Raw genomic sequence first — 230686 nt, 5'->3', positions numbered from 1 at the left:
GATTTAATTCGTCATTATACGGGTTTATCAAAACGTAACCACGGAGTAGATTCTGGCTTTTACCCGTTAGGTTCGTGTACTATGAAGTATAATCCAAAGCGCAACGAAGCGATTGCACGTCTGAGCGGGTTTACAGACATCCACCCGTACCAGCCAGAAGATACAGTTCAGGGGGCGCTCGAAGTCATGTATCGACTGCAAACCTACCTTGCTGAAATCACAGGGATGGATGCGGTCAGTTTGCAACCTGCGGCAGGTGCTGCAGGAGAGTGGACAGGGCTCATGATGATTCGAGCATATCACGAACAACGCAACGAAAAGCGGACGAAAGTGATTGTTCCTGATTCTGCACATGGAACGAATCCAGCAAGTGCCGTTGCGGCAGGATTTACGACGATCACAGTGCGTTCCAATGCAAAAGGTGGCGTCGATCTAGATGCATTGCGTCAGGTAGTGGGGCCAGACACAGCTGCGTTGATGCTTACAAATCCTAGTACTCTAGGGCTGTTTGAAGAACAAATTACAGAAATCGCAGAAATTGTTCATGCTGCTGGGGGTCTCTTGTATTATGACGGGGCAAATGCAAATGCGATTTTGGGATATGCTCGCCCTGGTGACATGGGGTTTGATGTAGTGCACTTGAACCTGCATAAGACCTTTTCTACTCCGCATGGAGGAGGAGGGCCTGGGGCTGGACCTGTTGGAGTCAAGAGTGCCTTGATTCCATTTTTACCTAAACCGGTGATCGCGCGTCGCACCAATGGGGAATTCTTTTTGGATGTTGAGAAACCGTATAGCATTGGCAAGGTCAAGGGGTTCTATGGGAATTTTGGGATATTATTGCGTGCCTATGCGTATATTCGCACGATGGGACCAGATGGGTTACAACGTGTCGCAGAAGACGCAGTATTAAATGCGAACTATTTACTTTCTCGACTAGCACCTTATTATCAAGTTCCTTACGAGCGTCTTTGCAAGCATGAATTTGTCTTATCAGGAAAATCATTTAAGGCCTCAGGAGTGAAGACACTCGATCTCGCGAAACGCATTTTAGATTTCGGCTATCATCCACCGACAATTTATTTCCCACTAAATGTCGAAGAAGCATTGATGATCGAACCGACAGAATCCGAAAGTCGTGAAACGCTTGACGCTTTTGCTGACGTTATGATTCAGATTGCACGCGAGGCAGTGGAAGATCCTGATTTAGTGAAAAACGCACCCCATACTACCGTGATCAATCGCTTAGACGAAACGACTGCAGCGCGCAATCCGATCTTGCGCTATCGTAAAGAACAGTAATTCACAGTGGAAATGTTGCTCGCTCGAACAATGAGAGATACCCTTTTTACAGGAGTGTGAGATAATTGCACAAAGTTCTTGTTTTGCATGGGCCTAACTTAAATTTATTAGGTCAGCGCGAACCCGCCATCTATGGAAGTGAAACTTTGGCTGACATTGATCAGAGATTGCGCAACAAAGCATTGGAACTCTCTCTTCAAGTAGAAAGTTTTCAATCAAATAGTGAAGGCGAGTTACTTGATGCATTGCATCGTGGCATGCGTGAGGGAATTGCTGGGTGTATTTTCAATCCGGGTGCATATACGCATTACAGCATTGCGTTACGCGATGCGGTAGCTGCTGTTCCTTTCCCAGTTATTGAAGTCCATCTATCGAATATTTATACGAGAGAACCTTTTCGCTCGCATTCGGTGATTGCACCTGTGGCCAAAGGACAGATTTCAGGGTTTGGTGCTGTGGGATATGAGCTTGCACTCTATGCGTTACATGCACAATTAGGCTAAGAGGGGGAGACTTTGTGCAACATCGGCGAGAAAAACTATGGGGGCAGCTCTCCGTTCATGAGGTGGATGCATATCTAACCTTTTCTCCGGAAAATAGGCGCTACATGACAGGTTTTTCAGGATCATCTGGCTATGTGCTCATCACGCGAGACGAGACGATCTTATTGACTGATTCACGCTATGCAGAACAGGCGAAGCAAGAGGCAAAAGAATCGAATGTGATCTTGCATGGCGTGCACTGGATGACATCTCTGCGTGAATTGATGCAGGAAAAGCATGTTTTGCGTTTAGGGTTTGAACCGAATACTGTCAGTTATAAGGTCTATCAGGAACTTGTGCGTGAACTTGAAGGAGTTACCCTTCTTGCACTCGATCGCATGATCGATGATGTGCGGATGATAAAAGAGGCTACGGAATTAAAGGTTATGAGTGTCGCGGCGCAAATCGCAGATGCGGCTTTTGAACATGTTTGTCAAAACATTCGTGTAGGAATGACAGAACGCGAAGTTGCACTTTCGCTTTTTGTGTTTATGCAAAACCAAGGAGCGTCTGGCGTGTCATTTGAAACGATCGTTGCAAGTGGTGAGCGCTCATCAATGCCGCATGGTGTTGCATCGGATCGCATCTTACAAAAAGGTGATTTGATTACGCTTGACTTTGGTGCGCTGTATGAGGGGTATGCATCAGATATTACACGTACGATTGCACTTGGAGCAGTCAATGATCAGCAACGGGAGATTTATTCTGTCGTTTATCAAGCGCAAACAACAGCGCTTGCAGGGATTCGAGCGGGAATGACTGGTCGTGAGGCTGATGCGATTGCACGCGATCTCATTCGTGCGGCGGGATATGGTGAATATTTCGGCCATTCTCTTGGTCATGGGTTGGGCTTAGCTGTTCACGAAGCGCCAAGACTTGCACAACAGTCGCAAGATGTGTTACAAGAAGGAATGGTAGTTACTGTGGAACCAGGCGTTTATCTTCCTGGATTCGGTGGAGTGCGCATTGAGGATGACATTGTTGTGACGGAGAATGGTCCACATCGTCTGACACAGTCGACCAAAGAGCTGCTTGTTTTGTAATCTGTACAGGGGGTTGGGAATGAACCATGATTTCAAGTAACGATTTTCGCCCAGGGGTCACGATTGAGTATGATGGAGCGATCTGGCGTGTCATTGAGTTCATGCACGTGAAACCAGGGAAGGGAGCCGCTTTTGTGCGTACGAAGTTAAAAAACATTCGCACTGGTGGCGTAAAAGAAATGACGTTTCGGGCGGGGGAAAAAGTAGCTCGTGCACGCATTGAAAATCGACAAATGCAATACTTGTACGCAGATGGCGATAACTATACATTTATGGATACAGAGTCATTTGAACAGCTGACGCTAAGTCGCGATCAATTGGAGTATGAGTTAAACTTTTTGAAGGAAAATATGAATTGCGTTGTCATGCTCTATGAAGGTGAAGCGATTGGTGTAGATTTGCCTAATACTGTTGAGTTAGAAGTAGTTGAAACAGAACCTGGAATTCGTGGTGATACCGCTACTGGTGGAAGTAAGCCAGCTAAATTAGAAACGGGGTATACAGTCCAAGTTCCTTTCTTTGTTAATACAGGAGATCGTTTGATCATTGATACCCGTTCTGGATTATACGTATCTCGCGCTTGATCAGCAAATTACAAACAAATACGCCAGCTAGATTTTGCAGCAAAGCGGTTTCCCTATGAGCGAAAGCATAGGGGAGCCGCTTTGTTACGACTTTACTGTCTTTGCCCTGATCATGCGCTCACAGGGCCTCCGATTTGCTGCGGTCGTTTTAGCCAACTGAAAACGAGCACCATGCAAAGAAGGAAGATTACGAGGAATACGACGATCCAACGTGTTACGATAGCGAATGTATCCGACATGGTCAACCCCTTCCATGAGGACACGGAATCTCAACCTCTCTTTATGTGTATCCAAAGATCTGCAATTCGGTGCAACTGATTTTTCTCCAGAAGCCTTTGCGCGAAGTCTACTAATCCCTTTTGGTATAAATATATGTCTCGTCCCATATACATGGGACTAGTTGTGAAAACAGCATACGGGATTGCGAGGTGATTGGCTGGTGCCTGACCTGGCAAGCGTTTACGATGTTGCAAGTGTTGCAAAATTGCTTCCGCATCCTTTGCGCACTGCCATTGAAGGACTTTCCCAACAATCGCAAAAAAGCATAGAAGAAATTCGACTGCGTGCCTTGCGGCCACTTGAAGTGATTGGCATACGCGATTATGCGCGCCCGCTTGTAGCGATTGAACACTTGCGCCATGTGATGTCAGCTGTGACAGGGTCTTCGTATTACGCAGTAGAAGCACAATTGCGCTATGGCTATCTCACCTTGCCAGGAGGACATCGTGTAGGGATTGCGGGGCGAGCGGTGATCGATGAACGCGATCAAATTGTCACGATTCGCGATATCGCCTCCATTCATATACGTGTCGCCCGTCAAATCGTGAATTGTGCAAATCATGTCGCGCCGCTTTTGCTTGATGACTGGGGCCAATTGCAATCTGTATTGTTGGTAGGCCCCCCATTATGTGGAAAGACAACGGTTTTACGAGAACTAGCGCGTTTGATAGGGAATGGTGAACTGCATCCAAAACTTTCTGTGCGCACGGTTTCAATTGTCGATGAGCGTTCTGAAATTGCGGCTTGCCACGAGGGGATTCCACAATTCGATGTAGGGCAGTCCACCGATGTACTAGACGGGTGTCCGAAAGCACAAGGCATGTACATGATGTTGCGGTCGATGGCTCCACAAGTGATGATAACCGATGAAATTGGTAGTATCTCTGATGTCAAAGCCGTGTTAGACATTGCACGAGCTGGCGTGCGTTTTATTGGCACGGTGCACGCGAAGTCGCTAGAAGATCTTAGACAGCGCCCGGCACTTCGTACGCTGCTCACACATGGCGCGATTGACCGCTTTATCTTTTTAAGTCGACGAGTAGGTCCGGCAACGGTTGAACGCGTCTACGATCGACAATTGCGCGAGGTGAAACAAATTGGCTCTGACTCAGTGGCAAATCGTTGGAGCTAGTATTGTCATGGTAGGCAGTGCACTTTATGGACGCCAATTTTCCTTGCGCTTTCGCGCACGGCCCAAAGAGTTGCGGCAATTAGCAGCTATGTTAAGGTCGTTGCGTGCCGATATCAGTTATCAGCGTCTCCCCTTGCGCGAAGCTTTTTTACACGCTAGCCGTCAAGGACAAGCAGGTTCAGCGTTAAGCGATCTTTTTCGGATTGCAGCGGAAACTTTAGAACATCCCGGAAGTACTGCATATGACGCTTGGCAAGTGGCCTTACAAACGCAATCTACACGGTTACACTTGTCTGCAGAAGATCGTCAAGTATTGGCGAATTTGGGACACACCATCGGGGTAACTGGAGTTGTGGAACAGACTGCACAGATTGATGCAACACTTGCGCTGCTTGTGGATCGAGAAAAAGATGCGATGGAAGAGCGAGCACGCTATGAGCGGATGTATCAGACACTTGGGATTCTCGCGGGAGTGCTAATCGTTGTCATGCTTATTTAGTTTGAGGAGGACTCGGCAATGAGTCTCGAATTGCATGTGATCTTTCAAATTGCAGTTGTTGGCATTGCGGCCGCTGTACTATCGAGTTTGCTCAAACAGTCTGGTCGTGACGAAATAGCCACACTTGTCACAATCAGCGCGCTTGTCCTCGTGGCGGCAGTCGTCGTCACGAACATTAGTCACTTGTTTATGGAAATCCGCGATGTCTTTAGCATCCAATAAAGGTGCGCCATGAGTATATTGCAAATTGTCTTATTCGGTCTAGTCGGAGCGTTGCTTATCACATCCATTCGGGAAATGGCGCCGCAAATTGCTTTTTGGATCACTTTGATTGTATCAGTTTTTCTGTTCTTGATCGCCTTGCAGAAGTTGACAGGGTTGCTTGCGCCGATTGAAAAATTGGCTGAATTAGCGAATGTCAATGTCCTATTTTTCGCAACGATCGTGAAGATTATCGGAATTGCCTATATCGCTGAATTTGGTGCAGAAATTGCTCGCGACGCTGGTGTCTCAGCGATTGCTGGCAAGATTGAACTGGTAGGGAAATTAGCAATTTTAGTCCTTGCGGTACCTATTGTGACTGCCGTCGTTCAGACAGTTACTCATTTACTTCCGTGAGCTAAGCAAAGGGGAGATGGCGATGCGAAGGGCAGCACAAGATTTTTCTCACCGAAAATTGGCGCGCAAAATCTTGCTCATGCTTTTTGTGTTTGCTTGTCTCCGCGTCGCGCCGATTGCCTATGCAAGTGGGTCGATTCCCACAGTATCAGGACCGCCGCCTCCTTCTGCGAGCGCGACACCTTTGCAAAGTGCGACTGCACAGTATCAATCGGTGTCACAAAATGCGATTGAGCAAGCGTGGAATCAACTAGATACCAAGTACAACGGCTATATTCCCACGACATCAGAAGGACAATTGGTTCCTGCTTTTTTTCCTGGGAATCCATCATTTCACTATCGAGATTTACTGCAAGGGCTACTTCGCTATTTAGTCAATGCACTGTTGGAAAATCTAAGATTACTTGGCGTTTTGCTTATTTTAACAGTACTTGCTTCGGTTCTCGAAACCGTACAATCTGCGTTCGCCTCACAAGTTGCAGCAAAAGTGGGATTTTGGGCAGTTCAACTCGTACTTATTGTTCTTGCTGTGTCTTCTTTCCACGACGCAACGCAATTTGCGAGTGGTGCTATTGATACGATGACTGCTTTCATGTATGGTTCTTTGCCCGTCCTTCTCGCGTTAATCGCGGCTTCTGGAGGATTGACGTCAGCCGCCGCCTTTCACCCAATGATCGTATTTATTGTCAATGCGATGGGTCTGATTGTTCACAACTGGGTATTTCCTTTGATCTTTTTTTCAGCCGTATTAACGATTGTTAGCACCATCTCCGATCGCTATAAAGTGACAGCGTTGGCTGGATTCATTAAAAATGTAGCACTCGCGGTGCTTGGCCTTGGTATGAGTGCTTTTCTTGGGATCATGTCTGTCCAAGGTTCACTAACAAGCATTTCTGACGGAGTGGCATTGCGCAGTGCAAAATACGTGGCCAGCAATTTGGTTCCTGTAATTGGAAAAGCGCTCTCGGATGCTTCTGAATCAATTGCTGGTGCATCGTTGATCGTCAAAAATGCCACAGGAATGGCGAGTGCCGTTTTACTGTTATTGATCTGTGCGTTTCCGGCTTTGAAAATTCTGGCTTTATCTATTGTGTACAACGGTTCAGCAGCATTATTGCAACCGTTAGGAGATTCACCTGTGATTGCGACTTTGTCAACGATCGGGAAAAGTCTAGGGCTTGTCTTTGCAGCGGTTGCAGCAGTTGGGATTATGTTTTTTTTCTCGATCGTGATCGCGATTGCAGCGACAAACTTGACTGCTTTTGTGAGGTGACTTCATGATTGGTGCTTTGTCTGATTGGCTGCGCCATCTCGTGATGATTTTGTTGCTGGCAGTGTTTGTAGACCTGATTTTACCATCCACTTCTTTGCAAAAATACGTGCGCACAGTACTTGGATTCGTGGTTATGTTGACGATGCTCACACCCATTACCGCACTGATGACCGCACATTTTCATTTATCTGCATTGGAAGAGCGCATTTCGGGTCCACTCGCTGCAGTAAACTCATCAGAGCAAATGGCATTTGGCGGATCGGGGTCATCAGGCAACACTGCATTTGCAACAGATTTGGCGGCGACGCTGCGAGAACAGTTATCCACTGGGCTTGATGTCACGGTTTCTACTATTCAAGTACAGACTGAGACTCGTTCTGATGGCACACCAATCGTGACGGCTGTATATACGACTCTTGGGCCGCTTATTCCCTCTTCAAAAAGTGAAGTTGTCGCGAAGGAGGTGCAGGCGCAAATCGCAGAATCACTTGGGTTGCCACTCTCTGCCGTACATGTTTCGCAATAGGTAAAGTCCAGGGAAGGGGGAGATGCGGTGGGATAGGGGAAGCAATTAAAAAGTTGTTAAACAATAAATGGCTGCTCGCAATCACTGCAATTGGCATTTTATTGCTTGTATTTGGTACGACAGGGGGCAATACACCCAAATCTTCGCCGAGTGGTCAAGGAGTACTCTCTGTAAATGCGCCACTATCCAATTCTACAACAAGTAGCGCAAACTCACTCGCAAGTTCTGATCCAGCACTGCAAACGGCGATTACGTATGAAAAGTTTTATGATCACGAGCTTGAACAAATGATTGACCAGATTAGTGGGATTAGCGATGCACTCGTGATGGTTACGGTAGATTCAACACCATCTGCAAAGTACGGGAGCAATACTTCAACTTCGATCCAGTCTTCTATCCAATCTGGATCAGGAAGTCAAACCAAAACGACAACGCAGCAGAGTCAAACTCAAATGGTGACCGTACAAGGGCCAAATGGCAGCCAAGTGCCGATTGTCATCCAGCAGCAATTGCCACATATTCGCGGGGTACTCGTTGTGGCTAAAGCAAATGACATCGTGCAAATGCAGACAGAAATTGTAAGCGCAGTTCAAGATGCTTTAGGGATTCCAAGTTACGAGATTACCGTCCTCCCGCGAAAATAGAGGATGCGAGAAAGCAAAAAGTAAACTGCATGAGAGGGGAAGCAAGGATATGGTAAAAAGACAAACCGTGTGGCTTTCTACGATGATGGTGCTCTCTTTGATGTTGATTGGTTATTATACACTTGGCACACCGCCCACATCAAGTACTCAGGCAGTTCATGGACATGGCAGTACATCTGTGATTTCAACGGCAACAAATCCTGCGGGTAGTACAAAATCGTCAACAAAAACAGCCATTACGGGGGGTTCTACAACCAAATCAACCACCACGACAGCAGTTAGTGATTGGTTTGCCCAGACTTCACTAGACCAGATGCAAGCAGAATCAAAATTAATTCAAACTCTGCAAAATGAAATTAGTGATCCGCATGTGAGTCAGGCGGCGGCTTCAGCTGCTTATCAACAACTGACAACGATTCAAACACAGCAAGCAGAAGCAAATAAGATTCATGATCTCTTGACAAGTGAATATCCTGATTCACTTGTAATTTTCAATCCGCAAGGGGGTGTACATGTGTGGGTTGAAGCGAATTCGTTGAGTCCGACAGAAGCGGTAAAGGTGATCAGCCTCGTTGCACAGACGCTTGGCATTCAGTCCAATCAAGTTGTTGTCAGTGCACACGCATAGCTTGCCGTTTTCGATCACTCGCTGATCAACGCGTCAATCTCCGGGTTGGTTACTGTTTCATTGAGTACTAACCCGGAGGGGGACGTGTAGCAAGCGCGGCTTGACTCCATTTGTGCTATACTGCAACTAAAGCATAGTACATGAGGAGTTGGTTTTTGTTGTTAAAGACAAGCGAGATTCGCGAACTCATTCGCTTATTGGATGAAACGAGCGTTCACGAATTGCATATTGAACTAGAAGATGGAAAAATACATATTAAAAAGGCGGATACTTTATCGTATGCACCGCCCCTTTCACATGTAGATGTGCCTGTCGCGGCTCCTGCCGCGGTGCCTGCACCTGTTGTGTCAGAAGTGACAACATCTGTTACGCCTACCTTCACGCCTCCTGCAGAGTCTTCTGCTGCTGCGGCTGAAGAAGGGACGGTTTTGATTAAATCTCCGATGGTCGGTACGTTTTATGCTGCTCCTTCGCCAACGTCGCCGCCCTATGTGGAAGTTGGATCGAAGGTAACGGAAAAGACGGTTGTTTGCATCGTTGAAGCGATGAAATTGATGAATGAGATCGAAGCCGATGTGCGTGGTGAGATTGTCGAGGTAATCGCTGAAAATGGCCACTTGGTCGAATATGGTCAGCCCTTATTTCGAGTGAAACTGGCATAGCGGAGGTTTTCTATGTTTAAGAAAGTTTTGATTGCCAATCGTGGGGAGATTGCGGTAAGAATCATCCGTGCATGCCATGAACTTGGGATTTCAGCAGTGGCCATTTACTCAGAGGCGGATCGCGAAGCGCTACACGTGCAGTTAGCAGATGAAGCATACTGTGTGGGTCCGACGGCGAGTAAACAAAGTTACCTAAACATCCCAAACATCATGTCTGTGGCGACCGCAGTTGGAGTCGATGCGATTCATCCGGGATATGGTTTCCTTTCCGAGAATGCTGATTTTGCTGAAGTGTGTGCGGCTGTAGGAGTGAAATTTATTGGCCCTAGTCCATCTTCCATTGAAAAGATGGGGGATAAGTCAACGGCGAAAGCAACGATGAAAAAAGCCGGCGTTCCTACTGTACCTGGTACAGATGGACTCATCCAGAGCGAAGAGGAAGCTGTTATGGTCGCGCGTGCGATCGGTTTTCCTGTCATTATTAAGGCGACGGCAGGGGGAGGCGGTAAAGGGATTCGCGTCGTACATACCGAAGAAGAGCTGCGCCAGGCGATCTCTATTGCAAAAGCCGAGGCGGGTTCTGCATTTGGTAACGCAGGCGTCTATTTGGAAAAATATCTGGTTCGACCGCGACATGTAGAAATTCAGGTGTTGGGTGATCAATTTGGCAATGCGATTCACCTGGGTGAGCGTGATTGCTCTGTACAGCGTCGTTTGCAAAAATTAGTAGAAGAATCCCCATCTCCCGCGTTGACGAAAGAGACGCGCGCTGCGATGGGAGCAGCCGCAGTAGCTGCCGCTAAAGCCGTGAATTACGAAGGGGCAGGGACGATCGAATTTTTGCTTGATGAAGAGGGTTCCTTTTATTTCATGGAGATGAACACGCGAATTCAGGTAGAACACCCGGTTACCGAATTTGTGACAGGTATTGATTTGGTGCGCGAACAGATCCTAATTGCCGCAGGTCACCCCTTGTCATACCGCCAAGAAGATGTAGTACAGCGAGGACATGCGATTGAATGTCGCATTAACGCAGAAGATCCAGATAAAAATTTCATGCCCTGTCCAGGGAAAATTCAAGCCTATCTTCCGCCGGGAGGATTTGGTGTACGGGTAGACAGTGCTGCTTATTCAGGATATACGGTATCGCCATTTTACGATTCGATGATTGCAAAATTGATCGTGTGGGCACCGAATCGGCAGGAAGCGATCGATAGGATGAAGCGTGCTTTGTCTGAATTTCAAATTGAAGGCATCCAAACGACCATTCCTTTTCATCTGCGCTTACTTGAGCATCCCCAGTTTGTAGCAGGCGATGTAAATACGCGCTTTTTGGAACTGTATACGGTGTAAGATTACGCACAGATTTTTTTAAGTCGTGCTTTTGCATAAGATTTGTTATAGTGAAAGTAGGTTTTTTAACGAACAAGCACAGGGGAGGACGCGGAGTGGCCATAAACGGAATGTTGCCGGCGGAAGTGGGATCGGGCGATATGGGGACTACGCAAATTGCGAACGAAGTCATCGCTGTTATTGCGGGGCTCGCCGCAACAGATGTGCGCGGGGTTGCAGATATGAGCGGTGGTGTTGTAGGGGGAATCGCCGAACGCCTTGGCCGTAAAAATTTGAGTAAAGGTGTCAAAGTCGATGTTTCACCCGATGAACGTCAGTGCTCGATTGATCTGTCGATTATAGCTGAATATGGATTTCGAATTCCTGATGTTGCGATGGAGATTCAAGATGGAGTAAAGCGCGCAATCGAAGGAATGACAGGACTTGAAGTGACGGCAGTTAATGTGAATGTACTGGGCATTTCTCTCCGGCATGACGAGGTGGAAGAACGAGATAAGTTACGTGGTTAGACGTTTTTCGGCCTCCGCGGGGATACATCCTAAGTTAGATGTGCGCGGAGGCCTTTTGCGCGAAGGAGGAGGGCGTTTGTGTCGTTAATTGATCGGCTGCTATTGCGCTTTTTTAGCTTGCTTGTCCTCGTCAACGCGGTATGGTACTCGCTAGGTTTATTGGGTGTGCCGTTTGTTATCAATACAAGTATTGATCCAAATGTACTGTATACTGCTGTATGGATTGACTTTGCGCTCTTACTTGTTCTTTCCTTGCGCTTTTTACTTTATCGCGTGTTACACCGCCGTCCTCTCGCTTTTATTAAAGACAGTGAATCAGGGGAAGTCCGCATTGGTTATGATACGGTTAAAGAGATTGCACACCGTGCGGCAAAGCAAATTCGCGGCGTAGAACGTTTGCAAACCAAGATTAGCGCAGATCCACAAGGCCTTGTTGTTTCTCTAAACGTTCGATCATTGCCGGCTATTGATGTGACAGCGATGAGTGAGCAGATCCAACATGGCGTAGCTGAAGCGATTCGCAACTATACATCGCTTTCCGTAGCAAAAGTACATGTGCACATCGTCGCACTTGCTCCCGATGCGGCATCGAAGTAAAGCGAGTGAGGAGAGTGAACCATGGAAAGGATCGCACAATTTTTTCACAAGATTGCCGCGTTGCCTAAACGTTATCTAGGTGTTATCGCAGGAGTTGTGAGTTGGCTGCTTATTCTTCTTTTTGGTTTTTTCCCCACTCTTTTGCTGGCTGTTTTTGTTGGAATTGGATATGCAATTGGCAAGTTTGCTGATGATCGGGCAAATGTGCACGACTTGGTTTCTCGTTTATGGCAATCTGATCGTTTTGAATAGTTCGTGGAGGGTATGGTGTGAGTCGTCATAGAGCAAGAGAACGCGCGTTGCAAACACTTTTTCAACTGGATATCAATGACTTGGAACAAGAACAGGCGGTTGAGTATACACAAAATGTGCTGGCGGATGCAGTGGGCGAACAGTCGATCAATATGGCCTATTTTCGGCGTCTGGTTTCCGGTGTATTGGATCACAAAACGTATATTGATTCTATTTTAGACCGTTATAGTCAGGAATGGGAAGTTACACGTATGCCTGGGGTCGATCGATCGATCCTGCGAATTGCTGTCTATGAATTACTGTTTGAGGAAGATTTACCGCCTGCGGTGGCAATCGATGAGGCGGTATCGCTCTCTAAAGTATATGGGACAGAGAATTCATCAAAGTTTGTAAATGGGGTCCTATCCGCGCTTTTAGAGGAGCTACCTCAATTGCGTGCACGTTGTCAAGAAACGCCATGAAGATGCAGGTGAGTAAACGACTTTCCCAGCAGGCACATATGCGCGGTGTCCTTGGAATTGATACGAGCAATTATACAACATCGCTCTGCCTCTTAGATGAATCGGGACAGATCGCATTTGAACAACGACAGGTGTTAGAGGTTCCGCTTGGCGAGCAAGGATTGATGCAGTCTGCTGCGCTGTTTCAGCATGTCTCCAATCTTCCTGAACTCTTCTCTAGTGCAAGAAGAAAACTTGGATCTTACCAGATACTTGGTGTGGGTGTCAGTTCGCGTCCGCGAAAGGTTACTGGTTCTTATATGCCAGTATTTAAGGCAGGGTACTTAGCGGCTCAGAGCGTAGCATTTGGTGCCCATGTTCCTTTGATTGAGACGTCACATCAGTCCGGGCATCTCATGGCAGGGATCGTAACGGCCAAGATGACTCTCTCAGAAGGAGAAACTTTTTTAGCCTTACATCTTTCTGGAGGGACGACAGATGTTTTATCTGTGAAGCGAGTGCAATCTGATTTTGAAGTGGAAGTACTAACTTCTAGTCGCGATCTGCATATCGGTCAGTACGTCGATCGGATCGGAGTGAAACTTGGACTTTCCTTCCCGGCAGGAAAACAGTTAGAACAGTTAGCTAAAGAGTGGGGAGATCAAGATTTACCCCTTATCCCCTCTGCTGTGCATAATGGGTCGCCGAGTTTTTCTGGGCCTTTGTCTGCAGCCGAGCGGTTATTGCAAAAAGGGGTCCCACGTGCTGCCATAGCAGCTTCCGTACAGCGATCAATCGCAACGACTCTAGAAAAAATGTTGCGTCATGCATTTGCTACGACCGGGTTGCGGCGTGCTTTATTAGTCGGAGGAGTTGCATCCAATCAATATATTTCAGATCGACTGAAAAAGCGTTTGGGGATATCGGAGGAAGCTCATTCTTCACTGTATTTTTGTGATCCGCACTATGCGTCAGACAACGCATTTGGCGTTGCTCACATCGCTCTTTCCACCCTACAGCACAGCAGTCTAAAGTGATTGGATTGACTGTAGGGCTGTAGTATACTAGATAAGGTGTTTTTCGAGCGGTCGATATTCAACAGAATAAGGGAGGATTTTTATGAGTGCCCAGACACTTCCGGTTGATGAAAAGGTTTATGATATTACAGTGATTGGCGGTGGACCTACTGGTCTTTTCACCGCATTTTATGCGGGAATACGCAATGCAAGCACGAAGATTATCGATAGTCTGCCACAACTAGGTGGTCAGCTTGCCGAATTGTATCCTGAAAAGTTTATCTATGACGTGGGAGGATTTCCTAAAATTCGCGCCATGGATTTAGTCGATCAGTTGATCGAGCAAACTAGCCAGTATCATCCAACAGTTTGTCTCAATGAAAAAGTGCTCCATCTCACAAAGCGTGAAGATGGGATTTTCGAATTGGAGACGGATCGTAAAATTCATCTCTCACGTTCTGTCATTATTACCGCAGGAATTGGAGCATTTACACCAAAATCTTTGCCAGCCGAAAATGTAAAGAAGTTTGAGGGAAATGGAATTTATTATTATATTGACGATTTGAAGCGATTTAAGGATAAGCGTGTCGTCGTAGTCGGAGGTGGCGATTCCGCAGTTGATTTTGCGCTCATGTTAGAAGGCGTCGCATCCAAAGTTACATTAGTCCATCGCCGTGATCAATTCCGTGCTCATGAAGAAAACGTGAAGACACTTTATGCGTCTGGGGTGGATGTCAAGACGTTTTATGAGGTGAAGACAGTGCACGGAGACGATTCTATTACTGGGGTAACATTAATTGAAAATCGGACCAAAGAGACGATGGAAATTGAAGCAGATTTGATCGTGAGCAGCCTCGGGTTCACTGCTTCTCTTGGGCCTATTTTGGAGTGGGGACTTCACATAGAAGGCAATGAGATCGTAGTTGATACTCGCATGAGCACAAACATCCCAGGCGTATATGCTGCAGGGGATATCGTCACTTATCCGGGTAAGGTAAAATTGATTGCGACAGGATTTGGCGAGGCGCCCACTGCAGTAAATAACGCAAAAATTTATCTAGATCCAAGTTCAAAGCTCCACCCAGGTCACAGTAGCAGTCGCAAAGAATAATGCGTATCAATGACTGAATTTGAAAACGATCTACCTGGGTAGGAAATGGAGTGGAGAGATTGGCACAGGTTATTGATGGAAAAAAATGGTCGTCTGTTAGCCGTCAAGAAACTGCACAGACAGTAGAGTTATTGAAAGCAAAAGGTGTGAAACCAGGTCTTGTAGTGATTCTGTTGGGTGAGCATCCTGCTTCAATGAGTTATGTGCGTGGGAAAGACAAGGCGGCTACAGAGGCTGGCATTTATTCTGAAGTGATCCACCTACCTTCAAGTACAACGGAGACAGCTCTTGTACAATTGATTGAACGCTTAAATCACGATGATCGCTTCCATGGAATTCTTGTTCAGTTACCGCTTCCAGAACACATTAATGAGCAATCTGTCATTGCGGCGATTGCCCCACATAAAGATGTGGATGGGTTTCACCCAGTGAATGTGGGAGCGCTGGCACTTGGGATCAGTGGCTTTGTGCCATGTACGCCACTTGGCGTAATGAAGTTGCTTGAGTATGAAGGAATCGATGTTACTGGAAAACATGCGGTTGTGATTGGACGTTCGAATATTGTTGGGAAGCCGATGGCGCAATTGCTTTTGAGTAAAAGTGCGACTGTGACGATTTGTCATTCAAAAACGCAAAATTTATCTGCATTTACTCGTCAAGCTGATCTTCTTGTTGCTGCGATCGGCAAGCCATGTGTCATTAAAGCGGACATGATTAAGCCACAATCGGTCGTAATTGATGTGGGGATCAATCGCTTAGATGGGAAGTTGTGCGGAGACGTAGATTATGCATCGGCATCTGAAGTGGCACAGTTCATCACCCCTGTACCAGGAGGGGTCGGACCCATGACGATCGCGATGCTTTTGCATAATACAGTGTTGGCTGCACAGCGGATGGCAGGAATTACGACAAGTGAGGTTTTGCCTTAGTTCTATGAGGTTTCGGTTGCGAGATGGAGGGAAGATCAATCGAGACTGTCTATACAGTTTATGAGGCAACGTTGATGTTAAAGCGCGCCATTTCGCAAGCACCGGAATTTGCGCGGATGTTCGTGCGTGGCGAAATATCAAATTTAAGTCGTCCAGCAAGTGGTCACGTGTATTTTACACTAAAGGACGATCGTTCCCGCTTGCGTGTCGTGATGTTTGCTAGTCGGGCGCGTCTCTTGCGTTTTCAATTGCAAGATGGCATGAATGTGGTGGTACAAGGCGGCATTGACATTTTTGAGCGCCTTGGCGATTATCAATTGTATGCCGAAAGTGCAGAGCCAGATGGACTTGGCGCGCTTTATCTGGCTTTTGAACAGTTAAAGGAACGCCTAGAGCGTGAAGGGTTATTTGCTGCGACAAGAAAACGAGCCCTCCCTCCCTTTCCTACACGCATTGCGCTTGTGACCTCTCGCACAGGAGCAGCAGTTCGCGACATGATTACGACTTTGTCAAGACGTTACCCACTTGCACAACTTTATGTGGTGCCTGTGGCAGTTCAGGGCGAAGAAGCCCCGGTGCAAATTGCCCGGGGCATCGAGCTTGTTTGGCGATATCGACTTGCTGATGTGATGATCGTCGGGCGAGGCGGAGGATCACTTGAAGAACTGTTTGCGTTTAATTCTGAAGTGGTTGCGCGAGCGATTGCCGCGTCGCCAATCCCTGTGGTCTCTGCAGTAGGCCATGAAACGGATACGACCATTGCGGATTTTGTTGCCGATGTGCGAGCGGCAACACCCACTGCAGCAGCAGAATTGGTTGCGCCAGACATCCGAGAGTTACAAGCGCGCGTGACTGTGGCCGAACAGCGCCTGCGTCGAGTTACATTAAATCTTGTTGCAGGATTGCGCGATCGTTTACAGCGTGCAGAGCAAAGTCGTGCCTTGATTGATCCCTTGCGTTATCTAGGACGTCTGCATGAGCGCATTGATCGCATAGAACCGCGCCTGCGTCTCTCACTTCGCGAACTAGTCGAACAGCGGGCAAAAGCGGTGAATTCTTTTGAATTACGGCTTGCTCGGCATTCACCGCGGGAGCAAATTACACTGTTGCGTTTGCGCCTTGACCGTTTGCAAGAGCGACAATGGCACGCAGTGCAAAAAAGCTTAGAGCGGGCCGAGCGAGGTGTGCAGCAAGCGATTACATCATTAGAACTTCTAAGTCCACTTGCTGTGATGAAGCGTGGGTATGCGGTAACCTATCGCGCAATGCAGTCTGCGGTGATTACAAGTGTAAGCCAGGTTCAGCCAGGCGATTCTCTGCATGTACAGATGATAGATGGTTGGCTTGACTGTCAAGTATGGGGAGTGTATGACCGTGACGAATCTTCCAAATGATGAGACTGCTCCTGAGCAGTTGTCATTCGAAGTAGCACTGAGTCGACTTGAGGAGACGGTGCGGGCACTTGAAGCTGGTGAATTGCCTTTAGATGATGCGATCGCTAAATTTCAATTGGGTATGCAGTTGGTTAAAGTTTGCCGTGAAAAATTGCAAGTGGCGGAACACAAAGTGGAACTTGTCTTGGCTGCTGAACAGGGGATTGAAACGACCTCTTTTGCCGTAGATGCGAAAGGACCTGAAATAAATGAGTAACCGTGATTATAGCGCTTATTATATGCGTTTGGTAGATCGTATTGAGCGCGCGATGGAAGTGTATTTACCGAAACCCGATGCATTTCCTGAAGAGTTAGCGGAGGCGATGCGATACAGTGTCTTTGCAGGAGGGAAGCGGTTGCGACCCGTTCTTCTATTAGCCACTGTAGAAGCTTTTGGAAAAGACAGCACCCCCCTTTTACCAGCTGCTTGTGCACTGGAATTTTTGCATACGTATTCTCTAATTCATGATGATTTACCAGCAATGGACAATGATGATTATCGTCGTGGAAAACTGACAAACCATAAGAAATTTGGTGAAGCTACGGCCATTCTTGCGGGTGACGGTTTGTTGACACTTTCTTTTCATACGTTAGCAGCTAGTGCAGTGCAGGCTGATTTGGTTGTTCGCATGGTACAGGAATTGGCGGATGCTAGTGGGGTTCATGGAATGGTTGCAGGTCAAGTCGCTGATATGTACTATGAAAAGAGGCCAGTTACACCGGAAGCGCTTGAATTTATTCACTTGCATAAAACAGCGGCGCTGATTGTCGCTCCTTTGCGCATGGGTGCAATCGCGAGTGGGGCGAGTGAGGGGGCACTCACTTCACTCAGTGAATTTGGCCGTTCACTCGGCCTTGCATTTCAAATTATGGATGATTTGCTCGATGTATTTGGGGATGAACAGCAATTAGGCAAACGTCCTGGTGTTGATGCGAAATTAGGCAAGGCGACCTACCCCGCGCTTTATGGAGTTGAAGAATCACGCAATTGGCTCGAGCGTCACTCACAAAAGGCGTTTGCTGTTTTGCGTGAGACACCTGAATTGGAACACCCTGAATATCTTGAAGCGATTGTGCATTTTCTCTCGCATCGCGATCATTAAAATTCCAAGTTTTTACCTGTCTAAGATCCTGACTACGTGGTGAGAATACCGCGTGGGGGTGATTACGTTGACAGTAGGCGTAAAAATGCAGCAGACGATCGCGTCAGCAGAAGGTGTCGCAGCAAATTTGAAACAGTTTGCTCTTGAGACACAGGATCAACAAGCAAAACAGATGTTTAATCAATTGGCACAAACAGTCGATAGTTGCGTGACCACACTGCAATCTCGACTCAACTATATTCAACAGCAAGAACCTCAATACCGCCAACAGTAAGATGAGGAATTTCTGAGTTTTCGTTCATTTGGCATGGTATGGCAGATTGAATGCCTTGCCATGCCTATGATATACTTTTCTCAACATGATACTGCAATATTCTATGACTGTGCGCCGATATGAAGAGAGGATGACGCTACCGTGTTCTTGGAGCGTGTGAATGATCCAGCAGATATAAAAATGTTGACAGTTCCGGAGTTAGAGACGCTCTCTAAGGAGATTCGGGATTTTTTGGTGCAAAGCATAACATCGACAGGTGGACATTTTGGCGCAAATCTGGGAGTTGTTGAGCTTTCAGTAGCGCTTCATTATGTATTTAATTCCCCTGTAGATCGCATTGTTTGGGATGTGGGGCATCAAGCGTATGTCCATAAAATTTTAACTGGACGCAAAGAGCAATTTCCCACCCTTCGACAATTTCACGGGTTGGCAGGGTTTCCGAAGCGCTCAGAAAGCCCTCATGACGCTTTTGGGGTAGGGCATGCAAGTACGTCGATTTCAGCTGCTTTAGGCATGGCAATTGCAAGAGACTTGCGTGGAGAATCGCACCATGTCGTTGCTGTCATTGGTGATGGAGCGATGACAGGTGGCATGGCGTTTGAGGCGCTCAATCACGCAGGGCATTTGAAGAAGCGGCTTCTTGTTATTTTAAATGATAATGAGATGTCAATCTCACCGAATGTTGGGGCTGTTTCACACTATCTGACTCGTTTGCGGGCAGATCCGTATTATGGAAAGTTAAAAACGGAGTTTGAAAGTTTGCTTAAACGCATTCCTGCGTTTGGATCGCGCCTCGCCAATACGGCTGAACGGCTTAAAGATACATTGAAATATGCGATGGTTCCGGGGATTTTATTTGAGGAATTAGGTTTTTCGTATTTTGGGCCAGTACCAGGGCACGATGTGGGACAAGTGATCCAATTGCTCAGTCAAGCAAAGGAAATGGAGGGTCCAGTACTTTTACATGTTGTCACGCAAAAAGGGAAAGGCTATGCATCAGCCGAGGCGGCACCAGATAAATTGCACAGCATAGGGGGGGCGGTTGTAAAACCAAAGTCTTCGGCACCCTCTTATACGAGTGTTTTTGGAAAGACGCTCGTAGACTTAGCGAAAAAAGATGAGAGAATTGTCGCTGTGACAGCGGCGATGTTGAATTCTGGGCTCAATGAATTTGTCACGGAATTTCCCGATCGCTGTTTTGATGTTGGAATTGCGGAACAACACGCCGCGACTCTTTGTGCCGGGCTTGCAACCACAGGGATGCGCCCGATTTTTTCAGTGTACAGCACTTTTTTGCAAAGAGCATACGACCAAGTCATTCACGACATCTGTATTCAAAAGTTACCTGTTGTTTTCGCAATAGATCGCGCCGGACTCGTTGGGCCCGATGGCGAAACACATCAAGGTGCATTTGATGCGGCATTTTTGCGAGCAGTTCCTAATCTAACGATTATGATGCCAAAAGATGAAGGCGAATTGCGCCATATGCTATATACGGCATTTACTTTGTCTGGGCCGGTGGCGGTGCGATTTCCGCGTGAAGACGGAGTCGGTGTACCCCTTGATGTACCTTATGAAACAATCCCGATCGGGAAAGCAGAGACCTTGCGCGAAGGTAAAGATGTGGCTTTATTGGCACTTGGGCCGATGGTGGCAATCGCTGAAAACGCCGCCCTCATGCTTCAAGATCGCGGGATTTCGGCGCATGTGGTCAATATGCGTTTTGTAAAACCGATCGATGAAGATGCACTGCGTGAGTTGGCACTGCGTAATATGCCAATGATTACAATCGAAGAGGGAACAGTTAAGGGAGGACTTGGGTCTGCTGTGTTAGAGTATTTTGCATTGCAGAAGTTAAGTTGCACAGTATACCCACTTGGTTTGCCAGATCGCTTTATTGAACACGGCAGCAGGCCAGAATTGTTGCATCAAGTTGGTCTGACCTCTGAACACATTGCACAGATTGCGATTAGCCTCGTGGAGCAGCAACAGGGCCAAAAATGGGCAAATCGAAAAACGGCTGGGCGCTAATGTCAAAAGAACGTATTGATGTGCTGCTCGTGCAGCGCGGACTTGCAAACTCACGGGAACAGGCAAAGCGACTCGTAATGGCAGGACTCGTGTTTACAGAGACAGAGCGTATCGATAAAGCAGGGATGAAAATCGATGCGAAAACACAGCTCGTTGTAAAGGGAACTCTTCATCCGTATGTAAGTCGCGGAGGCTTAAAATTAGAGAAAGCGTTACGATCGTTTGCAGTTACAGTAGAGAACAAGGTGGTCGTGGATGTAGGCGCTTCGACAGGTGGTTTTACGGACTGTGCACTGCAACACGGTGCTGCACTCGTTTATGCTGTCGATGTTGGATATGGGCAACTCGCATGGTCCCTGCGAATGGATGAACGAGTTCGAGTGATGGAACGGGTCAATTTTCGTTATATAGAAGCAAGTCATTTTCAACCTCGCCCCACTGTGGGCGTAATGGATGTTTCTTTCATTTCTATCGGAAAGTTGTTTCCAAAGTTGCATGAGATTCTTGAAGATCATGCAGATCTCATTACTCTGGTAAAACCACAGTTTGAAGCAGGTCCAAAATATGTTTCAAAAGGTGGCATCGTACGTGATTCGAACGTGCATGAAATGGTGTTGCGACGCGTGATTGAGCAGGCGGCAGGGTGTGGATTTACTGCACGTGCACTTGATTTTTCGCCGATTCGTGGCGGGGATGGAAATATTGAATTTTTATTATGGCTAAAAAAAGGGAGCTTTTCTGTTGATCCTCTACCCATCAGTGAGATCGTAGAGGTTGCACATGAAGTGGATTTTTCATAATTTACAACGAGCTGTGGGAGAAGGAATTTACACGATGGTCGGCGAACAGGTATTTTGGAGGTGCCGCCCGTGGAAGTCCTTGCAATCCTCACATTTTTGACGGTTGCTTATTTGTATATTAGAAACCGTTACCTTGGTAGTTCGTTGCATGAATTTGAATTGACGTCAAAACGAGATCACTTCGTTCGCGCAGGCGAGATTCTTCAGGAACGGGGCTATCGGATTGTGGGGGAACGCATACCTCATGAATTAGCCTCGTTCTTTGGCAATCGCAAATTTGTTACATATGTCGTAGTAGATTATTTAGTGGAAAAGGAAGGCGTGCAATATCCGATTAAAGTGCGTTCAGTTCGTGATCCCGAACGCATAAGTGGCGCATGGTTACGCAAACAATTTCTCGCATTGTATACACTTTATGAATCCCCTATCGGATTCCTTTCACCAGACTCAGGTGTGATGGAGTTTGTAGACTTTTCTTTGGACTTTCCTGGACGGTATTACGCAAAACGTTGGCGAACAAGATTGTTCTGGCTTGCGATTGGGATATCGATCGGTTGGCTGTTGTCTTTCTCGCGTTGAAAGGAAGAGTTGAATGCCTAAAATCATTGGTCTGGTTGTTAACCGGACAAAACCGAATGCCGTTCAAGTCACTCAGCAAATTGTAAAGGCTATAGGTGCATGTAGTGGACAGGTTTTTATTGAGGAAGAAGCGGCACATGCGTTAGGAATGAGTGAGTATGCACTTTCTACAAGTGATTTTCACGGGAAAGTCGATTTGATTTTTGTTTTAGGGGGAGATGGGACTTTACTTGGAGCTGCACGACATTTTGCGTGTTTTGAAATCCCGATGTTAGGGATCAATATCGGCCATCTCGGCTTTTTGTCGGAAGCTGAACCAGATAATTTAGAGGAATCAGTGCAACGTGTCCTAAATGGCGATTTTTATTTGGAACGCCGTATGATGATTGAGACCGTAGTAATGAGAAATGGCACCTGCGTGCATCGAAATATCGCGTTAAATGATGTGGGAGTTGGCAAAAGCTCTTTTGCGCGCATGATTCAATTGGGTGTGTATGTCGACAACCAGTTTTACGATGAATATTTTGGTGATGGAGTCCTTGTTTCTACGCCCACAGGATCTACAGCCTACTCACTCTCTTGTGGCGGCCCGGTTGTTGTTCCTAATCTACAGGTGATGTTGGTGACTCCGATTTGTGCACATAAACTCGTTGTGCGGCCAATTGTAATTGGCGCTACACAGCAGATACGCATAAAAGTTGCTGCACGACATCGCGATTTTGGACTTACCGTCGATGGACAAGTTGGCTTTCCATTAGAGAGTGGCGATGAAGTAATTGTCTCTAAGGCAGCTTGTGATACGGTTTTAATTCGATGGCAAGAACGCGCGTTTTTTTCTATACTGCAGGAAAAACTCAGAGGAGATTGAAAGGGCGGTTCGCTTGAAAGGACAGCGTCTCTTAAAGATTCGCGAAATTATCTCGGAAAACGTGATTGAAACGCAAGAAGAACTCGTAGATGCACTGCGTGACGCAGGGTTTGCAGTGACGCAAGCAACGATTTCACGCGATATCAAGGAAATGCATCTGATTAAAACTCCAACAGCCGATGGGAAGTATAAGTATTCTTTGCCTACAGCACCTTCTTCATACCAACCAGATGTGAAATTGCACAGATTATTGAACGATGTTTTTGTAGCGATTGATTTTGCGGAGAATTTGGTCGTCATGCGCACACTTCCGGGGAATGCACATGCGGTTGCCGTTTTGTTTGATACGCTGGATTGGCCAGAGATCCTGGGGACAGTTGCGGGGGATGACACGATCTTATTAATTGCGCGCTCGAAAGATAATGCAAGTTTTATCGTCGAGCGGATAAAGTCTCTATTATAAGGGGTTGAGCATGTGTTGCGCGCATTGCAAGTGCAGAATATCGCCTTGATTGAGCGCTTAGAATTAGAAGTTCAACCTGGTTTTACTGCTTTGACTGGGGAGACGGGCGCAGGCAAATCCATTTTATTAGATGCTGTAGGGCTTTTATTAGGGTCGCGCGCGAGTGGAGAACTGGTGCGTACTGGAGCAAACAAAGGAATTGTGCAGGGTGTTTTTGATGTGTCTGGGCATTTTGCGCATGCTGTGTATGAACTCTGTCAAGCAGAAGGCATTGAGCTTGATGAGGAACAGCTGATTGTTAGTCGTGAAGTATCGACAAACGGAAAGACGACTGCGCGAGTAAATAGCAGAATTGTCACCGTTCAATTTTTGCGCGAGTTGGGTCGTTTGTTGATTCATCAACATGGACAACATGACAGTATTTCGCTGCTGCGTAAAGAGGAGCACCTGGCATTGCTTGACGCGTACGGGGGTGAAGAACTCGCACAAGCAAAAGCGGCGTATAGGGACGCATACATAAACTATATTGAATATACGAAACAATTGCATAACATGGAGCAAAATCAACGAGAACGCGTTCAGCGATTGGATTTATTGCAATATCAGATGAGGGAGATTGAAGCGGTTCAACCTCGCGTTGGCGAAGAGCCAGAGTTGCGTATTGAACAAAAGAAATTGCAGTATGGTGAGAAATTGCGTGCAGTTGCTGAGGAAGTATATGAAAAACTTTATGAAGGTTCCCCTCGTATTCCAGCGATCATCGATGAGGTTTACCATTTACATCAAATAGTTGAAAATAATATAAAATTTGATGACGAGCTCAAAGAGCTTCAGGAATATCTACAAACAGCTCAGGTAAACTTATCAGAAGCGGCAGATTTTGTTCGTCATTACAAATCGCAATTAGAATTTGACCCTGAACGCTTACAACAAGTTGAAGACCGTTTGGCAACTTTGGAACGGATATTTCTAAAATATGGGGAAACTGCACAGGATGTTTTAGCTTTTTACCAAGAGATAGAGAGCGAATATGAAAAATTGCTGCACCATGAGGAGACAATTTCCGATCTGCAAGAGCGCCTCTTGCAAGCAAAGCAGGCGCTTACAGAGATGGCTCAGAGATTATCGTTACTGCGGCGTCGCGTGGCGTTTGCTTTAGAACAAGCACTTGCACAAGAGCTTGACGATTTATTAATGCCAAAAGTGCAATTGCATCTGCAATTTACGGAGACAAAGCCGAGCATCACTGGAATTGACGACGTTGAAATCTTATTTAGTCCAAATCAGGGAGAGACGGTAAAACCACTCGCGAAAATTGCTTCTGGCGGTGAGTTATCACGAGTTATGCTCGCGCTTGTTTCTGTTTTACATGCATCAGCCCCTGTTCCAACTCTTATTTTTGATGAGATCGACACAGGGATTTCCGGTCGAGCGGCACAAGCTGTTGCGGAGCGAATTGCTCATTTGGGACGAGAAAATCAAGTGCTGTGTGTCACGCATTTACCGCAAATGGCTTGTTTGGCAACCCATCATCTCGCCATTACAAAGCAGATGGAAGAGGGCCGCACGCGAACCTTTGTCCGTCCATTATCACATGAGGAACGGATTGCGGAGATTGCAAAAATGATTGGTGGAGAAAATGTATCTGAAACGACGCGCAGACAAGCCATTGAAATGTTGACTTGGTCAAACGCATTCCCGTCTTTGTAGGAGAACATCTTCCAGATGATCCGAAGCTTGTGTCCTTCCCCGTACTTTGCAGGCTAGTGGCATGTTTTATACAACATTTCATTGTCCCTGCAAGGGCAGTATAGAAGCAACGAGAGGCACTTCAACGAGGGGAGGGCAAGTCGGGTGAAGCGATGGAGATTGCAAGTAGCGAGTGCGCTTTTAGGCACATTTTTCTTTCTAGGTGGCGGATTCCCACTTTTGCATGCGGATGCGGCTGACATGTCACGCGGTCTAACAAAAGAAAGTTCCCCTATGAGCCTTAGTGCTCAGGTTTTTGAAACGGGGTTGCCATGGAATTGGCTGTTCTCCTCTTTGCAAAAACCGGAAGAGCATCGTGTATACGTTGTACCAGGTGGTCAATCGATTGGCATTAAGTTGCATGCTTCAGGAATTTTGGTCGTGGGGTATCATTTGGTACGCGAGGGGAAAGAATCAATCAGTCCAGGAGAGCGTGCGAATTTGCATGTGGGCGATGTAATAGACTCTGTCAATGGGTTACCGGTTAAAAGTGTTCAACAGGTTGCAAAGTTTGTGGAAGCAGCAGGTGAACATAAACAAATTTTGCAATTGGGGTATCATCGCAAAGGTCATTCTTATATGGCAAAAGTTCGTCCTCTCTTTGATGACGAAACAGGAACTTATCGAATCGGCCTTTATATTCGCGATTCGGCGTCTGGTGTGGGAACATTGACTTTTTATGTTCCTACAAATCACGGATTTGGAGCATTAGGACATGTCATCACAGATGTTGATACTGGTGAACCAATTGATGGGAAAGGTCAAATAGTCCATGCAGCGGTTACTTCGATTGATCGGGGAGAGAGCGGTCAACCTGGAGAGAAGCGCGGATTATTTGTCAACGAGAATCGCATTCTCGGTACAATTATTCGAAATACCGAATTTGGTGTATTTGGAGTAATGGCAACAGCACCAGACCATGGTTTTTTCTCTAATCCTATCCCTGTAGCGCGTGTAGATGAAGTTCACCCGGGCCCTGCGCAAATTTTAACCGTTGTAAAGGGACAAAAAGTGGAAGCTTTTCACGTTCTCATTGTTAAAGCACAAAAACAGGAGAGTGCTGACATTAAGGGATTAGTCGTTCGCGTGACTGATCAAAGACTCTTGGATGAAACAGGAGGTATCGTTCAGGGCATGAGTGGGAGCCCGATCATTCAAGACGGCAAGCTTGTGGGTGCTATTACGCATGTATTTGTCAGTGACCCTACAGAAGGGTATGGTGTTTATGCTGAGTGGATGCTGCGCCATCTCGCCCTAAATTCAAAAGAACTTGGGCGTTTGATGCGCGGGCTTTCCGAAGGATCTCATTCCATTGCATAAGAAGTTTTCGTTGTTTGCCGATGAAACTGTGAGGATACAGTTCATCGGCTTTTTCGATCTTGTAATTTGTCAAAATAGGTCGGAAAGTATTTTTGTTGAAACGAGAGGACGTGAAGGGGGGATGTCGAATTAAATAACGGTCGAAGTAAGGAGGATGTATGGTGAAGAAAACCCGCATTTTAATCGCGGATGATAACCGTGAGTTCGCTGAGTTATTGATGGAGTATTTAAGTGAAGAGTCTGACATGGAAGTAGTTGGAGTTGCTTATAATGGACAAGAAGTTCTTGCACTTGTTGAAGATGAGCAACCAGATGTCTTAGTACTGGACATTATCATGCCCGTTTTAGACGGGATCGGAGTTTTAGAACGGCTTCGACAAACGAATTTGCCCGTGTTACCCCGCGTCATCATGTTGACAGCGTTTGGTCAAGATGCCGTAACAAAGCGTGCTCTTGATCTTGGGGCACTCTACTATGTGTTAAAGCCGTTTGATATGGAGATTTTAGTCGACCGCATCCGCGACGTCGTTGGGGCTGATTCCTTTATTGAGCGTTCCCGTTTAGCTGCAGGGGCGAGTACTTCAAGCAGTGGATATTCTTATCCGAGCGCATCTTCTTTTGCCTCCACCAATGCGCGGATTGTCCCGATTTCCGCGAAACCAAAATCGATTGACCAATTGATCACAGGCGTTATTCACGAAATCGGTGTTCCTGCTCATATTAAGGGGTATCAGTATCTGCGCGAAGCAATTTTAATGGTGTACAATGACGTGGAAATTTTAGGTTCAGTGACGAAAGTTTTATATCCAAAAATCGGAGAGAAATTCGGCACAACTGCATCACGGGTTGAGCGTGCGATTCGACATGCGATTGAAGTTGCATGGAGCAGAGGAAACACAGATGCCATTGCACAAGTTTTTCGCTATACGGTAAATGTCAGCAAGGCAAAACCGACAAATTCGGAGTTTATAGCGATGATCGCAGACAAACTGAGAATGGAGATGAAAGTGAGTTAGGCGTACGAATGTTACTCGACCTGAATTATATAATCTGTTGCACGGAAACAAACGATCGGGAGATTTATACATGAAAGGAATACTTTTGGGGATTTTGGCTTCTTTCTTCTTTGCTTTTACTTTTCTCCTGAATCGTCTAATGTCGGTTACGGGCGGAAGTTTTATCTGGAGTGCCAGTCTTCGTTATCTTTTTATGATTCCCTTATTACTTCCTGTCGTTTATGTTCAGGGAGGACTTCACCCGTTGTGGCAAGAGATGAAACTGCATCCTCTTCGTTGGATACTTTGGAGTACTGTCGGGTTTGGTTTTTTTTATGTTCCTCTCTGTTATGCAGCAAACAATAGTCCAGCTTGGCTGGTTGCCGGAGCGTGGCAGTTTACAATCATCGCCGGGTCGCTGCTCGCTCCGTTTTTTTATGAAAACCAGCCGCTTGTCGAGAAGGATGAACGCAGGAGGAAACGAGTTCCATTACGCAGTCTAGCATTTTCAGGGGTTATTTTTATTGGCATCATTTTGATGGAGTGGCAACATGTTATGCATGTAAGTTTACTTTCTAGCGTCTCTGGAGTACTTTCAGTCCTTCTCGCTGCTTTTGCTTATCCACTTGGGAATAGAAAAATGATGGAGCTTTGTGAAGGAAGAATTTCTGCTTTTGAGCGGGTTCTTGGCATGACAATTGCTAGCTTACCTTTATGGATTGGATTATCCATTATTGGTTTTTATACTGCAGGAAGACCATCGCTTACACAAGTGCTTCAGACCTTTCTTGTCGCACTATTCTCAGGTGTCATTGCTACAGGTATATTTTTTGCTGCGACAGAAAAAGCAAAAGGGGACAACCATTATTTGGCTGCTGTGGAGGCAACACAATCCGGTGAAGTGATTTTCACAGTCATAGGTGGAATTTGGTTTCTTGGGGAACCTATGCCGCATGGACTCTCGTTGGCTGGAATGGGTTTCCTTCTTGTTGGGATGGTACTACACAGTTTATTTGCAAATAGGCGTACTACATAATAGAATTTGTTCGCCAATACAGGTGCGTACATGAAGTGTGATTCTAAAAAAATAAAGGAGTGTATCGCATGGATTTACAATTTATTGCAACTGCACAAGAACAAGTGCGCAGGCAGCGTCCGCTTGTGCATAATATCACAAACCTAGTTGTAACGAATATTGTAGCGAATGCATTATTGGCTATTGGCGCATCTCCAGTAATGGCCTATGCGAAAGAAGAAGTTGCTGATGTAGCGAGTGTCTCGGCCGCACTTGCATTAAATATGGGGACCCTAGACGAACGAGTGGTTGAAGCGATGGAGATTGCCGCAAAAGCTGCGAATAGCAAAGGGGTACCGATTATATTTGATCCTGTTGGTGTAGGATTTACGGCGTACCGCAATGAAGTTGCAACTCGCTTGATTAATCAATATGAACTTACCGTCGTGCGCGGCAATGCTGCTGAGATTGGATACTTAGTCGGGGCTGGTGGGACTGTTAAGGGGGTTGATTCGATTGATGCAGGTGATGATCTCACAGAGCGAATGCTTCAGTATGCAAAAGTACAAAACTGCGTGATGATCGCTACTGGAGCAATTGATTACGTAACAGATGGTGACCATGTATGGGCTCTTCACAATGGGGATGAGTTGCTCGGTTCTATCACTGGTTCAGGATGTATGCTCACAGGTGTAATAGGTGCGTTTATTGGAGTGCAGCCGCGTTTCGCGTCGCGTGCGCAAATTGCAAAAGCTAGTATCGCAGCGATCACAAGCTATAATGTCGCAGGTGAACTTGCTGTTCTTGCAAGTAAGGGCCCAGGCACGTTGCAGAGCAAGTTGTTTGACGAACTTTATCACCAGCAGGGGGAATCGTTAGTTCTTCGAGGGCGAGTGGAACAGTTATATTAAGTTCGTGATTTATTCGTTAAATCGCGTTGAATCGACAGTTTGTTCGCGAAAAGTTTAGTATAATGACATTTGCAGTGAATTGTCGGGGGAGTTTGGGGAGGATTTTATAAATGATCGAACGAACTGGAGTAGTTACATTTAAGGGAAATCCCATCACGTTAGTGGGAAATGAAGTAAAAGTAGGGGATCAGGCGCCTAATTTTCAAGTGTTAGCGAATGATTTATCTCCTGTCACGCTGGATCGTTTTCAAGGTGTGCGCATTTTAAGTGCCGTACCTTCACTGGATACGGGTGTTTGTGATGCGCAGACGCGCCGCTTTAATGAAGAAGCAGCCAAAGCAAATGGGATTACGGTGATTACTGTGAGCGTAGACCTTCCTTTTGCTCAAAAACGTTGGTGTGGAGCCGCAGGATTGGACAATGTGATTACCTTGTCAGATCATCGCGATCTGTCGTTTGGACACGCCTATGGGGTTGTTATGAAGGAATTAAGGCTGCTTGCACGTTCTGTGTTTGTATTAGATGCGAGCGGGAACGTGAGGTATGTGGAGTACGTTTCAGAAGGAACTAACCATCCAAATTATGATGTGGCGATTCAAGCAGCAAAAGCGTTGCTGTAGCTATTGCGCATCGCAGGATTAGAAGAACAATACAGCCGCACGGATTCAAAGATCCTTGAAATCCGTGCGGCTGCTGCATATTGTGAGTCTATTTGGATGACGGTGATTTGCTTGATTGACTCTCTGCGAGGGCATGTCCAAAACCTTGTAAAAAACCAAGAGTCGTTTGCAGTGCAAGGCTTACTTCAGGGTCACGCAGTTGTTTCCAGAGATCCAGCATACTCAGCGGTTGAGGATGTAATGCGGCAGTTTCTGCTGTTTTGATCCCTTCACCTATCCATTTGCGTGTTTCTTGTAAAGTGCTTGTATCAAATGCAGCGATTGTTTCGACCAATGTAAAAATATTTTTTACAAATTGAGTATTTTGTGGCTTTAACATTTGATTGACAAGCACAAGGGTAATGGCATCCGCTGCATGCACAATTCCTTTCATCGCAGAGAGGAAACCAGCTTGTTGAAGGACTTGCGCAAAATCAACCCACTCTTCAATTGCAATCTTATGGGTTGCAAGAGTGGCGATGAGTTCATGGAGTTTTTCGGCTTGAATTTCTGTTTCAGTTGGTGTGTTCTTTAGAAATGAGGTGCTTGCTTTTGCCATGGTTTATCCTCTCCTTGCAAACCAGCTGTCGTCAATGGAATATAGTCATTCCTCTGCCACTTCTTGATGACCTCGACCCCGGGTCGAGATTTTGCAGTTGCATGACGCCAATTGTGTTTGGGTATAGGGGAATCGCCTGCGCTTTCTAAAATTTCCATGCGAACAGACATCTCTTTGTACGCTGGCGTATGGGTTGCTAAGTCGTGATAACTACTCGTCAAATAATTCACAGCTTCTGCATCTTCACGCGTGTTCATTGGGAGATAAATCTCTTTACCGGCGACTCGATCTGTGATAGCAACGCGTACCTCAATTCTCCCATATGGAGAAATAAGGCGAACAAGTGCCCCATCTTTTAGCTCTCTTGCACGAGCTAACTCTTTAGAGATCTCGATAAATGTAGAAGGGACTTTGTGGGTAATCCCATCTACACGATAAGTCATATTGCCTTCATGGAAGTGCTCCAGCAAACGTCCATTGTTTAAATGCAGATCATATTCCTCAGCCAATTCAATCGGGGGAGTATATTCAACGGGATACAATTGGGCTTTGCCATCAGGAAAATGAAATCGTTCGGTGTAGAGCAACTTTGTATCTGTACCATCTTGTGCAACAGGCCACTGCAAACTATCGTACCCTTCAAGCCGCTCATAAGTTACGCCAGCAAATAAGGGTGTAAGTTTTGCCGCTTCCGCCATTATGTCTGACGGATGTTGATAGGTCCAGTTTGCACCCATTCGATTGGCAATCGCCATAATAATTTGCCAATCAGGTTTTGATTCTCCTAGTGGTTCAAAAACTTGATAGAAGCGTTGCAATCGACGTTCTGTATTGGTAAATGTCCCTTCTTTCTCAAGACTCGGACTAGCTGGTAGTACAACATCAGCAAATTGCGCGGTTTTACTAAAGAAGATGTCCTGAACGATAAAAAACTCTAATTTTTCAAAAGCAGCATGCACGTGGTTTGCGTTTGAATCGACAAAGGCCATTTCTTCACCAAATAGGTACATCGCTTTCACTTTGCCTTCGTGAATTCCGTCTACCATTTGATGATTGTCATATCCTGGAACTTTAGAAAGCGGCGTGCCCCATGCTCGTTCAAAACGCGCCCTGATTTCGTCATTTTGCACTTCTTGATAGCCTGGAAACCATGCCGGCATGGTCCCAAAATCAGAGGCACCTTGTACATTGTTGTGTCCACGTAAAGGATAAGCGCCAGTTCCTTTTTTTCCATAGTTTCCGGTGATAAGGAGCAAGTTTGAGATTGCAGTGCTTGTATCACTGCCGCCACAGTGTTGAGTTACACCCATCGCCCACAAAATGCACACACCATTTGCTGCGTGAATCATGTTTGCCGTTTGGATGAGCTGAGAACGTGGAATTCCAGTCATTTTCTCGGCATAGTCAAGTGTATAGGGTTCTAAACTCTCTACAAATTCAGCATAACCATTGACTCGTTTGGCAATAAATTCGCGATCCTCCCAACCGTTATCGATGATGTATTTTGTAACAGCAGACAGCCAAATCAAATCCGTACTCGGATTCGGATGTAAATGTAAATCAGCTCGCTTTGCCATTTCGTTTTTACGCAGGTCGGCGACAATCAGTTTCTGTCCAAAGAGTTTATGTGCGCGTTTTATTTTAGTTGCTAAGACAGGATGTGATTCAGCAGGGTTGGCACCAACAATCAAGATTAATTCTGCGATTTCTAAGTCGTGGATCGAACCAGAGTCTCCTCCATAGCCCACTGTTCGAAAGAGTCCCGTGGTTGCTGGAGATTGACAATAACGAGAACAATTGTCTACATTATTTGTGCCAAAGACTGACCTTGCCAATTTTTGCATAAGGTAATTTTCTTCGTTTGTACATTTCGATGATGCAATAAAGGCGAGTGCATCTGGTCCGTGTTGTTCCTTAATGGCAGTGAGCTTTGTGGTGATGAGATCAAGTGCCTCTTCCCACGTCGCTTCATAAAATAGATCGTCACGACGAATGAGTGGTTTTGTTAAACGATCCTTGCTATTGACAAATTGCCATCCAAATTTCCCCTTGATACACGTTGAGATTCCATTGACTGGTGCTTCTGGTGTTGGTTCGATCTTGAGGATTTGTCGATCCTTTGTCCAAATGTCAAAACTACACCCCACTCCACAGTATGTACAAACGGTTTTCGTGCGTTTGATACGTGCTTTGCGCATCGCTGACTCCGCATTGGAAACGGCAAAAATAGGACCGTAACCGGGTTCGATTTTTTTTGTTAGTTCAATCATGGGATGAAGTAACTCTGGTTTTATGCCCGTTAAATAGCCTGCTTCACCTAACATCGACTTTTCCATCAATGCATTACACGGACACACTGTCACACAGTGGCCGCAAGAGACACAAGAGGACATGTCGATAGGGACATCGTCATCCCAAATGACGCGCGGGCGCTCCCTGTCCCAGGCAATCGAAAGTGTCTCTGTGACTTGAATATTTTGACATGCTTCAACACATCGACCGCAGAGGATACACTGATCGGGATCATATCGGTAAAATGGATTAGAATGATCCTCTTGATAGGGTTTTTCGTTAAATGGATACTTTTGATGTTCTACTTGGAGTTGTTCTGTGGTATTGTGGACCACACAGTTTCCGTTGTTATTGTCACATACTGTGCAGTATAGTTCATGGTTGTGTAAAATTCGATCCATTGCTTCGATACGTGCAGCGTGTGCTTGTTTTTGTGTGATGTGCACTTCCATGTGCGGTTGGACAAATGTGTCACAGGCTCGTACAAGTTCGCCATTCACTTCTACAATGCAAGTATCACACGTTTGAATTGGCCCAAGCGTTTCATGGTAACAAATATGTGGAATGTCGATATGGTGTTCTAAAGCAACTTCTAAGATAGTTTGTCGTTCTTTTGCCGAAACAGGGAGCTGATCGAGTGTAATTTGCCATGTTTGGCGCTCAGCCATTAAATCGTAACCTCCTCGTCCCTTTCTATATCATTGAAGATGTGCATTGTTTTCTTCCCTTAGAGTGCAACAAATTCTACAGATTCAAACATGTATTTGCAGATAAAGTGAAAAGAACTATTTGCAAGATGTTTTTAATTAGTGGTAGATTTACGGCAATAGATGAGTTTGGGAGAATGGTTCAATGGAAGATTATACAGTCAAGTCTGTGGAGAAGGCGTGTTTGCTTCTTGATGTTGTGAGCTTATATCCTGAAGGGATTGGCATAACGGAACTAGCCGAGCAAGTTGATATGTATAAAAGTACGGTTCATCGTCTGCTAGGCACCTTAATGAAGCGTGGGTATATCCAGCAAGATGTACATTCTGGGAAATATAAATTAGGGTATAAGCTGCTGGATCTTGGGATGAAGATGCTTTCTTCACTGGATTTGCGAAAAGAAGCTGCCCCATTGTTGCAAGAATTAGCGCATCAAACAAACGAGGTTGTGCACCTTGGGGTTTTAGATCATGGTGATATTGTTTATATCGATAAGGTGGAAAGCAATCAAACAGTGAGAATGCATTCACGCGTGGGCAAGCGCGTTCCCGTACATGCGGTGGGCCTTGGTAAAGCGATCTTGGCAGCTTTTGAAGATCGTGAGGTCGAGCAGTTGATTCATCTTTATGGATTACCAGCTGTAACACCAAAGACGATCACCGATCGGCATCAATTGATGGCAATACTGGCCGAAGTACGAGAGCAGGGGTATGCTTTTGACATTGAGGAAAATGAGCTAGGAATTTGCTGTGTGGCAAGTCCTATTTACGATAATAATCACAAAGTCGTAGCGGCTTGTAGCGTATCGGGTCCAAATCATCGCATGGCTTTGACCCGTCTCAAAGAGTTGGCACCGATCGTGAGGCAAACTGCAAAAGAAATTTCTTTGCGCTTAGGAGATCGACCATCCTCTTTTCTTTAGGTTTTGAGAAAAGTAGAGCCATTCCTGTGCGAATAAGCAGTAGGAATGGCTCTACGATGTTTTGTTGTTAATTTGCTAATATCTGGCGAGCACCAATATATTTGGGTCCCCAATAGGAGTTTGTAATATTATCAATGCTTACTCCATAATCCTGTGCGTCAACCATGAGATTGTTTCCAATGTAAATCCCTACATGGGTTGCTCCTGGCGCGTAAGTGCTAAAAAATACAAGATCACCTGGAGTAAGTTGATTTTCTGGAACAGATAGCCCTTCGGCAAACTGTTGCTCAGAGGTCCGTAAAATATCGACGCCAAAATGAGCAAAGACATACTGCGTAAATCCGGAACAGTCAAATCCTGATGGGCTAGTCCCTCCCCACACATAAGGAGTTCCCATAAATGATTCCGCATATTGCAAAAGACTTTGCACATTGACGGTAGGTAAATTTTTCTCCGTCTGTTGAATATAAGAGACATTTTGTACGAGCGATTGTGCTTGTTCTGTTTCTAGCTCGATCTTTTGAATCTGGCTTTGTGTCAACTGAATTTGACTCTCCAACAAACCATGTTTTGCTGCATCAGATTGGATTTTTTGATTCAACTGAGCGAGCATGTGGTTTTTTTGCTCTTCCATTAGAAGATCGGCTTGTTTCATTGCTTCATATTCGGTGTGTTTGCGGATTAAAAGATCGTAGTCTAGTTGCTGAGCTTGGCGCTTAACTACGAGTTGCTGTTTAAGTGATGCTACTTCATGAAGTAAGTGTTGATCTGCTTTTGCGATTGTGACGAGCATGTAAAGTCGGCTAAGGAAATCCTCCCAATTCGAAGACTCGAGTAATACGGAGAGGTAGGAAACGCGACCATTTTCATACATGACGCGTATTTGTGCGCGCAAACTTTCTTTATAAGTACTTAGCTGTTTTTGATCAACAGCGATGCTGTGATCTAACTCTGTGATGTGTTTTTCTGTCACTCGCATCTGGCTGAGATTTTCTGCTAACGCACTTTTTAAGGTAGATAAAGACTGTTCATAATGTGAAATTTCCGTTTGGATACTTACTGTCTGTGACTTGGCAAACGTCATTTCATGATCTGTCTGAGTTACTTCTGCTTGTAATTGCGCCATGGTTTGTTGCTCTTGCGAAAGCGATTCTGCATATGTAGGATCAAGTGGTGCACTCACTAAAATAAGTGAAGCCGCAACACCAATCAACCATCTGACATTTCGCTTACTCATCCGCTTCAAATGACATAACCCCTCGATATCAAACTTCTTAACAACTGATACTCTACTTCGACACAGGTTTTAAAATTCCTGCAAGAAGTGACAACGAGGTTTTATATTTGACAAGATCCGAGCAATTCTGCGCGTGCGACAAAATGTACGGCTCCTCCAATTTTAATTTGATAATTTCCTGCGTGCAGATTTCCTTGCAAGTGAAGGAGGGAGGGACGCTTTATCGCATACCCTTGCTCGCTGCGTAAGGTAAAGGAAAGATCGCCTCCGTGAGTTGGCTCATGGAGTCCATATTTTAATAAGAATGCACAGAGGCATCCATTTGCGCTGCCCGTCGCAGGATCTTCAGAGACGCCAAATTCGGGGACAAAAACGCGAACATGTAAATCATTCTCAGCCTGTAACGTCTCTTTTGTAAAAATTAAGATATTTACATCAGATCCAAGTCTCGGGCTAAGTGAATGCCATTCTTCGAGTTGTACCCAAGCTTTTTGTACGTCTTTTAAATGTTTTAAAGCGACAATGACAAAAGGGAGTCCAGTTGAGACAACTTGTATTGGATATTGTTGGTCGAATGCATCAGATGTGAGCCCGAGACAACGCGCCATCTCTGAAACATCTACCATTTCTCCGAACTGTGGTTGGTTTTGGGTCATGGTCAACAATTGGGGGTACCCATTGCGATAAGTGAACTGTACAGGAATAATGCCTGCAGAAACTTGCAGAGAAAGTGTTTCAACTGTACGTTGTAGAATCATTTGTTGAATGACAAACGCAGTTCCAAGAGTAGGGTGGCCAGCAAATGGAATCTCAGCTGCAGGAGTGAAAATACGCACTGGCACAATTGGACTCACTGTTTTCTGCCGCAAAATCTGTTCGCTAGATTGCATGATAAAAGTAGTTTCGGAAAAGTGCATTTCTCGTGCTAAAGCTTGCATTTGTTCTGTGCTATAGTTTTGTCCATGTAAAAATACAGCGAGTTGATTTCCTGAATAACGCTCGACTGAAAAGACATCGACGATCCAAAAATCAGTCATGCATGTTCCTCCTCAAGTAGATTTTAAACTCTTGCTGCAAGTTATCATAACGAGTTGTACAGCGAGCGAACAAGAGGGCGTCTATTTGTGTGCCGAGACCATCTTTTAAAAAGTCATTGTCGGGTCTTGTGTTTTTAGCTACGATAAATTGCGTTAGGGGGGAAGGTGTTTGAAAACGACGATTTGTCTTATGCGCCATGGAGAGACAGACTGGAATGTTTTGCGGCGCTTTCAAGGGCGTACCGACGTTCCCTTAAATGATCGTGGGCGAGAGCAAGCTTTGCAAAGTGCAATTTACTTATCTGCATTTCATTGGGATCAAATTGTGACAAGCCCACTTGGTCGAGCAAAAGAAACAGCGCAAATTATCGCGCAACACCTTCACTTAGGAGAAGTTGAAACAATAGAACAGCTTGCCGAACGCGATGTAGGCAACGGAACAGGATTTACGCCTGAACAATTTAGGCTCGCACAAACGGAAGGGCGTTTAGTTGGTATTGAAACACACGATCAAGTGAAAGATCGAGCGATGGCAGCTCTTCAATTGCTTGTTATGAGATACAAGGCAAAGCGAGTAATTGCAGTCTCTCACGGAGCGGTGATCAATGCAGTGCTTGCGGAATTGTCTAATGGCGAAATAGGGACGGGGAAAACAGCTTTGCAAAATGTCTGTCTTAATACATTACATTTTCACCCTGAATTAGGCTGGGAGATTGAGTCGTTCAATGTAATTGATCATTTGCGCAAAGTAAAAGGGGAGATCTTAGGCTCACTGACAAGCGATTTAGATCTCCACTAACTTTTACCAGATGACTAGTCTTTCTATCAAGATCAAGCAGACACTCTAAGGACGATTTTTCCGATATTCAAGTTGCTTTCCATATATCGGTGTGCCTCTGCAACGTGTTCAAGCGGGTAGATACGATCAACTAGAGGACGCAAGCGGCCGTCAGCAAAACGGTCAAACGCAAAATCCCAAAATTCCGCTGTGAGCTGTGCTTTTTGTTCTTTCGTGCGCGAGCGTAAAGCGGTTCCGATCACTTGAAGGCGCCGACGTAGCAATAGACTGAGATCGAAGCGGTCAACGAGAGTTCCCCCCATCGTCCCAATCACGATGAGTCGACCGTCAATCGCCAGTGTTTGTAAGTTTTGTTCAAAATAAGGGGAACCAATAAAATCAAAGATCAAGTTTACGCCTTGTTTCTTTGTCCATTCTAGAACTGGTGGGGCAAAAGGGCCAGCATGATAGTCAATTGCGAGTGCAGCGCCTAGTTTCATGCAAACTTCTCGTTTTTTGACTGAACCAGCTGTGACAATGGGGGTAGCGCCAAACTCTCGAACTAATTGAATGGCAGCCGTGCCAACGCCGCTTGCCCCTGCGTGAATCAGTACCGTATGGGCAGGGTTAATCTGTCCGAGCCAGACTAAATTAGAATACGCTGTAAGAAATGCTTCGGGAATGGCCGCTGCTTCTTCAAAAGATAATGAATCTGGAATTTTTGCGAGCATCGGAGCTGGAACAACGACTTCTTGCGCGTATCCGCCACCAGGAAGAAGTGCACAGACACGTTCACCTGGGAGAAATCCAGTGACATCATTTGCGGTTTCCACAACGACACCTGACATTTCAAGTCCTAAAATTTCCGTTTCGCCTGGCGGTGGTGGATAAAGACCTTGTCTTTGTAATAAGTCCGCGCGATTTAGCGCAGTGGCTTTGATTTGTACTCTTACGTGTCCTTTTAGTAAGCGCGGCGATTCACACTCTCTGACTTGTAATACATCGGGTGAACCTGGTTCTGTTATCCAAACGGCTTTCATCAATGGAAGCACCTCACGATCGAAAGAAATGACTGTACTGTTTTTACATTATCGCGCAAAATAGATAGAGGCAAATGCCGATTCAAGAAAGTGAGGAGTTTTCAGATGAAGTATCACGTGATTGGGAGATTCCAAACACATGAAAGTGCAGAAAAAGCAGCAGCAGATTTAGAAAAACAATTTCAGGGGAACGTCTCATTAAGCACATCAACCCCTCATGAACATTGGCATGGAACGTGGCTACAGGATTCCCTAGGTGTCATTGGCGGATTGGCGGCTGCTGTTTCTGCTGTTGTCCCAGGATTTGGGGTGTTGTTTTTAGGAGGACCTCTTGATGGTGCGATGCAAGGTCGCGTATTGGCAGATTGGCTAGAAGCTCATTCCGGATGCAGTGCATCATCGTGATCTGCATCACTTTCTGATTGTCACCTGCACTGCGGAACAGGTAGATCAAGTACAATCTGCGCTTCAGGAGCGGGGAGCTGAGGATATCCATGCAGTAAAGGAATAAATTTCATTTGTATTTATTTACGCCTCACAGAAAAAGGCGTTCGTGTATAATGAGTCACGAACAGTTCGATCTGTCAAAGAGATCGGAGGATATACAGGAGGGCTAGGCGTGGGAACAGTAAAACGCTCCTTGATTATTGGGGCGGCCGTCATCGTGTTGTTATCGGGCGCGGTCGTTGCACTGGCTGACACCGGAACAGAAAAAGCGGTAGCGGCGCAACCTGCACAACCAATTACCGCAAATTTTAATACAAATGCGGTGCCAATCTCGGCGCCAGCAGCTGAATTGATTGACGCACAAACGGGACAAGTGTTATACGCAAAAAATGTATTGCAAAAACACTATCCTGCTTCGCTTGCAAAATTAATGACCTCGTTGATTGCACTAGATTTAGTAAAGCGAGGACAACTTACCCTTCATTCGATCATTCCGGTGAGTCAATCGGCGTATAAAGTCGCACAGACGCCTGGTTTATCTGTCGCATATTTAAATCCAGCAGAACATATTACATTGAGCAAAATGCTGGAATATATGTATGTAGTATCTGCAGACGATGCGGCTGTCGCTGTTGCAGATGCGATTGCGGGTTCACAATCTGAATTTGCCAAGCTCATGAATGAAAAGGCTAAGGCACTTGGATTGACGGGGACTCACTATACAAATGCTTCGGGACTGCAAAATCCAAACATGTATACCAATGCGCACGATGTAGCGATTTTGTCGCGCTATCTCGTTTTGCACTATCCAATTGTGTTGAAGTATGCGTCTGAACCCGGTATGTATATTCATCCAGGACAGTACGGGACGAATTACGATCAATTATTGGGGCAATTTAATGGGTTAGATGGGCTAAAAACTGGATCAACGAATGAAGCTGGATACTGTTTTGTCGGAACAGCAAAACGTGGCAATACGCAGTTAATCAGTGTAGTGCTTGATGCAAGTTCTTTTGCAAACGTGTTTCAAGATACAGAAGGGCTGTTAGGATATGGTTTTTCCCAATTTAACGCGAAAAGGTTTCAAACTGCGAATCAGCCGATTGCAACGCAACTGCAAATCACCGATGCCGCAGATTCTGTGTTGAGTGTCGCTCCTAAGAAAAACGTTTTTGTCGATGTGGAAAAGGGAGCAAAGCAATCCATCTCTTATACGGTGACTCCAAATGTGCGTTCAGCGCCTGTTTTAGCAGGGCAGAAAGTGGCGGTAGAAAATATTATCGTCAATGGTCACATTGTACAGCAGGTTCCTTTATATGCACTAAAAAGCGATCCAAAAGCAAATTTGATTGAAAAAGTGTGGCGCTCTGTCCTTGCTTCAGCACATAAAAATGCGAGAAAGCTCGTCACATGGATTGGCGATAAAGTGCATAGGTACGTGTAAAAGCGGATCAGAACAGGTTTTGCAATCACACCTGTTCTGACCGTGCAATTTGCGTGGCATAAGGCCGGGGGTGTGAGCGTGGGGCAGAGGTTTCCAAGCGCTTTTTTGTTTGGAGCAGCTACGGCTGCATATCAAGTAGAAGGAGCGGTAAGTGAAGACGGGCGCAAACCCTCCATTTGGGATGTATTTGCTCATAGTCAGGGTAAGACTTTTCAAGGACATACGGGAGACAAAGCATGTGATCAGTACCATCGTTATCACGAAGATGTGCGTTTGCTCAAAGAGTTGGGATTGCATAGTTATCGCTTTTCAATTTCTTGGCCGCGCATTTTTCCAGAAGGGAAAGGAAAGCTAAATTCAAAAGGGATGGATTATTACCGTCGCCTGGTCGAAGAGTTGTTACGTCACGAGATCACTCCGCTAGTCACTTTGTATCATTGGGATCTTCCATATGCTCTGGAGAATCAAGGTGGTTGGCTGCAACGGGATACTATGTTTTATTTTGCAGAGTATGCGCAACAGGTTGTTCGTGAATTTGCTGGAACGGTACATCGTTTTCTCACAATCAATGAACCATCGGTTGTTGCTTATGAAGGGTATCTCACTGGAAACCACGCGCCTGGACACTCGGATCTACTTGAAACTGTAACTGTCGCACACCATCTCATGGCCGCCCATGCCTATGCTGTAGAAGCAATTCGCGCAGTCAATCGTACTGTAGACATTGGAATTGCACTCAATTTATCCCCTGTGTATCCATCAGATCCAGAGGAACAAGCAACAGCCATTACTCATGATCGCGTAATAAATCAATTTTTCTTGGATGCCGCTTGTAAAGGAAGATACCCAAAAGAAGTTCTGGACGTTTATGGATCGGTATTTGACCTTTCTTTTTTGAATGCTGCAGATTTGCAAACAATGGCCCGACAGCAATTAAATTTCCTCGGTGTCAACTACTATTTTCCAACCGTTGTTACTGCTGGACTACACCCTTTGCTAGCTGACGTCGTTCCTCCTCGTGAACCACTTACCGATATGGGGTGGTCGATTGATCCAAATGGGCTTTATGATATTCTGATGCGCATCCACAAGGAATATCCACTTATTCCTATTTATATCACGGAAAATGGTGCGGCATTTGCTGATCAATTAGATGGAGAAAAAGTGAATGATACTCAACGCATTGCTTTTTTGCAAGGACATTTGCAAATGTGCGAGCGTGCATTGGAACAAGGGGTTGATTTGCGCGGATATTACGTATGGTCCTTGCTCGATAATTTTGAGTGGGGATTCGGGTATAGCAAGCGTTTTGGGATTGTGTATGTAGATTTTGCAACAATGAGGAGAATACCGAAAGCGAGTGCCTACTGGTTGCGCGATTTTATTGTCGCTCATAGTACAAGGGAGGCATAAATACGTTGGAGTATCGCATAGAGCGGGATTCGATGGGAGAAATACAAGTGCCAAGCGCAGCACTTTATGGCGCTTCGACAGCTCGAGCGGCACTTAACTTTCCAATTAGTGGGCGCACTTTACCGCGTTCTTTTACGTGGGCTCTTGGCTGTATAAAACGTGCTGCGGCAGAGGCAAATCGTGAATTAGGGCTGCTCAATACACAAGTAGCAGATGCGATAAGTTCAGCAGCAAAACGAGTAGCGGATGGGGAATTTGATTCCCATTTTGTTGTGGATGTTTATCAAACAGGTTCTGGAACGAGCACTAACATGAATGCCAATGAGGTCATTGCACATCTCGCGCATTCTTCTTATGGTGTGATTGTGCATCCTAATGATGATGTAAACCGCGGACAATCAAGTAATGATGTGATCCCCTCGGCTACTCACGTCGCAGTTAAAGCTGAAATTGAGCGTCAAGTCATTCCTGCACTTCTTGAATTACGTGCAGCCTTAGCGCAAAAGGCCTCAGCTTTTCAGGATATTTTGAAATCTGGCCGCACGCATCTACAGGATGCGGTGCCAATTTCGTTGGGACAAGAATTTTCTGGATATGCGTGGCAAGTAGATAAGGCCATTGGTCGATTGTCACAAGCAGCAAAGGATCTAGGTGCACTTGCGCTTGGGGGGACAGCAGTTGGGACAGGCGTAAATACGCATCCTGATTTTTCCATCAAAGCAATCGCTAAGCTTTCGGAGTATACAGGATTAAGTTTGCGTGAGACAGAGAATCATATAGCTGCGCAAGCGAGTCCAGATGTGTTACTTGATGCTTCGGGTGCATTTAGACAAGTTGCGACGGTGCTTATTAAAATTGCAAATGACATACGGTGGATGGCCTCTGGACCAATGGCTGGAATCGGAGAATTGCAATTACCTGCTGTGCAGCCCGGAAGCTCGATTATGCCAGGGAAAGTGAATCCAGTCATCGCAGAATCGCTACTTATGGTTTGTGTTCAAATCATCGGAAATGACTCGACTGTTGTAACGGCTTCTCAATATAGTAATTTTGAACTCCATACGATGTGGCCTCTTTTGGCAGATCGTTTATTAGACTCTGCCAATATTTTATCGCGTGGCGCCGTTAATTTTTCGCGTCGCCTTGTCACAGGGATCGAGGTTCATCGTGAACGTTGTGAACAGTTATTGCTGCATAACGCTTCTGTAGCAACAGTTTTGGCGCCGCGTTTCGGATATGATCGTGTGGCTGCACTCGTCCATCACGCGAACCAAACAGGAGAACAAATTCTACATAAGGTTCCACAACGTGACGACCTATATGAAGTAATGGGTCAATTGATTCCTAAAAGTTGGCTTATCGGCCCTCGTGCACTTGAATAATAGGTGCATTACACTCATTCGTCAGAATCAGGAAGATCTCGCCCTGATTCTGACTTTGTTTACGAATGGGCAGGAACCACTTGTTGTGTAACGAGTTCTTTCACACAAGTTTCAACCAACTGCAAAATGGTTGTTAACCCAATATCGGACACATCGCGATATGGGTTATAGACAGTGAGTTCTAGGCCTCGCAGTTTTTTTGATGCGGCGATTATCTTGAGTGCGGTTACCATCTCTGCTTTTTTTACACCCGGTAAATAGGGTATGTCCACGGCTGGCATCGAGGACAGTTCCAGCACATCGACATCGAAATGAATGTATAAATCGACAGGGGGCAATTCTGTTTGTAGCCATTCTGTCATATTCTCAGGTGGGCAGTGTTTTACACCAAATTCGCGCATGGTAGAAATTTCTGCCCAATTGGCAGCTCGTCCGGATAAAAGAGTGACTTGTTCACCTTTTAGAATTGGCGGATCACCTGCGGCTCCGACGACATGAGCCAGAGACATGCCGCCTAGATAATGAGAATGCGTGGATTCTGGGGTTTCAAAATCTGCGTGGCTATCAAACCATAACAGGTGAAGATGGGGGTATACTTTGTGTAAGGCACGTAGGGTTCCGGTTGCTAAAGTACAACCGCCACCTAATACAAGAAGAAAATCACTAGCTCTAGCGGCACGTTCTGTTGCTGTGGCAATTGCAGAAAACGCATTTTTTAACTCGTCAAATGTCTTCGCATTTTTGTTGTAAGTCAACTTCACATCGCCGAAATCTTTTACTGTTGCACCCGTGTTGCGAATCACTTCAAGTAACCCACCTGCGCGTAGTGCACGCGGCGTTTCTGTCAATTGATCAAGTGGTTTTGAAGCATCGTTTGGATTAAAAACACTTAGCGGGACGCCTAAAATTCCTACCGTAAATGTCATAGTATGCCCTCCTTTCAGATTTGCGTGGGTAAAGGACAATACGGATTCAGTAAAATTAGTGTCCCCCGCACCGGTATGCATATGCTTTCAGCTTGTGGAGAGCTTACCTTTATAGCCCTGAATGGATGAAGGAGGAATTTTGTTGAATACAGTGACTGCGCGAGATATCTTTTCTGGAATGAAGGAGAATTTTATAAAAGATGCTGCGATAGGTATGCAAGCGAAAGTGACTTATGTACTTCATGGCGATGACGGTGGTGCATGGACACTTGCTGTAAAAGATGGGATTCTGTCTGTGGATGAAGGTGTTCAAGATGGAGTGAATGCGACAGTTACTATGGATGCAGATGAGTTTGTCAAAATTGCACTTGGTCAAGGCAATCCAGTTGCGGCGTTTATGACAGGAAAAATTAAAATTCAGGGCGATCCTTTTCTGGTTCAAAAGTTCTTGGGAATGTTTAAAAAACCTGAAAATATGTAGCTGGTTATAGAAACCTGTAAAGTAAGTGGTACGCAACTGAGTGGGGACGTGTGCCCCACTCTCGTTGCGCCAAATTCCTTAATTCAGTGATCCTGGGCGAACGAGGTCGTTTCTAAGAATGGGGGCACCAGCTGGGAAATTTTGGTCAACCACACCACCGCCCTCGTCGGCCATTCGGTCAATGCCTTCTGCGATGTCTTCATGAGGCGATTGCGCATCTGTGCTTCCTTCGGGGAAAAATTGCGCTGTAACCTTCGATTCCATAGTCATCGCGTTTGCTGCCCCCCTCCATAGATGTGGTATAATTTTGAGGATGAAAAGCTTTGGATACCTCTACACCATAGCATGTGGACTGATCGAAAAGTTTATGTAGAGGAGCGGGCGCACACTGGCTTCATCAATAGTGGTAGCTAACCTGTCTTATTTGTAAAGTGAGGTTGGAGAAAGTGTCAAAAAATAAAGACCCGTTTGGCGCAAAAGCTGTACTTTCAGCCAATGGCAAACAGTATCAGTACTATCGCTTGCAGCGATTAGAAGAACTGAATCTGGGGAACATTTCACGCCTTCCGTTTTCCATGAAGATTTTACTTGAAAGTGTTTTACGTAAATTAGATGACTATGTCATCACGCAAGATCATGTGAAACAAATTGCAAATTGGAATGCAGAAGCCCCAGATCAAACACAGGAAATCCCTTTCATGCCAGCACGTATTTTGCTTCAGGATTTTACAGGTGTACCAGTTGTGGTTGACTTAGCGGCATTGCGCCAAGCTGTTCATCGTCTTGGCGGAGATCCAAAGAAGATCAATCCGCTTGTACCTGTCGATCTTGTCATTGATCACTCCGTTCAAGTTGATAGCTTTGGGCAAGATAATTCTCTTGAAGTCAATACAGATTATGAATTTGAGCGCAATGAAGAGCGATATAAGTTTTTGCACTGGGCGACGAAAGCGTTTGAGAATTTCCGTGCGGTTCCACCTTCTACTGGCATTGTGCACCAGGTAAACTTGGAGTACTTAGCTTCTGTTGTCCAAGTTCGTGAAACGGAGGATGGGCCTGTTGCATTTCCTGACTCCTTAGTCGGTACCGATTCTCATACGACCATGATCAATGGGCTTGGTGTTCTTGGATGGGGGGTCGGAGGTATTGAAGCTGAAGCGGGCATGCTTGGGCAACCGCTGTACTTTGTTACGCCAAAAGTAATTGGCTTCAAATTGATCGGCCGCCTTCCCGAGGGAGCGACAGCGACAGATTTAGCGCTGACTGTGACAAATATTTTGCGCAAAAAAGGTGTTGTGGGCCAATTTGTGGAATTCTTTGGTCCAGGGTTAAGTCAAATGACTCTTGCTGACCGTGCGACAATTGCCAATATGTCGCCTGAATATGGGGCTACGATGGGCTTTTTCCCTGTTGATCAAGAAACGTTGAACTACTTGCGCACGACGGGACGCGATGAAGAGCAAATTGCTCTCGTTGAAGCGTACACGAAGGCTCAAGGACTTTTTAGAACAGATGACATGCCGGATCCTGTGTTTTCAGATGTAGTTACCTTAGATCTTGCTACTGTCGTTCCTTCACTTGCAGGGCCTCGTCGTCCGCAAGATAAAGTAGAATTGACGCAAATGAAAAAACAATTTAATGAGGCGTTGCGTCTACCGGTCAAACAGGGTGGGTTTGGTTTATCTGAGGAACAAATTCAAAAGAAAGTCAAAGTGCGTCAAGCGAATGGACAAGAGTCTGAATTAACGGCAGGATCGCTTGTCATCGCTGCGATTACTAGTTGTACGAATACATCGAATCCTTCAGTCATGCTTGCTGCGGGATTGTTAGCGAAAAAAGCAGTGGAAAAGGGTCTTGGGCGGTGTCCGCATGTCAAAACTAGCCTTGGCCCTGGATCACGTGTTGTAACAAGTTACTTAGAGAAATCCGGAACACTCCCGTATCTAGAAAAATTAGGATTTCAAGTGGTGGGATATGGGTGTACAACATGTATTGGTAACAGCGGTCCGCTCATTCCTGAAGTGGAAAGCGCAATTCGCGACAATGAATTGACAGTTGCGTCTGTCTTAAGTGGGAACCGCAATTTTGAAGGGCGTATTCATCCAGCGGTTAAAGCAAACTATCTTGCATCACCACCGCTTGTTGTCGCGTATTCGATTGCTGGAACGGTCGACATCGATCTGACAAATGATCCACTCGGTCATGATGCAAATGGAAATCCTGTATATCTACGCGATATTTGGCCATCTTCGAAGGAAGTCGATGAGGCGATTGCGAATTTTGTGACTCCGGAAATGTTCAAAGAGAAGTACCGTGATGTTCTCCATTCGAACGAGCGTTGGAATGCCTTGCCGACGCCTGAAGGAGAATTGTTTGCTTGGGATCCAGAGTCAACGTATATTCAAGAACCACCTTTCTTTGTTGGACTCGATACGAAAGTGCATCCAATCGCGCCAATTCACGATGCGCGTGTCCTTGCCTTGCTAGGGGATTCTGTAACGACAGATCATATCTCACCTGCGGGTGCAATTAATCCCAAAAGTCCAGCAGGTCTCTTTTTGCAGTCCCGTAATGTCGATGTTCGCGATTTCAATTCTTACGGTTCACGCCGCGGAAATCATGAGGTGATGATGCGCGGTACGTTCGCCAATGTGCGCATTCGCAATGAAGTTGCTCCAGGCACGGAAGGTGGTTTTTCAACTTATATTCCCACGAACGAAGTCATGTCGATTTATGATACAGCGATGAAATACATGCAAGATGGAGATGCGATGATTGTTATCGCTGGTAAAGAATATGGCACAGGAAGTTCGCGTGACTGGGCAGCAAAAGGAACGTATTTGCTTGGTGTAAAAGCCGTCATTGCTGAGAGTTTCGAGCGTATTCACCGCAGCAATCTCGTAGGCATGGGGGTACTTCCTTTACAATTTGATCCTGGTGTCAGTTGGCGCGCGCTAGGTCTTACTGGATTTGAGCGCTATCACTTTGAAGGGATCGACGATCACATGACTCCACATCAGCGTGTGACTGTGCGCGCGACAAAACCGGATGGTTCAACCATTTCCTTCGATGTGACCGCGCGTATCGACAGCCCGATTGAGGTCGATTATTATCGCAATGGCGGAATTTTGCAGATGGTCCTGCGCAACTTAATGAAGGCATAAAGCAGTTGTTCAAGAGCAGATTAAAGGAGGGGGAGGCCCCTCCTTTTTGTTATTGTAGGACGCAAGAAAACTCCTTTACGCAACCTTTACAATTCCTTATCAAACACAACACGAGTTCTTGGTATGATCAAAACAAGTCATAGTTAGTATTCTATTTTGCAGGAGGAAACTATTGTGCGAACGCGTGCAGACATCCTAGAGGCGCTTGAGGAATCGAAATTACAGTCGTTTCATTGGAAAACGATGTTTACGTCCGGGATGGGTTTTTTCACAGACGCATACGACTTATTTATAATTGGTGTTGTTACAACTATTCTTGCGCCAATTTGGCATTTGGGTAAAGCGGAGATCGGCATTTTAAACGCGACCTCGCTAATTGCTGCCGCACTTGGCGCTATCATTTTTGGTAAACTTGCGGATCGTTTTGGACGAAAATCTGTGTATGGAATTGAAGTGATTATCTTAACGATTGGCGCCTTATTGTCTGCTACGTCGCAAAACTTTGATCAACTGTTGTTTTGGCGATTTATTATTGGGCTAGGCATTGGCGGGGATTATCCAACGAGTGCAATTATCATGAGCGAGTATGCAAATCGTAAAAATCGCGGGCGTTTAGTGACGAGTGTGTTTGCGATGCAAGGGTTTGGTTTATTAGTCGGACCTCTAGTTGCTTCAGGCTTGCTTGTGAGTGGTCTATCACATGATCTTGTATGGCGGCTTATGCTAGCGCTTGGTGCGATTCCAGCCGCTGCAGTCATTTATCTGCGGCGTACGATTTCGGAAACGCCGCGTTATTTGCTTGAAGTGAAACGAGATCAAGAAGAAGCGGCGAAAGTCGTTTCTTCGCTGACACAACGCGATGTGTCAGCAAGTGAGGACAATCGCGGCGACGGTTGGACGCGAAGTCAATTTTGGTTGCGGGTGCTTGGAACTGCAGGTTCTTGGTTTTTCCTTGATATTGCGTTTTACGGGAATAGCGTTTCGTCTACCTTGATTATGAAATCATTAGTATCTCATGCCTCGTTGCTTCATACGACACTAGTCTCTACATTGATCTTCCTCATCTTTGCAATCCCAGGGTACTGGGTCACAGCGTTTACGATTGATCGATTAGGTAGAAAGACGATTCAAATGCTTGGTTTTATCATGATGGCATTGTCTTTTGCTGGTTTATACTTTATTCCTCATATAACGATGATGACGATTCCTTTTCTTCTGATTTATGGACTTAGTTATTTCTTTACTGAATTTGGTCCGAATACGACAACGTTTGTAATTCCGTCGGAAGTGTTTCCTACTCGCTGGCGTGCCTTTGGTGATGGATTATCTGCAGGGGCCGGAAAAATGGGTGCATTTCTTGGAGCTTTGTTTGTGCCGATCTTGCTAAGTAGATTCTCATTGTCAGGAACAGAAGGAATTATGGCTGTGGTTTGTTTACTTGGAATTGGGACGACGATGCTAGTTCCTGAGTTAAAAGCTCGCTCCTTGTCTGCAATATATCATGACACGGATAAAGATCAAGATCATTCACAAGGCAAATTAAAAGGTCGTCATGCGGTCAGTTAACTTCCCTTCTCTCCTGATTTAATCTTTGTTTACTGTGAAATAAATCCCCTCCCATTATAAGTGTGGGAGGGGATTTATTTCACAGTAAATCTCTTTTAGTTGCAGCAATAAGCTTTTTTCCTCATTTACTTTCCTAAGGTAACGTCACGAATCGAACGAATGGTAATCGGTGCCGCTTGTCCCGTTGCAAAAGCGATTGTCACTGTATCACCAGGACGGACGAATGGTACGACGTTTGGATTGATTGAAAGTGACGCGCGGTAAGCTTGGTTTCCGATGAGAAAAAGCCAGTATTCTTTCACTGGTGCTCCATTTGCTCCACTAGAAGATAAAACAGTAGCAACACGTTTTACTATACCGGTCAATACTTTACTTTGCACGGTTTTTGTAGCACTTGTTACACCGCCTGTTGCAAGATAATTTTGCCAAGAGGCTAGCGCATCTTGCATTGTTGGAGAAATGATCGGTTGAACTGTGTTACGCGGATCTACAAGCGCGATTTCTTGCACGATGCCCGATTGATTGATTACAGGAGCTACATATGCGTATCCACCGGAAATATTATAGAGCAGAGGACGCCCCGCGGAAAGTGAACTGTTAAGTGTAGCCCCATTGATTCGTTGTTCGGCAGCGAGATCGTTTTGCATACCAGTAAATGGTGTATAACTGACAGCGTTTGTCTCTGCGTTGACAAGAATTAAACCTGAGAGCGAATTGTCATTGGTACTCGGGGAGGTCATGGGAATTTCCCAGGCGAGGTCGCCATTGCTTAATAGAACGTTATAAGGTGTTGCATGAACAGGTTCGGTTGTTAATTGATGCGTAAATGTCGAAGCAATCAATCCTGCGCGATCCCACCCATAGCGCATCGCTTCATTTTGTGCAAACTCTGGACCCACGACTTGACTTACCCAAGCGGGCTGCTGACCGAGCGCAAAAAAATGCACATGACCCGTTGTCGGATTGGTTAATGCAGAGCCAACAATGACTTTAGTGACGAGACCAGCGAGTCCTGGTGCTGGTTCATATAGGGAAGTTACCCAATAACCTTCTCCAGAAGGATTGAGTTCCCAGTCAGAAGTTCCAATGTAGAGTGTAGGAAAGTGCTGATATAAGACACGCTGCAAGTTATACCCAAATCCAGCTTGAGGCGTGATTGTATACTCGGCATTTTGTACGAGGACTGGTTTTGCACTAGGATTACTGGCTGAAGTATAGACATAACCTGGCGTTGTATGTTTTGTTAGCCAGATCAATCCATTGTTATAATCCAGTGGTGCAGTCCAAATTAACTGTCCGTGGTAGCGAACAAGTGATAGACCTTGATTGGATACATGGTACTGCGGACCGAGTCCGCCGATACTGTTGGAGAGGACAATTGCTGCATTTGTGCGTTCGACAATGGGGACATCATTTGCAGCAACTGGCGGCAGAGAGTTTGTCATGCGCGCTTTGATAAGTTGAACTTGTTCACTGTAGGTAGCGGCGGCACTAATGGCAGTTGCGGTTGCGGCAATTCCTGAACTTATAGCGATGGCAAGTGTACCGATTGCAGTGATTAAGGCGAGGGGTCCTAGGCTAGATAGATTTTTGCGCACGCTTTCAAGTGATCCCCAAAAACCACTTGGTTGACCTACGGGCCGTGGTCCACGTGGGCGTTTCTTGCTTCGATAGATTGCAATCGCGATGGGAAGAACGATAAGCGCAACGCCGTTAAACAAAGCGAAAGCAAGAAGAATGAGTAAGCCTATGGCCAATGGTTTTAGATAACGCGTTCTTCCGATGTGAAAAAGAGAGCGCGCGATGAGCAGGCGTATTCCCATCGTAACACTAAACAACAAAAAGAGGAAAAGAAGATAGAGGAAATTTAGTGTTGGGAAAAAACCGCTAAAATACTCGATCAATCCGAGTACAAACACAAGTGTGGCGAGCCAGGCGTAAGTTTTACGCGCAATGCGAAAAGGACCATAGCCAAGCACGACCGCGAGGACGACACCTAGTGGTCCTAAAAGATATACATACATCTTACTCACCTCTTCTCTTCTTGGTGGCACATCGCAAGGTTTTTCTTGCGCATGACAATGCACTGTTAGTGTAACATCGAGAACTATGAATTTCCAAAATTTCTTCTCCTACTTCTTTTGTTGATAGACCGCACGTGATTCGTTCGATACAATGGTAAAACAAATACGACTTTGCACGCGAGCAAGCGATGAGGTGTCGGAAAAGGAGAACCTGCGAGTGGAGAGACATGAAGTTATTGTAAAAATCGATCGAGTTTCTGTTCTCAGGCAAGGGCGCCCGCTGTTACAGGAGATTCAGTTGCAAACAAAGATCGGTGAACATTGGGCTTTACTAGGAGCTAACGGCGCTGGTAAAACCACTTTGTTGCAAATAGTACTCGGCATGCTTTGGCCCACAGAAGGAGATGTATGGGTCATGGGGCATCATTTAGGTGAGTATGATGTTCGTGAGTTGCGCAAAGACATTGGCTTTGTGAGTAATCGCATAGACAGTTATTTAGAGCAAAATGTACAGGCCGTTGATCTCGTGGCATCTGGTAAATATGCGACCAATGGAAATTATGTGACTCCGACGACTGACGATCTAAAAAAAGCGCAAGACTTGCTGTGTGACCTAGCGGCCCAACAGATCGCAACGCGTCCCTATGCCTTGTTATCACAAGGGGAACGGCAAAAAGTGATGATTGCCAGAGCACTTATGGCTGATCCTAAACTGCTGATTATTGATGAACCATGTACGGGGCTTGATTTTCCATCACGTGAACACGTTCTTTTCGCATTGCAAAACTTAGCGCAGGGAACAATTCCACAACTTTTGTATGTAACTCATTATCCGGAGGAGATTTTTCCTGGGATTTCACATGTTGCAATTTTAAAAGAAGGACGATTACTTGCCGCAGGTCTTAAACAAGACGTGCTTACGCAAAAAATGCTATCCGAAGCTTATGGGTTATCTGTTTCATTACACTGGCAAGATGATCGCCCTGTCGTTCGAGTGAAACATGATTCACTGCAAAGGAGATGAATGGATGATTCGCATCTTCACTGGTAGAGCGGGGGCAGGAAAAACAAAACAAATTCTCGATGAAATCTTACTTGCGTTAGCTGCGGATCGCTTTGGACCGCCCATTTTCCTCCTAGTCCCCGATCAAGTGACTTTTTATATGGAGCGGGAACTGGCAAAACGAGTTCCTGGACAATCGCTGGTGCGAGCTCAAGTGATGAGCTTTCGCCGCTTTAGTTTGCGGGGATTACAGCTGATTGGTCAGTTACCTGCGCAAATGGTCTCAAAAAATGGGAAGTTTCTTCTGATGGCTGCTGCCTACGACGAAGTCTCTGAACAACTTCAAGTCTTTCGGCGAGCAAATCCATCTGCTCAATTTATTGAGCGTTTGCTGCTCACAGTAGAAGAATTTCAAACTGCGAATTTAACTGGAATCCCTTTGGAGCCACAAATTGCGACTCTCAAGGAAGATCGACAATTGCACGAGAAAGTGCATGATTTAGCGATTCTCTTACAGGCTTATGAACGCGCGCTGCAAGATCGCTTTATCGATCCTCTTCATCTTTTGCCGCTGTTTGCTCGAGAATTGCATCGAATAGGGAGCTTAAGGTCAGCACAGATTTATGTGGATGGATTCCTCGGGTTTACTGCACAAGAATTCTCACTTTTAGGTGCACTTTTTGAACATGTGGAAAATATGAGTGTCAGTTTGACGTTGCCATTGGAACGAGCGAATGAATTAGCGCGCACTGGATTTGCACGGGTTGATGAACTCGATTCACCATTTGCACAAGCAGATGACACTTTTTTGCACTTGCGTAAACTGGCAGATCAAAAACAGCGAACCCTTCACATTGTAAATACACAAGGAAATAAATTATGGCGATTTACTGCAAGTCCTCGTTTGAATCACTTAGAAAAAGCGATCTTTACTTTGCCAGAAGAATCGGAAGCTCCTTTTTATACATCTGCAGAGCGCGGGGATTTGGTCATAGCAAAAGCGACAACAAGGAGGGCGGAAGTACTTGGAACAATAAGAGAGATGTTGCGAATACACCGTGAGGAACAGGTGCCATGGCGTGAATTTACATTGATGGTGACGAATCTCGATCTTTATCGTCCCTTGTTACGAGAAGTGTTACAACAAGCGAAAATTCCCTTTTTTATGGATGAGTTGCACTCAATGCGTCACCATCCCGTTGCCCGCTTTATCTTGCACGCCTTATCGATTATAGAGTCCCAACTATCTAGTCAAGCGATCATTGAGTGGTTAAAAACGGATTTGACGCCAATTCCGCGCTTTGCAGTGGATCAATTAGAAAACTTTGTACTTTTAAATGGTATTGAAGGAGAAGAGTGGTTAATCTCGTTTGAGCTTACGAATTATAAAGAATTCAAAAGTGAGATAGAAGCTGTGCGAAGTCGCGTTGCGTCATGGCTCCTCCCTTTTTACCAGGTGTTTCAGTCTACAGATAGTACTGTGCGCCAAATGATTACGGCGCTGTGGAATTTGCTAGAAAGTTGTGATGTCCCGGGGCAGATCTCGGCTCTCATCGAGCGTGAAGAAGCTTCCGACAATACGTTTGATGCACAAGCGCATGAACGTGCACTTGTGCATGCAATTACACTATGTGACGATCTTGTCTATGCGTTTGGCGAGCGCAAGTTGCCAGTTGCACGGGTTCTTGCTCTATTGCGGCAGGCGTTTGGTAGCAGCAGGATCGGTGTCATCCCGATGTTACTCGATCAAATCATCATTACTGAAGTTTCGCGCGTTCGCGCTTATGAAGTGCAGTATGGTTTTCTGATAGGTTGCAATGATGGATTGTTTCCGCGGCGGATTGAGAACGACGAAATGTTTTCTGACGAGGAACGCAAACAGTTAATCACAAAGGGATTTTCTATAAATCCAGAGAGCAGTCGACAACAAGTGTATGAACGTTATCGCGTATATATGGCGATGACACGCGCACAGAAAAAACTGGTGCTCTCCTATGCGCTTGCAGATGAGAACGGGCGTGCGCTTGCTATGGCAACGATTTTACAGCAGATGATCAGCCGATTTGCGCCTGAACAAATGATCGAATACAACTACATTGATCAGCCACAGTGGAATGATGAGGAAGATGTACAATTATGTATGACAGAGGAGTCGATGGCCCAGCATTTGACAACCATTTTGCGCGAAGTTAAAAAAGGTGAACGGCTGACACCTTTATGGCATGGTGTTTTTCAACTTTTTGCTTCGGGAAAATTGAATCAAGAGGTAGTAAAGTCTAAATTACAAGGACTTGCTTATGTGATCGATAGTGAGCCACTTGCTCCAGAAATCGCACAAAAGTTGTTTCATAATGCCGAGGTTTTGTCAGTGTCGCGTTTAGAACAGTTTGCGGCTTGTCCATTTGCGCATTTTGCAAAGTATGGCTTGCGATTAAAGCGACGCGAAGAATTTCAAATTGACGAATTGATTCGCGGACAATTGGTTCACGAGGTACTTCACCAGTTTGTTGTCTGGATAAAAAAAGAAGGTGTTGATTGGGGAAGTTTAGATTCTCATCAGGCGTTTCAAATTTTGAACCAGGTCTTTGCAAGTGTACTTACTGCAGACAATCGTATCGTGTGGAGGCATAATGCGCGTTTTCGCAATCAACTAGAGCAGGTGCGCCAAGCACTTTTGCGTGCCATTGACACACTTACAGAACATGCCCATCGCAGTTCCTTTCAAGTTTACTTGACAGAAGCTGAATTTGAATTTGCGCTACCAGGAGATCTGCCTTTGCGCTTGCGTGGACGTATCGATCGACTAGATACATCTGCTGGTGATAGATATCCTTATTTTCGTATCATTGACTATAAAAGTAGTGAACGTAGTCTGAATCTAGAACAGGTGTATTACGGACTTTCACTACAGCTTATTTTGTATGCAGAAGTTGTCGAACAACAAAGTATAGAGTGGTTTGGCCATCCACATAAGTTTGCAGGGGTATTCTATTATCCAATTCGCGATCTAGTAAAGCAGGTGGATGCGCCAACGCCAATTCGCGAAGTGGAGCGGACAAAGCGCAAGGCGTTACAAATGAAAGGATTAATTTTGCGCGAACCGAAACTTGTGTCTTTGCTTGATCGGAAAAATGCTGTGGCAGATGATCTTTTTCCCGTGCTGCTAAAAAAAGACGGACAATTTAAACGATCGGTGCAAACTGTCGACGACAAGGAGTGGGAGGCGTTAAAACACCACGCAAAGCATCTCGCTGTCTCTTTTATGAATCGGGTTCGTAAAGGCGATACGGCGATCGCCCCCTATCGATATAAGAAAAACACGGCTTGTCAGCACTGTTCATTTCAAGGTATCTGTCAATTTGAAGAAAGTGGTGGTCTTGGATCATATCATCAATTGCCCAAAATCAACGGGAAGGAGATTTTACAAAAACTATGTATCGATAAAAAGAAAGGTTGAGATCACAGTGGGTCACACATTTTCTTTGCGTCAAGAACAGGCGATCACATTGCGGGGGAGATCGCTTTTGGTTTCAGCTGGCGCAGGTTCTGGAAAAACGTCTGTTCTTGTCGAACGTGTGCTGCGCTTGATTATGCATGAAGGTGTTGATATTGATCGCATTTTAATCGTAACTTTTACTGATGCAGCAGCAAATGAAATGAAAGAGCGAATCGCGAAAGCATTGCGGGCTACTTTAGACAAGCGCCAATCAGATCGAAGACTCTTGCGGCAGTTATACCTGCTTGAACGGGCACAAATTTCCACTATGCATAGCTTTTGCTTGGAAGTGATGCGTTTTGGAGCCCTGCAGTTACCGATCGATCCAGGATTTCGGATTGCTGATCAGCAGGAAGTAGCATTACTGCAAGACAGTGTACTAGATCAACTGATGAATGATTGGTTTGCTTCTGCCGATGAGCAATTTCATGCATTTGCTGCACGCTATGCAGGAACAAATGGGGATCAAAATTTGCGCGATATGATCCTACAACTTTATAGTTTTGTACGCAGTCATCCTCGACCTGCAGGATGGTTGGAAGATGCGGTCTTGAAACTAACCCAAAGTGCACAATTACCAATTGCTGAATCAACATATGGACAAGTCTTTTTTTCCTTTTGTAAAGAGCAAATTTTATTGGCGATTGATCTTATTCGAGAGGCCAATGACATTTGTGCGGATGAAGCGTTTGCGCCCTATCGTAAAGCTTTAGAAAGCGACCTAAAGATGTTAGAGAATGCTCTTTCCTATGCTGAAAAAAGGGATTATGACGAACTTCGTGTCTGTCTCGCGCAGCCTTTTGTAAAACTTGGACAGGTAAAAGAAGCTGATGCTCTTTTAAAAAAAAATATTCAAGATCTACGCAGTCGTGTGAAGAAAATCATCGGATTGCTTTTGCACTCAATTTTTGCTCGCAGTGAGCATGAATTGCAAGCGGAGCTCACATTGATAACACCATATGTGCAAATGCTTGTTGATTTAGTCTGGCAATTTCATACGAGCTACGAAGCGGCAAAACGTGATCGCAGTTGTGTTGATTTTGCAGATCTTGAGCACTTTGCTTTCCAACTCCTGGTAGATGAACGTGGTGCAGCCTCCTCATTAGCTCGGCAATTTGCGCAAAAATATGTGCAGGTACTTGTAGATGAATATCAAGATACAAGTCCGATTCAAGATGCAATTCTAGAGCAAATTGCAAATTCTGATCGATCAAATCTGTTTTACGTGGGAGATGTGAAACAGAGTATCTATGGTTTTCGCATGGCAGAACCTGGTTTGTTTCTGAGTAAATATGAGTCCTTTAAGCATGAAGATGGCGGAGTGCGAATTGATTTGCAGGATAATTATCGCAGTCGTACAGACCTAATTGATGCGATTAACTATCTCTTCAGTCAGATTTTTGCGCCGGTGTTAGGAGGGATTTCGTATGATGAAGGGGCACGCATGAATGCGGCTGCAACTTATCCACCTCGCCCACTGCAACAGGGTATGACAGCGGTAGATGTTCATCTTATCGATTCCAATTCTTCGTCATCTGATGAAATGGAATTTCTACAAGAAGGTGAAGATGAGCAGGAGCCAGAGGATGAAGCGAATGCTAGCAATAGAGAAGAGGATTTGCGAGATCAGCATTTGCTCGAACGAGAAGCATGGGTTGCCGGCCAAGAAATTTTACGTCTGTACGAGAGTGAAACGCCAATTTTTGATCCTTCAGAAAATGCATACCGTCCACTTCAGTGGCGAGATATCGCGATTTTATTGCGATCACAAGCTGGGCGCAGCGACATCCTGCTGCGTGTCTTTCGACAACTTGGTATTCCTTGCGATGGAGAATCGAATAGTGGGTTTTATACGAGTTTGGAAATGCGCTTCGTACTCGCCTTGCTGCAAACGATCGATAACCCACGACAAGACATTCCACTCGCGACGGTATTGCGCTCCCCTGTTGGGGGTTTTTCAACTACTGATCTAGGACAAATACGTCTCACCATGGCGCGTGGCGATCTATTTCAAGCACTTTACCAACGAAGTCGCCAAAATGATGAATTAGGATTTCGCGTGCAACAGTTTCTCTTGCATCTCGAACGTCTCCGTACTTATGCAAGCTTGCATAGCGTAGAGGATACCGTTCGGTTTGCGCTAGAGGAAACAGGGTTATCTGATTTTGTGGCTGGGCTGCAAGATGGCGATGTGCGTCAAGCGAACCTCAGGCAATTCATCCGTCAAGCGCGAGCATATGACGACTTAGAAGGTCATGGGTTCTCTGGGTTTGTAAAATATATACAAGAACATGATCGGCGTTCTGGAGATGTCGGGTTAGCAAAAAATGCATCGGAAGTAGCAAATGTCGTACGTATCATGACGATTCATAAAAGTAAAGGGTTGGAGTTTCCCGTTGTTTTCGTAGTAAACATGACCAAGAGCTTTCGGCTTAGTGATCATGGATTACCCATTCGCTTTCAAAAGGACATTGGTTTTGGTATTGATTTTGTGGATCTCGAGCGTAAGGAGAAATGGCGTACCTTGTCATCTCTGGCAGTCGATACATTAGAAAAACGTTACAATCTCGCAGAAGAAGCTCGTATTTTATATGTGGCAGCGACGCGTGCAAAGGAGAAGTTGATTTTTATAGGTGCGCTTAAAAACCTTTCTGCACATTGGGACAAGTGGCGCGCGACAGCACGCTTTGAAACAAGTCGACAAGGTCCTTTGCGCGAATCCCTTTTGCTAAGTGCAAAACATTATTTTGATTGGATCGGTCCAGCAATCTATCGCTTTTCGCAAGCGGGTTCCCCACTCTTTACTGTAAAACTATGGGGAGAGGATTTTGGCCAAACAATCGCGGGCAAAGAGGAAGAGCAGTGTGTACAACGCGATTGGCAGGCTATTTCGTCCCTGGAGCCAGGAGCTTTTGACGCAGATGCGATCGACGTTGCTAAGTCAACGATGTGGCAAGAACATGTATTGGCTCATCTTTGGCGACCTATTGACCAAGGAAATCCGCTTGCTGCAAAAATGAGCGTGACAGAGTGGAAAAACAACTGGATGGATCATTCTGAAGAAACTGAGACAAGTATTTCTTGGCAGCGTTTAAAGCGCAATGTACAGTTTTCGCGACCACGCTTTTTGCAACAAGACATGCCACTTACTGCAGCGGAAAAGGGGAGCTTGTTTCATTTAGCGATGCAACATCTTCCTTTGATTGAGCAACTTGTAGAGGAGGCAGGAGTTGTTACAGAATTGCAACGATTAGTACGGCAAGGATATCTCCCTGAAAATTCCTTGCAATATTTGCAACCTGAACTGATTGCAGCGTATTTTCAATCTTCGCTTGGCCAACTGATGATCGCAAATTCAGACAAAGTATGGAGAGAAGTCCCCTTTACTTTAGCTGTAGCGGCGGAGCACTTGATTGATCAACAACCGCAACTTTTTTCAGGGCGTGGTGAACAAGTAATTATCCAAGGAACTGTCGATTGCCTGATTGCTCTTGACGAACGTATGATCTTAGTGGATTATAAAACGGATCAATTATCGATAAGAGATGAATCTGCGCTTGTAAAAGAGTATGCACTGCAACTCGCACTATATAAAAAGGCGATGGAAGGCGCTTTTATGCGGTCGATAAGCACATCCTACTTGTATTTTGTAAATAGTAGAAAGGCAGTTGCTGTAGAGAGATTACTGACTTTATGAAAAATGAGCATGAGACAGGAGAGATCAGCGTGAATATGGTTGCAAAAGAGCATGCGCGATCCGCAAAAAAACCGATTCAGGAACGGATGCAAGAGAAAATTTTAATTTTAGACGGCGCAATGGGAACGATGATTCAACAACAAAATCTAGGTGCTGAAGATTTTGGTGGCGAATTGTATGAAGGTTGTAATGAGATGTTAAATCTCACTCGCCCAGATTTGATTCAAGAGATACATGAAGCGTATTTGGCAGCTGGAGCAGACATCATTGAAACCAATACGTTTGGGGCGACACCCGTGGTCTTAGCGGAATACGGACTAGCGGATCAAACGCATGAAATCAATTTTCGGGCTGCGCAAATTGCTCGCGCTGCGGTGGACAAGTATACAACAGACAATTGGCCGCGTTATGTAGCAGGATCCTTGGGACCTACCACAAAAACCTTATCTGTTACAGGTGGAGCGACATTTGAACAATTGCAAGAGGCCTATTACCAACAGGCACGCGCTTTACTTATGGGTGGGGTGGATGTTTTATTGCTTGAAACTGCTCAAGATACCCTGAATGTCAAAGCGGCAAGCATCGGGATTTTTCAAGCATTTGATGAGCTTGGCAAACGGGTTCCCTTGATGGTGTCTGGAACGATTGAACCCATGGGTACTACACTTGCAGGACAGAATATCGAAGCTTTCTATATTTCACTGCAACATCTTGAACCGCTCTCAGTGGGCTTGAACTGTGCGACGGGTCCCGAGTTTATGCGGGATCATTTACGCACACTTTCCTCGCTGGCACAGTCTGCGATTAGTTGTTATCCTAATGCGGGATTACCTGATGAAGATGGACATTATCACGAATCGCCGGCTAGCCTTGCAGCCAAAATGGCTGGATTTGCACAGCAGGGTTGGTTGAATGTGGCGGGTGGTTGCTGTGGTACAACCCCAGAACACATTCGCGCATTAGCTTCTGCATTACAAGACTATTCACCACGTGTGGCTACTGCTTCGCGCGTACCAGCCATTTCGGGGATCGATCCTGTCTATATCGAGGAGGATAATCGACCGATACTAGTTGGCGAGCGAACAAATGTGATTGGTTCCAAAAAGTTTCGGCGTTTAATAGCGAATGAGCAATATGAGGAAGCTTCTGAAATTGCACGACTTCAAGTCAAGGGTGGGGCACAGGTGGTAGACGTGTGTCTTGCCGATCCTGATCGAGATGAAATGCGTGACATGGAGCGCTTTTTACAGTTTGCAGCAAAGAAAGTAAAAGCTCCGTTTATGTTTGATTCAACTGATGCAAAAGTCCTGGAACTAGCACTTAAATTCAGTCAAGGAAAAGCAATTATTAATTCAATCAACCTTGAAGATGGTGAAAAGCGCTTTCGCGAAGTGGTTCCTTTGATCAAAGAATATGGTGCGGCAGTTGTGGTTGGCACGATTGATGAACAGGGGATGGCGGTCACACGTGAACGCAAATTGGAGGTTGCGCGCAGATCGTATGATTTATTAGTGAATCACTATGGTCTGCATCCGACAGACATTATTTTTGACCCACTTGTCTTTCCTGTAGCAACGGGGGATGCTAATTATCTTGGATCAGCACTTGAGACAATCGAAGGTATCCGCTTAATAAAAGAAGCGCTGCCTCATGTGCAGACGATTCTTGGCGTGAGCAATGTTTCTTTTGGATTGCCACAGTCAGGGAGAGAAGTGTTGAATGCTGTGTTTTTGTATCACTGTACAAAGGCAGGCTTAGATTACGCGATTGTAAATACAGAAAAACTTGAGCGCTACGCATCGATTCCAGAGCAGGAACGTAAACTTGCCGAGGATTTATTATTTGCGACCAATGATGAAACGGTGGCTACGTTTACTGCTTTTTATCGTACAAAAAAGGAAGAAATAAAAATTTCCACAAATTTGCTATCGCTAGAGGAACGTCTTGCCCGCTATGTAGTAGAGGGGACAAAAGAAGGATTGCTCGAAGATTTACAAACTGCATTGCAAACTTATGCACCTCTTGAGATCATCAATGGACCTTTGATGACAGGAATGGAGGAAGTGGGAAGGTTATTTAATGCGAATGAGTTGATCGTTGCTGAGGTTTTACAAAGTGCGGAGGTCATGAAAGCCGCAGTAGCATTTCTTGAGCCACATATGGAAAAAACAGAGACCGCAGTGAAAGGGAAGATCATCTTAGCGACAGTGAAAGGTGATGTTCACGATATAGGGAAGAATCTGGTGGACATCATTCTGACGAACAATGGCTATCAAGTGGTGAATTTAGGCATTAAGGTGCCGTCTGAGCAGTTGATCGCAGCGTACCAAACAGAAAAACCCGATGTGATTGGCTTGTCTGGATTACTTGTAAAGTCGGCGCAACAAATGATCTTGACGGCGCAGGACTTAAAAAATGCAGGTATTGATGTCCCCCTACTCGTAGGTGGTGCCGCACTTACGAAGAAGTTTGCGCAAACGCGTATTGCACCGGAGTACGATGGGGTTGTCCTCTATGCAAAAGATGCGATGGAGGGACTTGAACTGGCAAATCGTCTTAGCAACCCAGAAGCGCGCATGAAAATGATCGAGGATTTGCGCGCGCTCCTGCACTCGGATGTGATGCAGTCCGCACCAAAGCCAAAGGCTGCGCAAGAGTTACAAAAGCGTCAAGTCACGATTCATCAGGCGCCAGTATTTACTCCTCCTGACCTATTGCGTCATGTCTTGCGGGATTATCCGTTGTCGTTTATTGCACCTTATCTTAATTGGCAGATGTTGCTAGGCAAACACTTAGGGCTACGAGGAAATGTTGAAAAGGAACTAGCAAATGGCAATGATAAGGCGATCATGTTAAAACAATTGATCGATGATTTACTACAAGATGCTCTTGTCACAGGAAATATCCGTGCGCACGCGGTCTATCAATTTTATCCTGCAAAAGCAGATGGCAATCAAATATTGATTTACGATCCATACGATTTTTCGAGAGTGCTTGAAACATTTGATTTTCCACGTCAATCGGGAGACGCAAATCTTTGTCTAGCAGATTTTGTACGCCCAGTGACTAGTGATGAAATGGATTATGTCGCATTTTTTGTGGTGACGACAGGAATGGGGATTCGCGCACAAGCAGAACGCTTAAAAGAGCAGGGGGATTACTTGCGTTCGCATGCGTTGCAAGCACTTGCACTCGAATTGGCAGAAGCTTTTGCAGAGCGACTGCACCATATTTTACGCGATAACTGGGGATTTCCAGATGCGCCAGAACTAACGATGCGAGAGCGTTTTATTGCTCGTTATCAAGGCATTCGCGTGTCGTTCGGTTATCCTGCCTGTCCTAACTTAGAGGATCAAGAAAAGTTGTTTCAACTCTTGCGACCAAGTGAAATCGGCGTTGATTTAACGGAAGGCTATATGATGGATCCAGAAGCAACTGTTTCTGCACTGGTCTTTAGTCATCCTGAAGCGCGTTACTTTAACGCAGACGCCTAACACAAGTGATAAAAGTTGGTTGCGAGCAATTCATAACCGAAAACCTCGCAACCAGTATAGGTCATTGTTTCTCAGGGGGAATTTGTTCCTGTTGCTTTTGGGGAAGTGGAGGTAAAGGACCGAGATACTGATAAAAATGACATTCAATTCGCCCGTTATACAGCTTGCGGTTTTTATCGGAGCGTTTCCCGTACAATCGCTCAAATAATGGGTGCGAAGTGAGGATAAATGCTGACCAAGTCTCATGCTTTCGCATGATTTCACCAAGTTCGCGATAGAGTAATCGCACTTCGCGATCTTCTCCCATGCGCTCTCCGTAAGGAGGATTGCTCACAAGACAGCCGTAAGGCTCATTCCAGTCAAACCGCTTAAGAGGTTGTTGCGCGATATGTAAGTATTCAGCAACTCCGGCTAACTGAGCGTGTTGTGTAGTGAGTGCAACGGCTTGCGCATCGATGTCACTCGCTAAAATCTGCAGTTTGGGAGCATTTGCTTTGATCTCTTCTGCTTCTGACCGCAGTTGGCGAATTGCTTTCGCAGACAACCAACCAAAAGATTCCATACTAAACGAGCGCAGTAACCCGGGTGCAATTCCTGCACCAATCCATGCGGCCTCGATGGCAATTGTACCAGACCCGCACATTGGATCAGCAAATGGTCGATGCGAGCGCCATCTGCTTAAAAGCACGAGTGCAGCAGCAAGGGTTTCTTTAATCGGCGCTGGTCCGGTTTGTACGCGATAACCGCGTTTGTGTAGACCAGGCCCGCTCGTATCGATTGCAAGAGTTACTTGATCTTTTAAGAGTGACACTTCAATTGCATACGTTGGTCCTGTCTCCTCAAGCCATGAATCGTGATAGGTTTGCGAAAGTTTTGTCGCAATCGCTTTTTTGACGATCGATTGGCAAGCAGGAACACTGGACAACTGTGATTTTACAGAACGACCCTCAACGGGGAAATGCGCGTTACGAGGCAACCAATCCGCCCAGGGCAGCGCTTTTACGCCTTCAAAGAGTTCATCAAATGTCCGCGCTTCAAATTGTCCGACTACCCATAAGACGCGATCTGCCGTGCGCAACCATAAATTGCTACGCAAAGCGCCTAGTGCGTCCGCAGAAAAAAACACTCTCCCGTTTTCAACGGAGCGCTCGTGGAACCCAAGTTCTTCTAATTCGCGCGCGACAACAGCTTCAAGTCCAAACGGTGCTGTAGCTAGAAACGTTTCATTCATCTATAATCCGTCCTCATGTTTGTAGAGTCGAGTCTGATTGTAGCATAATGGGGACAAAAAACCGATCCTGCATGATATGATGTAGTCAAGGTTTTTACAGGAGGAATGAACGGCATGTCAGATGATGTAATCGGCCGTTGGTCCACGCCTGTCGCGAATCTCGTAGAGCGCGGGGCAGTGCGTAAGTTTGCGGACGCAATCGGTGATTTTAATCCATTATATCGCGATGATCAGGCGGCAAAGCAGTCACGGTATGGGCGAATGATCGCACCGCCGACTTTTTCAAGGACGTTTGACTATGGTACGATTGAAGGATTTGAACTTCAAAAGGATGGTTTGATTCACGGGGAACAGGCTTTTCATTTTGAGCGTCCGATCTATGTGGGAGAAGAAGTGCTTTGCAGCATGCGCGTGGCAGATACATACACCCGTAACGGGGGATCGGGTAGAATGACTTTTTATCTCCTTGAACAAAAGGGTGAGTCTAAACAAGGGGAGCTTATTTTTACTGCGAAGATGAATGTCATCTGGAGAGAAGGGGGAGCGTTATGAAACGGCAGATCACAGTTGGTCAAGAACTTCCTCCCCTAATCAAAGGGCCAATTTCACACGTGGATCTAGTAAAATATGCAGGAGCTTCCGGGGATTTTAATCCCATTCACACAGTCGAGTCATTTGCGAAAGAGGTTGGACTTGGCGGGGTGATTGCTCATGGCATGCTTACGATGGCCTATGTTGGGCAATTGTTGACGGACTTTGCAGGTAACGAAGCTGATCTTCTAGATTTTAGTGTACGCTTTCGCGCAATGGTAAGGCCTGGCGACACCATCACTTGTCTTGGGACGATTACCAAAGTCGAGCCTGTAGCAAGCGGACTGCTCGCATCTATTCAAGTTAGTGCGCAAACGCAAAATGGTGAAGTGGCTGTAAAGGGATCGGCGGTCTTGCGTTTTGACCAAGGGGAGGTTGATGTAAAGTGACGGTTTTAAATCGCGTAGCAGTTGTAACAGGAGCAGGAAAAGGGATTGGGGCAGAAACAGCGAAGCAGTTTGCGCAAAATGGTGCAAAAGTGGTCGTGTGTGATCTTACACGGGAATTTACAGAACAAACGGTGCGCGAGATTCGGGAAGCAGGTGGAGAAGCGATCGGAGTCGGTGCTGACGTGCAAAAGGGCGATCAAGTAGAAGCGCTCTTTGCCGCAGCAATCGAGGAATTCGGACGTGTTGACATCCTTGTCAACAACGCGGGCATTATTCGCGATAACTTGGTTTATAAAATGACAGAAGAAGATTTTGACGCCGTGCTAGGTGTGCATTTAAAAGGCACCTTTCTTTGTTCGCAAGCGGCACAAAAATGGATGGTTCCACAAAAATATGGACGCATTATTAATTTTTCTTCTACATCGGCGCTGGGTAATCGCGGTCAGGTAAATTATGCAGCAGCAAAAGCGGGAATTCAAGGAATGACAAAGACACTCGCAATTGAACTTGGACGCTATGGCATCACGTGTAATGCGGTAGCTCCCGGATTTATCGAAACAGATATGACAAAGGCTACAGCAGCGCGCATGGGTCTTGCTTATGAAGAACTAAAAGCTGCGGCTGCAAAGGAAACTGCCGTCCTTCGTGTAGGGGTTCCTGCAGATGTGGCAAATGCAGTTTTGTTTTTTGCGGCGGATGAATCATCATTTATCACAGGTCAGGTTTTATATGTAAGGGGCGGGGTGTAATGCAGCGCGCTTTACTTGTGATTGATATGACCTATGATTTTATTGCTGATGACGGAGCACTTCCATGCGGGGAAGCTGGACAGAAGATAGTGAATCCGATCCTGCAGGCCGTACAGACCGCTCATCAAAATGGAGATTTTGTCATCTTTGCGTGTGATGCGCACGCGATAGATGACAAAGAATTTCAATTGTGGCCTGTTCACTGTGTGGCGGGCACAAAAGGTGCACAATTGATTGAGCCGCTCAACCAATTTTATGCGACCTACGAGAGTGATCAAGTGCGATATCTGCCAAAAACGAAATACGATGCGTTTTTTGAGACGCCCCTTGCAATGTGGCTACAGGAAAAGGGAGTTCAAGAGGTACTTGTTTGCGGAGTCTGCACTTCGATTTGCTGTTATGCGACCGCTTTAGGTGCGTATTATCGTGGCTATCAAGTGGTGATTGACCCTGCTTTGATGGCTGATTTAACGCCAGAGGCACATGAATTTGCTGTTTTACAGATGGAAAATGTGCTAAAGGCACAGCGATTGTCTAACTGAAAGGAGTTTTGGATTTCATGATTCGTTTGGTTGAATGGACACAATCTTTTGTGGCCCCGGAAGAAATAGAATTACAACAACCGTTTGTTGAAACGGCGCATCGTTTGCTTGAACAGCGATCAGGTGCCGGGCATGAGTTTCTTGGGTGGATGGATTTGCCGAGCTCATTTGATCCAATTGAGTTGCAGCGCATCAAAGAAGCTGGGCAAAATATCGCAAAACAAGCGAATTTACTCGTTGTGATTGGAATTGGCGGTTCTTATCTAGGTGCGCGTGCAGCATTGCACATGCTGCAACATTCGTTTCATGATTTGTTACCACGCGAACAACGCCCTTTGCAAGTGGTCTTTGCAGGTCATCAGATGAGCGCAACGTATTTAGCTGAGTTGCTTGAACTTCTTGATCATTATGAAGTGGCAGTCAACGTCATTTCAAAATCTGGGACGACCACTGAACCTGCTCTTGCATTTCGAACTCTCAAGCAATATATGGAACAACGTTATGGAATACAAGGAGCAGCGCAAAGAATCTATGCAACAACAGATGCAAAACGTGGAGCCCTGCGTAAATTAGCGAATGAAGCGGGATATGAAACTTTTGTTATTCCTGATGATGTTGGAGGACGTTTTTCTGTGCTTACTCCTGTTGGGTTATTGCCGCTTGCCGCAGCAGGCATTGATGTAGATGCACTTTTACAAGGAGCGAAACGGGCGCAAAGTGAACTTCGCGAATCTGATGTACGTAAAAATCCAGCCTATACTTATGCCGCCTTACGTCAAATTTTGCGGGCAAAAGGCAAAGCGATCGAACTTTTTGTAACGTACGAGCCAGCACTACATTATGTTGGTGAATGGTGGAAACAACTATTTGGAGAAAGTGAAGGGAAAGATGGAAAAGGTCTTTATCCGGCGAGTGCTGATTTTTCAACAGATCTCCATTCGCTTGGGCAATTTGTGCAAGATGGCGCTCGCACGTTATTTGAAACGGTGATCAAAGTAAAGAATCCTCGCAGATCACTACAGATTGAAGAGGTAGCAGATGATCTTGATGGGCTCAATTATCTTGCGGGTCGACCCTTGCAACAAGTAAATGATACAGCGCTTGAAGCAACAATGCTCGCGCATCAAACTGGCGGTGTACCAACGATTTTATTAGAATTAGACGATATGAGTGCAGCCTCACTTGGGTATTTGTTTTACTTCTTTGAAAAAGCAGTTGCAGTTAGCGCCTATTTACAGGGTGTCAATCCGTTTGATCAACCTGGTGTGGAAATGTATAAATCTAACATGTTTGCATTGCTTGGCAAACCTGGGTATGAAAATCAACGTGAGCGCTTAGCAACAATGGCAAAAGTACGTGAGTCATGATCTCCATCACACTGCGGAGGTAAAAAATGAAAGTCGTACAGTCGATTACTGAGTTGATTGGCAATACTCCGCTTATGCGCTTAAAGCGAATCACCGATTCGTCTACGGCGGAGATTCTGGTTAAATTAGAGAAGTTTAATCCTGGAGGAAGTGTAAAAGATCGTCCTGCACTGCGCATGATTGAAGCCGCAGAACAGGAGGGGCGATTGCGTCCAGGAATGACGCTGATTGAACCGACGAGTGGCAATACGGGAATTGGCATTGCCATGGTTGCAGCGGCGAAAGGTTATCATGCAATTCTTGTCATGCCTGATACGATGACTTGGGAGCGCATTGCGATTTTAAAAGGGTATGGTGCGAAGGTCGTGCTTACACCAGGAAATTTGCGCATGAGCGGTGCAGTAGATAAAGCAAGGCAACTAAAGGAAGAAATGGGAGACCGCGCATTATTGCTCGCCCAGTTTGACAATCCTGATAATCCAGATGCGCATCGTCATACGACTGCGCTTGAACTATTAGAGCAAACAGAACGCAAGTTTGACGCATTTGTTGCGTCCGCAGGAACGGGCGGGACGATTACAGGGTGTGGCGAGGTATTAAAGGCGAATCTACCGCACCTGAAAGTTTTCGTCGTGGAGCCGAAAGGTTCACCTGTGCTTTCCGGTGGGCAAGCAGGTTCACACAAGATTGTGGGGACGAGTCCTGGTTTTATTCCCTCTATTTTGAACACAAAAATATACGATCGTATTTTCCAAGTATCTGATGACGAGGCGATCGCCATGACAAAGCGTCTTGCGCGAGAAGAGGCACTTCTTGTCGGTGTATCGGCTGGCGCTGTAGTGCATACTGCCTTACAAGTTGCTCGTGAGTTTGGCCCGGATAAACGGGTGGTTGCCCTTTGTCCGGATACAGGGGAACGGTATTTGAGCATGGATTTGTTTTAAAAGGACGGTGGAGTGACATGCATGCAAGAGTGAGTTGGAAAGAAAAGCGCCGCTTTGAAGCTGTTGCAGATTCGAACCATGTTGTGACGATTGATGCAAAACGAGACGCAGGAGGAGAAGATCAAGGTCCACGACCGATGGAACTTTTACTCATGGGGCTTGGAGGATGTACGGGGATTGATGTCACATTGATTCTAGAACGGATGCGAATTCCTTATCAGCGTGTCGATGTTGTTATCGATGCACAACGGGCAGAACAAATTCCGCAAAAATTTACACAGATTACATTGACATATGAAATTGACGCACCGGGTGCACCGCTTGAAAAAGTTGTGCGCGCGATTAAGTTGTCACAAGAGAAGTATTGCTCGGCTTCGCATTCTATCAGTGCACCACTGCGTGCTTTGCTCGTTTTAAATGGTGAAACGCATTCGATTGAATGAGGTTCGTCGGAATTGAATCGCTTAGATTGCTTGAGAGAGGGGAAATCAGCATGAGCGAGAGTTTTCCACCAAAGACATGTTCTATTGATCGACTTGTGACGCGCGAGGAAGATGTAGCGCGCATTTTGCGAGGCGAAAAGACTGCGGTTCGCCGTAACGGCCGCTATGCTGATCCGGGTGAACAGTGGATGATTCGTGAACACCGCTTTTTAGTCGAAAAAGTGTACCGTCAGAAACTTGGAGAGATGACAGACGAGGATGCAAAAAAAGAAGGATTTTTAGATCTTGCGAGTTACCAAGAGTATCTTCAGACCGTTCATCCTGGGATGCCGTTTGCTCCAGGAATGCCTACTTGGGTTCACGAATTTCGAGCAATCAAGTAATGAAGGACAGATCGCCATCGAGTAGTCAGAATGTACAGGCCAGCCTCGTTCATTCTGACTACTCGATGATGCCTAAAGAGTTTGGATGACTAAAGTGACTGTTAGGGAGATGAGCACTAGCGCTATTGTAAAGCCCCACACCCGCTGGAACCCCCCATTTGCATAGTTACCCATAATTTCTCGATTGCTCGTCAAAATCACGAGGAAGAGCAAAATAGGAATCATCACCATGGCACCTAAAGCTTGGGATAGTACTGCAATAAAATTGAGTGGCAGTCCAGGGACTAAAATAGCTGCTGCTGCCGCTACAAGGCTTCCAATATAAACGGCATAAAATTTTGGAGCTGTTGATATCTTGTCATTGAGACTTCTTGCAAAGCCAAATGCATCAGCCACTGTCCAGGAAGAAGAGAGGGAAATCGTGATACTAGCTAAAAATCCTGCATTAAAGAGACCAAAACCAAAAAGAATGCCAGCTGTCCTGCCTACATTGCTCGAGAGTGCATGAATGATCGCGGTCGGCCCTACAGACGCCACATTTTGGATATGCCCATACAAAACAGCTCCACATAGGACGATGGCGACTGCGATGAAAACCTGTACGAGACTGCCAATCAAGGTATCAATGCGGCCGAGTCGCAGTTCCTTGGCAGTAATTCCTTTATCAATCGCCGCGCTGCCTTGAAAAAAAATCATCCATGGTGCAATTGCGTTGCCTACCGTTGCTACGACAAACCAAATGACGCTGCCTTGCAAGTGATGGGGGATCGACCAAGCCGTAAAGGCGTGTGCGACGGCAGACAGTGAGGGATGGGTTAAAAAAGCGACGAGGATAAACACAGCATTTAGTGCACTGACAAATAATGCGAGTCGCTCTTTCGTCCAATAACCTGTAAAAATTGCGAGTGAAACCACGAGCAGCAGACTGAGTAAATCACTTCCCCAAAGCGGTAGACCCATCATCATGAGACCTGCTGTCATACCAATAAATTCGGTCATCAGCGTAAGTAGATTTTCAATCATTAACGTGGCTAAACTATAATATCCAAAAAAACGACCAAAATGACGGAACACTAGCTTTGTAAAACCAATCTGTGTCACAGCGCTAAGACGCATCGTCATTTCCTGAATGGTAAAGGTGAGAGGTGCAAGGCATAGAATCAAAGGGATGAACAGTCCAATGCCAAATTGAATGCCCGTGACTGCGTATTCGATCACACCGCCCGCGTCGTTGTCTCCAATCATCGCGAGCATACCAGGTCCAAGCAGAGCCCATAGAATCCAGCTATAACGGCGCCATCCTGTTCGTTGATGCGCGAGAATCGCATGGAATTTCGAGGGTGTTGTAGAATCTTCACCAGTAGCTGAAGAAACGGGCAGGGATTTCGTTTGCGTCATATCGGTTCCCCCTCATAGACTTCAGTATCACCGTATGAGTGGTCGTTGCAAGAAGTGCATGACCATTTGCGCTTTGTTGCAAATTTTGCAACGCTGTAAGGAGGAAAATGTATGTCACAAAAAGACAATGCATTTGGTCTGTTTCTGCGTAGTGAACTCGCAAAGCGCGGGTTATCGATGCGCCGTTTAGCAGATCTGTGTGGCGTAGATCCAGCGACTGTCTCACGACTTGCTTCTGGAAAGCAGCGGCCCCGACCGGAACACCTGCTGATGTTGGCGCGCGCACTGAAAATCTCATTGCGTGAATTATGGGCCGTGTCCGGATATACGTTCAATGATGAACAGAACGAACAGGAACAAACGCTCGATCGCTGCGAAGCGAGTAGTGCACCCCATTATCAGTTGCCTGAGCTTGAATCATTAGATGTGGATCGAATTATATCTGAATTGCGAAAATGTAAAGAATATGCGGGTACGCAAGAAGGCAGGGAACTTATCTTGCGGGATTTTCATCAGAAAGTCAATCAAATTCAAGGGATTGGCCCAGTGCTTGAAGAGTTAAAAACAATGTATATGCTTTTTCAAAATGAAGAACTTGCCGAGGAGCAGAGACGAACGGTAGGGAGTGCATTGTTGTACTTCATTTTGGCTACAGATATCATACCAGACTACTCTTTTCCATTAGGATATCTTGATGATGCTGTAGCGATTGATCTTGTGTGGCGTGAAATGAAGACGTGGGAAGGCCCTTGGCGGCAATAGGCGACGAATCAAAAAAACCACTCGCTGCAATCGGCGCATCGAGTGGATAAACGTCCGTGTTTTTGATTGAGTGTCATTTGACTCATTTAGCGCTTTTGGACTAACAACAATAATCGCGTCGACTTTTGCGTTGCCGTTCGTCGCGGTCCGGAAAATCATCTGGATCATCGTCATCATGTTCAATCATCGGGCGTCCGCGCTCTTTATTTTCTTTCCCTGCCTCTGCTTTACTTCCTGGAGATCCAGGAATACCACTCACATTTTCAAACGTGCCAAAGACAATTGGTTTGCCATCTTCTACAACTTTTCTACCTTTCGCATAGACGTGTTGGATCTGATATTTCTCATCTGTAAATAACAAGTCCGCATCAACGCCGACTTTGATCTGTCCTTTGTGCGTCAATTTTAACACGCGCGCTACATGTTTCGTAACTATGCCGATGGCTGTTTCAACGGGAATTTCTTCTTCGACAATTGCATCGCGAGTCTCTTCCCATAATGTCGCAATTGAACCAATCCCCATTGCAACTAGTTTTCCTTGATCGTTAAAAATGGGAGAACTGCCATTGCTGTCTGAACTCATTGTGATGAACTGTGGGTTGACCCCAGCATCAAGCAGCATGCGGATCGCTGTAGATGGTTTGACAGAAATATGATCATGTTCATCGGGGCGGATTCCAGATGTCACATCGACATATCCCCCCTCTTTCCCATAGCGTATCGCATCTTTTAACAAATCCGGATTGCGATTTAAGTGTGTTGGGGTAAAGGTCGATTTGGGTAATTCAGTTTGTCTTAACACATCAAATAACAATTTTAATTTGGTGTCGTCATCACCTAAATGAAGATGTAAAACTCCAGCCTTACCTGCAAGGAGTCCACCTACTCGCGCCTCACTTGCAAGTTCAGCAAGATCGCGATCGGAGGGGTGACTAGAGCGACTATCTGAGATCGCGATTTCGCCAACCCCAATGACTTTCTCGATTAACACAATGTCAGAACGTGGCATCCCAGTAATTGTACGCGTCGGTACTTGATAGGCGCCACAATAAATATAGGTAGAAATGCCTTCATAATCGAGCGCCTGTGCTTTTGCTAATAACTCTCTCGTGCTGCGAGTGATTCCATCTGTCCCCAGTACACCCACGGCTGTGGTAACGCCGGCTGTGGTCAGATGGCTCAGAGAGATTTCAGGCGTTCGATAGTGAAATCCACCTTCACCGCCTCCCCCCGCCATATGTACATGCTGGTCAATGAGTCCAGGGAAGAGAAACAGCCCACTTGCATCCATGACATGAATGGGCAGATGAGTACTATGTAATTCAATGTTTTCGCCAATGGCCAGTATTTGCCGTCCACCAATCAACAAATCTCGCTTTCCAAGAGATTTTGGTGCATATACCGTAGCATTTTTAATGATCGTCAGTGAATGCATGACTTTTCCCCCTTTCTTATACGGTCTCATTATGACCAGATTTTTTGCACTTCAATCGTTCGAAGACGGATAGCAAAAGAGAGATCGAAGCAGGTGGACAAAGATCAGTGTGGTGAAACAAAGCAAAGCAGCGTATCATAGAACATAATAGACGGATCAGAGAGTTATTTAAGTACGATAGATCTTAGGGGGAATCGCAGTGAGTACAGTGTTAACGGATTTATCGGCGCTTGTTAATGAGATAAAAGAAGAGGTTGTTCAGTGGCGGCGTCATTTGCACGCGCACCCAGAATTATCATTTGAAGAAGTGGAAACCTCACAATTTGTTTACGAAACCTTACAAAATTTCGCTGGACTTGAAGTCTCACGTCCGACAAAAACAAGTGTGGTAGCGCGCTTGCAAAGCGATCGACCAGGTCCTGTGATCGCTTTGCGAGCGGATATGGACGCACTGCCCATTGCAGAAGAGAATGATTTTACTTTTAAGTCACAATTTCCGGGCAAAATGCATGCGTGTGGTCACGATGGTCATACAGCTATGCTACTAGGTGCAGCAAAACTACTTTCGCGGATGAAGAGTTCATTGCGTGGCGAGGTGCGCTTTTTATTCCAGCATGCTGAGGAACTTTTTCCAGGTGGTGCACAGGAAATGGTCGATGCGGGTGTCATGGATGGAGTTGATCTCGTATTGGGTGCCCATCTTTGGGCAGAACTTCACGTTGGGAAAATCGCCGTCCGCTCTGGTCCATTACTCGCTGCCCCAGACACGTTTAAAATTACGATTATTGGTAAGGGTGGGCATGCCGCAAGTCCTCAACAGACAGTGGATAGCATTGCGATTGCAGCGCAAGTAGTGACGAATTTGCAACATATCGTCTCGCGCAATACGGACCCTTTGCTACCTATGGTTGTATCAGTGACGAAATTTATTGCGGGGACTGCAGATAACGTGATTCCCGGAACCGCAGAGTTGGTGGGAACTGTGCGCACTTTTGATGTCGCATTGCGTGAACATGCGCCCGCACTCATGGAGCGGATTGTAAAAGGAGTGACAGAGGCGCACGGAGCAAATTACAACTTTGTGTATACCAATGGGTATCACCCAGTCATTAACGACGAAGAGGTGACAGCGAAGTTAGAAGAGTGTCTGATGAAAACATTTGGCGCGCAAGTCGTGGAAAAGGCGACACCCACGATGGGCGGAGAGGATTTTTCTGCCTATCAGCAAGTGGCTCCAGGTACGTTTTTCTTTATTGGTGCAGGAAATCCCGAAAATGGAATTGATGCACCTCACCATCATCCGCGCTTTACAGTGGATGAGCGAGCGCTTCCCATGGGAGTTCAAGCGTTTGTTGCGGCAGCACTACAGTTACTATCCTAACTACAATCTAGCGATAAAAATCACTCTTTAGATAAAGGGTGACGAAATTTATTGCAAATCTAATGACTAGACATCCATCCGTTTTGCTTGTACTATGAAAATGAAAAGGATCATAGAGTAATAAGTATCCATTTGAATTGGTTTGAAAATGGGTAGGAAAAAGATAGAAGGATAATTGAAGAATGAAAAAGGTGTTCACAATGACGTGAACTTAAAAGGGAAACCGGTGAGAATCCGGTGCGGTCCCGCCACTGTAACGAGGAGTGCTGGCGATAATCCACTGAGTACATACTTGGGAAGGGCGTCATGCATGATGAATCGAAGTCAGGAGACCTGCCTTTTTTAGCACCACAGGACCTACGGTCGATAGGGATGTGTTGGAGTCAAGGTGTTACAAGCGATGGCTGTAGCTCCTTCGAGTCCACCACGGGCACTCTGAATGGCAGTTGGAGTGTCTTTTTCTATGGGCTCATTAAAGGAGAGAGATAATTTGAAGGAAGTAATTTTACTCATAGGACACGGCAGTCGAGATGTTGAAGGCAATGAAGAGTTTTTGCGCTTCGCAAAGAATTTCCAAGTGCAATTTGCAGATCGAGAAGTCGTTTCTTGTTTTTTAGAGCTTGCCGAACCGACGATTCCAGATGGGGTAGACCAATGCGCAAAGCTTGGTGCACAAAGAGTGATCGTCATACCAGTGATCTTGCTCGCCGCGTCGCATGTAAAACTAGAAATTCCTGAATTTCTCGATGCTGCACGAAAAAAGTATCCACAAATTGAATTTATTTATGGGCGTCATCTTGGATTAAATGAAAAGATAGTAGATCTCTTAGAAATGAGATATAACGAAGCGATCGTAGAAATTCCGGATTTTTCAAAAGAAGAGACGGCAATTGTCTTGATGTGCCGCGGCAGCAGTGAACCTGATGCAAATGGTGATGCTTATAAGCTCGGTCGTCTATTATGGGAACGAACGCAAACGATGACAGTAGAAACATGTTTTACTGGCATTACAACGCCCCTTTTTGCCGACGGAGTAAGGAGGGCAATCGCATTAGGTGCTAAACGCGTGGTTGTTGTCCCCTATTTTCTATTTACAGGGATTTTGATTAAGCGGATGCGTAACGTGTTGATTGAGCTTCAAGAAGAGTTTCCTGCGATTCCGATGACGATGGCTCATTATTTTGGATTTCATCCACTCTTGCTTGATGTTGTGGTGAGTCAGTACGAAGAAGCAGTAATTGGTCACTCTTTTATGAACTGTGATTTATGTAAATACCGCAAAATGGTGTCATCAGATCACGATCATCACGATCATCACGATCATCACGATCATCACGATCATCACGATCATCACGATCATCACGATCATCACGATCATCACGATCATCACGATCATCACGATCATCACGATCATCACGATCATCACGATCATCACGATCATCACGATCATCACGATCATCACGGGGAGGCGTGAATGTGACGGGAAAAGTGTACTTAGTTGGAGCAGGACCAGGAGATCCAGGTCTAATTACGGTCAAAGGGAGAGAGTGTATAGAACAGGCAGATATTTTGCTCTATGATCGCTTGATTGCACCTGAACTGCTTGATTTTGCTCCTAGTTACGCAAAAAAAATCTACGTGGGAAAAGATCCACAGCATCACGCCGTGCGCCAAGAAGAGATTCATCAAAAATTAGTTGATTACGCGCTCGCTGGGAACACTGTGGTTCGTCTAAAAGGTGGAGACCCATTTGTTTTTGGGCGTGGAGCTGAAGAAGCGCAAGTGTTAAGTGCAAACCAGATTCCTTTTGAAATTGTCCCAGGTGTGACATCCGCTGTTGCAGCGCCCGCTTATGCTGGAATTCCCGTGTCTCATCGCAATTATAGCGGCTCATTTCATGTGATTACAGGTCACGAATGTTCTGATTCAAAAGTATCAGAAGAAGAATGGCGTGCACTCGCCAAAGTGGGAGGGACGATTGTGATTTTGATGGGGCTAAGCCATCTACAGCAAATCGTCACTCGATTGATTCAATATGGAAAATCGGAAGGGACACCAGCAGCTGTTGTCAGCAAAGGGACGACAAAGGATCAAGAAGTCGTCACAGCGACACTTGGCACACTTTTTGAAGCGTGTCAAGCGCGCGCGATTGCTTCGCCAGCTACCGTTGTGATTGGTGAGATCGTCACATTGAGCGCGTCGCTCTCTTGGTTTTGGCCACGCATTGCAATGGAACAGTAAAAGCTGCGTCAAACTTGAGTGTTTGGAGGCTGTATAAGATGTCGGGTTCGATCAAGGTAGTGGGCTTTGGTCCGGGAAGTTTTGAACATATTACGGATCGGGCGAGACAAGCGATGGTCACTTCTCATGTAATTATTGGTTATCACACCTATGTGGATCTTATTCGTGATTTGCTTGTAGATCAAGAGATTGTGCGCACAGGGATGACAGAGGAGGTCAGTCGTGCACAGACTGCTGTGAAATTGGCTCGCGCAGGAAAAGATGTAGCGGTCATTTCAAGTGGTGACGCGGGTGTATATGGAATGGCTGGCCTGATTTATGAAGTGTTGATTGAATCGGGTTGGAACCCTTCTGAATCTTTACAAGTTGAAATTATCCCGGGGATTTCTGCGATCAATTCCTGTGCTTCATTACTTGGTGCACCTATCATGCATGATGCGTGCACGATTAGTCTCAGTGATCATTTGACACCTTGGGAGACGATTAAACGGCGTGTAGAAGCGGCTGCAATGGCTGATTTCGTCATTGCGCTGTACAATCCACGCAGTGGTAGGCGCACATCGCAAATTGTAGAGACGCAACAAATTTTGTTGCAATATCGCTCACCTGACACTCCGGTTGGGCTTGTGAAGAGTGCCTATCGAGCACAGCAACATGTCGTGCGTACGACACTTGCACACATGCTCGAACAGGAAATCGGGATGTTGACCACTGTGATTATTGGCAATTCCACAACCTTTTATCATGGTGATCTGATGATTACCCCGCGCGGCTATCAACGTAAGTACACGTTAGATCAAGTTGAACAGCGATTGCGGCCGGGGGAGCGATTGCATGTTGAAAATGAGCCGTGGTCTCTACGTGCCGTCCAGTCAAAGGAGAATACGCCCGTTTTGACAAAACAAAAGGCGTCCATGTCTGCAACACTAGACAGTCTACAACTGGCACAAGAGGCACTTTCACGTGTACAAATGAGTGCTACATCCGCACAACAAAGTAGTACCTTGCTGGGGCAGGTAAATGAACGATCCCAGATGGCTGTACAGACTGCCCCACAGCAAGTTGTCGATTTTGTTGTTGCTGTGGCGCCTGGGGTAGCAAATAAGCGATTTACTGCAGAACAATTGATTTGTCTCGCTGATTTGGCAAAGGATCAGGGGGAAGTACACTATACGGCCGACCATCAGATCGAATTGCGTATTAAGACTGAAGATCCGCAGGCGGTCGTCGATCAGTTACGTGAGGCAGGGTTTTATGTGTTTCCCGTCGGGGAAGTGGTAAAAGTGAAAGCTTGCGATTTTTGTGACGGAGAGAAAGCAGAGTCGATTCCGTACGCGCGAGAACTGACAAACCGTCTGGGGGGTCGTAAAGTTCCAAAAGAACTTTGCATTGGCGTCAATGGTTGTGCAATGGCTTGCTATGGCGCGGTGCTTGAAGATATCGGGATCGTCTATCGCAAAGGCAAATTTGATTTGTTTTTAGGGGGGAAAACGACGGGGCGTACAGCGTGTGCAGCCAAGCTGATGGCAGAGGGCATACCCGCTAACCAAATCGTGAACCTCGTTGAACAAATTGTCAACGAATACAGTGAGCAAGCATTTCCTAGCGAGCGTTTTCACAAATTCTTTGCCCGTGTAGGAATTGTTGCAGGTTTTTCTTATGACAAAACAACAGCGCCCGTTGTTGTGGATACAGTTTGCGGTACGTAAAGAGAGGAGCTTGCGCGTGCTATTTCTAATGGCAGGTACGAGTGATGCGCGTGAACTCGGCGTGCATTTGCGAGATATGGGATACCCTGTGATCGCGAGTGTTGTCACAGAAAGTGCGGCGCAGAGTTTGCGTGAAGTGGGTCTATCTGTGCGTGTTGGTCGTTTAGATGCTATTTCCATGGAACAGGAAATCAAGAAGTACAATGCAGAAGCGGTAGTTGATGCTAGCCATCCGTTTGCTAGGGAGGCACATGAAACGGCGATGGCAACTGCACAAAGGTTGGGAGTGCCCTATCTGCGCTATGAACGGGCTGGTCTAGACTTCTCAGGGAGACAAGGGATTATTCTTGCAGACAGCTATGAGCAGGCGGCTGACTATGCAGCTGAATTAAAGGGCAGTGTGATGCTTACGACGGGAGCAAAGACGCTCGGTATTTTTGCACATCGCCTTTTACCGATTGAAGATGTTCGATTAGTGATTCGTTTGCTTCCGCGTCTAGAGAATATGCAACTGTGCGAGCAGTTAGGCATTGCGCAAAAGAATATTATTGCAATGCAAGGGCCCTTTTCTTACGAACTAAATCAAGCTCTATATCGTCATTACCAAACGACTGTGATGATTACAAAGGAAAGTGGTGAAGTGGGTGCTGTCGATGAAAAGATCCAGGCAGCTGTTGATCTCGGTATCTCGATTATTGTCATCGGTCGTCCAAACGTCGAGTATGGAAACAGTTACTCTTCTGTCGATGAAATCACTACAGCCCTGCAAAAAATTAAGGGTGTCTCTGGTGATTTAAATAGAAAAACCGATAAGGAGGCTTATGATGTCGCATCCGAATGATTTTCAACCGATTACCATTGCTCCGATGGAAATTGAAGAAAGGAGCTTTGCGATCATTGCCCAAGAATTTGGTGCGCATGACTTCACGCCTGAACAGTTCACTGTCATACAGCGAATTATTCACGCAACTGCAGATTTTGACTTAGGTCGCAGTGTTGCTATTCATCCGCAAGCGATCGCAGCTGGTATTCAAGCAATTCGAGCAGGTCGTCCAATCATTGCCGATGTTCAGATGGTGCAAGTGGGCATTAGTAAGCCGCGCCTGAGTCGCTTTGGATCCGATGTGTTTGTACATATCTCTGATTCGGATGTAGCTGAAGAGGCAAAAGCAACAGGGGTAACACGAGCGATTATGGCCATGCGTAAAGCAGCTCGCACATACAAAGGGGGCATTTACGCAATTGGCAATGCCCCGACAGCACTGCTTGAGCTAATTTCTATGGTCAAATCCGGGATTGCTAAACCGGATTTGATTGTGGGTGTCCCGGTTGGCTTTGTCTCTGCAGCGGAGTCGAAGGAAGAGTTGCTGAAACTTGATATCCCTTATATTACGAATCGCGGGAGAAAAGGTGGAAGTCCGGTAGCGGTGGCGACGATTAACGCCCTGTCTTTGTTAGCGGTTCAAAGCGATCAACCTGCAGGTGAAGCACGTGTCTGAGATGCTTGAAGTTCCTGATCGACCCTTGCGACACGGGTACACGACAGGTGCTTGTGCGACTGCGTGTGCAAAGGCAGCTATGCTGATGCTCATCACACAAAAACCGATTGAAGAAGTTGAAACTGTATTACCTATTGGAGATGCTGTCACATTTTCGCTGCAAGATGTCGCTTTTAACGAATATTTTGCAACAGCCGCTACGATTAAAGATGCAGGCGATGATCCTGATGCAACACATGGCGCAAAAATTGTCGCAACCGTTTCTTTTTCGGAAAAACAAGGGATTGAATTGGACGGCGGCGTTGGTGTGGGGCGTGTGACGAAGCCTGGGCTCCCTGTTGCGGTTGGACTAGCTGCGATCAATCCTGTACCGCGGCGCACGATTTTACAGGCTGTGGAAGATGTGATGCAGGCCTATGGCGTCAAACGAGGTGTGCGCGTGGTAATCTCTGTTCCTGATGGTGAAGAGATAGCAAAAAAGACGCTCAATGCGCGACTTGGAATTATCGGGGGCATTTCGATTTTAGGGACGCGAGGAACGGTCGTTCCGTTTTCTACTTCTTCCTATCGAGCAAGTATTGTACAAGGGTTGCGCGTGGCAAAAGAACAGGGGCGAACGGCTGTTGTTTTGACCACAGGCGGACGAAGCGAAAAATTTGCGATGCGCATATACAAAGAGCTACCAGAAGACTGCTTTATTGAAATGGGGGATTTTGTAGGGTTTTCGGCGAAACAAGCAAAAAAACAGGGATTTCGCGATTTGCGGTTTGTTGGAATGATGGGGAAATTTTCTAAAATTGCACAAGGTGTCATGATGGTGCATGCGAAAAGTGCTCCTGTTGATTTTGATTTTTTGGCACAAGTTGCAGATGAAAGTGGTGTACCGCCTGCTCTTTGTGAGCAAATTCGCCAAGCAAACACCGCGATGCAAGTGGGAGATTGGATGCTGGAGTGGGGATATCCGCAATTTTTTTCGCACTTGAGTCTTCACTGTTGTCGCCAGATTTCTAAAGAGATTGACGGCGGAGCAACGATTGTGACGCAACTTGTCACAATGAGTGGAGAGGAACTGGGAGGGGCGACATTTGAAGGAGAAGTGGATTCGGGTTGTGGGAATTGGTGATGACGGGGCAAGTCAGCTTCCAGAAGAAACGATTGCCGAGATTCTGGACGCTGACTTGCTAGTTGGTGGACAGCGGCATCTCTCTTTTTTTCCGCATTTTGCAAAGCAAACGCTTGAAATCAAGGGATCGCTGACACACCTCATTGCACGTATAAAAGAGGAGGGGGAAGGACGTAAAGTCGTCGTCCTCGCTTCCGGGGATCCAAATTTTTTTGGTATTGGTTCATACTTGGCTAAACAGTTTGGACCTGAGCGTGTCTCGATTACCCCGTATGTAAGTTCTCTTCAACTAGCTTTTGCTCGCTGTCAAGAAAGCTGGAGCGACGCAAGTTGGGTTAGTCTTCATGGACGTGCGATGCATGGACTTGCTCAGCGCGTGAATGCGAGTGATAAGGTCCTAATTCTAACGGATCCTACCAATACGCCAAGTGCGATAGCAAAATATCTCATGCGGTATGAGATGAGAGAGTATCGTGCATTTGTAGCTGAAAATCTGGGTTCTAAGCATGAGCGAACTGGTTGGTACGAACTTGCCGAGATGGCTGAAAAAACCTTTTCAGAGTTAAATGTGGTGCTTTTGCAACGAGATCCTAAGACACGACCTTTTCGCACTCATTTAGGGATTGACGATGGGCAGTTTATACAGCGAAAACCTGATCGCGGCCTGATTACAAAGCGAGAAATTCGTGTGCTTAGCCTCGCTGAGTTGCAACTGCAACCGGGTGGTGTTTTATGGGATATTGGCGCTTGCACAGGATCCGTTTCGATTGAAGCGATTTTACAAACTCCTGATTTGCGTGTTTATGCGATTGAAAAAAATGAGGAAGACTTCGCCAACTTGCAGGCGAACCAGGTCAAATTTCGAACGGATTTTGTCGCAGTACTTGGACGCGCGCCAGCTTTACTTGATCAGTTTGAAGATCCTGATGCTGTCTTTATTGGCGGCAGTGGAGGAGAGCTTCGCGAATTGTTACAACTTTGCGCAGCGCGGTTGCGTGCGGGTGGTCGGATTGTAGTAAATGCGGTGACCATTGAAACTTTGGCGACAGCTTATGAGACCTTACGCGAACTGCAGTTTGCGGTATCTGTGTCACTTGTGCAAACATCGCGCAGTAAACCGATCTTACACTTGACGCGATTTGAAGGCATGAACCCCGTGTATTTGATTACAGGTTCACGGGTCGAGGAGAGGGACGATGACAACAGTGAGTGAAGGCAGGACGGGTACACTTTATGGAATTGGGGTAGGTCCTGGCGATCCAGAACTGATTACGATTAAGGCGTTTCGCTATTTAAAGCAATGTCAAGTGATCGCATATCCCAAAAAGCGTATGGGGGGTCGCAGTTATGCGCTTGACATCGTTGAATTATATGTTGATCCAAGTGAGAAAACAATGCTCGGACTGGTTTTTCCGATGACGAGGGATCAAGAGCAACTTTCTGCGCAGTGGGATCGCACCGTGGATGAGGTGTGTGCACACTTATTGCAGCAGCGCGACGTCGCTTTTGTCACAGAAGGCGATCCAATGCTTTACAGCACGTTTATTCACATGGCAAGACGATTAAAATCACGCCTTCCTGAAACCACCATAATTACTGTGCCTGGTGTTTCTTCTATCAACGCGGCGGCTGCAAGACTTGATGTACCGCTTGCGGACGGCGATGAAGTCGTGGCAATTGTGCCTGCAACGGATCGAATGGAAGATATGCGCGCACAACTTGTACATCATGACTGTGTTGTATTTCTAAAAGTTGCTAAGGTTCTCGATCCGATGATTTCTCTGCTTGAATCGATGAATTTAGCCGAACATGCAATGGTTGTTACGAAAGTGACTTCAAGCGAAGAAGTTGTGTGGCGCAATGTCTTGGATTTAAAGGGTGCAGAACTGAATTATCTAACGTTGATGGTGGTGAAAAAGACGTGCTAGAGCCAAAGGTGTATATCGTGGGGGCAGGTCCTGGTGATCCAGAACTCATCACAGTAAAAGGGTTGCGCATTTTACAAACTGCAGATGTCATTCTTTACACTGACAGTCTCGTATCAGAAGCGCTTATTGCAAATGCCAAACCACAGGCTACAATCATCAAAAGCGCGGGTCTTGATCTGATGCAAATTGTAGATCTGATGATTGATCACGTGCAAAATGGTGCGAGCGTGGCGCGTGTACATACCGGTGATCCAGCTGTATATGGGGCTATTTTGGAGCAGATGGCAATGCTTACACAAGCAGAAGTCGCATTTGAAATTATTCCGGGGGTCAGTTCAGTATTTGCTGCCGCAGCCGCACTGTCTGCGGAACTGACCGTCCCTGATCTTACGCAAACGGTGATTTTGACGCGTGTAGAGGGGCGTACTCCCATGCCGCCGCGTGAACAACTGCGGTCACTGGCTGAACATCATTGCACGATGGCTTTTTATCTTTCCGCCACACTTGCAAAAACGATTGTTGAGGAACTACTTGCAGCCGGCTGGAAGGAAACAACACCCGTTGCGATCGTACAAAAAGCGACATGGCCAGAGCAAAAAATCATCCGCACTACACTTAGCCATATGGTGCGCGCGATGGGGGATGCGCACATTTCTAGTCACGCCATGATTCTCGCAGGATGGGCGTTAGATCCTCAGTTATTAAGTTCTACGGAACATCGCTCAAAATTATACGATAAGACATTTACGCACCGCTATCGCAAGGGAGTGGCTGCGAGTGACTAAACGGTTTGCTATTGTCGCAATAACAAAGCATGGGACAGCGATTGCGCGCAGATTGCAAGCCAAATGGACAGAAGTAGACGTGTATTATCCGCAAAAATTTGCTCAGGGAGACGAAGCAAACGTAGCGATTCAGACGTTTTCAGAACCAGTCATGCAACTTCTTCCTACGCTGTTTGCACAGTATGAAGGGATAATTAGTATCATCTCGCTGGGTGCGATGGTGAGAATGATTGCTCCGCTGTTAAAAGATAAAAAATCCGATCCGGCTGTAGTTGTGATTGATGATCGTGCCACTTATGCGATCAGTGTGCTCTCGGGACATTTGGGCGGAGCCAATGAATTAACTCGAACGGTTGCGAAGATGCTTGATGCGCTTCCTGTGATTACAACTGCCTCTGACGTTTCAGAGACGATCGCAGTGGATTTACTCGGGAGGGTACATGGCTGGAAAATCGATCTATGGGAGAATGTTACAAAGGTAAGTGCGGCTGTTGTCAATGAAGAGCCCGTTTTGTTTGTGCAGGAATCAGGGGAACGCGATTGGTGGACTTATGAAAAGCCTCTTCCCAAGCACATTCGTGTCTTATCAAAGGCTGAACAGATCCTTGAACATCCATTTCATGCGGCACTCATCGTCACTCATCGTCTGCTTTCGCAACAGTTAATGGATATCATTTCTACTTCTGCTGTTTTATATCGTCCTAAAGTTTTAGTGGTAGGCATCGGTTGCAATCGCAATACATCTGAACAAGAAATCGAACAAGTGATCCTTGCGACCTTACATGAAAGAGGGCTTGCCTGGCAGAGTGTGCGCAATCTCGCCACGATTGACAAAAAAGCCGACGAACCAGGATTATTGGCTGTCTGTGAAAAATATCATTGGCCGCTCGTAACTTATTCCGCGCAAGAGTTAAATACTGTGGAACTGCCCCATCCTTCAGATACAGTCTTTCGTTATGTTGGTGCTTATGGCGTAAGTGAACCTGCAGCGCGGCTATCTGCGCAAGCTTCTGATTGGATTGTAGAAAAAGTAAAATCCGGGAATGTCACTGTTTCCGTTTCTTTGATTACACATGAGATGCAAGAGGACGAGCGTATGAATTTCACGGCTTCAACGTAAAAGTATGTGAGAAACTCGGGCTGAGAGAAGAAAAGGACGGAGGGTGAGTGGGTTTGGAAACGAAGTTAAAGCATGAACATCATAGATTGCGTCAAACTTTTTCGCTGTTTGATCTAAGTAGTTTGTCAATTTCGAGTGTTGGCCCTGCATTTAGTATTTCTGCGGCAGCTGGCGTGATGGTGGCCTATAGTGGGATTTACAGTTTGCTGGCCATTGTTTTAGTAGCGATCCCCTTTCTCCTCTCTGCTTTTATTTTTCGTGTACTCAATCAACATTTCCCGCATTCTGGCGCGTCATACCACTGGTCTGCGCGCGTCATGGGCGCTCAAGCGAGTCGTTTTCAAGGGTGGGTAATCATTCTTGCATATTTTACCTCGTTGCCCCCGATTGTGATTCCGGCTGCGCAGTATACGATTGCACTTTTGCATCCGGGCTGGCAAAACAATGTGTGGGTAGAGTTTGCGATCAGCACATTTTGGCTGTTGTTTGCGTCGGTTCCGCTCCTTTCTGGGGCGCGGCCGACAGCGCGCATTACACAAGTCTTTTTGGTCGTGGAAGTGCTGTTTTTGCTCGTCTTTGCCGGACTTGGAGCCTTTATGTTGCCGCATGCTCACTTTCCGGTATGGCGAGGGAAGTTTCCTGTAGCAGGGATTTTGCTTACGATGATTGTTGCAACGACGATTCTTGACGGCTGGGAGATTGACAGTTACGCATCAGAAGAATCTGCAAAACCAAAGCAGGATCCCGGGCTTGGCGGCATTATCGGAGCTTTTGTCGCACTGTTGATCTACGCGGTGCTATTTCCACTGATCATCGGGGAAACGCCGCTTGTAGCGCTTGCCAATTCACCAGATCCAATGGTGGCGTGGACAAATCACTTGGCGCCGTTTTTGCCCGCGGCCGTTCGTCAATCGATTTTGATTCCGATTTTAGCCTCGACAGCAGGTTCGCTCTGGTTGACGGGATACATTTTGATTCGGGCGCTCTATGCAATGGGGCGCGATCGCTTGCTGCCGCAGTCATTTGCGCGTTTAAATCGGCGAGGCTCGCCTGTGGTAGCTACGCTTGTTGTGTTTATCGTCTTGTGGTTGATCACGATGTTGCAGTTATTTGCGAGTTCCTTGGAGACGTTTTTTGCAGTTGTCCTTTCAGCGGCAGGGTTCTTTTTGACGCTTGAATTTACGTTGGATAGTTTGACGGCGTCAATCTTTTTATGGAAGATGCATCGCAAACGTCACATTGGAGATATGACGTGGCACGCGCACCGCGTGATGCGCGTGGGCTCGATGTTTACAACGCTTTATTTAGGGGCTGTGTTGATCGCGTTTTTGGTACTAAGTCCCCAAGTGATTTCTCCTTGGTCAGATTACGCAGTGTTTGTTCTGCTCGCACTAGGGGTTGTCTTTATGCTGATGCCGCGAAAACAGCCACATGTCGTGCATGCCGTTTCATTTGCAGAGGAGAACGAAGGAGAGGCTGTCCATGTCACGTGAGATAAATCTTCAATCGGTGGCTGAGTTTTCGTCCCAGACGGCTTTGCGACCGCGGCTGTTACTTGCCGGGACGCACTCTGGCGTAGGGAAAACAACTCTCACTTTAGGGTTACTCGCTGCGCTCAGAAAAAGAGGACTTGCTGTACAAGGGTTTAAAGCAGGACCTGATTATATCGATCCTAGTTATCATACGGCTGTAACCCATAGACCTGCGCGCAATTTAGACCGATTTATGGTAGGCGAAGACGGCGTGCGTGAAATTTTTTGGCGTGCGAGTGCGGATGCAGATCTGTCTGTCATTGAAGGGGTTATGGGGCTCTATGATGGGCGTGATGTCAAAGAGAATGTCGGGAGCAGTGCGGAGCTTGCCCTTTTGTTGCAGTCGCCTATCATTTTAGTGATTGATGCAAGTGGCATGGCACGTAGTGCTGCGGCGCTTGTTCTAGGGTTTCAAAAATTGCTTGAGAGCGTACCGATCGCAGGAGTCCTTGTCAATCGCGTGGGAAGTATTGGACATTATCGCATCGTTCAAACGGCGATTGAGCAAGAATGCAATGTACCCACGGTCGGATATCTTCCTAAAATGGCAGACGTCGCAATTCCAGAGCGACATTTAGGCTTAATTCCAGCTCTTGAACGGGGGGAACTCAGCCCACTGTTTGATCTTTTGGCAAAGCGTATTGAAGAGTCGGTAGACGTTGCTCGATTACTTGAGATTGCGCAAGGGGCATCGGCGCTCAGTGAGCCTTCCGCAGTAATTTTTACTAAAAAGGAAAAACAAACACAAGTAAAAATCGCGATTGCTAAAGATGCTGCGTTTAATTTTTATTACCCGGAAAACTTAGAACTCTTAGAGTTAGCTGGAGCAGACTTGCATTATTTCTCTCCACTTGCGGGGGATTTACTTCCTGATGATGTGGATGGACTTTATATCGGTGGTGGATTTCCTGAAGAATTCGCGGGAGATTTGAGCGCACGTACAGAACTTTTGTTGCAATTGTATGGGAAAATCAAGGGTGGATTGCCGACCTTTGCAGAGTGTGGAGGATACATGTTTTTAGCGAAGGAAATTGTTGATCGAGCGGGGAAACGGCATCCGATGGTTGGCGTTATCCCTGCAACAGTTAAGATGCAAGAGAATTTAGCAGCATTAGGGTATCGAGAAGCGACAGCGCTCGTCGATCACTTGTTATTGGCACAGGGTGAAACGGTAAAAGGACATGAATTTCACTATTCAACTCTCACCTATGAGCTGGATTCCCCGCCATACGCTTATGAAGTGAAAGGATTGCGCGGGAAAAAGGTGGATGGGTTCTCTACAAATACACTTGTAGCAGGCTATACACATCTGCACTTCGCTTCAAATCCTGCGGTTGTCCAGCGCTTTATCCACGCTTGTGCGGTTTATCAAAAAACACGGACTGTTGCCGCTAAGGGGGAGTGATTCATGCGAACCAAGGCGGGGGCAAGAAGCATTATGTTGCTTGGAACGGCTTCAAACGTTGGAAAGAGTACACTTTGTACAGCGCTTTGCCGTATCCTTGCACAAGATGGTTATCGTGTAGCTCCTTTTAAAGCGCAAAATATGTCATTGAACTCGGCAGTTACTCCGTCTGGTCGAGAAATTGGCCGTGCACAAGCTGTACAAGCAGAAGCCGCCGGAATTTTACCAAGTGAGCATATGAATCCGGTACTGCTGAAACCTACTGGAGTTACGCGTTCTCAGGTGATCGTGCAAGGGAAAGTCAAAGATACAGTGTCTGCACGCACTTACTTTCAGAGCAATAAAGAAGAGCTTTGGACGGCTGTGACGGAATCCTTTCAGTTTCTACAAGAGCGCTATGAAGTGATTGTGATGGAGGGAGCAGGAAGTCCCGTTGAGATGAACTTAAAAGCGCGCGACATTGTGAATATGCGAGCTGCGATGATGGCGGATGCCGATGTTTTGCTTGTGGCAGATATCGATCGAGGTGGCGTTTTTGCTTCTGTTGTTGGAACGTTACATCTGTTAACTGCGCAAGAGCGCGCGCGTGTAAAGGGTGTTATCATCAACAAATTTCGAGGAGACCCGGCCTTGTTTGAAGAGGGGGTACATTTGCTTGAAGAATATGCAAAAGTTCCTGTACTTGGTGTGATTCCGCACATTTCAGACTTGGGAATTGAGGAAGAAGATTCACTTGGATTAGAATCAGAGCGGTATCGTATGCCAAGGGAGTTCTCCCTTGAAGCGTCTTCAGAGCAGGTGTTGCAAATTGCTGTAATTGCGTTCCCCCATTTAGCGAACTTTACAGACTTTGACCCACTTTTTCTTGAACCTGATGTCGTAGTGAATTTTTGTGACCATCCGAACGATCTGCAGCACGTCGATGCGATCATCTTGCCGGGAACAAAAAATACAATGGAAGATTTGCGTTGGCTAAAGGAATCAGGACTCGCATCAGCAATAAGGGAGCGCGTACAGAAAGGTACATACGTTCTTGGCATTTGTGGTGGCTTTCAGATGTTAGGGCAGCAAGTGCGTGACCCACATCATCACGAGTCAAGTCAAAATGCGATTGCTGGCCTTGAATTGTTTGACTGTGATACGGTCATTTCCGATGAAAAGCGCACGGAATTAGTTGTAGGTGAGTTGCAAGGTCCATACGCAGGAATTGCTGTGACTGGATATGAAATTCATATGGGGAAAACATCGATGAGATCTCAGCAGATATTTGCTTTCGCTCACAGTGAGCGTGAAAATTTACTCTCAGCTGATGGAGCACAATCGGCAGATGGTAGTCAGATTGGCACATACTTGCATGGAATCTTGCATAATGACGACTTTCGAACCGTTTGGCTTAATCGCTTGCGTGTGCGCCGGGGATGGACTGCAAAAGAGCAGACGGTAGTCACGAGAGATGTGCGAAAAGCAGCGTATGATCGCTTAGCCGAAATCGTTCGTCAACATCTCAATATGGAGGCGATTTACCAAATGCTTTCTTCTAAACGTTTATAGAGGAGGTCAGAAGGATGAGAATTTATACGCGCGGCGGCGACAAAGGAAAGACTGCCCTTGTGGGTGGGGAGCGTCGATTTAAAAATAATGTACGAATCGAAGCATATGGTGCTATTGATGAAGCGGGTGCATTTATTGGACTTGCGGCAGCAGAACTTCAACCTCAGCGCGATGAGGATATTTTAGAGATTCTGCGGCAAGTACAGCAGACGCTATGGGACGTAGGGGCTGATCTCGCTCGTCCTGTTGCAGTGGAGCGACCTTATCGCACGGCTCTTGATGCTGCGGCGAAACTTGAACCACTCATTGATACCTACAAAGAACAGGCGGATCGCCTAACAAAGTTTGTGTTGCGCGGGGGGAATCGCGCGGCAGCTTCGATGCATGTGGCGTGTACCGTTGTGAGAAGGGCAGAGCGTCGAATTGTGCAATTGATGCAGGAAGAAGAAATTCATCCCGTAACACTGCAATATGTGAATCGCTTATCTGATTTGCTATTTGTGCTTGCCCGGGCAATAAATGCGCGAGATCACTTTGCAGACATTGAATATCAAAACAGTCCTCTCGTTTTTCGGGAAAAGTCAAAGTCAAACGAGCGCTGATTCGAGATGGAGTTTTAAAGAAGTTGGGCAGGAGGAACGAAAAGCGTGTCCTTTTATAGTGCTTTTTTAGATTTGCAAGGTGAGCCTTGTCTGGTTGTTGGGGGTGGTATAGTCGCCTTGCGCAAAGTGCGAACCTTGATTGAGGCAGGAGCGAAAATAACTGTAGTCAGTCCAAGTTTACATACAGAACTCGCTGATTTACGCGATAGCCAAGCGCTGTTACATGTAGCACGAACGTATCATGTGAAAGATCTTGCTGCGAAGCGACTCGTATTTGCAGCGACAAATGACGCGTCAGTGAATGCGCAGGTTGCACGTGACGCAAAGCAGCATGGTATTTTTGTGAATGTGAGTGACGATCCCACATTGTGTACATTCTTGGTTCCAGCGGTCATTCGTCGTGGTGAGATCCAAGTAGCAATTGGCTCTTCTGGGCAAAGTCCTGCACTGACGCGCGCATTACGTGAATATATAGAGGAGTATCTTCCACAAGAACTTGGTGAATTAGCGAGTTATCTGGCAAATATACGAAAGGAAATTCTGAGCCTCGATCGATCAACGAAAATGAAGCATGAGAGTTTAAAGAACTTAATTACAGCGGATCTGCTGCGTTTGTGGCAAAGCGGTCACGGTGCAGCATTCCAGGATACGGTAACTCGTGTTTGCATGGAGTATGGGTTGTCCGTCGATCCATTACCCCAACACAAACGTTCAGAAATAGAGAATATAGATAGAAAAATAGGGGACGAAACCTTGTGAATACAGCATTATTATGGATTGTTTTTCTTATGCAAGGTATTTTGATTTATTTCTTTTTAACAAAGTTAAAAACGAATCGACCAACAACACATGAACTTGACTTGTTAATTCGTGAAATGCGTGATGAATTTCCCCGTAATCGTACAGAAATGTTGGAATCTGCGCGTCGAGATCGCGAAGAGATCGGAAGAATCTTAGAGCGCCACGATAAAGCGTTACATGATGCTGTACAACGACAATCCATCAGCTTGCAAAAAAATCTTGAAGGAATTACACAAATATTAGGGAAAGCATCTCAGGAACAGCGTATGGAACTCGCTCATCGATTGGATCATGTAACAGAAGTGACAGAGGCGCGCTTACACACAGTAAAAGAAACGCTTGAACAGCGCCTGCATCTCTTACTGCTAAACAACGAGCAAAAGTTAGAACAAATGCGTCTTACAGTTGATGAAAAGTTGCATGCTACGCTGGAACAGCGTTTAGGTGATTCTTTTAAATTAGTGTCTGAGCGATTAGAACAGGTGCACAAGGGTCTCGGTGAAATGCAGACGCTTGCAGGTGGAGTCGGCGATTTAAAACGGATCATGACGAATGTCAAAACACGAGGGACTTGGGGAGAAGTCCAGTTGGGGACGTTGTTGCAACAAATTTTGACGGTTGATCAGTATGCGACAAATGTCGCCGTTCATCCAGAACACCAAGATCGTGTCGAGTTTGCTTTGCGTTTGCCTGGAAAACGTTCCGATGAATCCCCAGTCTGGCTGCCAATTGATGCAAAGTTTCCGATTGAAGATTATCAACGTCTAATGGATGCGCAAGATGTAGGGGATCTTGGGCAGATGGAGGAAGCAGGGAAAGCACTCGAACGCCGTGTTCGAGAGGAAGCAAAGAAAATTCGTGAAAAATATGTCTGTCCTCCGTATACTACTGATTTTGCAATCCTTTTTGTACCTACAGAGGGACTATATGCAGAAATCATTCGCAGGCCTGGGTTACTTGAAGAATTGCAAAGCACAGCGCGAGTTGTGGTTGCAGGGCCAACGACGATCGCTGCAATTTTAAACAGTTTACAAATGGGTTTTCGTACCTTAGCCATTGAAAAACGTTCTTCCGAGGTTTGGACTACGTTAGCTGCAGTGAAAACAGAATTCAGTAAATTTGGTGATGTACTTGCGAAGGTGAAAAAGAAAATTGATGCAGCTAGTTCGGATTTTGGTCAGGTTGAGCGAAGAACCCGTGTCATTTCTCGCAAGCTAAGTGAGGTAGAAGCACTTCCTGAGGGACAGGCGATTGAGAGGTTGGGCGAGGATCGAATACACATAGTGGATGACGAGGAAGGGGGAGCTTAACAATGCTCTCCCATTTCCTTTCTTTTACTAAGAGATAGCCAGCTATAGCTGATCGTCCTTTTCGTCGAGCATAAGAAATACATAGACATGTGCTGGACCATGAACACCAATTGTTGAATCCATCTCAATATCTGAGGTGCGACTGGGTCCTGTGATCCAGTTGACACTACTTGGCATCCGGTTTGTTCGCAGTTCAGAAAGTACACTTGCGGCGCGCAGATGAAGGCGTGAAAGGGGTACAAACGCGACGTGGGTTGCGGGCAAAAGGCTTACGGAACGGCCGTGCGTCTGTGAGCCGATCAATACAAGCGATCCAGTTTCAGCAACTGCATAGTCAGCAGAAGTGATACCAAGTTCAGCTTTTGCGATGGATTCCTTATCTATATTTGATGAATCACTCCATACGTCGAATTTGAGTGAGTAGTTCTGTGTGATTTTTTGAATTCCTAGTTTATCAAGAAGAGGATCCTTCCAAGCGAGCACAGATGTCGGGCGATGCATCAAGAAAATATCTTGCAAAGCGATTGTGACTTGATCCTTGGTGATGATTTTTGCATGTCCGCCAATTTCTACAAGGGACTTACAAAAAACATCAGCAAGTTGATTTTGTTCTTTGATAGATAAAGGAATTCCTTGAAGTTGTTTTTGAAGAATTTGATTGGATTCAGTGATTTCGCTTGGGAGTAAGCTGTGTTGTAATCCTTCACTTCCTCGGTATGCGCGTTTTGGGGCCACTTGAAGCGGCTCATTGCGCCCGAGACGCTGAGCGATATTTGATAAAAATGTAGCTTCATCGTTCGCGTTCATCTTTTAATCTCCTTTTTGACTGTTGGATAGCTGTGCTGTAATCTGATCGATCGTAAGCCCTTGTGCAAATCGTTCGCGAAAAGTGAGCGGACTCATTCCTTGTAAGCTGCGCGTTTTTGTCCAAGCTGATAGGCCAGGCATGGAAGAGGGGAATTCATCATTTTTCAAAAACCATTTTTGTACGGTGCGCAGAGAGCGAACTGCTAAACGATAGTTTATTGCGCGTGTAAAAACATGCTGATAAGTTCGAAAGGCGACTCGTTCGAGGGATGAGGTATGACCGCGTGCGACATTTCGAGCCCTAAGTTTTACGAGCATGTCATGGAGCGGGATTTTTACTGGACATGATTCATAACAAGCGCCGCATAAACTTGACGCATATGGCAGGTCGGCAGCTTCTGGATCATCACGCAAGAGCGGAGTGAGAACGGCTCCAATTGGGCCTGAGTAAACAGATTGATACGCATGACCGCCAATTTGTCGATAGACAGGGCAAACATTTAAACAGGCACCACAGCGGATACAGTGTAAAACATCTTGAAAATCGGGATCTCCTAATGAGCGACTCCTGTGGTTATCGAGAATGACAAGGTGAAAGTCATGGGCACCATCAAGTTCTTGTACATCTGCTGGGCCTGTGATAAGAGATACGTAACTTGTTAACTTTTGACCCGTACCACTGCGCGGCAGAAGATTCATAAACACTTCGAGATCTTCTAGACTCGGTAAGATGCGTTCCATTCCCATCACTGCAATGTGAACAGGAGGCAGCGTAGTGACCATCCTACCATTTCCTTCATTTGTAAAAAGGCAGATGGTTCCTGTCTCTGCGATTGCAAAGTTGCAACCAGTAATTCCAATATCAGCTTGAATGAATTTTTCGCGCAGAATCTTATGTGCGAAGGCATTTAAACTAGGCGTATCAGATGCAATTGGCTGATTTGCAACTTCACTAAATAAGTCGGCGATCTGTTCACGCTTTTTATGGATTGCAGGAGCGATAATATGAGAAGGAGTTTCACCAGCTAACTGAATAATATATTCTCCTAAGTCTGTCTCCACGACCTCAATGCCATCTCGCATCAGTTCTTGATTAAGGTGCAATTCCTCTGTGACCATAGATTTAGATTTGATGACTTTTTTTCCTTGATGCATGTGCACAATTTCGCGGATGACTTGCACTGCTGCATTTGCATCAGAACAAAAATGCACATGTCCTTTGCGTTCTCTCACTTGATGTGCAAGTTGTCCAAGGTAAAAATCGAGATGGGCAATTACATGTGCACGAATTTCTCGTCCACGTTCACGCCACGCTTCAAAATCAATCTTAGCAACAGCTTCTGCTTTTTTTTCACGCAAACGATCTGTGGAAATTTGTAGGGCGACATGTAAGTTTTCATCCTTTAAAGCGGCTCGAATTCGCGCGTCAAACTGTGGATTCATATGCGATCACCCGCTTTTTCAAGAATAGGAACGCCTGATGTAGCGCGGTCTAAAAACTGTGCGAGATGCATCGTGGGGATTTCCATTTGCATGTGCTTCATACGGCCTGCGATGTTCATCAAGCAGCCCATATCGAGTCCAAGCACAACTTGTGCCTGTGTCTTAGCAATATGGGTTACTTTATCAGTAGCCATTGCTGTCGAGATGGCTGGGACTTTTACGGAAAATGTGCCGCCAAAACCGCAACACTGCTCAGCAAATGGCAGATCGACCAAGGTTAATCCACGTACATGCTGTAAAAGACGCTGTGGAGCATTGTGAAGTTCAAGCAAGCGGGTTGCATGACAAGAAGGGTGATAGGTAGCTCTTACATTCGCAGAGGCACCTAGGTCTTCAACTTGTAAGATATCGACGAAAAATTGTGTCCAGTCAAATGTGCGCGCTTTCAACTTTTCAATCAGTGCGAGGCGTTTTGGATCGTCTTTAAATAACATGGGGTAATTGTGATGAATCATAGCGCCGCAGGAGCCTGAAGGAGAGACAATATAATCACTGTCAGAAAATGCATTGATCCACGTTTTAGCTACTTCACGAGCTTCTTCCCAATACCCAGAATTAAATGCTGGTTGCCCACAACATGTTTGTCCCCGGGGGACTTGCACTTGAATGCCTTGTCGTTGCAATAAGCGGACAAGACTCTCCGCGACATCGGGAAACATCGTGTCAATCAGACAGGTAATAAAAATAGAGACTTGCAAGGAGCCACCTTCTTTTCTGCTTTGATCAAGTGACCTGAACAATGGATTGAAAACATCTGATACAGTTTAGTAGAATTGAAAAGAATTATATCATAAGTGATGAAATTCGGACACTTTTTATGAGTCTTCAATCTGTTCCGCGAGTTGTTGACGCAATACCGCCTTGTGAATCTTTCCAGCACTTGTCATAGGCATGGAAGGAATGAAAAGGATACGATCAGGGATCCAAAATTTTGCTAGGCGGCCTGCTTGAACGGCTTGCAAAAGGTGATCGCGGACTGTTTCAGTACTTAGGGAGGTACTTGATTCAATGACTGCGATAGGGCGCTCCCCCCAGTGCTCATCTGTTTGGGCGATGACAGCAACAGCATTTACACCTTCTAATTCGGAGAGAACAGCTTCGATGACACTTGTCGCGATCCACTCCCCACCGCTCTTGACTGCATCTTTTTGACGATCGAGCACATGGAAAGTATGATCTTCATGCCATACTGCAAGGTCTCCTGTGCGAAACCACCCATCGATGTATGCAGATTGTGAGCGCTTTTCATCATTCAGATAGCCGTCAGGAAGCCAGGGACTCTGCACATAAACTTCGCCGATGGTATGTCCATCTTTGGGGACCGTTTGTCCATCGATTCCGCGAATATCAATTTTTACCATCGGTAATGGAACAATTCGCGTGGATAGAATCTCTCGTTTTTGCAAAGACGTGAGAGCAGGTTCTAAAAGGGCAGAAATTCCCGTTGCCAATTGATCAGAACCGCCGTAAATTAATGAAAATTCGATACCCAACGCGTTTGCCCGGCTGGCCAGGCCGCTTGGTAGCGCACTTCCTCCTGTGAGAATACGAAGTGCAAGCAAAGCTTGCTGTTCCTGTTCTTGCAAAACTTCGTTCAACAGCATGTGTAATTGAGTAGGGACCATATTACTCCAAGAAACTTTCTCCTGTTTGATCAGTGCTAATTGTTCTTTCACGTTCGCGCGCTCAGGCAAAACGAGCTTCGCTCCGAGGTAAGGAGCAAAAAATGGCGTGCCCCATCCATGAATGTGGAAAAAGGGGATGAGGGGAAAAATTGTAGCGCCATGTGCCAATCTTGCTCCTGTTTCGTGTATCGTTAGATGATGAGCTATTTGTAAGGAAGCATGAAGCAAATCACGATGTCGATATTGCATGCCTTTGGGACGACCTGTTGTTCCTGTGGTATAAAAAACGGAGTAAATATCGGTGTCTTGCAGTTGTGCAGTGGACAGTTCAATTTTTGATAAATTGGCTGTCTGACCCAAGGCGATGACTTGCTCAAACGTAAAATCGTTCTCTGAGTGTTCGGAGAAAGCAATCGAAAGGAAAGCTTCGTCCATCCAGATGAAGTGCTTCACGTAGGGGCGGAGCTTTATGCCTACTTCTTGAAACCCGGAATGGACAAAGAGAACGTCATCTCTCGCGTGTTGTACCGTATAGGCGAGATCTTCCATGGGCAAGCGAAAGTTAAGTGGATGAATAATAGCTCCAAGCAACGATACTGCAAATTGAAGTTCAAAATAACGGTAACTGTTTACATCAAGCACGCCGATGACAGTTCCTTTACTCACACCAAGTTGATGCAATCCAGCGGCTACTTGCAGTACACGCTCCCATTCCTTCGCGTATGTGGAACGAATATTCCCGCTGACGATTTCAACATGAGGAAAATTCCATGCTGCATCCGCTAAAATTTCGTGAATTAATCCTTTACGCATCGATTCCCGCCCCCCAAATTGCCTGATCCTGAAGTGCCCAGTCTGGATATTCTTCATGTAAGATAAAATGTGTTGCATACAGTTCCGCTAATTTTTCATAGCGAGTATTCCCTGAATGAGCAAGCGCGTACAGAAGGGCGACTTGTGTTGCGTCGGCGATTTGGTCAAGTACATGTTTTGCATGCCACTGTGCCTGTTGTGGTGAGAGACTTGCAAGTTTTTGTAATGAAGATTCAATTGTTTCTTTGGCAATCTTCGCGTGCCGAGTACCCACTTGTTCAAGAAGAGGAATGAACTCTGTAAGGTAGGATTCGTGAGCGCGTTGTTTATTGATCGTTTCAAGAAAGTCGAGTGCTTGAATGTTACTTGGGCCTTCCCAAATTGGCGTGATGAGTGCTTCGCGATGCCAGTGAGCGACTGCATATTCTTCAAGGAACCCAAGGCCACCAAACAGTTCCATCGCCATCGCCGTCATGACAGACGCGTGATTCGCAGTTTTGTTTTTTGCCACATGCGTAAGAAAACGTGCATAGTGGTAGGCACTTGTATAAGGAGGACGTGCTTCCCAAGCTTTATCAAACTTCTCAATTGCGTGAAAACTAAGTGCGAGTCCACCGGCTAACCGCACAGCAAGGTCTGTTAAATCGCGGCGAATCAGAGGATGTTCGAGTAAAAGACTGCCAAACGCTTGACGGCGCTGCACTCTTCCTAGAACTTCAAGATGAGCTTTGCGTGCGGTTCCCATAGCGCCAATGGCATTTGCAAGACGTGAAACTGTTAAATTTTCAAGCGTATAGTAAATCCCTTTTTCTGCTTCTCCTATCAAGTATGCTTCACTTTGATTAAGCTCAGCTTCACCAGAAGGTACGGAGCGCGTCGCACTTTTATCTTTTAGGCGTCGAATGTGAAAATTGAGTTGACCTTCCTTATTTACTCTTGGCAATAAAAATAAGGCGAGTCCCTTGGGGCCTGCTTTTGCTCCATGTGGGCGGGCGGTTGTGATCGCGTAATCGGTGAGTCCAGCTCCACTTGCAAAATACTTATCTGCTGTGAGTCGCCAGTGATCTCCATCTGGGAAAGCGATCGCAGTGTTTGCCCCAAGATCGCTGCCTCCTTGTGATTCTGTCATCCACGTGGCTCCATATGCATCCCCACGAAGAAGTTGTTCTTTTATTTGGTTAAACTCTGGTGCGTATTTGTGAATGGCGTATGCGGTTTGACCTGTGATCGTAAGGATGCAATACATGCCTGGATCGCCAATTAGATAGCCAAGTGCAAAATGATGGTGCCAACTCCCACCTTCATATGGGGGACGGTTAATGTGTGCTGTATTTTGTAGGACAGCGCGATGTGCAGGACTCAGACGTACGCGATCTATGCGATTTCCATCGAGGTCATGAGTCATGAGAATGGGTCTCGCATCATGATCTACGTGGTAAACGGTTTCATAAATATCACGACCCGCATATGCGCCAAATTCTATAAGTTCCTTTTTGTGTGCGGCAAACTCTGGCCAGTAATGCTGCAAAATGATCTGCAAATCATCGTCAAGTGCAAAATGGTTTTGTCCGTAAGCATATGAGATGTGATTCATCATTCACGTTCTCCTCTCTGTTTTTGTGCCAATGTTTTCTCAAGGCGGGAACGCACTTCCAACAGTTCCGCACGAACAGCTTCCAAATCGCGAATTTGAGCTTCTATTTCTCGCAGTTTGGCGTCACCACGCTGTAAAACAGCCTGCAACTGTGTAACTTCTGTCGGGTCCGCATCATACAAACTAAGCATGTCGGAGATTTCTTGCAGCCCAAAACCAAGGCGACGCCCGCGCAGAATTAATTGCAAGCGCACTCGATCGCGATCGTGATAAAGTCTCTGCGTACCACGTCGTTCAGGATTTAATAGACCGAGTTCTTCGTAATAACGTAAAGTCCGTGAGGTTACGTCAAACATTTCTGTTAACTCAGTAATCGAATAGGATCGTTCGATCATTTTTCCCTCCTATCTTATAGTCGAAATATATCTTTTATTTACGTTTACGTCAACTTATTTTCGCTGTAAAATGATGTTGTGCATAAGAAAAGACCACCTGAACTCAGTGGTCCTTTCTTATGCACAAATGGCTTGCAGCATGCCAAAAATAAGAGAATCTAGCCACATTTAGAAGAAGACTAGCGTACAACTAACACAGAGCAATGCGCACGACGGGTAACTGCTTCACTGACACTTCCAAGCAATAAACGCTCTAGTGCCCCCTTGTTATGAGCGCCAAGCACAATCAATTCAGCGTGTAATTTGTTTGCTGTATCGAGAATTACGTCTGCTGGTACTCCAATTTCGGATTGCAGTGTAGGCTTCACGTGGTACTCTTGGCAAATTTGATCTGCCTTTGCGAGCAATTCGCGATTTTTCTCTGTGTCATAGGGGACAGGTAAAACACCAAACTCTCCATTGACATAAGGGATTGATTCCACAAATAGAACGTGAACCTGTAATGCGTCATTTGTCGCAAATGTCCGCAATGCATAACGCAGTGCTTGATCTGCCGATTCCGTGCCGTCGTACCCAATCAGAACGTTCATTTTCCTACCCCTAACTGTGTGATCGCTATTTTGTTCTCATCGATTCTCATTATGCGCTACTTTTTATTCCTTGACTAGATGAAAATCAAAGGCGTCTGACAAAAGGGGAGATTGATTAAAATTTTTCTGAGACGACTTTTGCCTGCATAAACAATTGGAGATAATCTGGACCTCCTGTTTTTGAATCGGTTCCAGACATGTTGAATCCACCAAAAGGATGAACGCCAACGAGTGCACCTGTACACTTGCGATTGAAATAGAGGTTTCCGCAAAACATTCGCTCACTGGCGTAGGCGAGATGTGCTTCGTCATGACTAAATACAGAGCCTGTCAACCCATACTCAGTGGAATTGAAAAGGTCAATGGCTTCCTCAAAACTGTCCGCTTTCATGATGCCTAGCACAGGACCAAAGATTTCTTCTTGCATCAACCGGCTGTCTGTTTTTGCGTCAATGAAGATGGTAGGTTGCACAAAAAACCCGTGATCTGGACCTGTTTCTCCGCCAGCGACAAGTTTTGCTTCGGTTTTTCCAATTTCGATGTAGTGCTGTACTTTTTTGAAAGCTTTCTCATCGATGACAGGTCCCACATAGACATTGTCTTCAGGATTTCCCATTGGCAATGATTTCGTCAGTGCGACTACTTTTTGTACAACTTCATCGTAGACGTCTTTATGGACGATTGCTCGACTGGCAGCAGAACACTTTTGACCTTGAAAGCCAAATGCGGATTGTACAATCGCAGCGGCAGCTGCATCAAGATCAGCGTCTCGATCGACGACAATGCCGTCTTTCCCGCCCATTTCTGCAATGACGCGTTTGATCCATTTTTGACCTGGGACGCGCTTATTCGCGTGTTCGACAATATGCAAACCGACGTCACGCGAGCCTGTAAACGAGATAAACCGTGTCAAAGGATGACCGGTCATATAATCGCCAATTTCTTCAGGGCGACCCGGCACATAGTTTAGAACACCTTTTGGTAGTCCGAGTTCATGCATTAATTCTACGAACTTCGCGGCAATAACAGGTGCATTTGGCGATGGTTTAAGCAATACTGTGTTGCCTGTAACGATCGCTGATGTCGTCATACCGGCCATGATCGCAAGCGGAAAATTCCAAGGCGGGATAATGACACCTACACCGAGTGGAATATAGACTTGCCGGTTAAATTCACCTTCGTATGGAACGAGTGCAACAGGGTTTGCTAAACGCAACATTTCGCGGGCGTAATATTCCATAAAATCAATAGCTTCTGCTACGTCGGCATCTGCCTCAGCCCAACTCTTCCCCGTTTCAAGTACCATCCATGCACTAAATTCAAACTTGCGCCTACGAATTGCAGCTGCTGCTTTTAGTAAGTAGCTACTACGTACTTCAGCTGGCGTATAGCGCCAAGTCTCAAACGCTTCACTTGCTGCAGCGATTGCCTGATCAATCGCTTGGCGATCAGCTTGGCTTACCGTGCCGATCAACTGATCTTTTTTTGCTGGATTATAAGAAGGGGCAGTTTCTTCGGTAAAAATCGCTTCCCCGTTAATCACTAGGGGATAGGATTTTCCAAGTTGATTTTTAACTTGTTCAATGGCTTGACGCATAGCTTGTTCGTTTTTTGGCAAACTGAAATCGACGAAAGGTTCATTTTTGAATGGTGTGAGTGTCATCATCAATTTCCTCCTTTTCTTATGCGTGGATCATAGATTTTACGACAAAGCTGACATTCGCGGGACGCTCTGCGAGACGGCGCATAAAATACGCATACCAGTCATCGCCGTAAGGGACGTAAATACGCACCTTATAGCCTTCTAAAGCTAACTGCTGTTGCAACTGAGGACGAATCCCATATAACATTTGAAACTCAAAAGCGTCTTTTGGAATGTGTTGCGATGCGACAAATTGTTTCATTTGTTCAATGATTGCTTCGTCGTGTGTCGCTATTGCCGTGTAGTGACCATTGGCGAGATGTTGCTGAGCGAGATGTAGGAAGTTTTTATCTACGTCAGCCTTATTTGGAAATGCAACAGACGCATCTTCCTTATAAGCACCTTTTACAATGCGTAAATTTGCATTAAGTTCACCAAGTTGCGCGACATCTTTCTCACTCTTATACAAATAGGCTTGGATGACAAGTCCAACGGTATTGCCATAAGTCGCATGCAGTTCACGGAAAAGGGCGATGGTCTTTTCGTTATGTGCGTAATCTTCCATGTCGATCCGCACAAAATTGTTGTGTTTTTTTGCCTCTTCGAGAATGCGAATGACGTTTTCCTTACATAAATCACGCGATAAATCCATGCCTAACTGGGTGAGTTTGATCGATAAGTGCGACCGTACACCACGCTCAGAGATAGCCGCTAATGTCTGTACACATGCGTCTGCAGACTGTATGGCTTCCGCCTCTGTAAAGACAGATTCGCCAAGATGATCCAACGTGACGAGCAGTTGTTTTGCATTGAGTGTCTGCACCGTCGAAATGGCTTCCGCTAACGTTTGACCAGCGACAAATCGCTGTGCGCCAAGGCGCAATCCATAGCGACGCGCCAATTGATTTGCTTTGCGGTTTTTTGCCATCAACAAAAGCACATTGCGCATCACTTGTTCCACGGTTCCTGATGCTCCTTTCTTGCGCTGCAAGAGGGTTCTCATGTGGCGCTTCTCATTTCAAATACAAGCAAGAACCATGCCACAAAAAAACACAACAGGTTTTCCTTACTGATACGCAGTTCATAAGATTTATGTGCAATAGACTACAATTATTTTAACACATCTGTATGATTGTGTGCAGGAGTTATACAAAAGTGTATAATTAAAAACTACAGTCTTGTCTATTAAGTAAATGTGCAAAGGCGGAATCGATATGGGGGAATTTGATCAAAACGTTCCCAACGGAATTCAAGAGTTGTTACCAGAATTGCATCATGGGCAGAGAGAGCGAGTACCTTTCTCTGAAATTGGCGAGGCGATGTTATCGACATTATTAGATACTGTTGAAGAAGCGGTCACCATTGTCGATGCAAATGGAATTGTTCGCTATTGGAATTCAGTTGCCCAGCGGCTGTACGGAATTTTAGAAAGAGACATTATTGGAAAGCCAATTGGAGAATTTCCTTGGAAATCATTAATTTTGGGGAGAGTGCTTAAAGAAGGAATCGCAGTACATCAACTATATCATGAACCGCGCCCTTTAGTGCACGTGTTAATCAACGCAACGCCCATTCGTATACAGGGTAAAATTGTTGGTGCAATCGCTACCGAACAGGATGTCACAAGTTTAGTGCGATTGGGTGATGAATTAATGAACACCAATCGCCAATTAGCAAGTCTTGAGGAAACTGTGCAGCGGCAAAATGACGAGGCAGACCCCTTTGAGAGTATTCTTGGGAACGGAAGAGCGATCACACAGGCGATTCACATCGCGAAGCGTGTGGCAAAATCGGATGCTGCGGTGCTATTGTATGGGGAATCTGGTACTGGCAAAGAGTTGTTTGCACATGCGATTCACCGCGCCAGCCAGCAATCTAATGGCCCCTTTATCGCGGTAAACTGTGGTGCAATTCCACAAGGATTGTTTGAAAGTGAGTTATTTGGCTATCAACCAGGAACTTTTACCGGAGCTGATCGGAAAGGAAAGATTGGGAAATTAGAACTTGCGCAAAAGGGAACGATTTTTCTTGATGAAATCGGCGAATTGCCCTTAGAATTGCAAGTCAAATTATTGCGTGTGCTCGAAGACCGAATGTTGTATCGCATTGGCAGTGAACGGGGGATTTCGCTTGATGTACGTATCCTATCGGCAACGAATCGCGATTTACAGGAAGAAGTAATGCGCGGTCGTTTTCGTGCGGATTTGTATTATCGCTTGAATGTGGTCTCCCTAGACTTGCCACCTCTAAGAGAACATATGGAGGACATTCCTCTGCTTGTTCAGCGTTTTGCCCACCAATTTGCAATGCAGTATAACCGATTGATTCCGAACTTCGATCCAGATGTGATGTTAGCACTCGTCCGTTATTCGTGGCCTGGGAATGTGCGGCAACTAAAAAATATGGTAGAGCGCTTGGTGATTTTGGCTGATGAAGATGGCATCCATGTGCATCACTTGCCACCAGAAATACAGCAAGTCGTTTTTTCTGGCAGTGAACATCGAGGTTGGCAGGAAGATCTGTATAGAACAAGGGAAGCTTCCCAGTTTCTTGAACAGAGTGAAAGCTCCATTCCCTTGCTTTCAAAACACAGTACGAACACTTTTCCCCGAGAAGAAGAGAAAGAAGGAGGGAAGAGGAACAAGAGGATTACGCCAGAATCACTGCGCAATACGCTATTGCGGACATATGGCAATAAAGCTGCTGCTGCGCGCGAACTTGGGATTTCACGCGCGACTCTGTATAATTATTTGCGCACGTATAGGATGTCTGATTGACCACTCATTGTCGCATCAATAGAGGTTCATGCGCAAGGGAAAGAAGGTGTAACGATGCGTGAAGAGATAGTTGTCTATACGACGACACAGTGAGGAAAATGCAAAATGGTGAAAGAGTATCTTTCCCATCATCATTTACCTTTTAAAGAGGTGAATGTTTTTCGAGATCCTGGATCGATTGATGAGATGCTTCACTATACGGGGTCTTTTACCGCGCCGTTGTTGCGCATTGGCAGAGAATTTGTTCAAGGTTATCATCCTGCGGCGATCGAACGATTGCTGGCGCAAACAGGGTGGCTAGATTCGTAATATGCAAAGGTGTGCGAGAAGAATTGAAAATGCCTGGGAAAACAACATGAATTCTGTGACTTTCCCAGGCATCCAACTTATCTGTGTGTAGTTTGCAGGGTCATGCTAGCATTGCGTAAATCAGAGTGGATTTGTGCGGAAGGATTGTATGCTTGATACCATCCGCGTTGAATCATCAAGTCTGTAAGTCTTCCGTGTGCATTGACTGTGTCGTTAAAATGTTGCATCATCATATTGCGTATGTCTGTTGTGGAAATTTCTGTTAGAGCGAGCGCTTGATTTTTTATTGAGGCCTTCAAAGTATTTAATAATTCGGAAGCGATTACTTGATCCGTGATCATTGTTGTAGGATTCGCCATCATCGTAACCAGGGGGATAACCTCCTTTAGTTAAATGCACTGCGGGTAAGAGCATTTTGTAGATCAATCATATGCCTTTGGCAAGACTGTGCTTGCTGCATAAGCAAACCGCCTAATTCGCGATCTTGTACCGATGGCATGAGCAGGTTACAAATTGCATAGGATGTTGTTGTACTCGCAAGCAATTCGTGAAGTTCAAGTGTTTCATGCGCAGCTAATCGCTGTGAATTCATCTTTTGCGTTCCCTCCTTGTGCTTGCTCTGTCGCAATCTTAAGATGCCCCCGCAAGATCCTTCTATACTGTTGCATGACAATTACTTTTTGCGCGTCATCGCACTTAATTGATCCCAATCGTGCGCACTTAAATCGATTAATTCATTAAATTCCCCTGCGCCTTGTAACCATTCACCTCCGTCGATTGTCACCACTTCACCGTTAATGTAACCGGCTTCATCTGACACTAAAAATGCAGCTAAATTGGCTAACTCACTTTTATTCCCTACTCTGCGTAAGGGAACACGATGCATTAGACGTTCAGCAATCTCATCGGATGGGACAAGACGCGACCAAGCGCCTTCAGTAGGGAACATTCCGGGAGCAATCGCGACTTGGCGAATTCCATATTTAGCCCATTCGACGGCGAGAGAGCGAGTGAGTGATAATACGCCAGCTTTGGCTGCAGCAGAAGGAACCACAAATCCGGAACCCGCTCCTGAAGCAGCGTATGTAGTCACAATATTTAGCATTACGCCACCTTGTCCGCTAGTTATCCATCGTTTCCCAAGTTCCAAGGTCGTATAAAAGGTGCCGTGCAATACAATCTTTAAAACGGCATCTACTGCGTGCGCGGATAGTCGCTCGGTAGGGCTAATAAAGTTCCCTGCTGCATTGTTAACTAAGATATCAACTTTTCCGTAATGAGCGAAGACGGCATCAAACAAGTCTGCAATCTGTTTTTCCTCTCTTACATCACAGGACTTGTAAAACACTTCACCACCTTGTGCGGTCATTTCTTGTGCAGCCCTGGCTAGAACTTCTTCACGGCGGCTAGCAATGGCAAGCTTTGCGCCGAGTTCGAGATATCTTTCGCCAATTGCTCGACCAAGTCCTGTACCCCCTCCAGTAATTACCACTACTTTATCTTGCAATAAATCGCGACGGAACATGATTACACTCTCCTTGCGAGGTTTTGTTATAACTCCATTATACCTTTGAATGTCGGCAGCTTAGGAAATCTTTTGCTGTTAACAAAGTAGTCTTAGGTTCGAATAAGGCAAACTACTTTATAACATGATAGAATTTTTCTAGAGGATGAACGTTTAGATTTTGATGGATTGTGGTGATTGGAGGTGGAGCAACAGCAATGAAGCAAGAGATAGAGCGGATTTTTCGCACCGTGCTGGAAATTGTTTATGAAGGAATTGTTGTGGTTGATGCAAACGGCATGATTGTGGAATTAAATGATGCATATGCGCGATTTCTTGGGATGCGCAAAGAAGATGCACTGCATCGACATGTGACAGAAGTCATTCAAAATACACGGCTCCACGAAGTATTAAAAACGGGAGTTGCAGAAAAAGATCAAATTCAAATTATTCATGGTCACGAAATGCTCGTTCATCGCATTCCGATGTATAAAGGTGATGATGTGATCGGGGCAGTAGGTATGGTCATGTTTCAAGGAGTGAATGAGCAATACCAAATGATGGATCGCATTCACCAATTAGCAGTTGCGTCAAATCGTCAAAAAAACGCCATGCAAAAAACGTCTGATGAATTCATACAAACATTTGATGCTGTGATTGGCCATAGTTCTGAGATGATCGCTTTAAAAAAGCTCGCCCTGCGTGTTGCTCGTACAGCAATGACGGTGTTAATTACAGGTGAAAGCGGAACCGGGAAAGAATTATTTGCACGTGCGATTCACAGTGCAAGTCTATTTGGTAAGGGACCTTTTGTCGATATTAACTGTGCTGCGATTCCGGAAAATTTACTGGAGTCGGAATTGTTCGGGTACGAAGAAGGTGCTTTTACAGGAGCAAAACGCGGTGGGAAAATCGGGAAATTTGAAGCTGCGCACACAGGTACGTTATTTCTCGACGAACTTGGCGATATGCCGCTTGCGATGCAAGCGAAGCTTTTACGCGTGTTAGAAGATCGCGCGATTGTACGTGTCGGAGGAATTGAAAAGCGACCTGTGAACTTGCGTGTCATCGCTGCCACGCATAGAAATCTTGCTGAAATGGTCGAAAAAGGAAAATTTCGTGAAGACTTATATTTTCGGCTCAGTATGATGCATGTGCAAATTCCTCCTTTGCGTTATCGCAAAACTGACATCCCTACTTTAGTTCACTATTATATGGATCGACTATCTACGCGATTCCATGTGCGCAAAAAGCGGTTGCATGATCGCACCTTGCAACTTCTTTATGAGTACACTTGGCCTGGAAACATCAGAGAGCTTGTGAATGTTGTAGAGGTATTAGTAGAAATTATCGAAGCGGACATCATTACACCAGATGACTTACCGGATTTTATTTATGAGCGACTTACGCAAGGTGACCGAGATTCATCGCTTGCAATAAAAACCACAAAATCGTGTTCATTAAAAGAGCGTGTCGTACACAGCGAACGAGAAATTATTTTAGGGGCGCTTAAACAAACAGGGGGCAACAAAGTGGCTGCTGCCCGCTTATTAGGTATTCATCGCTCAACGCTGTACTTAAAATTAAAGCAATTGGGGCTATCGTAAGGTAAGAATTGGTTTACAGGCGCGATGTGATCATTTTGCGTCGCGTGTAAAATTCCACCCCATCGCGACCATTTACGTGCAAATCACCATAAAATGAATTTTTCCATCCGGAAAACGGGAAAAATGCCATAGGGGCAGGAACGCCAATGTTGACGCCAAGCATCCCAGCATCTATTTCTTCTCGGAACTTTCGAATTGCACTCGCGTTGTTTGTATAAATACAGGCACCGTTTGCAAAATCAGATTGATTGGCGATGGCAATTGCTTCATCTAAAGTATCGACTTTCATAACGGATAGGACGGGAGCAAAAATCTCATCTTTCCAAATCGTCATCTCTGTGGTTACGTCAGCAAAGATAGTGGGACCGAGGAAATATCCTTTTTCTACTGCAGCCGCTTGATCTTCTCGACCATCGCGAATAAGTGTTGCCCCTTCTGTTTCACCGCGCTCAATGTACTTGACAGTTCGCTCCTTGTGTGCCTTTCGAATGACTGGACCCAATTGAACACTGCGATCAGAACCATCGCCAATTTTTAATGCGGAAGCGGCTTTTTGCAAACCTTCAAGTAGAGGTTCGGCAATGTCACCAACAGCAACGACAACCGCACACGCCATACAACGTTCTCCGGCTGATCCAAAAGCGGCTGCGGTAATTCCTCGTACTGCTTCTTCTAGATCCGCATCAGGTAATACAATTGTATGATTTTTTGCACCGGCAAGCGCTTGTACACGTTTGCCGTGAGCAGCCGCTTTTTCATAGACATATTTAGCGACAGGCTGTGACCCCACGAAAGATACAGCGCGGATTTCAGGGTGTTCGAGGATGCCGTTTACCGCATCATGAGTTCCATGGACAATGTTTAAAACGCCATCAGGCAATCCAGCAAGAGTAAATAATTCTGCAAGACGTTGCGCTAATAGAGGGGTTCGTTCTGAAGGTTTTAAAATAAAAGTATTCCCACAAGCGATCGCGAGTGGAAACATCCAACACGGGACCATCATAGGGAAATTAAATGGCGTAATTCCTGCCACGACGCCGACGGGATAACGATACATGGCAGATTCCATTTGGGTTGCAATGTCAGGCAACTGTGAGCCCATCATCAGAGTAGGCGCTCCGGCTGCAAACTCGACATTTTCAATGCCGCGTTGTACTTCGCCATAGGCATCGTCATAGCTCTTGCCATTTTCGAGAGTAACGAGTCGGGCTAGTTCATCCCAGTGTTCGACTAGTAATTGTTGGTATTTAAAGAGGATTCGGGCACGCCGAGGGACAGGTGTTTTGCTCCAACTGACAAATGCCGACTTTGCAGCTTGTACTGCGTCATTCACATCTGCAGGTGTTGAAAGAGGAGTTGCGTGAATCTTCTCACCTGTTGCGGGATTGTATACTGGCTCTGTTTTGTCTGAGTAAGCAGGGACCCACTTACCCCCAATGAAATTAGATAAAACGCGCAGATTTTCAGTCATTATCGAGTGGTCTCCCTTCCTCTTGCTTTTCTACACGAACAATTGCCCGACCGTTAATTTGTCGATTGCGAAGTGCAACATAGGCTTCATCCGCTTGTTCTAAAGAATATGTTGCGGTAATTGACTGTTCATAATTTATTTTTCCAGTAGCCGCAAATTGGAGGATTTCGGGCATATCGGTTCTGGTGCGCGCTCCATATGAACCGACGATTTGCAAACTTCGCCGCACAACTCGCTGCAGTTCAATATCTGTTGAAACTCCTGTTTTCGCGATACCAACCACCGTGATACGCCCTCCATCACGCACAAGATCGGCAGCGAGGGAAAAAGTTTGTGCGCTACCCAGTGCTTCAATGGCGATGTCTACTCCTTTTCCGCCTGTTAGCGCCTTCACAGTAGTTACAGGGTCACTTGCAATTTCTACAGTTTGTGTCGCACCCATTTGACGAGCAAGTTGCAACTTGTTTTCATCGAGGTCAATGGCAACAATTTGCGCGGCGCCAAACGTTTTTGCCCATTGAATCGCATTGAGACCGATGCCGCCTGCTGCAACGACCGCTACCGTATCTCCTGCTTGAATTGCAGAGGCGTGACGCACTGCACCGTACGCTGTAAAAACGGCACACCCTAAGATTGCAGCCGTGTCGAGTGCAATTTCATCAGGCAACACAAAGACGTCGGTTGCAGGGACCACTGCATATTCTGCGAGGCCGCCCATCGAGTACATCCATACTGGAGATCCATCAGGTCTAAATAATCGGGTTTCTCCATCATAAAGTTGTCCTTTAAGACGATTGTAAGAAAAAAATTTTTCGCAGAGGTCGTCACGTCCCATTTGGCAATATTGGCACGTTCCACAAGGCATGATAAAAGCAGAAACGACCCGCTGACCTATGGATAATCCTTCCACACAGGGACCGAGTTTGGCGACTGTCCCACTGATTTCATGTCCAAGTACTGCTGGTGTAGGGAATTTTACATCCCCCTGCATGACGTGTAAGTCCGTGTGACAAACTCCACATGCGGCAACCCGAATGAGAACTTCACCGTCTTTGGGTTCCGGAATGAGCAACTCCTCGATTTGCAAAGGTTGATTGACTCCTACAAAGACAGCCGCTCGCATGGTCTCCCGCATTCGCAAACCCCCTTTTATGAGAATAAAGATGTTTCTAGTATCATCTAAGCAAGTTTCATTCCATCGTTTTGATCTTCCGAAACACGTTTTATCTCGATACAAAAACCGTACAGTTCTCTTGTTTTTCGATGAGGCAGACAATGAATAGGGTCAATAAAAAAGATATATATGTAGAAGTTTTACGACATGTCGTCTGCATGTCTTAGAAATTCGACATATTGGTAGTTGCTACGTAAGTACACTTGTCCTTGTCCGGATTGCGAGACGATCACATTGCCTACGAGATACGTGTCCCTTTCCATATCAAGGGAAGATGCATTTATTGATCTCAGGTGATGTTTTTTACTGCGATCGCAAAGGAGGTTTAAATGATGCATCCTTTCTATCACCAGGCGCAATCATTGGTAGGTCAACCAATCTATGTGCATGCTCATGGACGCGTGCACCATGGTGTGTTGCATTCGATCAATAGTCAAGGAATTTATCTACGCCCACTAAATTCAGCTCGCACAGTGAGTATGCATGACGAGCAAACGACAGAAATCGTTCCCTTACCTCTTTCTCAACAAGAGGAGATTCAAGCAGAACCCATTTTCTGGGCCTTGTTCTTTATTCCTTGGTTTGCCATTTTAGCACTCGGTCCGTGGTGGTGGTGGTAAAAAAAGCGATCTAAACGGTGGGTGGGGACAACCTCCCACCGTTTTACATCCTGCCACTGTTGCTTTTTCAAACACTAGAGCTGCTGTTTTTGTCTAAGGTACAATGGTGTGGTCGTGTGCGGATTCTGGTTTTTGTGGTGTAATCTGTGTTTGTGAAAAACGCCTTAATTCTTCTTTGATTTCTTGTAACTCGGAGCGAAACCCATTCCATTCCTTTAAATCTTGGTGGATGCTGACCAATTGCTCAGTGGCTTCATTAAAGCGTTCAACGTTTTCCTTTAAATACCGGATAATTTGCACTCTTTCTTGAGGAGAAACGGATCGCAGGTTGAATTGCTCTTGAGCGATGGGGAGTAGCTCGTTTTGTTGTTCCATTTTACTATATAGTTTGCGTAACGCGGCGCGTAGCTTTTTCATGTCTTGTTGCGTTTGGTCGTAATTTTTCATAATAAGTTCTTCTAATTGGTTTGCTGGTGTTGTCGGCATATCATTGGGTTGCATGCGCTAAACTCTCCTTTTTTTTCAAGATACAGCATCATACTCACGAGTTTGTAATTTGGTCTCCTGTCCCTTAAAAATTGGTGCATCCGCCTAGGTAAAGATGGTTGTGAGCAAATTTATCTATAGAGCATAGGCTATCACCGTGTTCATTCGATGATCAGGGACAGGAGAGGGGAAATGGGCGTTGCATCACCGATTGGCAGTTCACGAAACTCTTATGATTCACGAATTGCTTGTTTTAAAGAGCTCGAGTCTGTGGAAATGTCATCGTGCCTTACATGATATTCGCGATGAGCAATTGCAAAAAATCATTGCGAAACAAATTCCGGTGCTAAAAGAAGAAATGTGGGATCTCGTAACGTTATTACAACGCCGCCCATTGCTTTTACCGAGCGACTACATTCACAAGGGGTCAGAATATGGAAAATAACGAGATGCGGATACGCTTGATGACTATGGATTTACTTATGACGACAAAGTTTGCAATGATCAGCACTACATCCGCTTTAATGGAAACCGCGACACCAGAAGTACGAGAGATTCTATCTAAACAATTACAAAATGCGACTCACTTTCATGCAGCATTGTCGGACTTGGCTGGTAAAAGAGGATGGTACGATGCGTATGATATGGAAACACAGATTCGCAATGATGCGCGTCTTGCTCAGTGGGTCTACCAGATAGAGTAGCACAGATGAGCCGCCTAGACGTCAGGGTTTGCTAGGCGGTTTTTTTCCATTTAGGATGATCTTCTAATGTTCGAAAAGAAGGGACAATAGTTAGTATCACCCAAAAGAGAAACAACAGGCTGCCGGTCCCTAAAAACAATTGTCTAAGTGATAGCCATTTGACTTGAAGCAGAAAAGCAGAACCTGCATAACTTAAGGGAGTAAGTCCAATTGACATAAAACTCAACAAGGACATCACACGGCCTAGTTTATCTTGAGCAACGATCGTCTGAATATAGGTGGTGAACGGAATGTTCACTACACTGATAATGACACCCAAAGCACTCATGATAACGATTCCCTGCCAAGGATTGTTGATCCATCCGATAAGAGCAATGCCTATTCCTACACCAGATCCAATCATGCCCAACCATTTCATATGGCCGCGCAGTCCCTTTAATAAGCCGATTAAAATGCCACCAGCGATTGCCCCAAACCCTAAACTCGCCTCAAATGTCGCATATACACTGCCCCTCCAGTCTCTGATATGAACAAGAACAGGAATTCCAATATTGATAGGGCCCATAAAAAGTACGTTTATGATGAGCGAGGCGACCATAATCAGTGTTAAAATGCGAATAGACAGAGTATAGGAAATTCCTGATGCGAGATCGCGCAAGGGCGACAGAGTTTGACGTGTTGCATTTTTTGTATCGCGAAGAGTGGGTTCATTTGCGTCGCTCGTCTCTAAAGGCAAAGCACGCAACCGTAAAAAGAGCAGAATTCCCGCACTGCCAAGGTACATAAGAGCAACAACAAGAAACATATCTGCATAACGGTGCATAAGCAGTAATGCAGAAGCGATCAGCGGGCCCATCACTGCGCTCAATTGTTGTGAGGTTTGGATGAGGCTATTCGCTGTGGGAAGTTTTTCATCCGTTACAACAAGGGGTACAATAGAACCGTTTGCTGGCCAAAAAAATGCGTCAACAGTGCCAAAAACAATTGCGAGTGTGTCGATTAGCAGTGGGTGAACGCGGTGAAATGTCAGCAAGAAAAGCGAGAAGAAAACTAAAACAATGGAGCGAGTTCCAAGTGATGTGATGAGGATCCACTTACGATTGAAACGATCTGCCATGACACCACCGATCAGCATAAAAATGAGACGCGGGATGGAGGCGACGGTAAGTACGGTGCCCAGTGCAAGGGGAGAACCCATCGAATGGATGACAAACCAACCAAGTAAGATAAAATAAGCGGCATCTCCGAATGAAGAGACTACACTAGCAAGCCATAGGCGAAAAAAGTTCAAATCGCGCCAGAGAGATGAAGTTTTATGAGTGAACAAATACAGACACCTACTTTATGTATCTTTTACAAGCTTACATAATTTACATATGTAAGATAGAATAACGGAGTAAGCACGAGAAATCAATGATTGAAAGTAGAGGATAACCTTGGATTCCCATATCCATGCACGAATACTCATCGCATGTAAAGATCAGCCAGGAATCGTCGCAAAAATATCGACGACGCTATTTTCACTCGGTGCAAATATCACAGAATCTGCACAACATACGACGAATCCATTGGAAGGTACATTTTTTATGCGGATTGCATTTTATATTCCGCGCATTGAATCTGTAAAAGAAGTCATTCAGGATGCCTTTGCACCTCTTATTAAACAATTTTCAATGCAGTTTCAACTATTTTTAGAAGAAGAGCGCAAGCGCTTTGCCATCTTTGTTTCGCGTGAGGATCATTGTTTGTTAGAATTGCTGTGGCGTCAGCGTTCAGGAGAGATTCAAGCGGATATCTCAATGATAGTAAGTAATCATCCGAATCACGAGCAGATTGCCCAACAAATGAACGTTCCGTACTATTATATTCCTGTTACTCCAGAGAAGAAGCTACAGTCAGAACGCCAGCAACTTCAATTGCTGGTAGGGAAGGTCGACTTCATTGTGCTCGCGCGATACATGCAGATTCTATCGCCTCAGATGGTAGAACAGTTCCCCCGTCGCATGATCAATATTCACCACTCTTTTTTGCCTGCTTTTGTAGGTGCGAAACCTTATGAACGCGCCTATGAGCGCGGTGTAAAGATTATTGGGGCAACCGCGCACTACGTTACTGCCGACCTAGATGCGGGACCTATTATTGAACAAGATGTGTTACGGATTGACCATGGATATTCTGTGAAAGAAATGAAGGCTGTGGGGAGGCAAATTGAGCGCACCGTTCTGGCGCGCGCTGTTCGCTGGCATGTAGAAGACCGAATATTGGTTCACGATAACAAAACAATCGTATTTACCTGAGCCGCCCACGGCTCAAGCAAGGTTTCAAAAAGCCTATACCTTGCAATCTCTCCTCATGCTCGGAGCTTTACAGCACTTTTGGTAAGAGTGGATAGGAGAAAGGTCCTACCCACTCACACTTGAGATCGTTAAAATAAGCGATGGACAGCGACTAAGTGTCGACTCCAAAAGCCGTGATCAATTGAAAGATAACCGACTTTCCCTAGACCACCACCTTCTTCGATCATTTCACCATGGCCTATATAGATTCCAACATGTGCTGAACCTGTCGGATTTGTTCGATCAGAGAAGAAAAGTTCATCTCCGGGACGCATTTCGTGAATGGGAATAGGCCAGCCTACATGTTCAAACTGTACGCGCGATGAGCCCGAGAAGTTGTAGCCGAGTGCTTCGTGAAAAACGTATTCCACAAAGTTGGAGCAGTCAAATCCATATTGTCCGCGATCCTCGTTGTGTCCCCAAATATAGGGTGTCCCGAGCTTACTTTGGGCCACTTCTTCAATCGCCTGCAATTTTTCAGCATAACTCGCGCTAAGGGGAGCTAAAGGGTGCGTATTGGGATCGAGTGTAACTCCAGGAGGAATTGCAGTGGTCGTCTTGGGTGGAAAATAGCTAGTAGATGTAACATTATTACTATTTATTGCAACCGTGTCGACGGTGCTGTTTTGTATGCCAGAATGACTAAACGGCGGCGCCCAGGTAATATAGTGAGGATTCGCAGTAATAAACCCGACAGCGCCGTCGTCAAGACGTACATACAGCCAAAAGCGAGTGGCTCTAATTATGTGAAGTACGGTTCCTTTCGCTAAAAGTTCAATCTCGTTATATATTCCTAGATGCGGTGATGTTTTCAAATATGCTGCGTGAGATACAACAGCCTGCAAAGATCCTTCCTCTGTTGTAGCGGCAAATACGGAGTGAACGCTAGTGAAAAATGGAACGGTCATCGAACCAAACAATAAACTTGCCCCAAGGAAGGACGTCCATTTTTTCTTGCCGTCATGATCCATCTAAAGCTGACCTCCTTAAACATAACAATCTGGAGACTTCGTCAGAATTAGCGTATCATGAGTCTTAAACAAGGAGAATCTGTAATATATTGAAGTCGTGGAAATTTATTTTCCCTTATATTTTTAAATTCTTCAGTTGGATCGTCCATTGTACGAGATTATCCATAAGTTGCTTGAGGAAATCGCGCGTGACTTCATCAGTGATCTTTCCTTCTGGGGAAAATTTTTGGGCTGCAAATGACACAAGCACCTCTGGCCTTGAGACAGGTCGCATATCTAATCCATGGAGAATATCGCGCAAATGTACTTGTGCTTTTGCTGTACCGTAAGCACCTAGAGTGGCTCCGGCAATCGCAGCAGGTTTTCGTGCGAGTGGAGAACCAAACATTGAACGAGAAAGCCATTCAAATGCGTTTTTCAGTGCTGCGGAGATTGTAAAGTTAAACTCTGGAGTAGTAAAGATAAATGCATCTGCAGATTTTGCGAGATCCACTAATTGAAGAACAGCGCTAGGCACTTCGTTTTCTAGATCTTGATTGTAGAGTGGGAGTTGCGAAATATCGGCTGCGGTATAGGTGACGAACGGAGGTAAAAGTTCACTAGCAGATTGTAATAACTTTGTATTATAAGATTCCTTTCTTAAACTTCCTGAGATACCTACTATATGTAATTGGTGCTGGTCAGACATGATGTATAGCCTCCTAAGCAAATAGAATACAAGTAACTAACTTTAGAATACCGCAGATTTGGAGAAGCGGCAAATTGAAGTTTGCAGAGGTGTATTTATTCCCCTCTGTGATTCGTTTCTTGTTTATAGGAGGTTTTAGAACACATATCTGATATTTTTTTGAATTTAATGTGACTTCCTCCAAATGCTGCTGACTCTTCTGGCAATCCACCATAGCGTGTCCATAAAAGCCGTACAATGAGAATGACACAGATCGCACCGACTTCGACAACGAGATGTTCATCGTTTATCGCCAACAAAATTTTCCGAGCGAGAACGGTTAAAATGACGTCCATCAGGCGATTAGGGGATAATGTGCGAATGAGATCCAATATTTCATAGACCAGTAGTAAGGAAAAGATGTCTTCTGTCATTTTGCGGTAATTACTTAAAAAAAGTCCTGGGTGAAAGAGAAATTCTCCCCACTGTGCTGCAAATCCGACAAGACCCAATGCTAATGTGAAGAGAATGAGACCGACGATCGCCCAGCGAATATACAGCAAAATTTGCCGACCTAAGGAATATACATGGCGATCCACTCTGCATCCCCCGCGAATTTTATGTAATGCAATCCAAATAGTAGTATGTCAAGTTCTGTGTAGGTTATTCGTTGCGGAAAGATACGTTAAGTTTATGTAAATTTGCTGAGATCCCGCATTTGCACTGTTGACGATCTATATATAATTATGTAACTATGTGACAGAGAGTGAGGTGACTGACTAAAATGGCCGAGCCTTTTGCAGATCAAGCGGAAATCTATAAAGCGCTCGCTGATAAGACGCGCCTTCATTTATTAGCTTTACTTGCACAAGAGGAATTGTGCGTATGTGAACTTGTTGCTGTTTTTGACATGTCACAACCGAGCATTTCTCAGCATCTGCGCAAGTTGCGGCAAGCAGGGCTCGTTAAGGAGCGAAAAACGGCTCAGTGGGTGTACTATACGTTAGATGATTCGAAGTTCCCTCTCATACGTCAAATCATTGACACATTACCTGACGTATCTAAAGAGATTCAGCACTTACAGGCACGCGGATTAAGAGTGCAATGTCATGTGTAAACAGGTGAGGAGCAAGTAAATGGTTGGCCTTGCAATTAGCATTTTTCTATTTACGTTGATTTTGGTGATTTGGCAACCACGAGGACTCTCGATCGGTTGGAGCGCGCTATTTGGTGCAATTCTTGCACTTTTGCTTCACGTAGTTTCTTTGCGTAACGTGTGGACGGTCACTGAGATTGTGTGGGACGCCACGCTGACGTTTGTGGCTATTATTATCACATCCACAATTCTGGATCAAATCGGCTTCTTTGAGTGGGCAGCACTGAAAATGGCTCATGCGGCCAAAGGGGATGGACGTAAAGTTTTTTTATACGTCATCTTGCTTGGAGCGATGGTTTCAGCATTTTTTGCAAACGATGGAGCAGCTTTAATTTTGACTCCAATTGTACTTGAAAAGGTGAAGTTATTAAAATTTGATGCAAAAAAGATGCTTCCCTTTATCATGGCAAGTGGTTTTATTGCTGATACAACCTCGCTGCCTCTCATCGTGAGTAACCTCGTCAATATTGTATCGGCTGATTATTTTCACATTGGTTTTATTCGTTATGCAATTCATATGATTGTTCCGGATTTGTTCTCTCTTTTTGCAAGTATGGTCGTACTCTATCTCTATTTTCGCAGAGAAATTCCAGCCACTTATGATCCAAGTGACCTGCCAGCGCCAAGTCACGCGATTGTCCATCAGGGGTTGTTTAACCTATCGTGGGTGATATTAACTGTACTACTTATATTATACATCTTAACTGAGATTTTGCATATTCCTGTCTCCTTTGTAGCGGGAATCGCTGCACTTGCCCTTCTATTTGCAGGTCAAAGAACCGGGGTTATTCGGCCTTGGCAAGTGATTCGAGAGGCCCCATGGGCCATCGTCGTCTTTTCGATCGGAATGTACGTTGTTGTATATGGCCTGCGCAATGCAGGGTTAACGCTTGTATTGGGCCATGTAATCGAGAAAGCGACTGCAGGTGGATTTTTTGTCGGAACGGTTGCTACGGGTATGCTCGCAGCTGTCCTCTCAAGCATCATGAATAACATGCCAACGGTCATGATTGGCGCTTTAGCTATTCATTCGACAACTGCTACAGGTGTACTTCGCGAATCGCTCATTTATGCGAATGTCATTGGCTGCGATTTAGGTCCAAAGATTACGCCGATCGGGTCGCTTGCTACACTTTTGTGGTTGCATGTATTGAAGAAAAAAGGGATTACGATTACGTGGGGAAAGTATTTTAAGACAGGAATGGTGCTCACCTTTCCTACACTTTTTGTCACATTATCAGGACTCTATTTATGGATGGTTCTCATTCGTTAATCCAGAGAGGGGAACGGAATTTTGAAAAAACCAATCGTGTACTTTTTATGTACGGGGAATTCGTGCCGAAGTCAAATGGCAGAAGGACTAGCTAAACATATAGCTTTGGACAAAGCGGAAATTTACAGTGCAGGAATTGAGGCGCACGGACTCAACGAGCGAGCAGTTCAAGTGATGCAGGAAATTGGCATCGACATTTCTACTCATACTTCTAAATTAATAGATTCCGATCTCTTGCAGCGCGCAGATTATGTGATCACCTTGTGCGGCGATGCCGATGAGCGCTGTCCGATAACACCGCCGCATGTAAAGAGACTGCATTTTGGCTTTGCCGATCCAGCGCGCGCGACGGGAACAGAAGAGGAAATACAAGCGAAATTTCGGGAAGTTCGCGACGCGATTGCCGATCGGCTGCGCACATTTTTCAGTGAACTGTAGGTTGACGAGTGATGATAAAGAAAAATAGAGAATTAAGGATGGGGATCAGATTTAGATTTTTCAACTCCGAGTTTTACCCAGAGTATGCGTAGTAAAAAGACGATCGCAAACACCCACATGTATTGGGAGAGTGACGGATTGCCTGTAGACAAGAGCAATTTTCGCGCAAAAATCGTTAGGAGTAAATCTAAGAGGCGAATGGGGGAGAGACTCCGTAATAGATCTAAGACTTCATATAGCAACAGCAATGAGAACAGGTCATCAACAATGGAGTAAAAATCCGAAAATATGAGAACTGGATGAAAGATCAAGATCGACCAACGAATGACAAAATCAACTAAACCGAGAGAAATCAGTAAAACGATAACCACTACAATTGCTGGGCGTATAAAGCGAATGAGTGAAGTTGATTTTTCTAACCACTTCATGGCAACACCTCCATGTCTGTAGTATAACACAACGAAAACGATAAATTGTTACATTTCTGCTAAGACGTCTTATGTACCCTCTAGAGCCGTTAGATACGGCTCTAGGTGTTTTGTGAAAGGCATGCTTAGGCACTGTAACCCGATCCTGGAACAAAGAGGAAGAATAAGACGAAGATGATCAAAAAGACGATGGCCCACGTGGTATATCCACCAAAAGCACCCATGGTGACTCCCCCTAAACTGAGATGGTTTTTAAGTCGGCACGACGTTTTGACAGCACTTTGCTTCCGTCGTACTGTGCACTATACGCTTGCGTAAAGCGTGTCGCAAAGGCGAATCACAGGGGGAAAGTGCCTATTTATCATGCGGAGTGGCTCTAGAGGAGGAACGGCCTTCGTGATAAGATACGAAGTAAGTAGGTTCAAAAGGAGGAACGATCAGATGTTTTACAAACCATATGGGGAGTATACGATCGGAGATACATGGACGTCTTTTGGCCGGACGATCACCGAGTCAGATGTAGTTTCATTTGCCGGACTTAGCGGTGATTTTTTTTCTTTACATATGGATGAAGAGTATGCGCGCACAACGCAGTTTGGTCGACGCATTGCTCATGGCATGCTTGTACTATCCATTTCTACGGGACTTTTACATTTTGAACCTGGGGTTATTGCGGCCTTTTATGGCATCGATCACCTGCGTTTTACAACGCCCACTTTTATCGGAGATACAATTCATGTTGAGGAGACGGTGATAGACGTACAAGATCGTGGGGAGCGACAAGGAGTCGTGACAACCAAGCACAATATTTTGAAACAAACAGGTGAGACCGTCATTCGCGCTGAGTTCAAACTTCTGTTAAATCGTGCATAGGGTGCAAACGTCGACACTTTCAAGGATTGAAAACAGAGTGTGCTAGTGATTTAAAGCGGTGACCAGAGGTGTCACCGCTTGACGGTACATTAAAAAATTATAATATCATGTGTATAGGATTTTATGACGATCCGTAAAAGGAGCCAGCCATATGGATGAATTATTTTTCTCGATCGATGGAGTAAATACGGCTGAAACCTCGTCTCCCTCAGCGGAAATCTATGCGAAATTCTTTCAGGGATTGGCCAACGCGACTCGTCTGCGCATCGTCGAGGCACTGCTTACTGCAGATATGAATGTTAGTCAATTGGTGGAGCGCTTAGGAGTGTCACAAAGTCAAATTTCTAATCAACTCGCCTGTTTAAAATGGTGTGGGTATGTAAGCTCCACACAACAGGGTAAATTTGTTGTTTATCGCATTACTGATGAGCGTGTGCGGCAGATGATCGCTTTAGCAAAACAAATTGTGGCAGAGAATGCACAAAACATTCACTCTTGCACTCGAATGTAACTGGGGTTTCTCGAGGATGAGAACCATTTTCTTGAATCCGAGATTAAAGCGGGGGATGCGCTCCTCTTGGGTTTGTATTTCATGTCGGTAAAATGGCGCGCATAGTATCCCATGCGCGCGACCAAAGAACTGCTTAGCTTTTCTTTTTCACTTTTGACGTCGGTGTACGAGTCCATTGCCCGCCTGATCAGTTGGTCGTACGATGATTGTGTCGAGATCGACGTGCGGTTTACGCGTGACGGCAAAGACAATGATATCGGCAATATCTTCTGCAGTAAGCGGAATCATCCCCTCATATACTTGCTCTGCTTTTTGTTTATCTCCCTGATATCGAACTACACTAAAGTCAGTTTCCACCATTCCAGGATCTACTGAGGTGACGCGAATAGGGTAACCGAGCAATTCATGGCGTAAAGCGGTAGAGATTGCGCGCTCACCAAATTTTGTTGCACAGTAAACAGATCCTCCTGCATACGCATCATGTCCAGCTGTAGAACCGAGATTTACCACATGACCATAGCCATTTTCTATCATCAGAGGTACGACCAAACGCGTCATTCGCAAAAGTCCCATGACGTTTGTGTCAATCATAGTTTGCCACTCGGTCTCATCGGTTTGTTCAGCGATTTTGGTTGTTCCAAGGGCTAATCCTGCATTATTTACCAGGATGTCAATGTGGCCAAAATGCTCTTTTGCCTCGTCGACAAATTGTGTTGCACTCTCCAAGTTGCGTACGTCTAATGCGTTCATATAGACATCCGCTCCCTTGTCGCGAGCAATTTTTGCAACTTCAGCTAATTTTTCTAGATTCCGAGCGCCTAGCGCCAGATCGAAACCTGCGTCAGCCAGTTGCAATGCGGTAGCTTTTCCAATTCCACCGCTTGCGCCAGTGATCATGGCCACTTTCTTCATTTTTTTCACCCTTTTCTTATCTCGAGATCAAATCTATGAGAGTAGAAACGAACTCTTCATACGCAAGCAGGCAAGCGATGACAAGTCTATATTTCATGATATCATAAGTGTAACGAGTTCTGGATGCGCGATTACTGTGAGGAGATATTATAATGAATTTAAAACGCTTTCTCGCATTAATTGAGGTTGCGGATCGGAGCAGTTTTTCTGAAGCTGCGATCAAGCTTGGGTTGACACAACCGGCTGTGAGTAAACAAATTAAGACACTAGAACAAGAATTAGGTGTTACGCTTTTGTATCGTGAGCAATCGAGCGTAAAATTGACTGAAGCAGGAGTACTTGCCTATCAAGTGGGCAAGCACTTGCTTTCGCAATGGGAGGAGCTTGTGCACGCTTGTTCTAGTTTTGATGCAGAGATTACAGGATTGTTGCACATTGGCGCGAGTACAATTCCTGGTGCGCATTTGCTTCCGAGAGGATTGTTGTCATTTCGAGAGCAATACCCTCATGTCGATCTTTCGATTCGCGTGCAATCTTCTGCAGATATTATGGCAGCGCTCAGTCAGGGTAGCATCGATCTCGCATTTGTTGGGATGGTTCCAGAAGGTGCAGACTGGAGGAGTGAGCCGATTTATCAAGATGAAATTTTTTTAATTGGCCCCCCTAGTGCCAATGAAATGCTTGGACCACAAGATTTATTGCGCATTCCTCTAATCGGTCGGACATCGACTTCAGGAACAAAGCGCGCTGTGGAAACAGCTATTCTTGAGCACTATGGCATCCAGGCAAGAGAATTGCGCTACATTGCGCACGTTGAAGATACGACCACACAACTTGCAATGGTTGAGGGGGGGCTAGGATATGCGTTTGTCTCCTCACTTGCCGTGGAGCGGGCAAAGATTAAAAAGATATTCGCTTTGCCGATTCAACGTACATTTTATCTTGTTGTGCCCAAAGCTCGTCGTACAGATTTACTGATTGATGCTTTTTGGCAGTCAATGATTACAATTTTTCAAGAGGAAAGGAATAGGTGAACATGACTGAAAAAAAACGCATGACTGAAAATACGATGATTGAGTGGCTTGGCATCGAGCTCTTGACGCTTGAACCAGAACTTGTGATCGCTCGTATGCCTGTTGATCATCGCACACATCAACCAGCGGGAATGTTGCACGGAGGGGCATCTGTGGCACTTGCAGAAACTGTCGCGAGTGTGGGTTCATGGTATCAAATCGATCAAGCGACACAAGTTGCTGTTGGGCTTGAAATCAATGCGAATCATATCCGTTCGGTGCATGAAGGATATGTCGTAGCAACTGCAACACCTTTGCATAGAGGGCGAACGACGCATGTGTGGGATATTCGGATTCGCGATGAGCAAGAGCGTCTTGTGTGCGTCTCACGGTGTACAGTGGCAATTGTGCCAAAGCAACGATAGGAGACAGACTCTCCATTTACAACTAGACAAAGTGAGGCAAATCCTTTAGTATACTAATATACTAAAGCAAGACTGAGGTGCGATTGTGATCGAAATCAACCGAATTTATTGGCAAACAGCAGATGATGAGATGAAGGCGCGCATTTTGTTGCGCGCTAGCACGGATGTTTCAGAGCAAATGCCAATCGTCGCTGAAATTTGTGCAGATGTCAAAGCACAGAAGGACGCAGCCGTTCTAAAATATACAGAGCAATTTGATGGAGTACGTCTTGCGGCTTCGGACATGCGTGTGAGTGAGCAAGAGTTTGCTTTTGGCATTACACAAGTAGCTCCAAATGTTGCAGAGGCGCTTCGCTATGCAGCTAAAAATATACGGAATTTTCACGAGGCACAAAAGCCTGAACCTATGTGGATGATGGAAGTTGATGAAGGAATCTTAGCAGGAGAAAAAGTGACACCCATTAGTGATGTCGCTCTTTATGTTCCGCGCGGCAAGGGTAGCTTTCCATCTGTTTTGCTCATGCTTGGCACTCCGGCTGTCGTTGTGGGTGTGCCAAGGATCGTCGTTTTAACTCCACCGAATCCGCAAGGAAAAGTAGACCCCGCGATCTTATTTGTTGCACACCTGCTTGGCATTCAGGAAGTTTATAAAGTTGGGGGAGCACAGGCAGTTGCAGCAGCAGCTTACGGCACAGAGACAATTCCAAAATGTGCAAAGATTATTGGGCCGGGCAATCCATATGTTACCGCGGCAAAGCGTTTGCTGATGGGAGTGATTGATCCAGGGATTCCGGCTGGTCCGAGTGAATCCATCATTTTAGCTGATGAATCGGCAGATCCGTATAAGGCCGCCTTAGATTTACTCATAGAGGCTGAACATGGTCCAGATAGCGCTGCTTTGCTTGTCACCGAGAGTGAGCAACTGGCGGATGCTGTAGCATCTTACGTTCAAGAATTGGTAGAGGCCATTGAAAGTCCGACAAGACGTGCGTTTGTGTTAGAAGTTTTGCGACGTTATGGAGGAATTGTCATTACCAATGACTTTGCACAGTCGGTTGATTTTGTGAATGCATATGCACCTGAACATTTAGAAGTTATGGTCAAAGATCCTTTTTCTGTTCTTCCTCGCATTGTCCATGCTGGGGAGATCTTACTAGGTGAGCATACGCCAATTACCCTGTGCAACTTTTTATTAGGACCTAATGCCATCTTGCCAACAGGGCGTAGTGCGCGAACGATTTCCTCAGTCTCGTTGCACGATTTTATGAAGCGATCTTCGATCGGGTATGTGAGTGAAACTGCATTGCAGCGTATTGCGCCACACGCCATTGCAATGGCTGATGTGGAAGGATTTGAAACACATGGACAGGCTCTTCGCAAACGTTTGAAGTAAAGTGAGTAGAGCACAAGAGTGTAACCGAAAAAACCTTACTAGGGAAAGGAGGGGAGCCTGGTTTCGCGGTCAAATACTTTTTAAACACTGTTTTTTTTAGACTGCGGGCTTGCAAGAGCTAAAAAACCTAACCGTCAGTAGGGTGGGTTTTTTGAACCGGGTTTACTGATTTTGAAACACAAACAGATCCGCGTAGTAAGAAGTACACGGGAATCCAGCATGGAGATCACTTTAGATCGCGGGCCACGTGATCCAGATGCGAAACAAAAACTTGCTTCTCCACTTCCATTTTTTAATCATATGTTGGAACATGTTGCTTGGCGTGGTCAAATGAATATTACTCTTACTGTACAACTCGATCATTTCGATTTAGTTCACGTCATTACAGAAGATGTTGGGATCACATTAGGTCGAGCAGTCAAAGAATACGTCGAACGTAATGCTGCAAATGGCATTGTAGGTTATGGATCTGCGTATGGAGTCATTGATGAATCCCTCGCGCGCGCTGTCATCTCCTTTGAGAACCGCGCATATTTCGATTTTACGCGCGAAAATGTGGAACTTCCCGAACAAATGGAAGGAATGTGCAGTGAAGATTTAGTCGCATTTTTTGAAGGCTTTGTGCAAGGTGCGCAGTGTACGTTGCATGTTGATGTATTAAAAGGTCGTCAAGGACATGGCCATCATATTTGGGAAGCGATTTTTCGTGCTTTTGGAATGGCTTTGTATGAGGCACTTATGGAACGCGAATGGCGAGCGCAGATGACGGCGGGAGTGGCAGGCGACATTCGGTTTGAAATTGAAGAGCGATATGAGTAAAAAACGCCTTTTGCTTTTCGATCTTGATGGAGTTTTGTTGTCTGAAGAGGGGTATCTCGATACAGCTGCGCTGACGATTGGTTCATTTTTACCTCTGTTTTTCCCGCAATGGTCCGATCGTATGCAACAGAGTGGCACACTCTTAAGTCAGGCACAGACATTGCGTTCACTAGTATTTTCGCATGCCCTTATTCAAGCGATGCGTAGGCGAGCTTTAAATAGCAATTGGGATAAAGCATATGTAGGGACCGTGTTGCTCGGAACGTTAGCAGTTAATCGCCAGAATACGGTAAACTTAGCAAATGATTTGTTGGCGCTTTTTGAATCCATCCCTGGATCAGGGCAAGAATTCCTATACCACATTCAGCAAATGGAAAACGTGTTACCTCTGCAACGATATGCACATCCACTTTTTGAGGAAGTGAAGATGCGTTTTCAACGGTTTTATTTGGGGGATGCGACTGCAAAAGAGCCTTCCTTGCAAATGGGTATGGTTGCCCAAGAGCGCTTGTTGTGCGATCGCAGCACGCTCTATCAACTCTTTCAATCCCTTCATAGTAAGTTTTTTACATTTGGAATTGGCACTGGACGTCCGCGCCATGAAGCGCTTTCTCCATTAGCTCAGCACGAGTTGCTTACTTTTTTTGATCCTTTGCGCATCTGTACTTCTGATGAAGTATTTGCTTATGAAAAAGCGTTAGGCGTTGCGCCATATTCGCGAGCCAAGCCGCATCCATACACGTATGCAAGTATTGCATTCGATTTTCCTATAGAACAAGTTTACGTTATAGGTGACTCGCCAGCAGATTGGTTGGCTGCGCATGCTGCTGGATTTCATTTTATTGGTATTGGTTCTAAAGCGTCATTTCACGCTGTGGCTCCATTAGAGGACGTAAAGGTCGTGCAGTCGGTTGCGGAGATTACAAGTCTGTTCGTGTAAATTCGACAGAATAGGGGTCTAACTTTACGTTTGCCTGCGTATGATGTGCTGATAGAAATCACACGGAAGCGAGGGCTGCGTTTGGAGTATTCATATGTACATCAGGAGGAGGATTCATCACTCTACGCCAAACTGCATGCGATCTCTGAATTAGATAGTGCCGATGCCACGACAACGTGGAATTTATTTGCACGGGCGCATACGCTTTGTGATCTCGCTTTTTTCCCACACAATGAAGCGTTGCGCGCCGAATTTCACCTAGCGTTGTCTGAACTGTTTGCCATGCATAGTGCGAAACCGCACACTTGGCTTGCGCGCAACCAATTGTCGCGTGTTGCTTTTGAACTGCGCAAAATTTTGTGGGAACGCTATTTTGGTCATGAGTTGACCCGTCTGCGCGAATTAGATGTAGACCCCGTTCCGGAAAATCCAGATGCACTTGTACAATATTTGAAAGAAGTAAATGAATATCATATTGCTTCCAATCATCCCGTTTTTTCATATTTATGCGATGAGGCTCCTCTCGTGGATGTCAAATCTTTTTTTTACCAAGAGGGGAGTGTCGATGCGCGTTTTGATGATCTGATCGCTCTAGCGCAAATTGGGCTTGATGGTCCGGCAAAAGATGAGTATGCTGAAAATTTTGCGGATGAAATGGGGCACGGAGATCCTGATCGCGTGCATACGACTTTATTTGAACAAACGAGCGACTATGTATTGGGTTTTTGTGGAAAAAACGAAAAAGTCATGACACAACCGACAACAGAAGCACTCGCGTGTAGTAATATTCAACTGGGTATGGCGTATGATCGCCGTCACACCTGGCGTCTAGCGGGATATTTAGCTGCATTTGAATTGAATGCTCCCAAACGCTGTGAACAACTTGTGTCTGCTTGCACACGACATGGAATGAAGCGCGATCAACTTGGTTATTTGACAGAACACATCGACGCGGATGTAGGGCATGCAGAGGGCCTATTTGATCGAATTATAAAGCCGCTTGCTCTTTATGATCGAAGAGCCCCCGTAGAAATTGCACAGGGATTTCTGTTGCGGCTACAAACGTCGGCAGACTATTGTGATGCACAACTCCATCGCTTTTTACAGTCAAACGTATAGAAGAATTGGAATCTCACGATTCTATGATCCGCGCCTATCGCGATAGGCGCGGATTTTCGATAAGATAGAGAGGAGTTTGAGAGGTCAATCACAAAAGTAAAGTGGAGGTATCTGTGAAAAGGAACTATGCGGTAGACACATATCTTGAAGCGATTGCGATTTTGAGTGCTGAAGGGGTTGTTGTCATTGCAGCGCGTCTGGCTGAATATCTAAAAGTCTCTCGTCCCACAGTGACTCAGATGATGAAGCGTCTTGTAGCAGCAGGCCTTGTTGAAATTCATGAGGGGAAAGAGATTTTTTTATCTGCTCGCGGTCAACAACAAGCCAACGCATCCTTGCGACGTCATCGTCTCTTAGAACGTTTTTTGTGTGATGTTTTACAGTTAGATTGGGGTACAGCTCACCTTGAAGCTAGTCGCTTAGGTCATTGTCTATCGCCTATTGTGGAAGAGAAATTGGACGAAATGCTACATTTTCCAACGACATGTCCACATGGAAATGCTATTCCAGGATCAAACAGCAATGTATTACAAGCATTTCCACTCTCGACATGGTCTCCTTCGAATACGCTAGAAATCGTTCGGATATTTGAACAGGCGGAAGAGAATGTTGAACTTTTGCGCGAGTTGCAGAGTCATGGTTTTTTGCCTGGTCAGAAGGTATCGATTATAACCAACAATCCCAAAGAGGCGAAACTTGCTGTCAGTTTGCAGGGGAAAACCGTAGAATTGACACGAGATGTAGCAGAGCGAATTATGGTTAGTGTCGTTGCTAATGAGTAACATTTTGGAGTTACGGGTGAAGGGAGTCGAAACGGTTGAACTCAACCGCATATGTTTTATCGATCGTCTATAAGGGCTCCGTGTTATCTGCTCTTGTTTATGACGAGCACGGAAGAACAATCGGCGTTGCGCGCCGGGAATTTGCTGGTGGGAGAGATGATTTAGCTGTTCTTCATCCAGATGATCTACTTAGTAGTTTGATTTTGTTGCTTGATTCCGCTTTACGCAAAGCGTGCATTTTGCCACACGAACTGATCGGAGTCGGTATTGCGGCACCAGAAGACGCAGTTGTGTTGTGGGATGAAAACTCGGGAAGCCCGCTGGGCCCCGTTCGCTTTTTACCTTTTCATGCAAAAGATTTTACAAAAGACATAGAACCCTTGGTACGAACATGGATTCTTGAGGCAAAAACAGGTGAGGCAAAAATCCGCGAAGGATCCACCGTGTTACTTGGCGGCATTGAAAGCTGGTTGATATGGAATTTGTCGCACGGCGCCCACCATGTCATTGCTTCTAGTCATCGTCTACTGGGCGATGCCACTTCACCTAAAGATGCAGGCGCAGGGTTCTTACCGTTAGATACTTCGATTCGACTTGCAAAATCTGTAACCTGTGCCTCTCGAGTGGGTCAAGTCGCAGCTCCGTTTCTTGGTGGAATTCCGGTACCGATTACTGCCGTGGCAACCACTTCTGTGAGCACACTGTTTGGCGCAGGACTTGCTGATGAGCACGAGGCTTTTGTGAGCTATGATTTTGATGGAGGATTTATCACTCTTTGTTCCGCACAGGATGTACAAGCAGTGAACAAATCTGCGACGACATTTTTACCGCTTAAAGTCGATGCTCCGAATGTAACGACACTCCATGCGCTACTTCTTGCAAAGTTTGAGTCTCAAAATACTATTTTGCAGTGGTTGCAAAACATCCCTTTCTCCTTCCCGAATGAGGAGACACTAAAGCGTAGAGCGGATCTGTTATTGCATGATGAGCAAGTAACCCTTACACTCGCTTCTCAGTCGTCACATCGTGCAGTCATTGCGGGGATAGGTCCGACAACAACGCTTGAGGAAATCTATGTTGCTGCACTCAGAGCGATTGTGACTGCCGTATCTGATGCTGTTCAGGAAATGAATCGCCTTACTGGGAAAACGATTTATCGGTTATACACCGATCACACCGGATTTGGTAATGAGTGGATTTATACTTTACAAACAACCGTGGCAAACGTTCCTTTGTATGTGCGCAGTGAAGATACAGGGTCGCTTGGTATTGCTTTTCTAGCAGGAATGGGGGCAAATCACTGGGATCGCACAAAGATTTTTGAATGGTTGACACAGCATATCTCATCACGCGTTTATGAGGCTACATAGCAAGAGCAGGCCGATCCTTTCTTGCTCGAATCAAACAAGTTCACGTTTCTTTGAGCGACCGTCATGCGATGTTTGAATGTACAGTGTCTACGAGTGCTCTCCACGTGCTCTCCGTTTCTAATCCTAAGTACCATGCAGCAGCACCCGCTAGATGCTGTTCACTGACGAGATCGGCAAAGAGCAGCAAGGAACGCTTGTCTTCCACCCATATTTCATGTTTGATCCCATTCTCAGTAAAAGAGGCGACGTGCAGTCCAAGCTTTGCGTTCCATTGTTGTTTGGCATGTGTCGTTGCAAGGATTGAGCGCGTTTGCCAGAGGGAGAGCGCGACACTGGAGAGAACAGAGTCATTTTTATTTAGTGTCCAATCTTGTGTATAAAAAGGAACACCTAAAATGAGTTTCGCTCTTGGTACTCCTGTTTCCAGCATATCTTGTACCGACTGCTTGACCCACGGCAAAGAAGCGGTCGGACCCGCAACTTGATCTCCTCCCCAATATTCGTCATATCCCATTAAAACGATGTAGTTGACGGATTTTGCAAGTTCTCGGTGGTTATATGCACCTGTATTATCGCCTGGGAGAATATCAGGCGGTAAGTCGACAGAGAGCAGCATGTGTTTAGCATGAAGAGCTGCAGCTAACTTGTCTACAAAATCGGTAAAGTTCCATCGATCTTCAGGTAATAATCCTTCAAAATCGAGGTTGATTCCATTAATTTGTGACTGTTGTGCAAGTTCAACGAGATGAGCAATGAGCATGTTTTGTTGATCGTTGTAGGCTAAAATCTTATGGCTAAGTGGTCCATTAAATCCGTTATCTACAACAGCCCAAAATTGTACCCCTTTTTTATGCGCTAGTGTAACGGCGGCTTTTGGAATAGATCCGGCAATTGCACCATTTATTCCATCGACGTGAAGGCATTTGGGGGCGATGACGCTTAATCCAGGGCTTGCTGTGAGTGCTTGTTCTACCGTTTGATTGCTGCTGTCAAGTGTCCAGCCCACCGTTAGGCGCGAAGAGACAGAGATATTTTTTGTCACATGAGCGACGAGATTATTCCACGAGATCGTGGGCAAAGCTTTAGTAAAGAGGGATTTGGTGTTCTGTGTAGGAAGAGGAAAGTGTAAAGGTACGCCTTCCAATGACAGCCACGTAAATGCGTACGTCAGATCGACAGGTGAAGGAAGTGGCGTAGGAGCAATTTGTTCGATTGCAGAAGATGTCAACCATGTAGAAAGCGCATATTCACTCGAAACGGTGAGTTTTACAAATTGCGAACTACCATATATCGCAATTGCGATCATCAATCCAAACAGGAATGTTCCGATAAAAATCACTCGTGCTACAAGTTTGGAGGTGCTCTGTCCCACATGTAATTTCTGCATGTTTCTAACCCTCACTTTGCAAAATCCGTGCTTTCTTCTCATTCTATGAATCTATGAGGGTTGTAAGAACTGTGCGAATGGAGAAAGGGGACGTTGTCAATATGATGCAACTGTGGTTGTTTAGCCTGATGTTGTGCGTTGGTGGGCTGTGGTTTAAGGAATCTGCAGTCGTAACGGTCGGATTTGGATTATTTACGATTAGTTGGTTTGCCCTGATGGATGAAGTACAAGGTTCACCATTTATTACATGGTTGACTTTATATATAAAAAAGTGGCCAATTCAGTGGAGAATTCACCGATTACTCGTTGAAAACGAGGAGATTCTTTTACTTTGTCAGCGTTTTGCACGGAAATATCCACGTTATTTATACATTCCATTTCAACTTGGAGAATTTGACGAAGTGAATCTTACACGGCTTTTGCGCAGCAGCACACTGTCATTAAAAAGGGAAGAAATTCCGGCGCCGTGGCAAGATCTTGCGATCGTAGCGAAGCGTCATCTTGGAAAGACCATCGATATTTTTGTTCTTGTTTTGCTCGCTAATCGCGAAGTACACCGATATTATCAGAATCGCATCGAAAAAGAGGTGATTCAAGGCAAAAGATTGCAAACTGCCGAAGATTTCTCTGCTGTGTGTTTGCGCTTTTCGATCTGGGAGCGTGAATGTGAAAAACAAGACGGTGGCCCCACTCTCTTCTATCGTGAATTATTTGCAGAACTACTCGCGAAGGCATGGAGTGTTCAGGAAATGAGGCGCTTTGTCAAAGCAGGACGCTTTCTATCCATGCATGCGGTTGTCAATCAAGCAGTCCAGGAGGCGCATGAAGCCGTTTTAAGCAACCGACGAGCGATCTTACTTGAGTCTCATCTCGTACAACCGATGCAGTCACAAACTGAGTTTGCATCTGAGGCGTGGACAGTTACTTCATCGGTTGTTACGGTCGAAACCTTGCAGCATTTGGCAAAAAATGATGTGTCAGCTTGTGTGCGATGGCTACAAGAGATTTTCCTAAGCGCAAAAAATTCATTAGCTTATCGTGCACAAGCGGAAAAAGATGGGTATTTTGTAGCTTCTTCGGGAGATCAACGAATTCTTTTTCAAGTCGGTTTTGTGAGTGATAGTGGGCGAGTAGAGGAAGGGGTAGTAGATCACGTTTATGCGCACATGGCACTTGAGCAGGCCGATCGCGCCATCGTGCTCGCCCTTGGACGTGTTGATGCACAATTTTTACAGTGTGCGGACCAGTTTAATATCCTTGTTTTGCCAAGCGACGAGTTGGATCGTTTGCTTGCGGCTTATTCAGAGCGCATGTGGCACATTGTTGATTGGTCTTTGCGCACATCAATGCGCGTGCACGAAAAAGCGGAGCACCAAGAGGAGAATGAGAGTTGTGAAGAAAATTCATCTGAAGGACTAGAACTTGGCTTATCAACGTAGTAAAATCGTACATATATTCATAAGAAGTTCATCGTCCTGATTCGACTTATAAGGGGTGTACTCTGTGGCCGAGGGGCATAAGCCTTTATCGCAGCCCTCTAGTGCGAGAGATGCGGAAGAATTGTTGCGAAAAACAGCACATTCGAACGAAGATCCGTTCCTCGCCATCTCCCATTCGATCCGCCAGAAAGGCGGGACGCATAAACTTTCTCCTCGACTGCTTGAAGATGATGACGAGCAGTAAAAAGGGCAGGCAAGTTTTTGCCTGCGCCCTCTATGAAATCGCTTACGACTGTTGTGTTGGATCCCAGACCCCCTCAGGTCCTACCCATTCCACTTCCCCATCTGCGTAGAACTCTTTCTTCCAAATTGGCACTGTTCTTTTTAGTATCGTAATTGCTTCTTCTGCCGCACGAAAAGCATCTTTGCGGTGGGGAGTCGAGACGCCAATCAAAACGCTAATCTCTTCTAATTGAAGTGTCCCTACGCGATGCCAGATTGCCATTTTAGCCCCTTGATAACGCGCTTCACTGTCATCGACTATCTTTTGCATTTGTCGTAGAGCCATTTGGTCATAAGCTTCATACTCGAGATAGTTGGTTTGTCTCCCTTTTGTAAATTCGCGTACGGTTCCTGCAAATACGACGATAGCACCCGCTGCACTGCGGGCGACATATTGATACATTTCTGCTGGGGAGAGCGTTTCACGCACAATGCGTACCGCTGAGTCTGTACTCTGTTTTGCGAGTCCTCCGCTTACTGGAGGAATGACCGCGATGACGTCTCCCGATTTTACGCTTTTGTCGAGGTGGGCGTAATCATCGCCAATTGCAAACCAGCAGCGATCAAGTAATTCATGAAGTCGTGGGAATTGGTTTTGTAACGCCGTTTTCACATCTGCAATTGTAATTTGCTCAGAAGTTTTCGCGATCTCGACAGTAACATTTGACACGCCTGCATGTTCTGCAACGGAAGCAAACAACTGAATCTGAATTTTCACCCTATCCGCCTCAATTCGTCCGCTCAACGGTTGTAAAGGTCAAATCTTGTACAATCCTGTACTTTGGATCATTATAACATAGAGACAAACGACAGATTTGCGGAATTATCAAGTGAGCGAGTACACTGGAGCGCGAGGTGACTTATGAACGAAAAGGAGAACAACACAAATCTGCAATTGACCCATATAAACGATCAGGGGCGAGCGCACATGGTCGATGTCATAAATAAGGCGCCGACTGAGAGGCGTGCAATTGCGCGAGCAGAAATCGAGATGTCTGAAGCGACGCTCGTACGGATTAAAGAAGGGGGGATCAAAAAAGGAGATGTGCTTGCTGTCGCTCAAGTCGCTGGAATAATGGCAGCTAAAAAAACATCTGACATGATTCCTTTATGTCATCCGCTCCCTTTAACGGGTGTCGATCTGCTTTTTTCCTTCCTCGACCCCACGACCTTACGTATAGAGGCTGAAGTTCGCACCTTTGGATCAACTGGAGTGGAAATGGAGGCTCTTACGGCGGCTTCAATTTCAGCCTTAACAGTTTATGATATGTGCAAGGCAATCGATCGGGCGATGACCATTCGTTTTATTGGATTAATGGAAAAAAGCGGCGGTCAAAGTGGGTTGTTCGTGCGCCAATCAGAAGAGTGAGGGAATGCGTATGGAAAAAGGAAGACAAGCGATGTTTCAAGTTGCTGTGGTTACTGTAAGTGACAGTTCTTATCGTGGAGAGCGCATCGATAAAGGGGGACCTGCTGTGACGAAAGCAGTGATTGATGCGGGGTTTGAAGTCGTTTCGCAAATTCTTCTCCCGGATGAACAAGCGGCAATCGAGGCTGCGTTACGTGAACTTGTGGGTCTCAAAATTCCCCTGATCCTCACGACTGGTGGCACAGGTCTCAGTTCGCGCGATGTCACACCAGAGGCTACTCGGCAAGTTATAGAACGTGAAGTTCCCGGACTTGCCGAAGAGATGCGCCGTCAAGGACTTGCTAAAACGCGTTTTGCACTCTTATCGCGTGCGGTTGCTGGAACTTGTGAGAGTTCACTCATTATCAACCTGCCAGGAAATCCCGAGGGGGCTGTCGAATCTTTGCAGGCGATTATTGACACGTTAACCCATGCACTTCGCGTATTGACTCTTCCTGCTTATGACCACACCAAATAACAAAAAAAATATAGCCGCTCAGTTGGCATCGAGTATGGACAACGATTGGCAAAGAGGTGTGATCGAGTCGTGACAAGTGAACTCACTACGCTGCTTGATGCAGCTCATGATGCAATGATTGCCGTTGACGCGACAGGGCGGATTACCTTGTTTAACTCTTCGGCCGAACGCCTGACAGGGATCGATGCAAGCAAGGCGATCGGCACTCTCGCACAAGAGACGATTCCAAATACCCGTTTGCACATCGTCTTACAGACGGGTGAACCAGAACTCAATCAGGTGCAGTCACTCGGTGCAAACGAAATTATTACGAATCGCGTTCCCGTTTTTGATCAAAATGGCCGTGCGGTTGCGGCGATTGCTGTGTTTCGAACGGTCAATGAAGTTCGCGATTTAGCAGCCGAAGTCACCAATCTACGTGAAATTCAGACGTTACTCCACGCCATTATTCATTCCACCCAAGATGCGATTTCTGTCGTTGATGCAAATGGCATCGGAATTTTAATTAATCCGGCTTACACGCGTTTGACAGGTCTTGAGCCAGAGGATGTCATTGGTAAATCAGCGGAAGTTGATATTGCCGAAGGGGAAAGTGTGCATTTAAAAGTGTTACAAACGCGGCAAGCAGTCCGCAATGCGAAGATGAAAGTGGGTCACAAAGGACGGGATGTGATTGTCAATGTTGCACCCATTTTAGTAGGCGATGAGTTAAAAGGCAGCGTCGCTGTCATTCATGATGTATCTGAGATGCGGGTATTATCAGAAGAGTTAGAGCGCGCGCGCAAACGCATTCGCAAACTAGAAGCAAAGTATACTTTTGAAGATATTGTAGGACGTAGCGTGGCGATGACAGCGGCGATTGCGGCAGCAAAACAAGCGGCACAAACGAAAGCCACAGTCTTACTGCGCGGAGAATCTGGGTGTGGTAAAGAGTTGTTTGCACATGCAATTCATAATGCGAGTGATCGAAAATACAATCAATTTGTTCGAGTAAATTGTGCCGCGATCAATGAAAATTTACTCGAGAGTGAATTATTCGGCTATGTGGAGGGAGCTTTTACAGGAGCGCGCAAAGGCGGTAAAAAAGGATTGTTTGAAGAAGCGACAGATGGGACAATCTTTCTTGATGAAATTGCCGAACTATCCATGAATACACAAGCCAAACTGCTGCGTGTATTACAGGAGCGAGAAATTGTGCGTGTAGGAGCAAGCGCTGCAACTGCAGTCAATGTTCGCGTGATTGCAGCAACTCACGTCAATTTAGAACAAGCGATTAGTCAAGGAAAGTTTCGCGAGGATCTGTATTATCGCTTAAATGTACTGCCGATTGTAATTCCGCCGTTGCGTCACCGCGTTGAGGATATTCCATTACTTACACAGATGTTAATCGAACGTTTTAACCACGATTTTGGTCGTAGTGTAAAGAAAATTAGTGAAGATGCCTTAGCGCGATTGTGTGCTTATGATTGGCCGGGAAATGTGCGTGAACTAGAAAATGTGATTGGGCGGGCAATGATACAGGCGCAGTATCAGGAAAGCACGATTGAGCTCAAACAAATTGATTTGCCTGACTCTCCCATGTCTATTGGTATACAGCGTGGATTGCCAGGAAAAGCTACAATCGCTCCGCTCGCAGACGTCATTCGCGAGGCGGAGCGCAATGCGCTAGTGACCGCCATCGCTGCAACTCATGACAATAAAACAGAAGCAGCGCGACTCTTGGGGATCTCTGTCCGATCACTCTATTATAAATTGGAGCGTCTTGGTCTTGCAGATTCTGTGAAATAGGATGCATGGAGGATGGGAAAAATGGTCATGGTGAGGAAGAGGTTTATTTTCTGTTGCAGGGATCAAGTGCGCAAGAATTAGCATGCAAAACTTTGCAGGGTAATGCAACTTTTTGCAGACAAATGAGTTACTTTCTACTCACCATCGATCCGTTTTACGTGGCAAGCATCTTGCTTATCTCTCCATGAGGAATATGGATCCACGTATATTTTAGGAGGAATCAGCATGCCGATCTTTGAGACGCTGGAAAAATATGATTATGAACAAGTTGTATTTTGTCAAGAACGTACATCTGGTTTGAAAGCGATTATAGCCATTCATGATACAACGCTCGGCCCTGCACTTGGTGGCTGTCGAATGTGGACTTACGCCAACGAAGAGGCCGCTATTACTGATGCACTGCGTTTAGCGCGAGGCATGACATATAAAGCGGCAGCAGCCGGCTTGAACCTTGGCGGCGGCAAAACGGTAGTCATTGGCAATCCGAAAACAGATAAGAGTGAAGCGCTATTTCGAGCGTTAGGTCGTTATATTGAAGGATTGCATGGCCGTTATATTACGGCAGAAGACGTCGGAACTTCGGTAGCGGATATGGATATTATCCATCAAGAAACACGCTATGTGACCGGAGTATCTAAAGCGTATGGGAGTTCTGGAGATCCGAGCCCGGTTACGGCATTGGGGGTTTTTCGTGGAATTCAAGCCTCTGCGCGCGAAGTATACGGTTCGGATGATCTTGCAGGAAAAACCGTAGCAGTTCAAGGATTGGGGAATGTAGGTTATGATGTCGCGCGCCGTCTAAAGGCTGTGGGTGCAAACTTGATCGTCACAGATATCTCAGAAGAAACGGTAAAGCGCGCAATGGATGAGCTAGGTGCAACTGCAGTAGCACCTTCTGAGATTGCGAGCGTTAAATGCGATATTTTCGCACCGTGTGCACTTGGTGCTGTCATTTCAGATGAGACCATCACACAGTTAAAGTGCCAAATTGTCGCTGGATCTGCGAATAATCAGCTGGCGGAAGATCGTCATGGCGATAAACTACACGAGATGGGGATTCTTTATGCGCCTGATTATGTAATTAATTCAGGCGGTTTGATTAACGTCGCAGATGAACTCGAAGGTTATCAAGCTGAGCGCGCTCAAAAGAAAGTTGAAGGTATTTATGAGATCATGCGAGAAATTTATCGCATTTCTAAGGAGCGCAACATCCCTACCTATCAAGCGGCCAATCATATGGCTGAAGCGCGCATTGCAGCGATGCAACAGGTGCGCAGCACGTTTTTACCCGTCTCTCGGTCTTTGATTCATCGTGATTAAACGAAAATAAAGGAACTTGCTTTTTATCTATGAAATAGAACTCCAGAGCATCTACTAAAAATGCGTTTTCTGGAGTTCTTAAAGGTAGGTGTAGTGAAGTGGAAACATTTGATGTCGTCGTATTAGGCGGCGGTACAGGTGGCTATGTTGCCGCAATTCGGGGAGCTCAACTTGGATTGCGCGTGGCTGTCGTAGAGCAGGGGAAACTAGGCGGCACATGTCTTCATCAAGGTTGTATTCCTTCAAAAGCGTTGTTGCGATCTGCAGAGCTTTTCGCGACGGTCAAAGAGGGGGACGTATTTGGCATTGCTACCAGTGACTTGCGATTTGATTTGGGGAAAGCCATGGCACGCAAAGCCCAAATTGTCGAGCAGTTGCATAAAGGCATTCAATATTTGATGAAAAAGAATCACATTACGGTGATTGAAGGATATGGCCGTATTATGGGACCTTCAATTTTTTCTCCGATGGCAGGAGCGGTTCGAGTTGAACGACCGGATGGAGATTCTGAAATTTTATCGCCAAAGGCGACGATTATCGCTACGGGCTCACGCCCGCGTGTGCTTCCTGGTCTACCTTTTGATGGGGTTCGCGTTCTCTCTTCCGATGAAGCTTTGCAACTTACTACACTTCCAGCTTCTGCGATCATTGTGGGTGGCGGAGCAATTGGTGTGGAATGGGCCTCGATGCTAGCAGATTTTGGTGTGCAAGTGACGATTGTAGAGGCATTGCCGCGCATTCTTGTACAAGAGGACGAAGAGATTTCTGCAGAGATGACAAGGCTTTTGAAAAAGCGCAAAGTTGCGATTCTGACAGGCGCTGCAATTGATCCGAGTTCATATCGTGTAGAAGGTAATGGCATCGCGATCCGCGTGAATAAAGAGGGGTCAGAGCAAGTACTTACGGCAGAGATGATGCTTGTTGCAATCGGAAGAGAACCACGCATTGACGATATTGGTCTTGAGGCGACACAAATTAAGATTGAGCGTGGAGCGATTGTAGTCGATGCTACGATGCGCACAGCGGAAAAAAATATTTATGCGATTGGGGATGTCATTGGCGGCATGCAGTTAGCTCACGTAGCTGCGCATGAGGGGATTCTCGCAATGGAAGCGATTGCAGGGGAACATCCTGATCCGCTCAACTATGCAAACATTGCTCGTTGTACGTATGGCCGGCCAGAAGTAGCAAGTGTTGGCTTGACTGAGGCACAAGCAAGAGAACAAGGGTATACAGTTAAAACCGCAAAATTTCCCTTTAAAGCGATTGGCAAGGCACTTGTATACGGCGAAGCAGATGGATTTGTCAAGATCATAGGCGATCAGGAAACGAATGATTTGCTCGGGGTGCATATGGTGGGCCCACACGTGACGGATCTGATCTCTGAAGCTGCACTCGCGCATGTGTTAGATGCTGCTCCTTTTGAGATTGGCCAGACCATTCACCCTCATCCGACACTTACAGAAGCGCTTGGGGAAGCTGCACTCGCACTTGATGGGCGAGCGATTCACAGTTAGGTCAGGGGAGGTAATGCAATTTGAACGCACAAAGTTTGGGGGTCAAAGCGATGACCGAAAAGCGGCATGAAAAGTTAGGCCTAACCGATCAAGATGTCATCAAGATGTATCGTTACATGGTACTGACACGGGGTCTCGATGAAAGAATGTGGCTTTTAAATCGCGCGGGAAAAGTTCCTTTTGTCGTTTCTTGCAAAGGTCAAGAAGCTGCACAAATTGGTGCTGCATTTGCACTAAATCCGCTGCGTGACTACGTGTTGCCATACTACCGTGATTTAGGAGTAGTTTTAGTATTTGGGCAAACAGCTAAAGATGTTATGCTTAGTGCTTTTGCAAAAAGTGAAGATCCAAACAGTGGCGGCCGTCAAATGCCCGGTCATTTTGGATCTCGTGAACATCATATCGTCACTGGTTCGAGTCCGGTATCGACACAAATTCCGCATGCGGTTGGGATTGCGTTGGCTGCGAAGATGAAGGGAGATCGTTTGGTCGCTTATACTTCTTTTGGTGAGGGATCAAGCAACCAAGGTGATTTTCATGAAGCTGCTAATTTTGCTGGCGTGCATCATCTTCCGGTCGTCTTTTTTTGTGAAAACAACAAATATGCGATTTCAGTTCCCTTACGTAAAGAATTAGCTTGTGAACGAGTTTCTGATCGGGCGGCAGGATATGGGTTTCCAGGCGTTACGGTAGATGGCAATGATCCACTCGCTGTCTATCAAGCGATGCAGGAGGCTGTGACACGGGCACTTAATGGAGAGGGACCAAGTCTTGTCGAAGCAATGGTAGATCGTTTAAATCCCCATTCGAGTGATGACGATGATCGGACGTATCGTTCGAAAGAGGAATTGGAAGAAGCGAAGCGACAGGATCCAATTTTCAGTTTCCGCGACTATCTGCTAGCTTGCGGTGTATTGACGGAGGAGAGTGAGCGTGCTTTGCGCGATGAGGTGACGGCAGATATTAATGCTGCAACTGCATATGCAGAGCAAGCTCCGTATCCTGAGCCAGAGCAAGCATTACGCTATGTTTTTGCAGAATAAGGGGAGAGCGACATGACGGTCAAATTGTATATTGATTCGATTCACGATGCGCTTCAAGAAGAGATGCGCCGCGATCAAGGAGTGTTCGTGGTAGGTGAAGACGTCGGTGTACGCGGGGGTGTTTTTCGCGTCACACAAGGTTTGATCGAGGAGTTTGGGGAAATGCGGGTGATTGATGCACCACTCGCTGAATCGGCGATTGTTGGCGTAGCAATTGGCGCAGCTGCATATGGTTTGAAACCAGTAGCGGAAATTCAATTTGCTGACTTTATCTTACCTGCTGTAAATCAGATTATTAGTGAAGCGGCTAAAATGCGCTATCGTTCAAATAACGATTGGAGTTGCCCACTTGTCGTACGCGCTCCCTATGGCGGCGGCGTTCATGGTGCATTGTACCATTCGCAAAGTGTAGAAGCGTTGTTTCACCATGTGCCAGGCTTAAAAGTAGTGATGCCAGCTACAGCTGCTGATGCCAAGGGTTTGTTACTCAGTGCTATTCGCGATCCAGACCCAGTGTTGTTTTTTGAACATAAGGCACTCTATCGCTGGGTGAAAGACGATGTTCCTGATGGTGATTACACGGTTCCTATCGGGAAAGCACGCCTCGTGCGTGAAGGAGAAGACCTTACGGTCATTACTTATGGCTTAATGGTGCATTATGCAGAAGAAGCTGCTCGCGAGCTTGAAAAAGAAGGGGTCTCGATTGAATTATTAGACTTGCGTACGGTTTCTCCACTCGATCGTGAGGCCATTCTTGCGGCCGCTAAAAAAACCGGGAAAGTTTTGATCGTTCACGAGGATAATAAGACGGGCGGAGTGGGAGCAGAAGTGTCTGCTATCATTGCAGAAGAGGCATTATTTGATCTTGATGCACCAATTGCGCGCTTATGTGGACCAGATATTCCGGCGATGCCATTTAACCCTCCACAAGAGCGTTTTTATATGGTCAACAGCGAAAAAATTGCACAGGCAATGCGTAAATTAGCTGCTTTTTAAGTGTAGTGCAGGAGCAACAAAGGAGGTTTGAAGTGTTATGGCAGAAGTGAAAATGCCCAAGTTAGGCGAGAGTGTAACAGAAGGTACACTGGGTAAATGGTTAAAACAAGTTGGCGAACAGGTCTATAAATATGAACCGCTTGTTGAAGTGGTAACGGATAAAGTGAGTGCTGAAATCCCCTCTGATTTTGAAGGTGTTTTGACAGCAATTCTGGTACAAGAGAACGAGACAGTGAAAGTCGGAGTACCGATTGCAGTGATCGAGGAAGCGGGGAGTGGATCCGCGCAAGCATCGTCAGCATCTCCTGAAAGCATAAAATCAAGCACACAAATCGTTTCCAATGGGATTGCATCGGCGCCACAGGAAAGTGCAATGAAAGCGGAAACAGGGGCTGAAGCAGTTGCTTTTTCACAGAGTGCAGCGCCTACACAAGTGCGCTATTCTCCTGCCGTCTTAAAATTGGCCCAAGAGCGCGGAATTGATTTGTCAAAAGTGAAAGGTACAGGGATCGCGGGTCGTGTTACACGAAAAGATGTTCTTGGTTATACACAATCCGCTTCCATGCATGCAAATCCTTCGTCATCTATGCAAACTGCACCCACAGTGGCTTCTACAATGGCAACACAAAATACACCAGAATCTGCGACTGTAAGCGCATCTGCCACACAAAATACAGAAACCACATCTACATCTATACAGGCGCCTGACAATGAGGAGTGGATTCCAGTATCTGCTGTGCGCAAAACGATTGCTTCACGGATGGTGCAAAGCAAACATCAAGCGCCACATGCCTGGATGATGGTCGAAGTGGATGTGACTCCGCTTGTGCGTTTGCGTGAACGCCATAAAGCAGAATTTAAGCAACGCGAGGGAATTGACCTTACGTATCTGCCTTTTTTTATCAGGTCAACTGTCGAAGCGCTTAAAGAGTTTCCTATTATGAATTCTACATGGGCTGACGATAAGATCATTTTGAAAAAAGATATTCATATTTCTATTGCAGTTGCTACCGACAATGCGCTGGTCGTACCAGTCATTCGTCATGCGGACCGCCTAAGCATTCTTGGTATAGCTGGAGCGGTCGCAGATTTGGCACGTCGTGCTCGCAGTGGAAAGTTAACCATACAAGATGTACAAGATGGTACTTTTACAGTAAATAATACTGGGGCGTTTGGATCTATTCTTTCTCAACCGATCATAAATGCACCACAAGCAGCCATTTTATCTGTCGAATCGATCGTACGTCGGCCCATTGTGCGTGATGATGATAGTATTGCGATTCGTTCAATGGTAAACTTATGTTTAAGCCTCGATCACCGCATTTTAGATGGATGGGTAGCTGGACAATTTTTGCGTTCCATCAAACAGCGGCTCGAAGGGCTAAACGAATCTACAAGTCTCTACTAAAGGTAAGGGGCGATTCGTGAAGTTCTAAAGAGAGAAGGATCGCACATGACTCAGGTCAATCAATCAGTCACTCCAATGCAGGATGAGGAAACTCGCCCATTGCGCCGTCCCGAGTGGTTAAAAGTGCAGTTAAAGACGAATGAAGAGTTTAAAGATCTAAAGCAAATTATGCGCCAAGGTAAGCTGCATACAGTCTGTGAAGAGGCGAAATGCCCAAATATCTATGAGTGTTGGTTTCATCGCACAGCTACTTTTATGATTCTCGGAAGCATCTGTACGCGCGCTTGTCGGTTTTGTGCAGTGACGTCGGGCAAGCCTACAGAGCTCGATCTTGAAGAACCGAAGCGCTTGGCAGAGGCAGTTGTGCAAATGGGATTGCGGCACGTCGTCATTACCTCTGTTGCGCGTGATGATCTCGATGATGGAGGAGCTTCGATTTTTGCGGCTTCTATTCGCGAGGTGCGAAAAGCGCGACCTGAGTGTACGGTTGAAGTGTTAATTCCAGATTTCATGGGGAATTGGGATGCGTTGCAAGTGGTTATGGATGAGCGACCGGATATTTTAAATCACAATATCGAAACTGTGCGACGGCTCTCGGATCGCGTTCGTTCAAGGGCCAAATATGACCGGACATTAGAATTGTTGCAACGTGCGCTTGAAATGCAACCGAGTGTTCCCACAAAGTCAAGCATCATGGTAGGGGTCGGAGAAACGTGGGAGGAGATTTTAGCGACGTTAGATGATTTAAGAAGTGTAGGAGTCTCGATTGTGACGATCGGGCAATATCTGCAACCCACACGCAAACACCTTCGCGTTGAAAAATATTATACCCCGGAAGAGTTTGCTGACCTTAAGCAAGAAGGATTGCGCCGTGGCTTCAAACATGTAGAATCTGGTCCGCTTGTACGCAGTTCCTACCATGCACACGAACAGGCGAGTGGAGTTATGGGTAAACCTGTATAGCACTATATACATGAATGGATCACAGAGAGGCCGATAGGAAGATGGCCTCTCTTTAGATCTGAAAAACAGTGCGTCTAGGAAGCAAAGGACGGCGGATGAATAACCGTTAGAGTCACTTGCTGTCCGGGGATGATCGTTTCTAATGGCGACAGCAATACATCGATCACCTCGCCATTCCCAGAGAGGGTAATGGCAATTCGTCTTTGTCCATCTTGTAAAGCGATCGCCCCTGCGGTTCCATGCAAACATATTCCCTGATCAGGATAGCTTCCTAATACAACTCGATCAGGGTGAATTGCGATAGAATTGTGAGGCGGGGGAAGTTCAGACATTTGTAAAAAGTGTTTATACCCAAGCAATTGAGCCACCCTCGGTGTATGAGGGGTATCCATTAAATCTTGCGGTGATCCCATTTGCAACAGGCGACCGCGATCAATGACTGCAATTTGATCACACAACTTTTGTGCCTCACTTAGTTGGTGTGTGACGAGAAGTGTGGTGCAATCGATTTCGTGTAAAAGAACCAAGATCTCATTTTGCAACATTGTCCGAGTCTCCCAGTCAAGAGCAGACAGAGGTTCATCAAGCAGTAAGAGTCGAGGTTTTCTGGAGAATGCTCGCGCTAAAGCGACGCGTTGTGCAAGTCCTCCTGATAAAAATTCAGGTTTTACATGCAGGTAGGTTCTTAGTTGTAACCGATCGATTAAATCTTCATGCCAAGAAGACCATTTTGTTTTTAGGCCTAGCTGAATATTCTCCCGAACTGTTAGATGTGGGAATAAATTTGCCTTTTGTTCCACAAAACCGATCTCTCGCTGCCAAGGTGGAAGGTACCGATATGCCAATGCGTTTGTATCGAGAAAAATGCGGTTCCCCAGAGCGATTCGCCCTTTTGCTTGAGTTTCAAAGCCAGCAATTGCACTAAGTATACTTGATTTTCCAGCTGCTGAAGGGCCAAACAAACCGTAGATGCGCCCAAGGGGCAATTCGATTTGTAGCTTAATGGCAAAGAGCTTCCTTTGCAAGGTGAGATCTAACTGCAGCAATAGGGTACATCCTTTCACTGATTAGAGTTGCTGATTTGTAGTGCTTGGCCAACTAAATCGTAGCATGGGTTGGTCTATGTTGTCGAATAAAGAAAGCAATTGTCTGTGGAAAAAACACAGGGATGATAGGGAGGTTCTAAGGATGGCAAGTATCTTACAAAATGATTCAGATCGAGCACGTTTTGAACGAATGATTCGCGATTATTATCAGGCTGTAGATGAAAAAAATTTACCTGCTCTATATGCTCTGTTTTCAGATAAGATTCGCTACGAGCGAGCGGGCTATCCACCCATCGTTGGCATGACAGCTTTTCAAACCTTTTATGAAGTAGAGCGTCAGATTGTTAGTGGACGGCATACTCTTTTTGATGTTGTCGTAGGGGATCAAAGTGTTGCAGTGCGCGGGAAATTTGAAGGTACCCTAAAGGACGGAACAATTGTCCAAACGTTGTTTGCTGACTTTTTTACGATCGTGAAGGGAAAGGTTGAAGAGCGCTATACATTTTTTGAAGGGTTGCATGTCTAAGTAGAAGACCATGCGTTACTTTATGCTCCCTTCTAGTTGCAATAAACTTTTTTTCATTGCAAGGCCGCCGCGATATCCTGTCAGGCGGCCGTTTTGACCAATGACGCGGTGACAGGGAAGAACGATCGGTAGTGGATTTGCACTGCTTGCAGCACCTACAGCTCGCACGGCTTTGGGCCGTCCGATACGTTTTGCCACGTCCCCATAAGAGACAGTTGTCCCATAAGGTATATTAGCCAATTCCATCCATACTTGTTTTTGGAATGAAGTTCCTATCAAATCGAGCGCACAAGTGAAAGAAGTGCGTTCTCCTATTAGATACTCTGCGATCTCTTTCGTATAGGTGTTTACGACGCTCGTGTTTGCGATGAGTTGTGCATTGGCAATCGATCGTTCTACCCACTTCGTTAGTGTGGCAAACGATTCATTTGGCAAGGTCACACGACATAATCCCTGATCCGTTGCAGCGACGTACATCGTCCAATTTGCATGTTGTAATAAACTAAAGTAAACAAGATGAGACACGACTCCCAACCTCTCGTTTGTTTCTTTTTACACATTTTGATTATACGACCTCGAGTTTTCTAGTACCACCTCTAGGGATGAAAAAGATGGTATAATGCATCCAACAACTGTGGGATCACAAATGACCGCACTAGTCTTACGTCATACGTGGATCGCGTAAAGAGAGAGGGATAAGATACTTGTGATTCGATTAACTGATGATTGGAAAATAATTGCTAATTTTTATCAGCTTCAGGATGAAGATATCATCTTTCTCTATGAAAATAGGTATTTCTTTCACGAACAAGCACAGGAAATTGTAGATGTTTTTTATGCGCGACTGATGAGTGTACCTCATCTCGCGGGGATGATCACGGAACATAGTTCTTTGGAGAGTTTACGTAAAACGCAAATCTGGTATTTTCAAACACTCGCATCAGATACGATCGATGCAGAGTATATTGCTGGTCGACAAAAGATTGGTGCTGTTCATGCAAAGATCGGACTTCCAGTCGTTTGGTTTTTAGGTGGCTATGCGATTTATTTACGCCTGATTTCAGATAAATTGGATGAATTAAGCGTACCAAACGGCGATCGGATTTTCCGAGCAATCACACGACGTATAAATTTTGATTCAGCGATTATCATTGATCAATACACAGAAGATTTATTTAAGGAAAATGAAAAATACAAAAGTAAAATGATAGATGCTGCAAAGGAATTGACTGCTCTTATCCATCAGGTGAATGGGATCGCCTTGGAAGTGGGGAGGTCAGCGTCTACTTTAGCGCAGAGTCAGGAGGGGGTTGTTAATTCTGTAACTCACCTTCGACAAGATAGTCAAAAAATTGATGAACTTAGCAAATTTGTAATGGAAGTTGCAGCGCAAACAAACCTTTTAGGACTAAATGCGGCGATTGAAGCTGCAAGAGCAGGAGACAGCGGTCGTGGATTCTCAGTTGTTGCTAACGAAGTGCGCAATTTAGCGGATCGCGCAAAAGGATCTTCACAAAATATTAAGGAGTCAGTTTGGAATGTAATTTCTTTGATTGATCAAATAAGCGATAAAGTGGAAAATACAATGGCGATTTCACAGGAACAAGCAGCGTCAGCTCAGGAGTTAGCTTCTCTGATTCGCCATTTGCGTACGACTGCGGAAAAACTCGCCACAGAAGAAGATAATTAGTTACATACGGTCTGCCGCTGTGGCAGACCGCTGACCGCTGTGGCACTATGGCTTATGAATTTTTCACATAGGCTCGCGCTTGTGTAGTGAGAACGATTTCTTCGTGTTGATTTTTTACTGTAAATTTCAGTACAACCAAACCGCGATCACCTCGCGATGAAAGTTTCGTTTCTGTAACTTCTACTTCGGTTTGCAATGCATCTCCAGGACGAACTGGGTTTGTCCAATGAACAAAATCTAATCCTGTGCCTCCTATGATTTCGCTACCAAATCGATTGCTACGAATCCATTCCCCCCAGATTACACTTAAAGTGTGAAGTCCAGACGCAATAATCCCTTTAAAAAAACCGTTTTGTGAAAAAACAGGATCGATATGTATCGGTTGGGGATCATAACGTTGTGCAAATTCTTCGATTTCTTCACTCGTGAGCGTAACTGAATTTAGGGTAAAGCGCTGTCCAACAAAGAACTCATGAAAATACATTGAGATCCCTCCTTGAAAACAAAAACATTTCTATTTAACTACATTTGATATTGACGATTCGTTTGTGTTACTGACACACCACGCAGAGTATCCTTTACTGGGCATACTCGTTCCACATGTGCGAGTAATTCTCGTATTTGATCGGGATGAGAGGGAGAGTCAATTGAAATCGCGTATCGAATCGTTTCAAAGCCAGGTCGAATATTTGGGTTTTTCTCTAAAAAACCTTCTGGATTTAAATCTCCTTCTACATGCACATCTAAGCCTCTGATTTCGACATCATGTAAGCCTGCGAAGCTTGTCACGAGAACACTGATGCATCCCCCTAAACTTGCTAACAATAATTCTACTGGAGTGGGTCCCTGATCTGTTCCCCCGAACATTTTGGGTTCATCGATTATGATTTGCTTTCCTCTTATCTTAGCAATAGAACAAACACTTTCGCCAGTCCAAGTCACAGTGGTTTGAAAAGTAGTATACGCCAAATCATTTCCTCCTATTCTAATATGAATAATATGATTTATGTTGATATCATAGATGAGTTGGACTTGATAAGCAAGGGGAATGTTGTTTGCTATTTTGTAAATCCTATTTAGGAAAATAAGGAAGGTGTGAGGTGTGCAGTTCGCGCTCTCGTTTTTATGGAAATTTTTTCACTATACTCGCCCAGTGATCCCGTGTTTCTTCATTTTACGCAACAGTGTTGGATGACTAATCTGCAGTCGTTTGGATGCCTCGCGCACACTACGCGAATGTTTCAGTGCGCGAGTAATTAATTCACCCTCAAGTGCATGTAATCTGGCTTCTAATGAATACTCGTCATCAAAATCAGATGTTGACCTTTTGAACTGCACTTCAATCGGTAAGTGTTCAAGAGAAATCCGCTCTTCACTCGTATTGACACACGCATACTCGATGATATTGCGTAGTTCTCGTACATTTCCTGGATAGTCATAATTCTGTAAAAAGTCAATAACGGTCTGATCTAATTGTCGTACGATTTTATAGGTATCACAAAACTCATTGAGATAGTAGGAACATAATGGAAGGATGTCTTCAGCACGTTCTTTTAGTGGGGGAACAACTAATTTGACTACATGTAAGCGATAATAGAGATCCTCGCGAAAATGGCCTGTGCGTACACGTTCTAAGAGATTACAATTCGTGCTTGCGAGAATGCGTACATCGACAGTGCGTATAAAACTACTACCGATGCGACGCACTTCTCGATCTTGTAGAACACGCAACAATTTCACTTGTAGTGTAGCAGGAAGTTCAGCGATTTCATCTAACAAGAGTGTACCTTTATCTGCTAATTCAAAAAGTCCAGGATTCCCGTCGCGTTTTGCCCCGGTAAATGCCCCGTTTTCATAGCCAAATAACTCTGATTCTATCAAAGTTTCAGGAAGTGCAGCACAATTAATTTTAATAAACGGCATTGTATTGCGAGGACTCATTTGATGGATGAAGTCAGCGATCACCTCTTTTCCAGCTCCTGTTGGGCCTTCGATTAAGATCGTAGTTGGGAAAGCAGCGATTCGATTTGCCTGTTCAAGTAAGTTACGCATACTTCTACTCTGTACAACGGGTGATTTCATTTATAAGACTCCTGTTTGAGTGGTCTGATATTAAAAACTATTTTATCAATAATGAACCACTATCATCAATGGATTGCTGGATTTACTATGCATGTTCTATGGCATGAAAATTGCTTTATTTTGTTTGAAAACCAAGTTCACATTTTTAAGGGGGCTATCGTTTATTGGATACTCCATACTCTACTGATTACTTGCATCGCTTAATTCGTGATCACCAAATTCAACTCGTGCGAATTTGTGTGCAAGATAGTTCGAATATTGCGCGATCCAAATACGTACCTGTCCAACAATTTTTACAACATGTACTTTATGAGGGGATCTCTTTTCCTTCGGCATTGTTTGATATGGATACAGCCTCCGTTTTGCAGGCAGATGTAGGTCAGGGGTTTTCTGGGGGATACCCTAGTTATCAATTGCGTGTTGATCCAGCAACTTTTAGTATATTGCCGTTTACTCAAGGAGAAGCTCGCATCATTGCAGATGTCTATGATGACAGTGGTTCTCAAATCACATTTGCACCGCGAACAGTTTTACAGCGAGTAGTAAGTAGATTGCGAGAACATGGATACCATGTGCGTGGGGCATTTGAATATGAATTTTATGTTTTCGAACAAACAAATGGACAATTGAAGCCTGTTTGGGAAGGTCTACACTGTTTTTCAGAGACCAAGCAAGCAGAAGTTGCCCATATTATTCAGGCTGTCTTACAAGGTTTAAGTCATCTTGGAGCGGAACCAGAGGTGGCAAATACGGAGTATGGTTCCGGGCAATTTGAAGTGACTTATGCACCTCATGAAGGGATTGCAATTGCTGATATGGCTTTTTACTATCGTACAGCAATCAAAGAAATTATACACAAATTGGGATATACAGCGACATTTATGAGTAAGCCAATTGCAAATATGAGTGGAAGCGGTGCTCACTTGCACCATTCTCTCTGGAGTGTTGAAGGGGTTAACTTATTTGCAGACAACAGTCAAGTGAACTGTCTTTCTGACATAGGTCGTTGGTTTATCGGCGGACAATTAAAATTTGCTTCTGCACTCTCGCTATTTATAAACCCGACGGTGAACGCCTATAAACGTCTTCAACCTTATACGTTTGCTCCTACGAGAGTTACATGGGGCTTTGAAAATCGCTGTGCGATGATCAGAATTCCTCGACAGCGCGGTGCGAAGACGCGCATTGAAAATCGCCTTCCAGGAGCCGATACCAATCCATATCTTGCGCTCGCAGCTCTTTTAGCGGCAGGACTTTATGGCATCGAACAGCAGATTGAACCCCCTCATGCATTACAAGGACAGGACGCGTACCAAATTGGGGAGGTGTTGCCAAAAACATTATATGAAGCATTAGAACATGCTCATCTAGTGAATCCTGAAGAGGCTCAGTGGTTTGAGCAGATTTTGGGTCCTGAATTTATAAAACATCACGAATCTTTGCGTCGCACAGAATGGGATCGCTATATGGCGCATGTGAGTGATTGGGAAATGAATGAATACTTTTCAATTTTTTAAATTGTAAGCGGGTCGCAATTGGAAAAGGCACATAAAGCACATTAAGATATGGAGGTAGTTTCTATGAAGTATGAAGTTTCAAAATTAAATATTGTGTATGCGATGAGTTCGAACAACGAACCTGTACTACGTGTTCCGGATCACAGTACAGTTGTTTTTCATACCTGCGATTGCTTTGAGGATCAAATTCAGAGTGAACAAATGGATTTTGGTGAATTGGACTGGCAGCGTATTAACCCCGCCACGGGACCCATTTATATCGAAAATGCGGAACCTGGCGACTTACTTGCAATCTACATTGAAAAAATTGCGTTGGCAGATCGCGGTGTTATGACCATTGGCCCGAAGTTGGGTGTTTTTGGCGACGAATTGCTAGTAAATTCGATACGTATGGTACCTATTTACAACGAAAAAGCCTGGATTACCTCTGATTTAGGGATCCCTATTAATCCAATGATTGGCGTTATTGGAACCGCTCCGCAAGGGGTGTCTATTTCTTGTGGAACGCCTGGAGCACATGGCGGAAATATGGACTGTAAGAAAATCACAACAGGTGCTTATTTAGTATTGCCAGTGAACGTTCCTGGGGCTCTGTTGGCGCTAGGGGATCTGCATGCTGCCATGGGGGATGGGGAGGTCGGTGTGAGTGGTGTTGAAATCTCTGGTTCCGTTACGGTACAAGTTCATGTCCTAAAAGGGAAAGTATGGCCTGCTCCTCTACTTATCAATGATCAGACCGTCATGACAATTGCATCTGCTGACGATTTAGATGAGGCTGGGGAACTCGCTGCAAAACAGATGGCTCGCTTACTTGAACAGGAATGCCAAATGTCGACCTCTGAAACTGTGTTCCTCTTAAGTGCTGCTGGTAATTTACGTGTCTGTCAAGTCGTTGATCCGAAGAAAACTGCACGCATGGAGCTTCCTCGCTGGATCTTAGAACAACGTGGTTTTGTATTTTAAGAAGGGAGAAAAATGAGGATGGAGAATCAACTGCATAAAAATGATCTTTCTTATATTGAAACGATGGGGATATCAGTCGCAATTATGGCTCCCACAGCTGCAATGGCATTAAACGGTTCACTGGCTGCGAGCATTGCGGGGACCAGTGTTCCGCTGACTTTCTTGCTGGCAATGATAACGATCGGTTTTGTCGCGTTTTCGTTTATTCAGTTCAATAGACATTTTTCTAGTAGTGGATCTGTTTATGCTTTTACTACTGCCTCTTTAGGGCCTAGAGTGGGTTTTTTATCCGGATGGACTCTTTTACTGAATGCGCCGTAAAGCCCCGTGCTTTAGCACTGGGGATATAAGGCGCTCGCCACTAGGCGAATCTTTTGTCTTTTCAATCGCATTAGATAGATTGTTGTGATATACTATTCTTATGGAATACAAATCCAATCACAACGTCGTCTACTCTTGCAAATACCATGTCGTTTGGTGCCCGAAGTATCGTCGCCGCGTACTCACCAGCGAAGTGGAGGAACGACTAAAAGCGATCCTGCGTGAAGTGGCAGAAGAGCGTCAAGCGGACATCATCGAACTTGAGGTCATGCCAGATCACGTTCACCTTTTAGTCGAGGTCGATCCCCAGTTTGGTATTCACCGGTTGATCCGTTTGATGAAAGGGCGCAGTTCCCATCACTTGCGTGAAGAGTTTCCTTGGATCAAAAAACGCTTGCCAACGCTTTGGACAAACTCCTATTTCGTCTCCACGGTGGGAGGTGCCCCACTTGCCGTCATCAAGCAGTACATCGAAAATCAAAAAAACGTCTAAGAAGTCGAAGAGTCAGACGCCCTCTTTTGTGTGTGAATTCCCCCTGCGAGTCACGCGCCGCCAAGAACGAACATTAGAAGCACGGTTTGAAGCAGGACGCCAAATGTATAATGTGTTGTTGGGTGAAGCCAGAAAACGGCTCTCCCTTGTCAGACAATCTATCTGGTACACGAAGGCCAAGAAAAGCTCGAACAAAAAAGAGCGGCAGGCTCACTTTGCGGCAGCCCGGCAAGCACACGGATTTTCCGCCTATGCCCTTGAAGCGTTTGCGGATAAAATACGGCGTACCACATGGCTGGGTGATCACTTGGACTCTCACGTCGCACAAAAACTAGCGGATCGTGCGTTTGATGCAGTGCAAAAGGTCGCATTTGGCAAAGCCAGAAAGGTGCGATTCAAAGGCAAACGCGGATTGCACAGCCTTGAAGGGAAGACGAACGCCGCTTGCATCCGTTGGCGGGAAGATCGGGTGTTATGGAATGGTCTTGAATTGCCGATGGTCACGGACGTGGCTCACGATCCCGTGATCCAGCATGGCCTATCCTCTCGTGTCAAATACGTTCGCTTGGTAAGAAAAGATATTCACGGACATTCCCGCTACTACGCGCAACTTGTCTGCGAAGGTGTTCCGTATGTCAAACGGAATGAAAAAGGCGAGCGCACTCATCCCATTGGCAACGAGACGGTAGGGCTAGATATTGGGCCGTCTACGATCGCTATTGTCGGTAATACCCAAGCAACGCTCACGCGATTTGCGGATGAAGTGGTGAGAGACCACAAGAAGATTCGTCGGTTGCAGCGCAAGCAAGACCGCCAGCGCCGTGCCAACAACCCTGAATGCTACGATGAAAAAGAACGTGCCATCAAAGGGAAACACCCAACGAAGAAAAGTCGCCATCAATTAGAAACCGAAGCGGTACTCAGGGAACTGCATCGTCGGGAAACAGCCCATCGGAAAACACTACATGGACAATTAGCGAATCAGGTAATCGCCATTGGCACTCGAATCAACACGGAAAAACTCAGCTATAAAGCGTTTCAGAAGATGTTTGGCCGTTCTATTGGTGTGAGGGCGCCCAAGCTGTTTCTTTCCATCCTCACCCGCAAGGCTGAAAGTGCTGGCGGGGGCGTGGAGAAATTCAGCACGTACCACACCGCATTGTCCCAAGTGTGTCTTTGCGGACAAAGGCACAAAAAACGGTTATCCGAGCGTGTCCATGCCTGTGATTGTGGTGTGGTCATGCAACGAGACCTGTTCAGCGCGTATCTCGCAAAGCATGTGGAGAACGAACGCCTGCAAGCGGCTAGTGCCTACGAGCATTGGCAGGGTGCGGAACCGCTCCTGCGGACGGCTTGGCAACAGGCGTACAACCAACCTGCGAGTGGAAGGCCAGCGCCTTCCTCCTTCGGAACGTATCGGAGTCAGAGCGGGTCGTTCGAAAAAGAAAGTCTGCCTAAACATGAGGCGCGGGATGTTGTAGTGATGGCGCAAGTCAACGCGAGAGCCTGCGAGAGTGCAAAGGTATAGGCTTTTAGAACCCCTTGGCTTTAGCCATGGGGAGGTTCAGGAACCCCACTTAGCTACATCCATGGATACGCCCAAGTCCTTAAGGAAGGACTCGCAAAATCTCCCGACGAGCAAAGCAAATACATCAGCATCATTTATGAGGAATCTGATCGCATTGAAACACTCATCCGGAACCTATTTGATTTGGCTCAAGCTGAAGAAGGAGTTCTAAAGATTGAACGCATTCCCACAAATATAGTAGAACTGATCCAGAGAGTAGGCACTCACATTGAGCCCCAGGCTGCACAAAAAGAAATCGATTTAGAGTTTGACCTTGAAGTGGAACACCTCCTTCAACTTGATCCAGTGCGCATTGAGCAAGTAGTCTTCAACCTCATTGACAATGCGATTCGTTATACAAAAGCTGGAGGACAAGTACGTGTTACCGTTGTGGAAACCAGAGGGATTCTAGAAATTCAAGTAACTGATAATGGAATCGGGATTTCCGAAACAGACTTGCCCCACATCTGGGAACGTTTTTATCGAGCCGAAAAATCCCGATCACGTACAGCAGGGGGAAGTGGGTTAGGACTCCCTATTGTGAAACGCATTGTCGAACTACTCGGTGGGACTGTACAAGCACAAAGCACACCAGGAAAAGGGACAAGCATTCGCCTGCGCATGCCCGCTGTGCATGCTAAAGATCTCCTAAAGCGAAACGAAAAACATGGCAACTCCATCGATTCGAAAGAGGAACGAGAATGAAACGTACAAGTTGGTTTATTGCAATACTCTTGATTTTATTCGGTTCAGCATTTCTATTCAGCGCGGGACTGGGTCTGCATTCTATGTCAATGATGAATTCGATGGATTCCATGCCAATGACAGCAATCCTCATCATGCACATTGTGATGCGGGGAGGCATCACACTTGGTTGCATATTTTTGCTTCTCTATTTTCGTTTCTTGCAAACGCCCCCCTTCACCTCCCGATGCAGCATCTGCCATGGAAAGCTCCAACCTGGTTGGAGCTACTGCCCTCATTGCGGCCATCGTGTACACGATCACCAATAGCAAAAACCGTATTCAAACAGTCTCTGTTACGATAAGTCTGTCAAGTCTTTTTCTAATACGTCTCAAACACGTGCGTCAATTGCGGAACGACTTGTTTTTTACGGGAAACAACTCCCGGTAAGAATGCCTTATTGTCTATCAAAGTCACATGAAACGTCTGTTCCACAGCACGTACTTCTTTGCCAAGCGCAAGTACCGTCGAATCATTGTTCAAAATATCCGTCACCACAAACATAAATAAATCTAATCGATCGTCGGCAATCTTCTTGTTGAGCGCCTCTTCTAACTCTGCCTGACGATTGAAAACATCATGTACATCAACCGCATTCACTTGCGCAATGATGACTTTATAATCACCCATGGAAAACTCCTTCGCATCTAAGGAAATCAGTTCATCAATACTCTTCTTCGCAAGGTCAGCTCCAGCCTTTAAAAACTGCAACCCGTAATCAGAAAGGTCAATCTCCGCAATCTCAGCTAATTCACGTGCCGCGATGACATCTTCTTCTGTACATGTCGGAGATTTTAAGAGCAGGGTGTCAGAAATGATGGCCGAAGCCATGAGTCCAGCGATCTCTTTGCGGATGGTAACTCCATGTTCTTTATATAGTTTTTTTACGATCGTCGCCGTGCAACCTACAGGTTCGGCCCGATAAAACAGCGGGTTACTTGTCTCAAAGTTTGCAATGCGGTGATGATCAATCACTTCAAGCACGCGGACTTTTTCGATGTCAGCGGCACTTTGCTGCCTTTCGTTATGATCAACCAAAATCACGTCTTCCACTTCGTTTGAAACTGTCTCCACCATTCTTGGTTCCGTGACCCGAAAATAGTCCAACGCATACTGCGTTTCTGCATTTACTTTCCCAAGACGTACAGGCTCAACCAGCCAACCTAATGCAATTTTCAATTCCGCATAAGCCAATGCAGAGCAGATTGCATCTGTATCGGGATTTTTATGTCCAAAAATAAGTATTTTTTTCATAATGCACTCTCCACGTCTGATTTATGGTGCAATCCCTCAAGAACTTGCGTCCCAGGATCTTGCAAAACGTCCTTACGCGTCACCGTCAGATAGCCAACGAGTAAAACAATACAAATCGTTAAGACAATGCTCACGATCCCTTTCCCATAACCCAGCCCCCCGACATCACGCGGCATTCCGAAAAAGTCAGCAAAAGATGCGCCAAGCGGCCGCGTCATGACATAAGCAAGCCAAAAAGAAAAAGTCGCATTCAATCTAAATAGCCAATATCCCAGCGCAGGCAGTACAAATAAAAGTGTGAATAACACACCCGAAGCAAGGTATCCCAAATGCAAAGTCGTTGCAGTCATGTCTCCCGTCGCAGTCCCCAGTGCAAATGTAGCAAGAACAGTCGCCCAATAAAACATTTCACGGCGCCGCGTATGAATACTATGTATAGAGAGCGTTTTCTCCACGCGATACCAACTGGAAAGTACCACGGTTAAAACAACAGCAAAAGCAATGGTTGAAACCGCATAGGGTACTCCTAATACAACGTGTATTGCATCTGCAACCATTGTACCAAAAACGGCAACCATAACGACTAAAAGCCAGTAAATCCACGCCACATAACGTCGAACCGCAAACTGCAACATGAGCGATGCGATAAACCCGATGCCCCCTAACACTACCGCAACGTAAGGATTGATATGGTAAACAAGATAGTCTGAGGTCGCCTCCCCCATCGCCGTCGTCAACAACTTAATGATCCAAAAGTACGCTGTGATTTCTGGGACCTTACTCAAAATCCGTTGCCTGCGGGCCGAAGTAACGGATGAGGACCTATTCATGGATTCACTCTTCCCTCTCTATAAAAGCACAGGCTCATATCTAGGCTTTCCACCTGATCTTCGCCTGTGCGATAAAAATGTTTTTAATGAAAAACAGCATTTCTACTGCCAATTTTGGAAGTGTACCCTTACTTTTTATTCCACAGTCACACTCTTTGCGAGGTTTCGTGGCTTATCAACGTCATTGCCACGCGCCACAGATGCATAATAAGCAAGTAATTGCAGAGGTGCAATCAGCATGATCGGCGCGAAAAACGGCAATGTACGTGGGACGTATAACACGCGATCTACTGACTTTGCAATTTCTTCATCGCCGGCCCAAGCAATGCCAAGCACATAAGCATCTCGTGCTTTTACTTCTTTAATGTTGCTCAGTGACTTCTCGTATAGCTCATCTTGAGTTACCAGAGCAATGACCGGCACATGATCCACAATCAGTGCGAGCGTCCCGTGTTTTAATTCCCCAGCCGGATACGCTTCAGCGTGGATATAAGAGATTTCTTTATACTTTAAAGCCCCTTCGAGCGCAACATAATAATCAATCCCACGACCTAAGAAAAAAGCGTCATCCCAAACCGCAAAGGCGCGGGCAATTTCTTCGATCTGAGGAGCTGATTGCAAAACCTCGTCAAGTTTTTGCGGCAGTGCCTGCAACTCTCGCACATAGGTGGTGACCGCATCTTGCGCGATCGTCTGAAGCGTCTGTCCAAGATAAATCGCAAATAAATACAAAGCGACAAGCTGAGTGGTATACGCCTTCGTCGATGCGACAGAAATTTCCGGACCCGCCCACGTGATGATCACATCGTCCGCCTCACGCGCTACTGAACTCCCCACGACATTTGTAATGGCCAACACGCGATTTCCCAGTGCTTTGGCGTTACGAAGCGCAGCAAGTGTATCTGCAGTCTCACCAGATTGTGAGATGACGACAATCAATGTATTTCGCGAAACGATTGGATCGCGATACCGATATTCAGAAGCAACTTCCACATCGACAGGAATGCGTGCGAGTTTTTCAATCGCCGCTTTTCCGACGAGCCCGGCGTGATAAGAGGTCCCACAAGCAACGATGTGAATACGATCGATCTGTTTGATAAGATCTTCCGTCCAACCAAGTTCAGAAAGCACTACGCGCGTGCCGTCTTCCGTCACCCGACCACTAAGCGTATCACGAACTGCCTTGGGTTGCTCGTAAATCTCCTTTTGCATGTAGTGTGCATAGCCACCCTTTTCTGCCGCTTGTGCATCCCATGTAACAAGAAACGGTTCCACAGTCATCGGGTGCCCATCTAAATCAAAAAAGTCAATCCCGCTTGCGGTCAAAACGGCAATTTGCCCTTCTTCCAAAATATGCATCTCGCGCGTATAATCAAGCAGCGCTGGAATATCTGACGCTAAAAACTGCTCCCCTTCGCCAAATCCTACAACAAGCGGCGAGTGTTTCCGAACAGCGATGATCTTTGCAGGATCTTTACGTGTGAGAATCGCAAGTGAATACGCCCCGCGAATGTCTTTTAAGACCCGCAACACAGTAGACAATAAATCCCCTGTCCAATATTCTTCAAGTAAATGTGCGACCACTTCTGTATCTGTCTCTGAAGTAAAACGATGGCCTTGGGCCAATAGTCGTTCGCGAAGTTGCAAATAGTTTTCTATAATTCCGTTGTGTACCACAGCAAATTCTTGATCACAAGCAGTATGCGGATGCGCATTTGCATCCGAAGGACGCCCGTGCGTCGCCCACCGCGTATGTCCAATGCCTACCGTGCCTAGAATCGGGGACATCGACAGACGATCTGTAAGCACAGCTAAACGGCCGACAGATTTCTCTATTCGCAGTTCCGACCCCGTTTCAATCGCAACCCCCGCGGAATCATATCCGCGATATTCCAGTTTACCTAATCCATTTAACAAAATAGATTGAGCGTCTTGTTTTCCAATATACCCGACAATCCCACACATATTTGCCCATACCTCCATTCAAATTGATACACCGTGAGCGCCGTAAAGCGCAATCACTTCTACGTGATGTCCACGTCGCGAAAACGGAGGTTGGGTATGTTCAATTATTCATGAAGAAATCATCCTGACTCGCCTTTGTCGTGTAGGTCACCCCACAGTTTTGCGGCTCACCGTAACAATGCGGATCACATCGGGAGGCACCCGCCGAATCTTTCGCTAACCTCCACCGCGTCCACTGTCACACGCTTCACATGTAGACAGTTCTGGCGCTTTCGAAAACCAAGACTTTCCTCCCCACCGTTTCGCCCACATTCACCTCCTTTCCTTCCTACTACTCCCTCACGCGCCAAGTTCCCGCTTGACAATTGAAACAATCGATTCCGCATAGGCCGTTACTGCCTCTTCTTGCGGGCCCTCTACCATCACACGAACAATCGGCTCCGTGCCAGACTCACGTACAAGCACGCGACCATCATCGCCTAATTGCTCTTCAACCTGTAAAATAGCCGCAGCGATTGCAGCATTATTGCGCCAGGCCACCTTATCTTGTACACGGACATTTACAAGCACCTGTGGATATGAACGCATGACCGAGGCTAGCTCACTCAACCGTTGCTTCGCGCCCATCATGACATCGAGTAATTGCAAAGCAGTGAGTACCCCATCACCAGTTGTATTGTGCTGTAGAAAAATCACATGTCCAGACTGTTCGCCCCCGAGAACATAACCACCTTCACGCATGGCTTCCATCACATAGCGATCACCAACCGCTGTCCGTACAAGTTGCAACCCATGCTGGCGAGACGCCTTTACAAATCCGTAATTACTCATTACCGTAGTTACGACCGTATTGTTCACAAGTGTTTTGCGCTTTGCCATGTCCAATGCGCAAATCAACATAATGCGATCACCGTCAACGATTTGCCCCTGTTCATCAACTGCGATCAATCGATCCGCGTCTCCATCAAAAGCCAAACCCACGTCTGCACCTGTCTCTTTCACCAAGCGAGCAATCGTCTCTGGATGCGTCGAACCACAATTCACATTGATATTCGTCCCATCTGGCTCAGCAAAATAAAGCTTTACCTCTGCCCCCAAATCGCGTAAAACCTCTGCCGCCATCGCAAAAGCCGCACCATTTGCCGCATCGACAGCTATCTTCATCCCATCAAACCGATGCCGTACAGTCCCTTTTAAAAACTCTACATAATCTTTCAGTCCATGATGATGTCGCCGTATCCGCCCGATCGACGCACCAATTGGCCGATCATTTGGAGCCATCACTCCCAACTCAGCCGCAATCTCATCTTCAATCGCATCAAGCAGTTTAAACCCATCCGCACCAAAAAATTTAATCCCATTATCTTGCATAGGATTGTGTGAGGCTGAAATCATCACCCCTGCCGTAGCCCCCATCGAACGAGTCAAATAGGCTACTCCGGGGGTGGGGAGTATCCCCAATTGCACGACGTCAACCCCAGCGCTTAACACACCTGAAATAAGTGCTGTCTCAAGCAAATCCCCTGAATAGCGCGTATCTTTTCCGACCGCAAAAAAAGGGTCCGTTTGCTCTCGCCAAAGTACCCGAGCTGCGGCAAATCCTAACTGAAATGCGAGTTCGGGAGTCAAATCGCGATTAGCAACTCCTCGAACGCCATCTGTTCCAAACAAACGCGCCACGCTGTTATCTCCTTCATCCGTCCAGGCAAGATTAAGCGACTTACTGCGCGCATCCTTGCCCTTGTTCGTACTTGTGTTTTTACTTTCGACATTGTCGCACAAGCAATCAACTCTAGCAAGCAATCATAAGAACCAAAAAATGAATAGAGTCTCATGATATGCTGCTCTTGAATTACCCAGGAACTTTAGTTGCGGCAACCGTCACCACTGCCGGCAAAACTGAATTTGTCGCCGTATAAAGTGGCAACGAAAGGGAGACAGGCAAGGCGTCTTTCATGCCAGGAGCAACTTGACTCACATCCACATATGCCTGAACGTCTTGCGACTGTAAAGAAGAAACAAGTTCAGCCGGCCCTGAAATGGTCACACTTACCGTACCTAACCCTTCTAAAGTGTATGCGACACCAGGCACTTTGCCTACAAGTGTGATCGGCACACCTTGTAAGGTTACCGTAGCTTTAGGGGAAATCGTCACAGTCACTAAAACGGTCGGCCGACTCAAATGCGCCCCGACAAAAGGAATCGGAACCGCAACGCGCACTGTCTGCGATTTCGTCCAGTGGTCCACAGGTATCGGAGGTAATGCAATACTTGTTAGCGCATCGACAACCGCACTCTTCCCTTGCACCTCAATCTGTGACGGTTGCACAGAGATGCCAGAAACCACGTAGTTAGAACCAGGCGTACCTACCGTAGTCGCTACCAGTTTGACTGCGTGCGTTGGATTTTCAATCGGGATTGTTACGGTAATCGTCGAAGGAGAACACTCCACGCCTGGTACAATGCGACCATCTTCTGAAATCGGGAAAACAGGAACAATCCGCGTCACATTTCCTTGCGCGCCAGAAATATCAATGCGCGCCGTAACCGCTGCAACCTGGTGAACTAACGTATCAGGGCCACTTACTAGCACCTGACCAGGCGAGAGAATGGGATGTCCGAGTGACAAGCCTTTGATCGGTTGACCGACTACGTCAAGCTTTGGACGCAGTGTTTGGCCGACTTTGGGCTGCAGATCGACCGTCACAAATCCCGTATCCGGTACGTAATTAACTGCACTTGATGGAACGTGCTCCACAATCACCGGAACTTGATGGAGTCCAGGTCCAAGCGCAAGTGCATTTGCAATTACGCGAATTTGCGATGCCTCTGCCTGAACGGTCGCCACGTCGATAATGCTACCAGAAACACTTAAATTGACCCGCTGCGGTTGTTCAGAAACAACGACCATATTCGAAGGGGCAACTACAGTCACTGGAACATTGCGTAAAGTCTGCGTGATTGTTGCAAGTCCATTCGCTTGACCGCCCGGAGCTGAATTGACAATGACCCACAAAGCAATTCCCATGATCAGAGAAATCAACCGCACAAAGTTGTTGTTTTGTAACAAACCGCCCTCGCGCTTCACGGGGAGTCCACTCTCCTTGAAAAAAAGCGCAAACCCGCATTGCGGCGCAGCGGGTTTAAGCCAATCGCCAATTTGTCAGCTAACGTTTTTTCATCAAGTCCACGCGTCAGAGTTCCCGCCTCAGCAATGGAAATTTGTCCTGTCTCTTCTGAAACGACCACAACGAGAGCATCAGATTGCTCCGTGATCCCCACGGCTGCACGATGTCTCGTCCCAAGCTCCTTGGCTAAATCTGAGCGATCACTCAGCGGTAAATAGCATGAGGCTGCAACAACTCGATCTCCACGGATAATAATCGCACCATCATGCAAAGGCGTATTGGGAATAAAACTGTTGATCAGCAACTCTGCGCTGACCAAACCGCCGATCGCAATTCCTGTCTCAATGTATTCATTTAGCCCAGTCTCACGCTCTAGCACGACTAATGCACCAATGCGATTTTTCGAAAAAACCTGAGCAGCATTGACAACTTCTTGAATCACACGCACAGGATCTTGCGGAACTTGCCAGCGCATACTTAAATTCAGCAAATTTGATCGCCCTAATTGTTCTAACGCACGCCGCAATTCCGGCTGAAAAACGACAGGAATAGCAAATAGCCCCATCTCAAGCACACGATTCAAAAGCCAATTTAATGCTTGGAGATGAAACAGGCCACTTAATCCCGTAACAATGAGTAAGACGATAACCCCTTTTAACAACTGCACTGCCCGCGTTCCGCGGATCAATAAGATCCCGCGGTAAAAGACGTAGGACACGATCAAAATATCAATCACGTCAAAAATCGTGAACTTATAAAGTAGCGCCATCAATTGATCCATAAAGTCCACCCAGCTACCGGCATCATTTCCTCGCTATTTCTTTGCAGCAAATGACAAATACACACGAAATCAGCGCCACAATCCGAGACACGCTACTTGCTCTATTATACACTAGATACACTTTTGCGTCTCTTCAATCGCCTTTGTACGCGGGCAGCCTTCCCATGCGTGCGCTTTTTATCGACGTACATCGCATCCTCCTTTTTCTTTTTGATCAGTAGAGGTTTCGATCGCGACGACTTCGTGCCCATACGTTGATTATAAATCTGCAGATAACTTGCAAAAATTGCTTCTGCAATTCGCTCGTGACCTGCGTCGTTCGGGTGAATTGGGTTGCGCACCAAGCGAAAATCCTGCAGTTCACCCCGCCGATAGCCTTTTACAAACTGCTCCTCACTGCCACCGTACCATTCGTCGATCGGGACGAGGACACATCCGCGCTGCTGCGCAATCTCCCGTAAAAGTGCATTGAGATCCGCCAAAGCTTGCTGTGCAATGTCCGATTTTGGGAATGGATTGTAGACCGTACAAATCATAACGACAACTTCATCATTGCATTTCACTCGATCGACAATCTCTAACACCTGTGGATAAAACGACTTGCGTAACCGCTCCGACGCTGTCTTTGCATTATCTAGATACCAAGGCATCACCTTAATGAGATCATTGCCGCCAATCATCAAACTAATAAGCGCGGCTTCATCGAGGATACATTGTGGGATTTTTTCTAACGAGCGTAAGAGTTGGCTCGAGGTCCATCCTGGCTTGGCATGCAAATGAACGCTAGTGCGCACAATTTGATTCAATTTTTTTGTTAGCACCGTAACAAAGCGATGGTTGTCATCTGATGCGTCGTACCCATAAGTGATCGAATCGCCGAGTGCAAGATAGATCATTTACTGCTTCACCCGCCACGAAAAAGAATCACGTTTCTTATTGGATGCGGGTAAGAGCAAAGTCGTCACAGCAAATGCCGCGATTCACTCACTTTTCATGATGAGACAGATGACACACTAGCGACCTTCCGCGCATAGGCGCAAATCTCCTCTATCGCCTGATCGTAATCTGACACATCGATGGTGCAAAATGCGTGGGTATAACTCTCCATCGCATGCTTATATCGCGGATCGTAATATTCAAGGAGCAGCGCTTCGATCAATGCTTTGTAGTCGCGCAGATCCATCCATTCCTTTACGCGAACACGCAAGTTGGGAGAAAAGCGCTTTTCAATAAACTGCAGTGCACGCTGAACCTGTGTCGCAAACAATTCATCATCCTCTAAACGATACTGGGCAAGTGTACGTGAGACACGAACGGGAACAGGGGCTGTAAGTTCGATATTATAGCCCTGTTGTTTCGCGAGAAATAAAAACTCCGGCATGGTAACCCTTCCAATGCGTCGACTTTCCGCCTCGAGAAAAAGATAGGGTCTTCCCTGCAACCCTTCCAATTGATCTAAAAGGCGACTATCAAATTGCCTTTGATTCGCCACCTGCAACCCGATCCCGCCAAAAACCGAACCACGATGACCTGCAAGCCCTTCTAGATCCAATACAGGTTCCCCACGTTCCGCCAATTTGCGCAAGACCGTTGTTTTTCCCACACCTGTCATTCCATGCAAAACGATGAGTGGGGGAAGCGCCTGCATCGGCCACGCATTTAATTTCGCCACAACCATTTCCCGATACGCGCGGTACCCGCCCGTGAGCCGCAAACAAGAAATGCCCATCAAATCTAAAACAGTTGCAACCGTTTTACTGCGCATCCCACCACGCCAGCAAAAAATAGCAGGTGTTTTGCCTTGCATACTGTCGCGCACCTTAGCTATAAGTGTTGGAAGTTTTGCCGACGCGAGTACAAGCCCAAGTTCCATTGCTTCGGCTTTACTCACTTGTTTATACACTGTCCCAATTTGTGCTCGCTCTTCGTCCGTAAAGAGGGGAACATTCACTGCGCCTGGAATTGTTGCCTCTAAATATTCACTTTCTGACCTTACGTCGATCCATTGAATGTCATCGCGCAAGGCGATCTCCTCATACTGTTGGTCAACAAACATGTGGTAGACATACCTTCTTTGTTTAGATCACTACATCACTGTAAGTCCGAGAAGCGATGACGCAAGTTCTACAGCCATGGTTCCTGTCCGATTTTGCAAATCAAGAATCGGATTCACCTCAACAAAATCGACGGAAGTTACACACCCACTTGCCGCCAAAACTTCCATTGCTAAATGGCCCTCACGGTAAGTAAATCCCCCATTAACAGCCGTTCCAACACCTGGTGCATACATCGGATCTAACGCATCAAGATCAACACTTAAATGTACGCCTTGTGTACCTTTTGATGCAAGTTCAATCGCCTTGTGCATCACAGCGCTGATCCCCATTTCATCTACATCCGCCATGGTAAACACATGCATTCCCGATTCGCGAATCAACACGCGCTCCTCTGGGTCGATCGAGCGTGCCCCTACAAGCACAACATTTTCAGCGTGTAGTTTCGGACTAAATCCACCTAGCGTAACAAGATCCACATGTCCTAGTCCCAATGAAGCCGCAAGAGGCATCCCATGAATATTGCCGCTTGGTGTCGTTTTATCCGTATTCATGTCTCCATGCGCATCAAACCAAATACATCCGAGTCGTCCACGTGCCTCCACAGCTCCCGCTACACTGCCAATGGCAAGACTGTGATCGCCCCCAAGCACAATTGGCATAAACCCGTCGCGCAAACTATCCCGCACAAGTACACGCAACTCATCACAAACTGCTCGTACTTGATCCAAATACTTTAATTTTTCATGTCCTTGCACGCGCGATTCTGGCGTGGGAACGTCAATATTTCCGAGATCCTGCACATCATATCCAAGCTCTTTTAAGCGATCGGAAAGACCCGCATAGCGAATTGCACTCGGCCCCATATCTACACCACGACGCCCTTGCCCCAAATCAGAAGGCACTCCGATCACGCGCAACTTTTTCCCGTTTTTTTGATCCACTGTTATCCATCCCTTCGATTTGCTTGACACAACGCACATCGTCTCATATGTTACCATATAAACGGAAAGGAGACGGAAAAATGACACATGACGCGGAATTATTTGTCCTGAGCTACGCGCAATTAGCCGCCGCCCTGCTACTTGATCCGAACAATGAAAAGTATTTAATCGCAAAAACTGAACTTGAGGAACGTCTATTACATAATTATGGAATCTCACACCTTGAGATCGTCGCACGATCTCTTGATTCTTACACGCTCGCATTTCACGAAAATGGTGAACAGAAATGGGTCTCATTTGCCACAGATGAAGTGGAAGATTTTAATTAGACAGGTTTACCGGTCACCCATGCCAGCAAATGCGGGGTGACCCCTGCCTCAATGCAGGCAGCAACAGCTAAAAAGACAGTCACCCAAAGCACCGTTGCCCCAAGATCCCTCCGCAAACGCCCCCACTCATTGAGAATGGCTTTACGTTTCCACAAGGAACGAAATACTGTAAACCCTAACTCTAACCCATACCCACTTGCAACGAGAAAAGCCGGGATTTCAAAGATTCCGTGCGGAAAAATCCCAGCAAAAAATAATACCACTGGATTCAAATGTGTAGCATGTGTAAGGATCACAAGGACATAACCAATAAGAGCTCCATTGATCATCACAGAGAGCAAAGGAATGATCCCTAGAAAGATCCCCCCAACTAGCATGGTCAAACTTGTCATTAGATTGTGTGAAAAGATCGCAAATGCGACTTGTGCAAACGACTCGCTGCGCAAACTCGCGCCCACTTTGCGAATATCTCGTACAAACGGTAAAAGTAAGTGCTGTAAAGGATGCGCAAATAACGCCCCGAGGATCGCTCCCAACAGAAAAAACAAGAAAGACAATCCCCCATAGCGATGCAGTAGACGTATCAAGACAAAATCCCCTCATTTCGTATGGTATTCAAGTTTTTCGCACACACTTTTCATGACTGAACAACGGGGGTGCTCATCATGATCTCAATACGGCGCTTTGTGGCGCGAGTCACTCTTGCCGCCACGCTATTTGGCACAAGCCTTGGCTTAACCGCGCCGGCGACTTATGCGATGCAAAGTCCTGCAAAAAGTCCGCCGCCAGCGGCCATCTATAAAGTTGACACGCCAAATAAAGTCCTCGCTCTTACGTTTGATATTTCCTGGGGAGAAAAGGCGCCAGGTCCAATCCTTGATATCCTGCAAGCAAAGCACGTGACAAAAGCCACGTTCTTTTTGTCAGGACCTTGGGTTCTTCACCATCAGGAAATTGCAAAACGGATAAAAGCAATGGGCTTTGAAATTGGTAGTCACGGCCATATGCACAAGAATTTCTCAGAACACACCGATAGTTGGGTGCGCGAACAGGTGCAAAAATCCGAACAGGCAATCAAAGACGTTCTTGGCATCAAAACTACGCTCATTCGTACCCCAAATGGCGACTTTAACAAGCATACCATTCAAGTGCTCAATCAGATGGGATATACGGTCATTCAGTGGCATACAGACTCCCTTGATTGGATGAATCCTGGTGTAGAACAAATCAAGCAACGAGTTCTCACCCGTGCCGTTCCAGGCGACATCATCTTAATGCACGCGAGTGACACTTGTAAACAGACGCACTTAGCACTGCCTGCAATCATCGATGGTCTACGGGCAAAAGGATTTCAATTTGCAACTGTCTCTGAATTGATTGCTGGTGCAAAAGTTCACTCCAATGTTCAATAAGTTGCATATCGTTCACGCACAGCCCGAGCTACAAGTTTCGGGCTTTTTCTTTAGGATAGCCATAACCATTGCCTGCATAACCCCTTTTCGACTGGACATAGTACCCATAGAAAGGAGGAGATTCGCAAATGGCTCAAAAGATTGTGAGAGCAGCAACCTCTTTGCTTCTTGCCACTACACTACTTTTCACGGGATGTTCAATAGGCGGCGATCAGGCTGCGGGTAGCGAATCCTCTAGCGAAGGCGGTCAACAACAAAGTGGCGGCCAAGCAGGCGGCAAAGTAAGTTACCCAGACATTAAAGCGATGGTACTTGACATTCTTCACAGCAAAGAAGGCATGAGCACTTTAAAAGATACGATTTCCAGCCCCGACTTTAAACGACAAGCAGCAATTTCTGAAGCTGATATCTCTGCTGCCGTTGAAAAAGCTTTCAATCAAGGACATAATAAGTCGTTTCTCGCGGAGCAGATGAAAGATCCTCAGTTTGCCGCAGCAGTTGTAAAATCTGCGCGTCCGCAAATGGTGGAGATCCAAAAACAACTCATGAAGGATCCTGAATACCAAAAACAATTGCTTTCTTTAATGGCTTCTCCAGAATACCAACAAACCCAATTACAATTGCTAAAAAGTCCTGAGTACCGCAAAGAAATCATGAAAATCATGACAGAAGCACTTCAAGAACCGACGTTCCGCCTGCTCTTTATGGATAGTATGAAGGAAGCTGTAAAAAGTGCTGGTGGTGGAAATCCGAAACAGATGGGTCAAAAACAACAAGAAGGCGGTCAAAGCAAGGGTGAAAGTAAAGGCGGAGGTGGAGGCGGTGGTGGCAGTGGCGGCGGTGATAGTGGGGAAGGAAGCGAAGGAGGCGGCGATTAAACGCCTATGCCACCCTTCAAAAAAGCGCGAGACAAAAGCGTCTCGCGCTTTTACATGAGCTATTCCATCATCATCATGTGCGGTTGCTCACCTTCCTGTATACCTACAGGAGGCCGCTTTTTGCCGATAAAAAACACAGCAACCCAAGCAATCAAAGCAATCACTGCAGAGGCCCCAAATGCATCTTGTGTCCCTTTCTCAAAAGCAATTTGTTCAATGACACTCATCCAAGTAGATACCACTTGTCTACTTGCTGGACCAAAAACTGTTGGCAATTGACCCGCCACATGAAAACCTTGGAAGGCTTGCACCGTTGTCCTCTGCAACAATTGCGCTAAATGAACAGTCGTATTTGTTTGCATCACTGTGCTTAAAAATGCCGTTCCAATTGAACCTGCAATATTTCTCGTCGTATTTTGCAACGCTGTAGCGCGACTGACTTTGTCTCGTGGAACATCATTTAATCCAGCTGTCGACAGCGGCATCATTGCAAGTCCCATTCCTGCTTGTCGAAACATATAAATCATGAGAATCGCGCCAAATGTCCAATCATAGTTCATATTCACCATCTGGAAAGTAGTCAGCATGAGCACAAGCAATCCGATCACACCAAGCAAACGCGCACCAATCCGGTCAAATAAAAATCCGCTGATCGGCATTAAAATTCCGGTTACAAGTGCGCCAGGCAATGTTAACAGACCTGTTTGTAAAGGAGTCAGCCCGAGTCCATTCTGTAAAAACACAGGCAAAATAAACAGTGCTCCGAGCATTGCCACACTCAATAAACTCGTCGTGAGAATGGATACTGTAAATACCTTGCGCTTAAATAAGCGCAAGTCAAGCATTGGATTCTCCGAGGTTAGTTCAATGACAACCCACATCGCAAGTAAGACTGCCGCTGCAAAGAACAAAGAGATAATCGTGATGGAATTCCAACCGTCTGTCGGTCCCTCCGAAAGAGCATAGAGTAGGCAGAAAAATCCACTTACAGATGTCAAAAGTCCTGGCAAATCAAGAGTCTCTGTGTGCCGCGCAGGGAAATCAGGGATTGTGGCACCTACGAGAAAGAAACTAAATATGCCAATCGGTACATTGATATAGAAGATTAAGCGGAAGTCTACGTATTCAACGAGATAGCCACTCAGCGTCGGACCAAGAGCAGGGGCAAACATCAATGCAATTCCCCATATTCCCATGATCGTACCGCGCCGTTCCGGTTTTGATAAGGAAAATAGGATTGTCATACTCACTGGCATGAGCATCGCGCCGCCCACCGCTTGCAATACGCGAAAGAAAATGAGCGATTCTGTACTCCAAGCCATCCCACAAAGAGCGGATCCAAGCGTAAAGACAGCGAGTGCGAAAAGGTAAATTTTCTTTTGACCAAAACGATCGCCTAAATAACCACTGACAGGTGTGAGCATCCCCGTAACTAACAAATAGGCAGTAATCACCCACTGCATATCGTCTTGCGTTGCATTAAACACAGCCATCATCTTTGGAATGGCAACATTTACAACTGTTGTATCGAGAATCGCCATAAAGACGCCAAGTACAACGGCAAACAAGGCAGGGAAACTAATTCCAAAACGCTCCTTAAAGGTCAAACACAAAACCTCCCTTCAATTCCCGATTCATGCCATTCAACTATTGTTATTATTGACGTGAATCGTCACTTCGGCGCTCATTCCAGGAACAAGTGCCTTCCCTGCATACCCGCCGTTTAAGCTAATGATGACCGGGATTCGCTGTGTTACGGGCGTATAACTGCCTTGTGCTGCATCTGGATTCGGCACGATCGAAAATATGGAAGTCGTTGCATTGCCAATCGATTGCACAGTCCCTTTGAACGTCGTATTCGGAATCCCATCAATTGAAATGTCAACCGTTTGCCCCACACTGACATGGCGAATTTCTGTTTCTGGGATGTTCGCCGTAATATTTAGATTCCCTAGATTTACGACTTCAGCGAGTACCTGCCCTGGCTGCACGACTTGGCCAACCGCTACGTTGTTTTGAATAATTGTTCCACTAATCGGAGAAGTAACCGTTTCTTCCTCCTTTAATTTTTGTTGCATCGTCTGATCACGTCCGACTACCTGTGCAAGCCCTGGATTGAGAGTGAGCACAGAAGAATTCGACTCAGTCCCCAGCACATCGCCTTGGTTTACTGTACTGTTGACAGATGCATACCAATTCGATAGTTTTCCAGTAAAAGGAACTGTGATCGGGACGATCTGTCCTGTCACCTGCGCATCTTGACTCGTTACATAGTTTGTCGCATTCGTGTAATAAAAATATCCTGCAACGATTAGTGCAAAGAGCACAATAATCACGATGAGATTAATGAGGATCACACGGATGACACTTGTACCTTGCATACACATTCACTCCAGTCCACTTATGACTTGATCCCTTAGTTCTGATGAATTGACACTTGCGCTGACATACCAGGCATGAGCGTTTTGCCTTCACTTCCTGAAATCGAAATATAAACTGGCACACGTTGTGTTTGCTTATTAAAGGCGCCAGATAAACTCGTATTGGGGACACCCTGGGCAACTACGGTTGAACTGCCGCCAATTTGGGTAACCGTCCCCGAAAAACTCGTATTCGGGTATGCATTGATCGTGATGTCGACGCTCTTGCCAACCTTCACATTATTGATTTCTGTCTCTTGCACATTCGCTACAATTTGTAAATTATTCATATTTACGATGTACCCAAGTGGTTCACCTGGTACAACAACTTCATTGTTTACGGCATTATCTTGCACGACTGTACCCGAGATGGGCGCATGAATATCTACTGTACCTGTCAGTCCATTCACCTTGCCAATTACAGCGTCTTTACTCACCGTATCCCCAACTGCTAGATTCCAATTTTGTAGAGTTCCATCTCCCGGTGAAGTAAGTGGCACTACTGTTCCTTGGATGCTCGCGTCAGCCGTTTTTACGTAATTCATCTGTTGATATGCGTACCAACCGCCACCAATTAAAATGACGAGAACAGCAAGGATCCCAATGATTGTGAGTCCAATGATACGTGTTTTTTTCATTCATGATGCCCCCTTTAGTCTGCTAGGGTGTCGAATTAGAAATCCCATAGGCGCTAGCAATCGTCTCAACAAGAGCCGCAATCAAACGCTCATCTGTTAACTGGTCAGCCCACTCCGATGGTGCGTGTTTTTTGATGAGAGGCGTCGTGTGCAATGTTGCGATGACCATCTGCGAAAGCACGTGATTATCTGCTTTGCGCATGCGCCCACGCTTTTGCATTTCATTAAAAAAATCCTGCAGTGAAATTCGTATCCGCCAAAACATTTGGCGTAAAGAATAAACAATCTGCGGATGAGAGTAGGACTCTGCAAATCCCAACATCAAGATGTCACTTTGACAAGTTAATTGCATCAAAAATTCACGTAGAAAAGCTGTGAATCCTGCGCGAAAATCCATCTCAAGATAGGGTTCGAGGGATTCTGGGACATGCATTTGCGAGACTTCGTACTCGACAGCGATCCGCAATAAATCGAGCTTGCTCCCAAAGTGGCGAAAGAGTGTCACTTCATTTACTCCCGCTCGCTCCGCAATTGCACGTGTGCTAGCGCCCTTATAACCACGCTCTGTGAATTCTTGGAGTGCAGCTTCAATGATCCGTCGGTGTGTACTCCCTTCTCCCGCTAAGTGGAAGGTTTCATTCATCAAATACCCTCCCTATCACCAATTCTCATGCATGCAAGTCATCACATGCGCAAGCATGTACTTGCATTATACGCTTCAGTTTAGTATTTACGCAAGTGCCTTTTCTCACACACAGTGATGACCAATAAGAAAAAGTGCCTGATCAACACTTTCAGGCACTTTTTCTTAGTAACATTTGCTATTTTACATATCGTAACAAAAACTGGTCAAATTATTCCTTCCTCTTTGTCGGCGTCATCTCAAGTGTACTCGCAAGACCAATTGCAAGCTCATAAAATGCTTCTCCTTGAAGACTATCTGCTGTAAAAATGCCAGTAGCCTTTCCTGTTGCACCGATCGGGATTTGTGCGAGCAATTGCGTACCGAGTGTTTCTGCCACCTGATCTCCCCCGCCACGACCGAACAAATACGCCTTTTCTCCACACTGATCACACTGATAATATGCCATGTTTTCGATAACCCCAATGATATCATGGTGTACTTGTTGTGCCATGAGTCCCGCACGCACAGCGACATCAGCCGCATTGGGATGTGGTGTAGTCACGATCAATTCTTTACTCTTAGGTAACATGTTATGCACATCTAGTGCGACATCTCCAGTACCAGGCGGCAAATCAAGCAACATCACATCGAGTTCTCCCCAGTGTACCTCTTGAAAGAAATTGCGAAGCATTTTTCCCAGCATCGGGCCCCGCCAAATAACAGGTCGATTTTCTGGCACAAAAAAATGCATACTCACAACTTTCACATCATGTGTTTGAACTGGAAGGATCAAGTTTGAGACCACGACCGGTTTCACGTCGGCAATGCCAAAGATACTCGGCAAAGAAAAGCCGTAGATATCAGCGTCTACCACACCAACGCGATATCCTAGCCGAGCGAAAGCAACGGCCAAATTCGCTGTGACGGTTGATTTTCCAACCCCACCTTTACCACTTGCGACTGCGATAAAACGCGTAGTGGAATGAGGGTTTAACAAGGGTGACTCCGCCGTTTGTTCTGGCGTACCACGAAGTTTTGCTGCAAAGCGATCACGTTCTTCATCTGTCATTGTACCGATCGTAACGGTAGCTGAAGTCACACCAGGAACCGCTAAAATCGCCTCACGCACTTGATCCTCAATCACTGTGCGCAATGGGCAGCCGCGAATCGTTAAAAGAACTTCCACATCGACTTTGGAGCCGTCAATTTCAATGCGCTTCACCATCTCTAACTCAACGATACTGCGTCGCACCTCTGGATCTTCTACCACACGCAAAGCTTCTAGAATCGCTTCTTCTGTCACTTTCGATCGACTCACTTCAATCGCCTCCTGACAATCACCAACCAGGTGCTTGGACGTACTCAATTATTGTACCATGAGCTGCGGGACTTGAATGCTCTGTTTTTGACAGCTTATCAACCATCCGCCCATAGAAAAAGGCACTCCCAACGTGTGGAGTGCCTTCCATTCCTCCAAACTTCGACCCACGTTACCGTTTGGAGAATTGCGGTGCGCGGCGAGCTGCCTTGAGCCCGTATTTCTTCCGCTCTTTCATGCGTGCATCGCGGGTCAATAAACCTTCCCGTTTTAATGCTGCACGAAATTCTGGGTCCACCTTAAGCAGCGCTCGGGCAATTCCATGACGTATTGCACCCGCTTGTCCAGAGATCCCTCCGCCACGTACATTTGCAATAATATCATAGCGACCTAAGACGTCCGCGACGAGCAGCGGTTGCTTCACAATCAATTTCAGAGTTTCAAGACCAAAATATTCATCCATGGGTCTTTTATTAATTTCTACTTTGCCTTCACCTGGCAACAGTCGGACACGTGCTACTGAGGTTTTACGGCGCCCAGTGCCCCAATATTGTAATTGTGCCAAACCAGATGACCCTCCTTTACTCGCCTAGTTAGTCAACCCGTTTAATAAAAAGCTCCACAAAACCCTTTACCTTTTGTACCGACTACTCTGCAAGCTTTAGTACTTCAGGTTGTTGCGCAGCATGAGGATGTTCCGAACCTACATATACTTTTAGCTTACGAAACTGATCAGCCCCAAGCCGGTTGTGTGGCAACATTCCCTTTACCGCGAGTTCAATCACACGCTCGGGATGCTTATTTAACATATCTGCAGCTGTCGTCATCTTTAGACCACCAGGGTAGCCAGAATGCCGATAATAAATTTTATTCGTCAGCTTTCTTCCAGTAAATACAACTTTCTCTGCGTTGATCACAATGACAAAGTCACCTGTATCCACATGAGGCGTATATTCCGGCTTATGCTTGCCGCGCAAAATGGTTGCGATCTCAGTTGCTAAGCGGCCAACGCGCTTTCCAGTCGCATCGACCACATACCATTTCCGTTCGACGGCACCCGGTTTGGCCATATAGGTCGTCCGCATGGGTGTCCCTCCTTAATTCCATTACGTTCAATATGCTAAATGTCAGTGTATCGTAATTACTCATACATCGTCAAGAGAATCAAGCATGTTCGGGTACTCAATATGCCTTAGACAAAGACCGTGAGCAGGCGCAGTTGGACCTGCCGCTCTGCGATCGCGAAGATGCAAAATCCGCTCAACGTCCTCGCTTTGCAATTGTCCTTTACCCACTTCCAACAATGTCCCCACAATGATGCGAACCATATGGTGAAGAAATCCATTGCCGGTGATGTCAATATCTAAACGTGAAGTTTGCTCATCATGAGCAAAATGAATGCGATGCACCGTCCGAATCTTTGATGCTTGTTGTGCTTTCGCTGCACAAAAACTGCTAAAGTCATGTTCACCAAGCAGATGTACAGATGCATCCCGCATCGCATCAAGATCAAGCGGCTGTGGTTCATGAAGTGCATAACGTCGCAAAAATACATCCGGCACACGACGCATTACAATCGTATAGCGATATGTTTTCCATAAAACAGAGCGCCGCGCATCAAATCCATCATCCACAAAAGTCGCACTTTGCAATGCCAAGTCAACCGGGAAGCGACGCGCACATATATACGGTAACTTCTCAATTGCGATCCGATATTTTGGCAAAGCGAAATGAAACACTTGAGCGCGTGCATGCACACCAGCATCCGTACGACTTGCGCCTACGGTTTCTACTGGATATGCAAATAATTCCTCAAACACACGCTCAATTTCTCCCTGCACTGTGCGCAAACGCGGCTGCCGAGCAAATCCATGAAAGTGTGTCCCCTCATAGGACACGACACACTTAACTTTTTGCATCTTCTTTCTATACTTACTCGACGAGTTCGATATACACCATTTCAGTGGCGTCGCCGCGACGAGGGCCGAGCTTTAGAATTCGAGTATAACCGCCTTGGCGTTCTGCATAGCGCGGGCCAATCTCTGAGAACAACTTTTGCAACACATTTTGCCTTTCCAGGCCTTCGATAGGTTCTGGACGAACATACTTTGCCGCCGTACGGCGTGCATGTAAGTCGCCGCGTTTTGCCAAAGTGATCATTTTATCCGCCACTTTGCGCAATTCTTTCGCCTTTGCCTCTGTGGTTCGGATACGGCCATACATGAACAGGTCAGTCACTAAACTGCGCATGAGAGCTTCACGTGAACCCGTGCGGCGATTCAGTTTGCGATATCCCACTTTGGATACCTCCTTAGTGCAAGTTTAAAAGTGAGTTAATCTTCTTCACGTAATCCAAGTCCAAGTTGCTCTAGCTTTTCCTGCACTTCTTCGAGCGACTTGCGACCTAAATTACGAACTTTCATCATTTCATCTTCCGTCTTCGAGCATAATTCTTGAACCGTGTTAATTCCAGCACGCTTCAGACAGTTATAGGAACGCACCGACAGATCTAATTCTTCAATGGTCATGTCAAGAACTTTATCTTTGCGTTCATCACCGTGATCAATCGGTTGCTCATGGTGACGCACTCGATCGGTCAGACCCATGAATAGATACAATTGATCGGATAGTATACCTGCTGCCATACTCACGGCTTCATCAGGTTTCACACTTCCGTCCGTCCACAGTTCTAAGGTCAATTTATCATAATCCGTAACCTGTCCGACGCGTGTGTTTTCGACCTGGTAATTGACGCGGTAAATCGGAGAATAGATCGAATCAACGGGCAACACGCCGATCTCTTGATCCTCACTTTTATTCAAGTGAGCCGGTACATAACCGCGACCATTGCGCGCTGCAATTTCGGCGTAAATGCGAGCCCCAGGTGCGAGTGTGGCGATGTGAAGCTCTGGATTCAGGATCTCCACATCGGAATCAGCGCGAATATCCCCAGCTTTAATTTCTCCCGGCTGATCTACATCGATGAACAGCTTTTTCTCTTCATCCGAATGAATTTTCAACGCTAGGCGCTTCAAATTTAAAATAAACTCGGTCGTGTCCTCAACCACGCCGGGAATGGTCGAAAACTCATGCAATACGCCTTCGATTTTGACGGAAGTAACTGCCGCCCCGGGTAACGACGACAAGAGAATCCGCCGTAGTGAATTCCCAAGTGTCGTCCCATACCCTCTTTCGAGCGGCTCGACAATAAATCTGCCATACTTTCCATCTTCACTGAGCGTGTCCGTTTCGATCCGGGGTTTTGCTATCTCAATCATCCACATAACCCTCCTTCGGGCGACGCCAACGCGCAAAATGAGACTCTAGCACAAAGCGAATGCCATGCACCCGCTAACATGCACTTAACGCGAATAGTACTCAATGATCAATTGTTCAGTCACCGGCACGTCGATTTCATGACGTTCAGGGAAACGAATCACTTTTCCGCTGCGAGCGTCTAAATCCCGTTCTAACCAAGAAACGACAGTTTTACTGCCAGCTGACTCCAGTAATTCTTTAAATTTAGGCGATGCAGCGCTTTTTTCACGTACTGTAATTACATCGCCAATCCGCACCGCATACGAAGGAATATCAATGCGTCGACCATTCACTTCGAAATGTCCATGCTTCACTAACTGACGCGCTTCAGGACGCGACCCAGCAAATCCCAAGCGATACACAACATTGTCCAAACGAGTTTCAAGCAATGCGAGCAAGCGATCACCCGTGATCCCCTTTTGTCTCGCAGCTTCTTCATAGTAAGCGCGGAACTGTTTTTCTAACACGCCATAAAGACGACGTGCCTTTTGTTTCTCGCGCAATTGAATGCCATATTCACTCGTGCGTTTGCGTCCTTGACCGTGCTGTCCAGGCGCATATCCGCGGCGATCAATGGCACATTTGTCCGTATAGCAACGTTCACCCTTGAAGTACAATTTTAGGCCCTCACGACGGCAAATCCGGCATACGGGGTCCGTATATCTCGCCATTCTAGTATTGACACCTCCTGGAAATTTTATGCGATCCTTTGCATAGATTGCGCCAGAATCGCATAACCTAAGCGCTTATCCCTTACTCAGACGCGACGGCGCTTTGGTGGACGACAGCCATTGTGGGGAATTGGCGTTACGTCTTTAATCGCAGACACCTCTAAACCAGCTGCTTGCAACGAGCGAATCGCTGCCTCGCGACCTGCGCCTGGACCTTTTACATACACTTCGACAGTTTTCATTCCGTGCTCCATCGCTGTCTTTGCTGCAGATTCAGCAGCCATCTGTGCCGCAAAAGGAGTGCTTTTACGCGATCCTTTGAAACCAAGAGCTCCTGAACTCGCCCAACTAAGTGCATTTCCTGATGGATCTGTAATGGTCACAATTGTATTGTTAAACGTGGAACGAATGTGTGCAATCCCACTCTCTACATTTTTCCGGTCGCGGCGTTTTGTCCGCACGGTCGTAGTAGACTTGCGCTTCACCTTTGTAGCCACTTGTACGCCTCCCTACCTACTTCTTCTTCCCTGCCACTGTGCGCCGTGGACCTTTGCGCGTGCGGGCATTCGTCTTACTGCGCTGACCGCGAACAGGCAATCCTTTACGATGACGCATGCCGCGATAAGAACCTATTTCAATTAAACGTTTAATGTTCAGAGCGATTTCGCGCCTTAGATCACCTTCAACCTTTAGTGAACGGTCGATTTCATCGCGCAGTTTTTGTACTTCTTCTTCTGTCAAATCCCGCACCCGCTTATCCGGGTCCACTCCCGTCTTTGCGAGGATCAGATTTGCAGTCGGCCGACCGATTCCAAAAATATAGGTGAGACCAATTTCAATTCGTTTTTCGCGCGGCAAGTCAACGCCTGCGATCCGAGCCATTCCATGCACCTCCTAAACTCTCCATCGAATTATCCTTGACGCTGCTTATGTTTGGGATTCTCACAAATAACCATCACCTTGCCCTTGCGGCGAATGATCTTGCACTTTTCGCAGATGGGCTTTACCGAAGGACGAACCTTCATCGCTCAAACCTCCTTGCTCCACTTCACGGTTATTTATACCGATAGGTGATCCGGCCTCTTGTCAAGTCGTATGGTGACAATTCTACCGTAACTCTGTCTCCAGGTAAAATCTTGATATAATTCATTCGAATTTTTCCTGAGACATGCGCTAAAATTTTATGGCCGTTTTCCAATTCAACTCGAAACATGGCATTGGGTAGAGGCTCAATCACTTTTCCCTCTACTTCAATCACATCATCTTTCGCCATGCGCTAATTCCCCCCTCTTGGCTCACAGAACCGTCATCAATTGCGGTCCGTCCTCGGCGATTGCCACTGTATGCTCAAAGTGCGCACAAAGAGAATGATCTTCTGTGACGACTGTCCAGTTGTCAAGCAGTGTCCGTACTTCAGGTCCACCTAAATTCACCATCGGCTCAATGGCTAAGACCATGCCAGGTTTTAGTCGCGGGCCCATGCCTGGCGGACCATAATTTGGAATCTGAGGGGACTCATGCATCTCCTGTCCGATCCCATGACCCACATACTCCCGAACAATCGACATTCCACGCGCCTCGACATACACCTGAATCGCATGCGAGATGTCGGACAGACGATTGCCAACTTGCGCCTGCTTAATTCCCTCATACAGCGAAGCTTCTGTGACATCGAGCAACCGTTTTGCTTCTGGAGAAATCTCTCCGACAGCATACGTATAGGCACTATCTCCGTGATATCCTCTGTACTGCGCCCCAATATCTACAGTGACAATGTCGCCCGCTTGAACTTTTCGGTCTCCCGGAATGCCATGCACTAGTTCTTCGTTGATCGAGATACAGCTAGACGCCGGAAAGCCCTGATAACCTTTAAACGAGGGAATTGCGCCCGCTTTTCGGATGACGCTTTCCACCACCGCGTCCAACTCGCGCGTTGAGATCCCAGGACTTAAGACCCGTTTGATTTCTGCGTGCGCTAAGGCGACAATGCGGCCCGCTTCACGCATAATCTCCAACTCGCGGCGGGATTTAACGGTGATCATTTCGTTTCGCCTCGCAATGTCCGCCATATCTCATCATACACATGCCCAATCGGTTGTTCACCGTCAATTTTAGCCAACAATCCGCGCGCCGCATAGAAGGCAGCGAGTTCCTCCGTACGTTGCATGTTTTCCCTCAACCGAACCGCGACAGCTTTAGGTTCGTCATCCGGGCGTGTGATCAACTCTCCGCCACACCGATCACACACATTTTCTACCCGTGACGGGTTGAAAATCACGTGATAACTAGCTCCACACTTCTTACACACTCGCCTCCCCGTGAGACGCGATAACAGTTCTTCTTGGGAAACGACCAAATACAACACATGTGTTAGAGGTCTAGAAATTTCAGCTAGCATCTCGTCGAGCGCAACTGCTTGCGGTTGCGTCCTCGGAAATCCGTCGAGCAAAAAGCCGTTTTGCGCGTCAGGCGCCTGTAGACGTTCGCGCACCACCCGAATCGTCAGTTCGTCTGGAACGAGAAGGCCAGCATCAAGATATCCCTGGACCTCCTTACCGAGAGGCGTTCCTGCAGCGATTGCAGATCGAAACATATCCCCAGTTGCAATGTGTGGGATGCCGAAATCCTGCGTGATATTCGCTGCTTGCGTACCTTTGCCGGCACCCGGAAGCCCTAAAAATACGACTTGCATGCCTACCCACTCCTTCTCTGCCAAACTGAGATTATCGGATGAAGCCCTTGTAGCTTCGCTGTAGTACAAGACCTTCAAGTTGTCGTACCGTGTCAAGCGCTACACCAATTACAATGAGCAGCGATGTACCGCCAAAATAAAAGGCAACACCAGACAAACCAGTGACCCCCATAAAGAGGTATGGAACCGCTGAAACAACTGCTAGAAAAATGCCACCCACAAGTGAAAGGCGATTCATAATGCGAATCAGATAGTCTTCCGTGGCCTTTCCAGGTCTAACCCCAAGAATATATCCTCCATTTTTCTGCATCTGTTCAGCCAATTGACTCGGGTTGATCTGAATCAGCGTATAGAAAAAGGTGAATCCCACGATAAGCACCATTTCCGCTACTATAAATACTGTCGAAGTTGGACTCAACGTCGATATAATCCAATCGGCCACGTGATTTCCACGAAAGAACTGGGCGATAATCGTTGGGAAAAACAGCACAGAGGTCGCAAAAATCACTGGGATTACCCCTGCTGCATTGACCTTAATTGGAATAAACGTACTCTGGCCGCTGTAGACCTTCTGCCCCACTTGTTTTTGCGTGTACTGAACTGGAATTCGGCGAACACCTTGTTGCACAAAAACAACGAATACAACAAGGATCAAGACACCGAGCATCATCACAATCACTTTGATGATGTTTAAGAACAATTGATCAGGATGCGCATAAAACCAATTGGTGTATATTTGCGGAATCACAGTCTCAAGTCTCGACAAGATACTTAAGAAAATAATTACCGAAATACCGTTTCCCACACCTTTGTCAGTAATTTGCTCACCCAACCACATCAAAAACGTAGTACCTGCTGTCAGGGTTAGGGCAATCAAAATGTAGGTCCAAATACTTGGATCCACGATAAAACCTGGCCCCAGCTGACGGCTGAACGAAAACGTCAACGCGGAAGACTGCACAAGTCCTAACAGGATGGTTAAATACCTGGTCCACTGTGTCAGTTTTGCCCGCCCCGTCTCGCCTTCTTTCGACCAGTCCTCCCACTGCGTTATGACGCCCATCTGTAATAACTGAACAATGATCGACGCCGTCACATAAGGATAGATGCTCATAGAAAAAATCGAGAAATTAAAGAGCGCGCCTCCGGAAAACGTATTAAGCAACCCTACCACAGGGCTCTTGGCGGCAAGCGACTGCAACATCGACGCATTGACACCTGGCACAGGTATCACTGCGCCAATGCGATAAATTGCAAGGATCAACAAGGTGATCAACAAGCGTCTGCGCAAATCTTTTGCACGCCAGACACGCCCGAGGCTTTGCCACATTTAGATCACCTCGACTGTGCCGCCAGCCGCTGCGATCTTTTCCTGAGCTGATTTGGAAAAGGCATGCGCGCGTACTGTCAGTGCTACAGACAAGTCGCCTACTCCTAGAATCTTAACGCCATCGCGAAACGTCTTAATCACACCGCTCTCTTTTAGAAGGTCAGGTGTAACCACTGTTCCGGCTGCGAATCGAGCTAATTCTTTTAAATTGACAATCTCCCATTCTTTCTTAAAGGGGGAATTTGAAAATCCGCGTTTTGGCAAGCGTCGGAAAAGTGGCGTTTGCCCCCCTTCAAAACCAGGACGAACTCCGCCGCCCGAACGAGCCCACTGACCTTTGTGGCCTCGACCAGACGTCTTGCCAAGTCCAGATCCAATGCCGCGTCCAAGTCGCTTACGAGTGTGACGAGATCCGGGCACTGGAGCAAGTTCATGTAATTTCATTGATTATCCCTCCAAGAGCTACTAAGCCTCGATCTCTTTCCACTCGACCAAATGGCTAACCTTGTCAATCATCCCGCGCACGGAAGGACTGTCTTCACGCACGACCACCTGGTTCAATTTGCGAAGACCGAGTGTCTGCACGGTCGCACGTTGTGATTCGGTACGACCAATTAAGCTGCGAACCAGTTTGATTTGCAATTGTTTCATCGAGATTTGTCCTCCTAACCGCGCAATTCCTGGAGTGTCTTTCCGCGCAGCCGAGCAACCTCGTCCGGCCGTTTAATCGCTGCTAAGCCTTTCAACGTCGCATGCACCATGTTGATCGAATTTGAGGACCCTAGTGATTTCGTCACAATGTCCTTAATTCCTGCTAATTCCAAGACTGCGCGAACAGGGCCGCCAGCAATGACTCCGGTACCTTCACGCGCTGGCTTAATCAACACTTTCCCTGCGCCAAAACGTCCAACAATCTCATGCGGAACTGTCGTTCCACGCATCGGGACGTTAATTAAGTTTTTCTTTGCGTCAGCGACGCCTTTGCGAACAGCTTCCTGCACTTCAGAAGCCTTCCCAAGGCCAGCCCCGACATGCCCTTGCCCGTCACCAACGACAACCAGCGCACTAAAGCTAAATCGCCGGCCGCCCTTTACGACTTTAGCGACACGATTGATCGAGACCACCTTTTCCGACAAATCGAGATTTGATGGATCAATATGCACGAGCAACTTCCCTCCTTTACTTTAGGCGATTAGAATTCTAGACCTGCTTCGCGCGCCGCATCCGCAAGCGCTTGAATTCGTCCATGATAGAGATAACCGCCCCGATCAAACACCACTTTGGTAATACCTTGTTCCAAAGCGCGCTCTGCTACCAATTGCCCAATCGCCTTCGCCGCTTCTACTGTATTGCCGTGAGGAACACGTTCACGAACAGACTTTTCAACTGTTGACGCTGAAACAATCGTGCGTCCACTAACATCATCGATCATCTGTGCATAAATGTGCTTCTCTGAGCGAAATACGTTTAATCGCGGACGTTCCGGCGTACCACTCAGTTGCCGCCGAATCCTCGCATGTCGACGAGCACGAACGGCTTCCTTGTCCGGTTTAGTAATCACGTTTTCACACTCCTAAGCCTTACTTCTTACCCGTTTTGCCAACTTTACGGCGCACGACTTCATTTTCATAGCGAATCCCTTTACCCTTATATGGTTCAGGTTTGCGTAAATCACGAATCTTCGCTGCAAAAATGCCTACTTTTTCTTTGTCAATTCCTTTGACGATCACCCGATTATTCGCTGGAACGTCTAGTTCCAGACCTTCATCAGGGACGATCTCGACCGGATGTGAGAAACCCAGAGACAAAGTTACTTTATTGCCACTTTTCGCCGCACGGTAACCAACACCTACGAGTTCTAAGCCTTTTTGAAAGCCATTTGTCACACCTTCGACCATATTGGCCACAACGCTGCGCGTTGTGCCGTGCAGGCTGCGATGAAGCTTGCCGTCGCTTGGACGCTCGACATGAATCTCGCTGCCTTCCATTCGCACAATCATGTCCGGGTGCAATTCACGCGTCAATGTGCCTTTGGGACCTTTGACCGTCACTACATTGCCCTCAATCTGCACGTTCACACCGTCTGGAATTGCGATACTCTTCTTACCAATCCGGGACACGATCACACCTCCTTTAAATTAACCCTTGTGCATTACCACACGTAGCAAAGCACTTCTCCGCCTACTTTATTTTTGCGGGCTTCACGATCTGTCATGATCCCCCGCGATGTCGAAACGATTGCAATTCCAAGTCCGCCTAAAACACGCGGGAGTTCTTCAGATCCCGCATAAACACGTAGACCTGGTTTACTAATGCGCTTTAGCCCTGTAATCACGCGTTCGTTGTTTGGACCATACTTGAGATGAACACGGATTGTTCCTTGTTTATTATCACGAATAAACTCCGCGTCCCGAATATACCCTTCTGCCTTTAAAATGTCAGCAATTGCACGCTTGATCCGCGACCCAGGAATATCCACTTTCTCATGGCCGACCATATTGCCATTGCGAATCCGGGTCAACATATCCGCAATCGGATCTGTCATCACCATGCCAAGACAACCTCCTTCCGTTTACCCTTACCAGCTCGATTTGGTGACGCCAGGTAGTTGTCCCTGGTGCGCCAATTCGCGAAAACAAATCCGACATATACCGAATCTGCGCAACACAGAGTGCGGACGGCCACAACGTTCGCAGCGCGTATACGCTCTTGTGCTGAATTTCGGCGGACGCTGAGCCTTAATAATCATTGACTTCTTGGCCACAACTCTACCTCCTAAACGCTTTTAAGATTTCCGAAACGGCATTCCTAGTTCTGTGAGCAAGGCCAACGCTTCTTCGTCCGTTTTGGCTGAGGTCACAATCACGACATCCATGCCACGAACTTTATCCACTCGATCGTATTCGATTTCCGGAAAAATCAATTGTTCCCGCAATCCCAGTGTATAGTTGCCGCGTCCATCAAACGCTTTTGGAGAAACTCCACGAAAGTCGCGGACACGCGGCAATGCGATGTTAAAGAGTTTATCAAGAAACTCATACATACGATCTCCACGCAGAGTAACCTTCGCGCCAATTTTTTGTCCTTCACGCAACTTAAACCCAGCAATCGACTTCTTCGCGCGTGTAACAACAGGTTTTTGTCCGGAAATCAAGGTCAAATCATTAACCGCATGATCCATGACCTTTTCGTTTTGCGCAGCTTCACCAACACCCATGTTGATCACGACTTTTTCCAAACGCGGCACTTGCATCACACTGCGATATTGAAATTTTTGCATTAACTGCGAGACCACTTCACTTTGATACCGATCGCGCAAACGCGCCATTCCCTACACCTCTTTTCCAACCTGGCTACTTATCGATGATTTCGCCAGACTTTTTCGCGTATCTGACCTTCGTGCCATCTTGCAAAAATTTGTAGCCAACGCGCGTCGGAGCTCCCGTCTTCGGATCTACAATCGCTACGTTTGACGCATGGATTGGCGCTTCGCGCTCCACAATCCCACCGTCTGGCATGTCCATACTAGGTTTCATATGGCGCTTAATCATGTTCACGCCTTCAACTAAAACGCGATTTTTCTTTGGAAAGACTGCAAGTACTTTCCCTTTTTTATCGCGATCTTTTCCAGTCGTCACAATGACTTGATCGCCTTTTTTGATCTTTAGCTTCGGTTGCGTCATCATCACACCTCCTCGATCCAAAGCAGCCCCTACAGAACTTCGGGAGCCAACGAAATGATTTTCATAAAATCGCGATCCCGCAGTTCACGGGCTACTGGTCCAAAAATCCGAGTTCCACGCGGACTTTTATCTTCGCGAATAATCACTGCAGCATTCTCGTCAAAGCGAATATATGAACCATCCGCCCGCCGCACACCGCGTCGCGTTCTTACAACAACAGCCTTGACAACGTCGCCTTTCTTGACAACGCCACCTGGTGTTGCACTTTTCACAGAAGCAACGATGATATCTCCGATATTTGCCGTGCGACGATTCGATCCACCGAGCACTCGGAAACACATAATTTCCTTAGCGCCGGAATTGTCCGCCACAGCAAGTCGTGTTTGGGGTTGAATCACGGCAATTGCCTCCCTTCATACAGCGTTATACTACCTCGCTGTAAAATAACCTCACAGTATTTCAGCCTTCTTTACAATTTCCACTAACCGCCAACGCTTATCTTTACTAAGCGGACGCGTTTCCATGATTTTTACCACATCGCCGATCTTCGCTTCATTTTGCTCATCATGCGCTTTGAAGCGATTGGTATGCTTTACGCGTTTACCATAGAGCGGATGCGGCTTCGTCGTCTCAACTGCGACTACGATCGTTTTTTGCATCTTATCACTTACGACCGTACCAGTCCTAACTTTACGTTCGTTCCGGGTCTCAGCCATTCAGATCGATTCCCCTTTCCATTAAACTCAACCGATGCCAAGCTCGCGTTCGCGAAGAATCGTCTTTGCTCGCGCAATGGCTTTGCGCACCTCGCGCACACGCATCGGATTTTCACATTGTCCAGTTGCCAATTGGAACCGCAAGTTGAACAATTCCTCTTTCAGAGAACCAATTTCATCGACTAGTTCGCCATTCGTCTTCAAACGGAGATCTTTAGCCTTCATTTGGTTCACCTCCCATATCCGCACGCGCAACAAACTTTGTCTTAATCGGAAGTTTGTGCGACGCTAACCGCAGCGCTTCTCGTGCTACCTCTTCTGGCACACCTGCCAATTCAAATAAAATCCGCCCCGGCTTCACTACTGCAACCCATTTTTCCGGAGAACCTTTCCCGCTCCCCATCCGAGTTTCGGCTGGTTTTGCAGTTACAGGTTTACTCGGAAAGATTTTAATCCACACTTTACCACCACGGCGAATGTAACGCGTCATAGCAATACGAGCAGCTTCGATCTGACGATTGGTAATCCACGCCGGTTCCAACGCCTGTAGGCCGTATTCACCAAACGTGACCTCGTTGCCACCCTTGCTCATGCCTTTCATACGCCCGCGATGTTCCTTGCGGTGCAACACGCGTTTCGGCATCAACATGGTTTGTTACCTCCCTATTCGGCGGTTTTCTTCCCGCGCGTCGGCAAGACTTCTCCGCGGTAGATCCACACCTTGACTCCGATTCTTCCATACGTTGTGTGCGCTTCGCTAATTGCATAATCGATGTCTGCACGCAGCGTGTGAAGCGGCACTGTCCCTTCTGAGTAGCCCTCCGTACGTGCAATATCAGCGCCTGCCAGGCGACCTGAAATTTGCACTTTGACACCCTTTGCCCCAGCGCGCAAAGTGCGTTGAATCGCTTGTTTCATTGCGCGGCGAAATGCGACACGGCGCTCAAGTTGCTGTGCAATATTGTCTGCAACTAGCTTGGCATCAAGATCCGCCACTTTAATCTCGTTAATACTGATGTGAACTCGCTTCCCTGTCAAGCTTGAAAGCTGATTGCGCAGCGTATCTACCTCAGATCCGCCCTTACCAATCACCATACCAGGCTTTGCGGTATGGATGGTCACATTTAAACGATTCGCTGAACGTTCAATTCCTACGCGAGAAACTGCCGAATCTTTTAAGCGCTTAAGCACAAATTCACGCACTTTTAAATCCTCGTGCAGTAACCCTCTGTACTCTTTCTTATTGGCAAACCACTTTGAATCCCAGTCGCGAATAATGCCAATGCGCATTCCGATTGGGTGCACCTTTTGCCCCATGCAGTCAATCCCTCCCTACTTTTCGCCAACAACTACCGTAATGTGACTTGTGTGTTTAAGAATGCTAAATGCCCGTCCCTGTGCTCGCGGATGGAATCTCTTGAGCGTAGTGCCTTGATCAACAAAGATCTTTTTCACAACGAGTTGCTCAACATCCATGTTGTAATTATGCTCCGCATTTGCAATGGCCGATCGCAATACCTTTTCCACCACAGGCGAACCCGCCTTTGGGGTGTGGCGCAAAATGGAGATCGCTTCCCCAACGCGTTTGCCGCGGATCAAATCCACAACCAAGCGCACCTTCCGCGGAGCGATCCGAATGTGCCGCGCAACAGCTTTGGCTTCCATCTCAGTACCCCCTTCACTTCAATTTCCAGTTAAACAACAAATTTAACGCGAACGCGAAGCCTTCTCATCGCCCGCATGTCCTTTAAAGGTACGCGTCGGCGCAAACTCACCGAGTTTATGGCCAACCATATCTTCTGAGATATAAACCGGAACATGCTTACGACCATCATGAACTGCGATGGTGTGACCCACAAATTGCGGGAAAATCGTCGAACGGCGCGACCATGTCTTTATGACGCGTTTTTCATTTGCCGCATTGAGCGCATCAACCTTCTTTAACAAATGATCGTCCGCAAACGGCCCCTTTTTTAATGAACGGCCCACGATAACGTCCTCCCTTCTCGCACATCACGCTGCATTATTTTTTGCGGCGACGCACGATATACTTATCCGTTCTGTGATTCTTTTTCCGAGTCTTCTTCCCAAGCGTTGGTTTGCCCCAAGGTGACATCGGAGACTTGCGCCCAATCGGAGCACGCCCTTCACCACCACCGTGCGGGTGATCGTTTGGATTCATTACGACCCCGCGAACTGTTGGACGAATGCCAAGCCAGCGTTTGCGACCCGCTTTTCCATAGTTCACATTCTCGTGATCGAGGTTCCCCACTTGTCCAACCGTCGCCCTGCATTCAATGCGCACCATACGAACTTCACCCGAAGCCAAGCGCAATTGTGCATAATCGCCCTCTTTTGCGAGCAATTGAGCTTCTGCGCCCGCTGCGCGAGCCATTTGACCGCCCTTGCCAGGCTTCAACTCGACGTTGTGCACAACTGTACCGACCGGAATTGCAGAAAGCGGCAATGCATTTCCAACCTTAATATCAGCATCCGGACCAGAATGAATCGTATCGCCCACCTTTAGTCCAACAGGCGCAAGTATATACCGCTTTTCCCCGTCCACATAATGGATCAGTGCAATCCGAGCAGAACGGTTCGGATCATACTCAATCGTGGCAACACGGCCGGGTATGCCATCTTTATTGCGCTTAAAATCAATGATTCGATACTGCCGCTTATGACCGCCGCCGCGATGACGCGTGGTAATTTTCCCTTGATGGTTGCGTCCAGCACGCTTAGGAAGTGCCTCCAGCAGTGTTTTTTCTGGTGTGTCTGTCGTGATTTCATCAAATGCCGCCACAGACATAAAACGACGACCTGGCGAAGTCGGTTTATACTTTTTAATTGCCAACGCGGATCCCTCCTTTACTCAGAACTACGCTTGACCGAAGAAATCAAGTTGCTGCGAGTCTTCTGTTAACGTAACCATTGCCTTTTTCCACTTTGACGTATAGCCAACATGACGCCCAAAACGCTTGCGTTTTGCTGGCACCCACATCGTGTTCACCTTCACAACTTTAACTCCTGGAAAAACTGTTTCTACAGCTTTTGCAATCTCAATTTTGTTCGCATCGCCAGCAACTTCAAAAGTATATACTTGGCGTTCTGCTAACCCCATTGATTTCTCAGTGACAAGCGGACGTCGGATGATATCGTGAGCGTTTTTCACTTCGCGAACACCTCCTCGACACGCGCAACGCCAGCCTTTGTAATGACGAGGCGGTCGTACGCTAGCACGTCATAAACATTGAGCCCTTCAGCGGCGCAATAAGACGTACCCGGAATATTGCGAACGGACAAGTAGACATTTTCGCTCTTCGTTGCATCGACAAGCAGCGCCTTACTTGTTATACCTAACGCCTTTAGCGCTTCATGCATCCGCTTGGTTTTCACTTCTTGCATCGCCAGTTCATCAAGAACAATGATCGTGCCCGCTTGCACTTTTGTCGTCAATGCAGAACGCAAGGCAAGACGGCGAATTTTTTTGGGCAATTGATATGCGTATGACCTTGGTGTCGGTCCATGCACCGTACCACCACCAACCCATTGCGGAGAACGAATGCTACCCTGACGCGCACGCCCCGTTCCTTTTTGTTTCCAAGGTTTACGACCACCGCCGCGCACTTCCGAGCGACCTTTCACTTTGTGCGTCCCCGCCCGCCTAGAAGCGAGTATACTTTGAACCACATCAAACATTGCACCTTGATGAACAGGCGCGTTCCACACCGCATCGGACAATTCGATTTCGCCCACTGCAGCCCCACTCATGTTGTAAACAGGAACTTTCGGCATTTCTTGCAACCTCCTTTCTTGCTAATTAGCGCTGTTTCACTGCCGAGCGCACGGTTACATACCCTTTTTTCGGCCCTGGTACAGCACCTTTGATCAACAATAAATTGCGTTCGCGATCCACGCGCACCACTTGCAGATTCTGCACAGTAACCCGCTCATGTCCCATACGCCCCGCCATTGTTTGACCTTTAAAGACGCGATTCGGGTTAATCGATCCTAACGATCCTACACCACGGTGATACTTGGACCCGTGCGCCATAGGACCACGAGACTGATTGTGCCGTTTAATCGGTCCAGCCGTCCCTTTGCCTTTTGATACGCCGATTACATCGACAATATCGCCCGCACTAAACGTATCTGCAAACACCTCTTGCCCAACTTCATACGCTTGATCAAGCGGACCGCGAAGTTCACGAACGTAGCGCTTGGCCACTGTATTGGCTTTTGCAGCATGACCAGCCAACGACTTATTCGGTCGTTTCATGTCGGCAAAACCGAGTTGAACGCTGCTGTAACCGTCTGTTTGCGGCGTCTTAACCTGCAACACTACACAGGGACCCGCTTCAATTACCGTTACAGGAACTACGTTTCCGTCCTCCAGAAACACTTGCGTCATGCCAAGTTTGCGTCCTAAAATCCCTTTCACTTTCGCACCTCCCTAGCCGTGCACACATTACAATTTAATCTCAATATCTACACCAGACGGTAAGTCTAAGCGCATTAACGCATCTACAGTCTGTTGCGTCGGACTCAATATATCGATCAGTCGCTTATGTGTTCTCATCTCAAACTGTTCGCGTGAATCCTTATACTTGTGCGGAGAACGCAGAATGGTGATCACAGATTTATCTGTCGGCAGCGGAATCGGTCCCGCGACACCAGCGCCTGATCGTTTCGCAGTCTCAACGATTTTTTCGGCAGATTGATCCAGTAGCCGATGATCGTACGCTTTGAGTCGAATTCGAATCTTTTGCTTTGCCACATATTTCCCTCCTTCATCGCCCAATTGTTCCGGTTTCATCGACCGGCTGGACATACTCCGCAAAAATTTCCTCATTGGTACCTATATGGCTCAGGTACATGAGCAACCTTTTGCCTCATCGCAGTCAGAAACCAACAGTATGAAATTATACTAAAGATGCGCGCAAAATACAAGGAAGAACATTGTTTGCCCGATCTGATCATTCCTTACGGTGATTGTGGTAGATAGTGTTCTTGCGTTGGCCCAATAAATTTAAAATGATCAAGCGGCCAAAATACGAAGTCTACACGCCCAATCACCGAAGAGATCGGTATCGGCCCGATCACACGCGAATCTTCACTAATATTTCGGTTGTCCCCCATGACAAACAAGTGACCCGGCGGTACTGTAACCGGACCAAAATTCTTGTATGGATTCATAGGACCGTTTATAAATGGTTCTTTGATTAATTTCCCGTCAATGTAGAGTTGTCCATCGTAAATGCGCAAGGTCTCACCAGGTATGCCGATCACACGTTTTACCCAATCCTCGCCAAACGGGGACTTAAACACAATGATATCACCTGGCTTTGGCGGGCCAAAATAATAGGGGATTTTATCGACTAGCAATCGTTCGTTATTGCGCAGCGTGGGATACATTGAAAGGCCGTCGACTTGAAATTGTGCGAAGAGGAAGTGATGGATAAGAAAAGCAATCACGACTGCTACTAGAATGGCTTTAACCCAATCCCAGATATTACTCCATCCAGATTTTTGGTTCGCAGCGGTTTCAGATGATAATCCATCTTTTCGGCCGCGTGACGGTTCACTCATCGTGTGCCTCCTTCACTAAAACGCGTTCATCAAACGATCTGCCGTCTAAAAGATACGGGTTTAATTATACATGCTCTACTACTAATACACCACCTACTATGGTACATCTTTTCCCCACAAGAAATTGGCTAACTCACAAGTGCCTTTCACAAAAAGAAGCTAGACGCAAAATGCGCCTAGCTTCTTTTTTTCTCAAGTTATTTCGTAATCCCAACAACGACGCCTGCACCCACTGTGCGTCCACCTTCGCGAATTGCAAAACGCGTTCCATCTTCAATTGCGATCGGCGAAATCAATTCCACTTTAAGTGTCACGTTATCGCCAGGCATGACCATTTCTACACCTTCAGGAAGTGTAATGATCCCAGTCACATCTGTTGTTCGAAAATAGAATTGGGGACGGTAGTTATTAAAAAATGGTGTATGACGTCCACCTTCTTCTTTTTTCAAAACGTAAACTTGCGCTTCAAAAGTTGTGTGCGGTTTAATCGAACCTGGTTTACAAATAACTTGACCACGCTCAATATCTTTGCGATCGACACCACGTAATAAAGCGCCGATATTGTCACCAGCTTGAGCAAAGTCAAGCAGTTTACGGAACATTTCAATCCCTGTAGCAACGGTTTTACGCGGCTCTTCAGCCAATCCGACGATTTCAACTTCGTCTCCAACTTTAAGTTGACCGCGTTCTACGCGACCCGTTGCGACGGTTCCGCGACCCGTAATGGTAAATACGTCTTCAACTGGCATCAAGAATGGTTTATCCGTATCACGCTCCGGCGTCGGGATAAAGCTATCTACAGCATCCATCAATTCGTTGATCTTCGAAGCCCATTCACCTTTTGGATCTTCTAAGGCTTTTAACGCAGAACCGCGGATAATCGGAGTGTCATCGCCAGGGAATTCATATTCTGTTAACAGATCGCGAATTTCCATTTCTACGAGTTCAAGCAATTCCTCGTCATCTACCATGTCACACTTGTTCATAAACACAACAATGTATGGAACGCCTACTTGGCGAGCGAGCAAAATATGTTCCCGCGTTTGTGGCATAGGACCATCAGAGGCTGATACAACAAGAATCGCTCCGTCCATTTGTGCCGCACCGGTGATCATGTTTTTTACATAGTCTGCGTGACCTGGGCAGTCCACGTGTGCATAGTGGCGATTTGCCGTTTCATATTCCACGTGAGCTGTATTGATCGTGATTCCGCGCTCGCGTTCTTCTGGCGCTTTATCAATTGCATCATATGCCATAGCTTGAGCTTGGCCGTTCAGCGAAAGCACCGTAGTGATCGCAGCCGTCAAAGTGGTCTTCCCATGGTCTACGTGACCGATCGTACCGATATTTACGTGCGGTTTATTGCGTTCAAATTTTGCCTTTGCCAATGAAATCAACTCCTTATCGTCTTATTGTCCTTTATTTTTTGCAATGATCTCGGCAGCTACAGAACGCGGAACTTCCTCGTAAGAGGAGAACTCCATCGTGTACGTTCCTCGACCTTGCGTTCTAGAGCGAAGACTTGTTGCATACCCGAACATCTCAGCGAGTGGCACAAATCCACGAATGACTTGCGCACCTGCACGAGCCTCCATGCCTTCGATACGACCGCGGCGCGAGTTAATATCACCCATAATGTCGCCCATGTATTCTTCGGGTACAACAACTTCAACTTTCATGATAGGTTCAAGAAGAATTGGATCGGCTTTGTTTGCGCCATTTTTCAACGCCATAGACCCAGCAATATGGAATGCCATTTCCGAAGAGTCGACTTCGTGATAGGAGCCATCGACAATCGTAGCTTTTACATCGATCATCGGATACCCAGCAATCACGCCATTTTGCATCGCTTCCTGAATCCCCGCGTCCACCGCCGGGATGTATTCGCGCGGCACGACACCGCCGACAATCTTGTTTTCAAAAACATAGCCAGCTCCGCGTTCGAGGGGCTCAAATTCCACCCAAACGTGACCATATTGACCACGTCCACCTGACTGACGCACAAATTTTCCTTCTGCCTTGACCTTGTTTCGTATGGTTTCCTTATAGGCAACTTGCGGTTTCCCAACATTCGCCTCAACCTTAAACTCGCGAACCATCCGATCGACGATAATCTCAAGATGCAACTCACCCATTCCTGAAATAATCGTCTGTCCGGTTTCTTGATCTGTCCGCGTCTTAAAGGTCGGATCCTCTTCAGCCAGCTTATTTAAGGCAATCCCCATCTTATCTTGGTCTGCCTTTGTTTTAGGTTCAATTGCGACCGAAATTACCGGATCCGGGAAATCCATCGATTCGAGAACGATCACCGCTTTTTCGTCACACAGTGTATCCCCCGTAGTCGTATCTTTCAAACCAACTGCAGCTGCAATATCACCGGAGTACACAACAGGAATTTCTTCGCGGTGATTCGCATGCATCTGTAGAATACGACCAATCCGTTCGCGCTTTCCTTTTGTTGAATTCAGCACGTACGATCCTGACGAAAGAGTCCCTGAGTAAACGCGGAAGAAGGCTAACTTCCCGACAAAAGGATCTGTCATGATCTTAAAAGCCAATGCAGAAAAGGGCTCCTGATCATCCGCTAAACGCTCTGCAGGCTCACCCTCTGCATCCGTCCCTTTTACGGGGGGGATATCTAGAGGCGAAGGAAGATAATCAACGACCGCATCAAGCATAGGTTGAACACCTTTATTGCGATAGGACGATCCGCAAAGTACCGGTACCAATACGGATGATGTTGTTCCCTGGCGCAATCCACGCTTAATCTCTTCGATCGTCAACTCTTCGCCATCAAGATACTTCATCATCAGTTCTTCATCAACTTCAGCAACAGCTTCAAGCAGTTTCACACGAAACTCAGCCGCTTTTTCCTTGTATTCCTCCGGAATCTCGCGCGATTCTGAAGTAGTCCCGAGATCGTCCGTATAGACAATCGCTCGATTCTCCACAAGATCAATCACACCTGTAAAGTGATCTTCCGCCCCGATGGGGAGTTGAATCGCCACAGGATTTGATTTTAAGCGATTGCGGATCTGATCTACACAGGCATAGAAGTCCGCACCAATAATATCCATTTTGTTTACGTATGCGATCCGTGGAACTCCATACTTATCTGCTTGTCTCCAGACGGTCTCAGATTGCGGCTCAACACCGCCTTTGGCGTCAAACACCGCGACCGCTCCATCAAGAACGCGCAAAGAACGCTCGACTTCAACCGTAAAGTCCACGTGTCCTGGCGTATCAATGATATTGATGCGGTGGCCCTTCCATTGAGCCGTTGTCGCAGCCGAAGTAATGGTGATCCCGCGTTCTTGTTCCTGCACCATCCAGTCCATCGTCGCTGCGCCTTCATGCACTTCACCTATTTTGTGCACACGACCTGTGTAAAACAAAATACGCTCAGTCGTTGTCGTTTTCCCCGCATCGATGTGAGCCATAATTCCAATGTTGCGCGTTTTCTCTAGCGGGAATTGTCTTGACATGAACTCCCTCCTCCCTTCCATGTACATTTTCATTCTTAGCAACTGCTTCTAACTCACGCAGCGGTCTACCAGCGATAATGCGCAAACGCTTTGTTGGCCTCAGCCATACGATGCGTATCTTCACGTTTTTTCACTGAACCGCCTGCATTGTTTGCAGCGTCAAGAATTTCATTTGCCAAGCGCTCGTCCATATCTTTTTCATGACGTTGACGCGCATATGTTACTAACCAGCGGATCCCAAGTGTTGTGCGGCGCTCCGGACGCACTTCAACTGGCACTTGATAATTTGATCCACCTACACGTCGCGCTTTAACTTCCAGGACGGGCATAATATTTTTCATCGCTGCGTCAAATACTTCCATTGGATCTTTGCCAGTGCGTTCACGCACTTTTTCAAACGCGCCATACACGATGTTTTGCGCGATTCCACGCTTACCATCAAGCATGACTTTGTTGATCAAACGCGTGACCGACTTGTTTCCGTATACCGGATCCGGCATTACATCCCGACGCGGCACAGGCCCTTTCCTCGGCATGAAGAAATCCCCCTTTCCACTACCCTTATCAAATTACAAAGCGCACTGGCTAGCCCGCACTCCGCATTACTTTTTCTTCTTCGGACGTTTTGCGCCATATTTTGAACGAGCTTGCTGACGGTCTTTTACGCCCGCAGTATCGAGCGCCCCACGCACAATGTGATAGCGAACACCAGGCAAATCTTTCACCCGTCCGCCACGAACAAGGACGACAGAGTGTTCTTGCAAATTATGTCCAATCCCGGGGATATACGCTGTTACTTCAATCCCATTGGTCAGGCGTACACGAGCATATTTACGCAATGCTGAGTTTGGTTTTTTCGGGGTCATTGTCCCCACGCGCGTACATACGCCGCGCTTTTGCGGTGAAGGCAGGTCTGTCTGCTCCTTATGGAAGCTGTTGTACCCCTTCTGTAATGCCGGCGCTCCGGATTTTTCTTCTACGACCATCCGTCCTTTGCGCACGAGCTGGTTAATCGTCGGCACGTCGCACACCTCCTTTTGGAGCGAATTTCATTTCAATTCGCCATCAATCCACTCGGCGTGTCCGCCTTCTTTTTAAGCCCACTGACCCTGGCGGGCCATTAACGGGCAAAGAAAAGTGGTCTTGCAGCCCTCATCGCTAGAAGTTCGCGAAGTTCGGCCTAACGCCTATATGTCTTCTCGCAAAATTCCAACCGCCGAAGTGCCAATCCGCAGTCCACAGGCCCGACCCAAGGCAAGTTGCGAATCAACCCAAACGATCGATATGCCTCTTTCCTCACACTGCTTCTGCAGCGGCTGTAACACTCGGTGTTCCGCGTCTTTAGCGAGATAAACTTCGATCAGATGCCCCTTTTGCAGAGCCCGCAAAGTAGAGGATAATCCCACCACGCGCATCTGCTGTTGACGAACTCGCTGATACACTGGCACGCCACCTACTTCTCCTGTCTAGGCACACTTGAACATGTTAGCACCGCTGCACGTTAATTGTCAAGGACAAAGAAGAATTTAGCAGAAAGCGACTGCCCATTCTCAGCAGTCGCTTTCTGACCAACATTTGTAACACTTGCGACTTGTTCAGTCCGTTACATCTGCAGCTACAACTTCCAAGCTCGACTCCTCTACATCAGCATTTGCGTCTTGTACTTCGTTTGCATCCACGATATCAATACTGCGATAACGCGACATCCCAGTACCAGCTGGTATTAATTTACCGATAATCACATTTTCTTTTAAGCCTAACAATCGATCGACTTTCCCTTTGATTGCCGCTTCTGTTAAGACACGAGTTGTTTCTTGGAAAGAAGCCGCCGACAAAAAGGAGTCTGTCTCAAGCGAAGCCTTTGTAATTCCAAGCAGTGCCGCTCGTGCCACCGCCGGTTCTCCACCAGTTAAAAGGGCCACGCGGTTTGCATCTTCATAAACAAATAGATCCACATAAGTGCCAGGCAGCAAATCTGTTGAACCGCTGTCAACAATGCGCACTTTGCGCATCATCTGGCGCACCATCACCTCAACGTGCTTATCGTCAATATCCACACCTTGCAGACGATATACCCGTTGCACTTCACGCAAAAGATAATTTTGCACCCCGCGTAGACCTTTTACGCGCAGCATTTCCTTTGGATCTACGCTACCTTCTGTTAACTCGTCCCCCGCATCCACTTCTTGACCGATACTGACGCGCAGGCGTGATCCAAACGGCACTGCGTAGACCTTCGTTTCAGCCTCACCCGTTACCTCAATTTCACGTTTGTCTTTCGCTTCACGAATATCTGTAATCGTTCCAGCAATTTCAGTAATCGTGGCTTGCCCTTTCGGATTACGCGCCTCAAACAACTCCTGAATCCGTGGCAAACCTTGTGTGATATCATCGCCAGCGACCCCGCCTGTATGGAATGTCCGCATGGTCAACTGTGTACCTGGTTCGCCAATCGATTGAGCCGCGATAATCCCAACCGCTTCTCCGATTTCAACCATTTTACCCGTCGCAAGATTACGTCCATAACACTTGATGCATACACCATGACGCGCCCGACATGTCAACACAGATCGTATTGTGACTTCAGTGATCCCTGCATTAACAATTGCACGCGCGATATTTTCTTCTATTAATTGATTGCGCGCAACCAGCACTTCCCCTGTTTCCGGATGGCGTACCGTTTCAAACGCAATTCGACCAACAATGCGGTCATAGAGATCTTCGATTACTTCTTTGCCATCGCGGATTTGCTGAACAGGAAGCCCCCGGTCGGTACCACAGTCTTCAATACGCACAATGGTATCCTGGGCAACATCAACCAACCGACGAGTCAAATAACCAGAGTCTGCCGTACGCAACGCAGTGTCTGCAAGTCCTTTGCGAGCCCCGTGCGTCGAGATAAAATACTCAAGTACGCTTAGACCTTCCCGGAAATTCGACTTGATTGGCAACTCGATAATCCGACCAGAAGGATTCGCCATCAACCCGCGCATCCCGGCTAATTGGGTAATCTGAGAAACTGATCCGCGCGCACCTGAGTTCGCCATCATATAGATCGGATTAAAGCGATCCAACGAATCCATGAGCGTATTGGTCAGATTGTCTTTTGCTGTACTCCAGATACTGATAAATCGATTGTACCGTTCCTCTTCCGTGATCAACCCACGCCTAAATTGCATGACAACTGTATCTTCTTTTTTCTCAGCTTCCGCAACAATCTCTTCTTTTTGCTTTGGCACATAAATATCTGCCACAGAAATCGTAATCCCGGCTTTCGTCGAATAGGAAAATCCGAGACGCTTGACACGATCCAGAATTTCAGCAGTGCGAGTCGTACCATAACGACTAAAACACTCTCCAATAATTGCGCCCAGAAAGGATTTAACGACCGCTCCTTTTACCGGAACTTTTGAAACAAATGCGGTGAGATCGGCTCCCTTATCAAAAATAAAATACTCATCAGGCGTACCAACTAACAGATTCTTGCGATCCGCCACATTAATATAAGGGAATTCAGGCGGGAAAATTTCATTGAATAAAATCTTCCCACAAGTTGTTACCAACAACGCCTTTTCTTGCTCGGGAGTAAATGACGTTTTTTCAAGAACACGCGCAGGAATCACGATGCGTGAGTGTAGAGAGATCTGACCATATTGATAAGCAAGTAAGACTTCTTCTTTTGAACTGAAAATCCGACCTTCTCCAGGCTCACCTGACTTTTCAATTGTCAAGTAATAGGAACCAAGAACCATGTCTTGCGTCGGTGTTACGACAGGCTTTCCATCTTTAGGATTAAGGATGTTGTGAGCCGCTAGCATAAGTAGTCTAGCTTCAGCCTGTGCTTCAGCAGATAGCGGTACGTGAACCGCCATTTGATCGCCATCAAAGTCAGCATTATATGCTGTACAAACAAGCGGATGCAACTTAATCGCTCGTCCAGCAACAAGAATTGGTTCAAATGCCTGAATGCCCAAGCGATGGAGTGTAGGTGCGCGATTTAACAAAACCGGATGCTCTGTAATCACCTGTTCTAAGACATCCCACACTTCAGGTGATACACGTTCCACTTTGCGCTTGGCACTTTTTATATTATGGGCCAGACCCTGCGCGACGAGTTCTTTCATTACAAAAGGTTTAAAGAGCTCAAGGGCCATCTCCTTAGGTAGACCACACTGATACATTTTCAATTCAGGTCCAACAACAATGACTGAACGGCCAGAGTAGTCAACACGCTTCCCTAGCAAGTTTTGTCTAAAGCGGCCTTGCTTACCTTTTAACATATGGGATAAAGATTTTAACGGCCGATTTCCTGGTCCCGTCACAGGTCGCCCACGACGACCATTATCAATTAGCGCGTCAACCGCTTCTTGAAGCATACGCTTTTCATTCTGCACAATAATATCCGGTGCGCCAAGATCCAACAGACGTTTAAGGCGATTATTGCGATTGATCACACGACGATACAAGTCGTTTAGGTCTGAAGTGGCAAAACGCCCACCATCAAGTTGGACCATTGGACGCAGATCAGGCGGAATTACCGGCAGGGCATCAAGAATCATCCAACTCGGTTCGTTATTTGACTGTTTAAAGGCATCGAGTACTTCCAAACGCTTAATTGCACGGTTGCGACGTTGACCTTGAACAGTGCGCAACTCTTCGCGTAACGTGTCAATCTCACGATCAAGATCGATCTCTAGCAACAGTTTTTTAATCGATTCCGCTCCCATGCCTGCCTCAAACGCATACCCGTACTTTTCTCGATAACTGCGGTACTCTTTTTCTGATAACAACTGTTTTTTCTCAAGCGGCGTATCGCCCGGATCTGTCACGACATAGGACGCAAAGTAGATCACTTCTTCAAGAGAGCGCGGCGACATGTCAAGCACTAGCCCCATACGGCTTGGAATTCCCTTGAAATACCAGATGTGCGACACCGGAGCTGCTAATTCAATATGACCCATCCGTTCTCGGCGCACCTTCGCACGTGTCACTTCAACGCCGCAGCGATCGCAGACGACTCCTTTGTACCGAACGCGCTTGTACTTCCCACAGTGACACTCCCAGTCACGCTGCGGTCCAAAGATCTTTTCGCAAAACAGACCTTCTTTTTCTGGTTTCAAGGTTCTATAGTTAATTGTTTCCGGCTTCTTGACTTCCCCATGCGACCATGAACGAATCTTGTCGGGTGAGGCTAGACCAATTTTCATAAACTCGAAGTTATTGACATCTAGCAAAAGGGGCCCCCCTCTTATGTCGTCTTTAAGAAATCCTAGTCTTCGCCCACTTCACGCATTTCTAGACTGAAATTGAGCTTTTCGGTAGTGTCATCATCTTCATCCGATTCACGCATTGCGATTTCTTGTTCATCTTCCGATAAAATCTTTACATCTAACCCAAGACTCTGTAGTTCTTTGATCAACACTTTAAACGATTCAGGGACACCTGGCTCCGGTACGTTCTCCCCTTTTACGATTGCTTCATACGTCTTTACACGTCCAACGACATCGTCCGATTTGACCGTGAGAATCTCCTGCAGTGTATATGCTGCACCATACGCTTCAAGCGCCCAGACTTCCATCTCCCCAAATCGCTGCCCGCCAAATTGTGCTTTACCACCGAGTGGCTGCTGTGTAACTAGCGAGTAAGGACCTGTCGAGCGTGCATGAATCTTATCATCAACCAAATGGTGCAACTTCAACATGTACACATACCCTACTGTGACACGTCCATCAAACCGTTCCCCAGTGCGACCATCGTAAAGCACCGTCTTACCATCGCGATCAAGACCCGCTTCTTCAAGTGCATCAAACACGTCCGATTCATGAGCTCCATCAAACACAGGAGTTGCAACTCGAATGCCCAGGGCGTGTGCCGCCATACCAAGATGTGTTTCCAGCACTTGTCCGATATTCATCCGCGAGGGAACCCCTAGAGGGTTTAACACAATTTGCACAGGCGTTCCATCCGGCAAAAACGGCATATCTTCGACGGGCATGATCCGAGCAACGACCCCCTTATTGCCGTGCCGTCCAGCCATTTTGTCGCCTTCTGAAATTTTGCGTTTTTGCGCGATGTAGACACGCACCAACTGATTAACACCAGGCGGCAATTCATCGCCATTTTCCCTCGTAAACACTTTGACATCTACAATGATCCCTGCGCCGCCGTTTGGCGCTTTTAGTGAAGTGTCACGAACCTCTCTCGCTTTTTCACCAAAAATCGCATGTAACAACCGCTCTTCTGCTGTGAGTTCTGTCACGCCTTTAGGAGTTACTTTGCCAACTAGAATATCTCCCGCAACAATCTCTGCTCCGATGCGAATAATCCCGCGATCGTCAAGGTTACGCAACGCATCCTCTCCAACATTTGGGATGTCACGCGTGATCTCCTCTGGTCCAAGTTTTGTATCGCGCGCTTCACACTCGTATTCCTCAATGTGAATCGAAGTGTAAATATCCTCTTTCACAACGTCTTCACTTAACAGAATCGCATCTTCATAGTTGTATCCTTCCCACGTCATAAACGCAACGAGGACATTTCGGCCTAGCGCCAATTCTCCCTGATCGGTCGCTGGACCATCTGCGATAATATCACCCTTTTGAACAACGTCTCCCATACGCACAATCGGTCGCTGATTGATACAGGTCCCTTGGTTCGAGCGCATAAACTTCATAATCTTATAGCGATCAATATTCCCCTGCACGACTTTTCCATCGACAACCTCTTGCACACGGATTTGAATTTCGTTTGCCGTGACGCGTTCAACGACTCCTGATCGCTTCGCAAGGATTGCAACACCCGAATCACGGGCTGCTTTGTACTCCATCCCTGTCCCGACTAGCGGGGCATCTGTAACAAGCAGAGGAACCGCTTGGCGCTGCATGTTTGAACCCATCAACGCGCGATTGGCATCGTCATTTTCAAGAAATGGAATTAAAGCCGTTGCCACAGATACTACTTGCTTTGGCGATACATCAATGTAATCAACACGTTCCGCAGGCATGGTTAGAATCTCTTCTTTATAGCGAACAATCTGCTCTGCGTCCATGAACTTACCCTCAGGTGTGATGCGTGAACTAGCCTGACCAATCACATAGTTGTCTTCTTCATCTGCAGTCAGGTAATCCACGTGATCTGTTACGAGACCCGTCTCCGGATCTACACGTCGATAAGGGGTTTCAATAAATCCATACTCATTAATTCGAGCATATGTGGACAAACTGTTTATCAATCCAATGTTTGGACCTTCAGGAGTTTCAATCGGACACATCCGACCATAATGAGAATGGTGAACATCTCGAACTTCAAATCCTGCCCGTTCACGTGTTAGCCCCCCGGGACCAAGCGCCGAAAGACGTCGTTTATGAGTGAGTTCCGCTAACGGATTTGTTTGATCCATAAACTGCGATAACTGACTCGACCCAAAAAACTCCTTAATCGATGCAATCACCGGACGAATATTAATCAATCCTTGAGGCGTTATCGCATTCGCATCTTGAATTGACATCCGTTCGCGCACGACGCGTTCCATCCGAGACAAACCAATGCGAAATTGATTTTGCAACAACTCTCCTACGGAGCGCAAACGGCGATTGCCTAAATGATCAATATCATCCGTGTCGCCTACACCATGCAGCAAATCCATGAAATAGCTGATCGATGCAATAATGTCTGCCGGAACAATATGTTTTACATTTTTCCCAATTCGACCATTACCGATCACTTTAATCGGTTTTCCGTCTTCACGTTGACTAAAGATCCGAATTTCTTGTACATGAATCAACGGATCTTCAGTAACTCCTGCCGCCGAGCGATACGTATGTTCATTTAATCCGGCATCTAGATATGGAAGCAAACGATCTAACAGCCGTCGATCGACAAGTTGTCCTGCCTCAGCTAAAATTTCTCCAGTCTCTGCATCGACAAGTGATTCTGCCAGACGCTGATTGAGCAAGCGATTTTTCAAATGTAACTTTTTATTGATTTTATATCGACCCACTGCCGCCAGATCATACCGCTTGGGATCAAAAAAGCGCGATGTCAACAAATTGCGCGCATTTTCCACCGTAGGTGGTTCTCCCGGACGCAGGCGTTCATAAATTTCAATCAAGGCCTTTTCGGTAGAGTCTGTGTTATCCTTTTCCAGTGTGTTGCGCAGAAATTCATCTTCACCAAGCAGGGACAAAATCTCAGCATCCGATGAAAATCCGAGTGCTCTTAATAACACCGTGACTGGAATCTTACGCGTGCGGTCAATACGCACATATATAATATCTTTGGCATCTGTCTCGAGTTCGAGCCAGGCGCCGCGGTTTGGAATTACTGTTGCACTGTACGTTCTTTTCCCGTTCTTATCTACTTTTGCATTGAAATACACACTAGGCGAGCGAACAAGTTGACTGACAATGACGCGTTCCGCACCATTGATAATGAAAGTCCCAGTCTCCGTCATGAGCGGAAAATCGCCCATAAACACTTCCTGTTCTTTGACTTCACCTGTTTCGCGGTTAATTAGCCGCACCTTCACACGAAGCGGTGCCGCGTATGTTACGTCCCGCTCTTTTGACTCCTCGACACTATACTTCGGATCCCCAAGACTATAATCAACAAACTCCAAGGTTAAATTGCCTGTGAAGTCTTGAATGGGGGAAATATCTGCGAAGAGCTCGCGCAATCCATCGTTCAAAAACCACTGGTACGACTTTTGTTGGATCTCAATCAAATTCGGGAGTTCATGAACTTCCGCAACGCGGGAGTACGTCCTGCGCTCGCGGCGCCCGTACTTTACTACGTGTCCCTGCAAATCGGTCACCCCTCATACCAAATCGCTGGCTTTCCGCAAAAAGAAAGAAAGACAAACGGGTCAAGCTCGACCTCATTTCTCCTTGAAATAGAACATGTAATATACTTCTATCGCCACAAATTAGGCGAAATATTCATCCGTAGAGCATACAACCCCAGAATAATATTTCGCATTATATGACGATAGCATGAATGAGATGATAAGTCAACGACATATTTCAAGCATATTGCCGCCTTCCTCACCCATCGATCATTCCTTTTTACATTCATAGACACGATAGCCAGCTTCGCGTTGAATGGTCCTCACTTCAGAAAAGAGTGAGCGCAAAAAGGTTTCACTAGATTCTGCTCCCTGTTTCTTCTGAATCACTACAAACAATCGCCCGCCGTTGCGCAAAACCGCAAACGCCTGCTCATATAAACGCCAAACCACAGACTTCCCTGCTCGAATGGGAGGATTAAAAACGACACAGTCAAACTGAATGTCTTTCGGCAAGGCAGCAACGCCATCACTAACAAGAGCGTGTACAGAGACACGCGCCACCTCGGCATTGATGTTACATAATTCAACCGCCCGCTCATTCACATCGACAGCCCACACAGTGACATCTGGAACAGTCGCAGCCAGTGCAATTCCCACGGGCCCGTAACCGCAGCCCAAATCGAGAATTGAATCACCTACATCGACGTGCGCAGCATTCGCTAGTAGCGCTGATCCAAAATCAACCCCCGCACGACTGAATACACCTTTGTCTGTTATAAACACAAAATCTCGGCCGCGTAATACCGCCGTTATCTTTCTGCGATCCGATGCACTACTCGGACGTGCGCTGTAGTAATGGTCTGGCATCAGTTTCTCACCTCAGCTGAGCAACAACCACTAAATAAATCCTTTTCTCAGCATTGTTTTCCCTATAAACTTGCTTATGAAAAGTCAGCGGACCCACGCACTGCGCGGCCCGCTGAGCATCTATGGATAAATGAACACTACTTGACTTCGACTTTTCCGCCAGCCTCTTCAATTTTCGCCTTTACAGCTTCCGCATCTTCTTTGCTGACTTTTTCTTTTAACGGTTTTGGAACGTTATCGACTAATTCTTTTGCTTCTTTCAGCCCTAAACCGGTAATCTCGCGAACCACTTTAATCACGTTAATTTTCGACGCACCCGCATCGACTAGGATTGCATCAAACTCAGACTGTTCCGCTTCTGCTTCAGCGCCACCAGCTGCCGCTCCACCCATTACTGCAACAGGCGCAGCTGCTGTAACACCAAATTCTTCTTCGATTGCTTTTACAAGTTCATTGAGTTCAAGAACTGTCATGCCTTTAATCGCTTCAATAATTTGCTCCTTAGACACGTAAACCCCTCCAAAACTAGTTCTTTTATAGTAAAGTTAAACGAAAATGACTATCTTCAAATCGACAAACCATAGCACTTGCTATTAAGCGCCTTGAGCTTCCTTTTGTTCTGCAATCTGCTTGGTCGCATAAGCCAGATTGCGCATCGGAGCCTGCAACACACTAAGCAACATTGACAAAAGGCCTTCGCGTGATGGCAAGGAAGCTAAATCCTTAACTCCATCCGCATCAATCAATTTGCCCTCTACTAAACCACCTTTGATTTCCAGCGCCTTATTCTTCGCCGCAAAGTCATTTAGCAATTTAGCTGGCGCGACGAGATCCTCTGTACTAAAAGCGATCGCTGTTGGGCCTTTAAGAAACACATCAAGAGCTTCTGTCCCCGACTGTGCAGTTGCACGACGGACCAATGTGTTCTTTAACACGCGAAACTCAATGCCTGCTTCACGCAATCTTTTTCGCAGCTCTGTCACTTCGCCAACCGTTAATCCACGATAATCAGTGACAATCGTCGTCTTGCTTTGCGCTAATTTATCAGCGACTTCCGCTACTAGCGCTGCTTTCTCTTCACGAACACTCACTATCTACACCTCCTAGCAAACAAAAAACTCCGCCGAGGCGGAGACTACGTCCATGCGTTTCAGGAAAAGGTCGTTTTACCCTTCATCCGATCCGGTGGTCGCAGCCTCGGTAGGTTTGTTTAAGTCCTCGGGACACCTACTGTCTACAGCTCGACAAACTTGCAATATTGTAGCACATCACTCTATGCAATGCAAACTTTAAGAATTCTACTGAGCGCGCGTTGTTGCCGTCAATCTTTGCAAATTGAGCGGAATTCCAGGCCCCATCGTCGTACTGACCGATACACTCCGGAAATACTGCCCCTTTGCAGCAGCTGGCTTTGCTTTTTGCAACGCTTCAAATATCGCCTGAAAGTTTTCAACGAGCTTTTCAGTTGGGAAGGATACCTTCCCCAATACCGCATGCACATTAGCGCCTTTATCAAGGCGATACTCAATTTTACCCGCTTTAACTTCTTCAACCGCTCTCTTCACGTCAAACGTAACAGTTCCCGTTTTCGGATTTGGCATCAGTCCGCGCGGACCGAGTACACGCCCCAGTCGCCCAACGCTCGCCATCATATCCGGCGTTGCGATTGCAGCATCAAACTCCATCCATCCGCCCGCGATCTTGGCCACTAAATCCTCATCGCCGACCACGTCAGCACCCGCAGCTTCAGCCTCGCGAGCCTTATCTCCTTTTGCAAATACAATCACACGAACCGTACGCCCTGTGCCATGCGGAAGTACCACAGCGCCGCGAATTTGCTGGTCGTTTTTACGCGGATCCAGTCCTAGGCGAAAAGCAATCTCAACAGACGCATCAAATTTGGTCACTGACGTTTGTTTTACCAATTCCAATGCTTCAATTGGATCGTATAAACGATCTTTATCGATCAACTTTAATGCTTCAGCGTATTTCTTCCCTGCCATTTTCTCGTTCCTCCCTAAATGTGGTTGACGGCGCACTTCGCAAGACGTTCGTCTTACTCCGCACCTCCCACGTCACGCAGCATCTTGCGCTAATCCGCAATCACAATGCCCATCGAACGCGCTGTACCTTCGACCATGCGCATTGCAGCTTCAACACTCGCCGCGTTTAAATCCACCATTTTCATTTCCGCAATCTCACGCACTTTTGCGCGGGAAAGCGTACCAACTTTCTTCTTGTTTGGCTCTCCCGAACCGCTCTCAATTCCGAGTGCTTTTTTCAACAACACGGAGGCAGGAGGAGTTTTAAGTTCAAATGTAAATGAACGATCCTCATAGACTGTAATGACAACCGGGATAATCATCCCTGGTTGATCTGCTGTTCGAGCATTAAACTCTTTACAAAACATCATAATGTTGACGCCTGCTTGACCCAAAGCTGGACCAATCGGCGGCGCCGGAGTGGCTTTTCCTGCAGCGACCTGCAGTTTTACCAGTTTAATCACGCGTTTTGCCACTGCAAAAACCTCACTTTCCCTCACCCATGTGGTATGACGGGCGCAGGTGCACCCTACGACCTCCCACTACAGCACAACAATGCACGCACATAGTAGCGGATTACAACAAATTTGAGCACCACAAAAATCAGCTCTATGCAGTACTCTACTTTATAGACCGTTCTATTATAGTTTCTCCATCTGCTCAAAATCAAGCTCTACCGGAGTTTCCCGTCCAAACATCGAAACTAATACGCGAACCTTATGTTCCGGCCACAAAATTTCGTCGATCGTGCCCACAAAATTTGCAAACGGTCCGCCAACAATGCGCACCACCTCATTGACTTCATAGTCAAAGCGAGTTTTCACATCGTCTACACCCATCTGCATCAAAATCAGCCGAACTTCGCTAGACAACAGCGGTGTTGGCTTTGAGTTTGCACCACTCGAACCAACAAACCCCGCAACTCCAGGTGTATTGCGCACAACATACCAAGAGTCATCTGTCATGATCATTTCGACCAACACATAGCCCGGGAAGACCTTGCGTTGCACAGACTTTTTCTTGCCATTTTTAATTTCAATTTCTTCCTCTGTCGGCACCAGTATGCGAAAAATCTTATCCGCCATGTTCATAGATTCGACACGGCGCTCCAGATTCGCTTTTACTTTGTTTTCATACCCTGAGTACGTATGAACGACATACCACTGTGTCTCTAATTGATTCTCCATAGAACGAGGGCGGCAGCCCGCACCTCCTAAGTTAAGATCAGGAATTCCCTATGCCGAGCAACTCAAATCCCCGCGTAACCAGCAAATCAAATCCATAAGTTAGAACAAACATAACCGTGCACACGATAACCACTGTTATCGTGTAAGAGACCAACTCTTTGCGAGTAGGCCAACGAACCTTTTTTACTTCTTCAACAACCCCACGAAAGTACCCGACGATTTCATTCGTCCCGTGTTGTACACTGGCAAAAAAATTACTCAATTAAGGCACCCCCAACATCGGACGAACCCCACGAATGAAGTAGATCTCGACACTTAACGCGTTTCACGGTGCAACGTCTGAGAATTGCAGTATTTACAAAACTTTTTCATTTCCAGACGGTCTGGGTCGTTCTTCTTATTTTTAATCGTTGTATAGTTGCGCTGTTTGCAATCTGTACAAGCTAACGTAATCGTCACCCGCATGCAGAGCACCTCCCTTTACAAGGCCGAAAACACCCAAATACTCTAACACAAGTGACAACGTATGTCAATATTGCCCTTTTGCATCGTGTTTAATCACCGTGTCATATATTCTCATCACTAATTTCAGATCCCAAGCCTAGGCAAGGCGATCTTCAAGATGTTTTTCCAACTTCCGTTTTACGCGCTGCAACGCATTATCAATCGACTTCACATGCCGTTGTAAATCCACCGCAATCTCTTGATACGAACGACCATCCAAATAAAGCATGAGAACATTTCGTTCTAATTCGCTTAATAATTCAGCCATTTTATATTCGATCCGGTTAAACTCTTCACGGTTGATAATCAATTCTTCCGGATCTGCAACGCGTGCCACTCCGATCACATCCATCAAAGTGCGATCAGACTCTTCATCGTAAATCGGCTTGTCCAGCGAAATATAAGAATTTAATGGCACATGTTTTTGGCGCGTCGCCGTTTTGATTGCAGTAATGATCTGTCTCGTTACGCACAGTTCCGCAAACGCCTTAAACGAAGCGAGTTTATCATCACGAAAGTCTCTAATGGCTTTGTATAAGCCAATCATACCCTCCTGAACGATATCCTCATGATCTGCACCGATAAGAAAGTAGGAACGAGCTTTGCCACGGACAAATGTCTTATAACGCTGGATTAGACATTCCAACGCATGATTATCGCCGACCCTTACGCACTCGACTAATACTTCGTCCGGGATGTCGTCAAGGCTTCGACCGTGTTCGACCGAAAGTTCAACTGCCACCGTCATCCCCCCGGGGAGTCTATCATCGCATTATAGTAACGTCAGTATACATGATAGATTCCGAGAGGGTCAACCTCGTTTGTATAAGAAAACGGGAGAAATCTCTCAAATCTCCTTATTTCGACAGCCGAGAGATTCGTTGCCGAACAATTTCGTAGAGAAGAATACCAGTTGCAACTCCAGCGTTTAATGAGTTGACCTGACCGTTCATTGGCAACCCAACCAAAACATCACACCGTTCAGCCGTCAAACGGCTAATGCCCGCCCCTTCTGCCCCAATGACAACCGCTACCGGCATCGTATAGTCAACCTGCCAGTACATTTGCGGTGCTTCAGGGGATGTACCGATCACCCAAAACCCTGCTTCCTTTAGGCGTAACAACGTTTGCCCAATATTGCTCACTCGCGCTACATCTACATGCTCAAGCGCCCCAGCCGATGCTTTCGCTACAGTACCCGTCAGAGCTACCGCACGCCGTTTTGGAATAATGACACCAGCTGCTCCCGCACCATCCGCTACGCGTAAAATGGAGCCTAGATTATGCGGATCCTCGATCCCATCGAGAACAACAAGCAGCCCGGGTTTCTTTGCGCGCGCCTTTTGAATCAACTCTTCCAAATCGACATAATTTTTAGCAGACGTGTACGCAATCACTCCTTGATGACTGCGTTCACCAACGATCTCATTCATCTTTGCTTTGGGAACTTTTTGCACAATGACTCGCTGATCTCGTGCAACAGCTAAAATCTCAGTTAAACTTCCGCCAGCAGCATCCTCCTGTAGCAGAATTTTATTCAACGCTCTTTGCCCTTTTAATGCTTCAAGTACAGCACGCCTTCCAAATACAAACTCCTCATGCTTATCGACTTCCTCGACGCGTGTCTGTTCTGGCAACTTTGTTCGCTCCGAGCGAACCGACCGACCGCGCCCGCTCTGCCGATCGCGTTCAAAACGCGCGGCCCCCCTACGGCCGATCTTGTCTTTTTTCGCATCATCTCGCCCCCCCGTTTCGAGAGACCTATCTTCACGACGACCCTTTATCCGTGATTTTTCACTATAATCCATACTTCCTTTTGCGAATTTAGAACCAGAAGGGCTCCCTTTGCGTCTTGCGCTCTGACCTTTCGTACGGGTTCGTGTTGACACTTGATTTCTCACTGCTTATCAGTCTCCTCAACTTGTAACAATAACTGCAGAATTTCATTTAGCCGTTCTTTTTGATCCGCTAAGTACAAGTAACCAAGCAATGCTTCAATTCCCGTACTCGCTCGATAATCTGCTACAGAGGCACTGCGCGGTATAGAGTTCGACTTTGCGTTTCTCCCTCTACGCACAACCTCACGCTCCTGATCTGACAGTTCCTCTCGGATCTGGCGCAGTCGATCAGCTTGTGACTTGGCTCGTACTCGTTCGACCGCCAAACGATGTAAGCGTCTAGGTTGTGTCTCTCCATTTTCCACCAAATAATGTCGCACAGCAAGCTCCCATACCGCATCACCAACATAAGCCAAAGTTAAAGGAGGTAAACGATAGGCTTTTTCCTGCTGGTTCACGATTCTCTCCACCATCTTACACCTTTTGCGGTATCTTCAAGATGAATTCCCTGTGCTAGTAATTTTTCGCGAATCATATCCGCTTTTGCAAAATCGCGTGCTTTACGCGCAAGCACACGCTCCTCAATCAGCTTTGCAATTTCCTCATCCGGTAACTCCGAAAAATCCTTGGCTAGCCCAAATAATTGTAACCAATTCCGCAATTTTTCATGTCTCGCCTGCAATCCTTGGCGATCTACCGACCCGAGATGTACATAACTATTTGCCGATCGAACAAAATCAAACAAGACGCCAATGGCATCACCCGTATTTATATCATCGTCCATAGCCGTTACCAAACGCTCTTCCCACTCGGAAAGATCGACTGGGTCTCCTTCCGGCAAAAAAGGAGTCTCCAATTTTTCAACTAAACTGTCATAGCAGCTATCAATACGACGAATCGCTGCAACTGTTTGCGCCATGACCTCGTCTGAATAGTTGATCGGACTACGATATTGAGCAGAGAGCAAAAACAGGCGCAAAGCTCGCGGATCATAGCGCTTCACAAGGTCATGAACAAAAATGCTGTTACCGAGCGATTTTGACATTTTCTCATTATTAATGTTGATATATCCATTGTGCAGGAAGTATCGTGCAAGTGGAGCCCCTAGCAACGCCTCACTTTGCGCAATTTCATTCTCATGATGAGGGAATAGTAAATCATGTCCCCCACCATGAATATCAATATGCTCTCCAAGATGTTTGTGAATCATCGCAGAACACTCGATATGCCACCCCGGACGTCCAGGCCCCCACGGACTATCCCACCAAGGTTCACCTGGCTTAGCCGCCTTCCACAAAACAAAATCAGCCGGATTGCGTTTGCGTTCAGACACTTCAACACGACTGCCTGCTTGCAGTTCATCTAGCGATTGTTTGGAAAGTTTCCCGTAGTCCTTGAACTTTGGCGTTTCAAAGAGAACATCACCATCTGCCACATAAGCATACCCAGCTTCAATGAGCCCAGTGATAAATGAAATAATTTCTGACATAGTCTCTGTCACGCGCGGATGTACATCTGCACGCTCAATCCCTATCGCTGTAGCATCCGCAAAATACGCATCAATATATTGATTAGCGATTTCATCGACCGTTGTACCCAGTTCATTTGCTCGCTTGATCAACTTATCATCGACATCTGTAAAGTTTTGAACAAATTTGACACGATATCCTCGATACTGCAAATAGCGTCTTACCATGTCAAACACCACAAAGGCGCGCGCGTTTCCAATGTGAAAATAATTATACACAGTTGGACCGCAAGAATACATTTTGACGACACCCGGTTCCATAGGTTCAAAAACTTCTTTTTGCCCAGACAAACTGTTATAAAGGCGAATCGACATGCATCTTCCCCTCTTTAACGACTTGATTTAGCCATATTTGCATCAAGCGCAGCTAATCTACGCTCTAATAGCTCTATGCGGTCTTGCATCATTTGCACGGTTTCAGAAATTGGATCTGGTAAGTCCACTTGATCTAATTCATCAACACGTCGCCCTTCAATCGCGACAACACGACCAGGAATTCCCACGACAGTCGAATGGGGAGGAACAGACTTTAACACAACAGAACCTGCCCCAATTTTTGCGTAATCCCCCACCGTCAAGGATCCCAACACCTTTGCGCCTGTCGCGATTAAGACATGGTTTCCAATTGTTGGATGGCGCTTCCCTTTTTCCTTACCCGTTCCTCCAAGTGTAACCCCCTGGTAAAGCACGACATAATCCCCGACAATCGCAGTTTCTCCAATTACAACCCCCATCCCATGATCGATAAAGAGCCCTTTGCCAATCACGGCCCCCGGGTGAATTTCAATCCCCGTAAGGAATCTTGCAAATTGCGAAATCATCCTCGCAATTGTAAACCACTTCCTCTTATATAATTGATGGGCGAGTCGATAGAACCAAACCGCATGCACCCCTGAATATGTGAGGATAACCTCTAAACGAGAGTGTGCGGCAGGATCCATCTTCATAATGAAGTCGATATCTTCACGCATGCGGCGAAACATCCACCACCAACCCCCTCCATGTAAAATGAAAACCGCCTCTAGCTCAGCCAGAGACGGTTTCCCCGCGATTCCACTCTGATTCTGCATCATATTGCTATCTTGAGGCAGCTCTTAATCGTGCTGTAACGGGCGATCCCGGCGAAGTTTACTTAGAGAGAACAAACGACTCTCCGTTCCTTTCGCTCGCGTTTGGTGCATTCTGCAAAGTGTCATCTGCCTTTTCTCACAGCAGGTCTATAAAACCGAAAAGGCTCTCTGTAGCGACGACTTAACATACTCCTCCAAACGATCGATTTGCTCATCTAGTGACTTGATGCAAGCGCTGAAGTATACGTTCTCGACCTAACAGCGCAAGCGACTGATTAAGATCAGGGCCGTGCAACTGACCTAATATCGCCGCCCGGATCGGCATAAATAAATCTTTCCCCTTGCGACCTGTCGTTGCCTGTACAGTTTTTAGCGCTGCCTTGACAACATCTGCGTCCCACGTCGATGCACTTGCAACAACATCCGAAAACGCCTGAAGCACTTCACTTACAGTACGATCCGCGAGCAAAACTTGTGCCTCTTTATGAACCGATGGAATTTCCACAAGAAACGGTTCCGCCATCTCAGGCAACTGCGCCAAATAGCTTAGCTTATCTTTATATAGGGCAATAAGTTTAAGAAGCCATAAGTCAGATTCCATTTCCTTAGTTTCCTTAGAGTACTTCAGAAACACGCGTTTGACAAGTGGCAATAATTCTTCTTCTGAACGCTGACGTAAATAGTGACCATTCATCCAGGCCAACTTTGTCGCATCAAAAAAAGCTCCGCTCTTATTGACACGTTCCAAACGAAAGGAGGCTATCAATTCTTTTTTCGTTAAAATTTCCTGTTCTCCCTCCGGAGTCCAGCCTAATAACGCTAAAAAATTAAACATCGCTTCAGGTAAATACCCCAGATCCCGATACTGCTCTATAAATTGGACGATGGATTCATCACGTTTACTTAGCTTTTTGCCATCCGCCCCTAAAATTAAGGAAACATGCGCGAATATGGGCGGTTCCCAACCAAAAGCCTTATATAGCAAGAGTTGTCTGGGTGTATTCGAGATATGCTCCTCTCCGCGAATGACATGCGTGATCTCCATTAAATGATCATCGATCGTACACGCAAAATTGTAGGTAGGGATTCCATTCGATTTCACAATGACAAAATCGCCACCAGTAGCCCCCGCCTCAAACGTCATTTCCCCGCGGATCATATCTGAAAAGTGAATGGTATCCTCTTCATGTACCCGAAAACGCACGGTCGCTTTCCGACCCTCCGCTAAAAAGTGGTTGCGTTGTTCTTCTGTCAAATGCCGACATCTGCCCGAATAGCGTGGCGTTTCCCCTTTTGCCAGCGCATTTTCGCGCTCGATCGCGAGTTCGTCTTCAGTGCAAAAACAATCGTATGCATATCCAAGTTCACGTAATTGCCGAATGTAATCGTCATAGATTGAAAGGCGCTCTGTACATACATATGGGCCATACTCACCGCCCACATAAGCCCCTTCATCCCATTCCACGCCAAGCCAGCGCAATTGCTCAGCAAAACCGTCAGCAGCTCGATCGACATTACGCTCTAAATCTGTATCTTCGATCCGCAGAATAAACGTACCACCATGATGTTTTGCGAACAAATAATTAAACAGCGCAGTCCGCGCGCCCCCAATGTGCAAATGCCCTGTAGGACTTGGCGCGTAGCGCACACGCACACCACTCATACAATCACCTCAATTCACTCTGTCGACCAGCAAGACGATCGCTTCCACAGCAATCCCTTCTCGCCGCCCAATAAAGCCCATTTTTTCCATCGTTGTCGCCTTGATGCTTACATCTTCTATCCTCACAGATAGTTCGTGCGCCAATAATTCGATCATACGATGCTTATACGGGGAGATTTTTGGAAATTCTGCAAGGATCATGACATCAACATTCCCGACGCGATATCCACGTTCCCCTATTAACTGGATTACGCGGCGCAGTAAAACCACACTCGACACACCGCGAAACTGCTCATCCGTATCTGGAAAATGATCTCCAATATCGCCAAGTGCTGCGGCACCTAAAAGCGCATCCATCACTGCATGCAAAAGTACATCTGCATCCGAATGTCCATCAAGACCTACATCGCTTGGAATCTCAACCCCTCCTAAAACAAGAGGACGACCCTTGATAAAACGATGAACATCAAAACCTAATCCGACCCGCACGAAACCGCCTCCCACAATCGCATATACGCGAGGTCATCTTGATCTGTAAGCTTGATGTTCCACTTTGATCCACGAACAAGTGATACAGATTTTCCAATCCGAGCGAGTAGGACCGTATCATCCGTTCCGTGAAAATTGTCAACTTGTGCGGCCACATGCGCTTCATAAAGCCACTCACGCAAAAAAACCTGCGGTGTTTGCACTGCCCATAAACCTTCTCGATCTATATGCTGAGCGACTTTGGTGCTTCCATCTGAACGTTTGAGCGTATCAATTACAGGATGTGCCAACGTAGCTGCACCAGTAGCGATTGCTTCCTTCAATACTGCTGAAAAATCCGCTTGTGTTAGAAAAGGTCGTGCACCATCATGGACTGCCACATATCGTGTTTTGGCAAATTGCAACCCTTCCCATACCGATGCTTGTCGATCAACACCACCAGCAGTGATCGGTACAGCATACAGACCGCGTTCATCTAAAGCAATTCGCGCACGTTGCAAATCCGTAGGATGGACAACGACAAGACAGGAGGTAATCCCGAAAGAAAGCAACCGTTCAACCGTAAAAATAAACAACGGACGACCACAGAGCATAAGCCATTGCTTTCGCTCTGTGGCGCCCATCCGCGTACCCGTACCAGCTGCCATCACAAGCACAGCCACTTCTTCCATGACATTCTTGTCAAACTGGGTTCCCAATGTGTGCATCTCCATTGCTATCACAAATCACAAAGTGTGGACTTTGCACGATTATAGCATGGAAGCATGGCTATGGAAAATCACAGCGCTTTCTCAAACACCTTGGGTTTAGCAAAAATCATCCGTCCAGCCGAGGTTTGTAAAACACTCGTCACCAACACATCCAAACGATGTCCGATAAAATCGCGTCCACCTTCTATGACAATCATCGTACCATCGTCCAAATAACCAATGCCTTGCCCATACTCTTTCCCGTCCTTAATAATTTGAACTGTAATCTCCTCGCCAGGCAAGACTACAGGTTTAACTGCATTGGCAAGATCATTGATATTTAGCACCGATACACCCTGTAGTTCTGCCACTTTATTTAAATTAAAGTCATTCGTAACCACTTTACCGCCGAGCTGTTTAGCAAGTTTAACCAGCTTGCTATCCACTTCTGATAACTCTTCAAAATCTATTTCTAGCACTTGAACTTTCACTTTTAACTCTTTTTGAATGCGATTTAAAATATCGAGACCTCTACGACCTCGATTGCGCTTCAAGACATCTGAACTATCAGCGATATGCTGTAACTCTCCAAGCACAAAAGAGGGGATAATTAATACACCGTCGAGAAAGCCCGTCTCGACAATATCAGCTATCCGTCCGTCAATGATGACGCTAGTATCCAAAATCTTTGCCTCCCCTACGCGGGGAGAGGAAGCTTGTGCTCCTTTGTTTCCCCTGTCACGCCCCCCCTTAGATAATAAGGACGGGATTAGCGAGAAAATTTCCTCGCGGCGCGAGAAGAAGATACGAAAACCAAGATAGCCTAATAAGACGGAAGCAAAAAATTGCACAAGAATACCAATAACAGGAATATGTCCAATCGCCGGTGTTACCACAAAGGCAATTCCGAGTCCAATCACAAGACCAAGGACGCCAGATAACAAATCGACAAGCGGTGTGCGAATCAACTTGTCTTCCAGCCAGCGAAACCATTCGACAAACGGATCAACTACAAATGTTGCGATAAACATCGCAACTAATCCACCGACTATTGCCGAAGTGACATCTTCCCAAGGAAACAAAGGAACATGAATGAGTGCGAAAACGCGTTCTCCATATGCTCCTCCAAGCGCCAAACCAATGACAAAGAAAAAAATCTGAACCAATCTGCGTACCAACATGTGTCACCTCCTCTACATCAGTATAGACAAGCATAAAACTTTTAAACGTAATTGTTTACAGCTTATCACAGCGTTTGTAAAGGGGTCAATTGCGAAAACTCCATCAATTCCATAGAATTACTCCTCTTTATTCGTGCGTAGATCCATATGCATCGCGGCGTCTTGCACGTCTTTTTCGAATCATATGCAAATCATACCAAACACCATACCCGCCATATAGGGCCAAAACGATAAAAATCGCTCTTGCTACCAAATTACGATGGTGAATTAAGACGAAAGCAACCACAATTGCTAGAAATGGGACCACAACGTAAGCAAAGCGCGGGACAGCCAAATGTTTAAAGTTAGGATACTTCGTTTTACTAACCATAAGATAACTCAATGCCAGCGTTAAAAGAGGAAGCCAAAATGTAGGAATAAGTCCATGATAAAGCGCAAATGTTGCAAGAATGCCCCCCGCTGCCGTAATCGGCAACCCGATAAAATAATGCCGTTGACCCGTCTGTACATTAAACCGTGCCAAACGCAACGCGCCTGCAACAGGAAACGCACAGGCAATAAACGCCCCAAGCACACCAAGGTTGCGAAGAACCACATCCCACATGATAATGGACGGCGCTATACCAAAAGTGACAATGTCAGAAAGCGAGTCGAGTTGTTTGCCAAATTCGCTTGAGATACCTAGTGCTCGAGCCACACGACCATCTAACCCATCAAATGCCATACCGACAATGACAAACAAGGCCGCCACTTCATACGATCCTTGCACAGATAACATCAGAGAAACCATTCCGAGTATGAGGTTAAGAAGTGTGAGTAAATTTGCGAGTGAGTTGCGCATAAAGTCCTCCTCCACACCATCTTGTTCCTTATTTCACTACTTTAAACTTTAGAGATTACGCTCAAGGAATGCGAGTTCTTGCATACGCTTTAACCCCTCTTTAATCGAACGCGCGCGAACCGATCCAATTCCCTCTACATCGTCTAGTTCCTCAACAGTAGCAGAAACAATTTTCCCAAGCGTCGTAAACTCTTCAGTCAAATTTTCGATCACAGGTTGGGGCAAACGTGGAATCTTGTGCAAAATGCGATAGCCCCGAGATGCAATATTTGCTTCCGCTAGATTGTTAATCCCTGAGTATCCAAGTGCGTAGACGATCGCTTGCCCATTCAATACCTCTTCTGTATCCAGCGAATGAATCTCTGTAAGAATTTGATGGGGTGTAAGCTCTTGGTTGCTTGCCGAATAATCTTTTACGAGGAGGTAGGCTTCCTCTTCCACGCGTGAAACTAGCTCATCCATCTGCATAGAAATCAGTCGACCTTCAGAACCCAGTTCAGTGATATAGCGCTTGATTTCCGCCTTAATGCGCAACACCATTTCAAAGCGCTGAATAACACCAACAACATCCTGCAATGTAACAATTTCATCCATTTCTAGTGCGGACAAATTGGATAGAGTAGAATCGAGCACTGCTTTGTATCTCTCTAATGTCTGCATTGCTTGATTAGCCTTTGTGATGATTCGACTGATGTCATTGAGTGCATAGCGATCCGTCGCTTGGTACAATGTGATCACATTGCGTCGCTGTGAAACGCAAATCACGAGCCTGCCAGTTTGTTTAGCTACACGTTCGGCCGTGCGGTGTCTCGTCCCCGTTTCACCAGTTGGAATCGATGGATCAGGATTGAGTTGCGTATTCGCAAACAGAATGCGCTTGGCATCTTCGCTTAAAATGATCGCCCCATCCATTTTTGCAAGTTCATAGAGTCGCGCAGGACTAAAGTCACAATTGATCGCGAATCCCCCGTCAATTAAAGACTCTACAAGTTGATCAAACCCGATGACAATGAGACCCCCAGTCTTAGCGCGTAATACATTGTCAATGCCCTCACGAATTGGTGTCCCCGGCGCCACCATGCGTAACGTCTTCATCATCGTCGCTTCACCGCGCTTTGTGTCATCTCGTTCGCGCACTTTCTCACCCTCCTAGCGCTAAGCGCAAAGCTTCTTGAAGTGAATGAACCCCAATCACTTCGATTTCAGAAGCAATCGACGAATCTGCTCGCTTCATGTTTCCAAGTGGTGCTAGCACGCGCGAAAAGCCAAGTTTGGCAGCTTCCGAAATCCGCTTCTCTAAGTGTGTCACAGCCCTCACTTCACCCGTTAGGCCAACTTCGCCAATGAGGACAATTCCGGAACGGATGGGTTCATCTTTGAAACTTGAGGCAATGGCAACTGCAATGCCAAGATCCACTGCTGGTTCATCCATCCGTACTCCACCTACTACATTGACATATGCGTCCTGGCTTTGAAGATATAACCCCAAGCGCTTCTCCAAAACAGCCATAAGCAGAGATACCCTGTTATAATCTACACCTGAAGCCATTCTCCGCGGCGTCCCGAACGCCGTCGGCGTCACAAGCGCCTGCACCTCAATGAGCATGGGCCGCGTTCCTTCAAGACTACTTACAACAGCAGATCCAGCTACACCACGAGAACGTTCCGCCAAAAATATTTCAGATGGACTAAGTACGTCAACAAGCCCGCCTGATTGCATATCAAAAACGCCAATCTCATTCGTCGAACCAAATCGATTTTTTACGGCACGCAATATCCGAAAGCGCTGATTGCGGTCCCCTTCAAAATAAAACACAGCATCCACCATGTGTTCCATCAGTCGCGGTCCCGCAATCGTCCCATCTTTTGTCACATGTCCAACGATGCAAGTCGCAAGGTTTCGCTCCTTTGCGAGTCGCAATAGCGCCATCGTGCACTCTCGCACCTGTTGACTGCTGCCTGGAGCACTCTGAATGTGCGCGCGTGACATCGTTTGAATTGAATCGACGATCAATAAATGTGGGCCAAGCGCATGCACATGCTCTGCAATCACATCGACATCTGTCTCTGCCAAAACATAGAGCGCATCGTGCAACGCCCCCAATCGCTGAGCCCGCAATCGCACTTGTTGCACAGATTCTTCACCCGTCACATAGAGAACAATCCATTCTGCACGCGCAACGAGTTGAGCAGTTTGTAACAATAAAGTTGATTTCCCGATTCCTGGATCCCCGCCAACAAGAAATACTTCTCCCGGAATAATGCCACCACCAAGCGCTCGATCAAACTCAGCACTTCCTGTAGAAAAGCGCAACGTCTCTGCAGTTTCAACTTCATGTAAACGCATCGGTGAACTGGATTTTAACACATGATGTGCTGAATCCACACCTCGTACAGAAGCAACCTGGATAACTTCCTCAATCATCGTACCCCAGCCGCCACAACCCGGACAACGTCCAAGCCACTTCGGACTTTCTGTTTGGCACTCTTGACAAACAAATTTCGTCTTTTGCTTTTTCATAACGCCTCCACTATACATGAGGACACAAAAATTGGCTAGTAAAATTAAGGAGGAAAACGGCCGCAAGAGGAGCATGATCCCGCCTTGCGACCGTTTCATCACAATCCTTTTAAGTTCTTGCCATAACCCCAACTATCAATGGTTTTAATCGCAATTACTGCGACTGTAGCGGTTGCGGCGAGAGCCGTTTCACCTGTAATCCGCCGGCTGGATCGACATCAATTTCCACCTCGTCACCACTTGCAATCGTTCCTGCAAGCAACGCTTCAGAGAGTTTGTCTTCAATATGTCGCTGCATCGCGCGCTTAAGTGGTCGAGCGCCATATTGAGGATCAAAACCCTCTTTTGCCAAAAAGTCTTTCGCAGCTTCCGTCAACCTTAGGCGCAGACCATACTCTTCCAGACGCTGCCCGAGTTCTTTCGCAAGCAAAGTGACAATTTGAGCAATATCCGCTTGTTCGAGCGGATGAAAGACGATCAGATCATCAATCCGATTTAAAAATTCAGGACGGAATGTCTTCTTTAATTCTTCCATCACACGATCCTTCATGTCGAGATACGCACTATCATGATTACTCGTAAAGCCGAGCGGCCCACCTTTACGGATCATTTGCGCTCCCACGTTGGACGTCATGATAATGACCGTATTGCGAAAATCAACAGTTCGTCCTTTCCCATCTGTCAGACGTCCATCATCAAGCGCCTGCAATAAAATGTTAAAGACTTCCGGATGCGCCTTTTCAATTTCATCGAGCAAGACGACAGAATAGGGCTTGCGCCGTACTTTTTCCGTTAACTGCCCACCTTCTTCATAACCGACATATCCTGGAGGCGCTCCAACTAACCGAGCCGTAGTATGTCTCTCCATAAATTCTGACATGTCAACGCGAATCATCGCATCCTCATCACCAAACATTGCTTCCGCCAAGGCGCGGGCCAATTCCGTTTTCCCAACTCCAGTAGGGCCGAGAAAGATAAAAGAGCCGATCGGACGTTTTGGATCTTTCAAACCAGCACGTGCACGTCGAATGGCGCGACTCACTGCTTCCACCGCTTCATTTTGACCAATTACACGCTCATGCAATAACTTCTCCATATTGAGTAACCTTGTCGATTCCGCCTCGGCCAGTTTCTTCACAGGAATTCCCGTCCACGTAGAGACAATCTCTGCAATGTCTTCCTCTGTAACAGCGACATCATGCGAATCTTGACGTTGTTGCCACTCTAGCCGGCGCCGCTCCAATTCATCGCGCAACTTTTGTTCTTGATCGCGCAAAGATGCTGCCAACTCAAATTCTTGTGCCTGAATGGCCGAATCCTTTTCCGAACGAATTTCTTCTAGTCGCACTTCAAGGTCCTTTAAATTAGGAGGCGCTGTATATGTGCGTAATCGTACGCGCGAAGCTGCTTCATCAATCAAGTCAATCGCCTTATCCGGCAAAAAACGATCTGTAATATACCGATCCGACAGCCGCACCGCTGCTTCCACAGCCGCATCGGTAATTTTTACCCGATGATGTGCTTCATACCGGTCACGTAAGCCATACAAAATTTGAACCGCTTCATCAGCCGTCGGCTGATCCACTTTAATGGGCTGAAATCTCCGCTCTAACGCCGCATCTTTTTCAATGTGCTTGCGATACTCATCTAGCGTTGTCGCTCCGATACATTGCAGTTCTCCTCGTGCAAGCGCAGGCTTTAATATATTAGATGCGTCAATCGCTCCTTCTGCACCACCAGCTCCGATTAAAGTGTGCAACTCATCAATAAACAAAATCACATTTCCTGCGTTACGTATTTCATCCATGATCTTCTTGAGTCGATCTTCAAATTCACCGCGATATTTTGTACCTGCAACAACGGTCCCCATATCAAGAACCATCACGCGTTTATTGCGTAACGTCTCAGGGATTTCGTTTGATACGATACGCTGAGCAAGTCCTTCTGCGATTGCTGTTTTACCAACACCAGGTTCACCAATCAAGACAGGATTGTTTTTGGTCCGCCGCGATAAAACTTGAATAACGCGTTCAATTTCAGAAGCGCGCCCAATCACTGGATCCAATTTGGAATCTCGCGCCAATGCAGTCAAATCGCGAGCTAAACTATCAAGAGTCGGTGTGCTTGCAGCAGGCGTCCCCGCCTCAGAATTGCTCTCAGGTGAATCCGCACCAAGTAGCTGCAATACGGTCTGTCGAGCCTTCGATAAGTTGATCCCAAGATTACCCAAGACGCGAGCAGCAATACCTTCTCCTTCACGAATCAATCCAAGCAAAATGTGCTCTGTCCCAATATAGTTGTGACCTAGCTTGCGCGCCTCATCCATTGACAACTCGATTACTTTCTTTGCGCGCGGCGTATAAGTCGTCCCCGTAGTATTGCCTGGGCCACGGCCAATAATTTTTTCTACTTCGCGCTGAATTTTATCGCCTGTAACCCCTAAACTGAGTAATGCCTTGGCAGCAATGCCCTCTCCCTCTTTGACAAGACCAAGTAATATATGCTCTGTCCCAACTCCTGGATGCCCAAGACGCACCGCTTCTTCATGCGCAAGTGTCAACACTTTTTGCGCCCTTTCAGTAAAGCGATTGAATAACATGTTAATCCCCCATTTCTTTCCTATCCATTTTAATCAAAGTCATTGTGTACTTTTTACACTTAAAAAAGATCTTTCAAATCGTTACGATTGCACCTGATCCATGCGCAAACGTTCGCGAATCAATGAAGCCCGCTTGACATCGCGCTCTCCTGGATTCATTTCATGCCCGTAGTATTTCTGCAAGAACCCCGGTTGTGTTGCCACCATCAGTTCTTTTAGAATATTTGCGGAAACGCCCTTAATAATCCCCAAATCAATCCCTAATCTCACATCTGACAGACGCTGCATCGCTTCTTTCGAGTCAATCTGTCGCGCATAAGCAAGAATTCCAAACGATCGGCACACGCGATCTTCGATTGGATCTTTACTTTGCTGGAGTAAATGCTGACGTGCTGTGCGTTCATGATCGATGATTTGTTTCACGACACCATGTAAGTTACTCAGAATTTCTTGCTCGCTCTGCCCAAGTGTAATCTGGTTAGAAATTTGAAACAGATTTCCCAGCGCATCCGTGCCTTCTCCATAAATACCGCGCACAGCGAGACCCACATGCGTTACGGCTGACAAAATCCGCTGAATGCTGCCTGTCAAAACAAGCGCTGGCAAATGCACCATCACAGATGCGCGCATTCCTGTCCCGACGTTCGTTGGACAAGCAGTGAGATATCCTTTCGTCTCATCAAACGCATAATCGAGACTCGTTTCTAGTGCATCATCTAATCGATCAGCAAGCGCATAAGCGGCATCCAATTGATATCCCGGAAGTAGACACTGCATACGCAAGTGATCCTCTTCATTCACCATAACACCGAGTTCCTCGTCATCACGCAAAATGACGGCGGATCCCGAAGACTCGATTAACGCTGGGCTTACCAAGTGTTTTTCTACTAGCACCGCTTGCTCTACAGGGCTTAAATCATTCATTTTCAGAATTTCAAAATGCCCAAGTTGCTTTACTTGTGGTTGCTCTACTGCTTTTTCCACTGTTTGAAGTACAGCCTGTTTATCACTTTCTGATGCGATCAGAGGAAAAACATAGCCCGTCAGATTACGCGCAATCCGCACACGACTACTGATGACAATATCAGATTCTGGACCCTCATCGCGTAACCACTTACTCGACGCCTGCGATAAGAAATCGCTCAATGACATACAGACAACCTCCTGTCTGCAACAAAAGTTCTAAAGTACACTTAAATTTGAGTGTCTGGTAGCACGCGTGAAAATGATTTACGCATCACTGCCAATTTGTTGCTCTAAGCTGCGGATGCGATCGCGCAGTTGCGCAGCTTCCTCAAATCGTTCCTCTAAAACGCTGAGTTGCAGTTCTTTACGCAATTGGCTTAATTCTCGCCGCAGCGTCATCGCTCCGCCTCTTCGTTTAGGAATTTTCCCTGTATGGTGATCAGCACTTTGTACTCGCTTTAAAAGTGGACCCAATTGCTCAGAAAATGTTTCGTAGCAATGCTCACATCCGAATTGACCCATTTTGACAAATTGCTGAAATGTAAGCCCACAGTGTTCACATCGTGGAGCTGGTGCATCTGACCGTGGGGCTACGCTCGAATCAAAATGCAGTAACCCTGACAGCAACTGATTTACAGAAAAGGGACCTGCTAATGCTTGGTAGGCAGCTTGCCCCTTCTGGCTTGCGCACACTTCGCACAAATGGTATTCATTTTTCTTCCCCTGTACAATCTCCGTATAATGTACAGTTGCTGGCCGCTGTCCACATTGTTCACAGAGCATGGCTCGTCACCTTCCTTACTAAAGGACAAACTCATCTAACTGTTTGATTAAGTGTCGACAATTTCTTCTTCAATCCACAGGTTATACACATGGTGTGAATAAGTTGTGGATAACCTGTTTAAATAGCGCTGCTTACCCTGATTTACCATCACGATGCATATATACGGCTGCCAGCATCGCTGCTAATAACCGCGCACGTAACATATCACGTTCAGGGAGTGGAAGGACTAATACGTCGCGCGAGATGGCCGTCCTTAACATCGATGCTTCTCTTGACGACAAGACTCCATCCGTTTCAAGGCGCCACAAAATTCCTTCTGCTTCCCTCTGCGCAATGCGATCACCAACATCGCGAATCAATTGTTTCATCTCGCTTAAATCCACCGTCGCTGCGCGCCGAATGCGAATATATCCTCCGCCGCCTCGCTTTGACTCGACGATGTATCCGCGTTCCAGAGTAAACCGAGTCGCAATCACATAATTAATCTGCGAAGGTACACAAGAGAAAAGTTCAGCCAAATCACTCCGCTGTACTTCAATTACACCATTTGCACTCTTCGCAAGCAGGTCGGACAGATAGGCTTCAATGAGATCCGCTGTGCTTCTCACGTTCCCAAGATCCACCACCTCTGACTTTGACTTTATTTGACCTTACGGCTTAATTATATTCAACCAAATGCCCATTGTAAATATCCTGACGATCATATTGGTAAATTTTTTTCTTTATTTAGCGTCTCAACCACTCACTGTACTTATCTCATCATATCAAGAAAAATCCTAATGAAAAAACCATGTCGTCACATGCCCGACATGGTTAGAATCTCCGAAAACTTTTTTACTATGCGATCCGCCCCTGCAAATTCCTCTGCTTGCGCAAAACCAAAAGCACATCCGATCACATATAATCCATTTTGCCGACCGGCCTCTACATCAGTTAAGCGGTCCCCCACCATAAAGCCCTGCTCATGAGCAATATCCTTGCAAGCGATGCGCACTAAATCTACCTATGAGTTCACTTGATAGCCACCCGCTGTATAGAGCCCTACAAAGAAATCCCGAAGCTCAAAATAATCCACGATTGCCGCAATATAATCTGGCATTCCGTTACTCGCTACCGCCAACGATGCACCAAGTTCCCGTAGTTGCCAAAGCGTTTCTTTCACTTCCGGATAAAGAACTCCCTGCCCTTTAGCAATCAACTCCAACTCAGCTTTTAATAACAACTCATCAGCCAGTGCCTGTTCCTGTTGATTCAGTGAACGTCCAAATAACTCAGCCCATATCCGCTCATGGGTATACCCAAACACACCCGTGATTTGCTTATCTGTGATCTTTTCCGGAATTTCCAATCCTTCGCTTCTCAGTTTAACAAACACCTCGTGAAATGCAGGAATTGCCACACGCTCCGTCTCAAATAACGTCCCATCCATATCAAATAACCACAATTGTTTACTCATACAAGCACCTCCAAAGTTGTTCATAACATAAGAAACGTTATCATTATAACAACTTAAAGGCACACGCTCTGTTACTTTGCGTGTGCCTTTTGCGTAGTGTATCGATGTTGTCTGGCAACGACCTACTCTCCCAGGACCCTGCGGTCCAAGTACCATCGGCGCTGGAGGGCTTAACCGTCGTGTTCGGGATGGGTACGGGTGTGTCCCCTCCGCCATCATCACCAGACGTCTCAAGGCCCCTGATCTTCTCAGGTGCCCCTGAGCGAAATCCTTGCGGATTCCTTCACAACTAGAGGTGACTTGCACAGGATAGATTTTCGTGAGGATAAGCCCTCGACCGATTCGCATCCGTCTGCTCCACACGTCGCCGTGCTTCCACACCGGACCGATTGACCTTGTGTTCTTCAAGGGGTCTTCCCTCGTTTTACCGAGCGGGAGATGTCATCTTGAGGGAGGCTTCGCGCTTAGATGCTTTCAGCGCTTATCCCGGCCCGACTTGGCTACCCAGCGCTGCACCTGGCGGCACAACTGGAACACCAGCGGTCGGTTCGTCCCGGTCCTCTCGTACTAAGGACGACGCCTCTCACATCTCCTACGCCCGCGGCAGATAGGGACCGAACTGTCTCACGACGTTCTGAACCCAGCTCGCGTACCGCTTTAATGGGCGAACAGCCCAACCCTTGGGACCGACTTCAGCCCCAGGATGCGATGAGCCGACATCGAGGTGCCAAACCTCCCCGTCGATGTGGACTCTTGGGGGAGATCAGCCTGTTATCCCCGGGGTAGCTTTTATCCGTTGAGCGACGGCCCTTCCACCTGGCACCGCCGGATCACTAAGCCCGACTTTCGTCCCTGCTCGACCTGTCCGTCTCGCAGTCAAGCTCCCTTTTGCCTTTGCACGCACCGCGCGATTTCCAACCGCGCTGAGGGAACCTTTGGGCGCCTCCGTTACTCTTTAGGAGGCGACCGCCCCAGTCAAACTGCCCACCTGACACTGTCCTTACGCCCGCTTCAGGGCGCCAAGTGAGAAGAAAAGTACCTCAAGGGTGGTATCCCAACGTCGGCTCCACCAAGGCTTGCGCCCTGACTTCTTCGCCTCCCACCTATCCTGTACATGACGTACCCTTCCTCCATATCAAGCTACAGTCAAGCTCCACGGGGTCTTTCCGTCTAGCCGCGGGTAACCTGCATCTTCACAGGTATTACAATTTCACCGGGTCTCTCGTTGAGACAGCGCCCAAGTCGTTACGCCATTCGTGCGGGTCAGAACTTACCTGACAAGGAATTTCGCTACCTTAGGACCGTTATAGTTACGGCCGCCGTTTACTGGGGCTTCAATTCAGAGCTTCGCCTTGCGGCTGACCCCTCCTCTTAACCTTCCAGCACCGGGCAGGCGTCAGCCCCTATACGTCGCCTTTCGGCTTTGCAGAGACCTGTGTTTTTGCTAAACAGTCGCTTGGGCCTTTTCACTGCGGCTGACTCGCATCAGCGCCCCTTCTCCCGAAGTTACGGGGCCATTTTGCAGAGTTCCTTAACGAGAGTTCTCCCGCGCGCCTGAGGATCCTCTCCTCGCCTACCTGTGTCGGTTTCCGGTACGGGCACTTGCGTCCTCCCTAGAGGCTTTTCTTGGCAGTTCGCGCTCCGGAGCTTCGCTACTTCTCTTCGCTCCCCTTCCACGCTCAGAGTTCTCGCCGTGCGGTTTTCCCTGCACGACCCCCTTACGTGTTAGACGGCCTCTTCCATCCGGCCGCTCTCCTTGCGCCCCTGCGTCCCCCCTTCGGTCATGCAGACGCCTGTGGTACGGGAATCTCTACCCGTTGTCCATCGCGTACGCCTCTCGGCCTCCGCTTAGGTCCCGACTTACCCTGGGTGGACGAGCCTTCCCCAGGAACCCTTAGGCTTTCGGCGGACCAGATTCTCACTGGTCTTTTCGCTACTCATACCGGCATTCTCACTTCCAAGCGCTCCAGCTCGCTTCCCAGCTCACCTTCTCCGCCCTTGGAACGCTCCCCTACCATAGTTTCCTATCCATAGCTTCGGTGTCCAGTTTAGCCCCGTTACATTTTCCGCGCAGCGTCACTCGACCAGTGAGCTATTACGCACTCTTTCAATGGTGGCTGCTTCTAAGCCAACATCCTGGTTGTCTATGCACCGCCACATCGTTTCCCACTTAACTGGCACTTCGGGACCTTAGCTGTTGGTCTGGGCTGTTTCCCTCTTGACTACGGATCTTAGCACTCGCAGTCTGACTGCCAAGGCTACAAGTCTGGCATTCGGAGTTTGACTGGGTTCGGTAACCTTCTGCAGGCCCCTAGCCCAATCCGTGCTCTACCTCCACCTTGCATCGCCCTTGACGCTCGCCCTAAAGCGATTTCGGGGAGAACCAGCTATCTCCGTGTTCGATTGGAATTTCTCCCCTACCCCCAACTCATCCCCTGACTTTTCAACGTCAGTGGGTTCGGGCCTCCATAGCGTGTTACCGCCACTTCACCCTGGTCAGGGGTAGATCACACGGTTTCGGGTCGTCGTCGGCAAACTCCCGCCCTCTTCAGACGCGCTTTCGCTCCGGCTCCGGAATCTCTCCCTTAACCTCGCTTGCCATCGACACTCGCCGGTTCATTCTACAAAAGGCACGCTGTCATCCCTTGCGGGACTCCAACTGCTTGTAAGCACACGGTTTCAGGTTCTCTTTCACTCCGCTCCCGCGGTCCTTTTCACCTTTCCCTCACGGTACTTCTTCACTATCGGTCGCTAGGTTGTATTTAGCCTTAGGAGGTGGTCCTCCCTGATTCAAACGGGATTCCTCGTGTCCCGCCCTACTCGGGGTCAATTCTCAGCTTCTCTCAGCGTTTCGACGACGGGGCTCTCACCCTCTCTGGCCGGCCTTCCCATGCCGTTTGTCTACGCTGACTCTCCCCTGTGGAACCTGTGCATGGCCCCTACGAATTGCCCCACTACCCCAATCCCGCATCGCTTGCACGCTGTATCACGTAATTGGTTTAGGCTCTTTCCCGTTCGCTCGCCGCTACTTGGAAAATCACGTTTGTTTTCTTTTCCTCGGGGTACTGAGATGTTTCAGTTCCCCCGGTGCCCTCCGTGTAACCTATGCATTCAGTTACCGGTCTCTTTCCTTCGAAAGAGAGGTTCCCCCATTCGGAAATCCTCGGATCTTCGCCTGCGTACGGCTCCCCGAGGCATATCGGTGTTCGCCCCGTCCTTCTTCGGCACCTAGCGCCTAGGCATCCTCCGTGCGCCCTTCCTATCTTATCCTCATCCTACGCTTGCCTTACCTTCTCTTTGCGCTCGCGCTCCGGTTCCCCGTCGCCTCGTGCGCTCCTATGTTTCACCTCTAGTTGTCAAGGAACCCCTGAAGGTCGCCGCAGGTCTTTCCCCCTGCGTCCATCCTTCAAAACTAAATGCAAGTAAGAGATCGTCCGCTTCTGCCCTCTTTAGGCTTACTTCCTTAGAAAGGAGGTGATCCAGCCGCACCTTCCGATACGGCTACCTTGTTACGACTTCACCCCAATCGCGAATCCCACCTTCGGCGGCTGGCCCCCTCGCGGGTTACCTCACCGACTTCGGGTGTTACCCACTCTCGTGGTGTGACGGGCGGTGTGTACAAGGCCCGGGAACGTATTCACCGCGGCATGCTGATCCGCGATTACTAGCAATTCCGGCTTCATGCAGGCGAGTTGCAGCCTGCAATCCGAACTACGAACGGCTTTTCGGGGTTCGCTCCACTTCGCAGCTTCGCTTCCCGTTGTACCGCCCATTGTAGCACGTGTGTCGCCCAGGACATAAGGGGCATGATGATTTGACGTCATCCCCGCCTTCCTCCGGTTTGTCACCGGCAGTCATCTGTGAGTCCCCACCTCTACGTGCTGGTAACACAGATCAAGGGTTGCGCTCGTTGCGGGACTTAACCCAACATCTCACGACACGAGCTGACGACAACCATGCACCACCTGTCTAGCGTGCCCCAAAGGGGAGGGATCTTCTCAGATCCGGTCACGCCGATGTCAAGCCCTGGTAAGGTTCTTCGCGTTGCTTCGAATTAAACCACATGCTCCACTGCTTGTGCGGGCCCCCGTCAATTCCTTTGAGTTTCAGTCTTGCGACCGTACTCCCCAGGCGGAGTGCTTATTGGGTTTCCTTCGGCACCGGAGGTGGTACCCTCCGACACCTAGCACTCATCGTTTACCGCGTGGACTACCAGGGTATCTAATCCTGTTTGCTCCCCACGCCTTCGCGCCTCAGCGTCAGGTTTCGTCCAGCAAGGCGCCTTCGCCACTGGTATTCCTCCACATCTCTACGCATTTCACCGCTACACGTGGAATTCCCCTTGCCTCTCCGACCCTCAAGTTCCCCCGTTTCCAAGGCCATCCCAGGGTTGAGCCCTGGCCTTTCACCTCAGACGCAAGAAACCGCCTGCGCGCGCTTTACGCCCAGTCATTCCGGACAACGCTTGCCCCCTACGTATTACCGCGGCTGCTGGCACGTAGTTAGCCGGGGCTTCCTCCTTTGGTACCGTCTCACATCGAGCATTCCCTCTCCATGCCTCTCGTCCCAAATGACAGAGCTTTACAATCCGAAGACCGTCTTCGCTCACACGGCGTTGCTCCGTCAGGCTTTCGCCCATTGCGGAAGATTCCCTACTGCTGCCTCCCGTAGGAGTCTGGGCCGTGTCTCAGTCCCAGTGTGGCCGGTCACCCTCTCAGGTCGGCTACGCATCGTCGCCTTGGTGAGCCTTTACCCCACCAACTAGCTAATGCGCCGCGGGCCCATCTCTTAGCAGCGCTTGTCTGCGCCTTTCCTTCCTCCTTCATGCGAAGAAAGATCCCATCCGGGATTAGCACCCGTTTCCAGGCGTTATCCCCGTCTAAAAGGTAGGTTACCCACGTGTTACTCACCCGTCCGCCGCTCATGGATTGTTACATCCATCCGCTCGACTTGCATGTATTAGGCACGCCGCCAGCGTTCGTCCTGAGCCAGGATCAAACTCTTAAATCATGTCGCTTCCGTGCTCTTTTCGTCGTCCGTCTCTTCTTGCATTTAGTTTTCAAGGATCAACTCGCTACCTTCTTGCGCCGCCGCTCGCGGCGACATCGAGTAATATAGCATA

239 protein-coding genes, 3 rRNA genes, 1 pseudogene, 1 riboswitch and 1 other annotated feature (1 of these 245 cut by a window edge) are annotated in these 230686 nt (G+C 46.5%); of the genes and pseudogenes, 118 read left to right on the top strand and 125 right to left on the bottom strand.

The window, feature by feature from the left end:
• The 36 genes from gcvPB to tpx form a co-directional block, all read left to right on the top strand.
• Positions 1-1302, top strand: partial view of an aminomethyl-transferring glycine dehydrogenase subunit GcvPB gene (gcvPB, locus tag BM613_RS01545; protein WP_109429393.1) — the 3' portion only. Its footprint begins 168 nt before the window's first position; the window shows 1302 of its 1470 coding nt (coding positions 169-1470); its start codon lies off the left edge, out of view; its stop codon occupies positions 1300-1302.
• Positions 1303-1367: 65 nt separating this feature from the next.
• Positions 1368-1805, top strand: coding sequence for a type II 3-dehydroquinate dehydratase (aroQ, locus tag BM613_RS01540; RefSeq protein ID WP_109429392.1), 438 nt, complete (start codon positions 1368-1370; stop codon positions 1803-1805).
• 14 nt (positions 1806-1819) lie between these two features.
• Positions 1820-2887: a M24 family metallopeptidase gene (locus BM613_RS01535; protein WP_109429391.1), complete on the top strand. Its 1068-nt coding sequence runs from the start codon at positions 1820-1822 to the stop codon at positions 2885-2887.
• A gap of 26 nt (positions 2888-2913) precedes the next feature.
• Positions 2914-3471 carry an elongation factor P gene (efp, locus tag BM613_RS01530; protein WP_109429390.1) on the top strand — a complete coding sequence of 186 codons (558 nt, stop codon included), beginning with the start codon at positions 2914-2916 and terminating at the stop codon, positions 3469-3471.
• Between the two features lie 439 nt (positions 3472-3910).
• Positions 3911-4882 carry a stage III sporulation protein AA gene (spoIIIAA, locus tag BM613_RS01525; RefSeq protein ID WP_181362816.1) on the top strand — a complete coding sequence of 324 codons (972 nt, stop codon included), beginning with the start codon at positions 3911-3913 and terminating at the stop codon, positions 4880-4882.
• The gene (locus BM613_RS01520; RefSeq protein WP_146192743.1) at positions 4848-5381 is read left to right on the top strand and encodes a stage III sporulation protein AB; all 534 of its coding nucleotides are present in this window, start codon (positions 4848-4850) and stop codon (positions 5379-5381) included. The genes spoIIIAA and BM613_RS01520 overlap by 35 nt, the downstream gene beginning before the upstream one ends.
• A gap of 18 nt (positions 5382-5399) precedes the next feature.
• Entirely contained in the window at positions 5400-5603 is a 204-nt protein-coding gene (gene spoIIIAC / locus BM613_RS01515; protein ID WP_109429387.1) for a stage III sporulation protein AC, read from the top strand.
• Positions 5604-5612: 9 nt separating this feature from the next.
• The gene (gene spoIIIAD, locus BM613_RS01510; protein WP_109429386.1) at positions 5613-5999 is read left to right on the top strand and encodes a stage III sporulation protein AD; all 387 of its coding nucleotides are present in this window, start codon (positions 5613-5615) and stop codon (positions 5997-5999) included.
• Positions 6000-6021: 22 nt separating this feature from the next.
• Positions 6022-7272, top strand: coding sequence for a stage III sporulation protein AE (gene spoIIIAE, locus BM613_RS01505; protein WP_181362815.1), 1251 nt, complete (start codon positions 6022-6024; stop codon positions 7270-7272).
• Between the two features lie 4 nt (positions 7273-7276).
• Positions 7277-7798: a stage III sporulation protein AF gene (gene spoIIIAF / locus BM613_RS01500; RefSeq protein ID WP_109429384.1), complete on the top strand. Its 522-nt coding sequence runs from the start codon at positions 7277-7279 to the stop codon at positions 7796-7798.
• A gap of 53 nt (positions 7799-7851) precedes the next feature.
• Positions 7852-8442, top strand: a complete 591-nt coding sequence (locus BM613_RS01495) for a hypothetical protein (protein ID WP_109429383.1) — start codon at positions 7852-7854, stop codon at positions 8440-8442.
• 49 nt (positions 8443-8491) lie between these two features.
• Complete coding sequence (locus tag BM613_RS01490; protein ID WP_109429382.1) at positions 8492-9070, top strand: SpoIIIAH-like family protein; 579 nt, start codon at positions 8492-8494, stop codon at positions 9068-9070.
• A 140-nt stretch (positions 9071-9210) separates the two neighbouring features.
• On the top strand, positions 9211-9732 hold the full coding sequence (gene accB, locus BM613_RS01485) for an acetyl-CoA carboxylase biotin carboxyl carrier protein (RefSeq protein ID WP_245926195.1): 522 nt from the start codon (positions 9211-9213) through the stop codon (positions 9730-9732).
• Between the two features lie 12 nt (positions 9733-9744).
• The gene (gene accC, locus BM613_RS01480) at positions 9745-11085 is read left to right on the top strand and encodes an acetyl-CoA carboxylase biotin carboxylase subunit (RefSeq protein WP_109429381.1); all 1341 of its coding nucleotides are present in this window, start codon (positions 9745-9747) and stop codon (positions 11083-11085) included.
• Positions 11086-11195: 110 nt separating this feature from the next.
• Entirely contained in the window at positions 11196-11594 is a 399-nt protein-coding gene (locus tag BM613_RS01475; protein WP_109429599.1) for an Asp23/Gls24 family envelope stress response protein, read from the top strand.
• Positions 11595-11672: 78 nt separating this feature from the next.
• Positions 11673-12191, top strand: coding sequence for an alkaline shock response membrane anchor protein AmaP (amaP, locus tag BM613_RS01470; RefSeq protein ID WP_109429380.1), 519 nt, complete (start codon positions 11673-11675; stop codon positions 12189-12191).
• Between the two features lie 21 nt (positions 12192-12212).
• The gene (locus tag BM613_RS01465; RefSeq protein WP_109429379.1) at positions 12213-12443 is read left to right on the top strand and encodes a DUF2273 domain-containing protein; all 231 of its coding nucleotides are present in this window, start codon (positions 12213-12215) and stop codon (positions 12441-12443) included.
• Positions 12444-12460: 17 nt separating this feature from the next.
• A complete protein-coding gene (gene nusB, locus BM613_RS01460; RefSeq protein WP_109429378.1) occupies positions 12461-12904 on the top strand; it encodes a transcription antitermination factor NusB in 444 nt (147 codons plus the stop codon).
• Positions 12901-13920 carry a Kae1-like domain-containing protein gene (locus BM613_RS01455; protein WP_245926194.1) on the top strand — a complete coding sequence of 340 codons (1020 nt, stop codon included), beginning with the start codon at positions 12901-12903 and terminating at the stop codon, positions 13918-13920. The genes nusB and BM613_RS01455 overlap by 4 nt, the downstream gene beginning before the upstream one ends.
• A gap of 82 nt (positions 13921-14002) precedes the next feature.
• Complete coding sequence (locus BM613_RS01450) at positions 14003-15010, top strand: NAD(P)/FAD-dependent oxidoreductase (protein WP_109429377.1); 1008 nt, start codon at positions 14003-14005, stop codon at positions 15008-15010.
• Between the two features lie 59 nt (positions 15011-15069).
• Positions 15070-15939, top strand: coding sequence for a bifunctional methylenetetrahydrofolate dehydrogenase/methenyltetrahydrofolate cyclohydrolase FolD (folD, locus tag BM613_RS01445; protein WP_109429376.1), 870 nt, complete (start codon positions 15070-15072; stop codon positions 15937-15939).
• 23 nt (positions 15940-15962) lie between these two features.
• The gene (gene xseA / locus BM613_RS01440) at positions 15963-17333 is read left to right on the top strand and encodes an exodeoxyribonuclease VII large subunit (protein WP_109429375.1); all 1371 of its coding nucleotides are present in this window, start codon (positions 15963-15965) and stop codon (positions 17331-17333) included.
• Positions 17314-17589, top strand: coding sequence for an exodeoxyribonuclease VII small subunit (gene xseB / locus BM613_RS01435; RefSeq protein ID WP_245926193.1), 276 nt, complete (start codon positions 17314-17316; stop codon positions 17587-17589). Before xseA ends, xseB begins: the two co-directional genes overlap by 20 nt.
• Positions 17582-18475 (top strand): polyprenyl synthetase family protein, encoded by an 894-nt coding sequence (locus tag BM613_RS01430; RefSeq protein WP_109429373.1) that lies wholly within the window; start codon positions 17582-17584, stop codon positions 18473-18475. Before xseB ends, BM613_RS01430 begins: the two co-directional genes overlap by 8 nt.
• A 58-nt stretch (positions 18476-18533) precedes the next feature.
• The gene (locus BM613_RS01425; protein WP_342767148.1) at positions 18534-18749 is read left to right on the top strand and encodes a DUF1657 domain-containing protein; all 216 of its coding nucleotides are present in this window, start codon (positions 18534-18536) and stop codon (positions 18747-18749) included.
• Positions 18750-18890: 141 nt separating this feature from the next.
• Positions 18891-20780, top strand: a complete 1890-nt coding sequence (gene dxs, locus BM613_RS01420; protein ID WP_109429371.1) for a 1-deoxy-D-xylulose-5-phosphate synthase — start codon at positions 18891-18893, stop codon at positions 20778-20780.
• Complete coding sequence (locus tag BM613_RS01415) at positions 20780-21580, top strand: TlyA family RNA methyltransferase (RefSeq protein WP_109429370.1); 801 nt, start codon at positions 20780-20782, stop codon at positions 21578-21580. The genes dxs and BM613_RS01415 overlap by 1 nt, the downstream gene beginning before the upstream one ends.
• 69 nt (positions 21581-21649) lie before the next feature.
• Entirely contained in the window at positions 21650-22159 is a 510-nt protein-coding gene (locus tag BM613_RS01410; protein ID WP_109429369.1) for a hypothetical protein, read from the top strand.
• A 13-nt stretch (positions 22160-22172) separates the two neighbouring features.
• A complete protein-coding gene (locus tag BM613_RS01405) occupies positions 22173-23027 on the top strand; it encodes an NAD(+)/NADH kinase (protein ID WP_109429368.1) in 855 nt (284 codons plus the stop codon).
• A 13-nt stretch (positions 23028-23040) separates the two neighbouring features.
• Positions 23041-23490: a transcriptional regulator AhrC/ArgR gene (gene ahrC, locus BM613_RS01400; protein ID WP_109429367.1), complete on the top strand. Its 450-nt coding sequence runs from the start codon at positions 23041-23043 to the stop codon at positions 23488-23490.
• Positions 23491-23502: 12 nt separating this feature from the next.
• Positions 23503-25200, top strand: a complete 1698-nt coding sequence (gene recN, locus BM613_RS01395) for a DNA repair protein RecN (RefSeq protein WP_109429366.1) — start codon at positions 23503-23505, stop codon at positions 25198-25200.
• A 144-nt stretch (positions 25201-25344) separates the two neighbouring features.
• Complete coding sequence (gene spoIVB / locus BM613_RS01390; protein ID WP_245926192.1) at positions 25345-26559, top strand: SpoIVB peptidase; 1215 nt, start codon at positions 25345-25347, stop codon at positions 26557-26559.
• 161 nt (positions 26560-26720) lie between these two features.
• Positions 26721-27575, top strand: a complete 855-nt coding sequence (gene spo0A, locus BM613_RS01385; RefSeq protein WP_109429365.1) for a sporulation transcription factor Spo0A — start codon at positions 26721-26723, stop codon at positions 27573-27575.
• Positions 27576-27645: 70 nt separating this feature from the next.
• Positions 27646-28590: a DMT family transporter gene (locus BM613_RS01380; RefSeq protein WP_109429364.1), complete on the top strand. Its 945-nt coding sequence runs from the start codon at positions 27646-27648 to the stop codon at positions 28588-28590.
• A gap of 68 nt (positions 28591-28658) precedes the next feature.
• Positions 28659-29480 carry a hydroxyethylthiazole kinase gene (thiM, locus tag BM613_RS01375; RefSeq protein ID WP_109429363.1) on the top strand — a complete coding sequence of 274 codons (822 nt, stop codon included), beginning with the start codon at positions 28659-28661 and terminating at the stop codon, positions 29478-29480.
• A 110-nt stretch (positions 29481-29590) separates the two neighbouring features.
• Positions 29591-30100 carry a thiol peroxidase gene (gene tpx / locus BM613_RS01370; RefSeq protein WP_109429362.1) on the top strand — a complete coding sequence of 170 codons (510 nt, stop codon included), beginning with the start codon at positions 29591-29593 and terminating at the stop codon, positions 30098-30100.
• A gap of 88 nt (positions 30101-30188) precedes the next feature.
• Here tpx and BM613_RS01365 read toward each other — a convergent pair whose 3' ends face one another.
• Complete coding sequence (locus BM613_RS01365; RefSeq protein WP_109429361.1) at positions 30189-30698, bottom strand: helical membrane plugin domain-containing protein; 510 nt, start codon at positions 30696-30698, stop codon at positions 30189-30191.
• On the bottom strand, positions 30671-33658 hold the full coding sequence (gene fdhF / locus BM613_RS01360) for a formate dehydrogenase subunit alpha (protein WP_109429360.1): 2988 nt from the start codon (positions 33656-33658) through the stop codon (positions 30671-30673). The genes BM613_RS01365 and fdhF overlap by 28 nt, the downstream gene beginning before the upstream one ends.
• Before the next feature lie 184 nt (positions 33659-33842).
• Here fdhF and BM613_RS01355 point away from each other — a divergent pair, with 184 nt between their 5' ends.
• A complete protein-coding gene (locus BM613_RS01355; RefSeq protein WP_109429359.1) occupies positions 33843-34619 on the top strand; it encodes an IclR family transcriptional regulator in 777 nt (258 codons plus the stop codon).
• A gap of 67 nt (positions 34620-34686) precedes the next feature.
• Here the strand turns inward: BM613_RS01355 and BM613_RS01350 are convergent, their stop codons facing one another.
• Both BM613_RS01350 and BM613_RS01345 read right to left on the bottom strand, forming a co-directional pair.
• Positions 34687-35856, bottom strand: a complete 1170-nt coding sequence (locus BM613_RS01350) for a C40 family peptidase (protein ID WP_181362814.1) — start codon at positions 35854-35856, stop codon at positions 34687-34689.
• A gap of 101 nt (positions 35857-35957) precedes the next feature.
• A complete protein-coding gene (locus BM613_RS01345) occupies positions 35958-36893 on the bottom strand; it encodes a PhzF family phenazine biosynthesis protein (RefSeq protein WP_109429357.1) in 936 nt (311 codons plus the stop codon).
• Positions 36894-37062: 169 nt separating this feature from the next.
• Here BM613_RS01345 and BM613_RS01340 point away from each other — a divergent pair, with 169 nt between their 5' ends.
• Positions 37063-37692, top strand: a complete 630-nt coding sequence (locus BM613_RS01340) for a histidine phosphatase family protein (protein ID WP_109429356.1) — start codon at positions 37063-37065, stop codon at positions 37690-37692.
• Positions 37693-37724: 32 nt separating this feature from the next.
• On the opposite strand, the gene BM613_RS01335 is transcribed toward BM613_RS01340, so the two are convergent.
• Positions 37725-38711, bottom strand: coding sequence for an NAD(P)H-quinone oxidoreductase (locus tag BM613_RS01335; protein ID WP_109429355.1), 987 nt, complete (start codon positions 38709-38711; stop codon positions 37725-37727).
• Positions 38712-38816: 105 nt separating this feature from the next.
• Here BM613_RS01335 and BM613_RS01330 point away from each other — a divergent pair, with 105 nt between their 5' ends.
• The 4 genes from BM613_RS01330 to BM613_RS01315 all read left to right on the top strand — a co-directional run bounded on the left by BM613_RS01330 (position 38817) and on the right by BM613_RS01315 (position 43397).
• Complete coding sequence (locus tag BM613_RS01330; protein ID WP_109429354.1) at positions 38817-39116, top strand: hypothetical protein; 300 nt, start codon at positions 38817-38819, stop codon at positions 39114-39116.
• Positions 39117-39330: 214 nt separating this feature from the next.
• A complete protein-coding gene (locus BM613_RS01325) occupies positions 39331-40602 on the top strand; it encodes a D-alanyl-D-alanine carboxypeptidase family protein (RefSeq protein WP_146192742.1) in 1272 nt (423 codons plus the stop codon).
• A gap of 78 nt (positions 40603-40680) precedes the next feature.
• Positions 40681-42015 carry a GH1 family beta-glucosidase gene (locus BM613_RS01320; protein ID WP_219930610.1) on the top strand — a complete coding sequence of 445 codons (1335 nt, stop codon included), beginning with the start codon at positions 40681-40683 and terminating at the stop codon, positions 42013-42015.
• Positions 42016-42020: 5 nt separating this feature from the next.
• The gene (locus tag BM613_RS01315) at positions 42021-43397 is read left to right on the top strand and encodes a class II fumarate hydratase (RefSeq protein ID WP_219930609.1); all 1377 of its coding nucleotides are present in this window, start codon (positions 42021-42023) and stop codon (positions 43395-43397) included.
• Positions 43398-43456: 59 nt separating this feature from the next.
• Here BM613_RS01315 and BM613_RS01310 read toward each other — a convergent pair whose 3' ends face one another.
• Positions 43457-44323: an arginase family protein gene (locus tag BM613_RS01310; RefSeq protein WP_181362813.1), complete on the bottom strand. Its 867-nt coding sequence runs from the start codon at positions 44321-44323 to the stop codon at positions 43457-43459.
• A gap of 151 nt (positions 44324-44474) precedes the next feature.
• Here BM613_RS01310 and BM613_RS01305 point away from each other — a divergent pair, with 151 nt between their 5' ends.
• Positions 44475-44804, top strand: coding sequence for an SCP2 sterol-binding domain-containing protein (locus BM613_RS01305; RefSeq protein WP_245926207.1), 330 nt, complete (start codon positions 44475-44477; stop codon positions 44802-44804).
• Positions 44805-44882: 78 nt separating this feature from the next.
• Here BM613_RS01305 and BM613_RS01300 read toward each other — a convergent pair whose 3' ends face one another.
• Positions 44883-45074: a hypothetical protein gene (locus BM613_RS01300; protein ID WP_109429349.1), complete on the bottom strand. Its 192-nt coding sequence runs from the start codon at positions 45072-45074 to the stop codon at positions 44883-44885.
• A gap of 176 nt (positions 45075-45250) precedes the next feature.
• On the opposite strand from BM613_RS01300, the gene acnA reads away from it, so the two are divergent.
• The gene (acnA, locus tag BM613_RS01295) at positions 45251-47968 is read left to right on the top strand and encodes an aconitate hydratase AcnA (protein ID WP_109429348.1); all 2718 of its coding nucleotides are present in this window, start codon (positions 45251-45253) and stop codon (positions 47966-47968) included.
• A 174-nt stretch (positions 47969-48142) separates the two neighbouring features.
• Entirely contained in the window at positions 48143-49534 is a 1392-nt protein-coding gene (locus tag BM613_RS01290) for an MFS transporter (protein ID WP_245926191.1), read from the top strand.
• A 125-nt stretch (positions 49535-49659) separates the two neighbouring features.
• Here BM613_RS01290 and BM613_RS01285 read toward each other — a convergent pair whose 3' ends face one another.
• Positions 49660-51558 carry a hypothetical protein gene (locus BM613_RS01285; protein ID WP_109429347.1) on the bottom strand — a complete coding sequence of 633 codons (1899 nt, stop codon included), beginning with the start codon at positions 51556-51558 and terminating at the stop codon, positions 49660-49662.
• A gap of 217 nt (positions 51559-51775) precedes the next feature.
• Here BM613_RS01285 and BM613_RS01280 point away from each other — a divergent pair, with 217 nt between their 5' ends.
• Genes BM613_RS01280 through metH form a run of 4 tightly spaced genes read left to right on the top strand, consistent with a single transcriptional unit; the run spans position 51776 to position 63248 of the window.
• Positions 51776-52582: an ABC transporter ATP-binding protein gene (locus BM613_RS01280; protein ID WP_245926190.1), complete on the top strand. Its 807-nt coding sequence runs from the start codon at positions 51776-51778 to the stop codon at positions 52580-52582.
• A 4-nt stretch (positions 52583-52586) separates the two neighbouring features.
• Complete coding sequence (locus tag BM613_RS01275) at positions 52587-56018, top strand: PD-(D/E)XK nuclease family protein (protein ID WP_181362811.1); 3432 nt, start codon at positions 52587-52589, stop codon at positions 56016-56018.
• 7 nt (positions 56019-56025) lie between these two features.
• Complete coding sequence (gene addA, locus BM613_RS01270) at positions 56026-59754, top strand: helicase-exonuclease AddAB subunit AddA (protein WP_181362810.1); 3729 nt, start codon at positions 56026-56028, stop codon at positions 59752-59754.
• Positions 59755-59789: 35 nt separating this feature from the next.
• On the top strand, positions 59790-63248 hold the full coding sequence (gene metH / locus BM613_RS01265; RefSeq protein ID WP_109429594.1) for a methionine synthase: 3459 nt from the start codon (positions 59790-59792) through the stop codon (positions 63246-63248).
• Between the two features lie 61 nt (positions 63249-63309).
• Here metH and BM613_RS01260 read toward each other — a convergent pair whose 3' ends face one another.
• Positions 63310-64479, bottom strand: a complete 1170-nt coding sequence (locus BM613_RS01260; protein ID WP_109429343.1) for a THUMP domain-containing class I SAM-dependent RNA methyltransferase — start codon at positions 64477-64479, stop codon at positions 63310-63312.
• A 114-nt stretch (positions 64480-64593) separates the two neighbouring features.
• Between BM613_RS01260 and BM613_RS01255 the strand changes: the two genes are divergently transcribed.
• The 8 genes from BM613_RS01255 to BM613_RS01220 are packed head-to-tail and all read left to right on the top strand — an operon-like array spanning position 64594 to position 69887.
• The gene (locus tag BM613_RS01255) at positions 64594-65031 is read left to right on the top strand and encodes a MaoC family dehydratase N-terminal domain-containing protein (protein ID WP_109429342.1); all 438 of its coding nucleotides are present in this window, start codon (positions 64594-64596) and stop codon (positions 65029-65031) included.
• Positions 65028-65459, top strand: a complete 432-nt coding sequence (locus BM613_RS01250) for a MaoC/PaaZ C-terminal domain-containing protein (protein WP_109429341.1) — start codon at positions 65028-65030, stop codon at positions 65457-65459. Before BM613_RS01255 ends, BM613_RS01250 begins: the two co-directional genes overlap by 4 nt.
• Positions 65456-66208, top strand: coding sequence for a 3-oxoacyl-ACP reductase FabG (gene fabG, locus BM613_RS01245; protein WP_109429340.1), 753 nt, complete (start codon positions 65456-65458; stop codon positions 66206-66208). Before BM613_RS01250 ends, fabG begins: the two co-directional genes overlap by 4 nt.
• Positions 66208-66750 (top strand): cysteine hydrolase family protein, encoded by a 543-nt coding sequence (locus BM613_RS01240; RefSeq protein ID WP_109429339.1) that lies wholly within the window; start codon positions 66208-66210, stop codon positions 66748-66750. The genes fabG and BM613_RS01240 overlap by 1 nt, the downstream gene beginning before the upstream one ends.
• A 17-nt stretch (positions 66751-66767) precedes the next feature.
• Positions 66768-68117 carry a glucose-6-phosphate isomerase gene (locus tag BM613_RS01235; protein WP_109429338.1) on the top strand — a complete coding sequence of 450 codons (1350 nt, stop codon included), beginning with the start codon at positions 66768-66770 and terminating at the stop codon, positions 68115-68117.
• A 26-nt stretch (positions 68118-68143) separates the two neighbouring features.
• Positions 68144-69061, top strand: a complete 918-nt coding sequence (cysK, locus tag BM613_RS01230) for a cysteine synthase A (RefSeq protein ID WP_109429337.1) — start codon at positions 68144-68146, stop codon at positions 69059-69061.
• Positions 69016-69504, top strand: a complete 489-nt coding sequence (locus BM613_RS01225; RefSeq protein ID WP_146192741.1) for an OsmC family protein — start codon at positions 69016-69018, stop codon at positions 69502-69504. The genes cysK and BM613_RS01225 overlap by 46 nt, the downstream gene beginning before the upstream one ends.
• A 50-nt stretch (positions 69505-69554) precedes the next feature.
• Positions 69555-69887 (top strand): ASCH domain-containing protein, encoded by a 333-nt coding sequence (locus BM613_RS01220; protein ID WP_109429335.1) that lies wholly within the window; start codon positions 69555-69557, stop codon positions 69885-69887.
• 72 nt (positions 69888-69959) lie between these two features.
• On the opposite strand, the gene BM613_RS01215 is transcribed toward BM613_RS01220, so the two are convergent.
• A complete protein-coding gene (locus BM613_RS01215; protein WP_109429334.1) occupies positions 69960-71285 on the bottom strand; it encodes an NRAMP family divalent metal transporter in 1326 nt (441 codons plus the stop codon).
• Positions 71286-71396: 111 nt separating this feature from the next.
• Between BM613_RS01215 and BM613_RS01210 the strand changes: the two genes are divergently transcribed.
• Entirely contained in the window at positions 71397-72047 is a 651-nt protein-coding gene (locus tag BM613_RS01210) for a helix-turn-helix domain-containing protein (protein ID WP_109429333.1), read from the top strand.
• A gap of 100 nt (positions 72048-72147) precedes the next feature.
• Here BM613_RS01210 and iadA read toward each other — a convergent pair whose 3' ends face one another.
• Positions 72148-73482, bottom strand: a complete 1335-nt coding sequence (iadA, locus tag BM613_RS01205; protein ID WP_109429332.1) for a beta-aspartyl-peptidase — start codon at positions 73480-73482, stop codon at positions 72148-72150.
• A gap of 193 nt (positions 73483-73675) precedes the next feature.
• Between iadA and BM613_RS01200 the strand changes: the two genes are divergently transcribed.
• From BM613_RS01200 to BM613_RS01120, 17 genes are all read left to right on the top strand, one after another.
• The gene (locus tag BM613_RS01200; RefSeq protein WP_109429331.1) at positions 73676-74863 is read left to right on the top strand and encodes a M20 family metallopeptidase; all 1188 of its coding nucleotides are present in this window, start codon (positions 73676-73678) and stop codon (positions 74861-74863) included.
• A 172-nt stretch (positions 74864-75035) separates the two neighbouring features.
• Positions 75036-75218: riboswitch (cobalamin riboswitch) on the top strand.
• A 135-nt stretch (positions 75219-75353) separates the two neighbouring features.
• Entirely contained in the window at positions 75354-76337 is a 984-nt protein-coding gene (locus BM613_RS01195) for a sirohydrochlorin chelatase (protein ID WP_245926189.1), read from the top strand.
• 2 nt (positions 76338-76339) lie between these two features.
• On the top strand, positions 76340-77104 hold the full coding sequence (cobA, locus tag BM613_RS01190) for a uroporphyrinogen-III C-methyltransferase (protein WP_109429329.1): 765 nt from the start codon (positions 76340-76342) through the stop codon (positions 77102-77104).
• A 38-nt stretch (positions 77105-77142) separates the two neighbouring features.
• Positions 77143-78813: a precorrin-3B C(17)-methyltransferase gene (gene cobJ, locus BM613_RS01185; RefSeq protein ID WP_109429328.1), complete on the top strand. Its 1671-nt coding sequence runs from the start codon at positions 77143-77145 to the stop codon at positions 78811-78813.
• Between the two features lie 16 nt (positions 78814-78829).
• A complete protein-coding gene (gene cobK, locus BM613_RS01180; RefSeq protein ID WP_109429327.1) occupies positions 78830-79654 on the top strand; it encodes a precorrin-6A reductase in 825 nt (274 codons plus the stop codon).
• Positions 79638-80312 carry a precorrin-8X methylmutase gene (locus tag BM613_RS01175; protein ID WP_109429326.1) on the top strand — a complete coding sequence of 225 codons (675 nt, stop codon included), beginning with the start codon at positions 79638-79640 and terminating at the stop codon, positions 80310-80312. Before cobK ends, BM613_RS01175 begins: the two co-directional genes overlap by 17 nt.
• A 1-nt stretch (position 80313) precedes the next feature.
• A complete protein-coding gene (locus BM613_RS01170) occupies positions 80314-81435 on the top strand; it encodes a cobalt-precorrin-5B (C(1))-methyltransferase (protein WP_181362842.1) in 1122 nt (373 codons plus the stop codon).
• Positions 81398-82648, top strand: a complete 1251-nt coding sequence (cbiE, locus tag BM613_RS01165) for a precorrin-6y C5,15-methyltransferase (decarboxylating) subunit CbiE (protein WP_109429324.1) — start codon at positions 81398-81400, stop codon at positions 82646-82648. Before BM613_RS01170 ends, cbiE begins: the two co-directional genes overlap by 38 nt.
• A complete protein-coding gene (gene cobI / locus BM613_RS01160) occupies positions 82632-83363 on the top strand; it encodes a precorrin-2 C(20)-methyltransferase (protein WP_109429323.1) in 732 nt (243 codons plus the stop codon). Before cbiE ends, cobI begins: the two co-directional genes overlap by 17 nt.
• Positions 83357-84148 carry a precorrin-4 C(11)-methyltransferase gene (cobM, locus tag BM613_RS01155; RefSeq protein WP_109429322.1) on the top strand — a complete coding sequence of 264 codons (792 nt, stop codon included), beginning with the start codon at positions 83357-83359 and terminating at the stop codon, positions 84146-84148. The genes cobI and cobM overlap by 7 nt, the downstream gene beginning before the upstream one ends.
• Positions 84141-85268, top strand: coding sequence for a cobalt-precorrin 5A hydrolase (locus tag BM613_RS01150; RefSeq protein ID WP_109429321.1), 1128 nt, complete (start codon positions 84141-84143; stop codon positions 85266-85268). The genes cobM and BM613_RS01150 overlap by 8 nt, the downstream gene beginning before the upstream one ends.
• Positions 85269-85321: 53 nt before the next feature.
• Positions 85322-86761, top strand: coding sequence for an APC family permease (locus BM613_RS01145; RefSeq protein ID WP_181362809.1), 1440 nt, complete (start codon positions 85322-85324; stop codon positions 86759-86761).
• Positions 86751-88205, top strand: coding sequence for a cobyrinic acid a,c-diamide synthase CobB (locus BM613_RS01140; RefSeq protein WP_109429319.1), 1455 nt, complete (start codon positions 86751-86753; stop codon positions 88203-88205). The genes BM613_RS01145 and BM613_RS01140 overlap by 11 nt, the downstream gene beginning before the upstream one ends.
• Before the next feature lie 3 nt (positions 88206-88208).
• On the top strand, positions 88209-89756 hold the full coding sequence (locus tag BM613_RS01135; RefSeq protein WP_109429318.1) for a cobyric acid synthase: 1548 nt from the start codon (positions 88209-88211) through the stop codon (positions 89754-89756).
• A gap of 14 nt (positions 89757-89770) precedes the next feature.
• On the top strand, positions 89771-90358 hold the full coding sequence (locus tag BM613_RS01130) for a cob(I)yrinic acid a,c-diamide adenosyltransferase (RefSeq protein ID WP_109429317.1): 588 nt from the start codon (positions 89771-89773) through the stop codon (positions 90356-90358).
• Positions 90359-90403: 45 nt separating this feature from the next.
• Positions 90404-91117 (top strand): precorrin-2 dehydrogenase/sirohydrochlorin ferrochelatase family protein, encoded by a 714-nt coding sequence (locus BM613_RS01125; RefSeq protein WP_109429316.1) that lies wholly within the window; start codon positions 90404-90406, stop codon positions 91115-91117.
• Positions 91114-92469: a DNA recombination protein RmuC gene (locus tag BM613_RS01120; protein WP_219930607.1), complete on the top strand. Its 1356-nt coding sequence runs from the start codon at positions 91114-91116 to the stop codon at positions 92467-92469. Before BM613_RS01125 ends, BM613_RS01120 begins: the two co-directional genes overlap by 4 nt.
• A 42-nt stretch (positions 92470-92511) precedes the next feature.
• Here the strand turns inward: BM613_RS01120 and BM613_RS01115 are convergent, their stop codons facing one another.
• The 9 genes from BM613_RS01115 to BM613_RS01075 form a co-directional block, all read right to left on the bottom strand.
• Positions 92512-93276, bottom strand: a complete 765-nt coding sequence (locus tag BM613_RS01115) for a LutC/YkgG family protein (RefSeq protein WP_109429315.1) — start codon at positions 93274-93276, stop codon at positions 92512-92514.
• Between the two features lie 3 nt (positions 93277-93279).
• The gene (locus BM613_RS01110) at positions 93280-94719 is read right to left on the bottom strand and encodes a LutB/LldF family L-lactate oxidation iron-sulfur protein (RefSeq protein WP_109429314.1); all 1440 of its coding nucleotides are present in this window, start codon (positions 94717-94719) and stop codon (positions 93280-93282) included.
• Positions 94716-95477 (bottom strand): (Fe-S)-binding protein, encoded by a 762-nt coding sequence (locus tag BM613_RS01105; RefSeq protein ID WP_109429313.1) that lies wholly within the window; start codon positions 95475-95477, stop codon positions 94716-94718. Before BM613_RS01105 ends, BM613_RS01110 begins: the two co-directional genes overlap by 4 nt.
• Positions 95478-95594: 117 nt before the next feature.
• Entirely contained in the window at positions 95595-97217 is a 1623-nt protein-coding gene (locus BM613_RS01100; protein WP_109429312.1) for an AMP-binding protein, read from the bottom strand.
• Positions 97210-98811, bottom strand: coding sequence for an acyl-CoA dehydrogenase family protein (locus BM613_RS01095; RefSeq protein ID WP_109429311.1), 1602 nt, complete (start codon positions 98809-98811; stop codon positions 97210-97212). The genes BM613_RS01100 and BM613_RS01095 overlap by 8 nt, the downstream gene beginning before the upstream one ends.
• Positions 98811-99206, bottom strand: coding sequence for a MerR family transcriptional regulator (locus BM613_RS01090; protein ID WP_109429310.1), 396 nt, complete (start codon positions 99204-99206; stop codon positions 98811-98813). Before BM613_RS01090 ends, BM613_RS01095 begins: the two co-directional genes overlap by 1 nt.
• 179 nt (positions 99207-99385) lie before the next feature.
• Positions 99386-99796 carry a universal stress protein gene (locus BM613_RS01085; protein ID WP_109429309.1) on the bottom strand — a complete coding sequence of 137 codons (411 nt, stop codon included), beginning with the start codon at positions 99794-99796 and terminating at the stop codon, positions 99386-99388.
• Positions 99797-99911: 115 nt separating this feature from the next.
• A complete protein-coding gene (gene pruA, locus BM613_RS01080; protein ID WP_109429592.1) occupies positions 99912-101459 on the bottom strand; it encodes an L-glutamate gamma-semialdehyde dehydrogenase in 1548 nt (515 codons plus the stop codon).
• 19 nt (positions 101460-101478) lie between these two features.
• Positions 101479-102399 carry a proline dehydrogenase family protein gene (locus BM613_RS01075; RefSeq protein WP_109429591.1) on the bottom strand — a complete coding sequence of 307 codons (921 nt, stop codon included), beginning with the start codon at positions 102397-102399 and terminating at the stop codon, positions 101479-101481.
• Between the two features lie 253 nt (positions 102400-102652).
• Here BM613_RS01075 and BM613_RS01070 point away from each other — a divergent pair, with 253 nt between their 5' ends.
• Together BM613_RS01070 and BM613_RS01065 are read left to right on the top strand one after the other, a co-directional pair.
• Entirely contained in the window at positions 102653-104215 is a 1563-nt protein-coding gene (locus tag BM613_RS01070) for a sigma-54 interaction domain-containing protein (RefSeq protein WP_181362808.1), read from the top strand.
• A 105-nt stretch (positions 104216-104320) separates the two neighbouring features.
• Positions 104321-104524, top strand: a complete 204-nt coding sequence (locus tag BM613_RS01065) for a glutaredoxin family protein (RefSeq protein ID WP_109429307.1) — start codon at positions 104321-104323, stop codon at positions 104522-104524.
• Positions 104525-104601: 77 nt separating this feature from the next.
• On the opposite strand, the gene BM613_RS01060 is transcribed toward BM613_RS01065, so the two are convergent.
• From BM613_RS01060 to BM613_RS01050, 3 genes are all read right to left on the bottom strand, one after another.
• On the bottom strand, positions 104602-104883 hold the full coding sequence (locus BM613_RS01060; RefSeq protein WP_181362807.1) for a spore coat protein: 282 nt from the start codon (positions 104881-104883) through the stop codon (positions 104602-104604).
• A 26-nt stretch (positions 104884-104909) separates the two neighbouring features.
• Complete coding sequence (locus BM613_RS01055) at positions 104910-105116, bottom strand: spore coat protein (RefSeq protein ID WP_109429305.1); 207 nt, start codon at positions 105114-105116, stop codon at positions 104910-104912.
• Between the two features lie 81 nt (positions 105117-105197).
• On the bottom strand, positions 105198-106049 hold the full coding sequence (locus BM613_RS01050) for an SDR family oxidoreductase (protein WP_109429304.1): 852 nt from the start codon (positions 106047-106049) through the stop codon (positions 105198-105200).
• Positions 106050-106246: 197 nt separating this feature from the next.
• Here BM613_RS01050 and BM613_RS01045 point away from each other — a divergent pair, with 197 nt between their 5' ends.
• Positions 106247-107635, top strand: a complete 1389-nt coding sequence (locus tag BM613_RS01045) for a sigma-54 interaction domain-containing protein (protein WP_146192740.1) — start codon at positions 106247-106249, stop codon at positions 107633-107635.
• Between the two features lie 13 nt (positions 107636-107648).
• On the opposite strand, the gene BM613_RS01040 is transcribed toward BM613_RS01045, so the two are convergent.
• Positions 107649-109106: a CoA-acylating methylmalonate-semialdehyde dehydrogenase gene (locus BM613_RS01040; RefSeq protein ID WP_109429302.1), complete on the bottom strand. Its 1458-nt coding sequence runs from the start codon at positions 109104-109106 to the stop codon at positions 107649-107651.
• On the bottom strand, positions 109099-110241 hold the full coding sequence (locus BM613_RS01035; protein ID WP_219930606.1) for a zinc-binding dehydrogenase: 1143 nt from the start codon (positions 110239-110241) through the stop codon (positions 109099-109101). The genes BM613_RS01040 and BM613_RS01035 overlap by 8 nt, the downstream gene beginning before the upstream one ends.
• Positions 110242-110612: 371 nt before the next feature.
• Here BM613_RS01035 and BM613_RS01030 point away from each other — a divergent pair, with 371 nt between their 5' ends.
• Positions 110613-110900: a hypothetical protein gene (locus BM613_RS01030; RefSeq protein ID WP_109429301.1), complete on the top strand. Its 288-nt coding sequence runs from the start codon at positions 110613-110615 to the stop codon at positions 110898-110900.
• 93 nt (positions 110901-110993) lie between these two features.
• On the opposite strand, the gene BM613_RS01025 is transcribed toward BM613_RS01030, so the two are convergent.
• On the bottom strand, positions 110994-111401 hold the full coding sequence (locus BM613_RS01025; protein WP_109429300.1) for a hypothetical protein: 408 nt from the start codon (positions 111399-111401) through the stop codon (positions 110994-110996).
• A gap of 184 nt (positions 111402-111585) precedes the next feature.
• Between BM613_RS01025 and BM613_RS01020 the strand changes: the two genes are divergently transcribed.
• Both BM613_RS01020 and BM613_RS01015 read left to right on the top strand, forming a co-directional pair.
• Positions 111586-111831: a hypothetical protein gene (locus tag BM613_RS01020; RefSeq protein WP_109429299.1), complete on the top strand. Its 246-nt coding sequence runs from the start codon at positions 111586-111588 to the stop codon at positions 111829-111831.
• A complete protein-coding gene (locus tag BM613_RS01015) occupies positions 111821-112090 on the top strand; it encodes a spore coat protein (RefSeq protein WP_109429298.1) in 270 nt (89 codons plus the stop codon). Before BM613_RS01020 ends, BM613_RS01015 begins: the two co-directional genes overlap by 11 nt.
• A gap of 31 nt (positions 112091-112121) precedes the next feature.
• Here the strand turns inward: BM613_RS01015 and BM613_RS01010 are convergent, their stop codons facing one another.
• Positions 112122-113381 (bottom strand): MFS transporter, encoded by a 1260-nt coding sequence (locus BM613_RS01010; protein ID WP_181362806.1) that lies wholly within the window; start codon positions 113379-113381, stop codon positions 112122-112124.
• A gap of 145 nt (positions 113382-113526) precedes the next feature.
• Between BM613_RS01010 and purU the strand changes: the two genes are divergently transcribed.
• Complete coding sequence (purU, locus tag BM613_RS01005; RefSeq protein ID WP_245926188.1) at positions 113527-114387, top strand: formyltetrahydrofolate deformylase; 861 nt, start codon at positions 113527-113529, stop codon at positions 114385-114387.
• Between the two features lie 128 nt (positions 114388-114515).
• On the opposite strand, the gene BM613_RS01000 is transcribed toward purU, so the two are convergent.
• The 3 genes from BM613_RS01000 to BM613_RS00990 form a co-directional block, all read right to left on the bottom strand.
• Positions 114516-115397 carry a C40 family peptidase gene (locus tag BM613_RS01000; RefSeq protein ID WP_245926187.1) on the bottom strand — a complete coding sequence of 294 codons (882 nt, stop codon included), beginning with the start codon at positions 115395-115397 and terminating at the stop codon, positions 114516-114518.
• Between the two features lie 115 nt (positions 115398-115512).
• On the bottom strand, positions 115513-116085 hold the full coding sequence (locus BM613_RS00995; RefSeq protein ID WP_109429295.1) for an NADPH-dependent FMN reductase: 573 nt from the start codon (positions 116083-116085) through the stop codon (positions 115513-115515).
• 95 nt (positions 116086-116180) lie between these two features.
• Positions 116181-116663 carry a hypothetical protein gene (locus BM613_RS00990; protein WP_109429294.1) on the bottom strand — a complete coding sequence of 161 codons (483 nt, stop codon included), beginning with the start codon at positions 116661-116663 and terminating at the stop codon, positions 116181-116183.
• Positions 116664-116848: 185 nt separating this feature from the next.
• Between BM613_RS00990 and BM613_RS00985 the strand changes: the two genes are divergently transcribed.
• From BM613_RS00985 to arsC, 3 genes are read left to right on the top strand one after another with little or no spacing between them, the layout of a single operon-like run.
• Positions 116849-117181: an ArsR/SmtB family transcription factor gene (locus BM613_RS00985; RefSeq protein ID WP_109429293.1), complete on the top strand. Its 333-nt coding sequence runs from the start codon at positions 116849-116851 to the stop codon at positions 117179-117181.
• 19 nt (positions 117182-117200) lie between these two features.
• Entirely contained in the window at positions 117201-118493 is a 1293-nt protein-coding gene (locus BM613_RS00980; protein ID WP_109429292.1) for an arsenic transporter, read from the top strand.
• A gap of 21 nt (positions 118494-118514) precedes the next feature.
• A complete protein-coding gene (arsC, locus tag BM613_RS00975; protein ID WP_181362805.1) occupies positions 118515-118931 on the top strand; it encodes an arsenate reductase (thioredoxin) in 417 nt (138 codons plus the stop codon).
• A 32-nt stretch (positions 118932-118963) separates the two neighbouring features.
• Here the strand turns inward: arsC and BM613_RS00970 are convergent, their stop codons facing one another.
• Positions 118964-119359 carry a hypothetical protein gene (locus BM613_RS00970; RefSeq protein WP_109429290.1) on the bottom strand — a complete coding sequence of 132 codons (396 nt, stop codon included), beginning with the start codon at positions 119357-119359 and terminating at the stop codon, positions 118964-118966.
• A gap of 441 nt (positions 119360-119800) precedes the next feature.
• Here BM613_RS00970 and BM613_RS00965 point away from each other — a divergent pair, with 441 nt between their 5' ends.
• Both BM613_RS00965 and BM613_RS00960 read left to right on the top strand, forming a co-directional pair.
• Positions 119801-120232 (top strand): MaoC/PaaZ C-terminal domain-containing protein, encoded by a 432-nt coding sequence (locus BM613_RS00965; RefSeq protein WP_109429289.1) that lies wholly within the window; start codon positions 119801-119803, stop codon positions 120230-120232.
• Between the two features lie 151 nt (positions 120233-120383).
• Complete coding sequence (locus tag BM613_RS00960; RefSeq protein ID WP_109429288.1) at positions 120384-120743, top strand: ArsR/SmtB family transcription factor; 360 nt, start codon at positions 120384-120386, stop codon at positions 120741-120743.
• Positions 120744-120890: 147 nt separating this feature from the next.
• On the opposite strand, the gene BM613_RS00955 is transcribed toward BM613_RS00960, so the two are convergent.
• Entirely contained in the window at positions 120891-121655 is a 765-nt protein-coding gene (locus BM613_RS00955) for an SDR family NAD(P)-dependent oxidoreductase (protein WP_219930605.1), read from the bottom strand.
• A 152-nt stretch (positions 121656-121807) separates the two neighbouring features.
• Between BM613_RS00955 and BM613_RS00950 the strand changes: the two genes are divergently transcribed.
• The 8 genes from BM613_RS00950 (at position 121808) to BM613_RS00915 (ending at position 129516) form a co-directional block, all read left to right on the top strand.
• Positions 121808-122689, top strand: a complete 882-nt coding sequence (locus BM613_RS00950) for a selenium metabolism-associated LysR family transcriptional regulator (protein ID WP_109429287.1) — start codon at positions 121808-121810, stop codon at positions 122687-122689.
• A gap of 2 nt (positions 122690-122691) precedes the next feature.
• Complete coding sequence (locus BM613_RS00945) at positions 122692-123093, top strand: hotdog fold thioesterase (protein ID WP_109429587.1); 402 nt, start codon at positions 122692-122694, stop codon at positions 123091-123093.
• A gap of 85 nt (positions 123094-123178) precedes the next feature.
• Positions 123179-124486, top strand: coding sequence for a histidinol dehydrogenase (gene hisD, locus BM613_RS00940; RefSeq protein WP_109429286.1), 1308 nt, complete (start codon positions 123179-123181; stop codon positions 124484-124486).
• A 219-nt stretch (positions 124487-124705) separates the two neighbouring features.
• Positions 124706-125305, top strand: coding sequence for an imidazoleglycerol-phosphate dehydratase (locus tag BM613_RS00935; RefSeq protein WP_109429285.1), 600 nt, complete (start codon positions 124706-124708; stop codon positions 125303-125305).
• A complete protein-coding gene (locus BM613_RS00930; protein WP_109429284.1) occupies positions 125298-126245 on the top strand; it encodes an HAD family hydrolase in 948 nt (315 codons plus the stop codon). Before BM613_RS00935 ends, BM613_RS00930 begins: the two co-directional genes overlap by 8 nt.
• An 81-nt stretch (positions 126246-126326) precedes the next feature.
• On the top strand, positions 126327-127364 hold the full coding sequence (locus BM613_RS00925) for an iron-containing redox enzyme family protein (RefSeq protein ID WP_146192739.1): 1038 nt from the start codon (positions 126327-126329) through the stop codon (positions 127362-127364).
• A gap of 113 nt (positions 127365-127477) precedes the next feature.
• On the top strand, positions 127478-128146 hold the full coding sequence (locus BM613_RS00920) for a metal-dependent transcriptional regulator (RefSeq protein WP_281267800.1): 669 nt from the start codon (positions 127478-127480) through the stop codon (positions 128144-128146).
• Between the two features lie 35 nt (positions 128147-128181).
• Positions 128182-129516: an FGGY-family carbohydrate kinase gene (locus BM613_RS00915; RefSeq protein ID WP_109429281.1), complete on the top strand. Its 1335-nt coding sequence runs from the start codon at positions 128182-128184 to the stop codon at positions 129514-129516.
• 61 nt (positions 129517-129577) lie between these two features.
• Here BM613_RS00915 and BM613_RS00910 read toward each other — a convergent pair whose 3' ends face one another.
• Entirely contained in the window at positions 129578-130903 is a 1326-nt protein-coding gene (locus BM613_RS00910) for a glycosyl hydrolase family 18 protein (protein WP_181362804.1), read from the bottom strand.
• A 53-nt stretch (positions 130904-130956) separates the two neighbouring features.
• Here BM613_RS00910 and BM613_RS00905 point away from each other — a divergent pair, with 53 nt between their 5' ends.
• Both BM613_RS00905 and BM613_RS00900 read left to right on the top strand, forming a co-directional pair.
• Positions 130957-132342: a hypothetical protein gene (locus BM613_RS00905; protein ID WP_181362803.1), complete on the top strand. Its 1386-nt coding sequence runs from the start codon at positions 130957-130959 to the stop codon at positions 132340-132342.
• 64 nt (positions 132343-132406) lie between these two features.
• Complete coding sequence (locus BM613_RS00900; RefSeq protein ID WP_109429278.1) at positions 132407-132586, top strand: hypothetical protein; 180 nt, start codon at positions 132407-132409, stop codon at positions 132584-132586.
• 42 nt (positions 132587-132628) lie between these two features.
• On the opposite strand, the gene BM613_RS00895 is transcribed toward BM613_RS00900, so the two are convergent.
• Complete coding sequence (locus BM613_RS00895; RefSeq protein ID WP_181362802.1) at positions 132629-133342, bottom strand: molybdenum cofactor biosynthesis protein; 714 nt, start codon at positions 133340-133342, stop codon at positions 132629-132631.
• Between the two features lie 144 nt (positions 133343-133486).
• Here BM613_RS00895 and moaC point away from each other — a divergent pair, with 144 nt between their 5' ends.
• The 9 genes from moaC (at position 133487) to lipA (ending at position 143545) form a co-directional block, all read left to right on the top strand.
• Entirely contained in the window at positions 133487-133993 is a 507-nt protein-coding gene (gene moaC / locus BM613_RS00890) for a cyclic pyranopterin monophosphate synthase MoaC (protein ID WP_109429276.1), read from the top strand.
• A 10-nt stretch (positions 133994-134003) separates the two neighbouring features.
• The gene (locus BM613_RS00885; RefSeq protein ID WP_245926186.1) at positions 134004-134510 is read left to right on the top strand and encodes a MogA/MoaB family molybdenum cofactor biosynthesis protein; all 507 of its coding nucleotides are present in this window, start codon (positions 134004-134006) and stop codon (positions 134508-134510) included.
• 69 nt (positions 134511-134579) lie between these two features.
• Positions 134580-136298 carry a sigma-54 interaction domain-containing protein gene (locus tag BM613_RS00880; RefSeq protein ID WP_281267799.1) on the top strand — a complete coding sequence of 573 codons (1719 nt, stop codon included), beginning with the start codon at positions 134580-134582 and terminating at the stop codon, positions 136296-136298.
• Positions 136299-136517: 219 nt separating this feature from the next.
• Entirely contained in the window at positions 136518-137618 is a 1101-nt protein-coding gene (locus BM613_RS00870) for a Glu/Leu/Phe/Val family dehydrogenase (protein WP_281267810.1), read from the top strand.
• A gap of 98 nt (positions 137619-137716) precedes the next feature.
• Entirely contained in the window at positions 137717-139135 is a 1419-nt protein-coding gene (gene lpdA, locus BM613_RS00865; protein WP_109429273.1) for a dihydrolipoyl dehydrogenase, read from the top strand.
• A 50-nt stretch (positions 139136-139185) separates the two neighbouring features.
• On the top strand, positions 139186-140178 hold the full coding sequence (locus tag BM613_RS00860) for a thiamine pyrophosphate-dependent dehydrogenase E1 component subunit alpha (RefSeq protein ID WP_109429584.1): 993 nt from the start codon (positions 139186-139188) through the stop codon (positions 140176-140178).
• 12 nt (positions 140179-140190) lie between these two features.
• Positions 140191-141174 (top strand): alpha-ketoacid dehydrogenase subunit beta, encoded by a 984-nt coding sequence (locus tag BM613_RS00855; RefSeq protein ID WP_109429272.1) that lies wholly within the window; start codon positions 140191-140193, stop codon positions 141172-141174.
• Between the two features lie 37 nt (positions 141175-141211).
• The gene (locus tag BM613_RS00850) at positions 141212-142582 is read left to right on the top strand and encodes a dihydrolipoamide acetyltransferase family protein (protein ID WP_109429271.1); all 1371 of its coding nucleotides are present in this window, start codon (positions 141212-141214) and stop codon (positions 142580-142582) included.
• 45 nt (positions 142583-142627) lie between these two features.
• Entirely contained in the window at positions 142628-143545 is a 918-nt protein-coding gene (gene lipA, locus BM613_RS00845) for a lipoyl synthase (RefSeq protein ID WP_109429270.1), read from the top strand.
• A gap of 74 nt (positions 143546-143619) precedes the next feature.
• Here the strand turns inward: lipA and BM613_RS00840 are convergent, their stop codons facing one another.
• Positions 143620-144591, bottom strand: coding sequence for an ABC transporter ATP-binding protein (locus BM613_RS00840; RefSeq protein ID WP_181362801.1), 972 nt, complete (start codon positions 144589-144591; stop codon positions 143620-143622).
• A gap of 142 nt (positions 144592-144733) precedes the next feature.
• On the opposite strand from BM613_RS00840, the gene BM613_RS00835 reads away from it, so the two are divergent.
• Positions 144734-145117, top strand: a complete 384-nt coding sequence (locus tag BM613_RS00835) for a nuclear transport factor 2 family protein (protein ID WP_109429268.1) — start codon at positions 144734-144736, stop codon at positions 145115-145117.
• A gap of 15 nt (positions 145118-145132) precedes the next feature.
• On the opposite strand, the gene BM613_RS00830 is transcribed toward BM613_RS00835, so the two are convergent.
• Positions 145133-145642: a methylated-DNA--[protein]-cysteine S-methyltransferase gene (locus tag BM613_RS00830; RefSeq protein WP_281267798.1), complete on the bottom strand. Its 510-nt coding sequence runs from the start codon at positions 145640-145642 to the stop codon at positions 145133-145135.
• A gap of 181 nt (positions 145643-145823) precedes the next feature.
• Here BM613_RS00830 and BM613_RS00825 point away from each other — a divergent pair, with 181 nt between their 5' ends.
• Positions 145824-146807: a globin-coupled sensor protein gene (locus BM613_RS00825; protein WP_109429267.1), complete on the top strand. Its 984-nt coding sequence runs from the start codon at positions 145824-145826 to the stop codon at positions 146805-146807.
• A 52-nt stretch (positions 146808-146859) separates the two neighbouring features.
• Here BM613_RS00825 and BM613_RS00820 read toward each other — a convergent pair whose 3' ends face one another.
• The 3 genes from BM613_RS00820 to BM613_RS00810 all read right to left on the bottom strand — a co-directional run bounded on the left by BM613_RS00820 (position 146860) and on the right by BM613_RS00810 (position 148889).
• Positions 146860-147291: a MaoC/PaaZ C-terminal domain-containing protein gene (locus BM613_RS00820; RefSeq protein WP_109429266.1), complete on the bottom strand. Its 432-nt coding sequence runs from the start codon at positions 147289-147291 to the stop codon at positions 146860-146862.
• 38 nt (positions 147292-147329) lie between these two features.
• Positions 147330-147776 (bottom strand): OsmC family protein, encoded by a 447-nt coding sequence (locus tag BM613_RS00815; RefSeq protein ID WP_109429265.1) that lies wholly within the window; start codon positions 147774-147776, stop codon positions 147330-147332.
• A 171-nt stretch (positions 147777-147947) separates the two neighbouring features.
• Positions 147948-148889, bottom strand: coding sequence for a sigma-54 interaction domain-containing protein (locus BM613_RS00810; RefSeq protein WP_109429264.1), 942 nt, complete (start codon positions 148887-148889; stop codon positions 147948-147950).
• 191 nt (positions 148890-149080) lie between these two features.
• On the opposite strand from BM613_RS00810, the gene BM613_RS00805 reads away from it, so the two are divergent.
• The 7 genes and pseudogenes from BM613_RS00805 (at position 149081) to BM613_RS00780 (ending at position 154455) form a co-directional block, all read left to right on the top strand.
• The gene (locus tag BM613_RS00805) at positions 149081-150406 is read left to right on the top strand and encodes a glutamine synthetase family protein (protein ID WP_245926185.1); all 1326 of its coding nucleotides are present in this window, start codon (positions 149081-149083) and stop codon (positions 150404-150406) included.
• 63 nt (positions 150407-150469) lie between these two features.
• On the top strand, positions 150470-151369 hold the full coding sequence (locus tag BM613_RS00800) for an acetamidase/formamidase family protein (RefSeq protein WP_109429262.1): 900 nt from the start codon (positions 150470-150472) through the stop codon (positions 151367-151369).
• Positions 151370-151387: 18 nt separating this feature from the next.
• The gene (locus tag BM613_RS00795) at positions 151388-151690 is read left to right on the top strand and encodes an APC family permease (protein ID WP_109429261.1); all 303 of its coding nucleotides are present in this window, start codon (positions 151388-151390) and stop codon (positions 151688-151690) included.
• 100 nt (positions 151691-151790) lie between these two features.
• Positions 151791-152183: an IS200/IS605 family transposase gene (gene tnpA / locus BM613_RS00790; RefSeq protein ID WP_425450675.1), complete on the top strand. Its 393-nt coding sequence runs from the start codon at positions 151791-151793 to the stop codon at positions 152181-152183.
• Positions 152184-152211: 28 nt separating this feature from the next.
• Complete coding sequence (locus BM613_RS00785) at positions 152212-153711, top strand: RNA-guided endonuclease TnpB family protein (RefSeq protein ID WP_181362800.1); 1500 nt, start codon at positions 152212-152214, stop codon at positions 153709-153711.
• Positions 153712-153765: 54 nt separating this feature from the next.
• Positions 153766-153903: pseudogene (locus BM613_RS15630) on the top strand (histidine kinase dimerization/phospho-acceptor domain-containing protein); the annotation flags it as partial.
• Positions 153904-154029: 126 nt separating this feature from the next.
• Positions 154030-154455, top strand: a complete 426-nt coding sequence (locus tag BM613_RS00780; protein ID WP_342767147.1) for a sensor histidine kinase — start codon at positions 154030-154032, stop codon at positions 154453-154455.
• Positions 154456-154815: 360 nt separating this feature from the next.
• Here BM613_RS00780 and BM613_RS00775 read toward each other — a convergent pair whose 3' ends face one another.
• The 9 genes from BM613_RS00775 to rocF form a co-directional block, all read right to left on the bottom strand.
• Positions 154816-155748: a manganese-dependent inorganic pyrophosphatase gene (locus BM613_RS00775; protein WP_109429257.1), complete on the bottom strand. Its 933-nt coding sequence runs from the start codon at positions 155746-155748 to the stop codon at positions 154816-154818.
• On the bottom strand, positions 155745-156533 hold the full coding sequence (locus BM613_RS00770) for a COG4705 family protein (protein WP_245926184.1): 789 nt from the start codon (positions 156531-156533) through the stop codon (positions 155745-155747). The genes BM613_RS00775 and BM613_RS00770 overlap by 4 nt, the downstream gene beginning before the upstream one ends.
• Positions 156534-156713: 180 nt before the next feature.
• Complete coding sequence (glmS, locus tag BM613_RS00765; protein WP_109429255.1) at positions 156714-158543, bottom strand: glutamine--fructose-6-phosphate transaminase (isomerizing); 1830 nt, start codon at positions 158541-158543, stop codon at positions 156714-156716.
• 339 nt (positions 158544-158882) lie between these two features.
• Positions 158883-160223, bottom strand: a complete 1341-nt coding sequence (gene glmM / locus BM613_RS00760; protein ID WP_109429254.1) for a phosphoglucosamine mutase — start codon at positions 160221-160223, stop codon at positions 158883-158885.
• A 172-nt stretch (positions 160224-160395) separates the two neighbouring features.
• Entirely contained in the window at positions 160396-161631 is a 1236-nt protein-coding gene (locus BM613_RS00755; protein ID WP_109429253.1) for a CdaR family protein, read from the bottom strand.
• Positions 161628-162452 carry a diadenylate cyclase CdaA gene (cdaA, locus tag BM613_RS00750; RefSeq protein ID WP_109429252.1) on the bottom strand — a complete coding sequence of 275 codons (825 nt, stop codon included), beginning with the start codon at positions 162450-162452 and terminating at the stop codon, positions 161628-161630. Before cdaA ends, BM613_RS00755 begins: the two co-directional genes overlap by 4 nt.
• 104 nt (positions 162453-162556) lie before the next feature.
• Positions 162557-163348, bottom strand: a complete 792-nt coding sequence (locus BM613_RS00745) for an SGNH/GDSL hydrolase family protein (RefSeq protein WP_109429251.1) — start codon at positions 163346-163348, stop codon at positions 162557-162559.
• A gap of 95 nt (positions 163349-163443) precedes the next feature.
• Positions 163444-164508, bottom strand: coding sequence for a tRNA 2-selenouridine(34) synthase MnmH (gene mnmH / locus BM613_RS00740; protein ID WP_109429250.1), 1065 nt, complete (start codon positions 164506-164508; stop codon positions 163444-163446).
• Positions 164509-164538: 30 nt separating this feature from the next.
• Positions 164539-165450 (bottom strand): arginase, encoded by a 912-nt coding sequence (gene rocF, locus BM613_RS00735; protein WP_245926183.1) that lies wholly within the window; start codon positions 165448-165450, stop codon positions 164539-164541.
• A gap of 80 nt (positions 165451-165530) precedes the next feature.
• On the opposite strand from rocF, the gene BM613_RS00730 reads away from it, so the two are divergent.
• Positions 165531-165779 (top strand): hypothetical protein, encoded by a 249-nt coding sequence (locus BM613_RS00730; protein WP_109429248.1) that lies wholly within the window; start codon positions 165531-165533, stop codon positions 165777-165779.
• Here BM613_RS00730 and BM613_RS00725 read toward each other — a convergent pair.
• Positions 165776-166366 carry a stage II sporulation protein M gene (locus tag BM613_RS00725; protein WP_109429247.1) on the bottom strand — a complete coding sequence of 197 codons (591 nt, stop codon included), beginning with the start codon at positions 166364-166366 and terminating at the stop codon, positions 165776-165778. The two genes, BM613_RS00730 and BM613_RS00725, sit on opposite strands and share 4 nt — an antisense overlap.
• Before the next feature lie 78 nt (positions 166367-166444).
• Between BM613_RS00725 and BM613_RS00720 the strand changes: the two genes are divergently transcribed.
• Complete coding sequence (locus BM613_RS00720; protein WP_109429246.1) at positions 166445-167191, top strand: polysaccharide deacetylase family protein; 747 nt, start codon at positions 166445-166447, stop codon at positions 167189-167191.
• Positions 167192-167319: 128 nt separating this feature from the next.
• On the top strand, positions 167320-168069 hold the full coding sequence (gene gerD / locus BM613_RS00715; protein WP_109429245.1) for a spore germination lipoprotein GerD: 750 nt from the start codon (positions 167320-167322) through the stop codon (positions 168067-168069).
• A gap of 59 nt (positions 168070-168128) precedes the next feature.
• Here gerD and BM613_RS00710 read toward each other — a convergent pair whose 3' ends face one another.
• From BM613_RS00710 to BM613_RS00335, 76 genes are all read right to left on the bottom strand, one after another.
• Positions 168129-169676: a DHA2 family efflux MFS transporter permease subunit gene (locus BM613_RS00710; protein WP_109429244.1), complete on the bottom strand. Its 1548-nt coding sequence runs from the start codon at positions 169674-169676 to the stop codon at positions 168129-168131.
• Positions 169677-169712: 36 nt separating this feature from the next.
• The gene (locus BM613_RS00705; protein ID WP_181362798.1) at positions 169713-170450 is read right to left on the bottom strand and encodes an efflux RND transporter periplasmic adaptor subunit; all 738 of its coding nucleotides are present in this window, start codon (positions 170448-170450) and stop codon (positions 169713-169715) included.
• 35 nt (positions 170451-170485) lie between these two features.
• The gene (locus BM613_RS00700; RefSeq protein ID WP_109429242.1) at positions 170486-171127 is read right to left on the bottom strand and encodes an HlyD family secretion protein; all 642 of its coding nucleotides are present in this window, start codon (positions 171125-171127) and stop codon (positions 170486-170488) included.
• Positions 171128-171149: 22 nt separating this feature from the next.
• Positions 171150-171770: a TetR/AcrR family transcriptional regulator gene (locus BM613_RS00695; RefSeq protein WP_109429241.1), complete on the bottom strand. Its 621-nt coding sequence runs from the start codon at positions 171768-171770 to the stop codon at positions 171150-171152.
• 211 nt (positions 171771-171981) lie between these two features.
• Positions 171982-173070: an Mrp/NBP35 family ATP-binding protein gene (locus BM613_RS00690; RefSeq protein WP_245926182.1), complete on the bottom strand. Its 1089-nt coding sequence runs from the start codon at positions 173068-173070 to the stop codon at positions 171982-171984.
• 172 nt (positions 173071-173242) lie between these two features.
• Entirely contained in the window at positions 173243-173635 is a 393-nt protein-coding gene (gene rpsI / locus BM613_RS00685) for a 30S ribosomal protein S9 (RefSeq protein WP_109429240.1), read from the bottom strand.
• An 82-nt stretch (positions 173636-173717) separates the two neighbouring features.
• Positions 173718-174155: a 50S ribosomal protein L13 gene (gene rplM / locus BM613_RS00680; protein WP_109429239.1), complete on the bottom strand. Its 438-nt coding sequence runs from the start codon at positions 174153-174155 to the stop codon at positions 173718-173720.
• A gap of 60 nt (positions 174156-174215) precedes the next feature.
• The gene (gene truA / locus BM613_RS00675) at positions 174216-174989 is read right to left on the bottom strand and encodes a tRNA pseudouridine(38-40) synthase TruA (protein WP_109429238.1); all 774 of its coding nucleotides are present in this window, start codon (positions 174987-174989) and stop codon (positions 174216-174218) included.
• 13 nt (positions 174990-175002) lie between these two features.
• Positions 175003-175368, bottom strand: a complete 366-nt coding sequence (rplQ, locus tag BM613_RS00670; protein ID WP_109429237.1) for a 50S ribosomal protein L17 — start codon at positions 175366-175368, stop codon at positions 175003-175005.
• A gap of 35 nt (positions 175369-175403) precedes the next feature.
• Positions 175404-176348: a DNA-directed RNA polymerase subunit alpha gene (locus BM613_RS00665; RefSeq protein ID WP_109429236.1), complete on the bottom strand. Its 945-nt coding sequence runs from the start codon at positions 176346-176348 to the stop codon at positions 175404-175406.
• Between the two features lie 84 nt (positions 176349-176432).
• A complete protein-coding gene (gene rpsD, locus BM613_RS00660) occupies positions 176433-177059 on the bottom strand; it encodes a 30S ribosomal protein S4 (RefSeq protein WP_109429235.1) in 627 nt (208 codons plus the stop codon).
• A gap of 86 nt (positions 177060-177145) precedes the next feature.
• Positions 177146-177556: a 30S ribosomal protein S11 gene (gene rpsK / locus BM613_RS00655; RefSeq protein WP_425450674.1), complete on the bottom strand. Its 411-nt coding sequence runs from the start codon at positions 177554-177556 to the stop codon at positions 177146-177148.
• 16 nt (positions 177557-177572) lie between these two features.
• A complete protein-coding gene (gene rpsM, locus BM613_RS00650; protein WP_109429234.1) occupies positions 177573-177941 on the bottom strand; it encodes a 30S ribosomal protein S13 in 369 nt (122 codons plus the stop codon).
• A gap of 29 nt (positions 177942-177970) precedes the next feature.
• Complete coding sequence (rpmJ, locus tag BM613_RS00645; protein ID WP_057900126.1) at positions 177971-178084, bottom strand: 50S ribosomal protein L36; 114 nt, start codon at positions 178082-178084, stop codon at positions 177971-177973.
• A gap of 29 nt (positions 178085-178113) precedes the next feature.
• Positions 178114-178332 carry a translation initiation factor IF-1 gene (gene infA / locus BM613_RS00640; protein ID WP_067561620.1) on the bottom strand — a complete coding sequence of 73 codons (219 nt, stop codon included), beginning with the start codon at positions 178330-178332 and terminating at the stop codon, positions 178114-178116.
• Between the two features lie 22 nt (positions 178333-178354).
• Complete coding sequence (gene map / locus BM613_RS00635; RefSeq protein ID WP_109429233.1) at positions 178355-179101, bottom strand: type I methionyl aminopeptidase; 747 nt, start codon at positions 179099-179101, stop codon at positions 178355-178357.
• A complete protein-coding gene (locus tag BM613_RS00630; RefSeq protein WP_109429232.1) occupies positions 179098-179751 on the bottom strand; it encodes an adenylate kinase in 654 nt (217 codons plus the stop codon). Before BM613_RS00630 ends, map begins: the two co-directional genes overlap by 4 nt.
• Positions 179752-179782: 31 nt before the next feature.
• The gene (gene secY, locus BM613_RS00625; protein WP_109429231.1) at positions 179783-181081 is read right to left on the bottom strand and encodes a preprotein translocase subunit SecY; all 1299 of its coding nucleotides are present in this window, start codon (positions 181079-181081) and stop codon (positions 179783-179785) included.
• Positions 181082-181525, bottom strand: coding sequence for a 50S ribosomal protein L15 (gene rplO / locus BM613_RS00620; protein ID WP_109429230.1), 444 nt, complete (start codon positions 181523-181525; stop codon positions 181082-181084).
• Between the two features lie 21 nt (positions 181526-181546).
• Positions 181547-181732: a 50S ribosomal protein L30 gene (gene rpmD, locus BM613_RS00615; RefSeq protein ID WP_109429229.1), complete on the bottom strand. Its 186-nt coding sequence runs from the start codon at positions 181730-181732 to the stop codon at positions 181547-181549.
• Positions 181733-181746: 14 nt separating this feature from the next.
• Positions 181747-182244 carry a 30S ribosomal protein S5 gene (rpsE, locus tag BM613_RS00610; RefSeq protein WP_109429228.1) on the bottom strand — a complete coding sequence of 166 codons (498 nt, stop codon included), beginning with the start codon at positions 182242-182244 and terminating at the stop codon, positions 181747-181749.
• Between the two features lie 29 nt (positions 182245-182273).
• Positions 182274-182642, bottom strand: a complete 369-nt coding sequence (rplR, locus tag BM613_RS00605; RefSeq protein WP_109429227.1) for a 50S ribosomal protein L18 — start codon at positions 182640-182642, stop codon at positions 182274-182276.
• Between the two features lie 19 nt (positions 182643-182661).
• On the bottom strand, positions 182662-183201 hold the full coding sequence (gene rplF / locus BM613_RS00600; protein WP_109429226.1) for a 50S ribosomal protein L6: 540 nt from the start codon (positions 183199-183201) through the stop codon (positions 182662-182664).
• Positions 183202-183233: 32 nt separating this feature from the next.
• Positions 183234-183632 carry a 30S ribosomal protein S8 gene (rpsH, locus tag BM613_RS00595; protein WP_109429225.1) on the bottom strand — a complete coding sequence of 133 codons (399 nt, stop codon included), beginning with the start codon at positions 183630-183632 and terminating at the stop codon, positions 183234-183236.
• Between the two features lie 27 nt (positions 183633-183659).
• Positions 183660-183845 carry a type Z 30S ribosomal protein S14 gene (locus BM613_RS00590; RefSeq protein ID WP_109429224.1) on the bottom strand — a complete coding sequence of 62 codons (186 nt, stop codon included), beginning with the start codon at positions 183843-183845 and terminating at the stop codon, positions 183660-183662.
• 21 nt (positions 183846-183866) lie between these two features.
• Positions 183867-184409, bottom strand: coding sequence for a 50S ribosomal protein L5 (gene rplE, locus BM613_RS00585; RefSeq protein WP_109429223.1), 543 nt, complete (start codon positions 184407-184409; stop codon positions 183867-183869).
• Between the two features lie 25 nt (positions 184410-184434).
• Positions 184435-184764 (bottom strand): 50S ribosomal protein L24, encoded by a 330-nt coding sequence (rplX, locus tag BM613_RS00580; protein WP_109429222.1) that lies wholly within the window; start codon positions 184762-184764, stop codon positions 184435-184437.
• 29 nt (positions 184765-184793) lie between these two features.
• Positions 184794-185162 (bottom strand): 50S ribosomal protein L14, encoded by a 369-nt coding sequence (gene rplN, locus BM613_RS00575; protein ID WP_109429221.1) that lies wholly within the window; start codon positions 185160-185162, stop codon positions 184794-184796.
• Between the two features lie 51 nt (positions 185163-185213).
• Positions 185214-185480, bottom strand: coding sequence for a 30S ribosomal protein S17 (rpsQ, locus tag BM613_RS00570; protein WP_109429220.1), 267 nt, complete (start codon positions 185478-185480; stop codon positions 185214-185216).
• Between the two features lie 27 nt (positions 185481-185507).
• Positions 185508-185705 carry a 50S ribosomal protein L29 gene (gene rpmC / locus BM613_RS00565; RefSeq protein WP_109429219.1) on the bottom strand — a complete coding sequence of 66 codons (198 nt, stop codon included), beginning with the start codon at positions 185703-185705 and terminating at the stop codon, positions 185508-185510.
• On the bottom strand, positions 185695-186129 hold the full coding sequence (gene rplP, locus BM613_RS00560; RefSeq protein ID WP_109429218.1) for a 50S ribosomal protein L16: 435 nt from the start codon (positions 186127-186129) through the stop codon (positions 185695-185697). The genes rpmC and rplP overlap by 11 nt, the downstream gene beginning before the upstream one ends.
• Positions 186130-186143: 14 nt before the next feature.
• Complete coding sequence (gene rpsC, locus BM613_RS00555; RefSeq protein ID WP_109429217.1) at positions 186144-186797, bottom strand: 30S ribosomal protein S3; 654 nt, start codon at positions 186795-186797, stop codon at positions 186144-186146.
• A gap of 15 nt (positions 186798-186812) precedes the next feature.
• Positions 186813-187145 (bottom strand): 50S ribosomal protein L22, encoded by a 333-nt coding sequence (rplV, locus tag BM613_RS00550; protein ID WP_109429216.1) that lies wholly within the window; start codon positions 187143-187145, stop codon positions 186813-186815.
• Between the two features lie 42 nt (positions 187146-187187).
• Entirely contained in the window at positions 187188-187469 is a 282-nt protein-coding gene (rpsS, locus tag BM613_RS00545) for a 30S ribosomal protein S19 (RefSeq protein ID WP_109429215.1), read from the bottom strand.
• Positions 187470-187503: 34 nt separating this feature from the next.
• Positions 187504-188334: a 50S ribosomal protein L2 gene (gene rplB / locus BM613_RS00540; RefSeq protein ID WP_109429214.1), complete on the bottom strand. Its 831-nt coding sequence runs from the start codon at positions 188332-188334 to the stop codon at positions 187504-187506.
• Positions 188335-188358: 24 nt separating this feature from the next.
• Positions 188359-188652: a 50S ribosomal protein L23 gene (rplW, locus tag BM613_RS00535; RefSeq protein WP_109429213.1), complete on the bottom strand. Its 294-nt coding sequence runs from the start codon at positions 188650-188652 to the stop codon at positions 188359-188361.
• Positions 188649-189275, bottom strand: coding sequence for a 50S ribosomal protein L4 (gene rplD / locus BM613_RS00530; protein WP_109429212.1), 627 nt, complete (start codon positions 189273-189275; stop codon positions 188649-188651). Before rplD ends, rplW begins: the two co-directional genes overlap by 4 nt.
• A gap of 25 nt (positions 189276-189300) precedes the next feature.
• Positions 189301-189921, bottom strand: coding sequence for a 50S ribosomal protein L3 (gene rplC, locus BM613_RS00525; protein WP_109429211.1), 621 nt, complete (start codon positions 189919-189921; stop codon positions 189301-189303).
• Between the two features lie 27 nt (positions 189922-189948).
• Positions 189949-190257, bottom strand: a complete 309-nt coding sequence (gene rpsJ / locus BM613_RS00520) for a 30S ribosomal protein S10 (RefSeq protein WP_146192738.1) — start codon at positions 190255-190257, stop codon at positions 189949-189951.
• Positions 190258-190463: 206 nt separating this feature from the next.
• Complete coding sequence (lepB, locus tag BM613_RS00515) at positions 190464-191069, bottom strand: signal peptidase I (RefSeq protein ID WP_109429209.1); 606 nt, start codon at positions 191067-191069, stop codon at positions 190464-190466.
• A gap of 197 nt (positions 191070-191266) precedes the next feature.
• Entirely contained in the window at positions 191267-192457 is a 1191-nt protein-coding gene (tuf, locus tag BM613_RS00510) for an elongation factor Tu (protein WP_109429208.1), read from the bottom strand.
• A gap of 21 nt (positions 192458-192478) precedes the next feature.
• Entirely contained in the window at positions 192479-194554 is a 2076-nt protein-coding gene (gene fusA / locus BM613_RS00505; RefSeq protein ID WP_109429207.1) for an elongation factor G, read from the bottom strand.
• 65 nt (positions 194555-194619) lie between these two features.
• Entirely contained in the window at positions 194620-195090 is a 471-nt protein-coding gene (gene rpsG / locus BM613_RS00500) for a 30S ribosomal protein S7 (RefSeq protein ID WP_109429206.1), read from the bottom strand.
• A gap of 66 nt (positions 195091-195156) precedes the next feature.
• Positions 195157-195576, bottom strand: coding sequence for a 30S ribosomal protein S12 (gene rpsL / locus BM613_RS00495; protein ID WP_109429205.1), 420 nt, complete (start codon positions 195574-195576; stop codon positions 195157-195159).
• Between the two features lie 165 nt (positions 195577-195741).
• Positions 195742-195996 carry a ribosomal L7Ae/L30e/S12e/Gadd45 family protein gene (locus BM613_RS00490; RefSeq protein WP_181362796.1) on the bottom strand — a complete coding sequence of 85 codons (255 nt, stop codon included), beginning with the start codon at positions 195994-195996 and terminating at the stop codon, positions 195742-195744.
• Positions 195997-196149: 153 nt separating this feature from the next.
• On the bottom strand, positions 196150-199788 hold the full coding sequence (gene rpoC / locus BM613_RS00485; RefSeq protein WP_109429203.1) for a DNA-directed RNA polymerase subunit beta': 3639 nt from the start codon (positions 199786-199788) through the stop codon (positions 196150-196152).
• A gap of 35 nt (positions 199789-199823) precedes the next feature.
• Complete coding sequence (gene rpoB, locus BM613_RS00480; protein ID WP_109429202.1) at positions 199824-203357, bottom strand: DNA-directed RNA polymerase subunit beta; 3534 nt, start codon at positions 203355-203357, stop codon at positions 199824-199826.
• Positions 203358-203606: 249 nt separating this feature from the next.
• Complete coding sequence (locus tag BM613_RS00475; RefSeq protein ID WP_109429201.1) at positions 203607-204206, bottom strand: class I SAM-dependent methyltransferase; 600 nt, start codon at positions 204204-204206, stop codon at positions 203607-203609.
• Between the two features lie 137 nt (positions 204207-204343).
• Positions 204344-204715: a 50S ribosomal protein L7/L12 gene (gene rplL / locus BM613_RS00470; protein WP_109429200.1), complete on the bottom strand. Its 372-nt coding sequence runs from the start codon at positions 204713-204715 to the stop codon at positions 204344-204346.
• Positions 204716-204799: 84 nt separating this feature from the next.
• Positions 204800-205300 (bottom strand): 50S ribosomal protein L10, encoded by a 501-nt coding sequence (gene rplJ / locus BM613_RS00465; RefSeq protein WP_146192737.1) that lies wholly within the window; start codon positions 205298-205300, stop codon positions 204800-204802.
• Between the two features lie 9 nt (positions 205301-205309).
• Positions 205310-205464, bottom strand: a sequence feature (ribosomal protein L10 leader region).
• 40 nt (positions 205465-205504) lie between these two features.
• Positions 205505-206209 (bottom strand): 50S ribosomal protein L1, encoded by a 705-nt coding sequence (gene rplA, locus BM613_RS00460; RefSeq protein WP_109429198.1) that lies wholly within the window; start codon positions 206207-206209, stop codon positions 205505-205507.
• 89 nt (positions 206210-206298) lie between these two features.
• Entirely contained in the window at positions 206299-206724 is a 426-nt protein-coding gene (gene rplK / locus BM613_RS00455; protein ID WP_109429197.1) for a 50S ribosomal protein L11, read from the bottom strand.
• Between the two features lie 165 nt (positions 206725-206889).
• Positions 206890-207435: a transcription termination/antitermination protein NusG gene (gene nusG / locus BM613_RS00450; RefSeq protein WP_109429196.1), complete on the bottom strand. Its 546-nt coding sequence runs from the start codon at positions 207433-207435 to the stop codon at positions 206890-206892.
• 37 nt (positions 207436-207472) lie between these two features.
• On the bottom strand, positions 207473-207697 hold the full coding sequence (secE, locus tag BM613_RS00445; protein WP_181362795.1) for a preprotein translocase subunit SecE: 225 nt from the start codon (positions 207695-207697) through the stop codon (positions 207473-207475).
• A 53-nt stretch (positions 207698-207750) separates the two neighbouring features.
• Complete coding sequence (gene rpmG / locus BM613_RS00440; RefSeq protein ID WP_109429195.1) at positions 207751-207900, bottom strand: 50S ribosomal protein L33; 150 nt, start codon at positions 207898-207900, stop codon at positions 207751-207753.
• A 136-nt stretch (positions 207901-208036) separates the two neighbouring features.
• Complete coding sequence (gene sigH, locus BM613_RS00435; RefSeq protein WP_109429194.1) at positions 208037-208687, bottom strand: RNA polymerase sporulation sigma factor SigH; 651 nt, start codon at positions 208685-208687, stop codon at positions 208037-208039.
• Positions 208688-208796: 109 nt separating this feature from the next.
• Positions 208797-209840, bottom strand: a complete 1044-nt coding sequence (gene rlmB, locus BM613_RS00430; RefSeq protein WP_245926180.1) for a 23S rRNA (guanosine(2251)-2'-O)-methyltransferase RlmB — start codon at positions 209838-209840, stop codon at positions 208797-208799.
• The gene (locus BM613_RS00425; RefSeq protein WP_245926179.1) at positions 209837-210235 is read right to left on the bottom strand and encodes a Mini-ribonuclease 3; all 399 of its coding nucleotides are present in this window, start codon (positions 210233-210235) and stop codon (positions 209837-209839) included. Before BM613_RS00425 ends, rlmB begins: the two co-directional genes overlap by 4 nt.
• On the bottom strand, positions 210232-211620 hold the full coding sequence (gene cysS / locus BM613_RS00420; protein WP_109429192.1) for a cysteine--tRNA ligase: 1389 nt from the start codon (positions 211618-211620) through the stop codon (positions 210232-210234). Before cysS ends, BM613_RS00425 begins: the two co-directional genes overlap by 4 nt.
• Positions 211621-211634: 14 nt before the next feature.
• Entirely contained in the window at positions 211635-212288 is a 654-nt protein-coding gene (cysE, locus tag BM613_RS00415) for a serine O-acetyltransferase (RefSeq protein ID WP_109429191.1), read from the bottom strand.
• A gap of 298 nt (positions 212289-212586) precedes the next feature.
• A complete protein-coding gene (gene gltX / locus BM613_RS00410; protein ID WP_109429190.1) occupies positions 212587-214038 on the bottom strand; it encodes a glutamate--tRNA ligase in 1452 nt (483 codons plus the stop codon).
• 9 nt (positions 214039-214047) lie between these two features.
• On the bottom strand, positions 214048-214527 hold the full coding sequence (gene ispF / locus BM613_RS00405) for a 2-C-methyl-D-erythritol 2,4-cyclodiphosphate synthase (protein ID WP_109429189.1): 480 nt from the start codon (positions 214525-214527) through the stop codon (positions 214048-214050).
• Positions 214512-215225, bottom strand: a complete 714-nt coding sequence (ispD, locus tag BM613_RS00400) for a 2-C-methyl-D-erythritol 4-phosphate cytidylyltransferase (RefSeq protein ID WP_181362794.1) — start codon at positions 215223-215225, stop codon at positions 214512-214514. Before ispD ends, ispF begins: the two co-directional genes overlap by 16 nt.
• An 80-nt stretch (positions 215226-215305) precedes the next feature.
• Positions 215306-216394: a PIN/TRAM domain-containing protein gene (locus tag BM613_RS00395; protein WP_109429578.1), complete on the bottom strand. Its 1089-nt coding sequence runs from the start codon at positions 216392-216394 to the stop codon at positions 215306-215308.
• Positions 216395-216524: 130 nt separating this feature from the next.
• Entirely contained in the window at positions 216525-217238 is a 714-nt protein-coding gene (pssA, locus tag BM613_RS00390) for a CDP-diacylglycerol--serine O-phosphatidyltransferase (protein ID WP_109429187.1), read from the bottom strand.
• A gap of 48 nt (positions 217239-217286) precedes the next feature.
• Complete coding sequence (gene disA, locus BM613_RS00385; protein WP_109429577.1) at positions 217287-218336, bottom strand: DNA integrity scanning diadenylate cyclase DisA; 1050 nt, start codon at positions 218334-218336, stop codon at positions 217287-217289.
• Between the two features lie 43 nt (positions 218337-218379).
• Positions 218380-219759: a DNA repair protein RadA gene (gene radA / locus BM613_RS00380; RefSeq protein ID WP_109429186.1), complete on the bottom strand. Its 1380-nt coding sequence runs from the start codon at positions 219757-219759 to the stop codon at positions 218380-218382.
• 154 nt (positions 219760-219913) lie between these two features.
• The gene (locus BM613_RS00375) at positions 219914-222358 is read right to left on the bottom strand and encodes an ATP-dependent Clp protease ATP-binding subunit (RefSeq protein WP_109429185.1); all 2445 of its coding nucleotides are present in this window, start codon (positions 222356-222358) and stop codon (positions 219914-219916) included.
• A gap of 81 nt (positions 222359-222439) precedes the next feature.
• Positions 222440-223510 carry a protein arginine kinase gene (gene mcsB, locus BM613_RS00370; protein ID WP_109429184.1) on the bottom strand — a complete coding sequence of 357 codons (1071 nt, stop codon included), beginning with the start codon at positions 223508-223510 and terminating at the stop codon, positions 222440-222442.
• A 78-nt stretch (positions 223511-223588) separates the two neighbouring features.
• Positions 223589-224107 (bottom strand): UvrB/UvrC motif-containing protein, encoded by a 519-nt coding sequence (locus tag BM613_RS00365; RefSeq protein ID WP_109429183.1) that lies wholly within the window; start codon positions 224105-224107, stop codon positions 223589-223591.
• Between the two features lie 132 nt (positions 224108-224239).
• The gene (locus BM613_RS00360) at positions 224240-224716 is read right to left on the bottom strand and encodes a CtsR family transcriptional regulator (protein WP_109429182.1); all 477 of its coding nucleotides are present in this window, start codon (positions 224714-224716) and stop codon (positions 224240-224242) included.
• A 188-nt stretch (positions 224717-224904) separates the two neighbouring features.
• Positions 224905-225102, bottom strand: a complete 198-nt coding sequence (locus BM613_RS00355; RefSeq protein ID WP_281267796.1) for an HAD family hydrolase — start codon at positions 225100-225102, stop codon at positions 224905-224907.
• 9 nt (positions 225103-225111) lie between these two features.
• Positions 225112-225564 carry an HAD family hydrolase gene (locus BM613_RS00350; RefSeq protein ID WP_181362792.1) on the bottom strand — a complete coding sequence of 151 codons (453 nt, stop codon included), beginning with the start codon at positions 225562-225564 and terminating at the stop codon, positions 225112-225114.
• A 109-nt stretch (positions 225565-225673) separates the two neighbouring features.
• Positions 225674-225790: ribosomal RNA gene (rrf, locus tag BM613_RS00345) — 5S ribosomal RNA — on the bottom strand.
• A 95-nt stretch (positions 225791-225885) separates the two neighbouring features.
• A 23S ribosomal RNA gene (locus BM613_RS00340) occupies positions 225886-228834 on the bottom strand.
• Between the two features lie 197 nt (positions 228835-229031).
• Positions 229032-230574, bottom strand: a 16S ribosomal RNA gene (locus BM613_RS00335).
• Together the 16S, 23S and 5S rRNA genes form the textbook arrangement of a ribosomal RNA operon.
• Between the last annotated feature and the right edge of the window lie 112 nt (positions 230575-230686).

This window comes from Sulfoacidibacillus thermotolerans, from assembly GCF_003144315.1.
Classification (GTDB): Bacteria; Bacillota; Bacilli; order Alicyclobacillales; family SLC66; genus Sulfoacidibacillus; species Sulfoacidibacillus thermotolerans.
Note: the sequence above shows the minus strand (reverse complement) of the source record. Positions and strands in the feature narration are given on the sequence as shown.

Coding starts and splice junctions, on each gene's coding strand:
- efp (WP_109429390.1), top strand. CDS start 2,914: ATGATTTCAAGTAACGATTTTCGCCCAGGGGTCACGATTGAGTATGAT.
- spoIIIAC (WP_109429387.1), top strand. CDS start 5,400: ATGAGTCTCGAATTGCATGTGATCTTTCAAATTGCAGTTGTTGGCATT.
- spoIIIAD (WP_109429386.1), top strand. CDS start 5,613: ATGAGTATATTGCAAATTGTCTTATTCGGTCTAGTCGGAGCGTTGCTT.
- spoIIIAE (WP_181362815.1), top strand. CDS start 6,022: ATGCGAAGGGCAGCACAAGATTTTTCTCACCGAAAATTGGCGCGCAAA.
- spoIIIAF (WP_109429384.1), top strand. CDS start 7,277: ATGATTGGTGCTTTGTCTGATTGGCTGCGCCATCTCGTGATGATTTTG.
- BM613_RS01490 (WP_109429382.1), top strand. CDS start 8,492: ATGGTAAAAAGACAAACCGTGTGGCTTTCTACGATGATGGTGCTCTCT.
- accB (WP_245926195.1), top strand. CDS start 9,211: ATGAGGAGTTGGTTTTTGTTGTTAAAGACAAGCGAGATTCGCGAACTC.
- accC (WP_109429381.1), top strand. CDS start 9,745: ATGTTTAAGAAAGTTTTGATTGCCAATCGTGGGGAGATTGCGGTAAGA.
- BM613_RS01475 (WP_109429599.1), top strand. CDS start 11,196: ATGTTGCCGGCGGAAGTGGGATCGGGCGATATGGGGACTACGCAAATT.
- BM613_RS01465 (WP_109429379.1), top strand. CDS start 12,213: ATGGAAAGGATCGCACAATTTTTTCACAAGATTGCCGCGTTGCCTAAA.
- BM613_RS01455 (WP_245926194.1), top strand. CDS start 12,901: ATGAAGATGCAGGTGAGTAAACGACTTTCCCAGCAGGCACATATGCGC.
- BM613_RS01450 (WP_109429377.1), top strand. CDS start 14,003: ATGAGTGCCCAGACACTTCCGGTTGATGAAAAGGTTTATGATATTACA.
- xseA (WP_109429375.1), top strand. CDS start 15,963: ATGGAGGGAAGATCAATCGAGACTGTCTATACAGTTTATGAGGCAACG.
- BM613_RS01430 (WP_109429373.1), top strand. CDS start 17,582: ATGAGTAACCGTGATTATAGCGCTTATTATATGCGTTTGGTAGATCGT.
- BM613_RS01415 (WP_109429370.1), top strand. CDS start 20,780: ATGTCAAAAGAACGTATTGATGTGCTGCTCGTGCAGCGCGGACTTGCA.
- BM613_RS01405 (WP_109429368.1), top strand. CDS start 22,173: ATGCCTAAAATCATTGGTCTGGTTGTTAACCGGACAAAACCGAATGCC.
- BM613_RS01380 (WP_109429364.1), top strand. CDS start 27,646: ATGAAAGGAATACTTTTGGGGATTTTGGCTTCTTTCTTCTTTGCTTTT.
- thiM (WP_109429363.1), top strand. CDS start 28,659: ATGGATTTACAATTTATTGCAACTGCACAAGAACAAGTGCGCAGGCAG.
- tpx (WP_109429362.1), top strand. CDS start 29,591: ATGATCGAACGAACTGGAGTAGTTACATTTAAGGGAAATCCCATCACG.
- BM613_RS01365 (WP_109429361.1), bottom strand. CDS start 30,698: ATGGCAAAAGCAAGCACCTCATTTCTAAAGAACACACCAACTGAAACA.
- fdhF (WP_109429360.1), bottom strand. CDS start 33,658: ATGGCTGAGCGCCAAACATGGCAAATTACACTCGATCAGCTCCCTGTT.
- BM613_RS01355 (WP_109429359.1), top strand. CDS start 33,843: ATGGAAGATTATACAGTCAAGTCTGTGGAGAAGGCGTGTTTGCTTCTT.
- BM613_RS01350 (WP_181362814.1), bottom strand. CDS start 35,856: ATGAGTAAGCGAAATGTCAGATGGTTGATTGGTGTTGCGGCTTCACTT.
- BM613_RS01345 (WP_109429357.1), bottom strand. CDS start 36,893: ATGACTGATTTTTGGATCGTCGATGTCTTTTCAGTCGAGCGTTATTCA.
- BM613_RS01335 (WP_109429355.1), bottom strand. CDS start 38,711: ATGAAAGCCGTTTGGATAACAGAACCAGGTTCACCCGATGTATTACAA.
- BM613_RS01330 (WP_109429354.1), top strand. CDS start 38,817: ATGAAGTATCACGTGATTGGGAGATTCCAAACACATGAAAGTGCAGAA.
- BM613_RS01310 (WP_181362813.1), bottom strand. CDS start 44,323: ATGACATTTACGGTAGGAATTTTAGGCGTCCCGCTAAGTGTTTTTAAT.
- BM613_RS01300 (WP_109429349.1), bottom strand. CDS start 45,074: ATGACTATGGAATCGAAGGTTACAGCGCAATTTTTCCCCGAAGGAAGC.
- BM613_RS01285 (WP_109429347.1), bottom strand. CDS start 51,558: ATGTATGTATATCTTTTAGGACCACTAGGTGTCGTCCTCGCGGTCGTG.
- BM613_RS01275 (WP_181362811.1), top strand. CDS start 52,587: ATGATTCGCATCTTCACTGGTAGAGCGGGGGCAGGAAAAACAAAACAA.
- metH (WP_109429594.1), top strand. CDS start 59,790: ATGGTTGCAAAAGAGCATGCGCGATCCGCAAAAAAACCGATTCAGGAA.
- BM613_RS01260 (WP_109429343.1), bottom strand. CDS start 64,479: ATGAATGAAACGTTTCTAGCTACAGCACCGTTTGGACTTGAAGCTGTT.
- BM613_RS01255 (WP_109429342.1), top strand. CDS start 64,594: ATGTCAGATGATGTAATCGGCCGTTGGTCCACGCCTGTCGCGAATCTC.
- BM613_RS01250 (WP_109429341.1), top strand. CDS start 65,028: ATGAAACGGCAGATCACAGTTGGTCAAGAACTTCCTCCCCTAATCAAA.
- BM613_RS01240 (WP_109429339.1), top strand. CDS start 66,208: ATGCAGCGCGCTTTACTTGTGATTGATATGACCTATGATTTTATTGCT.
- BM613_RS01235 (WP_109429338.1), top strand. CDS start 66,768: ATGATTCGTTTGGTTGAATGGACACAATCTTTTGTGGCCCCGGAAGAA.
- cysK (WP_109429337.1), top strand. CDS start 68,144: ATGAAAGTCGTACAGTCGATTACTGAGTTGATTGGCAATACTCCGCTT.
- BM613_RS01220 (WP_109429335.1), top strand. CDS start 69,555: ATGAGCGAGAGTTTTCCACCAAAGACATGTTCTATTGATCGACTTGTG.
- BM613_RS01215 (WP_109429334.1), bottom strand. CDS start 71,285: ATGACGCAAACGAAATCCCTGCCCGTTTCTTCAGCTACTGGTGAAGAT.
- BM613_RS01210 (WP_109429333.1), top strand. CDS start 71,397: ATGTCACAAAAAGACAATGCATTTGGTCTGTTTCTGCGTAGTGAACTC.
- iadA (WP_109429332.1), bottom strand. CDS start 73,482: ATGCATTCACTGACGATCATTAAAAATGCTACGGTATATGCACCAAAA.
- cobJ (WP_109429328.1), top strand. CDS start 77,143: ATGTCGGGTTCGATCAAGGTAGTGGGCTTTGGTCCGGGAAGTTTTGAA.
- BM613_RS01175 (WP_109429326.1), top strand. CDS start 79,638: ATGTCGCATCCGAATGATTTTCAACCGATTACCATTGCTCCGATGGAA.
- BM613_RS01170 (WP_181362842.1), top strand. CDS start 80,314: ATGCTTGAAGTTCCTGATCGACCCTTGCGACACGGGTACACGACAGGT.
- cobI (WP_109429323.1), top strand. CDS start 82,632: ATGACAACAGTGAGTGAAGGCAGGACGGGTACACTTTATGGAATTGGG.
- BM613_RS01140 (WP_109429319.1), top strand. CDS start 86,751: ATGTCACGTGAGATAAATCTTCAATCGGTGGCTGAGTTTTCGTCCCAG.
- BM613_RS01135 (WP_109429318.1), top strand. CDS start 88,209: ATGCGAACCAAGGCGGGGGCAAGAAGCATTATGTTGCTTGGAACGGCT.
- BM613_RS01130 (WP_109429317.1), top strand. CDS start 89,771: ATGAGAATTTATACGCGCGGCGGCGACAAAGGAAAGACTGCCCTTGTG.
- BM613_RS01115 (WP_109429315.1), bottom strand. CDS start 93,276: ATGAACGCGAACGATGAAGCTACATTTTTATCAAATATCGCTCAGCGT.
- BM613_RS01110 (WP_109429314.1), bottom strand. CDS start 94,719: ATGAATCCACAGTTTGACGCGCGAATTCGAGCCGCTTTAAAGGATGAA.
- BM613_RS01100 (WP_109429312.1), bottom strand. CDS start 97,217: ATGCGTAAAGGATTAATTCACGAAATTTTAGCGGATGCAGCATGGAAT.
- BM613_RS01095 (WP_109429311.1), bottom strand. CDS start 98,811: ATGAATCACATCTCATATGCTTACGGACAAAACCATTTTGCACTTGAC.
- BM613_RS01090 (WP_109429310.1), bottom strand. CDS start 99,206: ATGATCGAACGATCCTATTCGATTACTGAGTTAACAGAAATGTTTGAC.
- BM613_RS01085 (WP_109429309.1), bottom strand. CDS start 99,796: ATGAACGTTCTGATTGGGTACGACGGCACGGAATCGGCAGATCAAGCA.
- pruA (WP_109429592.1), bottom strand. CDS start 101,459: ATGACACTCACACCATTCAAAAATGAACCTTTCGTCGATTTCAGTTTG.
- BM613_RS01070 (WP_181362808.1), top strand. CDS start 102,653: ATGGGGGAATTTGATCAAAACGTTCCCAACGGAATTCAAGAGTTGTTA.
- BM613_RS01065 (WP_109429307.1), top strand. CDS start 104,321: ATGGTGAAAGAGTATCTTTCCCATCATCATTTACCTTTTAAAGAGGTG.
- BM613_RS01060 (WP_181362807.1), bottom strand. CDS start 104,883: ATGGCGAATCCTACAACAATGATCACGGATCAAGTAATCGCTTCCGAA.
- BM613_RS01055 (WP_109429305.1), bottom strand. CDS start 105,116: ATGAATTCACAGCGATTAGCTGCGCATGAAACACTTGAACTTCACGAA.
- BM613_RS01050 (WP_109429304.1), bottom strand. CDS start 106,049: ATGTTCCGTCGCGATTTATTGCAAGATAAAGTAGTGGTAATTACTGGA.
- BM613_RS01045 (WP_146192740.1), top strand. CDS start 106,247: ATGAAGCAAGAGATAGAGCGGATTTTTCGCACCGTGCTGGAAATTGTT.
- BM613_RS01040 (WP_109429302.1), bottom strand. CDS start 109,106: ATGACTGAAAATCTGCGCGTTTTATCTAATTTCATTGGGGGTAAGTGG.
- BM613_RS01035 (WP_219930606.1), bottom strand. CDS start 110,241: ATGCGGGAGACCATGCGAGCGGCTGTCTTTGTAGGAGTCAATCAACCT.
- BM613_RS01030 (WP_109429301.1), top strand. CDS start 110,613: ATGCATCCTTTCTATCACCAGGCGCAATCATTGGTAGGTCAACCAATC.
- BM613_RS01025 (WP_109429300.1), bottom strand. CDS start 111,401: ATGCAACCCAATGATATGCCGACAACACCAGCAAACCAATTAGAAGAA.
- BM613_RS01015 (WP_109429298.1), top strand. CDS start 111,821: ATGGAAAATAACGAGATGCGGATACGCTTGATGACTATGGATTTACTT.
- BM613_RS01000 (WP_245926187.1), bottom strand. CDS start 115,397: ATGGATCATGACGGCAAGAAAAAATGGACGTCCTTCCTTGGGGCAAGT.
- BM613_RS00995 (WP_109429295.1), bottom strand. CDS start 116,085: ATGTCTGACCAGCACCAATTACATATAGTAGGTATCTCAGGAAGTTTA.
- BM613_RS00985 (WP_109429293.1), top strand. CDS start 116,849: ATGGCCGAGCCTTTTGCAGATCAAGCGGAAATCTATAAAGCGCTCGCT.
- BM613_RS00980 (WP_109429292.1), top strand. CDS start 117,201: ATGGTTGGCCTTGCAATTAGCATTTTTCTATTTACGTTGATTTTGGTG.
- BM613_RS00970 (WP_109429290.1), bottom strand. CDS start 119,359: ATGAAGTGGTTAGAAAAATCAACTTCACTCATTCGCTTTATACGCCCA.
- BM613_RS00965 (WP_109429289.1), top strand. CDS start 119,801: ATGTTTTACAAACCATATGGGGAGTATACGATCGGAGATACATGGACG.
- BM613_RS00960 (WP_109429288.1), top strand. CDS start 120,384: ATGGATGAATTATTTTTCTCGATCGATGGAGTAAATACGGCTGAAACC.
- BM613_RS00955 (WP_219930605.1), bottom strand. CDS start 121,655: ATGAAGAAAGTGGCCATGATCACTGGCGCAAGCGGTGGAATTGGAAAA.
- BM613_RS00950 (WP_109429287.1), top strand. CDS start 121,808: ATGAATTTAAAACGCTTTCTCGCATTAATTGAGGTTGCGGATCGGAGC.
- BM613_RS00945 (WP_109429587.1), top strand. CDS start 122,692: ATGACTGAAAAAAAACGCATGACTGAAAATACGATGATTGAGTGGCTT.
- BM613_RS00935 (WP_109429285.1), top strand. CDS start 124,706: ATGGAGATCACTTTAGATCGCGGGCCACGTGATCCAGATGCGAAACAA.
- BM613_RS00930 (WP_109429284.1), top strand. CDS start 125,298: ATGAGTAAAAAACGCCTTTTGCTTTTCGATCTTGATGGAGTTTTGTTG.
- BM613_RS00910 (WP_181362804.1), bottom strand. CDS start 130,903: ATGCAGAAATTACATGTGGGACAGAGCACCTCCAAACTTGTAGCACGA.
- BM613_RS00905 (WP_181362803.1), top strand. CDS start 130,957: ATGAGGGTTGTAAGAACTGTGCGAATGGAGAAAGGGGACGTTGTCAAT.
- moaC (WP_109429276.1), top strand. CDS start 133,487: ATGAACGAAAAGGAGAACAACACAAATCTGCAATTGACCCATATAAAC.
- BM613_RS00885 (WP_245926186.1), top strand. CDS start 134,004: ATGGAAAAAGGAAGACAAGCGATGTTTCAAGTTGCTGTGGTTACTGTA.
- BM613_RS00860 (WP_109429584.1), top strand. CDS start 139,186: ATGACCGAAAAGCGGCATGAAAAGTTAGGCCTAACCGATCAAGATGTC.
- BM613_RS00855 (WP_109429272.1), top strand. CDS start 140,191: ATGACGGTCAAATTGTATATTGATTCGATTCACGATGCGCTTCAAGAA.
- BM613_RS00850 (WP_109429271.1), top strand. CDS start 141,212: ATGGCAGAAGTGAAAATGCCCAAGTTAGGCGAGAGTGTAACAGAAGGT.
- lipA (WP_109429270.1), top strand. CDS start 142,628: ATGACTCAGGTCAATCAATCAGTCACTCCAATGCAGGATGAGGAAACT.
- BM613_RS00835 (WP_109429268.1), top strand. CDS start 144,734: ATGGCAAGTATCTTACAAAATGATTCAGATCGAGCACGTTTTGAACGA.
- BM613_RS00820 (WP_109429266.1), bottom strand. CDS start 147,291: ATGTATTTTCATGAGTTCTTTGTTGGACAGCGCTTTACCCTAAATTCA.
- BM613_RS00810 (WP_109429264.1), bottom strand. CDS start 148,889: ATGAAATCACCCGTTGTACAGAGTAGAAGTATGCGTAACTTACTTGAA.
- BM613_RS00800 (WP_109429262.1), top strand. CDS start 150,470: ATGAAGTATGAAGTTTCAAAATTAAATATTGTGTATGCGATGAGTTCG.
- BM613_RS00795 (WP_109429261.1), top strand. CDS start 151,388: ATGGAGAATCAACTGCATAAAAATGATCTTTCTTATATTGAAACGATG.
- tnpA (WP_425450675.1), top strand. CDS start 151,791: ATGGAATACAAATCCAATCACAACGTCGTCTACTCTTGCAAATACCAT.
- BM613_RS00775 (WP_109429257.1), bottom strand. CDS start 155,748: ATGAAAAAAATACTTATTTTTGGACATAAAAATCCCGATACAGATGCA.
- glmS (WP_109429255.1), bottom strand. CDS start 158,543: ATGTGTGGGATTGTCGGGTATATTGGAAAACAAGACGCTCAATCTATT.
- cdaA (WP_109429252.1), bottom strand. CDS start 162,452: ATGGATCAATTGATGGCGCTACTTTATAAGTTCACGATTTTTGACGTG.
- BM613_RS00745 (WP_109429251.1), bottom strand. CDS start 163,348: ATGATCTATCTTGCACTCGGCGATTCGATCACTTATGGGTACGACGCA.
- mnmH (WP_109429250.1), bottom strand. CDS start 164,508: ATGTTTGTTGACCAACAGTATGAGGAGATCGCCTTGCGCGATGACATT.
- BM613_RS00730 (WP_109429248.1), top strand. CDS start 165,531: ATGACACATGACGCGGAATTATTTGTCCTGAGCTACGCGCAATTAGCC.
- BM613_RS00720 (WP_109429246.1), top strand. CDS start 166,445: ATGATCTCAATACGGCGCTTTGTGGCGCGAGTCACTCTTGCCGCCACG.
- gerD (WP_109429245.1), top strand. CDS start 167,320: ATGGCTCAAAAGATTGTGAGAGCAGCAACCTCTTTGCTTCTTGCCACT.
- BM613_RS00705 (WP_181362798.1), bottom strand. CDS start 170,450: ATGCAAGGTACAAGTGTCATCCGTGTGATCCTCATTAATCTCATCGTG.
- BM613_RS00700 (WP_109429242.1), bottom strand. CDS start 171,127: ATGAAAAAAACACGTATCATTGGACTCACAATCATTGGGATCCTTGCT.
- BM613_RS00695 (WP_109429241.1), bottom strand. CDS start 171,770: ATGAATGAAACCTTCCACTTAGCGGGAGAAGGGAGTACACACCGACGG.
- rplM (WP_109429239.1), bottom strand. CDS start 174,155: ATGCGGACGACCTATATGGCCAAACCGGGTGCCGTCGAACGGAAATGG.
- truA (WP_109429238.1), bottom strand. CDS start 174,989: ATGCAAAAAGTTAAGTGTGTCGTGTCCTATGAGGGGACACACTTTCAT.
- BM613_RS00665 (WP_109429236.1), bottom strand. CDS start 176,348: ATGATTGAGATAGCAAAACCCCGGATCGAAACGGACACGCTCAGTGAA.
- rpsD (WP_109429235.1), bottom strand. CDS start 177,059: ATGGCGAGATATACGGACCCCGTATGCCGGATTTGCCGTCGTGAGGGC.
- rpsM (WP_109429234.1), bottom strand. CDS start 177,941: ATGGCTCGGATCGCAGGCGTTGACTTGCCGCGCGAAAAACGAATTGAA.
- rpmJ (WP_057900126.1), bottom strand. CDS start 178,084: ATGAAGGTTCGTCCTTCGGTAAAGCCCATCTGCGAAAAGTGCAAGATC.
- infA (WP_067561620.1), bottom strand. CDS start 178,332: ATGGCGAAAGATGATGTGATTGAAGTAGAGGGAAAAGTGATTGAGCCT.
- map (WP_109429233.1), bottom strand. CDS start 179,101: ATGATCACCGTTAAATCCCGCCGCGAGTTGGAGATTATGCGTGAAGCG.
- BM613_RS00630 (WP_109429232.1), bottom strand. CDS start 179,751: ATGCAAGTCGTATTTTTAGGGCTTCCGGGTGCCGGCAAAGGTACGCAA.
- secY (WP_109429231.1), bottom strand. CDS start 181,081: ATGTGGCAAAGCCTCGGGCGTGTCTGGCGTGCAAAAGATTTGCGCAGA.
- rplO (WP_109429230.1), bottom strand. CDS start 181,525: ATGAAATTACATGAACTTGCTCCAGTGCCCGGATCTCGTCACACTCGT.
- rpmD (WP_109429229.1), bottom strand. CDS start 181,732: ATGAAACAATTGCAAATCAAACTGGTTCGCAGCTTAATTGGTCGTACC.
- rpsH (WP_109429225.1), bottom strand. CDS start 183,632: ATGGTGATGACAGATCCGATTGCGGATATGTTGACCCGGATTCGCAAT.
- rplE (WP_109429223.1), bottom strand. CDS start 184,409: ATGGCGCGTTTGCGCGATCGGTATCAAAGTGAAGTGGTCTCGCAGTTA.
- rplX (WP_109429222.1), bottom strand. CDS start 184,764: ATGACGCAACCGAAGCTAAAGATCAAAAAAGGCGATCAAGTCATTGTG.
- rpsQ (WP_109429220.1), bottom strand. CDS start 185,480: ATGGCTGAGACCCGGAACGAACGTAAAGTTAGGACTGGTACGGTCGTA.
- rpmC (WP_109429219.1), bottom strand. CDS start 185,705: ATGAAGGCTAAAGATCTCCGTTTGAAGACGAATGGCGAACTAGTCGAT.
- rplP (WP_109429218.1), bottom strand. CDS start 186,129: ATGTTGATGCCGAAACGCGTGTTGCACCGCAAGGAACATCGCGGGCGT.
- rpsC (WP_109429217.1), bottom strand. CDS start 186,797: ATGGGGCAAAAGGTGCACCCAATCGGAATGCGCATTGGCATTATTCGC.
- rplV (WP_109429216.1), bottom strand. CDS start 187,145: ATGGAAGCCAAAGCTGTTGCGCGGCACATTCGGATCGCTCCGCGGAAG.
- rplD (WP_109429212.1), bottom strand. CDS start 189,275: ATGCCGAAAGTTCCTGTTTACAACATGAGTGGGGCTGCAGTGGGCGAA.
- lepB (WP_109429209.1), bottom strand. CDS start 191,069: ATGAGTGAACCGTCACGCGGCCGAAAAGATGGATTATCATCTGAAACC.
- fusA (WP_109429207.1), bottom strand. CDS start 194,554: ATGTCAAGACAATTCCCGCTAGAGAAAACGCGCAACATTGGAATTATG.
- rpsG (WP_109429206.1), bottom strand. CDS start 195,090: ATGCCGAGGAAAGGGCCTGTGCCGCGTCGGGATGTAATGCCGGATCCG.
- BM613_RS00475 (WP_109429201.1), bottom strand. CDS start 204,206: ATGCCAGACCATTACTACAGCGCACGTCCGAGTAGTGCATCGGATCGC.
- rplA (WP_109429198.1), bottom strand. CDS start 206,209: ATGGCAGGGAAGAAATACGCTGAAGCATTAAAGTTGATCGATAAAGAT.
- nusG (WP_109429196.1), bottom strand. CDS start 207,435: ATGGAGAATCAATTAGAGACACAGTGGTATGTCGTTCATACGTACTCA.
- rpmG (WP_109429195.1), bottom strand. CDS start 207,900: ATGCGGGTGACGATTACGTTAGCTTGTACAGATTGCAAACAGCGCAAC.
- sigH (WP_109429194.1), bottom strand. CDS start 208,687: ATGACGGTGGCAGTTGAACTTTCGGTCGAACACGGTCGAAGCCTTGAC.
- cysS (WP_109429192.1), bottom strand. CDS start 211,620: ATGTCGATTCGCCTTTATAACAGTTTGTCTGGGCAAAAAGAAGTTTTT.
- cysE (WP_109429191.1), bottom strand. CDS start 212,288: ATGTTTCGCCGCATGCGTGAAGATATCGACTTCATTATGAAGATGGAT.
- gltX (WP_109429190.1), bottom strand. CDS start 214,038: ATGAGTGGTGTGCGTGTGCGCTACGCGCCAAGTCCTACAGGGCATTTG.
- pssA (WP_109429187.1), bottom strand. CDS start 217,238: ATGCGCAACTCACTCGCAAATTTACTCACACTTCTTAACCTCATACTC.
- disA (WP_109429577.1), bottom strand. CDS start 218,336: ATGATGAAGACGTTACGCATGGTGGCGCCGGGGACACCAATTCGTGAG.
- radA (WP_109429186.1), bottom strand. CDS start 219,759: ATGAAAAAGCAAAAGACGAAATTTGTTTGTCAAGAGTGCCAAACAGAA.
- BM613_RS00375 (WP_109429185.1), bottom strand. CDS start 222,358: ATGTTATTCAATCGCTTTACTGAAAGGGCGCAAAAAGTGTTGACACTT.
- mcsB (WP_109429184.1), bottom strand. CDS start 223,510: ATGTCATTGAGCGATTTCTTATCGCAGGCGTCGAGTAAGTGGTTACGC.
- BM613_RS00365 (WP_109429183.1), bottom strand. CDS start 224,107: ATGCTCTGTGAACAATGTGGACAGCGGCCAGCAACTGTACATTATACG.
- BM613_RS00350 (WP_181362792.1), bottom strand. CDS start 225,564: ATGAGTAAACAATTGTGGTTATTTGATATGGATGGGACGTTATTTGAG.